Here is a 212763-nt window from a genome sequence, read left to right as displayed (position 1 = left end):
ACGAGTCACGTTGCCACTTCGCCCAAGATTTGGCCGCGGAGTTCGTTCAACACACCAACGCCTAAACAACCGAACACGGAATCAGAGCCGGGATCGATTTTCGTTCCGGACGTAACTTTCCGTTCTAGTCCTTTATTCGAGGGCGTACAACAGATTTAGTATCGGTGGCCGCCGTAAGACGGGTGGCCACCGAGTAAAAACTTGCACTATATAAGGAGTAATTTTCGTGGATCTCAAGGTAGGTGTTGTTGGCTTTGGCCTGCGCGCCGGACTCTACAAGCACGCACACCGTCCCGGCGAGGGCTCGGTTGTCACCATGGTGTGTGATACCTCCGAACGCGGGCGTGCCGATGCCGCCGAAAAGCTGCCCGAGGCAACTATCACCGCTAATCTTAATGAGCTGTTGAATGCCGGTCTGGACGCGGTATTGGTACTGACCCCGGATAATCAGCACGCCGTGGTTGCCAAGCGCACCCTGGAAGCCGGTATCCCAACATTCTGCGAAAAGCCGCTGGATGTCACCCTTGATGCAGTTGACGAGGTACTCGAAACGGCATTCCGCACCGGTACCAAGCTGTACGTCGGACACAATATGCGCCACATGCCGGTGGTTCGCCAGATGCGCGAAATCATCGAATCCGGTGCCATCGGTGAGGTTAAGGCAGTTTGGTGCCGCCACTTTGTGGGTAACGGCGGGGATTACTACTTCAAGGACTGGCACGCGGAACGCAAGAACACCACCTCCCTGCTGCTGCAAAAGGGTGCACACGATATTGACGTCATCCACTGGCTTGCCGGTGGCTACACCGAGCGTGTCTCGGCGGTTGGCGATTTGGCTGTCTACGGCGATATTGAATCGCGCCGCGATAACACCGACCGGCGCATGTGGGACTGGTTCTCACTTGATAACTGGCCGCCAACCGAGCAGACCGACCTAAACCCGATCATCGACGTGGAAGATATTTCCATGATGCAGATGAAGCTTGATAACGGTGTGCTTGCCTCCTACCAGCAATGCCACTTCACCCCCGATTACTGGAGGAACTACACGGTCATCGGCACCGCGGGCCGCCTGGAAAACTTTGGTGATGACGCAGGCAACATGATCAAGGTGTGGAACACCCGTAGCCAGAACGGCTACGTCGATGCCGACGTCGAGGTGGAAATCGAGGCCGCCGATGGTGGGCACGGTGGAGCCGACCCACGCCTGATCGCCGAGTTCCTGCGCTTCGCGGCCGTGGGCGGCCCGACCGAGACCTCGCCGGTCGCCGCACGCGCCGCGGTTGCCGCAGGAGTGCTGGCCACCGAGTCGCTGCGCACCGACGGCTCCGCCAAACAGGTTCCGGCGCTGAGCGAAGAACTGCTTGCCTACTTCGCGGCAAACCAGGAGCGTGTCAACGCTTAAGAGCTGTTTGCTGGTTGGATAATTGAAATCCGGCTAATAATGAATGAGGAGCTTGTTTCCACCCGATACTGCTCGGGTGGAAACAAGCTCCTTTCGTTTGACCAGGGGTGGCTAAGATCCGGTCAGTTCCGCCATGGCCGAACCCATGGCCTGTACTACTAATTGCACGCTGCGCCGATGCATGGTCTCGGGGCGGGCCAACAGATCAATACGGCGACGGTTGGCAATGCCGTGTAGCTCACGGAGCACCACATTTTTCCCCACGGCGGCTCCGGCCGTGTAACGCGGAAGAATCCCGATCACGTCACCCGAGGCAACAAGTGCTGTGACCGTCGCGTAGTCGTTGATGCGGTGGATGATCAGCGGGGCCGAACCCGAAACTGCGCTGATGGCTCCGAGCACATCGGCGGGGGAGAAGCCCTCACGGCTGACAACCCAGCGCTCATTGATCAGATCGATCGGCGCTAGCGTTGCTTTGCTGGCCAGCCGATGAGAGGCAGGTAAGGCAATATCCAATGGTTCGTGGGCCAACGGCGTGACGATGACTCGGTCGTTGGGCCATTGTGGGGTGTGATCCATGCGGTGGGCCAAGACCAGATCGTAGCGGGCGCTTAACGCCGGGAAGTCCTGTTGGGCAACGTCCTCATCAAAGAATTGCGGCACCGGGGAACCTGGGTCCGTGAGTTTGCTCAGTAGCGGGGCGAAAAGTGCTTGACCGACCGAGTGGAAACCGGCGACGGACACCGGGGCAGAGGCACTTTCCTGAAAGGCACCAATCGCGGAACGCGCCGCGGCCAATGAGGAGATCACCGAGGCACCAGCCGCGGCAAGAACCTCTCCGGCCTCGGTGAGAACCAGATTCCGCCCCTCCTTGCGGGTCAGCGGGACTTCGATGTTCCGTTGAAGCAGGGCAAGCTGTTGGGAAACTGCCGATGGGGTGACATACATGGCGCTGGCTACGGCTTTTACCGAACCTAGGTCGCCGAGCTCGCGCAGTATCTGTAATTGATGAACTTCCATGTAGTCAATCCTAAATCGTCAGTTGAGAAACATGCGCATCTTCTAAGGTGTGCTTTGGGTGATGTAAGTGACAGACTGGAAGCCACCCCCAGCCCAGTAACGCGCCGCCTAACATGGTGCACGTGAGGAAAAACGATGAAGGCACTGTACAAGTCCGGACCACACGCCGGATTCGAACTCGTTGAGCGTCCCGAACCGGTCACCGGTGACCGTGACGTCAAGATCCGCGTGATGACCGCAGGTATCTGCGGCACCGACCTGCACATCCAGGCCTACGATGACGCGGCCAAGGCCATGATCAAGGCCCCCATGATCCCCGGGCACGAATTTTACGGTGAGATCATCGAGATTGGTGCCGAGGTAGAAACCATCAAGGTTGGCGACCGCGTCTCCGGCGAGGGCCACATTGTCTGCGGCATGTGCCGTAACTGTCGTGCCGGTCGTCGCCAGATGTGCATCAACACGGTCTCGGTTGGCGTGCAGCGCGATGGTGCCTTTGCAGAGTTCGTCGTCATCCCGGAAACCAACGTCTGGGTACACCGCGACGAATCGATCACCCCGGAACTCGGTGCGATCTTCGACCCGTTCGGCAACGCGGTACACACCGCACTATCCTTCCCACTGGTTGGCGAGGACGTGCTGATCACCGGTGCCGGACCGATCGGCCTGATGGCCATCGCCGTGGCTCGCCACGCAGGTGCCCGCAAGATCGCCATCACCGACGTTTCCCCGCAGCGTCTGGAACTGGCCCGCAACATGGGCGTCGATCTGGCCATCGACGTCTCAACGACCCGCATCAAGGACGCCCAGCGCGAACTTGGCATGCTCGAAGGCTTCGACTTCGGCATGGAAATGTCCGGCCACCCCACCGCACTGCCGGAAATGATCGAAAACATGAACCACGGTGGGCACATCTCGATGCTCGGCCTGCCCTCCAGCTCGATCGACATCGACTGGGGCAAGGTTGTCACCCACATGCTCACGCTCAAGGGCATCTACGGCCGCGAAATGTACGAGACCTGGTACGCGATGAGCGCGATGCTCACCTCCAACCCGGTGCTGCGCGAACACGTTTCCTCCGTTGTCACCGACTACCTGCCGGCCACCGAATGGGAAAAGGGCTTTGACGCCGCTCGTTCGGGCCACGGCGGCAAGGTCGTCCTGGACTGGACGGTTTTCTAAACGTTTCCCCCCACAATTTCTCCCCATTTTTTGCATTACACACGCTAGGAGCAGCACATGTACACCAGCATGAAAGACGAACTGGCAGCCGAACTGGCCCAGCTACGCACCGACGGCCTGTTCAAGTCAGAACGCCACATCGACTCGGCCCAGTCAAACCTCATCTCCGCCGGCGAGCTCGGCTCGGAAGCCAAGAAGGTCCTGAACTTCTGCGCGAACAACTACCTGGGCCTGGCCGATGACGCCCGCATCATCGATGCAGCCAAGACCGCCATGGACGAGCGCGGCTTCGGCATGGCCTCGGTCCGCTTCATCTGCGGCACCCAGGACCTGCACCTGGAACTCGAGGCAGCCGTCTCCAAGTTCCTGGGCACCGAGGACACCATTCTGTTCTCCAGCTGCTTCGATGCCAACGGAGGTGTCTTCGAGTCGCTCTTCGGCGCCGAGGATGCCATCATCTCCGATGCACTAAACCACGCCTCGATCATCGACGGTATCCGCCTGTCCAAGGCCGCGCGCTTCCGCTACGGAAACCAGGACATGGCAGATCTGGAAACCCAGCTGCAGGCGGCCGCCGCACTAAACGATGGCAAGGGCGCGCGCCGCACCATCATTGTCACCGATGGCATCTTCTCCATGGACGGCTTCATTGCCCCGCTGGAAGCCATCTGCGATTTGGCAGAAAAGTACGGCGCACTGGTCATGGTCGATGACTCGCACGCAGTGGGCTTCATGGGCGCCACTGGTGCCGGCACCCCGGAACACGCGGGTGTCTCGGACCGCATCGATATCTACACCGGCACCTTCGGCAAGGCGCTGGGCGGTGCCTCGGGCGGTTACGTTGCAGGCCGCGGCGAGATCGTTGCGATGCTGCGCCAGAAGGCACGTCCGTACCTGTTCTCCAACTCGCTGGCCCCGGCCATCGTTGCGGCAACGCTGAAGGCGCTCGAGCTCGTGGAGGGCTCGGGCGAGCTGCGCGAGAAGCTCTTCGAGAACGCCGCGCACTTCCGCCGCCGCATGACCGAGGAAGGCTTCGACCTGCTTGATGGCGAGCATGCAATTGTTCCGGTTATGTTTGGCGATGCTGTGAAGGCGGCCGAGGTAGCCGGCAAAATGCTCGAGCAGGGTGTCTTTGTTACGGCTTTCAGCTTCCCGGTGGTTCCGAAGGGCGCAGCACGCATCCGCGTGCAGCTCTCCGCAGCACACTCGGCCGAGGACATCGAGGCCTGCGTGCAGGCCTTCGTCGCCAGCCGCTAAACCGCATAAACAGTTATCGCCCGCAGTTCCCTTGATAGGGTAGTGCGGGCGATTGCTGTTTAGCGAGGGTTTTTGGCGTTGAAACAATGCCTAGAGATGCCTGGATCGGTTGTTATTCCGTAGGTAAATTCTCGCCGGATGGATACGAAAAACTAGCCGACATCATATGTCAGATGTGCGGTTTTCGGCGATTGACCGGAATCTTCTCGGTGAGTATCCCTCTGACGAAGCTACGGAAGGAGCCCTCTAGGAACGTGGTGCCCCGAGTTCTTTGGACACGTGCGCTTTCGCTCTTGAGCTTTAGACGGAGCCCATGGATCTAACGAGCCTCCCGGCTAGCAGGCGGTGCAATGGACGGCCCAGGCGTCTACAGGACCGGCAACGGGCCACGCAAAAGTCCTGCACAGGCGCAGTGGGCCGCAAAATGATATAGATGAGAAATGGATAACCAGCACCCCGTGCCAAGATTCGACTTTGCCAAGATGTACCCTCGTGTCGACTTTGGCAAGATGTACCCTCGTGTCGACTTTGGCAAGATGTACCCTCGTATCGATCTCTCCCGGCTCTACTTTCCCAAAAAGGATCCATTCCCGGATGGCTTCTTCAAATCTATGGGGGCTCTCGATGATTCATCTAAATACCCGCTGGGCTCCTTAATGGCTCAAGGTGCAGCATTCGAAGAATGCCTAAGCCAATCTGAAGCTGACTTTGTCTTGGCAAGTGGTGAGGCCGTTGAAGTCCGCTGGAGCGCCGGTGAACTCTGGGAATCGTTGACAGCGCAACAGCAGCGTTTGATCAAGCTCGGATATCTTGCGTTTTTGTTTGTATCGATGTTTGTAGCTGTGTTCATGGCACAAACCCAGTACGCAGGATTTGCTGAGTTCATAGAAGACGCACAAATTCCTGCCGGAGTAGCGCTAGCTATCGTTTCCTTGGTTGGCCCGAACCTCATGAAGACAAAGACGCATCCAATCAACAAAAGAATTAGGCGTAACTGATCGCTTCTGGGGGCGGGGCCGCCCCCTGCACGGCCCTTCCATGACCGCAAGGGGAACATATAACGAAACCATAAACGAGGCGTTTTCGGGAGATCCAAGGTTGGGCCGGCGAGCAGTTCGGTGGCCTTGCTCCCTCATACTCACACCAACCGGAGACAGATACGCGATTTCTCTAAGGGGTCGGGGTTTTGGCGGTGGGACGGTTTGGGTTTTGTGCCGCCTATTTTCCAGAGCTGGGGATGCGACGGACCCCGGGGAATCCCCGGGGCCCATCTTGTGGTGGAAGTACTACCTTGACCAACTACTCGCCTCAATCTCCGGGGACACACTTTCCATATGGGATGACTACTATCCGGGGCAACGGGAATACTTTCAGAACCAGGAGCGCTGAGATGCCCGGTGCCCCTTGAACGGTAGCGCAGCTATCGGCAGTTGACCTGACGGGGGAGCAGCGCGCTGCCGCAGATGGCACCTTCCAAGCTGATGCGCCTTAATCCAGTGGGCGGGCCGCCTGCGACTATATACTCGTAGCATGCCAAGCACACGCATAAACCGCGGTATCCACGCCTCACAGCCCACACCCAAGAAGCAAGGTAGCGGTCTGTGAGCGGCGGTCTTGTCGCACTGCTGGACGACGTCGCAGCGCTGGCCCGTATAGCGGCTGCCTCGCTTGATGACATCGCTGCCGGAGCTGCGAAAGCGGGGGCCAAAGCAGCCGGCGTGGTGATTGACGATGCCGCCGTCACCCCGCAGTACGTGTCGGGAGCAGACCCATCACGCGAACTACCGATGATCAAGAAGATCTTCTGGGGATCGCTGCGCAACAAGCTGTTGATCATCCTGCCGGCGCTGCTGCTCATCAGCGCCTTTCTTCCCGGGGTCATTCCGTTCATCCTCATGCTGGGCGGCACCTACCTCTGCTACGAGGGTGCCGAAAAAGTCTGGCACAAGCTCCGCGGCCACTCCGCGGCAGAGAAGGCACCGGCAGTCGACAGAGGTCCCGCGGCAGAGGCCAAGGTGACCAAGGGTGCCATCACCACCGATTTCATTCTGTCCTGCGAGATCATGGTCATCTCGATGAACGAGGTGGCCGGGGAATCGTTGTGGGTCCGCGCGAGTATTCTGGTCGTCGTCGCGATCGCGATCACGGTACTCGTTTATGGTGCCGTCGCACTGATCGTCAAGATGGACGACATCGGCCTGCACCTGACCACCAAGGACTCCGCAGGATCCCAGCGCTTCGGGGAAATGCTGGTCAAGGGCATGCCCGCTGTGCTGGCCGCGATCACCCTGATCGGAACGATCGCCATGCTTTGGGTCGGTGGTCACATCATGCTGCAGGGCGCGTACGACCTCGGTTGGCACTCTCCCTATGACTTGGTCCACGTCCTCGAGACACCTTTCACCGGGATCCTTGTGCTGGGAGGCTTCCTAGCCTGGCTCGTGAACACTCTGTGCTCGGCCGTGCTCGGCCTCGTCTGGGGCCTTGCCATCATGGCTCTCGTGCACCCGCTGCTCAAGGTCCTGCCCCTTGGCAAGGAGAAGGGCGAGCACGAGGAAGGCGACGTCCGCGCCGCAGTCGCCGGCCATCGGCCGACGAAACTCCCGGGCGATTCCGCCGAGTAGCTAGTACCCACCTGGTACGACAGGATCCACCTGTGCTTTTCCTTGTCGAGAATCGTGCGGATATGCCCCCAAGGTAATTGCGCCACAACCTGTGGCACCCTTTGACTCTGGTCCCCACTTGCTGGACATGGTGAGCATCTATCGCAGGTTACGTTGAGAGAATCCCTTCATATGGCGGAACTCCACATGCTTGTCCTCCGCTGGCCGGCGGATGATGCGAATGCCCTAGCCGTGGTGGTCTTGCCAGAAGCGATTTTGCATTGCCAATGCTCCAGCTACGGGGGTTTTCAGTTAGATGTTTATCGTGCGTGTTCGCCAATGGCCGGACCATCTAGCCAGAACCACTTTCAGAAAACTGGGCAGTGTTTGCAGAGCAACGGACCTTGTGATTCGTAACCGTGGCAAGCGCCCAAGCCATGCCGGAGAATCGGAGTCCGTTAGGGGTACCGCGTGCGGATTTGCGCCTATATTCTTTAGGACACAGCCAGTTACGCACGAGCGGGGGAGTCATGGAGACCTCGCCCCTGATTTGGGGCATCACCATCATCGTGATTCTTGGCCTGCTCGCTTTTGACTACTTCTTCCATATTCGCAAGGCGCACATCCCCACGCTACGTGAGGCCGCGCTCTGGTCCACCATCTACGTCGGCATTGCCTTGCTCTTTGGAGTCTTGGTCTTTCTCTTCGCAGGCCGTGGCACCGGAAGCGAATATTTCGCGGGATACATCACCGAAAAAGCACTGTCTGTAGATAACCTCTTTGTCTTCCTGATCATCATTTCCAGCTTCAAGGTGCCGCGAGCCAATCAGCAGAAGGTGCTGCTCTTTGGCATTGTCTTCTCGCTGATCGCCCGCACCGGATTCATCCTCCTGGGCGCGGCTCTGATCAACTCCTTTGCCTGGGTGTTTTATATCTTCGGATTGATCCTGTTGATTACTGCCGGGAACTTGATCCGCCCTTCGAACCACAGCGACCATGAACACGAGAATTTCATGGTCAAGCTGGCCCGCAAGTTTCTGCACACCGCGCCGGATTTTGACGGCGACAAGATGTTCACCACGTTTCAGGGCAAACGTGCGCTGACACCGATGCTCTTGGTCATGGTTGCCATTGGCGGGACCGACATTCTCTTTGCGTTGGATTCGATTCCGGCGATCTTTGGTCTTACCCAAAACGTCTACATCGTCTTTACCGCCACCGCGTTCTCCCTCATGGGTTTGCGCCAGCTCTACTTCCTGATCGATGGATTGCTGGATCGGCTGATCTACCTGTCCTACGGCCTTGCCGCCATCCTGGCCTTCATCGGAGTCAAGCTGGTTTTGCATGCGTTGCATGAAAACAACCTGCCGTTCATCAACGACGGCGAACCGATTCACGTGATCGAAATCAGCACCGACATGTCGCTCGGGGTCATCTGTTCGGTGTTGGTCGTGACGATTATTGCCTCGCTGCTCAGCGGCGCGGGTAAGACACAAACGGTCGTCAACAGTGCCCGGCGGCATGCGATCTACTATCTGGACCCGACGCACGAGACAGATCCGCTGGCACGTGAAGCCATCTACCAACAGCTTCTGAGGGAAGAAGAACAGCTTGAGGAAATAGACGAAAAGTATTTGGCAAAGGCCAAGGGGCTGGCCAAGCTCGCTCCGCTGTTGGAACGGGCACATAAACACCATCGAAAACGGACACCGGGTGAAAACCCCACACCAATGTAGGAACAACCAAGAAAGCAACAATCACACACGAGGAGAAAAATCATGGAGATCCCAGTACCTTATGGTTCACCCGAACCCATCGAGCCGGCCCCGGCAGGCAGCATTGTGGTGGGCCACGACGGATCGGAAGGAGCACAGCTGGCATTGGAAATGGCAATGGACTTTGCCGGCCCGCTCATGGCCCCGGTTGTCATTGCCAGGGCCTGGTCAATCATCACCGCTCCGCGGCCCGAAGCCTGGTCGGAAGGATACGTCCCGCCCTTTGATGAGTTTGCCCAAGCGGTCAAGAAAGGCATGGTTGAAGATGCGCTTCCGGTCATCCAGAAATACCCGAATGTACAGGTTAGCTATTCCCCGGTGCACGCCCCGCCGCTGAAGAGCCTCATCGATGTCTCGCGTGAGGCACGCATGCTGGTGGTAGGAACCCGTGGCCGCGGGGGACTGGCCGGGATGCTGCTCGGGTCGGTGAGCGAACAATGCGTGCGGCATGCCTCCTGCGCCGTGTTGGTGGTACGCGATGAGAATACTTCACGCCGACATCACTAATGATCTTGTTGGCGGGTGAATTGAATCTAAATATTTGCGCCCTCAGGCCATCTGTGGGGGTTGACCCGGCAGTTCCACCGGAGGAAGCTCGAGATAGCGATCGACTCTGGCGATTTGAATGACGGGTTGCCGGAAACTAATCCGCAGAGACCTTCCGGAGGGCATCATGGGCACCAAGTTCAATACAACGCTGACGCGTCAGGTAGGCAACGAATTCGCTGCCGCGCAACAATACATTGCGGTTGCCGTGTGGTATGACGGGCAAGATCTCCCGCAACTAGCCAAACACTTTTACCGGCAAGCGTTGGAAGAACGGAACCACGGGATGATGATGGTCCAGTACATGTTGGACCGCGGCATCAAGGTGGTAATCCCCGGAGTGGATGCCGTGCGCAATGATTTTGAAAACGCACAGGAGCCACTGGTGCTAGCCCTCGAACAGGAAATCGAGGTCACCGAGCGCATCAAAGAACTCTTCGCGCTGGCCAGGGCGGAAGATGATCCGCTGGGCGAACAATTCATGCTGTGGTTCCTCAAAGAACAAGTCGAGGAGGTCGCCTCGATGTCAACGCTGCTAAATGTCGCACGCCGGGCCAGCAGCTTCTTTGAAGTTGAGACGTTCTTGGCACGAGAACGGGTGGGAGATGCCGGACTAAGCGGTGGAAACACGGGGGGAGCAGGAACCCCGGAGGCAGCTGGCGGGGCGCTGTAGACGCCACGGTATTTTCATGTGGGGCCGGTTCGTTGGCTAAATCCGTGGCATGCCAAAAATCATTCGTGTTATAGCGAGCTGGCATTTTGGGCGGCGGCAGAGAAAACCCTGCCAATTTACCGGGGAAACCAAAATTCATCTGATGTTCCCTATTCAACCGCTGTATCCGCTCCTAGACTGGCCACTACCGTAGCCCGCTACCCAGCGGGTGTGTTCACGCATTCCACCGAGTGTTTCCACACTTCGGTTTGGAATGCTAGGGCCACACGCGGTGCCAGCCGGCTTCCCTCAACCCTAGGGGAAATTGCCACCGGAAAGATCCTTACCACCAGATGCGAGGAACGATGATGCACAGTGACGGAACCCTGAACCCCATGAGTTCCCCGACGGCCAAATTACATCGTCTATTCGAGGGCTCCGGCATGGAGGTATTTGCCAAGCTTGATCTGCTCCAACTCTCCGGTAGCACCAAGGAACGCACAGCCAACAGCCTGATCACTTCGCTGCTGGCCTCCGGACGCCTGCAACCCGGCGGCATGATCGTGGAATCAACCTCCGGAAACCTTGGCATTGCGTTGGCCCGGCAATCGGTGGTTCGTGGGATCCGGTTTATCGCCGTAGTCGATGAGAACGCGAACCGTTCGGCACTGGACATCATGCGAGCCTACGGGGCACGGATCGAGCAAGTACAAACCCCTTCCGATGGCAATAAACTTGCTGCCCGACGACAACGAGTCCAAGAACTATTGGAGAAAAACCCCGGGGCGGTAACCACCAACCAATATGGTTCACCGGATAACCCGGACGCGCATTTCAGCACGACGATGCCGGAATTCATGGAAGCTGTCGACGGGAAGCTTGACCTGTTGTTCGTAGCCACCAGCACCACCGGTACCTTGTTGGGCTGCCAACAATATCTGCGCCATCACCAATTGGAAACCACCCTGGTGGCGGTAGACTCCGTGGGATCTGTGCTCTTTGGTGGCGAAACCGGACAACGACGCCTGCCCGGGCTTGGTGCCGGTATCGTGACGGAGTTGTCCTTACAGGCAGAGCCCGATGTGGTGTGTCGGATCGAAGAGATTGATATGGTGCGCGGTTGCCGCACCTTGGCCCGGCGCGAAGGAATTCTGGCAGGTGCCTCAACCGGTGCCATCGTTGCGGCCATGGAACAGCTCGTGCCGGGTCTGACCGCGGGCTCACGAATTGGATTCTTGGTTCACGATTCCGGGGTGCCCTATCTACACACCGTGTACGACGATCAATGGGTGCACAATAATCTGGGTGTCAACGTGGCATCGGAGGCCGCGTCCGAGCTGCAGGGCACCAACCCACGATGAAACGTATTGCCTTTGTGGGCGGCGGACCCAAGGTACTCTTCGCATTGCTAGAGCTCCACGATGCATGTTCCGTGCGTGCCGTCGGGGCGCTGTGCATCGATGTTTATGACCCCTATCCACCGGGCGCCGGGCGAGTATGGCAAACGGGACAACCGGAACAGGTACGGCTGAATGTTGCAGCGAGCATCGTGGATGCCGCGCACTGCGATGATCCCGAATCCTTTGGGGACTGGGTGCAACGCGTGGCACCACAGCATGCCCGGGAACTGTATCCACCTCGCGCCGTGGTCGGGGAATATCTGCACGATCGCTTCGTCAAGCTGAGGCAAACTGCCAGCTTTCCCATCCGGCATGTAACTGCCAACGTCACGGCCGTGCTTCGAAGACAATGCAAATGGGAAGTCATCAGTGAGACCGGTTCCGAATTTTACGATGAGGTCGTGCTGGCCACCGGACATGGGCTTCCAGATGGACCCAGGACCGATAATCTTTCCGGTGCGCTGAACCCCGACGCACTGATCGGCGACTACCGGGTACTGGGGGAAGAATCTATTCTGCCCACAAGCCGAGTGCTAATTCGAGGCGCCGCATTGACCGCCTACGACGCGGTGTTGCTTTTGACCGAGGGCCGGGGAGGACGCTGGGAACAACATACGGTTGGGCCGTGGCTGAGCTATTGTGCAAGTGGGCGGGAACCGGCAAGGATTAGCATGGGTTCGCGCAGCAACGTACCCATGGATTCCAAACCTGAGCGGGTGCCGGAGAACATCTTGCGAACGCTCGATCCCTACCGGGAACGGATCCTTGTCTGGGGAATGGATGTACGCACCCTCCAGGCAGCGGGTCAACAATCGACGCCTAGGGAAGGGGACATGCGGGGCGTTGAATCTGGAGCATCCTATGCCGGGCTTTTCCGGGTGCTGCTGAGTTGCGCCATGGAATGCGCTACTGTTCTGGGCATCCGGATCTCTGCGTTAGAGCTCTGGCGTACAGCGCTGACCGGACGCGAAGAAGCAACACCTGCGTTACAGAGCGTTGCGGAACAAATTCGTCGGGGTATTCGCATCAATAGGGGAATGGATGTTCCTGATGCCCGCTGGATCTGGGGCAGAGTGTGGTCAGGACTGTATCCCCAAATTACCCGGGCCGTCTCGCGGGTGCGTTGGGACCCGATCCAGACCCGGCGCTTCAATAAAGTGGCATCGAACCTAGAAAAGATGGCTTTTGGTCCTCCGGAACAAACGGCATTGAAACTCCTTGCGCTCTTAGACGCCGGACTATTAGAACAAGTTCCCTTCAAGCAACAACTGGACTCCGAAACTGTATTGATCGATGCGGTGACCCCGCGACCGGGTGTGCTCGAGGAACCCGGTGGGCAAGCTATTTCACCCTTGTTCGCGAGCCTTTTGGATGCCGGCGAAATTACGGTGCGACCGGGTGAAACCGGACTTCTCACCGATGCACAGGGCAGTTGCATGGACGCCCGGGGAAAGCCCAGTACTACGTTGACAGCGTTGGGCCGCCCAACCGAGGGGCCCACGTTGGGACATGACACGCTGAACCGCATGTTGCACCCCGAACCGCACGGCTGGGCGCAACGCATCGCCCGGCAGTTGAGCCCACAATATTCTGGAGAACTCACATGAATCAGCTCATGCACGGAACTATCCCGCTCACCGCACGGCTAGAACCGTGGATGCAACGCCTCCTAGCCGACGGGACCGAATGCCAGGAGCTGATCCGTCTGCATGGTTCGCCGGTGAATGTCCATGAGTTCTCGGCGCTGGGTCGTAACGCCGATGAGTTACGTACCGTGGCTGCCGGATACGGACTAGATTTTCGGGTGTATTTGGCCCGCAAAGCTAACAAGACTATTGGCGCGATCGACGCTGCCGTGGCGGCAGACTGCGGTGTTGATGTTGCAAGCCTGAACGAGCTCAAACAGGTGCTGGAGCGTGGCGTAGATCCCGAGCAGATCATTGTTACAGCCGCGGTCAAGTCTCGGGAGTTGCTGGCGATGGCTCTGGAACACGCGGTGGTGGTGAGCCTGGATAACCAAGACGAGGTCGAGGTACTGCTGGAAATTGCCGGAGCACTGGGAATTCGGGCCAAAGTTGCCTTGCGGTTGGCATCCGCGCACCATTTGATTCCCGCCACGCGCTTTGGCCTGCGGGCCGAACGCTGGCTCACGTTCCTCGGAGGCATTGAACTGTCTTCCGGGCTTGATATTGCCGGCATCCACTTTCACCTCAACGGCTACAGCGCCGAGCAACGTTCGCACTTGGTGTTCGAAGCTGTGGAGTTGACCGATGAATTGGTCAAACTCGGCTATCAACCGAGTTTCATCGACATAGGTGGCGGAATTCCAATGTCCTATTTGGAGCATGCCGAAGAATGGGAAGCCTTTTGGGTCGCACTCGCGCAGCAGGAGGCCGGAAGCGAAGAGATCACCTGGAAATCCGATGCGCTCGGTTCATTCGATGGTGCACCCAGTGGCGCCGTCTATCCCTATTATCAAAAACTAATTCGTGGCCCATGGCTGGAGGCGGTGCTTCGTGCACATCCGGACGGTTCGCTAACGTCGATCGCAGACTTACTTGTCCAACGCAAGCTTCAGCTGCGTTGCGAACCGGGGAGGTCATTGCTTGATGGGTGTGGCCTGACGCTGGCATCTGTTGCCTTTGCCAAGGAACGCAGCGATGGGGTTCCGTTGTTGGGGCTGCATATGAATAGGACACAATGTAGGTCGACTTCGGCGGATTTCCTGCTGGATCCGATTCTTGTACACTCCGCCGATCCACCACGTACACGCGAGCCTTTCAGCGGATTTTTAGTTGGTGCTTATTGCATCGAGGAAGAACTATTGTTGCGTCGACGCTTTGAATTCCCGTTAGGTGCGGCACCCCGGGATCTCATGGCATTTCCCAATACCGCGGGTTATCTGATGCATATCGTGGAAAGCGCCTCGCATCAATTGCCGCTGGCCGTCAATGTGGTGGCCGAGGGCAATGGATGGAAAATTGATGAAATCGAGGAACGCGTGTTGCTCCCCTGAACGGGGCCCAGAGAAGAGGTGGGTATTGAACTCTAACCGTGATCCAGCACTAGGGGGGCCGCCCACCGTGTGATGGGCTCTGAAGATTGTTCGGCCCATGGGTCTGAACCAACGTGCGCGGTTGTATTGTTTCGGGGGCTATCCGCGGTCTGCTGGCCAATGCTGCCTATGTGCCGAGGGCGCCGTCACCTGCAAGGCATCGATCTTGACCAAAGCCCGGTAGGTCGCGCCAATCAGCATGATGATGCCGATCAGGCTCAGCAGTCCTCCGAGTACATTTGCTCCGATGATCAGGGCAGCCATATCGGATATTGAACTAGATAAGAGGGCACCGGCACCAAAAGTTGTCCCGATGATGATCAGTAACGGTCCGGCGATCACAAAAGTCACACCCGTGACGAAAAGCCCTGCCGAGTTCTTGTCATTCATGGTTTCCCCCCCTTTGAATGAATCCAGTAGTGACCATCCCTAGGCTCCCCGATCTTCGGGCGGCTTCAACGGCCAGAAACCAGCCTTTCGATCCGAGCAAACTGTGTCCCTGCCGGCGATGCACAAGCGTGCTGCCACACTCCGAGCGAAGCTAACCTTCGGTGAAGGAACATTTGATGAGATTCACTTGTCAAGTGTCGGTCATCGCTGATTGAGTGACAGCATGAAGCAAACGGCAGCGGATATTTGGTCAGCGGTGCACCTCGAACGTGGGGCACTTTTTGAAGATCTCCAGAGCCTGGACGCGGCCGCATGGATGAAGCCATCGGCATGTCCCGGCTGGGATGTTCACGATGTGCTGGCACATTTGATTGATAGCGCAAAAACCACGCGGCTCGGATTTATCAGCAGACTGATTGCCGCGGGCTTTGACTTCGACAAGGACAACGCGCGGGGCATTGCTAAAGAAAAACGTAGTGACCCGGAAGAAACTCTTGCGGCCTTTGGTGAGGTCATCACGCTGACAAACACCCCGCCGGCGGATCGTGCCACACGACTTGTTGAGGCCTATGTACATGGCGAAGATATTCGTCGAGTGCTGGAAATACACGGAAATTATCCAACTCACCAATTACGTACGGCGCTGTCTTACCAGCTGCGTACCAGCGTGAAAATGGGTGGTGGGAAGGAACTAGCCGCCGGGTGGAAACTGGTGGCTACCGATGCTGATTTTGAATACGGCCAGGGTCCGCAGGTTCAGGGTAGTGTGCTGGCACTATTGCTTGCAGTTTCCGGCCGGCCACTTAACACGCAGGAACTCACCGGCGTGGGTGCCGATGAGTTCCTGAAGCGACGTGCGGGCTAAGTGCAATAACCGTTCTTAGTTGGTCTCGGTAGGCGCCGGAAGACCCAAAAGAGCATTCTCAACAAGTTCCGAGAGTGCCGGGTGGATCCAATACTGTTTAGTGGCAATATCGTGTGCGGTTTGTCCAAAGGACATTGCCTGGATCAGCGGCTGAATCACGGTTGCCGCCTCCGGGCCGATCACGTGGGCACCGAGCAATAGCCCGGTCGCCGGATCCGCCAAGACCTTGAGGAAATGCCCGTGGTCTTCGCGTGCCCATCCGGCGGCAATATCCGAGTAGTTCTGAGTCTTGGAAACGTAAGGAATACTGTGCTTGATCGCGTAGTGCTCGGTGATTCCCACCGAAGCGATCTGCGGATCGGTAAACACCGCGGCGGGAATGAACCGGTGATCCGAAGCGATCATCGAATCGAGATTGACCAAGTTGTGCTTGACCACCCGAGCCTCATGGTTGGCAACGTGCTTGAGCTGGTGGCTTGCTGAAATGTCACCCAGCGCAAAAATGCCTTCGACATTCGTGCGCTGGTACTCATCAACTTTCACCCGTCCATGGGAGTCGAGGGCTACGCCGGTCTTTTCGACGGCAAGGCGTTGCGCATTCGACTGGCGACCGGTGGCCACCAGCAAGATTTCTGCTTGCAGTATTGAGGATCCGGCGGGGCCGTCAACGTTCATTTCAATTCCAGCACCCGATTCGCGAACCTTCGAGATCTGGGTATCGAGCAGTACCGTGTAGCGCTGCGATGCTTCGCTGGTGAAAAGCTCGGACACATCGCGGTCCTGGGATTTGAGTAGGCGATTGCCACGAGCAATCTGGGTCACTTGAACACCGAAGGAAGAAAATACGTGAGCGAATTCGGCGGCAATGTATCCGCCACCAAGGATCACGATGCTGGCGGGCAGCTGATCGATGCGCATGATGGTGTCCGAGGTATGGAACGGAACAGAACCGTCGGTCAGACCCGGGATATCCGGAACCACAGCATGGGCTCCTGCTGCCAACACGAATTTATCGCCGGTGATTTCCACTGTATTGCCATCGTGCAAATCAATGCTCAAGGTCTTAGTTCCGGTGAACTGCCCGTGGCCGGAGAAGACCGTGACGTTTGGGTTTTGCGGGCCTTCGCGGTATTCGCGTCCGCCGGCTTCGATGGCGTCGATACGGTTGAAAATCCGGTCACGGATCCCGGGCCAGTCGATTGAATTCAGTGTTGCATCTACGCCCAAATTTTTACCATGACGTGCAGCATCTGCCAGCTCTGCCGGGTGTACAAACATCTTGGTCGGAATGCAGCCAACGTTGAGGCAGGTACCTCCGAACAAACCGGCCTCGACGATGGCAATTGAGAGATCGTCGAACTCCGGGCCGGGGATTGAGTTACCGGAACCGGTTCCGATAATGACGAGGTCGAAATGAGTCATGATGGAGGCTTCAATCCTTTTGCTGGGTGTAAGGGCGATGCAGAGACATATGTCTAGACCCTTACCTGCGTGCTGCCCGAGGCGGGCAAAAAATTGCTGAAAATAGTGATGGTGTTACGCCGCAGGAAAGGGGGAGTAACACCATCGCCATTTGCTTTTTCTCTGGCCCAGCTCAGTGGGCCGGAATCGACTTAGTCGAACTGCGGAGCTTCGGAGCGGCTGCGCTTGATCTCAAAGAAGTGTGGGTAAGCAGCGAGGGTTACCGAGGCATCCCAGATCTTTCCTGCTTCTTCGCCACGTGGAATACGGGTCATGACCGGCCCGAAGAAGGCAACGCCGTTGACGGCGACGATGGGGGTTCCCACGTCCTGTCCCACACGGCTGATGCCCTCGTTGTGGCTGATGCGCATTGTTGCATCGTGGGCGTCGGTGCTGGCAGCGGCGGCAAGTTCTGCCGGAAGGCCAACCTCGGCCAGTGCCTTGGCGATGACCTCGTCGAGGCTCTTGTTGCCATTGACGTGGATCTCGGTGCCCATGGCATCGTAGAGCGGCTTGATGACCGATGTGCCGTGGGCGGTGCTGGCCGCGGTGATTACACGCACCGGACCCCAGCTGGAATCCATCTTGGCGCGGTACTCGGCGTTGAGTTCTGCATGTTCGTTGAGCATTGACAGGCTCATGACGTGCCAGTCGACGCTGACATTACGGACCTGTGTTACTTCATCCATCCAACGTGAGGTGACCCAGGCGAATGGGCATACGGGGTCAAACCAAAAATCTGCTTTTTCGGTAGTTGGCGCGGTATTTACTGACACTGTGGGTCTCCTAAATCGAAGGGATGAGCTCAAAGAGCTAGGTGGGTCTACAAAATACGACCATATTGCACAACACATAAGTCGCCCAGAATGTTCCGCAATGCTGAGCTATCGCGGTGATACCGGGAGGGAGCACGTTGTACGAAAGCGAAGTTTAGGGAAGATCTAGGGAGATGACCGCCATGAAGCCGCGTCCGGAAATACGTGGGGAATCTTCTTCGCCACCAATGACTGTGTCGCGGATATCCAAGGGGGTTTCGGTGTCTTGCCGCAACGCGCTTGCTTTGCCCTGCAGGAGCACGCCGAATTGCGATCCGAAAAGATGCTGTTCGCGCTTCTTGGAGAGTTCGATTATGCGTACATTGCCACGAACTTTTCCGGTGCGTGTGATCAGGTTTAGCGCCAGCACTTCACCGGTGGGAAGCGCAGCCGACGTCGAGGAGGCACCGGCGAATTTTAGGGGGCGGTAAAGCTCTACTCCCTGCGTTGCTCCATCGATGGTGAGCTCCAGGAGTTCACCCATGATGAGCGTTAGCGTGCGATCGCACCCTTCGTAGGGCGTAAAGTCTCCTGCTTTTTCGATGGAAGCAACCGAAATCCGCCAATCCCAGTCCTTGTCAGTGGCCGGTAGCAACGACCCATCATCGGCTAGTGTTCCTGAAGCGATTTCACGGACCTGCCCTTGTGCCGCTCCCCAGGACTTTTTGGGGCGGGACGCTAGGGGGATCACGGTACCGGTTGCCAGTGAGGTATTGGAGTGGCTCATGATCCGAGCTTAGTGGGAAATGGTGACCAAAAAGGTATCGGTGAGTGCACGAAGCCAGACGAGCAGCTAAATATTTGACCGTGCTAATCCTGGTTCAGATGCGCAAGTAGGTCTCGGGGATGGGCAGCAGCATCGGTAATGCCAAGGAACGCCTGGGTGATGATCCGTTCTCGCACCACCAGCGTGCTACGGGTATAGAGTAGCTCGCCATCGAAGCCGAAGGTTGGCAGACCCAGGGCAGTGGCCAGCACGAATCCGGGATCCGAGAGCAGCGGATAGGGCAGGTGCAGGCGTTCAGCCGCCTCGCGCTGGTAGGCGGTGTCTTGGCTTGAAAGGCCGTAGATGCGATGCCAGAGGGAACCATAGTCGGTGGCCAGATCGCGAAATTCGCAGGCTTCGGGCGTGCAGCCCTTAGCCCCGGGCAGCAGGGCCCACTCGGGGGATTGTGCCTCGTCGGGCCGTGAGGTGCGTGGGTAAAGAAACAAAACAAAGGATCCTGTGACAAAGTCCATCGGACCAATGGTGTCCCCGGTGCTGGCGGGCAACGCCAATAGCGGGAACTGTTGCCCAAGCAGGTAGCTGGCATCCTCGGTACACGAATTGATCATGCAACTAGTTTTCCATCTTGAAGTGCTTTGCGCTTTCGGCGCCACTGGATAGATTGGGAAATAGCGAAGGACAGCATCGTGCCAAGACCAGCGAGCAGTCCGCCAACCCACGAACCGAGAATGAGTATGATGCCGCGTAAATCCAGTCCCCGGCCTTCGGAAAGACCTGGAACATAGGGCGGTGGAAATAGTTCAATGAGCATCAATCCGGCAAAGAATCCGTAGAGGATCGAGCCAAGGATGCCGCATAAGAGGTACCAGTGACTAATTCCGTCGGGTCGACGTCGATGAAGCAGCACTGCGCTGGTCACCGCGGCCAACGGGCCGATGAGACACAGCCCCACTGCCGCAATCAGCTCGAAGTCGTTGTAGTCCATGGATTAGCTGCCTCAAGATCCGGAGTGTGAAAGGGCAATCCTACGCGGAGTTCTTGGGTGCTTCCTGCGGGATGGTGCCGAAGAGTGGCAGCAGCACCTCATCAACAAATGTGGTGAGCAGGGCCGTATCCAACGGCCCGGTGTGGAATAGGAAATGGTTGCGCACCAGTGCGGCTCCGACCTCCAAACGAGCGGGTGTACTGGCACCGTCCGGGATTTCTCCGCGTTCGATTCCACGTGCTAGGACCCGTTCCATGAGGCCGCGATTTCTGCCCTGCGACCGAGCACGAAGTGCCACGCTACGCCGCGCATCGGGCAAGGCGTCGGCCAGCATGCCACGCATCGCCTCACCTGCCGGCCCACGCAACGTTTGAACCGTTTGGGTCAGCAATGCGAGTAAATCTGTGCGTAAGGCTCCGGTATCCACAAAATCCTTGGCCGAGGGACTCTGCGTATATACGGCGTCCATCACCAGCGCGGCCCGGGAATCCCAGCGCCGATAAAGCGATGCCTTGGAAGCGCCCGCCCGTTTGGCCACGGATTCCATGCTCAGGCCCGCGTAACCCTGCTCGGTCAGTTCGGCCAGGGCCGCGGCGAGGATCGCCGCAACAAGTTCGGCGCCGCGGCGCCGTGGCAGGGTGCGGTGATCTTGCTGATGGGTAGTCATCTGTGTACTCCGCGTCCTAGAGAGCGCGGGTAATACGCCCGCGCGTCCCATCAACAGTGATCATCTGCCCATCGGTGATCACCGCGGTGCCGGTGCCGGTGCCCATGACGGCGGGAATCCCGTATTCGCGTGCCACGATTGCTGCGTGTGAAGCTGCCGAACCGGTATCGACAACTACCGCAGCAGCTCGCTTGAACAAGGGAGTCCACGCGGGATTGGTATAGGGGCAGACCAAGATTTCCCCATGCCCCAACTTCTCGAAGTCGCTGGCCTCACGAATGATTCTGGCGATACCTGTCGCACTGCCGGAACCCGCGGGAGTACCGGAAGCCAGCGCGTCACCGGTATCCGGGGTAGGGAAGAATACCGAGGCATCAAACATCGGAACTCCTGCAAGTTCGGCGCGCTTAGCGCTACGTGTTGTGATCGCGCTGCCGAGCCGCTCGAGCTGCCCGGAGGGAATCATTGCCGGATCGCTAATCCCTGTCAGCTCATTCCAGCGCAGGTGGAAGACTTCTTCGGGATTCTGCAAGATCCCAGCATGCCAAAGTCGTTCACCGATGTGTAACAGAGACGCACGCAGCACCGGAAGGGCCGCGGTGAAATAGAAATGGGTGTCTTCGCGGAAGGCAACGGCTTCGCGGGCAGAATTCACCAATCGCTGCGCAAAGGTGCTTAAACGCGCGCTGCGCAAGAACCAGTGCTCCAGCAGACGTTTGTGGGCGCTCGCCGACTTCGATTGTGTCCCGTTCTCGGTGGCCGGGGCATCGGCAAGGGCCAACACCATGCCCAGCGCAACACCCGGAGAGTCGGCAAGTGTTGGTTCGGAAACCAAGAGCGGAGAAGTGGTTTCTCGGCGGCCGTACTCCTTGAGAAATTCCTGTAGCCGGCGTCCAAACCCGGCGAGTTGCGGATTGTTTCTCAGCTGCTCGGCAGCGTCTTCGCCAGTTAACGTGGCAACCAAAATATGTAATGCCGGATCTATACGAAGCTCATCGGCAAGTTTGGCCAAGGCCTGGTTGGAATCCTCGGTGCGTGTTTGTGCACCGCCGAGCAGATCGGGGATCAGCGCGCGTCGGCCCAACACGGTGGTGAAAACTATCATGCGCGCCAGCGCTAATCCGCTACCGGGTAGGTAATCGATCCGCAGGTCCCTGCAGTAACTCTGGGTGGCCATGGCCCGGGCCGGAACCGTCAACAGTTTGTCCCATGACAACGAATTCAGTTCAAGGGATTCAAGATCGGCGACCTCGGCGAGGAACGCGCTCTGGCGCGGATCGGCTGACCACTGGGATGGTTTGAAACGGAGGGCTCGGTAGAGCAATTTTGCCGGGGTGAGTAGCACCCGTGGTGTGGGACGTGGGGATGGCGGAACCAGGGCAATGACCACACCGTCTTCTTCGCGCAAAAAATCAACGAAGGCACCCTTGAGCCCAAAGAAATCGGTGATCTCATGCATCATATGTGCCGGACCATGGGCGATCTGTGTTGTGACATCCAGTGGGTAGGGACGGACCGGAAGATACTCGGCAAGGATCGCACCCTGGAGTCGGCGGAAAGCATTGAGCTCGGCGGTGGGCTCGGGCAGCGCCGTCATGGGACGTGCCTGCACAATCCAGGTTTTCCCAGCCGAAATTGCCCATTCAATATCTTGGGGACGCCCAAAATGTGCGGCGATAGTTGATGCATGAGCACTCAACGAGGCAAGGTCGGCAGAATCCAATAGCGGATCGGCAGGGTCCAAAGAGGTTGGGCTTGCCGCGCGAGACTGATCGTCTGCAACCGATTGATGGGTGACGCCTCCGCCCGCCGAAGGTCGAATAATGACCTCGCCGCGTCCGGGTTTCCATTCGAGTAGTTTCCCGGATGCGTCCAATACGTAGTGGTCCGGGGTGACCAAGCCGGAGACCACAGATTCGCCAAGGCCGGCACCGGCATCGATGATGATGCGGTCTCTGGCTCCGCTGACCGGGTCGGCGGTGAACATGACTCCTGCGGTATCGGATGAAACCATCAGCTGAACAACCACCGCGATGCGAACGTCGGCGGGGGAGATATTGCGCTGGCGTCGGTAATCGACGGCACGATCGGTAAAGAGCGAAGCCCAACATTTGTTGACGGCCTCGAGTAATGCGTCGATACCAATTATATTGAGGAAAGTATCTTGTTGCCCGGCGAAGGCCGAGCCGGGCAGGTCTTCAGCAGTGGCGCTTGAACGCACGGCGACCGGGAGATTTTCACCCAGGTCTTGATAAGCGGCGGCTACCGCGGCGCAAATTTCTGCGGGCATGGGGGTGCTTAGCAGGGTGTTGCGTAGTGTCTGCGGTGTGACCACCGGGTCAGCCAAGAGGCTGGAAAGCTCGGCCCGTTGGGCGGTCTGGGCATACGCATCTGTGGTCACCACAAACCCCGCGGGTACAGGAAGCCCGGCCCGCAAAATTTCACCGAGGTTTGCCACCTTACCGCCAACAGTTGCTATATCCGCGGCCCCGAATTGGGCAAGCGGTGCAACGGGTGGGGGATGGGTCGCTGGTAGCCGGTCCATGGGGTACTCCTCCGGGGAAGCAATAAATTTTGTGTCCTAAGGCAGAGAACTGCAACAAATTAGAGAACTCTGCGTTCTCTAATTTAGTCTCCGTGCAACCACTTGGCAACGGTGTGGCTCGAGTAAGTGGCGATCACCACGACTGCTACGTGCTCGGACCTTCTGCTCATGGCAGGTGGCAAATAGTGCTCGATCATGATGGCAGCATCATCCGTAGTTGCGTTTATCTGACCAGTCTTCTACTTTGAGTGAGTTTTTGATGGTGGGGCCAGTGCCACGGACTACTTCAAAAAGTCCTATTTTCGTAATACGATATAGGTATGGAAGAACGAGAAATGATTGATGGGATTCCTGTCACCGAAGAACAAATTGAACGATGGGCTGCGGAAGCCGAAAAAGGCTACGACATTGACGCGATCAAAAAGCGTGGTCGTGGGCGACCGGGACGTGGTGCCCAGCCGACCCAAGTGGTTCCAGTACGGTTGACCATTGCCGAACTTGCGTCAATTGATGCTCGGGCGAAGAAAGAGCATAAGACACGTTCCGAGGTCATGCGTGAAGCACTAGCGGCCTATGCGGCATGAAGGTTCATAGTTCAGCTTTGAAACACGGCATTTGTGAAGAAGACGCACTTCAAGCAGCTACATGGGCACTCTGGGTGGAAGAACTTGACGAAGACTCTCCCGCTCGACAACTTCGATTGGGATTTGATACGTCTAGCCGGTTATTGGAGATCGTTGTGCTTGTTTTCGACAGCGGTAACGAGCTAGTTATTCACGCAATGAAAGCCCGGCCTCGGATGGTGGAGCTACCGCAGGGGGCCTAACCTCCAATGGCGTTCCAAGAATTATGTGGCGGATCTGGCTGTGTCCGTTAGAGAAACGCACCAATCAGCACGATGAGACCCATGATGGCCAGTGCACCGGATGAAATGCGCTCAAGCCAAATGCCAACCGTTGGGCTTTTGAACCAGGCCATGGCGCGAGCAGCCATAAATGTCAGCACCATCAGGTAGCTAAATCCAATGACGGCAAAGACCCCGCCAAGGAGCAGTGCCGATGCCAACATATTTGATCCGGCAGGGATAAATGGTGGCATGAGCGCCAAGAAGAGCAAACCAAGTTTGGGATTCAGCGCAGAGGATAGGGCACCTGCCCGTAATGATTGCCAGATGGTGAACTCTGTAGCTCCAGCATTGTCCAACGACCTGCTGGTGGTGCGCGCAGTTGCCGCGGTGCTACCGGCCAAAAACTGCGCCTTGAGCAACGAACCAAGCCCGAGATAAAGCAGGTAGAGTCCACCAACAATGGCGATACCCTGATGGATTGCCGGATAGGTCTGCAGCAATGCCGCGACCCCCAACCCCGCAAGCGCTGCCCAGCCCATGATCGAAACCATCATGCCCGATGCCGCGGCGACACCATTGCGAGGCCTATTCAGGGCATAGCGCAGCAGCAGGAAGGTGTCTGGGCCGGGGGAGAGCGCAACAACGAGCGAGACCCCGGCAAATCCGAGTAGTGCAGAAAGCAGCATGCTCCTTATTATCCTGATGCATGCGCACATCGAAAAAACGGGTTGCAACTATTGCTACTTCTAGAATTGTGGCCGTCGAGGCGGGTTGGAAATACTTGTGAGTTTTCGTCCTTAGGGGGTACTTATCCCAAAGTCACAACCACTTAGTAGCACTATGTGGGAAACAGGTGGCCCGGCCATTTCTGTGCCTACTGGGCTTTGACGTATCGTCGAGAATGTACGCAGCTGTCAAAGCGGTTGTAAAAATGATCTCGCTGGGTTGTCGCGAGGTCATCATCCCGGTGCCATGTTCAATGATGAATATCTTTAGTATCTTGCGGGAATAATCTCCCCCGGAGCTGATCTCCATGAATGATCGAATGGCAAAATTTGCTGGTAGTTAGGTGCAGTAGTCAAGGACCGGCGTACCGAAAAAGGTATGTACAGGTGATTTTCATTCCCTCTGAAGACGGCAGCCGGAGGCCAGTGATCTTGTGGGTAGCTGCAGTTCGACCATTTACCAGTAGGACAACTTTGAAAGATGGAGCATAAATGGTGATTGACATTGATGGCCTACACCTGAGTCTTGAAGACATCATCAGCGTCGCCCGCCAACGCACCGAGGTACAACTGACCCTAGGCGCCATCGAGCGCATAACGCAGGCTCATAAGTCGGTGGCTGCCACAGCACGCAGCCGACCCGTCTATGGTTTCTCCACCGGGGTAGGTGCCAACCGCTCGGTCCATCTAAGCTCCGGTTCCAACCACGGGTTGAATCTCTTACGCAGTCATGCCGCAGATGCCGGACAATTGCTCGATGCCCCAACGGTGCGGGCAATGCTGGTTATTAGACTTTCGCAGTTGGCTGCTGCAGGCTCTGGTATTAACCCCCAGATCCCTTTGGCGCTTGCCACGATGCTGAATGCTAATGCACTGCCTGAGTTGCGCGAATTTGGCGGAATCGGTACCTCAGATTTGCCTGCGCTGGCGGGTACTGCGCTAACGCTTTTGGGGGAGCGGCCCACCCTGGACGGGAGTATTTATAGTCAAGGCCTCAAAGACTGGGCCACCGAAGACGCTTTGCCATTTATCAGCTCCAATGCGCTGACCATTGCCAGATCGGTGCTGGCCTATTACGACCTGAAAGTTATCAACGAACAATCGGTATTGACCAGTGCGCTGAGCTTTGTTGCACTATCGGGAAATCCCGAACCGTTTAGTCCGGCCGTAGCAGCATGCCTTGATTCGGGAGCAATCGCCGAGGGATACCGGAGAATCTTTGATTTGGTACGTAACGCGGGAACACCCGTTCGGCTACAAGACCCGTTTGCCTTGCGCACCATGGCTCAGCTCACCGGCAACGTAGCCGAAGAACTTGCGGCAACTGAGGAACGCCTGACCCGTTTGGTAGTGTCCAGACACGAGAATCCGCTGGTCATCGGAACTGTCGCAGAGGGCAACAACGACATTGCCCATCACGGGCTCTTTCTGATGCTGGGACTGGCCAAACGCCTAGACACCGTCAGGCAGATCTTGGCCACCAATGCAGCAACCTGTCTGCGCCGAATCTCGTTTCTATGCGATCCGGAGTATACCGGCCTACATCGATTCTTGGCTCAGGACGGCTTTGGGCAATCAGGGGTCATGGTCATTGAATATGTAGCGGCGGCTGCCCTGAGCCGATTGCGCTCGCATGCCCAGCCGGTGAGTCAACAGTCGGTGGTGCTCTCGTTGGGCGTAGAAGACGATGCAAGCTTTGCTAGCGAGGCAGCAGCACTCTTGGTAGGCAGCGTGGATGCGCTACGGGTGATGACTGCCTGTGAAATGCTCTGCTCGGTGCGGGCACTGCGCCAATTGGGCGTAGACGGTGAACACTTCCTGAGCCTCGAGACACGAGAATTCTTTAGCCGGGCCCTTGACCTGCCCGAAGCCATGGAAGATCGGGATCTGCGTCTAGATTTAGAGGTGGCCCAGCGCATACTTGGCGCCTGAGTCGCTGCAGACTTTCCAAATGTGAAAATTACCATGTCCGGTGTTTGGGAAGCTTCTGAGCTTCCCAAACACCGGAGGTTTGGATTCAGCGGTCTGCCTGCCGGTTACCTCACCTCGTGGAGGCCAAGAAACCGTCCCCACCGCATCTTGCCGGCCCGCACCGTCAACTAGCGGGGCCGTGCCCGCAACAAGATCCCAATTCAACAGCGACAGCCATCGTTTGAGGCTAGGAGATGCTCACCTGTTTGCTCCAAAATCCGAGTGAAGCGCAGTCCGGTCATCCCAGCGTCATGTCGCAAGACGATGGTTGCTGATGAGGCAAAGCGACGGACCTGCGTTATTCGGTTAGGCAAGTGGGGTTTTGAGTACCGAGTTGGCGGCATTCAGGATCTGCGCATCGGCAACCAATAAACGCACGGCCTCAATCTCGGGGGCAAGGAATCTGTCGGTTCCCGGCCCCTGAACCTTCGTGCGGATTACTTCGCGCACCGCGGTGATCACCGGCGAAGACTTGGAGGTGGCAAGGCCACCATCTCGCATATCAAGGGCACGGGCGCTGGTGAACAATTCGATGGAGAGCACTCGTTCCAAACCATCGATTGCCTTGCGTAGCTTCAATCCTGCGTGCCACCCCATGGAGACGTGGTCTTCTTGCATGGCCGAGGACGGGATCGAATCCACCGAAGCCGGTACGGCAAGACGCTTGAGTTCGGAGACAATACCGGCGGCGGTGTATTGGGCGATCATGTGCCCCGAATCGACTCCCGGGTCATCGGCAAGGAAGGCATTGAGGCCGTGATTGCGGGCCGTGTCCAAGAATCGGTCGGTGCGTCGTTCGGAGATCGAAGCCAGGTCCGCCACGGCGATGGCCAAGAAATCAAGCACATAGCCGATCGGGGCACCATGGAAGTTTCCGTTAGATTCGACCCGACCATCGAAGGTAACCACCGGATTATCGATGGCCGAGGCCAATTCGATGGCTGCCACGGATTCGGCATGGGCGAGAGTTGCCCGCACTGCGCCGTGGACCTGTGGGGCGCAACGCAACGAGTAGGCGTCCTGCACGCGGGTGAATTTGTGGGCTCCTGCCTTTTGTTCGGCAATCAGCACTGATTCGGCAAGGGCGGTGCGGATATTCGCAGCCGAGTCGCGTTGGCCGGGGTGCGGGCGCAGGGCGTGTAGGTCGGTAGCGAAGACGGCATCGGTGCCCAGCAACCCCTCAACGCTCATGGCCGCTGAGATATCGGCGGTTGTGGCTAGACGGTGTAGATCGGCAGCGGCCATGAGCAACATCCCCAGCATTCCGTCGGTGCCGTTGATCAGTGCCAGGCCTTCTTTTTCGGCAAGGACCACCGGATCAATGCCCGCCGCCGCCATGGCCCGAGCTGCATCGAGAAGATCACCTTGGGCATCACGGACTTTACCTTCGCCCATGACGGCTAGCGCGCAATGGGAGAGCGGTGCAAGATCCCCCGAGCAGCCCAGAGATCCGTATTCGCCAATGACCGGAGTGATTGAGGCGTTGAGTAATGCTGCGTAGGTCTGGGCGACGACCGGGCGGACTCCGGTACGTCCCGTGGCCATGGTGGAAAGCCGGTTGAGCATCAGGCCGCGGACGATTTCGCGATCGATCTCGGCACCGGAAGACGCAGCATGGGAGCGAATGAGCGAGCGCTGTAGCTGAGTGCGTAGTTCGATGGGGATTTGTTTGGTGGCCAGTGCCCCGAATCCCGTTGAAACCCCATAGTGCGGAACCGTGTCGGTAACCAGTGCGTCGATGACGCTGCGCGAGTGCGTCATGGCTTCAATTGACTCGTTGGAGAGCTCTACGTGGGCCAAGTGGCGAGCGACATCAACGACGTCAAGGGGGCTCAATGCTCCGGTTGAAACGATCACGGTGGAGGTCATAATCAGTGTCCTTTCGGGAACAACATGTGATGAAGGCTTGCCATTGGATGAAATTCGCGTTTCAATAAGTGAAACGCAGTCAGTGCCAAAGGGCAACCCCCTTACGGCGGTTTTAGCACCTAATACCAGCAATGGAGAGCACCATGGCCGAACCATCGACCCGCACAGTGGAGCGGGCGCTGCAACTATTGGGTTCCGTCTGCGATGCCGGATCCCTGACGCTGGCAGACGCAGCACGGGGAACCGAACTTTCTGCATCAACTGCCCTACGCCTGCTCCGAACCCTAGAATCCTCCGGGTTTGTTCGCAAAGACCAAGACGGTGCCTACCGCCCGGGACTGCGGATCGTGCAGCTTGGCGCCCAAGCGCTGCGCCATGAATCGATCATTTCCCTCGCCGAGCCAGCCCTCGAACGCATCGTTGATGCCACCGGAGAATCCGCCTACCTCAATGTCCAGGCCCACCACGGTCCCGGAGGGGGGCATGGCCTGTACATTGCCATGCGTGAAGGCACCCACTCGGTGCGTCACTCCTCATGGGTAGGCCGCACCGTCCCACTCGAAGGTAGCGCCTCCGGTGCGGTGCTGACCGGCAAGACACCCGCGGCCGGCTACGTGGTGGTTGACCGCGGCGTGGAATCCGATGTCACGGCCATTGCCGCACCCATCGCCGTGGCCACCCACGCCCCCGACGGACGCATTACCGGAACCCGGGTGATTGCCGCGCTGAGCGTGGTAGCCCCCAGCTACCGGATAGATGCCGAAAAGATCAAGGCCATCGGCGAATTAGTCGCCGCCGAGGCCCACAACGTATTGACCGCCGACCAACAGGAGAACCAGCCATGAGCTTCACCCAACATGATCCCTCACGCGTCATCCGCTCACCCCGTGGCACCACGCTGACGGCCAAGAGCTGGCAGACCGAAGCACCGCTGCGCATGTTGATGAACAACCTTGATCCAGAGGTTGCCGAGCGCCCCGAGGACCTGGTTGTCTACGGTGGAACCGGCCGCGCGGCCCGCTCCTGGGAGGCCTACGACGCGATCATCAAGACGCTGACCGACCTTGAAGAGGATGAGACCCTGCTGGTGCAGTCCGGCAAGCCGGTCGGTGTGTTCCGTACCAACAAGTGGGCACCGCGCGTGCTGATCGCCAACTCGAACCTGGTCGGTGACTGGGCTACCTGGCCCGAGTTCCGCAAGCTCGAGGCCGAGGGCCTGATGATGTATGGCCAGATGACCGCGGGGTCCTGGATCTACATCGGCACCCAGGGCATCCTGCAGGGCACCTACGAAACCTTCGCCGCGATCGGCGTCAAGCGCTTCGGTGGAACCCTGGCGGGCACCCTGACGCTGACCGGTGGTTGCGGCGGCATGGGCGGGGCCCAGCCGCTTGCCGTCACCCTCAACGGCGGTGCCTGCCTGATCATCGACGTTTCCGAAGAGCGCCTGCGCCGCCGTCTGGGCAAGCGCTACCTGGACGACGTAGAACGTGACCTTGATGCGGCAATCGCGAAGGTCACCGCGGCCAAGAACGAGAAGCGTGCACTCTCGGTAGGTTTCGTCGGCAACGCCGCGCAAGTTTTCCCGGAGCTGCTGCGCCGCCAGAAGGCCGGCGAGATCAATATCGACATCGTCACCGACCAGACCTCGGCACACGATCCTTTGAGCTACCTGCCGGTTGAATACACCATCGAGCAGTGGGACGCAGAGGCCAAGGCCGACGAAGCTGGCTTCACCAAGAAGGCCCAGGTCTCCATGGCAGCACACGTCGAGGCCATGGTTGGCTTCCAGGACATTGGCGCAGAGGTCTTTGACTATGGCAACTCGATCCGCGATGAGGCTCGCCAGGGTGGCTACTCACGCGCCTTCGAATTCCCCGGCTTCGTCCCGGCCTACATCCGTCCGCTGTTCTGTGAGGGCCTTGGCCCGTTCCGCTGGGTGGCACTCTCCGGTGACCCGGAAGACATCCGCGTGACCGACGAGGCGCTGAAGAAACTCTTCCCGGAAAACGAGCACCTGCACCGCTGGCTCGATGCCGCCCAGAAGCATGTCGAGTTCGAGGGCCTGCCGGCGCGCATCTGCTGGCTTGGCTACGGCGAACGCCAGAAGGCCGGCCTGCTGTTTAACCAGCTGGTCGCCGAGGGTAAGGTCTCCGCTCCGATCGTGATCGGCCGCGACCACCTCGACTCGGGCTCCGTGGCCTCCCCGTACCGCGAGACCGAGGCCATGTTGGACGGCTCGGACGCGATTGCCGACTGGCCGCTGCTCAATGCAATGACCGCGGTGTCCTCGGGTGCCACCTGGGTTTCCATCCACCACGGTGGTGGCGTTGGCATTGGCCGCTCCATCCACGCAGGACAGGTTTCGCTGGCCGATGGCACCGAGCTGGCAGCGGCCAAGCTCGAGGCATTGCTGACCAACGACCCGGGCATGGGAGTGATCCGCCACGTGGATGCCGGCTACGAGCGTGCCATCGAGGTTGCCAACGAGCGTGGTGTGCGCATCCCCATGGCCGAGTAGTTCATGGGTGTTGGCTAAGGGATAAGCCTGTGGGGCAGGTTGTATGCATCTAGTGGGGCAGAGAACCTGCCGGCACACCCTTTGGCTAGCCAATAATGTTTAGCAGTACCAAGTAGTACCCCCCCATCATGCGGGTCATGAGCGCATGCGAGATGAAAAGGACACCCAAGACGTGAGCACGGTAAATTCCCTATTGGCGGCCATCAGCGACGAGGGCCGTGATGCCAAGCGTGGCGGATATTCACGCCCCGTGTACTCGGATGCCGAAATCACCTTGCGTGAATGGTTCATGGCCGAGGCCAATTCCCGCGGTCTGGAAGTCTCAACCGATGCCAATGGAATTATCTGGGCCTGGTGGGATATGCCCGGCTCGGCCAAGGACGAGGCCTCGCGCCGGGGAGCCCTGGTGACCGGCTCGCACCTTGACTCGGTACCCGGTGGTGGAGCATTTGACGGACCACTGGGTGTTGCAAGTGCGCTTGCCGCCTACGATGTGTTGGCCGAACGTGAAGCATCCGGCGCATTGCTCCGCAACCGTGCCCTGGCACTGACGGTATTCCCCGAAGAGGAAGGCTCGCGTTTTGGCGTGGCCTGCCTGGGTTCACGCCTTTTGACAGGTGCCATTGATCCGGCCCGGGCATTAAACTTGCGTGATGCGCAAGGAAATACCTTCGCCGATATTGCAACGGCACACGGACTGGACCCGGCACGCATGGGCCGCGACGAGGTGGCCCTGGCCCGCATTGGCGATTTCATTGAACTCCACGTGGAGCAGGGTAAGGGGCTGAACTCGGAGGAATACACCGATCATGCCGGCCGCGGTCCTGCCATCGCCGTGGGCGATTCAATCCTGGGACACGGCCGCTGGCGCCTTTCGTTCTCCGGCCAGGGCAACCACGCCGGCACCACACTGATGACCGATCGGGCGGATCCCATGATTGCCGCGGCACAGACAATTGTTGCGGTGCGCCAGATTGCCGCGGCACAGGATAGCGCCCGGGCCACCGTGGGACGCCTGGAGCCGGTGCCCGGCGGCACCAATGTGATTGCCTCTCGGGTGGATATGTGGCTGGATGTCCGTCACCCGGATGACGCAATCACCGCAATGCTTGTGGAAAAGATCCACGGTCAGGCCCAAAAGCTTGCGGCCTTTGAGGGCTGCCGCGTGCTGCTGACCGAGGAATCCTTCTCCAACACCGTGCACTTCGATTCGGCTCTTACCCGCTCGCTATCCAGCTCGGTACAACGTCTGGTACCCGATGCACCGCTGCTGCCCACCGGTGCCGGACACGATGCGGGAGTCCTCGCGGCCGAGGTGCCCTCGGGCATGCTCTATGTCCGTAACCCCTCCGGTATCAGCCACTCACCGGAAGAATACGTTGAAGACGATGACGCCAGCGCCGGCGTGCTGGCGCTCGCCGATGCACTGGAGGATCTGCTGTGAGTAGCCCAGTGGGCCAGCAAACCGTTCGTGTCCCGGCTCCCGTCAATGCGCACTCGCACGCCTTCCACCGCATCCTGCGTGGCCGCACCCATCAGGGTGCGGACGGCGGGGCCGGGAACTTTTGGACGTGGCGCGAGCAAATGTATGAGGCGGCGGCCGGGCTCACTCCGGAGGGCTACCAGCAGCTGGCCACCGCGGTGTTCGCCGAGATGGTCGTCAATGGCTATAGCGCGGTGGGCGAATTCCACTACCTACACCACAACACCGACGGCAAACCCTACACGGGGGAGCAGAAACACGGCATGGAGCTGGCTCTGGCTCGCGCGGCTCAGGCCGCAGGGATTCGTCTGGTGCTACTCGATACCTGCTACCTGCAGGGCGGTCTTGATGCACAAGGTGAGGTGATTGAGCTCAACGAGACTCAGCGACGTTTCTCCGACGGCAACGTGGCGGGCTGGCTGGCTCGGCATCAGTCACTGGCTGACGCGTTAGCGGATCTTGATGCGGGCGAAGGGCTCTTGCGCTTGGGCGCCGCGATTCACTCGGTGCGTGCAGTATCCCCAGCATCTTTGGAACAAATTGCCGCCGGGCTGGATCTCGCGTTGCCACTACATGTGCACCTATCCGAGCAACCCGCGGAGAACGAATCCTGTCAGGCTGCCTTTGGAACAAGTCCCACCGGCCTACTGGAACGAGCAGGCTTGTTGAGCTCCCGGCTTTCGGCGGTTCACGCAACTCACCTGAGCGATGCTGATACTGCTGCCTTGGGCGCCGCTGGCGCCGGAATCGTCATGTGTCCGACCACCGAGGCCGATTTGGGCGATGGAATTGGCCCGGCCCGCGAACTTGCCGATGCGGGTGCCGTGATTTCCTTGGGTAGCGACCAGCATGCGGTGCTGGATCCCTTTCTTGAGCAGCGTGGCCTCGAATATGGGGAACGGCTTCGCAGTGGGCAACGCGGACGCTTCGCTCCGGCAGAGATTTCTGCTGCCGCCCGCGAAGGAGGCCTTCGTTCGCTGGGGCTAGACGAAAACGACGATTACCTCTTGGTGCGCACCGATAGCATGCGTACCTCCGGATCACGTACCGCTCAACTGCCGCTGACGGCTACCGCCGCGGATATTGCAGAAGTACGTATCAATGGCAAGCGTGTTGCACGCGATGGCATCCATACAACGCTGGGAGATCCGGCGGATCTGTACACAGCATTCTTCACCGAACACCCGGAGTTTTCATGACCACCACGTTGATCACCAATATTTCCGAGGCCTTCACCTCGGATAGTAACCACACCCTGATTCGGGATGCGGCAATCCTCATCCGGGACGAAAAGATTGCCTGGATTGGCAAGAGCGCTGATGCTCCAGCAGCAGATACGGTCATCGAAGCCGGTTACCGTGCGGCGTTGCCGGGCTGGGTCGATTCGCACAGCCACATGGTTTTTGCCGGGGACCGCAGTCGCGAATTCGTGGCCCGCATGGCCGGGCAAGACTATGAGGCCGGCGGCATTGCGGTGACCACCGCGGCAACGCGCGCCGCCAGCGACTATGATCTGACCCGCTTGGTCATGGGTCGGGCCGCGGAGGCGTTGGCCGGGGGGACCACCTACCTGGAAACCAAGACCGGCTACGGACTTTCCGTTGAGGAAGAAGCCCGCCACGCGCGCATTGCCTCCACCGTGGTTGACCAGGTGACATTCCTCGGAGCGCATCTGGTGCCGGCCGGCCTTGACGCACAGGAATACACCGACCTTGTCTGCGGAGAAATGCTCCAACGTGTGGCCCCCTACGTGCAGTACGCCGATGTCTTCTGCGAACGCGGTGCCTTCAACGAGGCCCAAACGCGTCAGGTGCTTTCCGCGGCACGCGATGCCGGGCTGGGACTGCGTGTTCATGGAAACCAGCTGGGTCCGGGACCGGGAACCCAGCTAGCGGTCGAATTTGGTGCCGCGAGCGTTGATCACGTGAACTTCTTGGATGAGGCAGATATCTTGGCTCTCGCAGGTTCTTGGACCGCTTGGGATCCGGCCACCCGCAGCGGTGCGGTAGGAACCGTTGCTACCTGCCTGCCGGCCTGCGATCTCTCCACACGCATGCCCTTTGCTCCGGGTCGCGAACTCCTTGATGCCGGCGTACAGATCGCTCTTGCCTCAAATTGCAATCCGGGAACCTCCTACACCTCGTCCATGGCCTTCTGTGTGACAACTGCCGTGCTGCAGATGCATCTGAGCATTGAAGAGGCAATCGTTGCGGCCACCTACGGTGGCGCCTTAGCGCTGGGTGTGCAAGATCAGGTGGGAACGCTGGAAGTTGGTAAGCGTGCAGATATTCAGCTGCTCAATGCTCCTTCCGTGGCTCACTTGGCGTACCGTCCGGGGATGAACCTTTCGGGGCCGGTATTTCGGGCCGGAAAGCTTGTTGCCGGGAAAATCTAAGTGCCAGCGCCCAGTCGAATGGGTTCTGGAGAATCTTGGCGCGTTTTGGATCGGTATACGCACTATCCGGCTCTATCGTTGCCCCTCCTGTGATGCCGCATAAGGTCTCGGGCGAGCAAACGCGTCAATAGACGTCGGTTTATGGGGAAAACTGCTTGCTGTACCGAGCCATCCTCAAAGAGCAGCGGATATTAAGCCGCTGACTTGGGAGTGCGACGCCGCTAGCGAACCTTTTCGTGATGCCGGGCACCTTCGTGATAAACAAGGAGTATGGCTAATACTGCATTCAAAGGTACCCCCGTCCAGACTATTGGTGAGCTGCCAGCCGTTGGCGCTACCGCTCCAGAGTTCGCCCTCACCGGCGCCGACCTTGGCGATGTAAACAGCAGCGAGCTGCGTGGCAAGCGCATTGTGCTTAATATCTTCCCGTCGATCGACACCGGCGTGTGTGCAGCCTCGGTTCGTAAGTTCAACGAACTTGCAGCTGGCCTAGATAACACCGCAGTTGTGTGTGCCTCGGCGGACCTGCCATTCGCCCTGGGTCGCTTCTGCGGCGCAGAAGGCATCGACAACGTTGTTCCGGCCTCAAGCTTCCGCTCCGACTTCGGTGCAGAGTTCGGTCTGACCCAGACCGATGGCCCGCTGCGCGGCCTGTTGGCTCGTGCTGTTGTTGTGCTCGATGAGAATGGTGTAGTTCTGCACCATGAGGTCGTTCCGGAAATCACCACCGAACCAAACTACGACGCAGCTATTGCAGCTCTGTCCAACTAAGTAATTCTTGCCGCCACGATTGAGCGGCAGCTGCGCCGAACCCCCGGTACCTGGTTTTCCTCGATATGAGGGCCGCTAGGCATCGGGGTTTGGTCGTTTAAGCAGTAGTTTCGATCCTTTGGGGCTATTTCAAGACACGCTCATGACGATTTTTTATGATCGGTAGACAAGTCAAACGATCATAAGCAATCATAGTAGGGAAGATATTGCCATTTTCCGAGCACAACTTAGCTGCCCGGGGTCTTAGAAGGAGACAGTCTTGAGCGACAACAGCCAGCTTGGCCACCACATGGATGCCGAACTCACCTCGCAGCCAGATGTGTGGGAACGCGCCATCGCCCAGTCCAAGGCCGAGAATCTGCTTCCGGCAGATGGGCTCCGCGTTGCAGTTGTAGGCTGCGGCACCTCATGGTTCATGGCACAGGCCTATGCAGCAGCCCGCGAATCCGCAGGCAAGGGCGTCACCGATGCCTTCGCAGCCTCCGAGGCGTTCATCTCCTCCCGCGACTACGACGTGCTGGTAGCCATCACTCGTTCGGGCACCACCTCCGAGGTTCTCGAATTGCTGGGCACGCTCGATGAGAAGATCCGCACTGTTGCAGTCATCGGTGACACCAGCTCCCCGATCGTCTCGAAGGTCGATGCGGTTGTAGAACTTCCGTACGCCGATGAACAGTCTGTGGTGCAGACCCGTTTCGCCACCACCGCCCTGACCTACCTGCTCACCAGCGTTGGCGTTGACCTCACCGCCGCAGTTGCCGATGCACGCACCGCTGTTGTTACCGAAACCTCGGCAGAACTGATCGACGCAGAACAGTTCACCTTCCTGGGTCGCGGCTGGACCGTCGGTCTGGCACACGAGGCAGCACTGAAGATGCGTGAAGCGGTTCAGGGCTGGACCGAGTCCTACCCGGGCATGGAATACCGCCACGGTCCCATCTCCATTGCCGCGCCAAACCGCGTGACCTGGATGATTGGTGAAGAGCCCGAAGGCCTGGCCAACGACATGGTGCGCACCGGCGCCTTGTACATCAATAACGATGTGCACCCGCTGGCCGAACTCGCTCGCGTTCACCGCGTGACCCTTGATCGTGCCCGCGCACGCGGTATGAACCCGGATACCCCGCGTAACCTTTCGCGCTCGGTCATCCTCGCCGACGAAGCCTAAATAAAAGAAAGCGGGGTGCCACGCATCATGAATCCTTCATACCTACTCTTTGACGTAGGCGGTACCGATATTAAGTCGGCACTTTCGGATAATGAGGGAAACCTTTCGGACATTCGTCGGGTTCCCACCCGTCGTGGCACTCCAAACCCGGCCGAGGCGCTGGTAGATCAGCTGCATACCCTGGGCACGGAGCTCATTGCGGGCTCCACCCTTGCCACACCAGAGTCTGTGGGACTTCTAGTCTGCGGCATTGTTGATGAGGACAAGGGGCTCGGGGTGTTCTCGGCAAACCTTGGATGGCGCGATGCCCCGCTGCGCCACATGACCTCCGAGGCATTTTCTCTCCCGGTAGGTTTTGGTCATGATGTCTCAATGGCCGGAGCTGCGGAACTGCACTTTGGTGCCGGAGCCACGCTTGGAAGCAAGGTCAACAATGCCGTCATGCTGGTCATCGGCACCGGCATTGCAGCTGCCCTCTTTGTTGACGGCCATGCGGTCTCGGCCGGCGGGTATGCCGGGGAACTTGGTCACGCGGCGGTGCCCGGAGGACTGAAATGCCCCTGTGGCGCCCATGGTTGCCTAGAAACCATCGGTTCCGCAGGTGCCATCGCCAAGCGTTACTCGGCGGCAAGCGGTACCCAGGTACGTGGAGCCCGTGAAGTGCTTGAAGCCATGCACGCAGGGGATCCGGTGGCCAAGCGCATCTGGGATGAGGCCATCGAGGCCATCGCGTTCTCGATTGCCCAACTCTGCGCCTCGATCGCACCAGAAACCATTATTATTGGCGGTGGCCTGGCCCAGGCGGGCGAGGCACTGCTTGAACCACTGCGCCGCTCGGTACGCAGCAAACTTTCTTACCACCGTGAACCATTGATCGTCCCCGCCCAATTGGGTGAGGATGCTGGTTTGCGCGGTGCGTTCCTCAAAGCTCAGGAAGCGAGGGCGTAACTGCCTTGATTCTCACCATCACCCCCAACCCGGCCGTCGATGAGACCTATTCCCTGGCCCAGCTCGATGTTGGTGGCACCAACCGTGTTGATGCTCCGCTGCGGCGTGCCGGCGGAAAGGGGCTCAACGTCGCACGAGTCGCCTATTCCCAAGGACTACCCGTGATTGCGCTGGCACCCATCGGTGGGGGAAATGGTGAAGTTTTCGCCCGGGAACTTGTCAGCTCCGGCCTTCGGCATGAGCTGATCCCCGTGATGGCAGAAACCCGGCGCAGCTTTGCCATGGTTGAGCAAGACAGCGGTCGAACCACCGTAGTGAACGAACGTGGCGGGGCGCTCAATGATGATGAGTGGGCCTTGATTCGTCAAAGCATCATCGAATTGCTCGATTCGGGAGTCACGGTGTTGGCGGCCTCTGGCTCCCTTCCCGAAGGCGCGGATCCGGACTTCTACCCCTGGTGCGTGCGCCAGGCAGCGGCCCGCGGCATACCCAGCATTATCGATACTTCCGGAGCCGCGTTGCTTGCCGCGGCCCGCGCCGGGGCCACGGTGCTCAAACCCAATCATCATGAACTTGCCGAGGTCACCGGAACCGACTCCTTGGCCGCGGGCGCCAAGGTCTTGCTCGAGGCCGGGGCACAGCATGTGTATGCAAGCGCCGGGGAAGACGGGCTCGTACACTTTGCTGCGGCTAGTCCTGGCCAGTGGTTTAGCGCTAAGTTGCCAGAACCACTGATCGGCAACCCCACAGGCGCCGGAGACTCGGTGGTTGCGGCAATCGCTACCGGTCTGCACAACGGGGAAGACCACGATACGCAGATTCTTCCGCGTGCCGCTGCCTGGTCTGCCTCGGCGGTCCTGATGCCCACCGCCGGTGAATTGCACCCCTCGCACCCACAGCTGCAAGTTGCCCTCGTAATTGACTCTTCAGCGGTAAATTCTTAAACGCTAAATTTCCTTGAAAGGAAACACCCACGGTGACCTTGGTTAGTACAGCAGAAATCATGAATGCGGCCCGCGCTGCAAATATTGGGCAGGGTGCATTCAACGTTATTCACCTTGAAAGCACCGAAGCACTCATCGCCGGTGCCGAAGCTGCCAGGACTCCGGTGATCTTGCAGATTTCCGAGAACTGTGTGAGCTACCACGGGGGTCTAGAACCTATTGCCCTAGCAACCCTTGCCGCGGCCGCCGCCGCATCGGTTCCCGTTGCCGTGCACCTAGATCACGCAGAATCCGAAGATTTGGCCCGCGCAGCGGTAGATCTGGGTTTTGGTTCCATCATGTTTGATGGTGCGCACCTTGACTACGATCAAAACGTTGCGGCGACCCGTCGCGTCACCGAATACGCACACGCAGCAGGTGTTTACGTCGAGGCCGAGCTGGGCAAGATTGGTGGCAAGGACGGTGCACATGCACCGGGTGTACGCACCGACCCGCAGGAAGCCCGCTCCTTCGTTGAGGCTACGGGTGTTGATGCACTTGCCGTGGCCGTGGGTTCCTCGCACGCAATGCTTGATCGCTCGGCGGCGCTGGATATTGAACTGATTGCCAATATCAAGGCAGCTCTTGAGGTGCCCTTGGTACTTCATGGTTCATCCGGGGTCAGTGATGAGAACATCGTTGCGGCTATCAATGCTGGAATGACGAAGATTAATGTCTCCACGCACCTGAATGGTTTCTTCACTCGAGCCATTCGGGAATACCTTGATCAAAATCCAAGCGTTGTTGACTCACGTAAGTACCTAGCCAAGGGTCGTGAAGCCATGGCCGGTGAGACCGCACGCCTGTTGGCACTTTTCGCAGGTAAGAGCGTCTAAACGATCAAATGATCGTTTAAGCTCGCTTGAGGCGAGGCCAGAAGTGGAAGGTTGCCAATGAGCGACCTTCCACTTCGTCGTTAATACGTGGCTGACGTGCTTCATAACTCATTTCGTGAGCTTTGATAGTGATTTTTGATTTGTGCCAAAACGTGCTCGATTTGTGACCGTAACAACTTGACCGAGTGGTACGGGTCACAGCATAATCAAAGTGACATGTTCTTTATTGCTCGTTCTTGATGCAAATAAAGCACATAACATCACTCATAGTCGTCGGTACGTGCAGAACGTCGCGACGGACCATTTGGAACGAGGACCAATGAAGAAGCGCAATCTCCGGGGTGCGGTCGTCGCCGGCGCGGCAGCCGCAGCCCTCCTGCTTACCTCCTGCGGATTTGGTGGGGGAGGTGGCACGTCCGACGGCGGGTCATCGGGTTCCGCAGGAGCGGTGACAACACTTGACATGCTTGTCCCCAGCTACTCGGACGGCACCAAGGCACTGTGGGAAAAGGTCATTAAGGACTTTGAAGCAGCCAACAGCGACGTCAAGGTCAACCTTGAAATGCAGTCTTGGGAAAACATCGAAGGTGTTTTGAAGACCAAGATCCAGGGCAACAAGGCACCTGATATCTACAACGGTGGAGCATTTGCCGAATTCGCAGCCGAAGGCCTGCTGGCACCGGTCACCGATGTAGCTTCCGAAGCCACCGTCGCTGACTTCCAGCCATCCTTCGCCGATAACGAGAAGGTCGACGGCACCCAGTACGGTCTGCCACTGATCGCCTCGGCTCGCGCACTGTTCTACAACAAGACCCTCATGAAGGAAGCCGGCATCACCGACGTTCCCAAGACCTGGGACGAGCTGTACACCGCTTCGAAGGCCATCAGCGACAAGACCAAGTCCGATGGTTACGGCATGCCGCTGGGTAACGAAGAAGCACAGGGCGAATCCATGATCTGGTTCGCTGGCAACGGCGGAAACTTCGGCACCGGCACCGCCATCGAGGTTGATACCCCGGCTAACCTCGAAGCAGCAGACTTCATGCAGAAGATGATCAAGGATGGGGTAACCCAGAAGGATCCGGGCGCCACCCAGCGCACCCCGATGCTCAACACCTTCATCCAGGGCAAGCTCGGCTTCGCCTACGCTCTGCCACAGACCATTGGCCAGATCAAGACCGAAAACCCCGATCTTGAGTACGGTGTTGCACCGGTTGCCACCAAGACCGGCACCCCGGCAACCCTGGGTGTTGCAGACCGCCTGATGTCATTCAAGAACGATGGCTCCAAGGCAGCCTCGGTGAAGAAGTTCATGGATTACTTCTTCTCCGCTGATGTTTACACCAACTGGGTATCCACCGAAGGCTTCCTGCCAACCACCAAGTCGGGCGGCGAAAAGCTGGCGGGCGACGAGACCCTCAAGCCATTCTTGGACATGCTGCCAAGCGCGGTGTTCTACCCGACCACCAACCCGGCATGGAACGCCACCGATGGTGCCTTCAAGTCCCTCATGGGTCAGATCGCTACCGGCAAGTCCGCAGCAGATGTCCTGAAGGAAATCCAGGCCAAGGCCGACGCAGCAAAGTAGGCAATAGCCAACCTTCGCTCAAACCAAAGTAACTCACGTTGAAGGGGTCCACCACCAAGATCGTGGACCCCTTCACCGTTTTACACATCCTCACTCGCACGCCACATCCCTTACGCAGGAGCAGTAAAACCATGAGCGTCTCAACAGCACAGAAGCGCCCCGCCAAGCGCAAATCTGCCCGGGAAGGTGCATCATTCCTTGCTGCGCTACCCTGGATTGGCCCAGCGCTCCTGCTGATTTTCACCATTGTGGTGTTCCCAGCCGGGTACATGATTTACAACTCAACCCGCAAAATCTCCCAGGTCGGCACCGACCTGAAGGGCGTTGGATTCGATAACTTCGCCAAGGTCTTCGCAGACCCCAACCTGCCACGTATTCTGCTGAACACCGTTGTCTGGGTTGTCGTAGTCGTCACCCTGACAGTCGTCATCTCGCTGGCCCTGGCACAGTTCTTGAACAAGCCATTCCCCGGCCGCACGCTGGTGCGCATGGCAGTCATCGTGCCCTGGGCGGCCTCGGTGGTCATGACCACCACCGTGTTCTATTACGCGATGGACCCCAACTACGGAATCTTCAACAAGTTCCTCACCGACATTGGGCTCCTTGACGAAGGCTTTGGCTTCACCAAAAACGCGGTCCCGGCCATGGCCGTAGCAATCGTCATCGCCGTGTTCGTCTCGATTCCGTTCACCACCTACACCATCTTGGCCGGTTTGCAGGCAATCCCCGGCGAAACACTTGAAGCAGCACGCGTCGATGGCGCGGGGCGATGGCGCACCTATATCTCGGTGATCCTGCCGCAGCTACGCGGTGCACTGGCGGTCGCCGTATTGATCAACATCATCAACGTGTTCAACAACCTGCCAATCCTGAAAATCATCACCGGCTCCATCCCCGGATACAGCGCAGACACGCTCATGACCTACATCTTCAAGGTCCTACAATTCGACCGCCGGCTGGATATTTCCTCGGCGCTCTCGGTAGTCAACTTCGCGATCGTGCTTGTCATCGTCGCCATCTACGTCAAAACCGTCAAGCCCATGAAGGAGGTCTAGGAACATGTCATTCCTGACTACCGAAGACCGCGCCTCCCAAAAAACTGTCATCTGGCGCATGATTGCCGGACTTGGCGTCGCAGCACTCTTCCTGATCCCGTACGCCGTGATGTTCATTGGCTCGCTGAAGACCCGTTCCGAGATTCTCTCGGTGCCACCAAACTACATGCCGCGCGAAGGCGCCCAATGGTCCAACTACCTGACCATGTGGGACACCCCCGAAACCCCGGTTGCCTACAACCTTATTTCTACGATTGTGATCTCGCTGTGTGCAACGCTACTGGTGCTGCTGGTGGCAACCCCCGCCGCGTACTACACCGCACGCTTCAAATTCCCGGGCAAGCTAGCCTTCATGTTCCTTGTCATTGTCACCCAAATGCTGCAACCGGCGGTGCTGACCGCGGGTCTGTTCAAACAAATGCTCGCCATGGATCTATATGACACCTGGCTGGCCATGATCCTGATCAACGCCGCCTTCAACCTGGCCTTTGCCGTATGGATCATGCACTCATTCTTTGCTTCAATCCCCAAGGAAGTTGAGGAAGCCGCCCAGATCGATGGCGCGGGCAAGCTTCGCGTACTCTTCAAGGTCAGCCTTCCGTTGGTCTGGCCGGGCATTGTTACGGCAGTGATCTTCACCTTTGTCGCCTGCTGGAACGAATTCGCCGCCTCGCTGGTGATCCTCTCGACCGCCGAAAACCAGCCGCTCTCGGTGGCACTTACCAAGTTTGTTGGCCAGTACTCAACCGCGTGGCAGTACGTATTCGGTGTCTCGATCGTTGCCATCGTGCCGGTGATTGCCCTGTTCATGCTCATTGAGAAGCGTCTAATCGGCGGTTTGACCGCCGGAGCTGTAAAGTAAAACCCCATGCCCACACCTGTTTTGTTGGAAATTGCGGTCACCGGTTCCGAAGGCGCTCTCGTCGCAGTCAACGCCGGTGCGGATCGGCTGGAAATCTGTGAAGCCCTGGAAATCGGTGGCATCACTTCCAACCCGGAAACTATTCAGGCGACCCTCGAGGTTGCCGGTTCCGTGGGTGTTCACGCCCTGATTCGACCGCGCGGTGGAAACTTTGTGTATTCGCCCGCCGAGATCAAGCTGATGGTTGAGCAGGCCCGACGCACCGCCGGCCAGGGCATTGCAGGGCTTGTCATCGGTGCGCTCGATGCCCAGGGGGACGTTGATGTGCCGTGCATGCTGGAGCTCATTGCCGCGGCGCGTGAAGCTAATCCGGACATTGAATTGACCTTTCACCGGGCCATCGATGCCTCGGCAGACCCCGTTGCGGTCGTTGGGCAGCTCATCGAGCTGGACTTCACCCGCGTGCTTTCCAGCGGGGGAGCCACAGCCGCCCCGGACGGTGTGCAAACACTAGCCGCCATGGCATCCGCTGCCAACGGCAAGATCCAGATCATGGCCGGTGGCGGCATGCAACCACAAACCATTTCAGCGGTGCTTGAGGCCGGGGTCAACGCTGTGCACTTCTCAGCCAAGGCCCAAGCTCCCGATGGTAGCTACTGGATCACCGGCGCGCACAACGTATCATTGCTACGCTCCACCCTTGATAAGTTTTTGGACTCCGCGGGCCACAACAACATTTAACACAAGCGGGCAAAAATCGAGAGGAGGCAAGGGAAGAAGATATGAAACGCGAAGAACGACAGAGCACCATCTTGGAGCTCCTCTCTGAATTTGGTCAGATCGAGGTCGAGGAAATCGTCCGCAGGCTCGGAGTTTCTCCTGCCACGGCACGCCGTGACCTCGACTCGCTGGCCGCGGCCTCGCTGCTCTCGCGCACCCACGGTGGTGCCGTGAGTAGCACCGTGGCCTATGATCTTCCGGCACGCTACCAAAAAGAGGAAGCTGCTGCGCAGAAACATGCAATCGCTGTGCTTGCGGCCTCCTTGGTGAAACCGGACATGGTGGTGGGACTTTCCGGGGGCACCACCTCAAGCGCGATTGCTACCCAATTGGGTATGCGCCGAGACCTCGTCAATGAATCGGGACGGACCACCTTCACGGTTGTCACCAACGCGGTAAATATTGCCTCGGCGTTGGCGGTGCGCACCCATGTGAAGGTCATGGTCACCGGCGGGGTGCTGAACCCACGTTCCTACGAGCTGGTGGGTCCCTTTGCCGAACAGGCACTGGAAAAAGTCACATTGGACATGGCATTTGTGGGAATCAACGGTCTCGAGGCGCACATCGGTCCAACGGTGTCCGACGAGTTCGAGGCATCGATCAATGACCTGATGATTCGCCGCGCCCGGCGCAGTTACTTGGTCTGTGACTCGTCAAAGATTGGGCATAGTGCCTTTGCGGCACTGACTCGGGCCGCCTTCAACGCGTTGATTACCGATGACGGAATAACGCCCGAGCAAAAACTGGAACTTGAATCTGCCGGTATCCCGGTGATTATTGCTCCAGCGCTACGCATAGCTCGCTAGAGACGAGCCGCGCTTGCGGCCCGATGCAGCCGAACCGAAACCTTTTCAACCATCACCGCTAAGCCCTGCGGATTTTCACCGAGCCCCACCTGATAAATGCTTTCCAGGCTCATGGTGCCAAGCCAGATGCGTGCTCGCCACGCTTCCTGAGGTGTTGCAGCGATCTGCTCGATCATTTCTTCGCCATGCCAGAGCCCCAGGTAAGCGCTGTTCAGGGCAGGATCCCAGGCGGCTGCCAGATCCCAGTCCAGCACCCCCACCAAATTTGAATCCTGCCAATGTAGATTGTGTCCCGTCAGATCACCGTGGACCAACGACGGCGTGATCGAATCAAATGAGGCAATCCGCGCTAACACCGTCTTAGCCGGCGGGATCAGATCAATGGGCAGCATCTGAAGTAGTGAGTCGATTCGTTCGTCACTCCACACACCGCCATAGGCAAATGGTTGCGCCAGGAATCCGCTCAGCGCGTGCACATCAACCTGCGCAAGCTCGGTGACCAGGGCACGCAACCGATGCGGGTCTCCGGTCAGCGGAGGGTGCGCTGAACCGGGGATAAAACGTTGGACCACTGCCGCAAAACCTTCCTGCCGCAGCACCGTTGTCAGGGCAGTGGGGAGCTGAAAGGTCAATTGTGGTTCAAGTGCGGCAATAAGATCCACCCGGCGCTGTAGTTGATCGGCGGCCTCGGGGGTTCGGCTCATACGCAGTACTGCTTCGCCCGGCGCCACCAAAACCACATGGAATTGGCCGCCCTCATTGACCCGCGCGGTTTTCCACGACGGACCCGGGTACATGGATTCGGCCAGATCGATCTCATGAAGATGTGCGGGACGGGTGAACATAGATCTAATCCTCGCAGGTCACGATCGATGTGTTGAACAGCTGGTGGCACGTAGGATCGAATTTATGAGTTCAAGATCGGTGCAACCTAACGAATCAGACCAAAACCCCGAGGTGGCTTCTACCCAGTGGGATTTTGGCTCGCGCAAGGCACTGAAAATTGAGCTACTGATAGTTCTGGGTCTTTCACTGGGTAGATCCGGTGTGTACGCAATAGTGAATTTGATCGACAAAATGACTCGGGCCCCACTGGGATCACAGACCACATCGCTGAATAACACGCTGAACCAACGCGAATACTTCGATCTGACCTACCAGCTGCTGGATATTTTCTTCACCCTGGTACCCGTGATGCTGGTGCTCTACCTGCTGTGGCGTTTGCCCGGCGGCGATCCCTTCGCCCGGCTAGGATTCAACCTCAAGAAGCCGCTTGCCGACCTTGGCTGGGGTGCCGGGCTTTTCCTTGCCATGGGACTTGGCACCCTCGGGGTTTATGCGGTGGGCAGGGCACTGGGGATTACCACTGTGATAGTTCCGGCGGCCCTCGATGAGTATTGGTGGACCATTCCGGTGTTGATCTTCTCCGCGATTCGGCACGGGATCCTTGAGGAGGTCATCGTTGTTGGATACCTCTTTGAACGCTTAGCCCGACTTGGCTGGGGCAAATGGCAGATCATTGTTGCAAGCGCGGTTTTGCGTGGAAGCTATCACCTCTACCAGGGCTTTGGGCCGTTCATTGGCAACGTCGCGATGGGGGTTGTCTTTGGTTATGTATATTCGAAGCGCGGCCGGGTCATGCCGTTGGTTATCGCCCACGCATTCTTGGACATTGCTGGCTTTGTTGGGTATGCGCTACTGGGTTCTGCCATTGGTTTAGGAACGTAAAATCACACTTTGACTACAGTTTTTCAAATTCCCGCTGGGAAGAGCATGCGATGGCTAGGATTGGCGTCAGGGGGCTACGCGGAGCCGCATCATGCCCAGCAATTCCAGCAATGTTGATGACGTGAAGGTGGATCGAAATGCCAGCATTAGTCAGTTCGCAGAAAATGTTCAAGATCGGATTGTGGCTAACAATTATTGGGGTGATCGCGTATATCGTTGGTTCACCACTGCTCGATGCCTTGCTCAACGAATTCGGTTATTCTCTTCCCATCGGTTTGCTGGTCGGACTGACATCTGCGATCCAACAAGGTGCACTCTTTAGCGGAGTTTTCTTGATGGTAGGTTCCTTTATCGCCCGAGCCGCAGAAGATGCAGTGTCGAGTCTGAATCATGAGCAGCCGGCGCCAGAAGACCTTGGTGGGCGCTGAGTATCATGCCGAAAATCAGCTCACCGCACATGCTTCGATGGGGACTAGTACTTACGCTGATCGGTTTGCTGCTTGCGCTCACCGCAAGTTTCTGGAGCCCGCGCATCATTGACGGGGTATCTGGCTACTCCCAGATGCTAATTCTGGCGGTCGCAGCGCTACAACGCATAGCGTTTATCGGCGGATTAGCTATGCTGTGTGGCTCATGGGTGGTACGCCACCTCGAAGAGCTCGAGCAAACGATCCAAGAAAGGCTCTGAATGGTATCCGGAGGGCTAGTTGATTCGCGTTCAAGCGTTGTTGAAGGCTTCGGCAAGGACGTAAAGAAACGTTAAAAACCGTGGGCGGTGAGCTGCAATAGTTGCAGCTCACCGCCCACGGTTTGTTAGTTCACATGCACTCTCGTCTTAGAGAGTGATTGAACCCTTAGGAGTTTCGAAGGTCACCGAGAGAATGCCAGGGGTTCCATTGGGAGCCTGCCAATCCACGACTACCTCACCGAGCGGGTCTTCTTCCGGCTGGCCGAGCCAATCGGAAACACGATCAGAGGAACCTGCAATACTGATCGAAGAAATCTTGCCAACCGGATCAAGAGCCTTTGACGGGTGCAACTCTGTTGTTCCGTCATCCCAGCGCAGCAGGTATGGAACCTGTGGGTCTGCGATCAGGCCATTGATGCCAATCTGGCGCCAGGTCAGTTCCTGTCCATCGGGGAACTTTCGGTTCCCTGGAACCGAACCCCGGCCCAAGCGTTCTTCGGCCGGGGCTAGGTCATCAACTGCGACGCACCAACCCATCCAGCCACCACCGAGTTCGGAGCGAGCCCGAACGGCCTGGCCGAACGGTGCCTTATCCGATGCCGGGTGGTTGAGTACTTCAACAACTTCAAGGTACTGGTCGTTCTTCAGAGGGAAGATGACATTGCGTGTACCAAAACGTGGGTGCACACCACCCTTCACTGATTCGAGTCCAAGGGCCGCGCCGATCCGAGCGGCAGTTGCCGCGAGGCCGTCGGGTCCACAAGCGTAAGTTACATGGTCCAACCTCATCATGGGCCTATCATGTCACTTTGTGATCTGGCTCTCGACTTAGGATTGCCTTACTTGAATCTGACGTGGGTCTTAGTGAGGACTTTTCGGGGTGATAGCCGCAGCGTTGCAAATTGTCATAATTTGAGACGGGCTTGCGTACGCATAGGCATTTGAGCCAGACTATTTCTCAAGGTCATGAGTTCCAGTAACAAGCCCCGGCTTACTGGACGGCAACCCTCCACCGCGGTGGGGTGCCCCGGGTGAAGACCAGGCCCTGCGTCACCAGGACGCAGGACAAGCGCGGGCATGCCCCTACGTACAGAACGACGCCACAGGTGTCGACTACGGGCATACCCCTTGAATCCTCGAAGGGGAAAAATGTCTAACGACTGGTCATTTGAAACTCGTCAGATCCACGTAGGTCAGGAGCCCGACGCCACCACCGGCGCCCGTGCCCTACCGATCTATCAAACAACAGCTTTTGTCTTCCCAAGTGCCGAGAGCGCAGCAAACCGCTTTGCTCTTTCCGATCTTGGCCCGATCTACACCCGCATTGGCAACCCAACTCAGGGTGCTGTTGAAGACCGCATTGCAAACCTCGAAGGTGGCGTGGGCGCGCTGCTGTTAGCCTCCGGCCAGGCAGCAACAACCTTCTCCATCCTGAACCTTGCCGAGGCAGGCGACCACATCGTGGCAAGCCCAAGCCTCTACGGTGGAACCCAGAACCTGTTTAAGCACACGCTACGCAAGCTTGGCATTGAAGTTACCTTTGTTGCAGACCCCGATGACCTCGAGGGCTGGAAGGCCGCCATCAAGCCGAACACCAAGGCTTTCTTTGGCGAGGTGGTTTCCAACCCGCGCCAGGACGTGCTGGACATCGAAGGTATCTCTGGAATCGCTCACGAGGCAGGCGTACCGCTGATCGTTGATAACACCCTGTCCACCCCGTACCTGATCCGTCCCATCGAATGGGGTGCAGACATTGTGGTGCACTCGGCAACCAAATACCTCGGTGGGCATGGCACGGCAAGCGCCGGCGTGATCGTGGACTCGGGCAACTTTGATTTTGCGGCAAGTCCAGAAAAATTCCCGGGCTTCAACACCCCGGATGAGTCCTACAACGGTCTGGTGTTCGCCCGTGATCTCGGGGTCAACGGCATCCTTGGTGCAAACCTTGCCTACGTGCTCAAGGCCCGCGTCCAGCTCTTGCGTGACCTGGGTTCTGCCATTGCACCGTTCAACGCCTTCCTGATTGCGCAGGGTCTTGAGACTCTTTCACTGCGCATGGAACGCCATGTCTCCAATGCAGTGGTCGTTGCCAAATGGCTAGAAACCCAGGAGCAGGTTAAGAGCGTTACTTACGCTGGCCTTGAATCCAGCCCGTGGTTTGAGCGTGGCCGCAAATACGGTCCGCAGGGCACCGGGGCGATTGTATCCTTCGAGATCTCCGGTGGTCGCGAAGCAGGTCAGGGCTTTGTCGATGCCCTGAAGCTCCACTCCCACGTGGCGAACCTTGGTGATGTGCGTTCGCTGGTGGTCCACCCGGCTTCCACCACTCACTCGCAGTTGACCGAGGCCGAGCAGGTTGCCGCAGGCGTATCACCGGGATTGGTGCGTTTGAGCGTTGGTATTGAAAACGTTGTGGACATCATTGCAGACCTGCAGGCAGGGTTTGAAGCAGTGGCTTCACTGGCCGAGGGTGAACTGCAGGGTGTTGCTCGTTGAGCGTGGTGAGCAACGTGGTACTTCATGATGCAGAAACTGCTCGGGGACTAGATCATGCCCCGGACGGTATTCTGCGCCATCTGAGCACCGGAGAATACACCTTTGAAACCGGCGGATATCTGCCCGATGTGGTCCTAGGGTTCGAAACCTGGGGCACCTTAAACGCCGATGCTTCCAACGCCGTGTATGTAGCTCATGCGTTGACCGGGGACTCTCACGTGGCACGTGGCGCGTCCACCGAGCCCGGCTGGTGGGATGGCTTTGTGGGTCCGGGGAGAACCATCGACACCAACCGTTTCTTTGTGGTTTCGGCGAACATGATTGGCGGCTGCTCTGGCACCACGGGTCCTGCTAGCTTGGACCCGAATGGTGTGCCGTGGGGTTCACGCTTCCCTTTCACCACCATTAAGGATTCGGTGCGCCTTGAGGCGCGTCTTGCCGATGCATTGGGTATCAAGGTGTGGCACACGGTCCTTGGCGGATCGATGGGTGGGGCGCGCGCACTAGAATGGGCCGTTGAGTTCCCCGAACGGGTCAAAAACTGTGTTGTGGTTGCCTCCACCGCGCAATCCTCTGCGGAACAAATTGCCTTTGCCCAAGCGCAGTCCTCGGCCATCCGATTGGACCCGGACTATTCCGGGGGAGACTACTACAGCAACGAGCTGATCCCGTCGGCTGGTTTGGGAATTGCGCGCCGGATCGCGCACATTACCTACCGCACGGAGACCGAACTTGAGGTGCGTTTTGGTCGCTCGGCCCAGGGTACCGAGACACCTGTTGGCTCGGCAAGCTTGGAGCGTGGCCGCTATCAGGTAGAAAGCTACCTTGATCATCAGGCAAACAAGCTGATCAGCCGTTTCGACGCCAATAGTTACTTGATTCTCACCGAGGCTCTGATGAGCCACGATGTTGGACGTGGGTACGGTTCGGTCGAAAATGCCTTGGCCCGCTTGGCACCGGTGAACTTCTTTGTTTCGGCGGTCGATACCGACAGGTTGTACTGGCCCGAGCAATCCGAACGCTTGGCTCAGGGGTTGCCGAAGCCGGTGGCGGTTCGTTATATCACCTCACCGATTGGTCATGATGGGTTTCTGACCGATATTGAGCAGCTTGGTGAAGCCTTGAGTGAAGAGATTTTCTCCTAGGATCCCTTTTTCACTACGGCCACAAGATGCTCGGTTTCCCAGGAAACCGGGCATCTTTTATGGTGTAATAACTACTCACTTAGCAGCTTTAGTCGGGCTGTCTTGTGTTCCTCGGCGGTGATTGTTCCTTTGGCCAGCAGACGGTCCAGTTCGGCAAGTTTTTGTTCGATGCTTTTTTGGGGGACGTATTGTCCAGGAGAGTTTTGTTCAGGAGCCAGCAGTTTTGAATTTGCTGCCCGAACCGCAAGCTCGGTTTGCAACGTGAATGGATCAAGACCGGCCTTCTTCGCGGCGTTGTAGTTTCTGACCCAAATGAAGATGGAGAAGATGACGGCAGCTACAAAAATTACCGCAAAGATCCCCATGAAAACCGGCATGGCATCGAAGACTCCGCCAAAGCCAGCGGGCAGATCACTGGGATCTTGACCCACGAAGCCAAAATCGACGACATCTTCCGAGTTCATGAGGTTGAGGACTTCTTGTGGAATTTGATCGGTGGTGCCAGCAAAAATCATGGGTCGGTCTGCCTTGTCGATAATTCCTGCTGGTGCTAGCTTGCAGGACTTTCACTCTGAATTACTAGTCAAGCACTCAATATCTCGCATAGCGAGTAAACGCCGAAAGCGTAGTTGATTTGTAATCAAGCGTACGGTTCTGAGGTCAGAAGGTCTCATCAACGCTACGTCGCCGGTCCGTTACCCAACGAATTGTTCTGCGCATTCTCGCTGAACGGAGCCGCAAGGGGGCGCTTAGGTGAGATGCCGTCTCCCGAAGACTGGTGACGGATGCGTCGCAGAACCCACGGGGCTAGATGTGTGCGGGCCCAGATGAGGTCATCCCGGCGTGCCTCGCGCCAATTCTTGGTTTCTACTTCTTCGGGTTCAACGTGCTGCAAATTGTGTGGCACGTTGAGTGCATCCAGTGCCATCGCGGCAATGGTGCGGTGGCCTAAAGGCGAAAAGTGCAGTCTATCCGGTGCCCACATCTGTGGCAGATGGAGCTCGCGAAGTGACCACATATCGGCAACCACCGCATCATAGCGCGCGGCAATGGTGCGAACATTCTCGTTATAGATGGCCACCTTGCCGCGAATTCCGCCCAAAACCGGGGTATCGCGAATGTCGGGGCCGGTGAAGAGCAGGATCGTGGCCCCGGATGTGGCCAGCACGCGTACTAATGCGTCAAGTTTGTCGGCAATGGCGTCGGGGTCACCGCCGGGACGAATAACGTCGTTGCCACCTGCACACAGACTGATGAGATCAGGTTTTAGTTCGAGGGCTGGTCCGGCCTGCTCATCGAAGATTTGGGTGATGAGTCGTCCGCGAATTGCGAGGTTTGCGTAGGCAAAGTCATCGACTCCAAGGCTCAGCTGCTCGGCGACACGATCTGCCCAACCACGGAACCCACCGGGGCTATGTGGATCTACATCGCCGATACCTTCGGTAAAGGAATCACCAAGTGCAACGTAGCGCCGCCACGGGTGCACAAGCCTGCTTGGGGTGGAGGAATCTTCACTCGTCGTATCCGGGATGTTGTTCACCTAAGTATTCTTACCAAAGAATACATAAGTTACCCAAGCGTAGGTTTGTGTATTGAGTCTGCCGGGGGTATTTCTGGTTGACTGGATGGGTGAGTGAAAATACTTGGAACCCCACCGTCATCTGGTCCCGCCCCGAAACTGAGCGTGCGGGTACGCCCCTGCTAGTGCTGCTTCATGGCTATCTTTCAAATGAGGAAGACCTCATGGGATTGGCTCCCATGCTGCCCGAAGAGTTCACCATTGTTTCGGTTCGCGCGCCCCAAGCGCTGGGTCCAGGATTTACTTGGTTCCCGCTCATGCAAGACCTTGATTACTCATTTGATGCGGTCAAGTCGGCAATTGCCGACCTCTGGGGCTGGCTTGAGCCCATTGCTAGGCAGCACTCCTCGGTGAGCCTGCTGGGCTTCTCGATGGGTATGGCCGTTGCTACCTCGCTCTTGCGTCATCAGCCGCAGGCATTCTCAACGGTTGTTGGACTCTCGGGTTTTGCGGTTCCCGAAGAGGGGGCCGGCTTCTTCAGGGATGAAGAGCTGCGTGAAATGCGTAAGCCAATCTTTTGGGGACGCGATCAGGCTGACCCGGTGATCACCCAGGAAAAGATTGAATACACCCATGCGTGGGCCACTGCCGATGTGCACGTAACAAAGGTTCTTTATTCGAATATGTTGCACTCGGTCAATGCGCAGGAGATGGCTCATGTTCATGAATTTCTCACACACGTGGTGCTCAAGGGCGCCAACGTCTAACTTTCTTGTGTCATTCAATTGACACAAGGGACCGCCTCCTGATTGTATTGTTTCATTGATACAAGCAGGAGGCTTTGTGCTTCCACAAATCAAAGGTACGCACATGATCAACCTTCTGCCGTCACTTTTGGTCATTGGGCTATGCATCGGGATTCTGCTCATTGTCAGACGTGGTGTCATAGCGCAGCGTCGTGAAGATCTTGCCATTGCAGCACATCGGGGCAACGCTGCAGACGTTGTTGTAGCGGGGAAACTGATGCGTGTGATGCGAGCTAGGCACCTGCTTGCAATAGGTGTGGCGTTGCTCGGGGCCTTCGGCATGTTTATGCTGCAAGGGTTTTTTCCCAAGTCTTTTGGGATTTTTCTGCTTGGCTCACCACTCGTCGCCGCGACTCTAGCCATGGGCATCTATGCTTTTTGGAAACTCCCGACGAATCTTAAAGCCGACGCCAGATCGGCAGATAAACGAATCAGCGCGGGTCTCATTCCACGCTCTACGGGAATGTTTGGTCCAGCCTGGGGGATTCTGGTGCCAGGGCTTTTTGCGGGTAGCCTGCTGTTGGGATTGCTTATTGCTGGGTTTTTCTCGGGTCCAGATGAGCGCGGATTGTTCCGAAACCTTCCGCTTACATCCTTTAGCGGTGCCACTCTTGATGAAAATATGGTGGTCACGGAGATCAGCGCGACCACTGGTTCGACAGGACCGTTTCCTGGTTGGTACTACGGAGTGCCGATCATGGGGTTGCTCGTAATCGTAGGAATTCTTACGTTGTGGGCGTTGCACACAAATACCCGGCGTCCATCCCTACACAGTGCCGGGCTACAAGAATTCGATACAGCGGCGCGCAACCACGAAGGATATGTCATCAGCACCGGAGTCAGCATGCTGTTGTGTTTTCAATCGGTCTTACTGCTGTTCATGGCCGCTATGTCCCTCTACAGTGGTGCCGTGTCTGCAGCATACGAAATCGGGATGACTGTTGAACCCGGTATCCCTGTCCCATCAGCGGTGGACACCGGCTTAGCCGCGTTGTCTGCAACATTGGGAATCATCGCTTTGTTGCTCATTTTCACTGGTGTCGCCTTGCTGGTAAAGCTCTTTGGCTGGGTTGGCTCGACGTTCGGTTCGCTCGAGCAAAAATCCAATGAATCGGCGTCGGCATGATCACCATTGATCCACTTGATCCCAGCGGACCTGCCGAACAGATTAGGGCACAGCTCACCGCGCTGATTCAAGGCGGGGAATTGGAAGCTGAAACCAAGTTGCCAACAGTTCGCCAACTCGCCGGCGATCTACGCGTGGCAGCGGGAACCGTGGCTAAGGCCTACAAAGAATTAGAGGCTGAAGGGCTCGTGCGTACCGGGCGGGCCAATGGCACACGGGTAAATGCCGGGCAGGTTCTTCAAGCCCCACTGATGAACGAGGTACGCGCACTGGCACGCCATGCCCAAGCGGCGGGGTTGAGTCTCGATGAGCTGCAAAAACTTGTGGCGGCCACCTGGAAAAACTAGGTGCCGCCACAAAAGTGTTTGGTGCAGTAGATAGAACTATGCGGTTTCGACGGTTACGGATTCACCGTTCACGCTCACGGTATCGCCATTGCGGATCTGTGCGCCACGCCGAGTCTCGACGTTGCCGTTGACCGTCACCAAGCCGTCTTCGATCATTTGCTTGGCATGAAAGCCGTCCTCGGCAAACGAGGCAAGCTTCAGCAGCTGGCCCAGTCGAATTGATTCGTCACGGATCTGAATTGGGAATACCTCGGAATTAGCCATGCATCCATCATCGCGCATCAACGAGCACTGATGCACCCAAAAATAGCGTTTGAGGCCAGTTTTTGTGTTGGATGCGACATAATGCCCAGACGAAGACAGCGGGGGAGTAAGTTGCTGTAAGCAGGGAAGAAAACAAGGAGCGCAGTGGTGGGCAATCAATCACGAGGGCATGCAGGTGCACTTGCGATGGCCGGATCTGCCGGAATGCTCATGCCGATTCAGGCGCTTATCACGTCAAGTGCCGCGGCGCCCTTGGGCGGTTACTTGCCTGCAGCGATGCTCAGCGGACTGACCTCTCTGCTATGTATGGCCATTGCGAGTCTGTGCATTCCAGCAGCTCGCAGGGGCTGGAAACATTTTGGGCTGGTATGGCGGGAACGGATCATTCCGCGCTGGTTCATCTTCGCCGGTTTGATAGGCGCTTATTACATGGTTGCCCAGGCCATGAGCGTGGGAAGCATTGGGCTAGCGCTCTTTGCGGTGGCGGTAGTTGGTGCCAGAACCCTCTCAAGCATCCTGATCGATGTGATCGGTTTCAGCCCCGCCGGACGCCAACCCATCACCCGACAACGAATGCTCGGGGCAGTTCTCTTGGTTATCGGTGCTTCGATTGCCGCGTGGGGGACCGGGGCGAGGGCTGCCGAAGATCCTATGGCACCGATTGCCCTAGGTGTGGCTATCGGGGCCGGGCTATTGGTTAGTTTCCAGCAATCGATGAATGGTCGGGCCGGGCAAGCCTACGAATCAACGGCAACCGCAACCACGATCAACTATCTAGCGTCGATTGCAGGATTGCTGGTAGCCATGAGTGTTTTTGCTGGGTTGGGGATTGAATCCTTTGGGTTTGCCAGCAACCCAGAATGGTGGATGTATTTCGCCGGTCCGTTGGGCATCCTCTTTGTTGTCACCGGAGTGAGTCTCGTTCCGAAGCTTGGATCCTTGGTACTGGGAATAGGATTGGTTACTGGCCAACTCGTTGGCTCGCTGCTGATGGATCTTTTACTTGAACCGCAAAAGGTTGGAACCAGCGAAATCATAGGAACACTGGTGACTCTCCTTGCTGTATTTGTCACCGCATGGCGCACCAACGGGCGTCCACGATGGAAAGTTACGAAACCTTGAACTCTACCGAAACGATCACCGCGAACACGAAAGCGGTACGCTTCGGCTGGTTGTACCTAATATTGGCGGTGCTTGCAGGATTAGTCATGCCGATTCAAAGCCGCGTCAACGGAGCGTTGGGCACCAAGCTTGCAGACCCGGTTGCAGCATCATTAGTCAGCTTCGCTACGGGCCTGATTCTTTTGGTCTTTCTGTCAATCTTTCTGCCCAGCGCCCGGGCCGGAGCCAAAATGATCCCGCTAGCATTGCGTGAGAAACGTTTTCCGCGCTGGTATCTGTCAGCCGGCGGTGTTGGTGCACTCGTGGTCTTTTCGCAAACCCTCACCGTTCCGCTCGTGGGTGTCGCGTTGTTCACCGTGTCAATAGTTACCGGCCAGACCATAGGCTCAATGCTTGTGGACCGCATTGGTTTTGGCCCTGCAGGACGCAGAAAAATCAACGTAGTGCGGGCATCCGGCGCGCTGCTGACGATTGTCGGGGTGCTTTGGGCCGTAAGCCCACGGCTCGAGGGCCGCGAATCTGTAGCATCACTCATCCTTCCACTCTTAATTCCGGTGACCGTCGGTTTTCTGATGGGCTTTCAAGCCGCCATGAACGGAGTGCAATCTCAGGTCTATGGGACCCCAATTGCAGCAACTCTTGTGAACTTCAGCGTCGGTGCAGTTTTATTGGTGCTTTTGCTGCTGGTAAGGCTTCCGTTTACTGGTCCACCCCAAGAATTACCGACTCAATGGTGGTACTACCTGGGTGGTCCGCTGGGCTGCATTTTCATTGGATTATCGGCATATTTGGTCAAACATCTGGGAGTCTTGCTGACAGGTCTTGGCATGATCGGTGGTCAGCTGGTCGGTTCGCTGCTCATTGACCTCGTAGTTCCGGCACCCGGTGCTCTGGTCAATACTGCAACCATCGGCGGAACCTTGTTGACTCTGGGGGCCGTTGGGCTGGCATCGATGGCGGGAAGTAAGAACCCGAAGCCCCATTAAAGACAAACAGCAGCGAATTTCAGGTGCTAGGCATAGCTTTGCGCATGGCACTCCACCGGGTCCCAACGAAAAATAGCAACAACGCGTGCTGAAACTATTGATTGGTTCAGCCGGAATATTTTCCTGCTTCCACGGTCCGGTTTGAAAGGCTTGGGGGGATACCTGTGCATGCACCTGTGGCTCCATCAACAAAACCTAAATCCAAGATGCATTACGAGCCAGAAAAATTGCTACCGAAGGTGGGTCTTTTGACTCATGCACCCTACCGCACATTGGATCTAGAATTCCTCTAGCAAGTAAAGCCAAACGAGTCGAGAATCAACAAATCATTGGATCACCACAGCAAGGGGAACTAGGCCCACGCGAGTGAACGGTGGGGACACTGCCCCCCCGCAGTTGATTCCAACGCGCAGCAACGGGGGAGATCTCAATGAGCATTCTTCATACATCAAGTGAAGCCGAAGCCACCGGAGCAATAGCGGGCGCCTATGCTGCGGATCGTGCAGCATTTGGGTACATACCAAGCCATACGAGGGTTCTTGCAATGAATCCAGAAGCCTTCGAAGCCTGGAAGGCCCTGCAGTCCACGATTGCCAAGTCCATGGGAATGCGCCGGTATGAACTAGTCACTTTAGCCGCGGCGCTGGGAATCGGATCAAAGCATTGTCGATTGGCCCACGGCCAAAAAACCTTGAAATACATTGACGAAGAAAAACTCGTTCCTATCGCCGCAAACTACCACGATGCTGGGTTGGATCAATCGGAGGTAGCGATGATGGATTTCGCCGTGAAACTGAGCACCGACTCGCTAAACATGAGTGAAGCCGATAGCCAGATCCTGCGAGATGTGGGATTCAATGACCGAGAGATCGTTGATATCGCTCTTGCTGCGGCCGCCAGAAACTATCTCAGCAGGATCCTACAGGCACTGGCAGTGGATATTGATGTACCCCCACAGCTCAGTGAAGAAATGCGGGCCGCACTTCTAGACCCATTAGCTTCCTCGGGAGCTAATTCCGCGTGAGGATCTACTGTCGCGCACTAAAGCTTTCGATCAGGATGCTGACATGATGTTTTAGTCATCATCCACGCTTATGACAGGATCGGCTCCACGACGGGTAGCAAAACGTGAAAGATCTAGACGATTAGCGGTACCGGTCTTGCGCAACATATTTGAAATATGCGAACTCACAGTTTTTTCGCTAATCACCAGAGAACTAGCGATCTGCGCATAGGTACGTCCGGCAACCACATGCTCGAGAATCTCCAATTCGCGCACCGTAAGTCCCTGTAGCCCGTTTGCCCCGCCGACCAATTTTCCAATGACTGGCTGATCGGTGGTGATTCTGGCCCGAATGGCGATTTCACGAAGTGCCGACTGAAGCTGTACCGCCTGCAGTTCATTGGCAAGCGCGATTCCCCGGCGAAGCAAGACGGTAGCCGGAGCCCGACCGGTATGACCATGTAGCAGTAGCGCCTGTACCGAGCGCCAACACGCGTAAGCTTCCTCCCACCGTAGGGAGGTAGAGCGGCACGCATCGCACGTCTCAATCCACTGCGCCGCGTTATTGCTAAGGGCTTGAGCCCTGCCAATTTCCGCTTGATAGAGCAGCGTAAATGCAACAATGTGAGCAGCATAGAGCTCCGTATCATTGCCAGTATCTCGAATGACGGCCGGAAACTGAGTCAACAGAGTCTCGGTTAGCGCCCGAGCCTCCGTGGTCTCTTGACCCTCGTCGCTGGCCAACTGAGCCAGATCCGCAAGAGCCCTTGCGGCAAGTGGGAGCAGCCACTCGCACATTGTCGGTGGCTGACCTTCCTTGGTAGCTCCTGCCATGGCCGCCGCATATGCAGCAGCCGGATTCCCGGAAGCAAGAAACACCTCTGCACGGATGGCATCAAAATCAAAGTTGTTGTAGCCACTCTGATAGGCGAAAAGTTCCTCGGCACGTTCCAAATGTGCCTGTGCTTCTTCGATCCTGCCCTGCAACGCCGCCAAACGACCTGCCGTCAACCGGGCAGAAACATCTCCCAAAGGACCGGGATCCGAGCCAAGAACCACCCGCAAAGCGCTTGCACATTCGCGCCAAAGACCTACGGCAAGATAGCTGGCCGCTTCATCGGCCGCCAGCTTGGCGATATACACATGGGGCGCACCCAGCACCATGAGTTGCTGTCTACCCGAAAGCATCAGATCGGCAAAGGACCGGCTAAGCCACGTCTCGGTAGCATTGGCCTGCCAGAGCGTGGCATGCACCATGGCCCAAAAGTCCTTGGCCTGAGTTGCCGCAAGCGCGGCCCGACCGGCGAGTACTCGTGCCTCGGCGGGGCGCTCGCCGATCAAAGCCGCCATGGCATTAGCACTCAGGGCATAGGAGAGAGCTCGCGGATTTCCTGCCCGCAGGGCAATGTCTAGGGCTCGGGCTGCCCGGGTGGGGGCCTCGGGATCGTCCTTCCAGATCCCTACGTGAGCAAGCTCAGCCAAGGCATAGGCATATTGCCAGCTTTCGGGAGACACCTGGGCAAGCCGGACCGCACGGCGCAAAGTGCCCTCGGAGAGAAACTCGTGGCCCGCGGAAAAACGCAGTAAGGTGCCGCGAACCAATAATTCGGCAGCATCCAAGGGCCGCCGTGACTCATCAACCACTTCAAGCAGGCTCTGTACCGCTTCCAACTCTTCTTCCATGGCTCCCGCGTCCTCGGCTGCCGAGCGGACAAGAGCCAGCAGCTCTTCCCGATTTTCCTTGGCTTCCGGAAGGAACTCACGCAAGGTCAGCGCACGGGTCAACAGACGCAATAATTCACCGGTTCCTGGGGTTGCCACCGCCGCGGCACGCAACGTCCAGCGATAGGCCTGGGGTAGATGCCCGGCCGCGTCGTGGTGATGCGCCAACGAGGTCAGCAACTCAAGACCAGGAGCCACCGAGAGCTTCACCAAGTTTTCGGCGTAGGCGGCAAAAAGTGAATGCAGCTCCTGCCGTTGCCCGCTTTCCATGGATTGTTCCAGGACCTCGGAAATAATCGGGTGGCGAAACCACCAATGGCTCCCCTCGGGGTTGGTCTCCACGAGTCCTGCCGCGCTGGCCTCGTGCAGGATGCCAAGGGTGTCATCAGCTGCGCCGGCCTGGCGTGCCAGACCGTTTAGATCTTCGGCCCGGATGGGACGGCCACCGGCAGCCATGAGCTCGGTGAGTGCCCGTGCACCGGTGGAGAGCCCATGCCAAGAACGTAGGACGGCCGCACGTAAATCCTCCGGAAGTTGTGCTGGCAAGGCCCGGGTATCGGACCTTAACCCGGCGATGATCAACCGCGTGAGATAGGCATTTCCCGCGGTGTGTGAAAAGACCTGCTGCACCAGAGACTGATGCGGGGAGGCCCCCAAAATTTCTGCCATCTGCGCACCCGTGGCCTGCCGATCCAGCGGGCCGAGCCTGAGCCAGAAGACTCGCGGCATCCTGCGGATATCAGCTAGCCAACGGCGCAAGAGATGAGTTTCGCCCAGCTCCCCGCTGCGCAAGGTGGCAAGGATGGAAAGCCGCCGATCGCCCGGCCCGGCAATGAGGAACATCAAGGCATCCAGGGTTCCTTGATCAGCCCACTGCAGGTCATCAACGATTATCACCACGGGTTGAATCCTGCACATGCGGCTGAGCCAGTTATCAAGATCGATAATTACCGCATCGGTGGCACCCGAAGTGCCGGTGCCTAGCAAGGGGGCGTCGAGCCCATCAAGCTGTGGTGCGGCCCGGAGGGCAGTGCGTAAGGCAATAAATGGGATCTTCAATGAGGTCAATGGCAGGCATGCCCCGGAGAGCACCAAGAGTGAGGGTGCCATTGAAGCGCAGGCATGATGCACTAACGCCGTTTTTCCGATTCCTGGATCTCCGGAGACCACCAAGCAGTTAGCGCTGCCCGCGACCATGCCGTTCAGCTGCGCTTGGACTTCGGCCAGTTCGGTGCCCCGCCCCACCAGCTCCGGCTCCGTTGCCATCACTAAGTGCGCCACAAAACTAGTGTGCCACCAACCCGGTGTAGCAGCCGCGGAAATCTGAGGGTTTTGTCGGGTTTTTTGAGGGGATGATCCCGATGCGTTGCCCCGGTGAGTCAGCGCATCGTTGCACTATCAGAAACTACAGTAAGGGAGGCAATAAAATGATTTTTCTACACAAATCACCACGCTTTGCAGGGCTCGCCGCTGCCGCCTTGGTTTTGGCACTTGCCGGTTCCTCACCGGCACTGGCCAAGCCAGATCCTGGAGGGTTGCACATTGATACTCACCAGAGTCCTGACACGCGGTCGTGTTTGTTGGAGCGAATCGGCACACAGCTGATCCGTTGCGACACGCTCACCGGGGCTGGAACCAGCGCCCCGACGTGGATTCCAGAACGCTAAGGAAAAATCGGTAAGTGCTACTCGGAGTTTGCTATTAGCCAGCTTCCGGGCAGCGCTTACTCAATGTAAAGGGGTGTAAGCGAATCAATTGGTTTCTTCCACTGTCTTCTCAGATGCTCAATACTCGTCAGCTGCGCACGTTGTGGGTGATCTTTGACCGTTCCTGTCAAGTTGCACCTTGACACCTCAACCGCGTAGCGAAAGAAAATTGACTTGCACCGAAGAACCCGCACGTGGGCAGCGCGTTTAACGTCACGATTGACGTTGCAACGAAACACTCTGTGAGCTGTGCCTAAACACGTTAGGCTTAGTGGGTATGTTTTCGCCCAAACGGACCGCAACCAGCGGCCTCGTGAACCATTGGAGTTGTTATGGCGCCTCAGTCCAAGCTCGATCAAGTCATCTCCCTCGCCAAACGGCGCGGCTTCGTCTTCCAGGCCGGTGAAATCTACGGCGGTTCCCGTTCAGCATGGGACTACGGACCCCTGGGTACCGAGCTGAAAGAAAACATCAAGCGCGAATGGTGGCAGACCTTTGTCCGCGGACGCGAGGACATGGTGGGCCTTGATTCCTCCATCATCCTGCCCAAGGCCGTCTGGGAAGCCTCCGGCCACGTGGCAACCTTCACCGACCCGCTGGTCGAGTGCACCTCCTGCCACAAGCGCCACCGCGCCGACCACCTGGTAGAAAACTTCGTCACCAAGAAGAAGCGCCAGCCGGTTGACGGCATGAGCGAAATCGCCTGCCCCGATTGTGGCACCAAGGGTCAGTTCACCGAACCGCAGATGTTCTCCGGCCTCATGAAGACCTTCCTGGGCCCGGTCGACACCGCCGCCGGCATGGCCTACATGCGCCCGGAAACCGCCCAGGGCATCTTCGTGAACTTCAACAACGTGCTCACCGCATCGCGTAAGAAGCCTCCGTTCGGCATCGGCCAGATCGGCAAGGCGTTCCGCAACGAGATCACCCCGGGCAACTTCATCTTCCGCACCCGCGAGTTCGAACAGATGGAAATCGAGTTCTTTACAGCACCCGAGGACGCCCCGGCATTCTTCGACAAGTGGGTAGAGGACTGCTGGGCCTGGTTCCTAGACCTGGGTATCAACGAGGAAAACCTGCGCCGCTTCGACGTGCCGGATGACGAGCGCGCGCACTACTCCGAGGCGACCATCGACTTCGAATACCGCTTTGGTTTCCAGGGTTCGGAATGGGGCGAGCTGATGGGCGTTGCAAACCGCACCGACTATGACCTCTCGTCGCACTCGAAGGCCTCGGGCACCGAGCTTTCTTACTTCAACCAGGCCACCGGCGAACGCTACACCCCGTACGTGATCGAGCCGTCCTTCGGCCTGACCCGTTCGATGATGGCCTTCCTGGTTGACGCCTACGTTGAAGACGAAGCCCCGAACGCCAAGGGTGGGGTAGACAAGCGCACGGTACTGAAGCTTGATCCGCGCCTGGCTCCGGTCAAGGCAGCGGTCTTGCCGCTTTCGCGTAATGAGGATCTGTCCCCGAAGGCCAAGGCGCTTGCCGCGGAGCTGCGTAAGCACTGGAATATCGACTTTGACGATGCCGGGGCCATTGGGCGTCGTTACCGCCGTCAGGATGAGATCGGTACCCCGTTCTGTATCACCGTTGACTTCGATACCCTCGAAGATCAGGCAGTGACCATCCGTGAGCGCGATTCAATGACCCAGGAACGCGTGGCACTTGATCAGGTGCGCGCGTACCTCTCCGAGCGTCTCAACGGAGCCTAAGCACCGATGGCTGAACTCGAATTCCGCCCCTGGTCAGACGGGGATGATCTGGCGTTGCTGGAAATTTTCGGCGACCCGTCATCGCCGCATGCCCACCAGGACCGGACCATGTTCCGGGCGAACTCGGATACACCATTTGTGCGTTCACTGGTCGCCACGGATCAAGGCATTGCCATTGCTGCGGGAGTCATCTTTGCCTCCTCGCTACACCCGACCCGGCTCTGGCTTTACGTGGAGGTCGCCCGCGATCACCGACGTAACGGCCTGGGCACCGAGCTGGTCAATCGTCTACGTGAAATGATTCCTGCCGGTGAAACCACGGAGCTGAAGGCCCGCTACACGCGGACCGCCGGTACCGATGCCGCGGCAGCCGCCGGTTTCTGTGCCTCTCTGGGGATGAAGCAGATTCAGGAATCGCGCGATGCAATCATCGAGCCCGGTGGTTTGGCGTTGCCCATCTTCCATGATGATGGGTTGACCCTTGATGATATTGCCACCGGTTCGGTCGAATTGACTAAGCTGGTTGTTGATTTCTATAACGCCACGCACCAGTGGGATCCGGCCCAGATGACACTGGGCAGCGCGCAGAAGATGCTGCTCGATGATGGGACCGGGGCCAAGGGTGTGATCGTCTTGCGCGATAAGCCCAAGGCTCGTGGTGGAAAGATCCTGTCCTTCGCCATCAGCTACACCCCGGCACGTATTGATGCGCCAGCAGATGTTTTGCTGGGCTGGAATCCTGAGCTGAGTGAGGAAGAATCGGCGGAACCGATTCGCGGCATGCTTGCCATGTTGGCGCACCAACACCCGGTGAAGCTTGAGGTCGATGATTCGATGGTCGTGCTTTCATCGCTGATTGATGTGTTGGCTACGGCTAAACAAGCAACGATCATTTCCACAACAACTATTGTTGCCACGGCATAAATAAGTACTCGGTGTTTTTGACACTGACAAGTTCGGCGCCGCTCGCTGATCCTCTCATTGAGGAACTGTGAGCGGCGCCGTTCTACGTTGATCTTGGTGGGTCGCCTATTCGGCGAGTTCGATGACGCGGATGGAACCTGGCCCCTCCACAAGCAGCATAATGTGTCTGCTATCCTCGGGGATTGAGCCGATAGCTGCTAATAGCCCTTCGGATGTGGCCATGTATTCTTCACCTGAGCGGGGTATCACCTGAACCTTGGCACCCGTAGCCTTGGCCAACACCGTGCGGAGTTCACTGGTGTCTCCGCTAGCTACCAGCAGGATCTTTGTATGGCTCTTGCCCGTTGGTGAAGTAGTAGTTTCAAGTACTTCACGATCAGCACGCCAGATGACAAAGTGATAAATAGATACCAGCGCGGTGGCGACCAGTAGCCCAAATGGTGCACGTATAGCATCAATTAGCCCGCTGAAGAGGCCATTACTTTCCAACAAGAAGGTAAAGACCTTAAAGCCAATGATCAGCAACGCGACCAAGGCAACTACCGCGCTCAGACCAAAGACCACTACCAAATAGACTCGACGGTCGTGGGCATCGGCTTTCCTGCCCGGTTGCCATGCCCAAACCCATAATCCGGCACCCCAGAGGAGCCAAACCACGCCAGCTAGTAGTAAGTCTCCACCGCGATCTCCCGCCAGCGGGGGTACGAGTGCGGCCAAAAGTGCATTGACACAAACACCAAGTCCCGAGGCTCCGGCAGCCAGACCCAGCCCGGAGGTGACCAACCGTGCGGCATTCTTGGTTTCTGCCGAGCGCTGGCTCAGTGCAGACCAGCTATAGGTGAAGATGACGGAGCCAACCAGCGCCCCGGCCAGAGCCAACGGGATGGGAGTGAGTAATGGTGCGGTGGGCTGATGCCAGAGAAGCCTGATGACCAAATACAACAGGTATCCGGTTCCACCAAGCATCATGGCTCCGGCGGCAAGGATACCCATGAGGATGTATGCGACATCGGAGAAACCACCGTGTATTTTAGCGACCCGTTGTTGGATCCAATGCCACCACCACAGTAATAATCCGCCCAGAATCCATGGGAGCTGGGATAACACCTCAAGCCACCACGGGGTACCGACCCACGCATTCGGAATCAGCAACCCAACAGTGGCGGAAAATAGTGCTGTCAGTGCCGAAACTGTTGCCACAGCAGCCAGTACGAGGCCATACCAGCTACTGAGAATCCCGGAAAGTTGCGGCAGAGTACGTGGGGTACGACGGGAATCTTTGATGATCCGAACCTGCCACCACCACACTCCAGCCCAGATCAGGGCCGTGGAGAGCTTGGATTGCCAGCCGTCGGTGTGGTCGAGGAGCAAATTGCCCAGCAGAGAAAACATCGCGGTGCTGGCAACAATCAAGGACGTCACGTACATGGCTGCCATATACAGAGCCCAGGCCGGGGCCGAGTTCTCTTCGCTATCTAGCAAACGTTTGGCCAGCGAACGCCAGAGCACGAAGGTCAGGGGCCCAGCGATCAGTACGAATGCCAAGGCAAGTGCCAATCCAGTGGTGCGTCCTGAATCGTTTCCACTGGCCGGGGTAATGATCAGACCAAGGAGTTGGGAGGTGCCCGAGGCGGCTATGGATACCAGCGCGAAAAGCAGGATATAGAGAATCAGTCGACGAACCGTGGGTAGGGCACCACGAGTTTGGGTGTATCCGCTCATGGCTGCACTTCCGTTTCGGTTTCACAGGCGAGCAAGGACCACGGCAGCGTTTTGATGGACCAACTATCTTGTTGCTTCACCAAGGTGAAGGTGTCCGTATAGCCGCTGTTGCCCAGATCTAGTGGACTGCTTGCCGAAGTGTTCGTGATTGAGACTTCGACGGTAGCCGTGTTTCCCGCAGTGATACTTGAGACAAGTACGACGCGCATGCTTTCCGGGTTGATGACATTACCAACGGGGCAATCCTTGGATGTCTGTGGTGTCAGCAGCGCTGTTGCCTGTTTCTGGTCTCCCGCTAGTGCGGCCGTGAGGTAGCTTTGCACTACCCCTTCGGGGGACCGCGGGTCTGGGGTGGCAACAGCACCCCGAACCAGCACCAGTACCAGTGCTGTTAATACCAGTAGCACCGTGATGCCCAAAATGATCAGTGGAGTGCGGTTCTTCACCGCCGTTCGATGTCCCATGTCTCTAATTATGCAATGGAAGTACCAATTTTTGGGCGCAGAATTCTGAACGTAGCTATTTTGCTCATCTATGGCCGGTATCTACGCTTTGGCAAGGACATTTATCGGTGGGATAGATGCCGTTGAAGCAGTAGGAATCAAGAGATCAAGGGATGTCAGCGGCAGCGATGGTGAGGCAATATATACCCGTATCCATCTATCGTCACTAGGTTAGTGCGGCTGGTGGAATAAAATTTCTGGTTTCTCGCTGCGGAGCAAGCCTCGAGTGCGAGAGCCGTCATGGATCGTGTTTACGCGCTGTCATGTCGAAACGCGTCAAGGGAGTGGGCTGCCTGATCCTGACATCAACTTCTTCTCCCATGAGCGGGCATCTGCACAGTAAATGAAGAAATGGTCGAGCTCCATTCGAAGCTCGGCGAAACAAGGGTTCTTCTCGGAGATCTTCGACTCAACGCGTTAAGATCAGGGGGGTAGCCCGACCTTCATATTAATGATGGGTGCCACCCTCTGGCCCGTGACTCGCTCGGTGCAAGGGAGCGTGCCAACGGCGCGAGCGGGAAGGGAATGTTCGCCAAAGCCTTACCTGCTGATAACCGGTATAACTGTCAGAGTAATAATGTGTACAGTGGCCAGGCGTACCCTGAGATAGGCGTTAGACGGTTTGCTGGGTTTGCTGGTGAACCGACGTGCAATCTGGCGCGCTCGACCTGATGAAAAGGAAGAAAGTATTTTATGGGAATATCTCGGGTAACACCGCAAGCGGCGTGGGATGCCTTGGTCCAAGGCAACGAGCGATTTATGACGGGCACCTTGCTACATCCGCAGCAGAACGCCGCCCGCCGCAATGAGCTCTATGCAAGCCAAGCACCGGACGCGGCGTTCCTTGGCTGTTCGGACTCACGCGTGGCCGCCGAGATCCTCTTTGACTGTGGACTTGGCGATCTCTTCGTTGCCCGCAATATTGGGCAAATCGCCAACGCTAACACCACGGCAACGATGGAATTTGCTGTGGCAGAACTAGGCGTTGCCGTCATCGTGGTGCTGGCTCACGGATCCTGCGGTGCCGTGGCGGCGGCCATTAACCAGAGCAGTGCGAACCCTGACCCGGTAACCCCGGCGATTAAAGCAGAACTCGAGCACATCCAGCCCGCCGTCCAACAGGAATGGATGAGCGAGCGTAAGCAGACCCCATACGTGGATCCGGCACTCATTGATGCCGATGCGGTGGGACAGCGCCACCTGGCCGAGACCATCAATGCCTTGACCCGTAGTTCACGGGTAATTAGCGATGCAGTAGCCAAGGGTGAGCTGAGCATCGTTGGATGCCAGTACCGACTCGAAGACGGCAAGGTTGCCCCGATCGTTGCGGTAGGTCAAGTAGAACTCGATATTCAGTGATTTAGTCGTTTGTTGCACACCCAAGGGGTTGAAGGTGTTTTCCCGCTTTGCGGATACTTAACACCTTCACCCCCCCCTGCAGCATCGACACCTCAATGCCGGTTTACTGAGACCGCGGCTCGCGCAGGTCGAGGGAGACTCGCCTACTTTTTCCAGCCCAGTTCGCGAGCGATCTTTGCAATCTCCGTCATCACATGAGCGTTGTAGTCCACACCCAATTGGTTCGGCAGCGCGAAAAGAACATAGTCGGCCTCGCCGATAGCCTCATCGGCCATGAACTGCTCGGCAACTTCTTCGGGCGAACCCGAATATGTTGGACCGGAGCGGGCCACCGAACCATCGAGGATGCCTACCGAGTCACCGCGTTCACGACGGCCAAAATAAATCTCGTCCATCTGGGTAGTGATAGGGAAGGCGCTACGGGTCACCGCTGTCATGCCACCGGTGGTGTGTCCACTTGCCGCATAGACTGCCTTGTACTGACGCAACTGGTCGGCCTGCAACACATGGAATGGGCGCCCATCATCTTCTAGCAGGAGCGTTGAGGAGAGCAGATTCATGCCAACCTCCCCTGTCCATAGGCCAGAAGCAATGGTTGCGGCACCCCACCAGATCCGATTCTCCAGCCCCGGAGAAATCGGGTTGATCGGCAGCAATTGATCCTGTGAGTGGTGCCCACCGGGCATCGGGTGGGCGATCCCTTCGCCCGCGATGGCCCTACGGAACAGCGCAATACGTTCACGTGTCTCATTGGCCCAGGTATTTCCGGGTTCTAAATCATAGCCAAATTGGTGTTGGCCATCGCGTGCTGGTTCGGGTGAACCGCGGCTTACGCCTAGCTGTAGTCGGCCGCTACTTATTGCATCGACGGCCCCCGCCTGCTCGGCCATGTATAAAGGATTTTCATATCTTAAGTCCACTACGCCGGTACCTACTTCGAGCGTCGTGGTCTTAGCCGCCATGGCGGCCATGAGCGGGAACGGCGTTGATAGTGAGTTCCCAAAGTGATGCACGCGCATCCAGGCACCATCAAAACCTGATTCTTCGGCGGCTACTGCCAAATCAACCATTTGACGCACGGCGTCGGCACCCGTTGGTACCGGTGAGTTGCTTGACCCGCCGGAGTGGCCAAAAGTCAAAAAGCCAATCTTCTTCACGATCCACCTTCTATATATGCAAACGTATGTATCAGCGGGTACAGCAATGAGATGGCTCGGCCTATTCCCGTTGTGATCCACACTGTATAGATTGGGGTGAGAAACGTATGCTGAACGCGTAAAGAAAAGTTTTGAAAACCAGTTACCAAAAGCCTATGCGTTGGTAGGGTGAAATTTACTTGGGGACCACCGTCCATTAGCAAGATAACTAGCAGGGGGAAACATGTCAGCACTCGAGTCGTCCTACACCGGAACGTGGAAACTGGATTCGACACACACCCGCATCGGCTTTAATGCGCGCCACGCCATGGTGACAAAGGTACGCGGTGCCTTCAATGAAGTTTCCGGAACCATCATTGTGGATGCTGATGACATCGCCAAGAGTAGCGTTGAACTAGTGGTCAAGGTTGCCAGCGTCGATACCCGCAATGCCGACCGTGATCAGCACCTGCGAACCAACGATTTCTTTGACGCCCCCAAATACCCGAATATCACCTTCAAGTCCTCACGCATTGATCAGGTTGAAGAAAATAGCTTCATCGTCAACGGCAACCTGACCATCAAAGAAACCACTCGTGAGGTAGCAATTCCCATTGAGTTCATGGGGGTTGAGACAGATCCTTCGGGAAATCTGCGGGCCGGATTCGAGGGAAGCCGGCGCATTGACCGCCGAGAATACGGGGTTAACTGGAACCTAGCGTTGGATTCCGGGGGAGTACTGGTCTCCGAACGAATCCTGTTGGAATTCGAGATTTCTGCCATTAAGGAAGTTGCACCAAAGTCGTAGCTTTCGGGAGATCGTGAAATGTGATGCACTCCTTGTGCAAAACCTCTTCACGATTTGCATGTGTTTGAGAGAATAGGTTAGTGACTGCAATTGCCGATTCCTCAGTAAGCCCCGCCCCGTCGAGCGTAAAACTCGAGCTGCCCCCGCTGCAGCTGGGTAAGCACACCGTACAAACCCCGGTAGTTCTTGCCCCCATGGCCGGTATTACAAACAAGGCCTTCCGCCGACTCTGCCGAGAGTATGGGGGAGGCGTCTACGTGACCGAAATGGTCACCTCCCGGGCCTTGGTCGAACGCAACCCAGAATCCATGCGCATCATCTCCCACGATGCCGACGAAGAGTTACGTTCGGTACAGCTCTACGGAGTTGACCCCAAAACCGTGGGCGCGGCAGTGCGTTTGATCGTTGAGGAAGACCGGGCAGATCATATCGATTTGAACTTTGGTTGCCCGGTTCCCAAGGTCACCCGCCGTGGTGGCGGCTCCGCGCTACCCTGGAAGACCGATCTATTCACTGCAATCATCAAGGCAGCCACCACGGAGGCAGCCCGCGGCGATGTGCCGCTGACCATTAAAATGCGTAAGGGTATCGACGCCGATCACCTCACCTACATCGAATCGGGTAAGATCGCCCGGGATCACGGTGTAGCAGCGGTTGCCCTGCATGGCCGCACCGCAAGCCAGCACTACTCTGGCAAGGCGGACTGGGACTCAATTGCACAACTACGCGAATCCCTGCCCGATATCCCGGTACTTGGAAACGGTGATATTTGGAGTGCTGAGGACGCGGTGGCCATGGTCCAGCAAACAGGTGTCGACGGCATCGTGGTGGGGCGCGGCTGCCAGGGCCGCCCTTGGCTCTTTGGCGATCTACAGGCAGCATTCGACGGCACCGACGTGCGGTTCAAGCCGGGCCTGCGCAAGGTGGCCGACACCGTCTACCGCCACGCAGAATTGCTCACCGAATACTTTGAAGACGAATTCAAGGGCCTCCGCGATATTCGCAAGCACATGGCCTGGTACTTCAAGGGCTACCCAGTGGGCGGAGACATCCGCTCCCAGCTGGCCCAGGTGCCAACCCTTGAGGTGTTGCGCGAACTGCTCGACCAGCTAGACCTCGAACTTCCCTACCCGGGCGTCGACGCCGAGGGGCAGCGCGGCCGTGCCGGAAACCCCAAGCGCACCCACCTGCCCGATGGTTGGTTGGATTCACGTGAACTCAATGACAAACATAAGGCCATGATTTCCTTGGCCGAACTAGATATTTCCGGAGGCTAAAACAGTTGCTCGCGCAGAACTCGGGGTACACGGCGGCAGACGAGGAACGTTGGGTTCCCGAACCGCCCAAAAAGGCCTACCGCACCGCGTATGAACGCGACCGGGCGCGTGTTCTGCATTCCTCCGCGCTGCGCCGTCTGGGTGCGAAAACCCAAGTGGTGGCACCCTCCTCCGACGACTTTGTGCGTACCCGACTCACCCACTCGCTCGAGGTAGCCCAGGTAGGCCGTGAACTTGGTGCAACACTCGGGTGTGATCCCGATGTCGTAGACACCGCGTGTCTGGCGCACGACCTAGGCCACCCACCCTTTGGACACAACGGGGAAAAAGCCCTCAACGCGCTGACCAAAGACATCGGTGGCTTTGAAGGCAACGCGCAAACACTGCGCCTGCTCACCCGGCTCGAAACCAAAACTTTCAGGCACACGGGAGCCTCTGCGGGTCTGAACCTGACCCGAGCATCGTTGGATGCTGCATGTAAATATCCATGGTTGCGTGCCGATGCACCGCAGATCAATGGCAAGACCACAGCAAAATTTGGGGTCTACGAGGATGACCTGCCGGTCTTCACGTGGTTGCGTGCAACCTCTGCTGCCGAGGCACACCAGACGTGTATCGAAGCCCAGGTCATGGACCTAGCCGATGATATTTCCTACTCGGTGCATGACGTTGAAGATGCAATCAACACCGGACGATTCCAGCTCAGTTGGATCAAGCTCGCTGAACAGCGTGAAAAGGTGATTCGTTTCACCAAGCAGTGGTATCTACCCCATGTCGAGGAGGAAACCATTGATGCGGCATTCCGCAGGCTTGAAGCGACAACCGAGTGGGTGCCGGAGGCCGATGGCTCACGTCGTTCAATGGCAGCGCTGAAGGATATGACAAGTCAGTTCATTGGCCGTTTCTGTCAGTCAGCGATCGATGCAACACGCGAACAATATGGCGATGGACCGCTCACCCGCTTTAATGCAAAACTCATAGTCCCCGAATCGACCGAACATGAGATCGCGGCAATGAAGGGTCTGGCCACCGCATATGTGATGACCAGCGAAGACCGCCAACCAATTTATGCACGGCAAACACAAATCCTCACCGAACTTGTGAACCTCTTGCATGAAACCGGCGACCAATATCTGGAACCACTCTTTGCCGATGATTGGCGTCTTGCCGCCGACGATGGGCAAAAACTACGCATTATTGTTGACCAGGTAGCCTCGCTCACCGACGGCTCGGCAATAGAATGGCACGCAACAATGGTTGAGGGACGCAGTCCAACTGATCGCCTGTTCTAAAGCCATCTTTGCGGCATAGTTTTGGTGCTTGGTGAGTTCATCCACAGCCTTGCGCATAATGGACCCTAGTCCTTGCACCGGTCACTAGACTAGTGAGTATGGCCGGCCTGATTAAACGTGAAGATATTGAAGAAGTTCGCAACCGTACTGACATTAAAGAGGTCATCGACGGGTATGTGACTCTGAAATCTGCCGGCGTGGGCTCGTGGAAGGGTCTATGCCCCTTCCACGATGAGCGTTCACCCTCGTTCCATGTTCGCCCGCAGGTTGGCACCTTCCACTGCTTCGGTTGTGGTGAATCGGGCGATGTCATCGCGTTCATCCAAAAAATGGACCACAGCACGTTCTCCGAAACCGTTGAAACCCTTGCCGCTCGCGTTGGCGTCGAATTGCACTACGAGGATGGTGGCACCGGACCGCGCCGCGAAGAAATAGGTCGACGCCAACGCCTGCTCGATGCCCACAAAGTTGCCGAGGAATTCTTCCGCGAACAGCTCGCTACCCCCGGTGCCGCGGCAGGTCAAGAGTTTTTGACTGGGCGCGGATTCGATCAAGATGCCGCGGCCCAATTTGGTGTTGGCTACGCACCCCAAGGTTGGGATGCGCTGCTCAAGCACCTACACGCGCGCGGTTTCCAAGACGAAGAGCTCAAACTCACCGGCATGTTTTCCGAGGGTAACCGCGGAATTTATGACCGCTTCCGTGGCCGGCTCATCTGGCCTATCCGCGATCTGACCGGCGCAACTATCGGCTTTGGCGCCCGCAAACTCTACGAGGATGACCAAGGTCCCAAATACCTCAACACCCCAGAAACTCAGTTATACAAGAAATCCCAGGTGCTCTACGGGGTAGATCTTGCCAAGCGTGAAATCACCAAAGAACGCCAGATCGTCGTGGTCGAAGGGTACACAGACGTAATGGCCTGTCACCTTTCGGGTATTGGTACAGCGGTGGCAACCTGCGGCACCGCCTTTGGCACCGATCATATTAAGATTGCGCGTCGGCTGCTACGCGATGATGGCTCCGGCGGCGAAGTGGTATTCACCTTTGACGGTGATTCAGCGGGTCAGAAGGCAGCACTGCGCGCCTTCGAGGAAGACCAGCGATTCATCGCCCAAACCTATGTTGCCGTCGAACCCACGGGTGCCGACCCCTGTGATCTGCGCATGAGCCGTGGTCCGGAAGCGGTACGTGAGCTGATCAATTCCAAGCGCCCACTCTTCGAATTCGCCATTAAGGCCGGGCTGAAAAACTTCAACCTCAATACCGTTGAGGGGCGCGTGCAGGCCCTGCGTGTCAGCGCGCCGATCATTGCCGATATTCGGGATGCAGCAATTAGGCCCGCCTATGCCCGCGAGCTCGCCGGCTGGCTTGGCATGGATAACGAAGATGTCAACCGTGCCGTGGGTGCCGCTGTGCGGCGCAACAGGATGCCCAAGGGGGAGAACTCCCAAGAGGAGCGCCGTACAGCAGCCGCGCAGAGCCCTGAGCAGCCCGCGGCACAGGTCTTTACCCGACCCGACCCCCGTGACCCGGTGGCTCGCATGGAACGCGAGGCCTTAGAGGTAGTTCTACAACAACCAGCGCAGCTGAGCCCCGAACAATGGCAGGCGTTCTACGATGCTCGTTTCCTAGCACCAGCGCACGCGGCAGTTCATGATGGGGTGCGTGCCGCAGGCATGGCCGGGGCGACGCCTTCGCAATGGGTTGAGGCGATTCGGCAGGAGGTGCCCGAACCGTTGCGCTCATTCGTCTCCGAACTTGCCGTGACACCGCTTCCGGCTAGCACCAACGAGGCATTGCTTCGCTATTGCAACGACATTATCAATAGACTTTTCGAGCTTCAGATCACGCATCTGAAAGCGGAGAAGATGGGGCAACTTCAACGTATGGATCCGGAAGGTGATCCCGAGGGATTCCAACGGATCAATAGGGAACTATTGGAGCTGGAATTGCGCCGAAGGGCTCTTCGACAAGAGTAGTCATTGGTCAACGAGGGTGCCGATTTTTGTTTTGCCGAAATCATGTGTAGAGTATTTCTCGTTGCATTCCCCCGTAGCTCAATTGGCAGAGCGTCCGACTGTTAATCGGAAGGTTACTGGTTCAAGTCCATTCGGGGGAGCCAAAGAAAAGGAATCCGTATTCTCATTAGTGAGAATACGGATTCTTTTGTTTTCGTGGGTGACGCCTGCGGAACCGGATTCGGAGTCGAAGTTACCGCGCCGGAATTTTTCAAGTCAAGCGGTACCAGCACGAGTTTAATGAGTGGTTAAGCGGCCAATGATGTTCTTTGTTGTGGGTTGTTGATCCAGGCTGCTTCTGGCATGGCGAGGATTTTTGGGTCATTCGTGGTGCTGAAGCGTTCTGGATGTCTAGCGCGGGCTGCGGCGAGTGTTTGGGTCCGCTTGGCCGCGAGGAGATCGGCTAACCCAAAGTGCATGTTGGCCGGGGTGTGCAGCCCAAGGCCGGAGTGCTGATGATCATGGTTGTACCACTGCACGAAATCACCGATAAACACTCGGGCTTCCCCCAAGGACGTGAAGCGTTCGGGGAACACAGGAGCATATTTCATGGTCTTGAACAAGCTCTCCGAAAATGGGTTATCGTTGCTCACCCGGGGCCGAGAATGCGAACGGGTAACCTCCAAATCCGACAGTAACGCGGCCACGGTCTTCGACGTCATCGACGTGCCTCGATCCGCATGCACTACCAGTGGAATCCCGTGCACGCCGAAGATTTCTTTCATCATCTCCACCGCCAGTTCCCCGGATTCGGTGGCATGCACGTGGGCACCAACGATGTAGCGTGAGTAGATATCCAGCATCAGATAGCAGTCGTAGTACTTGCCTTTCACGGGGCCAGACAGCTTGGTAATATCCCACGAAAACACCTGGCCCGGGGCGGTGGCCACCAGCTCGGGAATGGTCCGTGGTTTATGCGTGGCTAGCCTGCGACGTTCCTTGACCAACCGGTTCTCGTTCAGCACCCGGTAAAACGTGGATAACGAACCAATATATGTGCCCTCATCCAACAGCTTGGCATAGATCTGCATCGGAGCCAGATCCACGCATGCAGGACTATTGAGTACCGAAAGGATCTCGGCGCGTTCGGCGTCACTGAGTTTGTTCGGTGGAGCCGCACGGGGCAGAGACCTCGGTGGGACAGGTTTGCGATTCATGGTGGTGCGTGAAACCCCGATCAAAGTGGCGGCTTTCCTGGAGGGAATCTGCACGGCCAACAACCGGTGATAGGCGGCTTTCATTTCTTCGTGGACTTCGGTTCGTCCTGCGATTCGTTGATGGCGTTCTCGAAGAACGCCGAGAGTTTTCCCATGATTTCCAGGGCTTCTTCGGTCTTCTTACGTTGACCCTCGCTCACCTCCAGCTGGCGGCGCAGGCGGGCGATCTCGAGTTGCTCCGCGCTGAGTTTCCCGATCCGAGATCCAGCACTTTTTCCTTCCAGCGCCCCGGCATCACGCAGCTTGCGCCATTCAGTCATCTGGGAGGAATACAAACCGTTTTCACGTAGGTAGGCACCACCGTTCTTATCGGCAGCTGCCTGCTCGTAGCCGGCAAGTAATTCAAGTTTTTCGGCTGGGGTGAACGTCCGTCGTCGGGACGGTCCACCGGCACGAGGTCCGAGGTTAGTCATAGAACTATCTTGTCCCATGGAAGTGACGGCTAAGTTGGACACAGTGAATGGTTTCCTGGTTCTCGCCCTATGCGATCAAGCGGATTTGCTCTGAGGCGCTGGTACCGTTCAACCCTGACACGTAGGGCGCCCGCAATACTGCTCACTTCGCTCCCATGTTTAACCGGGGCTCTTGTGACGTTACAAAACGTGGCACTGAGGCCTGTTCCGGGCCTACGCTGAGCGCATGGAGTGGTTGGCGGCCAACGATTACGGCATAGCTCGCGAAATCGTCCAACGCGGTGTTGCGTTGATGTATCTGCTTGCCTTCATATCAACGCTCAACCAGTTCCGCGCGTTGGCTGGTGAGCACGGATTACTTCCAGCGCCGCACTATCTTGAAACCTCGGGCGCACGCGGTCCATCGTTGTTCAGCAGAATTGGATATTCGGACCGAAAGCTCGTGGCCGTCTGTGTTCTGGGGATCAGCATTTCCTCGGTCCTCATCATGGGCATTCCTCAAACTGGTCCACCGTGGCTTCCTCTGGCCGGATTCTTGGTGCTGTGGGGTCTGTATATGTCGATAGTGAATGTGGGCCAGGTTTTCTACGGTTTCGGCTGGGAAATGCTGCTGCTGGAGGCGGGGTTCACCGTGGGCTTTCTGGGGTCTCAACAAGTCCCACCATCTCAGAGCCTGTTGCTATTGGTTGCCTGGCTGGTGTTCCGGCTCGAATTCGGTGCAGGAATGATCAAATGGCGAGGAGATCCGGCCTGGCGAAATCTCACAGCCATGTACTACCACCACCAAACTCAGCCTATGCCCGGGCCCTTGAGCCGATCCGCGCATTTGGCACCGAAGTGGTGGCATCGCTGCGAAGCAGCAGGGAATCATGGTGCCCAGTTGGTTATTCCATTCCTGTTGTTTGCTCCGCAACCCGTTGCTTCAATTGCTGCCGGCATCATTATTGCAACCCAACTCTGGTTGGTGGCTACGGGGAATTTTGCGTGGCTCAATTGGCTCACGATTGTGTTGGCAGGCTCCCGGATTAGCGATTCGGCTTGGGGCTGGATTTTTCCGTGGATTCGCTCAGCAGGAACAGTGCACATCGAATCACCCAGCTGGTGGACTGTACTGGTTTTGGCGGTCACGGTACTTCTTATTTCTCTTTCGTTCCCCGCACTACGTAATCTATTTTCCGCTCACCAACTCATGAACGCAGCGTTCAATAAATGGCAACTCGTCAACGCCTATGGTGCCTTTGGTTCGGTGACCCGGGTGCGGATCGAGATTGTTATTGAGGGCACCGAGGATGAGAACCTGATCGGCGCTCATTGGCAAGAATATTCCTTCAAAGGCAAACCGGGGAATGTGGCAAGAAAACCCGGCCAATGCGCGCCTTACCACCTACGCCTTGATTGGATGATGTGGTTCCTTCCGCTGGAATCCATCAACCAACGCTGGTTCCGCGTCTTCGTGGAAAAGCTATTGCAAGCCGATCAAGGGACATTGGCACTGCTGGCAGAGGAACCATTTTCCGGTCGATCACCGCATTATGTGAGGGTGCTCAGTTATAGATACCGCTTTACCACCCGCATACAACACCGACAAAGTGGGGATATTTGGGTGAGGGATCAACGAATATTGTTGCTTGGACCCGTCGCGCTGAACTGACTGCAACAATCCATGGAGCTGTCCTCTTCCGCACGGACTGGCGAAGAGCATGAGCTTTCTAACAGCATGACTCAGTAGGATAGGACGGTGGCTCATATTGACGTATCCGACATCCAGTACTTCCTATCCGACGGCACCCAGCTCCTAGGCGGTGTCACCTTCAAGGTCACTAGCGGCTCTAAGACCGCATTGATCGGCCCCAACGGCGCGGGTAAAACTACGCTCTTCAAGATTATTGCCGGGGATTTGAAAGCCGATGAGGGAGCCATATCCAGATCCGGTGGCATGGGAATCATGCGCCAGTTTGTCGGCCAAGTGCGTGACGAATCAACGGTGCGCGATTTGTTGGTCTCTACGGCCTCCGCCGATCTTGCCGCGGCCGCCAAATCCATTGATGAGACCGAACTGCTCATGATGGAATCCGATGATGAGAAAGTCCAGATGCGTTATGCACAGGCAATCATCGATTGGGGAGACGCCGGAGGGTATGAGCTAGAAACGGCCTGGGACAAGGTCTGTATGGCGGCCCTCGGAGTTCCTTTTGAACGTGCTGCCCACCGACTAGCCTCAACCCTTTCCGGTGGTGAGCAAAAACGCTTGGTACTCGAGGCCCTCTTTGAAGGTCCCGATGAGTTACTACTCCTCGACGAACCGGATAACTACCTAGACGTGCCCGGAAAACGCTGGCTAGAGGCGACGCTGAATGAATCCTCAAAGACCGTGCTGTTCATTAGTCACGACCGCGAGTTGCTCAATAATGCCGCAAGTCGCATTGTCACCCTCGAACCAGGGCTCTCCGGTGCCACAGCTTGGATCCACGGCGGAGCCTTCGGTTCGTATGTCGATGCCCGCCGCGAACGCAACGAACGCTTTGAAGAGCTGCGCAAACGTTGGGATGAAGAGCACGCCAAGCTCAAAGAACTTGTCAACATGTATAAGAACAAGGCAGCCTTCCGCTCGGACATGGCAAACCGCTATCACGCGGCCCAGACGCGGCTTGCTAAGTTCCTCGAGGCGGGCCCACCCCAGGCCATCCCGCTTGAACAGAACGTCAATATGCGCCTGAAGGGTGGGCGCACCGCAAAACGCGCAGTTGTTGCGGACAAGCTGGAGCTCACGGGGCTGATGAAACCCTTCAGCAATGAAATCTGGTTTGGTGACCGGGTTGCCATCTTGGGTTCTAATGGTTCGGGAAAATCGCACTTCCTGCGCTTGCTGGCCGCAGGTGGCACCGATCCGGAGCGCGAGCACCTGCCGGTCTCCGATGTGCAGATCGCCGAAGTTCCGCACGAGGGAACCGTGAAACTTGGTGCACGCATCCGCCCCGGCTTCTTCGCCCAAACTCACAGCCGCCCAGATCTCATGGGACGCATTTTGGTGGACATCTTGCACCGCGGTGACGAACACCGTTCCGGGCTGGCCCGTGAGGCCGCCTCCGCGGCGCTTGACGGGTACGGACTCGCCACCCAAGCCGAGCAGAAATATGATTCACTCTCCGGCGGACAACAGGCGCGTTTCCAGATCCTGCTGCTGCAGCTCTCCGGCGCGACGCTGCTCTTGCTCGATGAACCTACAGACAACCTTGATCTACACTCGGGCGAGGCCCTAGAACGTGCCATCGACTCCTTTGAAGGCACTGTATTGGCAGTGACCCACGATCGGTGGTTTGCCAGGTCCTTCGACAGGTTCTTGGTCTTTGGTTCCAACGGCAAGGTGTACGAATCCGCGGAGCCGGTGTGGGATGAAAAGCGAGTCGAGCGAGCACGCTGAGTTCACTCAACAGCACTCCCGCTTCAACTCCCGATGATTCAACTAGCGAAAGCCAATCAACTGTGAAGCTGATTATTGACGCGCGGTTCACCAGAACCACGCACCACGACGGTATTAGCCGTTTTACCTCGTGCCTGATCGAGGAGAGCGCGAAACGTGCTGATGTCACGATGCTCATTAACGATCCGGCGCAGCTCCCACTGCTCCCTGATGTGCCGTATGTACTGATCAACTCGCCGCTTTCGCCCTTTGAACCCTTTGTTGCGTATAAGGTCAATAAGCTCAAGCCCGATGTGGTGTTCTCGCCCATGCAAACTATGGGCAGCATGGGCCGCAACTACGGGCTCATCCTGACTTTGCATGATTTGATCTACTACGAACACCCTAAGGCACCAGGATTTCTTCCCTTGCCGGTGCGCCTTGGCTGGTTCCTGTTCCATCAGATGTACTGGCCTCAACGTATGCTGTTGAACCGACCCGATGCAGTGGCAACGGTCAGTGAAACGACCCGCGGGCTGATCAAGAAACACAAGCTTTCCCGTAAGCGTGTTGAACTCGTGTCAAACGCTCCGGCTCCGGGCGCAATTCCACGGGATCCGGGAAAGATACCGGATAAGACGCTGCTCTATATGGGGTCTTTCATGCCTTATAAGAACGTTGAGACACTGATCTGTGCCATGGGACAGCTGCCCGACTTCTCGTTGCATTTGCTGAGCAATATTGCTCCGCACCGTGAAGCCGAACTACGCGCATTGATCCAGCCAGGAAGCACCGTTGTCTTCCATCACGGGGTGAGCGATGCCGAGTATCAGGATCTTCTCAAAACCACCACGGCGCTAGTCTCACTTTCCAAAGCCGAAGGTTATGGTCTTCCCTTGGTGGAAGCCATGAATGTTGGTACCCCGGTCATTGCAACAGACATGCCAATTTTTCGTGAGGTTGGTTCGGATGCAATTTCTTATGTTGATCCGGAAGATCCCGACAAATTTGTTCGAGCGGTGAGAGAACTCACAGACCCCCACGTGTGGACGGCTGCCTCTAAGGCCGGGGTTGAGCGGGCCGGTTTTTATACGTGGGGCAAGTCCGCGGGGCAACTCATTGAGTTGGCTCAGGCCGTTGTAGATCAGCGCAAAAAACGCTAGATTTCAAGGTTTTAGACTCACATTTCGGTGGAGCTGAAGGTTCGATGCTGAGCGTAGATTGTTCTCTCTGGGTCTCCCCGCAGGAGCGCGAAAAGCATTGACTTGAGGCCCGTTTAAGCCTCGTTTGGAGTTAACTTCAGAACTCTGATATCGTTTTACTCGCTTCATTCCCCCGTAGCTCAATTGGCAGAGCGTCCGACTGTTAATCGGAAGGTTACTGGTTCAAGTCCATTCGGGGGAGCGCATCTAAGAATCCCCGTCCTCCTCACGAGGGCGGGGATTTCTTGTCTTTAGCCGACCTCATACCCTGGGTGTACCTCTTCCGGGTGAGGGGTTTGCGCACGTCCTAGTGATAGTTTTGGTTTGAACTGGCCGGGCCATGGCCATACGAAATGGAGACACCATGTCTGGAACGGAACCGACGGGTTCGAGCGAACCGTACACGTCAACGCCACGCACCATTCGAGGCCAGGTAGGCGGACTACGCCATCTGGTGCCTAGCCAGTTGGTCGATGAGGCGCGCATTGCTGCAAACATCCTCAAGGCCAAGGGCATCAACGTAGGGGTAGCGGCCGGTGCCGGCATCCTGGCTGTGGTTCTGCTCAGCTTCATGGTCATCGCCCTGGTTGTTGCGCTGATCATGGGCTTGGGGACCGTCATGGCACCCTGGCTTGCTGCATTGATAGTCGCAGCCGGATTCCTAGTCCTGGCTTTGATCCTTGTTGGTTTTTCCGTATGGCGGGTCAAGAGCGCCATGCCTTTGGTTCCTGCCGAAGCAATTCGCGGCTTCCGTCACGATCTTGGTGTGCTCAAGGACGGTAGCGCCTTTGATACCTCGACACTCGATGAACCACGCTCTTCTCGCAAGAAGGATGCACAGGAGACCACTGTGCAAGCCGAAGAGGCTAAGCCCAAGGCTCCGAAGCTCACTCACGATGAACTCATCGCGCGTACCCGTGAGCGTCGGGAACAAATCGCTCTGCACCGCGATGCCCTTGGAGTTAAGCTCGAAGTCCCCATGCAGGTCGGTGAGAAGATCTCTGATGCAACTCAGGCCGCAGGCGAAGGAATCACCAAGGCAGCGACCCACGTGCGCCACTTCGCCGATTCGGCCAGCGTCAAACTGAGCGAGGGCGTCGATACCGCAACCGAGAAGCTAGCCGAGTTCAGCAATCTTGAAGGCGAAAACGCTAAGGAAGCCTTGCGCGAGCGCTGGCAACCACTAACGATCATGGCGGGCTCACTTGCTATGTTCTTCATCTTTGTCCGCAAACTCTTCAAAAACTAGGTTTCGAACCGCTGCTTCGTGTGGCCAAAACCGCACCAAACTACCTAGAGCCTGCAGATAAGGCCCACCACGGTGCGGATGTAAGACTAAATGGAAAGGAGGTGGCTAGCATGCGATTTATTGGAGCCGGTACCCGGGACAATTTTGAATATCGGGAGCTAACCACCTTCTGGACGGTCCCGAACATGATTACCGTGGCCAGATTTTTACTGGTCCCGCTCTTTGTTTTTCAAACGGTATCCGCGCATTACGGTTGGGCGACGCTGACCCTTGCAATTCTTGGGTCAAGTGACTGGATCGACGGATATGCTGCGCGTCGCTTGGATCAGATCTCAACCGTTGGTAAATGGTTAGATCCTGTGGCGGACCGTGTTGCCTTGATCGTCATTGCCAGCACCTTTGTTGCAACAAAGATTGCCCCCGCCTGGTTGGTCTTCTCCATTGTCATTCCCGATGTCATTTTGATCATCAATGCCCTGGTGCTCTTCAAGGGAAGCCCAAACCTGCCGGTCAGTAATCTCGGCAAGATACGTACCGCATTACTTCTCGTTGGTGCACCACTCTTACTTTTGGGCAGCACCACCTGGGGAACCACAACCCTGATCGGAAGCATCTCCACCTGGGTGCTTGCCCTAGCTTGTGTGCTTCATGTCATTGCCGCCATTGGATATTTTGTCCAGGCACAACGTAAGGCCAAGGCCACAACAACAGGAACCCCATGGTCTGGCTAGCGGTCACCGCGGCCGTGGCCGGAGCGTTTTTTCTGGCATTTGGTACCCAACGCCAATCATCTGCGGTGCGCGCCAGCAGTGGCGGACTCAACGTCACTGGTCTGGGCATGCTGCGGCTGTTCAGAACTCCGCGCTGGGTATTCGGGCTTGTGCTATTAGGAATAGGCATGTCGCTGAACGTGTACGCACTGGCAAGTGCCCCACTGACTGTGGTGCAACCCATTGGTGCTATCGCGTTAGTGATCACCACCGTGGTCAATGCCCGCGAACACAATATTCGGATGAACCGGCCAACGATCTTTGCCATCATTGCTTGCATGGTCGGCAGCATCGGTTTTGTCATTATGGCTATTCAGGTCAGTGCCGAAAGCCATGTGATCACCGAGCAAGAAAACCTTCTCGCACTGCTCTTGCTGGCCGTAGTTGTCCTAATTTTTGGTGGAGCCGTACTATTTTTCCCCCACCGGCTCAGCGCCTTTTTCTATATCGTTGGAGCAGGGGTTCTTTTCGGGTTCGTTGCGGTGCTGGTCCGGACCATCTCGGTAGCACTACTGAACTCGCACGGGCACCCATTGGCCGACATGCCATGGCTAGCTGTCGTGGCGGTAGTGATTGCCGGGTTACTTGGCTCCTATTTTGTCCAAAATGCTTATTCCAAGGGGCCACCGGATCTGGTGATTGCTGGACTTACTGTCATTGACCCAATGGTCGGCATCGCTATTGGTATTGGGCTTTTTGGTGAGCTTGCTCCAAACGTTCAACCCGCGGTGGCGTTAAGCATGGTTGCTGCCGGGTGCGTTGCTATCGTTGGGGTAATCGCGCTGTCCAGGCATCATCCCGATGTGCTCGAACGCAAAGCCGAAGCAAAACGAAAATTGCAGATTCCCGAAGGCAGCTAAGCCTTCACCGCTGATTTTTTGACCATCTAGAGACGACAACAAGACGACTACAGCGGCCCAACGAATGGGTTGCGTCGAGGAGTGAGACCACCCTGTGACGGGCGAGAAACCTTTGAAAATCGTAATAGCGGCGGACACCTACCCGCCGGATGTAAATGGTGCCGCAGTATTTTGCTATCGTCTTGCAAGCGCAATGACCGAACGCGGACACGAGGTCCATATCATTGCCACACGCGCAGAAAAAGGCCCATCGGTGGTCGATATACGTCCCGAGGCCACGGTTCATCGGTTGCGATCGCATGCGGTCCCAACCCACGAATACTTCCGTATCTGCTTTCCATGGGAGATCAATCCCGAAATTAGCAAGCTCCTGGATGAGATTAAGCCCGATGTGGTGCATGCCCAATGCCACTACATGATCGGTCAGGGCACACTCGCACTTGCGAAGAAGCGGGGCATTCGGATGATTGCCACAAATCACTTCATGCCGGAAAACTTAGACCCATTTTTGCCTTTCCCCCGCTGGTTTAAACGCATAGTTGCCAAGAACTCATGGCGCGATATGGGAAAAATTATGGGTGCGGCAAACGTCGTGACCACTCCAACTCCGCTTGCAGCCCGTGCCATGCGCAAATACGCAAAGTTGGAGCGGGTCCTGCCGCTGTCCAATGGCATTGACTCGAGCCACTATGAACTTGGGGAGGACGAAGTGATTGCGAAAAATTCCTACCCAACTATTCTCTTTGCCGGGCGCTTGGCAGTGGAGAAGAACGTTAACGAACTGATCGAAGCCCTGAGGCTGATGAAGACGGTGCCAGATGCTCACGTTGAAATCGTTGGCGGTGGTGAGCAACGATCGAATCTGGAGAAGCTTGCCAAAGAAAAGGGGCTCGAATCTCGAGTGCATTTCCTCGGTCACGTCGATGATGAGCAATTGCGTGCTGCATACCTACGCTGTGATGTTTTTTGCCAGCCTGGTACCGCAGAACTTCAATCGTTAGTCACTCTTGAGGCATTATCTGCCTCCAAGCCAGTGGTGTTGGCAAATGCGTTGGCCCTGCCGCACCTCGTTGATGTCGGTGTCAATGGTTTCCTCTTCGAGCCAGGGGACCGCGTAGATCTGGCAAATAAGCTTGACGCAGTCCTAGCGCTGAGCCCCGAAGAACGTGAGTCAATGGGTGAAGCAGGACATGCCAAGGCGGCAAAGCATAGCCATGTCAAAACCATGGATACCTTTGAAGCGCTCTATCGTGGGGCCTCGGCCGAAGATTACCTTCGGTCATAGCCCGACGCGGTTGCGATGAGGCTTACAATGCCTCGATGTGAAAAGTTCGATCACTTTCCATTAGGATGATTCTGGTTGATCCGCAAGATTCATAGGCAATACGAAAAATGCGGATATAACCATGTCTAGGGGCGGTAGCTCAGTTGGTTAGAGCAGAGGACTCATAATCCTTTTGTCGTGGGTTCAAGCCCCACTCGCCCTACACACAAACGGCCTAGTCAATCCCTGTAACCAGAGATTGACTAGGCCGTTGTTCGTCCATATAGGACATTTGGTGGGAGTTTTGAGGGGAGTTAGTGGCCCTTAGGCAAGGACATATCGGCCCCGCATCCGGCACTGAAGCTATCTGCTGATCCATGCACCCTGCTAGGGGACGCGCGTTACTGCAAGCGGTGTTCCCGGTTCCGGTTCTGGCATGAACCTCAACCGCCTTTGTTGCCCAGTGGCAACAAGATCGAGGGCCGAGCATCTCGAATGGTCAGCAGCGGATCGATATATTCACCATTCAGACGTAACCCCCAGTGCATGCAGCGTTTTGTGCAGTGGGCACCAACTCCGATGCTGCCGATCCGTTCTTTGGCCGAAATGATGGAGCCGGGAACCAAGTCTGTACTGACCGGTTCAAAGCTAGATTTGAGCCCTGCCCCATGATCGATGACAAGTACCGGCCGATCGACGATAACTCCCACATAGGTGACGATGCCCGCGGCGGGTGCCAGCACCACGTCACCGGGGTGGGCGCCCAGATCGGCGCCGCGATGCCCGGCAAGCCACCGCTGTGCGGGCGGATCAAAGGCCCGGAGCACCTTTGGTTGAGGGGTTAAAGGCCAAGACCACCCTTTTGTGGCGGTAACGCCCTGCGCGTTTGTTCCCTGTGCTGGTGCGAGCGCGGTTTGGGGCAGGCTTGCCGAATTGAGCAGTAGGAAGGTAACCAGCAGGGGAGTGGCTGCCAGATAAATGGTTTTCATGTCCCGATCATGAATCACGGCCAACTCCGGTGGGCCCGGTATCTAACGGCCCGGGGAGGAAGTGAAGGTGTGATGAATTTGGCTTGAAGCTGTGAGGATCAGTCACCGTGGGTACCGATGCCTGTAGTACACTAGAACACGCGGTTCTGTGTGCCTTAAAGCCAATTGGCTTGCAAGTTACACGTAGCCGACTTCGCGCATGAGATATCCACAGATGAATCACCTCAGCAATGAGGTGTGCAATAGCGTGGGCGCCAAGCCCCACGGTCCGGCATTAGTCGGTACGGGGCCACGGTGGGTTTTCCTATCCTTGCCAGGGGTCACATCCAATTCCGGATGCGCACCATCAACCGATAACCATGGCAGTTACCGCGGTCCAGCGATGGACCGGCCAGCTACTGCCGGAAGGAGTTGCGACATGCCAGTCGTAACCATGCGCCAGCTGCTCGACAGCGGCGTTCACTTTGGACACCAGACCCGTCGCTGGAACCCGAAGATGAAGCGATTCATCTTCACCGAGCGCAACGGCATCTACATCATTGACTTGCAGCAGTCGCTGTCGTACATCGACCGCGCCTACGAGTTCGTCAAGCAGACCGTTGCCCACGGCGGCACCGTTCTGTTCGTTGGCACCAAGAAGCAGGCTCAGGAAGCAATTTCGGAGCAGGCTACCCGCGTTGGTCAGCCTTACGTCAACCAGCGCTGGCTCGGTGGCATGCTCACCAACTTCCAGACCGTTGCCAAGCGCGTACAGCGCATGAAGGAACTCGAAGAGATCAACTTCGAGGACGTTGCCGGCTCGGGTCACACCAAGAAGGAACTGCTGCTGCTCAAGCGCGAGCTAACCAAGTTGCAGACCAACCTTGGCGGTATCCGCAACCTGACCAAGACCCCTTCGGTCCTCTGGGTTGTAGACACCAAGAAGGAGCACCTCGCAATCGACGAAGCGCAGAAGCTGGGTATCCCGGTTGTTGCAATTCTCGACACCAACTGCGATCCGGATGAAGTTCAGTACCCGATCCCGGGTAACGACGACGCCATCCGCTCCGTCAACCTGCTCACCCGCGTTGTTGCTGACGCCGTTGCTGCTGGCCTGATCGCCCGCAACAACAAGGCAACCGGCAACACCGAAGCTCCGGCCGAGCCGTTGGCCGAGTGGGAGCGCGAACTGCTCGAGGCCTCCAAGGCCGAGGCTCCTGCCACTGAAGCTGCTCCGGTAGTCGAAGAAGCACCTGCCGCTGAAGCTGCTCCGGTAGTCGAAGAAGCACCTGCCGCTGAAGCTGCTCCGGTAGCCGAAGAAGCACCTGCTGCTTCCGCTGAGTAGTCACTAAAAACAAAATTCGGTAGCCGCTGAGGGAAACACTGACAAGTGATTTTCCCCAGCGGACCCGGAAAACCGTGGGACGGGCCAACAAGGCCCGTCCTTCGGCGAAAAAGCTCAAAACCACTTATGAATGGGGTTGCACGTGGCAAACTACACCGCTGCTGACATTAAGGCACTGCGCGAGCGCACCGGCGCTGGCATGATGGACGTCAAGAAGGCTCTCGACGAGGCCAACGGCGACGCCGAGAAGGCCATGGAGCTCATCCGCATCAAGGGCCTGAAGGGCGCCACCAAGCGCGAAGGCCGCTCGACCTCGGAAGGCCTCGTTGCCGCCAAGGTTATCGATGGCACCGTTGGCGTCATGATCGAACTTTCTTGCGAGACCGACTTCGTAGCAAAGAACGACAAGTTCATTGCACTGGCCAACCAGGTTCTGGAAGTTGCCGTTTCCTCGGCAGCCGCAGACCTCGAAGCCCTGCTTGCAGTCGACGTTGAGGGCAAGACCCTTTCCGACGTTGTCACCGAAGAAGGCGCAGTACTGGGCGAGAAGGTTATCGTCCGTCGCCACGCCCGCATCGAAGGCGCAACCGTCGATGCTTACCTGCACAAGACCTCCAAGGACTTGCCTGCACAGGTTGGCGTGCTGTTCGCCGTTGACGGCGCCGGTGACGACGCTTTCACCGTTGCACACGACGTTGCAGTTCACATCGCAGCCATGGCACCGACCGTGCTGTCCCGCGACGAGATCAGCGCAGACATCGTTGAATCCGAGCGCCGCATCGCCATGGAAACCGCAGTTGCCGAAGGCAAGCCTGAAGCTGCACTGCCGAAGATCGTTGAAGGCCGCCTGACCGGCTTCTTCAAGGAGCAGGTACTGGTTGACCAGGCATTCGCTAAGGACGCCAAGAAGTCTGTTGGTGCTGTGCTCCAGGAAGCCGGCGTCGCCGGTACCGCCTTCGCACGTTTCCGCGTAGGCTCCAACTAAGTACTACAACCGGCTAAGAGCCGCTATACACTAGCGCGCTCTGGCCAATCAAGGTAAAGGGGGTGGCCACCATAAGGTGGCCGCCCCTTTTCCCTGCCAGCCCCCCGGGCCGAACCCACCTGTGGTTCGCCCACATGAAAAGCATCAACGTGGGCCCACGCTGACCCGCAAGCAGGAGGAAAGCACCTAATGGACGCAGCAACCGAGCAGAACGAAAAAAGCACCCCCCGTCGTCGACGAGTACTGCTGAAGCTTTCGGGCGAAGTTTTCGGTGGCGGCAAGCTTGGCGTTGACCCGGTAACGGTCCGCGGCATTGCCGAACAAATCGCTGCAACCGTCGGACAGGTTGAGGTCGCAATCGTCGTTGGTGGCGGCAACTTCTTCCGTGGCGCCGAACTTTCGGCCTCCGGCATGGACCGCTCCCGCGCCGACTACATGGGTATGCTCGGCACGGTCATGAACTGCCTGGCCCTGCAGGACTTCCTGGAACAGGCCGGCGTAGACACCCGCGTGCAGTCGGCAATCTCCATGGCCCAGGTCGCTGAGACCTACATCCCGCGCCGCGCCATCCGCCACATGGAAAAGGATCGCGTTGTCATCTTCGGAGCCGGCGCCGGCCTGCCCTACTTCTCCACCGACACCGTCGCCGCCCAGCGTGCCCTCGAAGTTGACGCAGACGTGGTCTTGATGGCCAAGAGCGGTGTCGATGGCGTGTACACCGCGGACCCGAAGAAGGATCCAAGCGCCGTCAAGCTTGAGCACCTCACCTACGAGGAAGCCCTGATCAAAGACATCCGCGTGATGGATCAGACCGCGATGACCATGTGCAAGGACAACAAACTTGAAATGATGGTCTTCGGTATGGAGGGCGACGGAAACGTGACCCGTGCCATCCTCGGAGAAAAGATCGGCACCCGCGTCACCATCTAGTGCCGCACCGGATAGCCGGTGTGACATAGGATTGTTCCTAAGCCCAAAAATTACCGGTCAGAAAAATTCGTGCTGGCCGAACTCATAAGGAGTAGAACGTGATTGAGGAAATCCTCGCCGAGGCAGGCGAAAAGATGGATAGCACCATCGAAAACGCGAAGGAAGATTTCGCTGCAATCCGCACCGGCCGTGCCCACCCGGGCATGTATGCAAAGGTCCTGGTTGACTACTATGGCACCCCGACGCCACTGCAGCAGCTTGCATCATTCGCTATCCCCGATGCACGCACCATCATGATTTCGCCCTACGATGTCACAGCACTGCGTGAGATCGAAAAGGCCTTGGGTGATTCCGAAGTTGGCGCCAACCCGTCAAACGATGGCAAGACCATCCGCGTGATCATGCCGGTACTGACCGAAGAACGCCGCAAGGAATACGTCAAGGTAGTGCGTGGCAAGGGTGAAGACGCAAAGGTTGCACTGCGTAACGTGCGCCGCCGCGCCAAGGATTCCTTGGACAAGCTGGTCAAGGACGGCGAGGTTGGTGAAGACGATGGTGCACGCGCCGAGAAGGAACTTGACGCACTGACCAAGTCGCACACCGATGGCATCGATGACCTGCTTAAGCGCAAGGAAACCGAGCTGCTGGAAGTCTAATGTCCAATCCCACCGAGCCGAGCGAAGGAGCCTCCGGGGCCCTTCCGGAGCCATCGCCGGAATCCGGCGGGCTTGAACCTGTGACCCGGCGCTCCAAAAGCGCAACTCGCGCCAAGAGTTCCAGGGCCGGACGAGATCTACCCGCGGCAATTACCGTGGGGCTGATCTTGCTTGCCCTGGTTCTCACCGGCCTATTCTGGCTACCGATTGCCTTCGTTGCAACTGTTGCGGTATTTGCCGGTATCGGTTGCTGGGAAGTGACTCGCGCGTTGGATAAGGCCGGGGTCAACACACCCCTGGTGCCGCTGCTTGTCGCTAGCCTCTCAATGCCTTTCGCCGCCTACTATGGCGGGCTTGAGGCCTTGAGCCTAGCCTTCACCGGCAGCGCCCTGCTGGTTTTCCTGTGGCGGATCTTTGAGGGTCCGGCCAAATCCGTGCGCTCGGTGATTGCCGGGATACTTGTCCTTTCGTGGGTACCGCTGCTGCTGAGTTTTGCAGTATTGCTACTCAACGAGCCCAGCGGTTACCTTCTGGTTACCACGGTCCTGCTGCTTGTGGTCTCGAACGATACCTTCGGTTATCTGGTCGGTGTGCTCTTCGGAAAACACCCCATGGCACCAAAGATCAGCCCCAAAAAATCCTGGGAAGGATTTGCCGGGTCCGTAGGCGGTGCCACCATTGTGGGTATTCTTGCAGCGATCTTCCTGCTCGATATTCCGTGGTGGATGGGCATCCCCTTGGCGGTAGCAACGGTTGCCGCATCAACAGCGGGAGACTTGGCAGAGTCAATGGTCAAACGCGAACTCGGCATCAAGGACATGAGCAATATTCTGCCCGGCCACGGCGGGGTCATGGACAGACTGGATTCGGTGGTATTTGCGATTCCGGTGGCCTACGTGTTGACCATTTTCTTACTGCCCGGCGTGCTCTAAGCCCGTCAAGCATGAGTCAAACCCTATGATGGTAGAAACACCGGCATTTTGGCCCTAGGTGTTGCGACCATTTAGCACTTCAGGTACCGGTACATAGCGGTACATCATATCCCCAAGATCAAGGAAAGCATTGTGAGTCAGGACAAGGCACAGCCGGCCGCCACCCCGTTTGAATATGTGGGCGAGAAAGAATACGGCTACAACACCAAACAGGTGGATGTGTTCCTCGCCCGTGCCCGCGCCACGTTTAATGGTGAAGGCGACGATGATTCGATCATCACCAGCCATATGGTGCGCCGCACCGTATTCCCGGCTCAGCGTGGTGGCTACAGCGCACGCGAAGTAGATGCGGCCCTTGACCGTCTGGAAGATGTATTTGCACAGCGTGAACGCGACGCACTGATTCAGACCGATGGTGAAGATGCCTGGCTGCAGCAGGTAGGACGCCTCTCGGCAATCCTGCGCGGACGGCTACACCGCAGCCCGGGGGAGCGGTTCCGACGCCCCTCACGTGCCAATGCCTCAAGCTACAACGTTCAAGACGTTGATAAGCTTTGCTCCCAACTTATCGATTACTTCGAAAAAGACGTGCCGATGAGCGTCGATGCCGTGCGCCGCGCCGAATTCCGTCGCGCCGAAGGTGAAAAGGGCTACGAAGAATCGCAGGTTGACGCGTTCCTCGATCGCGTGGTCGAGCTCATGGCTTCGATCGACTAATACTAGCTTTTGATCCCCCAACAATATCTACGGGGGGGGGATAACGGTGAGGTTCTTACATCCAGATGTCTTGGAAGCTAAGAGCCTCACTTTTTTATTGGTGTGCGGCGCACCCCTCCTGCATTCCAAGGTGCACTGCGAATCCTCTTGCAGGTGCGCTCCGCGGCTTCGTCTTAAAATGAAGCACGAAAGCCGGTTAGCCATCACCCTGCGCTGTAGGTAAATCTCCTGGTTGCCTCCAGAGTGGTACCTCTGCCACGGCATGAGCGCCGAGCCACATCTTTGTGCATTGCTGGTGCAGCACGACAACAAACGGTTAGCAACGAAACGGTGCGGTGTACACATTATTTTGGGCCTGTGATTTGATAAGAACTTGCACGTGCAAAATCATCACCACCACCGAAGAAAACTGGGGAAAAATTGAAACGAGTGTTTAGGTCTCTGACCGCGCTGGCAGCGGCAACGGCGTTGGTCTTTTCGGGAGCTGTCGCCGCAAGCGCAGCACCGGTTGCTCTGAGCAACAGCATCAGCGTTGCTGGTGCAAAGAAGGCAACACCTGCGGTAACCATCAAGACGATTGGCGGCAAAACTGTCAGTGGTTCCAAGAAGGCAACAATCAAGCCTCTGGTGAGCGCCAAAAAGGGCGTGAAGGTCACCTCGAAGGTCCTGACCGTCAAGCAGGGCAAGAAAACCATTGTGAACAAAAAGGCTTCGGCCTCGCTGAAGGCCGGGACCTACAAGGTCACCACGACAGTAAAATACAAGTCGGGCAAGAAGACGCTGACCACAAGCAAGAACCAAACTTTGGTGATCAAGAAGGCAGCAGTCAAGAAGCCTGCCGCCAAGAAGAGCTGGGTTGCTGCCAAGGGAAAGAACTGCCCGGCGGGGTACCCGGTCAAGGGCAACAAAACCGGGAGCAACAAGGAATGGAAGTACCACGTGCGTGGTGGAGCGTTCTACAACAGGACGATTCCCGAGCAGTGCTTCAAGACAACGAGTGATGCACGAAAAGCTGGCTACCGCGCTTCAAAGCGATAGACCGCACAACACTGCTAAGTAACCCCCCGGTGGTGGCCCACATCTATGCCGATATGAGCCACCACCGGTGTTTAACAACGGTTTGCTGGCGAATCGATTGACTAAGCTCCTTCTTATGGCCCCCCGTGCTGGCACATGTTAGTGAACCAGCGTGAGCCTAGCCGTTGCGATCGTGTGATTGTTCGGGCACGTGAAGCCGGGCAAGTACCGCATCAACTCGGGATGGAATCCGATCCTTTGTTCCCAGCGAAACAGCAATCATGACCAAGAAGGCAAGCGGCACGCTCCACGCGGCGGGCTGGGACACCATGTCATGAAAGGATCCTTGCGTCGTGGGCAATACGGCTGCCAATACCAAGGCCGAACCGCAGCTAAGTGCGCCGGTCACCAAGCCGGCGACGGCGCCCGTTGAGGTAAGTCCGCGCCACCAAATGCCCAACAGCAGTAGCGGACAAATAGTTGAAGCGGTAAAGGCAAAGACCGAACCAATGGCACCGGCAAGGGCAAAGGTATTGGTACCCAAGGCAAGGAGCAGGGGAACAGCCGTTGCCATGACCGTGGCAATCCTAAAGCCACGCACCGTGCCCTGAAATAGATCTTGTGAGATGGCCCCGGCCAGCGAGACAACAAGCCCCGATGAGGTGGAAAGGAACGCGGCGAAGGCGCCTCCCACAATGATTGCCGTTAGCGCATCTCCGGCGGTCCCACCAATAATCCGTCCGGGCAAGAGCAACACCGTAGCATCGGCATTCCCCGAACTTGCCAGCTCCGGAGTGTAAGCCCGGCCCAAGATTCCCAACATGGTGGGAAAGAGGTAAAACAAAGTAAGAAGTCCAAGGACTATTGCCGTGGTTTTGCGTGCCGAGGGGCCATCGGGATTTGTATAAAAACGCACCAGCACATGCGGTAAACCCAGGGTGCCAAAGAGCAAAGCAACAAGCAACGAAATATTGTAGTACAGGCCCTTGGCCGTTGTTTGCTGGGCCTCGACGTCAAAGATCGCCCCGCCAAGCGTTGCCGATTGTCCCTGCAAATCCAGGTGCAATAGCAAAAAGACTGTGGGTATTGCCAAGGCCGCGAGTTTGAGCCAGTACTGGAATGCCTGCACAAAGGTAATTGAGCGCATGCCACCGGCAAGTACCGTCATGCACACGATGCCCATGACCAACGCTGCACCCATCCAACCGGGTAATCCGGTGCTGATCCCTAAGGTCAGGGCCGCACCATGGAGCTGCGGGACGATGTACAGCCAGCATATGACTATGACCAAGAAGCTGGTGAGTCGACGCAGTGGCATCGAGCCAAAGCGGATCTGTGCAAAATCGGGGATGGTGTAGGCGCGCGAACGCCGCAGCGGGGCCGCCACAAAGAGCAATAACATCAGGTAACCGGCGGTGTAACCTATCGGGAACCACAATCCGTCCTGCCCGGAAACCACGATCAGCCCGGCAATACCCAAGAACGATGCCGCCGAAAGGTACTCTCCGCCAATGGCGCTGGCGTTCCACCACGGCGGTACGGTGCGCGATGCTACATAAAAGTCACCGGTGGTCCGGGAAAGCCGCAATCCATTGATAGCAATGGTGACGGTCGCAACCGAAACTATGAGTACCGCAAGGAGGGAAACCGTTGAATTCATTGCTCGACGATGCTCCGATACTGCTGTTCATTGCGGGCCGCCGCCCGATTAAACAGGAACGCCGAAAGCAAAATCATCGGGTACACACCAACGCCGAGCAACCACCAAGGCAAGGGGATAGTTGCCAAACGAATCTCTTGAATCTGCGGCCAGGCGGCACCAATGACTGCCAAACCAATCAGCAATAGCAGAAATCCCAGCGCCACGGAGATCGCCAAACGAAATTGCGATCGAATCAGTGAGCGCACATAAAATGCGTCAGCGGCATCGGGGTTGAGCTTACGTGGAATGTTGAGCATGCTGCCGGCCGGCGCACTGACCCGTACCCGGTTAGGGGCCGGTGGTGGCAATGGATCGCCAGCGGGTAGCGGGTGCTGCTGCCTGCCGGGCTCCTGGGCCGATGGTGCCGAATCGGCAGCGGGGGAGCTCACAGCGGGCGAACCCGATTGGCCGCAAGGCGTTCGCGCAGATAGGGAAGGGCCCGGCGGGAGACCGGAAGCTCGGTGCCGCCAATCATCACTGCGGCCTTGCCCGTGGCCAGCTTGACGGTGTCGATCTTGTCCATTGAGACCAGATAGGAGCGGTGGATGCGAATATATCCTGCCGAAGCCCACTGCTGCTCGAGGTCGTTGAGCGGGACACGGATCAGGTAGCTGGCGTCCTTGGTATGCAATCGTGCGTAGTCACCTTGGGCCTGCACATAGCGGATCTCATCGCGGCGAATCATCTTGGTGATTCCACCCTGATCTACCGTGACAACCTCGGGTTTCGCGGTTTCTTCCTCGGCAAGTTCGCAGATGCGGCGCACCGATTCCGCCAAACGCTCCGGGCGCACCGGCTTGAGCACGTAGTCGAGGGCCGCAAGTTCAAAGGCTTCGAGTGCTTGGTCCTCATCGGCCGTCACAAAAACTACTGCCGGGGGACGGGTGAAACGGGAGATGACCCGGGCGATGTCAAGCCCAGAAAGCGCCGGCATGTGGATGTCCAGAAAAAGCGCATCAACTTCGTGCTCTTCCAGGGCCTTGAGAGCCTCGGCACCCGAGGAAGCTCGGTGGATTTTTCCGATGCGGGAATCGAGTGACAACAGATATGCCAGCTCTTCAACAGCCGGCAACTCATCGTCCGCGACAACCACATTAATCATGCAAATACTTTACCCGGCCACGAGGTCTTAGTGCCCATTGGGCGCGCTAAGACGCATCCAGCGTAGTCAAGGGTCCATCTGGAAGTACGCCGGGACGGAACTTGGGAACTCGCATGGTGATCAGGGTTCCGGCACCGGGTGCGGTGTCGATGACCAACCCGTGGGCATCTCCATAGACCTGGCGTAAACGCACATCGACGTTGCGCAGCCCCACATGAATTGACTCGGTGGTTCCTGCCAACACCGCTGCCAGCGCTTCCGGATCGATGCCCACCCCGTCATCTTCGACGGTGATCAGCGCGAATTCCCCGCTATCTTTGGCGCTAATGGTGATCAAGCCGCCGCCGGGCTTGGACTCCAGCCCATGACGCACGGCATTTTCCACCAGTGGCTGCAAGGAGAGGAATGGGATCGCGGTTGCCAACACCTCCGGGGCGATGGACAGTGAAACCCGGATGCGATCCCCAAAGCGTGCCTTTTCCAGTAGCAGGTATCTGTCGATGGCCTGAAGTTCCTCGGCCAGCGTTGTGAAATCCCCGTGCCTGCGGAAGGAATACCGGGTGAAATCGGCGAACTCGACAACTAGTTCGCGTGCGCGTGCCGGATCGGTATTGATAAATGAGGCGATCGCGTTCAGGGAATTGTAAATAAAGTGCGGGGAGATCTGTGCACGTAACGCCTTGACCTCGGCCTCCATGAGCAGTGCGCGGGAGGCGTCAAGTTCTGCCAGGCCCACCTGCGCGGCAACCCACGCGGCGACCTCGGCCACGGCACGCACAATCCCCGCGCCGGCGCGGGGAATATAGGCGCATACGGTGCCCACCGGGGTGTCTCCCACCATGATGGGGGAGCAGACAATATCCGCGCCCTGGGAGCGTTTAACCTGGGTGCGCTTGGTGGCCAAGGCGTTTGCCGCAAGTTCAAAGGCAGGTGCGCTGCCCCGGTCATCGTGATCCGGAATGATGCCATCCACCGCCAGGATCTTTGCTGTGTCGGTGATGACCAGTGCCTCGCAGGCGAGTAGTGCGCGCAGGTGTTTTCCTGCCTTGGCAGCACCCTCCGGGGTGAGCCCCTTGGCCAGGTGCGGGGCCGCCACCGAGACCTGGTGCAGCGTTTCAAAGGTTGCCTTGTCAGCATCGGTGCCCAGATCACGGTTGGAACGGGCAATCTTGAATCCAAGGTATCCGACCACGGAGACCCCGACGATGAGAGTTGCAATGATCAGCGTCATTTGCAGTGCGGTGGAGAGCATGGCACAAGCCTACTTGGCGCAAATTTGGGCTAACCGCTCGTCGTAGTCCGGTGCCGTTTGGCGCATCGAGCCAACCGCTTGCCGGTAACCCGCACCAAGGTACTTCTTTCTAACCCCACACATGACGCAGAGTGATCTCAGTCACTTAGGTGTGGCGCACCTCACCGCATCAACGGAACATGAGTCAAGTACTCATTCGGGGGACACCAACACCTTGAAACCTTGTAAGGAGGAATCATGAGTATTACCCCTGAATCGGATCTCGGTTCCGGCATTGATTTCATCGGAGAGCAAAAGTCCGAGGAATTTGTCGAACTGCGTAAAACGCACCGCAGCTTTGTCTTCCCCATGGCAGTAATCTTCCTGCTCTGGTACTTCGCCTACGTGCTCTTGGCGGACTACGCACACGAATTCATGTCAATCAAGGTCTGGGGCAACGTCAACGTTGGCATCCTGCTGGGCCTGTTGCAATTCGTCTCAACTTTCGGCATCACCGCAGCCTACGTTTCCTTTGCAAATAGGAAGCTAGACCCGAAGGCAACCGCCATCCGCAAGCGCCTCGAAGCGCAAGAAGCAGGAGAGTAAGTAAGTGAATTCGCTAACGATTCTTGCCGCTGCGCAGGAGGCTACGAAGGTCGGTAACCCGTGGGTTAATATCGGCATCTTCGGCCTCTTCGTGGGCATCACCCTGGTGGTAGTGCTCAAGGCCTCGTCCAATAACAAGACGGCCGCCGACTACTATGCCGGCGGGCGTTCCTTCACCGGAACCCAGAACGGCACAGCCATTGCCGGTGACTACCTCTCCGCGGCATCCTTCCTGGGTATCGTCGGTGCCATCGCGATCAATGGTTACGATGGCTTCCTCTACTCCATCGGCTTCCTGGTCGCCTGGCTTGTGGCATTGCTGCTGGTCGCCGAACTGCTGCGTAACACCGGCAAGTTCACCATGGCCGATGTGCTTTCCTTCCGTCTCAAGCAGCGCCCGGTGCGCATTGCCGCGGCAATCTCCACCCTCGCGGTCTGTGTTTTCTACCTGCTGGCTCAGATGGCCGGTGCCGGTGCGCTGGTTTCCCTGTTGCTGGGTATCGATGATCGCCTGGGTCAGTCGCTGGTCATCGTCGTTGTTGGCATCCTGATGATCGTTTACGTACTGATCGGTGGCATGAAGGGCACCACCTGGGTGCAGATCATCAAGGCCTGCCTGCTGATCGCCGGCGCATTCATCATGACCATCATGGTCCTGGCACAGTTCGGCTTCAACTTCTCCGCACTGCTGGGTGCCGCAGTTGAATCGGCTGGAACGCCCGACATCCTGAACCCGGGCATGCAGTACGGCAAGTCAGACACCTCAAAGCTTGACTTCATCTCCCTGGCCCTGGCCCTGGTGCTTGGCACCGCCGGTTTGCCGCACGTGCTGATGCGCTTCTACACGGTTCCGACCGCCAAGGAAGCCCGTCGCTCGGTGGTCTGGGCCATCTGGCTCATCGGTGGCTTCTACCTGTTCACCCTGGTCCTTGGCTACGGTGCCGGCGCATTGATTGGTGCAGATAAGATCAAGGCAGCCCCGGGCGGCGTGAACTCCGCGGCCCCACTTCTGGCCTTCGAGCTCGGCGGCCCGCTGCTGCTCGGGTTGATCTCCGCGGTGGCCTTCGCCACCATCCTGGCGGTGGTTGCCGGATTGACCATCACCGCTGCCGCCTCCTTCGCCCACGATGTTTACGCATCGGTCATCGCCAAGGGCAAGAGCACCCCGGAAAAGGAAATGAAGGTTGCTCGTCGCACCGTCATCGTCATCGGTGTCTTCGCGATCCTCGGCGGCATTGGCGCCCAGGGGCAGAACGTCGCCTTCCTGGTGGCACTGGCCTTCGCCGTTGCTGCCTCGGCAAACCTGCCGACCATCCTGTACTCGCTGTTCTGGAAGAAGTTCACCACCCAGGGCGCCGTCTGGTCCATGGTTGGCGGCCTCGGTTCGGCAATCTTGCTGATCGTCTTCTCCCCGGTCATGTCGGGCCTGCCGACCTCGATGATCCCCGGCGCCGACTTCGCCGTCTTCCCGCTGGCCAACCCGGGCATCGTCTCGATCCCGTTGGCGTTCTTCCTGGGCTGGATCGGTTCGGTCCTCGATAAGAACACCGAGGACCCGATCAAGTCCGCCGAAATGGAAGTACGTTCACTGACCGGTGTCGGTGCCGAAAAGGCAGTAGATCACTAGGCTCAACCTTGGGCCACGCACCGTGTGGCTAGAACAACAACGCTGTGGCGTTCCGCCCCTTCACAAGGGGAATGGAGCGCCACAGCGTTTTTTGTTGGTATGGCGAGAGTATTTTTATGGGGTGGCTGTCCGGGCAAAGGTTAGCGACGCTAGTGTGCCTCGTGGGAAACGGCGGTTGCCAATGCGGGGGATCCTTGGGTGGAGGCCAGACGTTGCGCCATGAGTGTTGAGGTGCGACGCGGGATGAGTTCGGCCATCGATAAGGAGGTATCTGCCCGTTCAACCCCATCGATATCCAGGATTGCGCCGTTGACCCGGAAAAGTTCCTCGGCGCCGCTGGCCACCACGCGGGCCAGAATATCCGCCGAACCGGTGACCCCATGTGCCTCGATAATCTCCGGAATGAGGCGCAACTTTGCCACGATGGCACCCAGTTTGCGCTGCTGAATATGGATATTGACAAAGCTTGCCAGTGGGAAGCCCAAGAAGGCGGGATTGATCCGTTGTTCAAAGGGCAACAACGCACCGGAGAGGTCAAGTCGTGCCATGCGACTTTGGACGGTATTGCGGCTCAGTCCTAGCTCGGCGGCAATTGCCACGGCGCTGGCCTTCGGCGCGGCACTCAGTGCCTGCAAGATGCGAATGTCTGTTACGTCTAATTGCTGCATAATGCGCAAGATTAGCACCCCGAAACCCGGGTGAATAGTGCAGCTTGCCCAATTTGCTTCCCAAGGATTGTGCGCATTGATTAACGTGAGTAGCATCACAGGTAGGTGGTGGCGACGAGGCGACCGCCCTCGGAAAAAGTCGCGTCCCACGAAGACACGCTTTTTCCGGGTACCCCTGCAACGCAGAAGGATGCTGACCGTGTCCAACACGTTTGATGTACCGGCCCCGGCCGGAACCGGAGAATACCTACAGATCATCGGCCCCGATGGGGCCAGACACCCCTGCGAAGACCTCGATGTCTGGGTCAGCGATATAGATCAACGCAAACTCGAAGACCTCTATATAGATATGGCGTGCATTAGACGCCTAGATCACGAGGGAACCGCGCTGCAACGCCAAGGCGAGCTGGGACTTTGGGCCCCACTGCTGGGTCAGGAGGCCGCCCAGATTGGTTCCGGCCGCGCGCTGAGTGACGAGGATTTCATCTTCCCGTCCTACCGCGAACACGGTGTTGCCTACTGCCGCGGAGTGGCCCCACAAGATTTGCTGCGCATGTGGCGTGGTGCAGCACCCAGCGGTTGGGATCCGTACGAGGTGAATATGGCAAACCAGCAAATTGTTATCGGCGCCCAAACCCTGCATGCAGCCGGCTACGGCATGGGACTTAAACTTGACGGTTCGGATGCCGCGGCAATTACCTACTTTGGTGATGGTGCCACCAGCCAGGGCGATGTCAGCGAGGCAATGGTCTTCGCGGCAAGTTACCAAGCGCCGGTGATTTTTTTCTGCCAAAACAACCATTGGGCCATCTCCGAACCCGTGGCCCGGCAAACTGCTGGCTATATCGCAGACCGTGCCAAGGGCTTTGGCCTTGCCACCTGGCGGGTCGATGGAAACGATGTACTTGCGGTGATGGGCGCAACCCGTGCGGCGCTCGAGCATGTGCGCAGCGGCAACGGCCCGGCATTTATTGAGGCGGTCACCTACCGCATGGGCGCACACACCACGGCCGATGACCCAACCCGCTACCGCGATGCACTAGAGCTCGAGCAGTGGGCGGCAAAAGATCCGCTGGACCGTGTTGCAGCACACCTCGACTCGCTGGGCGCGGACCTCGAAGAGCTCAAGAAGCGTTCCACCCAAGCGGCCGATGAGTTGGCGGCCGGGTTGCGCGAGGCAATCACCACCATGCCCGACCCATCCGTTGATGATCTCTTTAAAAACGTCTACAGCCACGAACACTCATGGCTCGATGAACAACGCGATAACTACAAGCTGTACCTAGAAAGTTTTTCCCAGGATGCCGAGGTGACACGATGAAAACTCTGACATTTTCTCAGGCACTGAACTCGGGGCTCCGCGCCGCCATGGAACACGATCATAAGGTCGTGTTAATGGGTGAAGATATTGGCAAGCTCGGTGGCGTTTTCCGCATCACCGATGGATTGCAAAAAGACTTTGGTGCCCACCGGGTCATCGACACTCCATTGGCCGAATCCGGCATTGTTGGAACCGCCATCGGGCTCGCCTTTCGCGGATATCGACCGGTGGTGGAAATCCAATTCGATGGTTTCGTCTATCCCGCCTTCGACCAGATCGTCTCCCAGCTTGCAAAGATGCATTTTCGGTCCCGCGGCAAGGTGAAGCTCCCGGTCACCATCCGCATTCCTTTTGGTGGTGGCATTGGTTCACCGGAGCACCACTCCGAATCACCTGAGGCATACTTTGCCCATACTGCCGGCCTGCGTGTGGTGGCACCGGCAACCCCGCAGGATGCCTATTGGATGCTTCAGGAAGCCATTGAGGATGACGATCCGGTCATTTTCCTTGAACCTAAGCGCCGTTATCATCAACGAGGTGAGGTCGATACGGAAGTTGCGCCACGCACCGGCTCACTCTTCAAGGCAAATATTGCCCGTCAAGGTAACGATGTGACACTAATTGCCTATGGGCCACTGGTGAAAACCGCGCTTGACGCGGCAACCGCGGCCGAGGATGAGGGCATCGATATTGAGGTCATCGATTTGCGCAGCATTGAACCCGTTGATTTTGAAACTCTTGCCACCTCGGTGCGTAAGACCGGGCGAGTGGTGATCACCCATGAGGCAAGCAGGTTTGCCGGAATGGGTGCCGAACTTGCCGCATCGCTGACCGAGAAATGCTTTGACCATTTGGATCATGCGCCGGTGCGCGTGACGGGATTCGACATTCCCTACCCACCCTCAAAGCTTGAGATGCATCATCTGCCGGATCTTGATCGAATCCTTGATGGGGTTGATCAGGTCATGCGCCGGACTCGTGCACAGCTGGGAGAGGAAGGTTGAGTATCGTCATGGAAAAACTCTTTAACTTACCGGATCTTGGTGAGGGGCTGACCGAATCGGAGATTATTGCCTGGAAGGTCGGGGTTGGCGATGCGGTTTCCCTGAACCAAATCATTGCCGAGATTGAAACGGCCAAGGCAATTGTTGAATTACCCTCCCCATTTAGTGGCACCGTGCGGAAGATCTTTGAGCCAGTGGGTGCAGTTGTCGATGTGGGTAATCCAATCATTTCCTTTGATGTATCTGTTGCCGCGGGCAGTGCTGCTTCGCCCCCTGAAGCCGGGGATGAGGCGGAAAAACGCCAGCCAACACTTGTTGGGTACGGGGCAGCGGCCGACATAAAGGGCAGACCGGCACGGCGCGGTAGGACAGCTGTTACGGCTGCTCAAGCGCGGCCATCGGCTAGCCCGCAGGTCATCAGTGAGCGGGGTGATACAGCAGAATCTGAGTCAATTATCGATGAATCTAGGGTGGGGATCGGTTATCTGCGTGCGCGGCCACCGGTTCGAAAACTGGCTCGTGACTTGCACATTGATTTACGTGTTGTAGCCCCTAGCGGCAACGATGGGCTGATTACTCGCGAAGACGTTTTGCAAGCTCAACACCCGGCGCAGCAAGAAAAAGTACCGAGCATTTCACCGGTGACTTTGCTGCCAGAAGCACCACTGGCCTCCGAATCCTCGACACCGCGTGAAACCCGGGTACGGGTACACGGGGTACGAAAGGCCACGGCTGCGGCAATGGTCTCAAGTGCCTTTAGTGCACCTCATGTTGCAGAATTTCTCACCGTTGATATCACCCGCTCTATGGAATTGCTTGAACGACTGCGGTCCAAACGGGAATTTGCCGGAGTAAAACTGACAATTACCACCCTGGTGGCCAAGGCCGTGAGCCTGTTATTGGCCAAACATCAGGGATTGAACTCGCGGTGGGATGAAAAGACTCAGGAAATCATCGAATTCCATTACGTAAATTTGGGGATTGCCGCTGCCACCGAGCGTGGACTGTTGGTTCCCGTGGTACATGAGGCTCAGGGGATGGATCTGCTCACCCTGGCCGGTGAGATCAGTGTGCTTACCGCTGCGGCCCGCAATGGAAGCAGCACCCCTCACCAATTGGCCGGTGGCACTTTTAGTATCAGCAATATCGGGGTCTTTGGGATTGATTCCGGTACGCCGATCTTGCCGCCGGGGCAAACCGGAATTCTGGCTTTGGGGCAGGTACGAAGGATGCCCTGGGAGTTTAATGACCAAATTGCGTTGCGCGAGGTAATGACCCTTTCGCTTTCATTTGATCATCGGGTAGTTGATGGTGAACAGGGCGCAAAATTCCTTGCCGAACTGGGAATGCTCTTGAAAGACCCCGGAATGCTCTTCGCTTTGCTATAGCGCTTTACCCCGCGGGACAACGAATTGTAGGACAACCATGTCAGATGTAAGTTTGACGGCCGTCATATTTGTTTCATCTTCATAAAGATTGGGACAAAACGCGAAAATTCATTGATTGCTTCAGGTGCTTGTGAGTAGTCTCACAGTGAGTGATGTTACTCACGGGGATGCGGGTGTAGGCAACGATGCTTCACTTTTCCCGCCCGAGCATAGATTTCTTGAGGAGAACAAGTATGCGTTACAACCGTACTTCGAAGGCCCTGGTGCTTTCAGCGGCACTCGCACTGACGCTTACCGCCTGTGGTGGCGGCGGCGATCAAGGAGCGGCAACCTCCGGTGCTGCCACCAGCACTGACGCTGGCGGTGGTGGCGGCAACGCAACCGCGGTAATTACCGCAAACTCGACAGAACCACAAAATGGTCTACTCCCCGCTAACACCAACGAAGTTGGCGGCGGGCGCGTCATGGACCTGATCTTCACCGGTCTGGTCAGCTACGACGCAACGGGTGCACCGGTCAACGAGCTTGCCGAGTCTATCGAAACCACCGACGCACAGAACTACACCATCAAGATCAAGTCCGGCCAGAAGTTCACCAATGGTGAGGCAGTGACCGCAGCATCATTCGTGAATGCCTGGAACTTTGGTGCAGCTGCAAAGAACGCCCAGCTGAACTCGTATTTCTTCGAATCTATCAAGGGCTACGACAAGGTCAGCGCGGAGAAGTCCACCGAAGACAAGATGGAAGGGTTGAAGATTGTCGATGACAACACCTTCACCGTTGAGCTGAGCCGTGCGGAATCCGACTTCCCGCTGCGTCTTGGCTACACCGCCTTTTACCCGTTGCCGGAAGCCGCTTTCAAGGATCCTAAAGCCTTTGGTGAAAACCCCGCCGGTAATGGTCCCTACAAGCTTGCCGATGGTGGCTGGCAGCACAACGTGCAGGTCCAGCTGGTTCCCAACGCCGATTACTCGGGCCCGCGTAAGCCCGCAAATGGCGGTGTGACATTCAAGATTTACACGACCTTCGATGCCGCGTACCAGGATCTGTTGGCCAACAACCTAGATATCCTTGACCAGATTCCACCAAGTGCCCTGCAGAACTACAAGACCGACTTGGGCGACCGTTCGGTCAACCAGCCCTATGCAGGCAACGCAACCATGACCATCCCAAGCTACCTGCCCGAATTCCAGGGCGAAGCAGGTCAGTTGCGCCGCCAGGCAATCTCTAAGGCGATCAACCGCCAGGAAATCATCGATAACATCTTCTTCGGCGGCAAGCAGGCAGCCAAGGAATTCACCTCACCGGTGATCGATGGTTATTCGGATGCAATTCCGGGTAGCGATGTCTTGACCTTTGATGCCGAGGGAGCCAAGAAGCTCTGGGAACAGGCTGAAGCCATCAGCCCGTGGCCGGCAGGCAAGGTCTTTACCATCACCTCAAACATTGACGGTGCCGGTAACAAGGAATACATCGAGGCGATGGCCAACCAGATCAGCAATACCTTGCCGATCAAGGCCGAGCTGAACCCGATTCCGACCTTCAAGGAAATGCGCACCATCGTGGGCGAGAAGAAGCTCACCGGTGCCTCCCGTGCCGGTTGGCAGGCCGACTACCCATCGCTATATAACTTCCTCGGCCCGCTCTACGGCACCGGTGCAGGTTCTAACGATGGCGACTACTCGAACCCAGCGTTCGATAAGAAATTGGCCGAAGGTCTCTCGGCTACCAGCGTTGAAGAAGGTAACAAGATCTTCAACGAGTCTCAGGAAATCCTGCTCAAGGATCTGCCGGTAGTACCGCTGTGGTACCAAGGAGTTCAGGGCGGCTGGAGCACCAAGGTTGCAGATGTGAAGTTCGGTTGGAACGGTGTTCCGCTGTACTACGCAGTGACCGGTAAGTAACCAACTTCCACACATTCGAATTCCTAAGTGAGGGGAGCCCCAGAAGGGTTCCCCTCACTTACTTCACAGGTAACCGTTGTGAAGTACGAGCCCGCAACTTTGCTTCCTTACAAGGAGTAGCACCTTGATCGACCCGATCTTCGCCGCAGCTAAACGGGTGGCGACCCCATGATCCGTTTTACTCTCCTGAGATTCTTGCAGTTGATTCCCGTTTTCCTTGGGGCAACGCTGCTTGTGTATTTCCTCGTTTTCGCAACACCGGGTAATCCCATCGCAGCGCTTTCGGGCGGCAAACCGATGAGTCCGGCGGTTGAAGCCGCACTCACCGCTCAATACAACCTCGACAAGCCGTTTTGGATGCAGTACCTGCTGTACCTGAAAAATCTGCTCAGTTTCGATCTGGGCGAAACGTTTTCCGGACAGCCCGTTTCGGACGTGATTGGCCGAGCCTTCCCCGTTACCGCACGACTGGCGATCATGGCACTGGTTTTTGAGGCATTCTTCGGCATCATTTTTGGTGTCATTGCAGGTTTGCGCAAGGGCAAGCTCTTTGACTCAACCGTCTTGATTGCCTCGCTGATTGTTATTGCAGTACCAACCTTCGTTTTGGGCTTCATCCTGCAATTTGTTGTCGGTGTGAAACTCGCCTGGGCCAAACCCACGGTGAGTCCTGGCGCTCCGTGGAGCGATTTGATACTGCCGGCGCTTGTCTTGGGTTTGGTATCGCTGGCCTACGTGATTCGTTTGACCCGCACCTCGGTGATTGAAAACAAGAACGCAGATTATGTGCGGACGGCTACCGCGAAGGGGCTTTCTCGTCGCCGCGTTGTAGTTGTGCATATCGTTCGCAACTCAATGATCCCGGTAGTCACCTTCCTCGGTGCGGATCTTGGCTCCCTCATGGGTGGTGCCATCGTGACCGAAGGTATTTTCAATGTTCCAGGCGTCGGTAACCTGCTCTACCTATCTATCCTTAAAGGTGAGACCCCAACGGTGGTTGCAGTTGTCAGCGTGCTGGTACTCGTATTTGTTCTCGCCAACCTCGTCGTCGACTTACTGTACGCATGGCTCGACCCAAGGATCCGGTATGCCTGAGAATCCAACCCCAGAAATTATTGAACCGGAAGGCGCAGCACAGCGCATACGCTCCGGGAAAGTTTCGACACGCAAAATAGAGCATTACGTGGCGCGTTTGGAAGATACCCCGCTTCAAGACGTGGACAAGGTCGACGAAAGCGCAGTCCCGTTGAGCATGTGGGCACAGGCGTGGCGCTCACTGCGCAAGCAGCCGCTGTTCATTATTTCGGCGATCCTGATTCTTCTTGTCATTGCGGTTGCCGTATTCCCGCAGTTGTTCACGCATACGGATCCGACATCATGTACGCTCTCTAACGCCCGTAAAGGACCGGCAGCGGGGCATCCGCTGGGGTTCACCTTCCAGGGCTGCGATATCTACGCCAGGATCATCTTTGGTGCTAGGGCCTCGGTGCTTGTTGGCCTGTTCACCACCATCTTCGTGGTCATTATCGGCGGTGCCTTGGGCGCACTGGCAGGCTACTACGGTGGCTGGCTGGATGCTGTCTTGGCACGCATTACAGATATCTTCTTTGCCTTACCGCTCATCCTGGGAGCCATCATCATCATGCAACTTCCGGCATTCCGCGATAACAAGAGCATCTGGACGGTAATTATCACCCTGACCATTTTCGGCTGGCCGCAGCTTGCCCGAATTACCCGAGGTGCCGTCATCGAGGCGAAGAACTCGGACTATGTCATGGCATCGCGAGCGTTGGGTCTGTCAAAATTCAAGACGCTTGTGAAACACGTGGTGCCGAACTCACTGGCTCCGATTATCGTGATCGCCACGATCTCGTTGGGCATCTACATTGTTGCCGAGGCAACGCTTTCATTCCTTGGCGTAGGCTTGCCGCCGAGCATCATGAGTTGGGGCAACGATATCGCCTCGGCCCAGATCTCGCTGCGCAATAACCCAGCAATTCTGATGTGGCCCGCACTCGCACTGTCGGTCACGGTGCTTAGCTTCATCATGCTCGGTGACGCTGTGCGTGACGCACTGGATCCGAAATCACGCAAGGGATAACACCATGACTGAACGAAACAAGGAGCCATCGGTGTCAACATTCGATGCGGATCGTCCTCTACTGGAAATCAAAGATCTTGCCATTACCTTCAATACCCCCGAAGGCCCCGTCTATGCGGTGCGTAACGCTCATCTGAGTATCATGCCCGGTGAAACTGTAGCGATTGTTGGGGAATCGGGATCCGGAAAATCGACGACGGCACTCTCTGCTATTGGTTTGCTTCCGGGCAATGGCAAGGTCACCGGCGGGCAAATCATTTTTGATGGCGAAGACATTACAAATGTCAGCGATAAGCGAATCATTGAGCTGCGCGGTAACTCGATTGGCATGGTGCCGCAAGACCCTATGTCAAACCTCAATCCTGTGTGGAAGATCGGGTTTCAGGTGAAGGAAACTCTCAAAGCCAACGGGCTTGCGGGAGATAACGCCAAGGAACGTGTTGCCGAGGTGCTCGCCGAGGCAGGCCTGCCCAACGCTGCAACTCGAGCCAACCAGTATCCGCACGAATTCTCCGGTGGCATGCGTCAACGTGCGCTGATTGCCATTGGCCTTGCCTGCCGCCCGCGCTTGCTGATTGCCGATGAACCTACAAGTGCGTTGGATGTGACGGTCCAACAACAGATTCTTGACCATCTAGAACGGTTAACTACCGAACTTGGTACCGCCGTGCTGCTGATTACCCACGATTTGGGGTTGGCCGCCGAACGCGCCGAAAAGGTTGTAGTCATGTACAAGGGGCAGGTGGTGGAATCCGGTCCAGCGCTAGAAATATTGCGCAATCCAAAGCACCCTTATACCCAGCGGCTTGTTGCCTCGGCTCCGTCGCTGGCATCTAAGCGTTTACAAACCCACTCCCTGAATGAAGCAGTGGAAGCCAATGCCGTGGAAAAGCCCGTGCATTCGAAGGCCGGTGATGACGTGTTGGAGATTAAGAACCTGACCAAGGTCTTTAAACTTCGCAAGAGCCTGGGTAAGAGCATCGACTTTACGGCCGTTGATGATGTGACGTTCTCGGTGAAGCGTGGAACCACCACAGCGATTGTGGGGGAGTCGGGTTCGGGTAAATCAACCGTTGCTCAGATGGTCTTGAATCTGCTCAAACCAACCGCCGGAACCATCAGCTTTGACGGCATGGTGATGAACGAGCAACCCGAATCTGAGCTCTTCAAGTTCCGGAGGCGTGTACAACCAATTTTCCAGGACCCCTATGGTTCCTTGGATCCGATGTACAGCATTTATCGGACGATTGAAGAGCCGTTGCGCATTCACGGCATGGGGGATTCGAAATCCCGTCAAAACAGGGTGAAGGAATTGCTGAGCCATGTTTCGATGCCTTCCTCGACGATGTATCGGTTCCCCAACGAGCTCTCCGGCGGACAGCGTCAGCGTATTGCCATTGCCCGTGCCCTTGCCTTGCAGCCGGAGGTGATCATTTGCGATGAGGCGGTTTCAGCCCTTGATGTGTTGGTTCAGGCCCAGATTTTGAACCTGCTTAATGAATTGCAAAAAAATCTGGGACTCACCTACTTATTCATCACTCATGATCTTGCTGTGGTGCGGCAGATTGCAGATGATGTGTGCGTGATGCAGCACGGGAAGATTGTTGAGCATTCGAGCACCGATGAAGTGTTCAATAATCCGCAACAGGAGTACACACGGAACCTTCTGGGGGCGATCCCTGGTGCCACACTCTTGATCTAGTATTTGGGCGTATTCCCTAAAAGGGGCAGGTAATACCCGAGCGGTGGGTGGTGAGGACTCGATGTGAGTCCTCACCACCCACCGTTTTTGCATGGAAGTAATTGTTCAACAATCTACGTGATTACGCGGATTTAGGGGTGCGGGGCGTAACTTTTGCCGATGTTGCCAAACTGTTATGTTTCGCGACGCTCGCACTTTACCTACTTGTGGGTAGTAATTGGTAAAACTCAATGTGAAGTAAACCCTTGAGTTTTCGCGGGTGTATCGGGTATCACGTTTATTTGGGTGTTATGTGGGAGTGGTGCGCGGTAGAAAATCGTGTCCAAGGCGTAATAAATGTGAAGCGACATTTTTATATCCATCTGGCGCGATCAACGCTATGGTTCTTGAATGTGGGGTAGCGCACGTGAGCGTGGTCCGCGTTTGGATGAAAATCCGACATCACGAATTTCAAGCTATAAGGAGGAGAAATGCGTGTTCAGCGTATTTCGAAGGCAGTAGCAGTAGGCGCTGCGCTCGCACTGGCACTATCTGCTTGTGCACCTGGAGGTCAGGCAGGTCCGTCCGAATCGGCTAAGCCGTCGGAAACCAGTGGTGGCACAAACACCGTAGAACCAACAAACACCGGTCTTGCTGACCTTGGTGATATCACTACCAAGGACGACACCATCAAGGTATCGGTGGGCGCACCGGAGTTCATTGGATATAACTCCAACACTCCGCAGACCTACAGCACTTACAACTCGGCAATTACCGACCGAGTACTTGCAGGCTTCTCGTACTTCGGCACCGACGGTGTCATTTACCAGAACAAGGACATTGGTTCCTACGAGAAGGTTAGCGACGATCCGCTAACCATCAAGTACACCATCAACCCCGAGGCCAAATGGTCCGACGGAACCCAGATCACCGCCGCGGATGCGGTACTGGCCTGGGCAACCCAGAATGCCAACCTGACCAATGGCAAGGACTCCAAGGGCGAGCCGAAGCTTCTCTTCGACTCGGTATCCGCTGACCTTGGCGGCACTGTTCCTAAGGGTCCGGAAGGCGCAGCAGACGCCAAGGAATTCACCGTCACCTTCAAGAACCCGGATCCGGACTGGCAGATTCAGTCCTGGCTCGGCGCACCGGCACACGTTGTTGCCAAGCAGGGTGGCATGTCCACCGCGGAGCTCGTTGACGCAATCCGCGCCGGCGATGCAACCAAGCTTGTCAAGGCCGCAGAATTCTGGAACACCGGCTGGACCACCAAGCCAGGTACCCTCCCGGCAGCAGACCTGATCCCGTCCTCGGGCCCCTACAAGCTCAAGAGCTGGACCGCAGGCGAATCGGTCACCCTGGAAGCCAACGAGAACTACTACGGCACCCCGGCAGCAACCAAGACCTTGACCTTCCGCTTCATCGACGATGGCGCCATGGTTCAGGCATTGGATAACGGCGAACTCAACGTGATTGCCCCGCAGCCGACCGTCGATACCCTGGCACAGCTGCAGAAGCTCGGCGACAAGGTCAACATCCAGCAGGGTGACACCATGACCTGGGAGCACCTTGACTTCAACTTCGGTGACAAGGCCGCATTCAAGGATTCGCTCGAACTGCGCCAGGCCTTCGCCAAGTGCGTACCTCGCCAGCTGATCGTCGATAACCTGATCAAGCCGCTGAACCCGGACGCCATCGTGCTTAACGCTCGTGAAGTCTTCCCGTTCCAGGCTAACTACAAGGATGTAGTCGCATTCTCCTACGACGGCCGTTACGACAACGTCGACGTAGAAGGCGCCAAGAAGATCCTTGAAGAGCAGAACGCTACCGGAACCAAGGTTCGTATCGGTTACTCGGCACCTAACCCGCGCCGTACCGACCAGGTAGCACTGATCAAGTCCTCGTGTGATGCTGCGGGCTTCGAAGTTGTTGACGCGGGAGATCCGAAGTTCTTCGCACCGGGCGGCACCCAGGAACGTGGCGACTACGACGTTGCGCTGTTCGCTTGGGCAGGTTCGGGCCAGATCACCTCGGGTCAGAACATCTACGCCACCGGCAAGCCACAGAACTACGGCAAGTTCTCCAACAAGGACATTGACGCAGCTTGGGAGCGCCTGGCTACCTCGATGGATCCGGCAGTTCACGCAACCGAAATGAAGAACATCGAGAAGTTGCTGTGGGATAACCTCTTCGGCATTCCGGTCTTCGCACACCCGGGTCTGTCCGCCTCCTCGGCTGACATCAAGAACGTGCGCCACACCGCAACCCAGTCGCAGATCGTCTGGAACGCGGAGCAGTGGGTCCGCGCTGAGTAATTGCCCACAGGCAGATTCAGCGTCTTAGTGTGGGGCTCGGCCATCAAGCCGGGCCCCACACGCCCGTGTTGGCACAACCTGCCGGGGCGGACAAAGACGGAAAGGTAAGAAACAGCAGTGCTGAAATTTATTATTAAGAGGCTTGGGGCTTCGCTGGGCATTTTGCTCGCGGCTTCCTTCCTCCTCTACGTCCTGGTGATTAACTCCGGTGACCCGCTACAAGACCTGCGTGAGAGTACCGCTGATAACCGTGAACATCTCATGGCTCAACGCGTCGAATACATGAACCTAGACCAGCCCTGGTACGCGCGGTACTGGGACTGGCTCACAGGAGTCGGTAAGTGCTTCGGTGGTGCCTGTGACCTAGGCACAAATATCCAGGGACAAAACGTCAATGACCTCCTTGCTGTAGCAGCCTCCTCAACACTTAGACTCGTCATCTTGGCTACGGTGCTCGCAGCAATCTTCGGCATTGCCATCGGTGTTCTCACTGCGGTACGCCAGTACTCGGGCCTCGACTACGGCGTTACCTTCCTGACCTTTTTGTTCTTCTCACTGCCGGTCTTCTGGGCAGCCGTGATGCTCAAGGAATACATGGCCATTGGGTACAATGACTGGATCAAAGAGCCAGACATATCGATGGTTCAAATTATCGTCATCGCATTGCTCTTTGGTTTCCTCATGCAGGTCTTCCTCGCCGGTGACCTCAAACGCCGCATCATTACCTTCGCCGTCTCGGCGGCCTTCGTCGGTGTGGCAATCCCGTATCTGCTCTGGCTGAACTTCTTCCGCTACCCACAGCTGGGCCTAGTGGGCATCATTATCCTTTCCCTAGCCGTTGCGCTTTCCGGCACGGCAATGACCGTGGGAGTACGTAATAAGGCAGTTCTCTACCCGGCTTTGATTACCGTGGGTCTAGGCATCATCGCCTACTATGCAACGTTCTCCTTGTTGGAGTCACCAAGTACGTGGTTGCTGATCATTGGCGGCGCATTATCGATGATCATTCCCGGAGCCATTGGCTACTTTATGGGCGGTCGCGTTCGCAAGATCGCCATGTGGGTCAGCGCCTTTACCGGGCTGGTTGCCGCGGGACTGACGACAGTCGATCACATCTTCCGTGCTTGGCCCGAATTCTTGGCGCTCAAACCGCGTCCCATCGGCACCATTGGTTCCCAAACACCTAACTTCGATGGTGGTTTCTGGGAAATCTTCTTGGACCGTGGTGCCCAGTTATTGCTGCCGACCCTTCTACTGGCCATTATCTCCCTGGCAAGTTACTCGCGTTATACCCGAACCTCGATGCTCGAGGTAGGCCAGCAGGACTACATCCGTACCGCTCGCTCCAAGGGTCTTTCCGAACGAACGGTGGTCTTTCGGCACGCTTTCCGTAACGCCTTGATCCCCATTGCTACCATCGCCGCATTCGACTTCGCGGGATTGATCGGTGGAGCTGTGATCACCGAGACGGTCTTTGGCTGGAAAGGCATGGGAGAAATGTTCAAGACCGGACTAGAGCATATTGATCCGGCCCCTGTCATGGCATTTTTCCTAGTCACCGGCACCGCAGCGGTGCTCTTCAACATGTTGGCAGATATCTTCTACGCACTGCTTGACCCGAGGATCCGGGTATGAGCGAGCACCAGAACAACGACGAGCTACGAGGTTCATCGAACATGCAATCAGAAATGGGACCGGACGGACACCCCGTGGTTTCCTTGGCCGAGGTTGAAGACGCCGAGCTGGCTAAAAATGAGAGTCAGTCTAGAAGCCAAGGCCAACTTATTCGCCGACGCTTTCTTAACCACAAACCGGCAATTATCTCCAGCGTGGTGCTCGTTTTCATTACGGTGATGGCTTTCAGCTCCATTGGTTTTGCTGGTATCCCAGGTTGGTGGGATAAAGACTATTCAAAAGCCGGAGAACTTATCAATGGTGGTGCACCAACCCTTAGCCTCTTACCTACTTGGCTGGGTGGTAGTGGACTTGCCTTTGGTGAGAGTCCATTTGGGCAAGACAATACTGGTAAGGACTATTTTGCCCTTGTCATGCGTGGTACTCAAAAGTCAATCATCATCGCAGTGATCGTAGGCATGGTTGCTACGTTCATTGGTGCCATTATCGGTGCCGTTGCCGGGTACTTCCGCGGCTGGGTTGATGAAGTCCTGATGCGCATAACCGACCTGTTCATTGTCATCCCGTTGCTGGTCCTTGCCGCTGTGTTGGCGCAGATGGTCGGCAACAAGTCTGGCTCTATATTTGCCTTAGCATTTGTGCTTGGCCTTTTGACTTGGACGGGTCTAGCCCGACTGGTTCGTGGAGAAATTCTCTCCTTGCGAGAACGGGAGTATGTAGCTGCGGCACAGGCTATGGGGTCTAAGACAAGCCGTGTGATTTTCAAGCACCTGCTGCCAAATACCGTTGGCGTTATTGTTGTCAACGCGACCTTCGCCATCGCCGGTGCGATTCTCTTGGAAACCTCCTTGAGTTACCTCGGCTTTGGTGTTCAGCCTCCGGAAACTTCACTGGGCTTGCTCATTAGCCAGTACCAAAATGCATTCACCAACAGGCCATGGCTCTTCTGGTGGCCGGGTATGATCATCGTTGCTATCGCTCTGAGCGTGAACTTCCTCGGCGATGGCCTACGCGATGCGTTCGATCCCCGCCAGACCCGCAAAGCAAAGCGCCGCAAGACAAAGGAACTCTCATGAGCACCCAGACACACGAGCCAGCCACCACCGGCACAGCACTGAGCTTTGAGAACCTTTCGGTCACCTTTCAAACCGAATTCTCCGATGTGAAAGCCGTCAAGGGGCTCTCCCTTGAGGTTTTCCCCGGCGAGGTAGTTGCACTGGTGGGCGAATCAGGGTCCGGTAAATCCGTAACCTCAACCGCCGCCATGGGTTTGCTCCCCTCGAATGCGAGCATCACGGGTAAGGCCTTTGTGGGAGGAATCAACGTTGTTAATCTTCCCGAAGCCAAGATGCGTAAGATGCGTGCCACGGATATTGCCATGGTTTTCCAGGAACCGATGACGGCGTTGAACCCGGTGCTTACCATCGAGCGTCAGCTCACCGAATCGCTGGAACTTCACGGTCTTGCCTATGGGAAGGAAGCCACCGCACGTGCCGTCGAACTGTTGGAAATGGTCGGCATTCCCGAACCGCGCAAGCGGATCAAACAGTACCCACACCAGTTCTCCGGCGGCCAGCGTCAGCGCATCGTCATTGCCATGGCAATTTCCTGTGATCCCAAGGTGATTATTGCCGATGAACCAACTACCGCACTTGATGTGACGGTGCAGGCCGAAATCCTTGATTTGCTGCGCGAGCTCAAGGACAAGCTGAACACCGGCATCCTGTTGATCACCCACAATATGGGTGTTGTAGCCGACCTAGCCGACCGCGTCGCGGTGATGTTCCGTGGTTCGCTGGTAGAAACCGGAACCGTGGATCAGGTGCTCAACCGCCCACAGCACCCGTATACGCAGAAGCTCCTGGCGGCGGTTCCGCGCCTTGAAGCAGTGGACATCAGTGGTGACTGGCAACCAGAACCGATCGCACCGGTCAATCCGAACCGCACGCTGGTTCTTGAAGCCAAAAACCTGGTGCTCGAATACGATATGCGGGGTTCCAAATTCCGTGCCGTCGACGATGTTTCATTCGAGCTGGCGCGCGGGGAGATCCTAGGCATCGTTGGCGAATCGGGTTCCGGTAAATCAACGATTGCCAAGGCAGTGCTGGGCTTGCTGCCCGTGGCCTCGGGTGTGTTAGCGGTGCAGGGACAAAACCTCACCCAGCTGCGTCCCAAGGCGGCGCGTGCGGTACGAGCCAAGATTGGTGTGATCTTCCAAGATCCTGCGGCGTCCCTGAATCCGCGTTTCCCGATTGGTGACTGCATCACCGAACCCATGGTGGTACACAAGGTAGGGAACCGGGCGGCCCGCATTAAACGTGCCACCGAGCTTCTAGAGGCGGTTCACCTGCCGGCATCGGTCATTAACCGTTACCCGCATGAGCTTTCCGGTGGCCAGCGTCAGCGCGTATGTATTGCACGTGCCTTGACTCTGGATCCGGAATTATTGATTGCCGATGAGCCCACCAGCGCATTGGATGTTTCGGTGCAGGCCGCCGTGCTTGAAATGATTCAGGAACTTCAGGAACGCTACGAGTTCGCCTGCCTCTTTGTCAGCCACGACCTTGCCGTGGTGGACCTCCTGGCCCACTCGGTGGTTGTGATGAAGGATGGGCATGCAGTGGAGCAGGGACGCGTCTCGGACGTATTGCACGCACCGCAGCACGACTACACCCGCCGACTGCTTGCCGCGGCACCAGTTCCGGAGCCCGGCGAACAGGCAGTGCGCCGCGAGGCCCGTCGTATCCTGCTGGCAAATGACAACCCGGATAGCTAGTCCCATGTAGCTGCTAGACAACATTTAGCGTGATTCATACCAAAGGCTGGTTCATTCCCACGGGGAAGGACCAGCCTTTGGTGTAGACACATTGACCTTGACCTATAGACCGTGTACTCAAAGCAAAGGACCGAAGGCTCCCCTTGAATTCCTTCTAAGGGTGAGCATCCGGTCCTTCGTCGTCCCAAAGCCGATAGCGCTCAGGGGGGAAAAATCTGCAATGAGGGACGTGGCCTAGACCAGTTCCATGATGAATTCTTTGACGACCGCGGCGCGGGCGTTGGAGAAATCTGCTGCCTCATCGATGACCTTGAAACCTCGTCGTTCCAAAATCTTGATCGAGCCAACATTGTCTTGGGGGACCCGTGCACGCAATGGACGATTTGTGTACTCGGCAAGGAAAGCATCCACAGCCGAGGTAGTAATGCCCTTGCCCCAGAAGCGGCTGGCCGTCCAGAAAGTAATCTCCGGGATCTCCTCGTGTTCGAAAACCAGGATAGAACCGGCGATTTCGTCCTCATGCTCAATGGTGCGCACAATGACCTTAGGATCGTTGATGATCGATCCCCAATGGTGGTTAAAGACTCCACGATCCGATGGGTTGCGTGCCGTAAAGGCAGCCATCAAATTCGCCTCGGGGTCTTGCTGGTGTTCGAAGAACTGATCTAGGTCTTCGGGCTGTATAGGCCGTAGCTTCACGGTCACTGCCTCTCTATTGTGTTGATCGACTTATCCCTAGCCTACCGGGGTGGACAAGGCTGCGGTCGCCATCTGGTTTAGTAGTTTACGCAAGCCCTTTTTGGACGTGCGTGGGTTATGTGCGGAGTGAGCCGGGGAATTGAGCAATCCAAAGGCCGCGTGCGCCCTAAAACGGATCACTGTTGCCGATTCTTGCGGATGAATCAGGTGTAATTGCTCTGTCCACAAGGCAATATATTCGCGCTGAAGTTTTCGCACGAGGTGCAGTTCGGCCTCCGGGAGCGCGTCGAGGCTACGTTCTTGCACCTGGATCATTTCCGGACGCGTGAGGGTGAAATCTGTGTGGAATTCGATGAGCTTGCCCAGGATTTCCTCGGCACTACCCCCATTGGCGCGCACTTCTTTTCCGCCCTTGAGCAGGTCTCTACTCATGCCCACCAACAGCGCAATCAGGACAGCGGATTTGCCCGAAAAATGTCTATACACGGCAGGTCCGCTAATGCCGCACGCAGCACCTAGGTCCTCGAGTGAAACGCCCGCATAGCCACGGATAGCAAAGAGCCGGCTGGCTTCCTTGAGCAAATCTGCGCGGCGTTGTGCCTTGGCCCTGTCCCTGTCGGTTGAAGCCGGGGTGAGTGGCATGGCATCCATGGGTGTGTTCGCTGCTCCTTTGCGTTTCCTGAGCTGAGTCGCGGTGCGGGCTCATGTGCGAGGAACGCCGAATTGAAATCTTGCGCTGAGGCCTAGACAAGTGTGCCGTCCGACACTAGCCTCGAATTCAGTTAATGATCACTAACAATACGTGGTCAACTAACAATCCCCAAGAGCTTTACGGGGAGCAGGCCACAGACGTCGGTGGATACAAACCCCGCGGCAAATGTGGGCACAGGATCTAGAAGGGGCACTACAGTGATCAACCTGGAACTAAACGACGAATACCAGCAGCTCGTTGACACGGTACGAGAATTCGCCAACGAGGTGGTGGCACCCGTTTCGGCACACCATGACGCCGAGCATTCTTTTCCTTATTCGGTGATCTCCCAGATGGGTGAGCTTGGTCTATTTGGGCTTCCCTTCAGCGAAGAATACGGGGGGATGGGCGGTGACTATTTTGCCCTGGCCCTAGCGCTTGAAGAATTAGGCCGAGTCGATCAATCGGTTGCCATCACCCTCGAGGCCGGGGTAAGTCTTGGTGCCATGCCGATCTATAGGTTTGGCACCGAGAAGCAAAAACAAGAGCTACTTCCGAACCTTTGCGCAGGAAACGAACTCGCAGGATTCGGGCTAACCGAACCGGAAGCCGGGTCCGATGCCGGAGGAACCAAGACCAAAGCGGTGCTCGAGGATGGTTCCTGGGTTATAAATGGCAGCAAGGAATTTATTACCAACTCCGGCACCGACATCACCTCCTTTGTCACGATTACGGCGATTACCGGCTCCACGACCCGGGCCGACGGTAGCGCGGCCAAGGAAATTTCGACGATCATCATGCCGCGTTCTACCCCGGGATTCACCGTTGAACCGGCCTACAATAAGGTGGGCTGGAATGCCTCGGATACCCACCCGCTATCTTTCAAAGACGCACGCGTGCCAGAAGAAAACCTCTTAGGTGTGCGGGGACGCGGATACGCAAACTTCCTTTCAATCCTCGACGAAGGGCGCATCGCGATTGCAGCTCTCGGAACCGGTGCCGCGCAAGGATGCCTTGACGAATCGGTGGCCTACGCAAAAAGCCGCACAGCATTTGGGCGCAGCATCGGTGAAAACCAAGGAATTTCCTTCATGATCGCCCGCATGGCTGCCCGCGTGCACACCTCACGACTTGCCTACTATGCCGCAGCAGCCAAGATGCTTGCCGGCAAGGATTTCAAGACCGAGGCAGCAATCGCCAAGATGGTCGCCGGGGAAGCGGCAATGGATAACGCTCGGGATGCTACGCAAATCTTCGGTGGCTATGGGTTCATTAACGAGTCATTGGTTGCACGGCATTACAGGGATTCAAAGATCCTTGAAATTGGTGAGGGTACAACCCAAGTTCAATTAATGCTGATTGCACGTTCACTAGGACTTTAATTCTTTATACCCTTGCCAAAGTGGCCCCAGTTCTTTGTAGGATGAGGGTTACTAGGGGCTTTTAGCAAAAACGTAACGCACCACCGGTGAACATCTGTCCGGCCACTATCTACGGGCCAAGGAGATCTGTAGGACACCGGTAGCGCTACACCTAAAGATGAAGGGGCAACGCGATGATGAACGAGGACCAACCTCGCAGGATTGAACAACGCGGGCTGTATTTCGATGAGCTTGAAACCGATACGCTCTACGTTCATTCCCCGGGGCGCACCATGACCGAGGCCGATAACGTCCTATTCACCACGATGACCATGAACACTCAGGCATTGCATCTTGACGCGGCATTTTCTGCCACCCAACCCTTTGGGCGGCGGGTCATGAACTCCATGTTCACCCTTGCCACGATGGTTGGACAGTCGGTCTCCCAACTCACCCAAGGAACCCTGGTTGGGCAGCTGGGGCTATCTGATATTCGTTTCCCACACCCGCTCTACCCCGGAGACACTCTCTACACCCAAACAACCGTCATTGACTTACGGCCCTCAAGCTCTCGACCGGGGCTCGGGGTGGCTACCTTTGCCCATATTGGGCGCAACCAGGATGGTATTACCGTTGCCGAGGCAACACGTGTGTGCCTGATGTTCACCCAGGAAGCCCACCTGGCGCACCAGCGTGGACACTTTGGAACCGATGACTGGACCTAAACCGAGGCCAGGAGCGAGAAAAATATTCTAGTAGGTGCCGGGATTCCAGGAATAACGATTTTCCGGACGCCCGGCACTTCCATATTTGGGGGTCAACGTGGCCCGAGACTGGGTGACCAAATATTCGAGGTAACGTCGTGCGCTCACGCGTGCCAGTCCCAATTCGGTGGCCAGCTCGGCCGCCGAATAGTCGGCGCCCGGGACCCGTAAGAGCTCGGTCACCGCATCGAGGGTGTTCTTCGAAAGCCCCTTGGGCGGTTGCTGGGTTTCCATGACGATGCCCCTTGCAGCATTGGACGGCCCCCCGCCGTGAGCTTCCGGGGCCGGTAATACCGTGGAGCGAAGACTATCGATACTCTGCTGATTCAGTCCCCGATCCGCGGTATGCAATTTCAAAAGTGCCGAACGATGCGCCACATACCTATCTAGTCGTGCCCTGAACTCGGCCGAGCCAAAGGGCTTGACTAAATACTCGATCACTCCGCCGGCGAGCGCCCTGCGTACCGTGGACAGCTCGCGGGCGGCAGTAATGGCAAAGACATCGAGTTGGGAGCCCAGGGCGCCAGCACGTAGTTGGGAGAGGACCTCTAGGCCGGACAGATCCGGTAGATGGATATCCAGTAAGAGAAGGTCGGGACGGAGGGTTTTGACCATTTGTAGTCCCGCGGCACCGGTGTGGGCGGTGCCGATGACTTCGAAGGCCCCATGAGCCATGAGGAAGCCGTGGTGCACTCCTGCAACTGCTAGGTCATCGTCGATGATGACCGTGCGGATCGGACTCATGGTTCTCCCGGTGCTGCTATGAGATGTGCTGGTTTGCGGTGGGTGAGGGTGGGCGGAAGCGTCACAGTGAAGGCTGCCCCGCCCAGATCCGAGCTGGTGACGTTGATGGTGCCGCGTCTGCGAGTGACAACCCGGTGGACCAGGGCTAGTCCGATGCCGCGGGCCGCATGCTCGGTGTCGGTGCTTTTGCTGGTGGTTCCCAGGTTCCACATGCTTGCCTGTAGCTCGGCGGCGATGCCCGGACCATCGTCATGAATTTCTATCAGGACGCTTGCATCGGCTTCCTCACTGACAAGTAGTTCGATGCGGCCCTGGTGGACTATTGCCTCGATCGAGTTATCCAGCAGGTTGCCTAGGATGGTGATCAGGTCTCGGGAGAGCGCCGGTTCAGAAGGCGCGAGGACAGATTCGTCATCGATGACAAGCTCGATGCCTTTTTCGCGGCAGATCGCCCCCTTGGCCAGCAGCAATGCACCAAGTTCCGGGTCGGAGACGGAGGCGAGGGCCTCGGCGCCGGTACGGGAGGCGGAGGTGTCTGCGGTGCCAATGAATTGGGCCGCGGCACGGATCTCGCCGAGTTCTAGCAGGCCGGAGATGACGTGAAGGCGGTTTGAAAATTCGTGGGCCTGGGCACGTAGTGCCTGGGTCATGTCCCTGGCCCCGCTGAGATCGCGCAGCATGGCATGTAATTCTGTGCGGTCTCGCAGTACAACCATGGAGCCCACGTGAGATCCGGCGACCGTGGCACCGGAAACCTTGGCGAGCAGGATGCGCTCGCCGGCCAGGACTAGTTGTTCGCCTTCGGGCTCGGTGGCGATCAGTGCTGCTAATTGTTCTTCTAAGACTAGGTTTGCTGCCAGGCCCACCACGTCTTCTTTGATGTCCAGCAGGCGTTGGGCTTCGTCATTGAACAGCGTGATGATGCCGTGGGCATCAGTAGCGATCAGCCCATCGCCAACCCCGTGTAAGAGGGCATCGCGGGATTGGAGCAGTTCGGCGATTTGCTCGGGTTCTTGGCGGTGGATACGGCGCCAGACAAGCCTCGAAATACTAAAGGCCCCGATGGTTCCCACTACTGCCGCACCAAGGAGCCAGCCAATGAGTACCGGGAGTTTTTCGAGCAGGTCGGCTCTGAGTTCGCTTTCCAATACGCCCACCGAAGCGGTGCCAACGACCTCATCATCGATCCAGACCGGGACCTTGACCCGCCAGGAGGTGCCAAGGGTTCCCTGCTCGGTTCCCACAAAGATATCTCCGGAGAGTGGTACCGAGGGGTCTGTGGAGACTTGTTCGCCGATGCGATTTGGGTTGGGGTGTGAGTAGCGGTTGCCCTTCGCATCGGTGACTACCACGTAGGTGACATCCGAGGCCTGCCGGATGAGCTCGGCTAGGGGTTGGATGGTTGTGGCAGGGTCCGGATCATCGAAGGCTTCGATGATCGTGGGAAGCCGGGCCACGGATTCTGCAACACCGATGAGGCGGTCCTGGTGTGAATCCCTGATGGCATCTGCCTGCAATATTGCTGCGACCACACCGGCCACCGAGATCACCAAGAGTACGATGCCCACTTGGAGCAGCATGAGGTGAGTGCGCAGCGAGGGTGCGCGTAGTGGTGAAGTGCGGAGCATCACACTAGTTTGGCATGCCCCGGCGCGGGTTATGGTCGTGACCAAAATGACCAATACCACCACTATCACCAGATACTTCCGGTGGGCGTGTGGTTTTTATAACGTCAGTCACGCACCGAAAGTGGTTTGGATCACGTGAGGTGCCTTTCATTCGCACCCCCCTTGGACAAGGAAGTTCCACAGTGAAACTCAATCGCTCGACGAAACGACGCACAGTACTTGCCGCCGCGGTAGCCATCGCGGCCCTGACCCTCACCGCCTGCGGTGGCACGGCAAGTGACGCCGGCGCCGCAGGTGAGATCAAGAAGCTGAACATCATTGTTCCGGCCAACCCCGGTGGTGGCTGGGATCAGACCGGTCGTTCCATGCAGGCAGATCTGACCGCTAATAAGCAGGTTGGCTCGGCTTCCGTGCAGAACATTGGTGGTGCCGGCGGCACCAACGGTCTTGCCAAGCTAGCCACCGAAAAAGATCCAAACACCTTGATGGTCATGGGCTACGTGATGGTGGGATCGGTTGAAACCAACAAGTCTGCATCCCGCATTGAGGACACCACCCCGATTGCTCGTTTGACCGAAGAGCCACTGGTGCTTGTGGTTCCGGCCTCCAGCCCGTACCAGAGCATCGATGACCTGGTCACAGACATTAAAACCAAGGGTAAGGGCGTTGCCATTACCGGTGGTTCGGCAGGCGGTGCGGACCACATCCTGATCGGTCAGATCCTCAAGGCCCAGGGCATCGCCGCGGACTCCTTGAACTACATTGGTTACTCCGGCGGTGGCGAGTCCCTTGCCGCCTTGTTGGGCAACAAGGTTCAGGCAGGTATCTCCGGTGTTGGCGAATACGCCGAGCAGGTCAAGGCCGGCAAGGTCCGTGCCCTGGCGGTCTCCGGACCCGTAGAAGCTCCAGCACTTCCGGGTATCAAGCCACTGAAGGATCAGGGCATCGACGTGGTGCTGACCAACTGGCGTGGTGTTGTGGCACCGGGATCCATCGATGAGACGCAGACCAAGAAGCTCACCGAGATGGTCACCAAGCTCAACGAGTCCGAGGCCTGGGCCACGACGCTGAAAGACAACAACTGGGATAACGCATTCCTTGCGGGCGCCGAGTTTGATTCCTTCCTCACCGAAGACATCACCAAGGTCAAGACCACGTTGACCGAGATCGGTCTGATTAAGTAATCATGCAGACCACGCAGAAGAATCTGGGAGAAGTTCTCTTTGCGCTGGTCTTCGTAGTACTCGGTGTAGCGGGAGTGATCTTCGCCGGAACCATTGAGGTTCCGGATCTGGAGTTCGGTATGGGCCCACGGGCCTTCCCCTACATCGTCAGCTCACTGTTGTTGGTCGTTGGAGCGGGCCTGGTCATCCAGGCGCTCCGCGGCCAGCTCGGTGATGCCGAGGACGGCGAAGACATTGACGCAGAAGCCAGTACCGACTGGATTACCATCGGCAAACTCGCCTTCTTTGTCATCATCCACATTGTGCTTATCGAACCGGCCGGTTGGCCCGTTGCAGCGGCAGTAATGTTCATTGGTGCAGCCTGGGCGTTGGGTGCCAAGCCGTTCTGGCGTTCGGTGCTCATCGGTATCATCCTGGCCCTGGTTTTGCAGTACCTCTTTGGTGGGCTGCTGGGCGTATCCCTACCGCGCGGCCCGTTGCTGGAAGGACTTGAGTTCCTCAATGGATAACCTCAATATGCTCATGGAGGGCTTTGCCACGGCGGCCCAGCCCGTCTACCTGCTCTACGCGCTCTTTGGTGTCTTCATTGGCACAGCAGTTGGTGTACTGCCGGGTATCGGACCGGCCATGACCGTTGCCCTGCTGATGCCCATCACGTACTCCCTTGAACCAACCGCGGCAATGATCGTGTTTGCCGGAATTTACTACGGTGGCATGTATGGCGGGTCGACCACCTCGATCCTATTGAACACCCCTGGTGAGTCTGCCTCCATTGTCACAGCGTTGGAGGGTAACAAGATGGCTAAGGCGGGACGCGGAGCCGCGGCTCTTGCCACCGCAGCCATTGGTTCCTTTGTGGCAGGCACCATCGCCACCGTGCTGCTGACCTTCCTGGCTCCGATTATCGTGGACTTTGCCATCAACTTAGGTCCAGTGGACTTTGTGGCCCTCATGGTGGTCGCCTTCCTGACCATTGGTGCGTTACTGGGCGGATCGATCATCCGCGGCATGGCCTCATTGCTCTTAGGCCTGTTCATTGGGTTGGTAGGTGTTGATGACACCACCGCCCAACAGCGTTACACCTTTGGCATCGCCGGACTGACCGACGGCATCGACGTGGTGCTCGTGGCAGTTGGCCTCTTCGCCGTGGGTGAGGCACTCTATGTAGCGGCCCGCATGCGCAAGGGACCGATTGAGGTCATGAGCATGGGCACCGAATCGGGAAATAGTGCCAAATGGATGAGCAAGGATGATTGGAAGCGGTCCTGGAAGCCGTGGTTGCGTGGAACCTTTATTGGTTTCCCCATTGGTACGGTTCCTGCAGGGGGAGCGGATGTTTCAACATTCCTCTCCTACGCAGCCGAACGAAAACTTGCCAAGGGCAAAAACAAGAAGCAATTTGGGCACGGCGCCATAGAAGGCGTTGCAGGTCCAGAAGCAGCAAACAATGCTGCGGCCGCCGGGGTCCTGGTACCACTGCTGACCCTGGGCATCCCCACCACGGCAACCGCAGCGATGATGCTCACCGCATTCCAGCGCTACCAGATTCAGCCCGGTCCGCTGTTGATGGAAACCAACGGTGCGCTGGTCTGGGCGCTGATCGCCAGCCTCTACATCGGCAACCTGATGCTGCTGATCCTGAACCTGCCACTGGTTGGCCTGTGGGTGAAGATCCTACAGATCCCCAGACCTTACCTCTATGCAGGAATCCTGGTCTTTGGTGCCCTGGGTGCCTACTCGCTGAACTTCGCGCTCATGGACGTAGGAATCCTGTTGGTCATAGGGGTCCTTGGCTTCTTCATGCGCCAATACGGTTACCCGGTAGCCCCCATGGTTGTGGCAATGATCCTTGGCCCCATGTTTGAAGTTCAGCTGCGCCGAGGCCTTCAAATCTCCCAAAATGATCGCAGCGCCTTGGTCTCAACACCGTTCACCTGGGTGGTCTATGGAGCACTGATCCTCATGTTTGTTGCCTCCTTCTTCATCAAACGAGCACAGAAGAAGATGGAATCGGTTCAGCTTGAACCAGAACTTGAGGAAAGCAAATGAGAATACCTGATAAGAAACTAAGGACCGTAGTCCTTGGATATGTGCTAAGCCCGCTGGGGCATGCCGCGCTAGAGGCCGCAATCACCGAATGCGCTCGCCGAGATGCAAAACTCTTGGTCATCAACTCAACTCGAGCCGATCGCACAGTCGATAAGAACTACGCCTTCTCCGATGACCTAGCAACGCTGCACAGCATACTTCAAGAAAGCGGAGTCACGTACGAGGTCCGTCAATTCGTTTCCGAACAGCTAGCCAGTGATGATGTGATCGAAGCAGCCGATGAAGTTGATGCAGAACTCATAGTCATCGGTGTGCGTAGGCGCTCGCCGGTGGGCAAGATGTTGATGGGATCCGACTCCCAACGGATTCTTTTACAGGCGGACTGCAATGTTTTGGCGGTCAAGGCCTAAATCGTAAACCGAATCTCAGAGAGGAATGGGAAGCAAGAGATTGTAGCAACCTGTTGAAGCGATTGGAAGCTCCGGTATTACCTAAAATAATAGGGTTTTCGGATCGCTTTAGTCTGCGTAATATCTCGAATAATTGCTGATCAGGGCTAGAAGCCTGATCTTGAATGGTATGTTCGCTGGGAAATGGATGCGGCAGACAGAATGCCGATTCCCTCAGAATTACTTTACAGATCGGTGGAAATTGTGCGGAAAAGCAGCCGTGATTTAGGTTTTGATGACGTCCCGGCAATCGAAGATTCATTGTCGATTTCTTCGTACATTGATGGATTGGTTGATTTCATAAATACCTGCCCGTCTCCAATGACTCTTGCCGTGCAGGGTGCTTGGGGGACAGGGAAGACCAGTGCCATGCTTCAAATCGGAAAGAAGCTTAGGGATGAACGAAACGACGTTCAGACAATATTCTTCAACACTTGGCAGTATTCACAGTTTGACCTAGGCGAAAATCTGGCAATCAGCATGCTCAAAGCAATTGCTGAAGGACTGAAAGAAAACCAACCAGAAAACCAGAAGTCCGGAAAATTCGAAAACCTAACTCGTCTGATACTGCGCGCAGGAAGAATATACGCCAGTAAAACAGTGCCAGCGGTGCTTGATATTGCCGGGATGGCCATGGCAGCGAAAGCCGTTGGGGCAGCAATTGAAACTGGTTCAGAGCTTATGCAAGCAAACGTGGAAGAACCAGACAGTGTGAAAATTCTTGCATCGCTTCGTGAAGCATTTGAATTCGCAGTGGCCGAATCCAATCAAAGGGTTGTTGTTTTTATTGACGATCTTGATCGCCTCGCACCGGGGAGAGCTATCGAAGTGATGGAAGCGATCAAGGTCTTTCTTGACGTCCAGAACTGTGTGTTCGTGTTGGCTATTGATTTTGACGTAGTGAAGATGGGAGTGCAGGAGAAATACAGCACATCAGTATCAGAACGAAAAGCACGATCATTCTTTGACAAGATTATTCAAGTTCCATTCCACATGCCTGTAGCGCGTTACAAGATGGAGGCCTTTTTTGAGCAGGGATTAAAGCTAGCCGGAATTGAGAATGTGTCCGATGATTTTGAGAAGTTCATGGAACTCTCGGCAGCATCTGTAGGTTCGAATCCAAGATCTACAAAACGACTGTTAAATACGTTTTTGCTCCTCAAATCAATATTGGCTAAGGAGAAGGATGACTTCGGTCGTGATCTTCACCTTTTCGGAACGTTATGTCTTCAAACCGCGTTTCCCGAAGCTTATGCGGCTATAGCTGACAGCGCTCGACATTCTGAACCAGCTGATGAATTCTTGCGATATGCGCAATTTGATGAAGACGCGAAAAATACTACTTGGGGTATTCCCACGGACGAGATTGGACTGCTTGACCATTTCTATGAAGAGTTAACACGAGCATTCACAATCAAGGGAGAATTCTCTAAGGAAGCTTTCAACAGTGCATTTAGTCAGTCGACCATCACAAGTGTCACTTCGGGAGGAGCAACGCAATCACGAGTCACTCGAACTTTCGACCGGAATGAACGAAGGTTGCGATCGGTAGAGAAACGTTCTGAATCACTTGTCGACTTGGCGTTCCAGTTCGAAAATGAACTCACGTTGCTGGATGAAGCATTTGCTGCCCAAACCAATCCGATTGATTGGACGATGCGTATGAGGCAAGACCAAGCACGCATTGGGTTGCTTACTATCAGAGCTAATGATTTAAAGATTGCGTTCGAGTTCAAAAGCGATGCCCTATCGATTGACGACCTCTACAACGAAGCTCAGAATTTCGAAACCAGAATAGTCGGTCAATTTATGGAGACTGATTCGTCGACCGATAACACGGAGAGACCAAAAGTGCGCCGCTTCACGCAAGCTAACAAGCGATATGTCATCGTTGAAGTGACAATGCTCAAAACTCCAGCGCAGGTAAGTGCTCTTGTCACAGCAGTCCGACCGTTCTACGCTGCGTTAGCCCATGATAAATCGGGAAACTCACTACAAAATCTTGTGGCCTCGAGATAGCGCGAACCATATTTCTCAGCAGTGGTGACAACAGATCTCCGAAATCTTCTGTCGCCACCGCTGTGAAGTCCTAGCTGAAAATTGGCCATAGATCTTTAGGTTCAAGGGTGCCCTGTATTGTCCAAATGGTGATAGCGGTTCGGAATTTCTTATAAGAAATTGTTTCCATAAAAGTTGCTCCGTCGATCCCTCAACCAAAATTTGGTGCAACTAGCGTCACCTCATCCAATAAATCACGTCGGTTCATAAAATCTCCATTGGGCTGACACAGAATCACCGACCATAATGGATGAGGTGAGTACAGCGCAGCCTTCAAAACCATTCATTCCTCCGGTCCCCGGAAGTATTCGGCGTGTCACGCTGATTGGATCCACCGGATCGATTGGCACCCAGGCCCTTGAGGTGATTGCCGATGCCCCGGACCGATTCAGTGTTGCCGCGCTCTCCGGTGGCTACAACCTAGAACTACTGGCAACCCAGGCAGTTGCCACCCGCGCACCCGCGGTGGGTTCGGCACATCCAGACCTTGACGCTCTTGCCACGGCAATCAAGAACGCTGCGGCTCTGGCCAAGGTATCTGACTACTCACCACTTCTTTTTGCCGGTACCGATGCAGCAACACAGATCGCCGGGTTCCCCGATGCCGATGTGGTACTCAACGGCATTACCGGATCCATCGGACTGGCACCCACGCTTGCCGCGCTAAACGCCGGGCACCTGTTGGCCTTGGCAAATAAGGAATCGCTGATTGTTGGCGGGGCATTGGTCAAGGAAGCAGCAGCCCCGGGGCAACTGGTCCCCGTCGATTCCGAGCACTCGGCCCTGGCCCAGGCTCTGCGCTCGGGAACACCCGAGGAAGTGCACAAGCTGATCGTTACCGCCTCGGGTGGACCGTTCCGTGGCTGGAGCCATGCCCAGCTACGGGATGTCACCCCGGCCCAGGCGCTGGCTCACCCCACCTGGGACATGGGCAAGGTCATCACCACCAACTCGGCCTCAATGGTCAACAAGGCTCTTGAGGTTATCGAGGCGCACCTGCTCTTTGATATCCCACTGGATCGTATCGAGGCGGTGGTTCACCCACAGTCAATGGTTCACTCGATGGTTGAATTCATTGACGGATCGACAATCGCTCAGGCCTCACCCCCGGATATGGCACTACCCATTGCCTTGGGCATTGGTTGGCCGCATCGAGTGCCAGGGGCTGCACGGCCCTGCGATTTCAGTCAGGCCCAGGCCTGGACCTTTGAACCGTTGGATGTGCAAGCTTTCCCCGCCATTGAACTGGCCAAGAGCGCCTCGGCGGCCTCGGCTACCCACATGGCCGTGTACAACGCGGTGAATGAGGAAGCTGTTGAGGCATTCCATGCGGGAACCATTCGCTTCACGGATATCGTTGAAACCATCGAAGCAATCCTGCAAAGCTACACCCCAGAACCCGGCGCCTTGAGCGTTGAATCGGTACTGGCCGCCGAGACCTGGGCACGAAATACTGCCGCCAAACGTTTGGAAGCATTGTGAGTATTATTCTTTTCATCCTCGGCGTGCTGATCATGGTGCTTGCCGTTGGCATCTCCATCGGTCTGCACGAGGTCGGTCACCTGGTCCCAGCCAAGCTGTTCAAGGTCCGCGTCCCGCAATACATGATCGGCTTTGGCAAGACCATGTGGTCGTTCAAACGCGGAGAAACCGAATACGGCTTCAAGGCCATCCCGTTGGGTGGTTACATCTCGATGATCGGCATGTACCCACCGGCCAAACAAAAGGGCCTGGTGGGTGCCACCGATGCACCGGCGCTACGTAAATCCTCCACCGGGATGTTCCAACAGCTGGCCGATGAGGCCCGCAGCGCAGCCGCCGAACAGCTGCAGCCCGGGGATGAGAACCGGATGTTCTACAAGCTACCGGTCTACAAACGCATTATCATCATGCTCGGTGGCCCCACCATGAACCTGCTACTGGGCATCATCATGGTTGGAATTGTCACAGTTGGTTTTGGAACCCCGGCACAGACCAGCACCGTGGCAGAGGTCTACCAGTGCGTGGTTCCGTTGAGCCAAGAATCCCAGCGTGATCCGGCCGTGAACAATGGATGTAAGTCCACCGATGCGCCGGGACCTGCCTATGCCGCGGGCTTGCGCCCGGGGGACACCATTACCTCCTTCAACGGTGAACCCGTGGAGAAAACTGCGTGGCTGGAACTGACTCAGGCGATCCGTTCGCACGCGGGTGAAGCGGTACCGCTGACCTATGAACGTGATGGGGTTGCTCATTCGACGAGCATCACTCCGTACAAGACCGAACGCCCGGTGATTGATGCCGATGGCCGTGCGGTCACCAACGCCGATGGAACTCCCAAGACCATTGATGTTGGATTCATTGGTATGGGCTCCAAGGTGGAGAATATTTCTCAGCCGGTTTCCGAGGTACTGCCCATGGTGGGTTCCCAGATCCGTAGCGTTGCAGGGATTGTGCTTGATCTTCCCGCACGTGTGTTTGCCGTGGGGCAGGCGGCGTTTAGCGATGCACCTCGTGACCCCAATGGCCCGGTCTCCGTGGTGGGTGTGGGGCGCATCGCCGGTGAGATCAGTGCCATGGATCAGATCGGTGTTGCCGATAAGGCAGCATCGCTGATCTCTTTGATCGGTGGACTAAATATTGCCCTATTCGTCTTCAACTTGATCCCGTTGCTGCCACTTGATGGCGGCCACGTGCTGGGTGCGCTGTACGAGTCGGTGCGTCGTTTCTTCGCCAAGATCTTCCGTCGCCCGGATCCGGGACCTGTCGATATCGCGAAGATGTTGCCGCTGACTTATGTGGTTGCCGTGGGCATGCTGGTCATGGGTGCGGTATTGATATACGCCGATATTGTTAAACCAGTCAAACTTTTTGGCTGACCTCAGCTAAACGCCAATGGCCTCCTGACCTCCCCAACTTTGGGAAGGTCAGGAGGCCATTGTCTTGGGGGTGCCTGGAACAATCCAGGACCAGATGGTGCAAGCTCGGGTGGGCCTGAAGGTTTTAGCCGGCGAAAAGGTGCATCAGACGCCGTGGCGCTTTTTGCTTATGAATTACACAGCCGCGCCACGTAGTCTTACAGCGATGAGTTCTAAGCCAGCATCCTCGGGTGGGCACGGTCGAAAGTCCTTGCTCGGCTTTGTGCTCCTGGGAAGTCTTGTTGTGGCATGCATCATCATCGGATTGCTGCTGATGCATGGCCTGAATCTACATGGCATGTCCGCAGCGCCACAGCACACTTCAGCATCGGTAAGCTCGATGCAGAGCAACACGATGGTCGGTACCTCAACTTCCCGACATGCTGTTGAGGGAATACCCTTCGGCGGATGCGCCGACTGTGGTGCGCATAGCCAGCATCTAGTTGCCGGGGCAGCATGCTTCCTTGCTCTTTTTGGTGCGCTGATTATTCTGCGGCGGCCAGCGGGCAAAGTATTACGCGGGGAATGGTTCAGCTGTCCTCACCGGGTCTTTAGTCCAATACTCGGGATATTTACGCGTACGCCATCGCTTCAAGAATTGTGTATTAGCCGTACGTGAGTCGGGACGAAGTACTTCACTTCCCTTAGGGGATGCCTGCCCATGGTTTAGGGATCAGGATCGTTTGGGCGCGCCTTGAGCTGCCACCGAGACATGTGCTAATGCCACCCAGTTTTTTGATTTCAAAGGAAATACCCACCCCCCATGTCTACTGTTTCCACTAAGAAGAGCAAACCGCTAGCCATCACAGTCTTTGCGTCACTGGCGATTGGTGCCCTGGCGCTCACGGGCTGTACCAGCAATAACCAGCAATCCGCGGCCCCATCAGTATCGCAAGCCGAAAGCGATGCCTTCTTGAGCGCAAATAATCTTGCGGGCCTCGACGCGCGCCAGATGATCGATAAGCTCGATTCCCTGCCGGTCGCCGAACGTCCAAGTAATCTGATGGCCTCGGTTCGCCCGGATGAGCTGATCCTCATCGATAAGAAGAAGCAGCAGGTTTCCCTGCCGATCCCACAAGATCAGTTTTACCTATCGTTTGCTCCCTTCAAGACACAAACACACGACTGCCACTTCCACAGCCTGACCACGTGCTTGGGTGAAATGCAGAACGAAGAAGTCACGGTCACCATCACCGATGTGAAGACCGGTGAGAAGATCGTCGATAAGACCGTGAAGACCTTTGACAATGGTTTCGTTGGGGTTTGGTTGCCGCGCGGGATCGAGGCAACGCTGAGCGTGGAGCAAGGCGAGCTGAGTGCGACGTCACCGATTTCCACAGCAACGAGCGAAGATGCTACCTGCCTGACCACCATGCAGCTGAGCTAAACGCCAGCTAACTCGGTGAGGTTCTGATTCTCACACGGGAGCCGGGACCTCACCGGGGATGAGAGATATACAGTGAATTGTATGCACCGAACCGCCGCTCAGAACCTCGGCAAACCCCAGCGGTTCACCGTGGCTACAAACCTTCACTTGCCTGGTGCGAGTACTGGTTTGGTGGAGTCCTATTATTCGCTTACAACCACAAACGATCATGGGTTTCTTGTTTCGCCCGATGGGTTGACGGGGCTGGTGCTCATCGATGAACAAATATGGTGGCTTGGCCCGCAAACCTGTCCTTGGCTGCCCGAGCGTAGCGGCTTAGAAGTTTATGGATTGCGCATCGGTATGGAGTGGGGCCAGCTCATCGCCGGGGTACCGCTGGACAAAATGCGTGATGCACGAGTGCCCATCGAAGAATTGTGGGGGAGAGCCGAGACCACATCCGCCACCTCGTTGTTCCCACAATTACCTCTTGAACGACTCAGAACACTCCTCCTTGCCAGGGCAACGGGTGGTTTCGTAGATCAATGGGTTACCAAGGTGGCCGGGTTGATTCGGGCCGGGGAACACTGTGTGGCAGAGATCGCAGATCTTTCCGACGTATCTAATCGGCAGCTTCACCGCCGGTGCCTCACATACTTTGGGCTGCCACCTTCGGTACTCATGCGTATCTTTCGGCTGCGTCGTGCGGCTACTGACGTTGCCCAGCGCAAGAATCTAGAACTTGCCGAGCTAGCGGTGGCCAGCGGTTATTTTGATCAATCCCATCTGAACCGCGACACTCGAGAATTATCGGGACAAAGCCCAACCACGGCGTTTAAACGTGCTTCGAATGTCCGATTCGTCCAATACCAGCCAAACGCCGCGCAGTAACGTGTGACAAGTCAGCAAAATCAATAGTGGAGGACACCGGATGAATGACTGGACGAGCGTTACCGAAGCCATAGCAGTAGCACTTGGCGGCGAGAAAGAACGCGGCGGCAGGCTCTTGTTGGACTGCTGGAATGCAACAAAACCCTCGAATCATACGCATCGATGCGTGCTTGCCCATTACCTCGCCGACACCCAGAACGATCTTGAGCAGGAAATAGCATGGGATGAGATTGCTTTGAAGGAACATGCTTTCCTAGAGGATACGGATCTCGCCCCGCTGGGTATTGCCTCCGCTCGCGGTCTGCTTCCTTCACTGCAACTAAATCTTGCCGATGGGTATCATCGCCAAGGCAAAAATGATCTAGCCAGGGATCATGTGGGTCAAGGACTGAACGCAGCCGAGACCCTCAACAAGGATGGTTATGGACAAATGATTCTCGCGGGACTGAATAATTTGGCTCAACGGATCAATGCCGTAGAGCCCAACTAAGCGAGAACGAAAGATGGTTAGCTCGCGAAAACTCAATGTATTGCTTGCCGTGGAGTGCGAAAATCTGCTGCGGGAATGGCCTCTGCGAGGCGGAGCGTTACCCTTAGCTCTTAACGCAATCTACCGTTTGGCAGTTCACCGACGGATTTTTAGCGCACCAGATCCATGGCTAGCGTTATGAACATTCCCGCACCTAAGAGGATCAGGAATGCTCCGGCGGTTTTGGTCATCAACGGAAGTAATCGTGAAAGTGTGCTCAGCGAGCGGTTCGATCCCAGCAGCACGGCAATGAATAAATCCCAGCCCAACACCACGAAAAACATCCAGCTTCCGTAGAGCATGAGGGGCAGAGCCCCGGCACCGGAAAGCGCCGTGGCAAGACTTAGATAGAACAAGGCATTCTTGGGATTCAGAAAGCCCGAGGCAAATCCGAGTCCTAGGTTCTTCCACCACCCGGTGCCGCTGCCGTGGGTGGTGTTGGTCAGTTCGAGGCTGATGGTGGCACGCAGAAATACCAGCCCAATGTAGGTCAAGAACAATCCGCCGGCACCCTGAATCACCTGCAGTACCGCGGGGTGAGAAATCATTGAGATTCCGGAGAATGCTGCAATGATAAAGATGCCATTGGCCGCTGCGATGCCCAGGCAGGTGCCACTGGCGGTGCGCCACCCGTTGGCCAACGTCGTGCGGGCGATGAGAAAGAAGTCGACTCCGGGGACCAGCAAGGCTAAAAAATGTGCTGTTGCTACGGCAATGAACTGATCCATGAATCCCTACGCGATGCTTGATGACTTGATACATCAAGGGTGCGGGAAATCAATGGGTTGAGTCTTGTACGTTATTGCGGCTCGCTGCGGTAACTACCCGGGGATGCTGCAACGTGGGATCGAAAGACGCGGTGGAAGTGGCTTTGATCCACGAACCCCAAGACATGGGCCGTATCCGCGAGCGAATGACCAAGGCGCAGCATGCCACGAGCCGTGATGACGCGCTGATTGTGTCGCCAAGCAAGCGGGGGTAATCCCGTTGAACGTTTCATCGAACGAATCAATTGATATTTGCTCATCCCGGCAATTGCAGCGAGTTCCTCGAGCACCGGGTTTTGCTCGTCGAGGCGTAATTTTTCAAGCACCGGGGCCAAGCTAATGAGCAACGTGGCCTCGGTGTGGGCGGTTAAGACGTGGGAAGGTCTTGTTTTGGCGCACTCTTTGAAAGCTTGCCCGAATCCATCGGTAATATCCGCGCTACTGGCATTGGAAAACAGTAGCTCATTGGCGGCGCTAAAACGTGAATGAATGTGCGCTGAAGTGTACACGTGGATACCGCTGAACAGGGTGGTGTCGGCGGGCAAGAGATCTGCGATCCAGGTCTCGTCGGCATGGATCATTTGGTACTTCCAAGTGCCCGACTCGGGGTTACAGGCGTGTACATGGCCAGCGGGAATGATGATGACATCACCGGCTGAAAGTTCCAGAGATTCACTACCTGCACCACTGAAAACCGTGCTGCCCGCATCGATCAAGCCAATCGAAAACCGCTCATGCGTGTGCTGTTTGTAGCAGGTATTTTCCTTGCAAGAACGCCGGGATTCAATGTGCGGTATCGCGGGGCTATGCCAGAACTCACTCACGCATTCGTTCCTTAAATTGATCTTGAATCTGTTGGTTCCAAAAGTATCAGTAAGCAGGGCCACCGATCGTGAACGTGCAGGTTAATGACAGATTCGATGGTTAAACGTGGGCCATGAGCAAAAGGTCTTATGAATCGAGACTCAGGAACTAGCTGCGCAGAGCATTTATGGCTTCGAGCCACTCTTACGATCCCTCGTGCGCTGTCTTTTCGGCACCGTTGTTCAAATAGTCCTGCAGCAGGTCGAATGTTTGGCCCTTGCCATCGCTCATCTTCGAGAAAATGCCGGTGCTAAGTAGTAGCCACAGAAAGCGGCTGCTACCAATTTTTCCTCCGCTGGCTGGCGAAAAACTGATCGTTTCGGTCAACCGGTAGCCTTGGTCGGCAGGTTCCATGGTCGGCCGGACCCGCTGCAGCACGCCGGTCTGTTTGCCACGAAACTCGAGAATCGACTGATCAGCATGGTTAGTGATGATCCACCTGACCTTGTGCTCGGCAGACAGGTTGCTGGTGGCAGGATGCGTAAAAGCTTCCCAAATCTCACGGGGATTGCCTGCCAAGAGTGCAGTAGTGCTACAGGAGGTGTATCCCACCGAATTCTCTTTCTACGCATGGTCCCGGGAATATCGCAGCTGTTGAACTCCCAAATGTCCTTGTCAACACGTCAGTTGAGCTCTGCCATAGAGACAAAGATGCTAACTAACTCGATAGAGATGGCTTGTATTTTGGCTAGCTGTGCGGCACACCGGGAGTTACTCTCAGGTTTTTAGAACAAGGTGGGGTCTTCGGGGAATGTGCGCCAGTAGTTGTTGCGTCGAAGCTTTTGTTCCGGGTCCATAAATGAGGGTAGCCGCAAAGAGAACAGACCATCGGGCGCGCGCACGATTTTGATCAACCCCGTGTGATAACCGTGGTGATGGTTCGCGCACCCGGGGAGCGCTAAATTAATATCCGTCCGGCCACCTTGAGACATGGCTTTCACATGGTGAATTTCGCAATGTTCGGGTGGCACGGTGCAGCCAGGGAACGCGCAGCCACCGTAGATACCGAGGATAACTTTGCGCATGTATTCGGGGAAGAATCGTTCTTCGGTGCCCAGATCCAGGACTTGGCTTTTGCCGTCCATCACCACCGGAATCACACCTGCATTGCAGAGTTGTTGGCGTAGTTCTGCAGGAGTGAAGCGTTGACCGTGTACACCGATGCCGGAGGCGATGGCCTTGCCTTCGAGTTCGGCAAGAGTTGTATAGATGATCATTTCCGGTGCGGGCAGTCCGCTAACTTTTCTTCCGGTGCTTCTTCCATTGGTTCGAAGTAGGTTGATGAGTCCTTGGAGGTGTCTTTGGGGTGGGGTGAGTCCGTCGGTTCCATAGTTGGTGTTGTTCATGGCGGCCAGGACTTGAGCCTCGGTATCCGCCGGTTCCATGGTGAGCCGTTGAACATCGGCTGGGTTAGTGAACGGTTGCCCGGTTTCCGGATTGATGAGGAAATCGGGGAAGCTTTGGCTGGTGCTGGTGGAAGAAGCCCTCGCGGTATTGGAGGACTCGCTTGCTACCTTGTGGGGTAGCTGATTTTCGGTGAGGATAGCTGAACCGGATACCGCGGAGGTATCACTATCCTCAGCGGTTACCTCCTGGTTGGGAACATCGGTCGTTGAAGCGTCGTCTACGCTCCTATTGGCCTGGTTGGCCAAGGCTTCACGATCCCCGGCCTTGGTGCGTGGGTTATCCGTTTGGGCACAGAGAGAATGGATGAGCTCGGCATCGGCGGCGCGAACCTTGAGCAGGAATTCTGCGATTCCCTTTTTGGTGCCGTGGTAGAAAAGTCCTGTTTTGGTACGTAAGGTTTCTTCGCTAGGTTCGGCGGTGCCTTTTTCGAGAGTGATTTCGATGGCGTTGAAAAGCTTGTTGGTGGTGCGTGGGTCTTGCTCGCGTACCGATTCGGCGATTTGGGACTCTAACGCATCGGAGAGCGCCTCGGCATTGGGATATTGCTTGATATCAGGTTGCATGACTTCGAGCTTTTTGGCGGCTCTGGCGAGTTGGGTGGGGGAGGTGTTTCCGGTGCTCAGTTCCTTGCCCAAATGCGGGAATCGCGGTGCTCGTTCGGTGCCCGTGTGATCTAGGTGTGGCAGAAGTCGGGCCGCTGCTTGAACCCTGTCGCGGGCGTCGTAATAACCAATACGCAGGATGTGTTGCAGCAACTCGGCGGTGTCTTTGAAAGTAGGGCGGCCAGTGAGCATCCGGATGGGCTCTTCGGGCAGTTCTGTGACACCTTCCGCGTAATCATTCAGATTACTGAGGGCCTCTTTGATACCGGTGAAAGTGTCTGACTTCAATTGGTGCGCGTTGGTGCGTTGCAGGGTTTCGGTGGCAGTGAGTTGTGCGGCCTCGGTAATGCGGTGGGCACGTTCGACCAATTGCGCCGCGGCACAGGTACGGGTGCGCGAAATGGTGTTGCTGGTGATACGTGGGGAAAGTTCTTCAAGGGCAGCGATCAGCATTGCGTAGGCGCGCAGCTCATCGTCCGGAGACACTTGGTGCTCCGGATGCTCACGGTGACCCGTGAGGGTGTCGATGAGGGCTGTTGCAAACATGGAACTAAGTGTGGCCGAAATTTGAGGTTGCAAACGTGGGAAACAAAAATTGTGGATAACTATTTTGCGTTGCGTTGCGGAGGTGGGGGGTCGGTGTGGGAAAGGACTGCGACGTCGGGAGCGTTGCTTGCTGTAGATGTTAGAGGAAATATGGTCCTAGTGTGAAGACAAATGGTCAGTGGACCCGAGGGCCGAGCCGTGTGTGGTTCCCTGCTGTTTATTGGCAGGCAAGTGGTCACTTGCCTTCTTTTTTGGCCAAAATGTGTCGTAAAGACTCGTGAATGGAACAGCGGGAACGCAGGTACACGAAGTAGCCCGGGGGGGAACTATTAACTCTGAGTTAATGGTTGCCTGGATTTCTCGCAAAAGACCTAAATATAGGTAAACGATGGGGGTGGCAGCAATACCTCGGAGGGGTGCACTTTGCGCATTGAAAATATTGAAGTGCGAAGTCATGCCAAGAACCAGAATCATGTGTTTCACAGATCCACGGTTTAGGCTGTTGACCATGAGTGTTTTCGCAGTTGAATACGTATACGCAGCAGGCTCCGACGCTACCCGTGACGAACACCGTCCCAAGCACCGTGAATTCCTAGGCTCCTTAGACGGCAGCAATGGTGGTATTTCATTGGTTGCTTCGGGCCCCTATGTTGATGGTTCCGGTGCCTTGCTTTTGATCGCTTCCCCGACGCAAGCTGCGTTGGCAGAGACCTTGGCCAATGATCCATTTGCCATCAACGGCACCATTGCGGTGCTACGCATCACCGAATGGAGCCCGGTGACCGGTGAGCTCGCTCACCACGCATAATCCATCGTTCCCCCGCTAAATGCGCTGGCACAAGGCATAGCGGCAGTGCTGGGCTCCGCCCTTCGCGATCAGATGCCCTCACCGGGGTTTCTTAGGGGGATAATGGAGAAAGTTCCACACTCAACACCACGGAGGAAATCTTGACCTCGATTCCGGTCAGCCTCGGCATGCCATCGGCACCGCCACCGGTTCTAGCCCCACGACGCAAGACCCGCCAAATCAAGGTGGGCTCCGTCGGCGTAGGTTCTGACAGCCCCATTTCTATTCAGTCGATGACCACGACTCCCACCACGGACATCAACGCGACGCTGCAGCAGATTGCAGAACTCACCGCCACCGGCTGTGACATCGTCCGTGTTGCATGCCCCTCGGCGGATGATGCGTTGGCCCTGCCAATCATCGCCAAGAAGTCACAGATTCCTGTCATCGCCGATATTCACTTCCAGCCGAAGTACGTCTTCGCTGCCATCGATGCCGGTTGTGCCGCGGTTCGTGTGAACCCCGGGAACATCCGCAAGTTCGATGACCAGGTCAAGGAGATCGCCGCAGCCGCCAAGGCCGCGGGCACCTCGATCCGTATTGGCGTCAACGCCGGATCCCTGGATCCGCGCCTGATGGAAAAGTACGGTAAGGCAACTCCCGAAGCACTTGTGGAATCCGCGGTGTGGGAAGCCTCCCTCTTTGAGGAACACGATTTCCACGACTTCAAGATCTCGGTCAAGCACAATGACCCGGTGATCATGGTGCGTGCCTACGAGCTTTTGGCAGAACGTGGCGACTGGCCACTGCACCTTGGTGTTACCGAGGCAGGTCCGGCATTCCAGGGCACCATTAAGTCGGCAACGGCATTTGGCTCGCTGCTTTCACGCGGTATTGGTGACACCATCCGTGTTTCACTTTCCGCTCCACCGGTTGAGGAAGTCAAAGTTGGCGCGCAGATCCTGCAGTCGCTGAACCTGCGTCCACGCAAGCTGGAAATTGTTTCCTGCCCGTCCTGTGGCCGTGCCCAGGTTGATGTTTACACCCTTGCAGATCAGGTGACCGCCGGTCTTGAAGGTCTGGAAGTTCCGCTGCGCGTCGCCGTCATGGGTTGTGTAGTCAACGGACCGGGTGAAGCACGTGAGGCTGACCTTGGTGTTGCCTCGGGCAATGGCAAGGGACAGATCTTTGTTAAGGGCAAGGTCATCAAGACTGTGCCCGAAGATCAGATTGTTGAGACACTGATCGAAGAAGCGATGCGTATCGCCGAAGAAATGGGAGACCCGGATGGCGAAAATCCTGTCCAAGGTGGCCCCGTGGTTACCGTCAGCTAAAGGTAACCCGCGGGCGGGAGAGCATCTTTCCGAAGGTATTCGTGTCCTTGATGACACCGATACCGTAGCTCTTCGCGCCCTTGTTGCGATCGATCCGGTCTGCAACATCTTCATGGATGCTCAACTCACCCTGACCGGCTCCGCGGGACCCGGTCAGGGCGGATCCCTGATCCTCGGTCACTTTGATCATGGACAATTGATCTCCGCCTGCTGGGTGGGGGCCAACGTGGTGCCCATCAACATGAGCCTTGCGGAAACCGAAGAATACGGGCGGGTCTTGTTGAACCTGAACCGAAACTTTGCCTCGAGCTTTGGCCCGGCCGATGCGGTCATGGGCATGTGGAAGGTACTTTCAACAGGGCCTCGCAAGGCATTTAGCGTACGTCCGGTCCAACCCTTCATGACGCTTTCGGTGCCTCCGGCCATCGAACCAACCCCGGGGTTACGAGCAAGCCGCGATTACGAATATGAGAAGGTATTACCTGCCTGCGCGGCAATGTTTGAAGAAGAACTCGGGTATTCGCCGCTGATTCATGGGGGATCGTATTATCGGGCGCGGATTCGTTCGTTGATCCTTTCCGAACATTCGATGATCCAGACCGATGAACAAGGTGAGATCCGCTTTAAAGCGGAACTTGGCACCGTGACCAGTCGGGCAACCCAGATCCAGGGTGTGTGGATGAACCCCGCATACCGTGGGGGTGGGCACGCGGCAGGTCTCATGGCGGCAGCTGCGCAGTATGCACTTCGCCTCGCCCCGGTGACAAGCCTGTACGTCAATGATTACAACTCGGCCGCAATTGCGACATACCGGCGCGTGGGGTTCGAACAAGTTGGCGAGTTCGCAACTATCCTGTTCTAAAGGCAATTCCACACACCACCAAGCAACAGCCGCAGAAGTCCACGAATTTTTGCACCAGATCCACCCTGAACCAACTCCGACCATTGAGAAATATGGTGGGAGCCGCCGAACGGACAAAGATAGACGTGAATCCGAGAACGCCACACACCTTCAAGAAGACTCGTTGGCTGCTCACCGCGGTCACGAGTCTTGGTGTTGCCGTGGCGTTGGTTGGTTGCACGGCACAGAGCCAGGCTCCCGGAACCCCAAGTGCGGAATCCTCGCAAGCAGCTACAAGCAGTGTGGCCCCGATTCCAACTCCCTCGGTATCCGGTGAACTTGCCTATATCCCGGAACCTCAGCTCGCCGAGTCTATGGCCTTATGGGCCAAGACCCAGACTGGCAGCAAAATCACCAACGATGCTACCTTGCGTGCGCAGATTCCGGCGGCAGAAAAATGGTTGGCAGGAATCAAGGTAGTACCAAGTGAATGCGGTCTTTATGGTGGGGGAAACCTCAAAGACCAACTAGCAGCATCCGTCATGAGTGCCGTGAGCCTTGAAGAAAAAACCGGTGGAGATCTCACGATTGCCTCATACCCGGATCTCAATGAGCTAGTTGCAGACGTTGCCGCCCAACAGCACTTGGATAAGTCCTGTGCCAAATACTCAATTACCTCCGATGGGCAGAGCATCAAGGCCACCATGGATACGTTGAACGTGAAGACCTTGGCACCGTATGCCACCGGAACGCTGACGACAACGCAGAACGATGGCAAAGAAAGTCAGCAGGTAGCCATACGTGCCATCGACGGGCACATCATGATCACCGCGACCCGTTGGGCGGCCCAAGACCCAAGCGCGGCCGTCCGGGCGGCAACAGCAGATGTTAATGCGGTACTCGAGCTGCTACGCGAACGCGAAGCTCAGGCGACACCGAGCAAATAAGCCACAGTGCCGGATAGCGATATCCGGCCGACACATTGAATCACGCACCAACAAACTGGAGGAACAACACGATGAAGAAACGCACCCTGTTGCCATTGACACTTGCGGCGGCCTTCGCCCTGGCCGGCTGCTCGGGCGGTGGCGGCGATGAGGCCGCAAAATCCAGCTCACCGGCTGAACAGACAGCTTCATCGAGTTCGACAACAACTGATCTAAAGGGTGCAGCAGGATCCCAGCTCACCGCACTGCAGCTAGCTGAGATAGCAGACGAACTTGCTGGGGATGATAAGAACGTGATCATCATTGACGAAGAAACGATTGCCGCACAGTTACCTTTGATAAAAAAACAAAATAAGGCACTTAAGACAGAACCTGAACGTTGCGCCCCATTTGTCGAGAATGGCCAAGATCTTGATCTGGATGCTATAAACACCATCAATGTAGCAATTCCTGGTGCCACAGCCACTGAAGCTATCGGTATCCAAATTGTCTCGTATCTTGACGTATCCAAGGCTTCTGCGGAAATGGACAAGAGCCCGGCCTTGTTGAAAACCTGCCCAGAGTTTTCGATAACGGAGCAAGGAACGAAGGCAGAGATTAAGAGCAGTGGAATTGCTGCCAAGACTAATGCACCTAGAACTGAAGCCGTCAAGATGACGACTACGGCTCCAACCGGTGAGTTCAGCTCTGTTCAACTAAGCGCTCAAAAGGAAAATAACCTCATTGTTGTGAGTCTTGTAGGCGTGAAGGATGCGAAATCAGATGTTGCCAAGGCAGAAGAGCTGACCAACAAGGTTTTGGGTCTGCTGAACAAGTAGTTTGATGCTTTGTACATGATGCCTGTGGCCCCAAAGAAATGATTCTTTGGGGCCACAGCTTCTCTAAGGGGATTTAGCGCTTAGTTGTTAGCGCGGGTCTCGTTCGCCTGCTTCGACCGGGACCAAAAGCGTATTAGCGGCAACCGGCTGCGGGCAAGTACCAAAATCGCTGAATGCACTTGGGTAATTGATGGCGCGGTTGAAATCCACAACCACCGAATCATCTGGGCGCGGCTTGGTGAGTTCAAGCTTGCGCCACGCTGCGGTGCTCGCGTTGTTACTTGCATCAAAGAACGTCACCACCAAAGAACCAAGTTCTCCGGCCGCGGCAGCCAATGTGTGGCGTGCTCCGGCAAGTTCGAAGGAAACCTCGCCGACCAAGACGGCTTTCCCGGGGACCTCGGGGTGAGCGGTGCCGATGACTTCGGTACGCGGCTGATCGTAGGGCGTGAAGGTGCCTTTGAGAACAAAATCTGGGTTGTAGTCGAAGACCGGAACGCCGGTAAACGAGGTAAAGGTGGGGGCTGCCGAATCTCGGGTACGGATCATATAGCGGTTGGCTCGCATGCCCAGCTCAACAACCACGGTGCCGTAGGAAACCCATGAGATCGATTGCTCGTCGGCCAGGGCAATGCTGATGGTGCCATCCACTGGTGAAGCATCTGTAATTAAGCTGAGAGAATCTTCTGCGCTTGCGCTGAGCACCGCTTTGCCCTCGCTCACGCTCCACAACCCCGGGATGTTATCGAATGCGGTGGGCGTTTCGGGTAGCCACTGGAATGAGGTGAGCGTTAGCCAGCCATGCGCTTCGGCAAGTGCCTCATTGCGATTGGTGCGGAAACGCTCCCAGCGCTGGGTGAGGCGATCACGTTTGGTGGTTTGGGTGCTCATTGAAGTGCCTTTCAACATGCTTGTAAAAAATTATGGAGGGCCGTGGGTATTCGTTGGGTAGAACCGATCCAGGATGGATTTCATTCCTTGATGAAGCATATTTGATATGGGTTCCGCGAAATATGAATGGCAGGTTCTAAGGCCTGTTGAACAAGCTAATCATCACCCGGGCTTGAATTGGGTGCCCGGATCGTTTGGTGTCTTGTGGACTTACCCGGGCACGCGTGTCACGCGTCAGCGGTGAGCCGCGCCGCCAACGTAAGATGGATGCAGTGCCCGAGACTTTGTTTACGGGCAAAAGTTTTGTGCCCGCTTCTATGCGGGCACGCACCCAACTATGTTGTGGTCTGGTCACAGGCCGCGGAAATGGAAAGTTAGCGTGGTCTTAAAACTCTCCACACTGTTCCTGCGCACGCTGCGCGAAGATCCGGTTGATGCCGAAGTAGCAAGCCACAAGTTGCTGGTTCGCGCCGGATACATTCGTCGTGCCGCACCCGGCATCTACACCTGGCTACCGCTGGGTCTGCGCGTGCTGAAGAAGGTGGAAAACATTGTCCGCGAGGAAATGAACGCCATCGGTGCCCAGGAAGTTCAGTTCCCAGCATTGCTGCCACGCGAACCCTACGAGGCCACGGATCGTTGGACCGAATACGGTGAGGGCCTGTTCCGCCTTAAGGACCGCAAGGGTGCAGACTACCTGTTGGCTCCCACCCACGAGGAAATGTTCACCCTCTTGGTCAAGGACCTGTACAGCTCGTACAAGGACCTGCCGGCCTACCTGTACCAGATCCAGAACAAGTACCGCGATGAAGCTCGTCCGCGTGCGGGCCTGCTGCGCGGCCGCGAATTCATCATGAAGGACTCCTACTCCTTCAACATTGATGATGAGGGCCTGGAAGAGGCCTACCAGGCGCACCGCGGTGCTTACATTAAGATCTTTGCTCGCCTGGGTCTAGAGATTCTTCCGGTCTTTGCAACCGCAGGCGCCATGGGTGGCTCGAAGTCCGAAGAGTTCTTGCACCCGACCCCGATCGGCGAGGACACCTTTGTGCGTTCGGCCGGCGGATACGCTGCAAACGTTGAGGCAGTGACCACCATCGTTCCGGCGGACATTGACTTCACAAACGCTGCCGCGTTCGAGGTCAAGGACACCCCGGATACCCCAACCATTGAATCCTTGGTTAAAGTTGCAAACCAGGTGGCACCACGTGCCGAAGGTCCTTGGGAAGCAACCGACACGTTGAAGAACGTAGTTATTGCCGCAACACTGCCCACCGGCGAACGCCAGGTAGTCGTCATTGGCCTGCCCGGGGATCGCAACGTTGATATGAAGCGCGTCGAGGCAAACATCGCTACCCACCTGGGTGTTGGTGGCGAGGTTGAGATCGAAGCAGCAACCGAAGATGACCTGAAGAAGCACCCAACGCTGATCAAGGGCTACATTGGCCCGGGTAACGGACTGGACGCTGCACTGCTGGGCACCGAAGCCGCATCGAAGATCCTCTACCTGGTTGACCCACGCGTTGTCTCAGGTTCCGCATGGATCACCGGTGCCAACGAAGACGGAAAGCACGTCTTTAATCTGGTTGCCGGACGTGACTTTGGCTGGGACGGAAACATCGAATGCGTTGAGGTACACGCGGGAGACCCTGCACCGGATGGATCCGGCCCCCTGGAAACCGCTCGTGGCATCGAGATGGGCCACATCTTCCAGCTGGGACGCAAGTACGCCGAAGCGCTGGATCTGAAGGTACTTGATCAGAACGGCAAGCTGCAGATTGTCACCATGGGTTCCTACGGTGTGGGTGTTACCCGCGCGGTGGCAGCCCTTGCCGAATCCAACCACGACGAGAACGGTCTGGTCTGGCCGCGCAACGTGGCACCGGCTGACGTGCACCTGGTGGTCACCGGCAAGCAGGCAGAACTCTTCGAAGCAGCACAGAAGATCGCCGATGAGCTGCACGCAGCCGGTGTGGAGGTCATCTACGATGATCGTCCGAAGGTTTCCGCGGGTGTGAAGTTCTCCGATGCAGAACTGATCGGCGTGCCGACCATCGTGGTCATTGGCCGCGGTCTTGCCGACGGCGTGGTTGAGGTCAAGGACCGCGCCACCGGCGAACGCAGTGATGTTGCAGTTGACGAGGTAGTCTCCCAGTTGATTACCCTGGTCAAGGGCTAACACCCAGATGCTAGAGGCGGCGGGTCTGCTAGAAGGTTCCGGTTTGCAGGATATGCAGGCCGGAACCATCGCGTTGATTATTTTGGCAGGCTTCGCCGCTGGCTGGGTTGATGCGGTGGTTGGTGGTGGGGGACTGCTCCAGCTTCCCGCACTGTTGCTGGTTCCCGGAATTAGCCCGGTGCAGGCGCTTGCAACAAATAAGCTCGGTTCCATTTTTGGGACAACCACCAGCGCCATCACCTATTACCGGCGAGCCTCACCGGACTTAAGAACTGCAATACCCATGGCGATGGTTGCCCTGATGGGGTCCTTTGGTGGTGCCATTCTTGCCACCATGTTGCCCGAAGAAGTCATTAAGCCAATCATTATTGCCGCGTTGATCGCCGTTGGTCTGTTCACGATTTTCAAGCCAACCGCCGGGGAACTAACCGAACTGCGTTATACGGGTTCCAAGCATTATGCCGTGGCCGCCGTTATTGGTTTGGTCATTGGTGGCTATGACGGTCTCATTGGTCCGGGTACCGGATCATTCTTGATCATTGCCATGGTTGCCCTACTTGGCTACAACTTTCTTGCGGCAAGTGCCAAGGCAAAGATCGTGAATATGGCAACCAACCTAGGTGCCCTAGCGTTCTTCTTGCCCTCAGGTCACCTGCTCTGGGGATTAGGCCTGGTGCTTGGTGTTGCAAATATGTGTGGCGGTTATCTGGGTGCCCGCATGGCTGTATCCAAGGGCAGTAAATTCATTAGGATCGTCTTCCTGACGGTGGTGGGTGCCTTGATCCTCAAACTCGGTTACGACGTGCTGTTCCCGGCTGCCTAGCCTGCCGCAAGTACGCAAAAATCGTTGCCTTCCGGGTCGCTCATACACACCCAAGAAACTTGGCCCAGATTACTTTTGGACTCCAAACCTTTTCAACCCCGCGTTCTCCTTCTCGCCTTCATCGTCCAGGTGCTTCCAGCGTAGTTTGCACAGAATCGCTAGCTCCATCGTATGGAGAAAGAATTTCGACTTTCTAATCGTTGCTATCCTGTCGAGATGCATTGATAACTTGCCACTTTGTTTCTGGCTGGACCAAATGGACGATTGATGGATCCTGACGCGAAACCCATTCCGCAAGATTTCAAATGCTCATCCAAGTTTAAGATCGCAAGTATGATCTACTTACCCGATTGTTTCTGAGATAATCTTGCCGCTTTGATAAAGGCGGCGCTTTCAATCCAGACTAGGGCCAAAAGGAATCTGCACGTGAGATGGACATTCATAGTAAGCTCCGTGACATGGATCACGAAAAGCCAGTATGGATTCTTCGCATCGGCGGACCCAGCAAAGAATTTGACCAGCTCGCATACGAGATTGAGTCACGTGGTGCAGCGGTCGTGTTGCCGACTGACGAATTGCCAAGCTCTCCAGTCAGCCTGGTTGTGGTTGCGATTGCGGCGAATGCTTCTGCGGATCCGATGACAGTCGAGAAAGTATTGGAGCCTTGGCGCAATCAATTAGTTCCTGTCGTTGAGGGGAGCACTCCCTCCCACATACTTGGCAATTTATCGCATCTCGTTCTCGGACAGTTGTCGGTGTCGCAGATAGCGGATCGCATTGTCTTACTGGCGAATGTTGGTGGTGCAAGGCTTGCATACCTCGTTCGGTTAGAAGCGAGAGCCGATCAATGGTTCGTCAGCGATAGAAATCGTGCCACCCTATTGCGAGGATCAGCAATCGACGAAGCAACCAAGGTGGTTGGGGCTGCTTCAATGGTGGCTTCGCCGCGCGCCAAAGAATTTGTACGTGCAAGCCTCGAAGCACGTCGTAGCCGCAGCCGGATCCAGCGCGCGATCGCTGGCATAGTCGCAGGAGTGCTCATCGCAGGGTCAACTGTTGCAGTTGTTCAGCGTCAAACAGCAAATGCTGCAGCCATGTCAGCCGAGGCGCGTGCAGCGGACGCTCAGAGTGTGCGTCTCGCTGGACTCGCTACTAGCCTCATCGGCACTGACCCGGATTTGCCTTGGCTGCTGGCAACCGAAGCTCTTCAACAAAGCCAAACTGCGGATGCTATTGATTCGGCACGTCGTGTTATTCAAAGCGCTCCGACTCACCAAAGTATCAAGCTGGATGGGTTACCTATTGCGATGGCATCTGACCGGATCACAGGGAAAATAATTATACGGTTCGTCGATGGCAGCACCGAGCTACGAAGCGCAGACGATGGACAGCTGATACGGCAATTCTCTGCTCTCTCGACCGATCTTGCAGGAGCTGATATCGCGCCCGGCGGGAAAACTGTATTAGTTGGAAACCGTCTAATTGACGTTGAATCCGCCCAAACTATTCGTACCTTCAGTGGGACTTTCGGCGGCTGGGCTAGCCCTGGTAGTGCCCTGATAGTACAGAAAAAGAAGTTAGCTTTATTGGATATCAAGTCAGGCAGTATCAAACAAACACAGGTGATTATTACTTCGCCTGAAGACGCGGCGTTTTCGGTCGCTGCACATGCACCCATCGCAACGATTCTTGACGGAAAACGCCTTTTGTCGGTAAACCTCAACACAGGGACTGCTCTTGCCCCGCTGAATATTGAACGGGACTCCATGGTGAGTATTGCCACTAGCGATGATGGAGCGATGGCCTTTATTGCACTTTCGCAAGGTTCCAAAATATTTCACAGATCTGAGGGAAATCTAGAAGATGTTAACGTCATTGGGACTGGTACTGCGGTCGTTTGCAATGGCAAAACGTGGATAATCGCCAACAATATGCTCCCAATTTCTCATCTCGGCGTCGAGTCTAAGACGGTACATGCTAGTTACCTTGCCCATCGTGGCCCTATTAGTGGAATCGGAGCATTGTCTGGAGGCCGAACGGTAACATCCGGTGCTGATGGCTACCTTCGAATTTGGGATCCTCTTCCTGATATTTCCTTTCCCGCAGGGGGTGATAAGCTTCAGGGCTTTGATGCGTTTTCTAGGGCTGGCCTTGCTAGGACGCTATACAGACCGAAGCTCTCTTTATCTAACGATAGAAAAACAATCACGGTCTCCAATGCGAATCAAGGGTCTGTAGACGTTCTCAACTCGGTGGATCTGACCAAGAAAGATGGAACTTTATCCGGTGGCGCACCAATCATCAATGTCCCGCTTTCAAACGAACGTTTCGTCAGAATCAACAATTTGGGCACAGAACTTAGTCTCATGGTTGTTGAAGTTTCGACTAACAAGATTCTCTGGAAGGCAACTCCCGACGAGAACATGCGGTATTTGCACGAGGTTACCGCGGATAGCACGGGAAGCCGAGTAGCCACCGCCAGTTCAAAGAGTCTAGTTTCGTATGGTTCTGACGGTTCCATTATTCGTACGCCGTTTGACCGAACGAGCATCCCTGTATGGATTGGGATGCGCGAAGGTAACGCCATGGCGGTGACCAGCGAAGGCATGTATTTTCAGGAAGGGGCTGACCCGGTACCACTTACCGAGCTGGGCTCACCCATCGTGAGCGCAGCTCTCGGCCCGGAAAACAGCATCTTTGTTTTAGGGACGGACGGCACACTAGCTCAATCGAATGCCGGCCGGATGCGCGTAATCACTAACCTAGGGTCAACTTTAGGAGCCTTTTCTATGCGCGCTAGCAAAGATGGGACGCAGATTGCGGTGCTAGGCTCGGCGAGCAGTGTCGTTGTCAGTGCAGTTGATGGGCATACGCTTCTTGATCTTTCGCCGACCGATAGAAACTACTCGACTATTCGTGATGTCGCACTTGATGGTAACTCTGTCTGGCTAGTTCGAGCCGACGGTGGCGTCTTAAACGTTCCGCTTTCGTCAGAAACGAAATTGAGAGACACCCTCGAGAGCGTTACTCCGCGCATGATGAGCATTGCGGAGCGTGAGTCTTTGGAAAACGTTGTCACGACAATTGGGGCTGACTGATGGCAGATTTTATGATCTCGTACGCATCGGCAGATCGAGACGAAGCACAGCGAATAGCTGCATTATTGCGCAGCAGCGGACATAGTGTCTGGCTAGACGTCGGCGGCCTCGATAATCGTGATGTTAAACTTCCTGGTATTCCCGGCGGTCAGGACCATTGGTCAACAATTCGGTCGGCCATCGATGATTCATCGACCTTCCTTATTCTGGAGACTGCAAAATGGCATGCATCGGAATACTGCCAAAAAGAGCATGAATATGCTCGCACAATGGGAAAACGCGTTGCTGCCTTGGGCGAGCCGCTGAACAGCGGTATGAAGAATGTGGGTTTTCGCGCTCACGGCGAAGATCTTCCGAACCTCGTGAGGAGCCTTGAACCAGGTAATATTGCGGCAGCCTCACACTCCCGACTGGTCAGTGAACTGAACTCGGTGATTTCAGAGCGTTCTTGGGTCCGTCGTGAGCAGATCAAAGATGCTGAAACCTTATCTACAGCGACCTTGCCAGAATTCGGAGTTTCGCTGAATAGTTCTCTTCAACAAAGAGTTGGTTCCTTGCTGGCCACTGGCCGGAAACGTCGGCATCAACTCAGAGTGGCCATATATTTGGTTATTGGTGTTCTTCTAGTACTCAGCGCAGCTGCGCTATTTGCGAGCCAACAAGCATCGTTGAGCAACATCAACGCACAGGAGAGAGCGAATTTTGCAACTTCACTGCAATTAGCTCAACAAGCCATTCGATCACAAACAACAAAGGAATCTCTCGAGCTGGCAAAGAACGGCCTTGAACTTAGCGACAATGATGCAACAAATGCTGCCTTCGAAGCGGTACAAGCGAATGCATTTCGTTCAACGGCCGTCATTCCAAGCGGAAGTCTGGCAGCCGCAGCCGTCTCCAATGATGGAAGGACCACAATTCTACGTGGAGGTTTAATGCTTTATGTCGTTGATGCCGCTGCAGGCTCAGTTGCCCAGATCTCTTTGACCGTGGGGTTTACAGGCGAACTGAAAATAAGTCCTGACGGGACGGAAGGCTACGGAATTGACGAAAATGGGGTTCTCAATTGCTTCAATACCGATCAGTTGAGCGTGACAAAAACCCCACAAAAGCATGTGGTTGCATTTGACATTGGTGAAAATGGGGAACTTTTATGGGTAGACCAATCGGGTGGGTTCTTCCGATCAGCAGGGTGTCCTACAACGCCGGTGCCGGTGATAGCTACGGGCTTCGATGGACTCCTTGATTTTCATATTCTCGGATCTACCCAAAATATTTTGTCGTTGTCCATGCATGGAAGAGTCGATGTCCACGAACTTCCTCATACCGGCGGTCACATTGGTACACCACTAAAAACTATTGATCTTTCAACGGTGCCGGTTGAAGGCGAAACAAAGTCCGAATTTACGCCGAATCCGTCTGCTTTCAATTCAGTCATTCAGTGTGGCGACACTATTCATGTAGTAGCGGGCATCAAAGGAGTTATGCGTAAGAGCACTCATGTGGCGGTTTCTCTGAGAGGAGAACTTTTAGGACAGAGACGAAACAATATGGAAATGATGGGTGTCGGATGTTCTCCAAGCGGTCAAGCTTGGGCGGCTCCTATGTTGGGTACCAAAGCTATCGAACTCTCATCAGACGGGTTCTACCCGATAGGTGAGATCGATGCACGTGATGCCGGAACACGCACAGTTATCGCGAATTCAACAGATAATAGTCATACTGTCGTCGCTCATTCGGATGGGCGTGTCAACGTACTCAGCGTTGCAAATGTACCGTGGGCGGAGGCCGCGGGACAAAGTGCTTTGGCAGTGCCATTGACAGAAGGTATGGTGACAGTCGACAGTAAGGGAACTGTGCGATTCAACGCTGAAGAAAGTTCTACCGTCTTAGGAAAGCTCGAAGGAACCCCGGTACGATCGACTGCAGCAACTTCTTCCACCGCATACTTTGCGGTAGGTAACAAGATTCATTCTGCATCGATCAATGGACTCGGACCGTCGATTACCATGTCAGGTCCTGTCAAGAGCCTAATTCTGTCAAATCAAGGGAAATCTTTAATAGTACACGGCCATGGTTATCTTGTTGAGATTAGTATCGATTTTTCAGACAAAATAAAACATTTAGAATTACCTTCCCTCGTAAACGGTGAAGAAATTACCTCCGTCGAGATAGACGGAACTAGCCAGATTCTAGCGACAGATCAGGGTCGTGTACTTGTCGCTGATGAAGCTGGCCGAATACTTGCAGAGGTTTCTACCGGAGTGGCCGGGATTGCCACAGCAAGGGCGCTCCCAGATCATACGATTGTCGTGGTGGGAGGCAACGGGATGCTGAATAAGTACGGGCCCAGCTTAGAACTATTAGATTCTCATCTTTTTGGACCGATGGCGGTGGGTTTACAGGCTTCGCAAGACGGTCGAACCCTGTTGGTATCTCTGAGCGGTGATTTTTCAGTTTGGGCGGTTAATGCGCAGACTCTTCAACCGATTTCTCGAGTAGCAACTAAGACACCCGACATACGATTGATCAATGTCAGTGCTGACGGCCGGACCGTCGTTCAAGTCATTCCGGAAAATTGGCAGTCCAATTCTCCTGCATACATTGTCAAGACACGACTGTTAGAGACAAAAGAACCCGCAATTGAGGGTCTGTCTCGAAGCAATGAGCTGTCTCCCTAGTTGGGTCATCCGGCGCGCCCATTTGCCCATTCCGGGGCTGGGCTCCGCCGTGGCTGCCCGCCGAACCTGACGTACGACTCTCACCGCATCCGACTCTCCATGCATCATTGCCCAGTGGCGATAGAAAGGGGCAGGGGCTGTTGATTCCATGGATTCGGGATGTTCATGCCGCGGTAACAGTAGCGTGTGACCGTGACCGTTGAGGCCCCGGAATATCGTGCTTTTGCAGTGACAAATTGCCATCCATTGGTACAGAATCTATGTTTCATGTCATGTATCTTCAGTCGTCCGGGTTTCTTCTTCAACCATCTCCAGACTCGGTGCCATGCGTAGGTGATGATGCTTCCAAAGACACGCTTCGAGACGCCGTAGCGGAAATAGTTGGCCCACCCGGCCAGGATTTGGTTGAGCCGCATGGATAGCTCGGTAAAGTCCTGATGCAGGGTTAATCTGTGACAGGTTTGTGCGATCTTTGACTGCACCGATACGATCGATTTCCGTGACGGCACCGTGTAGACGTAGAACTTGTTTGTCCCGCGCTTGCGCCGCCGTTGGATCGTGAATCCGAGAAAATCAAATCCTCGATCGATCGGGGTAGTCCCGATCTTCTCTCCTACAAAATTCCAGCCCCAGCGGGGCCAGAACCTCACCGATCTCTTCCTTCAGGGTTTCCGCGTGGTTGATGCTGCCTCTGATCACGCAAACGAAATTGTCTGTACAGGTAGAGTGCTGGATTATGCCGACCGGAGGCGGAATCCCGTTTGATTCCGTGGTTCCCGGGCACGGGTAGTCGACATAACCCTCGGCGCCGAGTTCGTGTTCTTCTGATACTTAGGCCGTCATGTCGGCGACCTGGCTATCAGGAGGAAATCATGGAAAACGACATCAGCCACGACTGGCCGGTTAGGCCGGAGGATCTGTTGGACGAATACCGCCGATAGCTTCGTGAGGAGCGAAGGCTCGCCACCGAATCCGTACGATGCTACGCCCAGCAGTCAAGGAAATTCCACGATTCGTTGGGTAAATGGGAAGAAACGCTATTGCGCGGATTGGTGTTGGCTGACATCACTTCGTACGTTGCCCGGTACTGCGACGATCAGCGCAGCTTCTGGAGGGCGAAGGCTCACGTCACTGCACTGCGGTCTTTTCTGCGGTTCCTCCACACGAACGGGACGATCTCGTCCAACTTGGCACCGGGCGTTCCGGGGGTTGCTGGGTGGAGGGTCAGCCAGCTGCCCCGGGCTCTGCCTCGGAAACACGTTGAAGCACTGTTGGAATGCCACGATACAGATACGGTCACCGGACTGCGAGACCGGGCGATGCTGACCTTATTGGCCGTTCTGGGCCTGTGCGGCGCCAAAGCGGCTGTACTGGGCTTGGACGATATTGATTGGTATGCCGGGCTGGTCACGGTTGTTGGCAAGGGGTCTCGGTCCGAACAGCTGCCCCTGTCCACCGCTGTCGGTCAGGCAATGGCCGATTACCTGCTGAAGGGCCGTCCGTCAGACAACGGGTGCAGCACGCTTTTGCTGACATCTCGGCACCCCTATCGGCGGCTGACTCCATCAGCGGTGCGGGCGATCACAGGCAGGCCTGCGTCAGGGTCGGCATCGACCACGCCGGCGCGCACCGATTTCGGCATACCTTGGCCACCGATCTGTTGCCGGCCGGTGCGTCTCTGCCCGACATCGGCCAAGTCCTGCGGCATCGCAGCCAGCTCTCCAGCACCATTTACGCCAAGGTTGACGACGCCAATCTGCAGGAACTGGTCCGTCCCTGGCCGGGAAACCCCACGTGTGAGGAGACGGAGAAATGATCATCCCCTACGCGTGCGCGCCGAGGCATACTTGGCCATGCGGCGGTCCCTTGGTCAAGCTTACGAGCTTCGGAATGATACTGATGAACTTCATCGACCATCTCGAATAGCAGAACGTACCGGTGATTACGACCGAATGGGCCATTGCCTGGGCCAGGGCAACTCCCGCATTCTACGAGCGAGATCCGGTGGGCACGCCGTATGTTGGTCGCCTGGATTTTCGCCCTGCACATGCGGGTTTTGACCCGCACACCGAGATCCTGGCATCCGATATCCCCTCCCACTACTGTCGCGTGACACCGCATCTCTACACGCCGGAAGAAGTCACGTCATTGTTGGAAGCGACGAGCTCCCTGCGTCCGGAACTGCGCGGCCTCACCTATGCAACGCTTTTGGCCCTGCTCAGTGTTACTGGCTTGCGCACTGGCGAGGCCTGCCGGCTCAACGATGCCGACATCGAAAGCGGGATACTGCAGGCCAAAGACAGCAATTTCGGCAAGTCCCGCGATATTCCCATCCACGAAACCACCCTCACAATACTTCGCGCCTATGCAAAGGTACGGGACCGACTGCGGACCACGACAACAACTTCGGCGCTCTTCATTACGGGGCGCGGAACCAGGCTTTATGCTTCCAATCTCGGGAGAGCCTTCAGTCGGCTGCGTAAGTTGGCAGGTATCAGCACCAGTCCCGAGGCCAGACCCACCCGCCTGCATGATTTTCTGCATTCCTTTGCCACCGACACCCTGCTGGACTGGTACCGGTCCGGCGAGGATGTCCAAGCAAACTGCCGCTATTGAGCGCTTACCTAGGACACGCCGATCCGAAATCAACATACTGGTACTTGTCCGGTGCACCCGAGCTGATGGAACTAGCAGCCAACCGGATCAACGGGGTGATTGGAGGGACCAGCAATGAGGGAGCTCCCAACGCTGTTACAGGGCTTTTCCGTAAACAAGCTCATCAGTAAACACAACGCCAGCGCCCATACCATTGCCTCTTACCGGGACACATTCATTTTCCTGTTACCTTTTGCCTCCGAACAATCAACACGCGAAGCCCACCAGCTGACCTTGGAGGATCTTGGGTCTGAAACAATCGCAACTTTTCTCACCCATCTTGAGGTGGGGTGCGGCAACTCCGTGGCAAACCGGAACATCCGTCTGGCCGCTATCCGGTCCTTCTTCCGATATCCCTCCTACCGCTGTCAGGAGCAGGTTGCCACGATCGCTAAGGTCCTGTCGATCCCGGTCAAACGCACCGCCCGGGCCGTGGTCGCCTACCTGAGCGCCGACGAAGCCAAAGCGCTCATCAACGCCACCGACACCACAAGGGGACTGGCCGACGACACCATGCGTTGCCGCATCTGGATTCATACAGGGCTTCGGGTCTTCGAGCTAACCGCCGTGACCATAACTGACATCCATCTGGGCACGGGTGCACACGTGCACTGCCGCGGCAAAGGTCGCAAGGGTCGAAATACCCCACTGTCCACGCCGACCGTGGAAATCCTCAAGAAGTGGGTCTTGGAACTGGAGAAGGAACCTTCCGGACCACTTTTCCAACTCGGCGGGAACCCCGCTCGGCCGGGACGCAGTTGCGAAGCTGCTCAAGAAACATACCGCGGAAGCGATCACGGCATGCCCGAGTCAGGCCACCAAAAACGTCACGACCTATACGCTGCGCCACACCACGGCAACGCTGCTCCTCCAAGCAGGAGTGGGCCTGAGTGTCGTCGCGATCTGGCTCGGCCACCAATCGATTGAAACAACCCAAATCTACCTGCACGCAGACATGAGACTGAAGGAAAGACCCTCGAACGTTTGGCCCCGACCTAGAGCACCGGGCACGGGCGTTACCGAGTGCCCGTTGCACTGCTCGAATTCCTCAGCAGGCGCTAACCACCAAGGATTATGCCGACCACCCGGGTCCGAGAACCACTGAATCAAGCGGGCTTCCGCCTGCGGTCGGCATAAACCGGCACTCTACATATGACGCTGATTCCCAATTTGGTTGGTGGCTTGTTCTCAATACTTCTTCTTATTGATCCACCCAATCAATCGCTCATTAGCCACCGGTAACGCGAAAGACGAAAGTGAACTGGAGACCCAAGAAATGTAAGCGGTGCAGGAATTCGCGGGACGCTCCGGCACTTTTGGTCCGGATCCGGATCTTCTAGCCGATCAATTCTCCGTGCTCGTTATGGAACTCATCCGGCAACTGAGCCAAAGCTGTGGGATAGCACCTCGATATGGTCATTCGCTGTTGGCAGCCTTATTACTCGGGCGCATCAAAAGCGTAAAGACTTCACCGGTTCCGTTGCCTGCGCCGTAATCGACCATGGCAAACAGTGGAGAAAGTCCATATCCAGCTTTGTAGGATGGTGCAGCATTTTCCTTCTTGCGAGTGCACGAGAACTAACGATGTGCCAAGCTCGATAATGAGAAGATCCTCCGCGGTGGCTCGGCGTGCTGGGTTCCGCTGGCCGGCGACCGTCCAAACCTTGGAACGCTGGCAGTGTCTGGGAAAGGCGGACACCGTACTTCGATCCCGGCTTGCTTGAAGATTTCTAAAGTACATGGCAATCTTGAGCTCATTCAGGGGTTAGTTTGGCAATATCGGGGGATGGATGCGGAACACGAGAATCAGATTGTGCAAAATCGAAGTTTCAGCGCTGTACTCCTTCAGAGCTGAGCGACAATCAGTGTGTGAGTTCGCCCTTCAACTTAGGGTTTTCCTTACGCTGTTCTCTCTCAAGCGTCTTGAAAAACCCGGTTTTCATCTTGAGTCGGACGATTCAGGGATCAACAGTTTTCGAGTCGAACCTACGTGGTCCTGCCATCGTGTCCCACGGTACGCATCAAAGTCCCTGAATTTAGGCCCCTGATGATGGAATGGCTACGGAAACAGGGCGAGACGATGCTTGGAATTTTTCTCGTGCTCATAGTTGCGGTGGGGACAATAGTCATGGCACCAGTGGTCGCCCAACAGTTGGAACGCGTTCCGTGGCTAATCTATATGTACACTGGTGGCGCTCCACTTCAAAAACAGGAACGCGAATCTGTAGATCCGCTTCCTTTCGCGACCGCGGGCCTCACGACTGAAGAACTCGTTGAGCTAGGGCTTCCCGCTGCGAGTGGACCTATTTTCAATGAAGTCGAACGAGACACGATTTTCCCCTCCGGTCACGTAGTAACGGACAGCGCAAACGAGCAGATGGTACTGTCCGCACGACGCGCGCTGTGGAAGTGGGACACCGGAACCCCCGGGTTTGGCACCGAAATCATGATCGTTGAGCTTCCGACCCGCGAGTGGGCTGAAGTACTTGGCAATATTTGGGCGTTTGAGCCGCCGGCAAGCAGTAACTACCCGAAGGGTGCGACCCAGGCTTTTGAATCTGGGCAGTTGGAGGGCGAAGAATTCGAAGTCGCCAAAGTACAGTTTATACATGATCGTCTTTGGGTGGTCGTACAGCTGGGTACTAGCCAGGCTTACGCATCCGCTGTCGCAGCCGGTACCTCAGAGCGCCTCAATACCTCTGATCTCTCCCGCCAGATGGCGCTTGCAATTGACACAAATCTCCCCGACCTCGACGACCTCGAAGGTTGGGAATCGTTGCAGACGGAGGACCTCCGTTTACTAAATGCTTCGTCGCTAGGGGTTGCGGCTGTTTTGACAATCTTGGCAAGGGCGATTGGTGCCGGGATCCTCGATCGGGGATCCCGTGAAGCGATTTCTGGCCTAACCCGCCGTCGTGTTCCTTTTCAACGAGAAGACGTAATTCTCACCCAAGCTGTACGCCAGAAGCGTGTCCAACTTTTCGTCCGAACATTCGTCCTTGCAATTTCTTCTGGCATCGGGCTGATAGCGCTGTACTTCATTTCGGGAAGCATGGAACTCATACCAATGTTTCTTATTGCCGGTCTGTTAATCCTTGCTGGCACGCTCGTCGTTACGTTCCTCCATCGGCGTTCACCGGACGAAGAACTCGGGGGTCGATGGCTCCTTGCGGAAGCTTTGGCAACGGCGCTGAGCACGACGGTTGTGGTTGCAGGAATTTTCTTCGTTGGTACTGCTGGTATTGGATTCACCATGGGGAACGGACAGCTCGTGCGAACGTTATCGCTCGTTATGCTTGTTCTAGGGCTCGCAGTTGTCGGCTTCGCGCACTACCCGGCGCAGTTCTTTCGACGTCTCGCTATGCCTGCGATAAAAAGAACGCTAGAGCGCGACAAACGTGCCCCCGTGCTTTTCCTTAGATCCTTTCAAGACGACGATCTATGGGTACGTATCCACCCGAGCTCGCGCCCGAGCCCGGCGATGCGCCTTGCTCTTCTCAATGACAGTACGTTTGAAGATCTAATTGCTTGGCAATCAGCACGTGTTGGGCCCGTGATAGCAATCGGTCAACCCGGAACCCGTCTACAGCCTCTGGGTGCCGTCCGCGATTACTTTAGTGACGACGAATGGCAGACCGCTGTGCTTAGACGTATCAACATCGCGTCGGCCGTCGTCTTCGTCGTAGGCCGTTCGCCGGGTGCGCAGTGGGAGCTTGCCCAACTTCGTGAGCGCGGAGCACTTGGCAAGACAGTTTTCGTTTTCCCGCCTGTACCCGAGAAAGAGTTTGAAAAGCGCTGTTTTGTACTCTGTACCGGTCTGGGACTCCATCCCCTCACGCTCAACAGCAACATCGCGAAAGGAATGCGGCTTGTTGCCATGCGGATCGGGTCTACAGGAGAAATTGTCCGCTACTTTGCCGACTCTCGTGACGACATCGCGTATAAAATAGCGCTGGAGAAAGGGCTCGCCGAAGCCGTTGCCGTACGAACTGTTATCCGGACCCCCGCTGGAGCACGAGCAGACCTCGCAGATGCTACAAAGGCGAAGACTCTGCTCGCTAGCTATGATCCCACCAGAAAACCTGTGCGCAGCAGCGACCCCTTCCGACGGGCGCTCGGATTCTTCCTGAATATTACAAACTGAGCAGATCTGCGAGGCGCCAGCTGGATGCTGGTTAACGCCCTATACCCAGATAACCAACGGGCCACTCCAAACTACGAGTCCCAAGGGGGCTGGACATGGAATAAGACAAATCCCAGATCCGCATCGAGAACACAGCAGGAGTAATCGCCACCTTACGCAACATCGACATAACCCTGCTCTAACGGTTAGATTGCCAAATAGCTGTTGGTAGAGCTGTTCCGGTGAACTGATGTGTAACCTCGCTACATGGACACGGATCTAGTCTCTTCGTGTACAACGAACCTCATGCCTTTGTATGTAGCCGGAACGAAACTACCAAGAAGCCAGAACAGGACTACCTCCTGAGCTATTTGGCAAAGAATCGGCGGCGATCCATACACGTTCCCATGCTCCGTTATACATGCTGTTTTGTAGATCTGTCGCCAACTGCGACGGTGAGTTCCAAACTGGAGTGTTCGGATTTCCTTCGGAAAATATAGTGAACGTCTTTTGAAAGTTTGCATAAGTATTGACACCCATAGGAATTATTGATTTTATTTTTGTGATGAACCATCCGTGGGAAGGGGTGGATTTTTGGTTTCCATTCAAGCTTGATTACTTATGATTCCAATTGTTAAAAATAATCACAAAAATAGACACTATTTGCCATCCGATAATATCGTTTCATCGAATCTCCATGCAAATAAATATTGTTATATTAAGTGATTAAATTCAGTTAGCTAATGGAGTAATTACCTCGACCTTGTTTCTCAAGTTAGCTTGACTGCGTATTCGTCGTCAATGACTTATCTCCCGGGCAAAGGATTCTTTGGATCGTAAGCTGATTTTTTAGTTGATGTATGCCGGAATTTTCCGAGTAACTATCTGTCAGCTGAGGACCCGCACTCATAGAAAAATTCATGTGTCATCCCGACAACTCGAATAACGGATGCCTTCACTAATTGGTGAAACTATTGCTTTGTAGATAAAAATGTGCCAAATAATTTCCTGCGTAATCATCCGATGCATCGGCCGTGCGCGTCACTGCGTAAATAGTGGTTCAGATCACGCGAATTTCCGATAATGTTGCTTCAGACAAGGTATTGGCAATTTTTAGACGACGTTCTTCAGATGCGGTTGAAGAGCGACCAGTAGGGGGAAATATGAGCCTTTCGCGAACCGTAGCATGGGTTGTTGGTGACCTGCTTCTTGCGGGGGCAGTAGGGATAGCTATGTATGGATCGCTACAGCACCCTACTGATCAGTCGGGGCTGTTTTGGAGCCCAAGCTCTCCATTTCTGCTTGTACTGGCGCTCATTGGTGGAGTGATCGCTTTTTGGGCATGGGATCAGAGTGAAGGTAAGCATCGAAAGGGTGGATTCCTGCGTATCGTAGGCGTTCTGAGCCTCGGAACCATACTCCTAGGAGCGGCCTCATATTGGTATTGCTACCCAGAAAGGATGTTTTTCTGGGCACCCATTTTGGAGGGCCTTACTTTATTCACTGGTAGTTATGATGATCCATTTGGCGGTGTTGCATTACCTTGCCCATCCAGTCTGCCTGTCGGTCTGCAAATGGCCCGTGTTGGCGCATTCATGACAATTTTTGCCAGTGTTCTGGGCCTCCTTACTGGTTATCTAAAGAACGTTTCCGACAGGTCTTGGGTTCATTGGCGAACTAGTCACACAATTGTGGTGGGAAGTGGGTCCGCGGGATTGGCGACTAGTCCTATTGAGATAGCTGAAGATGTCCGGAGCTTTATTTCAATGAAGAAGAGGCTGATTTTACCCAGCGTAGGATTATCTGAGCAGGAGATAGCGCTCCTAAGACGTAATAATACGAGCATAATAGAACTAAATATGTCGATGCATGAAACCATCAATAAGAATTTAGCCCGCATATCTCAGAGAACTTCTTCAATCTTCTTTATTGATTCAAATCCCGAGGCAAATATCGACAATTTTGAGACATTTATCGCAAGTAGAGATACTGCTAAATTTACGAAAAATGAAATTGTTCATGGTATTTTACGAATCGATGATCACTGGCGGGGTGATGAGTATAGGCGTAATAGTTTAAATATTTCGCCAAATTGTTTTGTTGATGTAATTAGTGTCTATTCTTCGACTGCACGAATATTAGCCGAGCGGCTGCTTCAGGAGAATGTTTCGGAAGTAGTTATTTTGGGTCAGAGCCCTTTGGTCCAAGCATTGCTTTCTGAATTTGTGATACGTGATCGTGAGGCCGCTGGTATTCAACAAACGGAAGAAACTTCGATTGCCAGTGTCCACGTTGTCGGTGCGCGGGCGGAAGACTTGGTCAGAGATTACGAATTGTTCCAGCGCCGCTTTGGTAGCTGGAACAGCCGACATCAAGTTAAACATGTTCCTATCGAACCATCGTTTGAGACACTCGCTTCAATGCAAGGCGGTGACAAACGGATTGCCATCATTTACACGGAGGAACCCTTCGGTGGCTCAGCCCAACTTCCCCAACAACTTGCCGTGCGTTATCCCAAATGTCTGCAGTATCTATTCAGCCGATCGATCAGCGGCATCTCTGGCCAAGCGATGCTTGGATCGCTCTACGGGTTTGGCTTTACGTTGGCTCTTGAGGAGGGATTTACTTCTGGGATTTGGGGCCGGATGGCGCGACTGAAACACCAGCGATTCTTGAACGATATTGGAGAGCCACCGACTACGACGATCGCTTCACGAAAACCGTGGGATATGGGATTAGATCGATTTTATAAATTGGGCAATGTTCGACCCATTCTCAACCTTCTCTACGCAACTTCAACCTTGGGAATGAACTGGCTTCCAAATCAAGCCGCTGCCCATGCGTCGCAGATGCGGGCACGAATTAGTCAAGGCGAGCTCGCTCAATTGGCGAGGTCAGAGCACGATTCGTGGGTCGATTACATGTCAGGAGCCGGGTGGTCTAATGGAAAACGGAACGATGCTTTGAAGAGGCATCCAGACCTAGTTCCCTGGGCTGCACTGTGCCAAGAATCTATCAGGAAAAATGTGGCAGGTGTATTCGACACCATGGAATTATTAGCTCTCATGGGGTTCCATCCATACCGTATTTCAGGCAAAGACCAAGATGCCAATGGGTGGGCGAGGTATGTGCGTTTCGGAGAAGTAGAAGCCGCGCTCTTGACGGTTTCGACGACTTGGAAGACAGATAACGGTGATGTATTAGTCGGTGATGTAGGAGACTGGGAAATCAGCCATGAAGGTCGAAAGTGGACTGTCAAACCAGATGTCTTTACTAAGAGTTACAAGTTTGTTGGGGAAAAGCGTTGGCAGCGGATTGGAGCTGTATTTGCTCGTACTTCTTTAACGGATGATCACTTAGATACGTTGGAAGGTGAAGCCTCGTCGAAACCGAAAGACATGATTTTGTTTGGACTGTTAGGTGAAACCTGGGCAGTTTCGCCTGAGGAATTCCACCGTAGTTATCGAGAGGATCTATGAAGTATTCAAAGTACTTCGTAGCGAAGTCCCTCAGCCCCTGTTGACCATCCACCAGTTACATCCAGAATCAAGCTGGCCCGAAGAATCTAGTGTTACAGCAGGCTTGAGAAATTAGCCGCTTGAGGATCCGTTCTTTCAGGCGGTATTGCCTAGCCTGCCACAAGTACGCAAAAATCGTTGCCTTCCGGGTCGCTCATACACACCCAAGAAACTTGGCCCTGGCCCAGATCAATCTCGCGCGCTCCCAAACCAATCAACCGTGCAACCTCCGCCGCCTGATCATTACCCGCATAGGGTTTCAGATCAAGGTGCATGCGGCCGGTTGAACGAATTGGTGCATCGGCGCGCAGAAACTCGAGATACGGGCCCACGCCCGCGGCGGAGCGGAGCGAGACAAAATCGGTGTCCGATTCGATCAGGCTCCAGTCGGTGGCCTGATCCCAAAATTTCCCCAGGGTCTGCGGTTTCTGGCAGTGCACAACGACCGCGGCAATCGGGCCGGTATCCTTATAGATCGCCCGCGGCTCCAACACACAGAACAGATTGCCTTCCGGATCGCTCATGACTGCCCAAGGCACATCACACTGTCCAATATCGACGTGCGTTGCTCCAAGAGAAACCAATCGTTCAATGAGCTTGGCCTGATGCTCCAGCGAGGTCGTGGCAAGATCCAGATGCGCCCGGTAGGCAACGGTCTGTGGATCAGGCACCCGAACAACATCGATGCTTAGCGCCGTGGGCTCGGGCCAAGTAAAGTTTGGTGGTTCAATGTTCATGACCCCGGGCGCCTCGCTGGAAATTTCCCACTCTAGGGCGCGGGCCCAAAAATTGCCCAGGGCGATTTCATTGCGTGCCTTGAAGTTCACTTGTACCACTCGTAGTGCCATAAATTCAGAGTTTATACCCACCACAAAGCGGTGGGTAACCCCCTATGCGGGTCAAATAATTCTTTGGATCAAAGGGTGCGTTTTAGTCGGTAAACGCCGGAATCTTGCCCGTCACTAAGCGTGTGTATAGGGCCTGATCCCAAGCGTGCTGCAATAGCTCCGCGCGCACCTCGCCCTGCTGGGTGGCCGCCGCATCACGCAACAGCAGTGCTAGTTGTTCTTCGCCGCTGCGGGCAGCATCCATGGGGTTGGCCGCAGCATCCTGGGGCAGGGTGTAGGCGGGCTCGCGCAGTGGAACACATTCACCAACGCCCGAAAATTGGGTTTCGATGTTGGTTCCCAAAGCAACAAGGTCATCGGAACGCTCACCGGCGGTGTTGCGCAAAGACCCGGAGGTGCGGGATTCGGCAACGTTGTAGGCATACCCCAGTCGGTAGGCAGCATCGGCGAGTTGACCGAGTACAATTCCGGAATCCGGCATGGTTGGCTCGGTCGAGTTCCCTAGCTCGGGAGTCTCCGGCACGGGGGAGTCGGTTCCCGGTTCCAGTGGGCATTGGGCGAGCACGAGATCCGGCAGATCCGTGGGACTGATCTTTGCAAGCTTCGGGGTGGGAAGCGCATCGATCTGCGCTTTGGTTCCGCCTGCCGCCTGCAGTAACGTGCGGGCCTGAAGAATCAATTCAAAACCGGTAGATGATTCCGAGCGTGAACGTTGGCCCGGTGCCTCAACGGATGCCTGCACCAATCCCACTCCGGAGGTTGCCAATTGGTTGGCAAGCTCCTTGGCAGAAGCAGCGCTCAGTGGTGTGACCGGCTGCGCAGAAGCGGTGCCAGATTCGTTTTCTTCCTCAATTACCGGGGCAAAATACTCGGGTGTGAGTAAACGAACATGCTTGGTGAGCATGGTCTGCGTGGAGGAATAGAGTTGAGCTAATTTGCCACTGGCGGAGGTGCCCAAAGAGTCATTGGTAAGCGTCACAGAATCAAGAATTGGACCAAGCTCATCGCCGGGTTCCGGGATCACCTCAATGACCGGCTCGGTGCCTAAGATCCGTTGCCACGCTTGAGAATCACGCTTGAGATACACCCCAACTCCCAGTGTTCCAGCGGCAATTGCCAGTACCGAAACCACACCAAGTACGCGCGTTGCTGCCGTGGGTTTTTTGGGGGAGTGCTGAGTGCGCGTTCGCTGAGGCGCCGAGTGCTTTTCCATCCCTTCGATCATCCCATGTACCGGCCAAATGGCCATTTCGGGGAAGCGGGGGCAGACGGATGCGGGCAAAAGTCGATACTCTTATATGCACAACATCGAATAGTGGGAGGACTTTCATGACCGGCAAGCCGGCAGACATCCAGCAAGAGGCAGCACGCCTTACCGAACTACTGGAGCCCACCGTCGCCTCCCACCAGCTGATCCTGGAAGAAGTTCAGGTTCGCATGGCCGGTGGCCAGCGGATCGTACACGTAGTAGTAGATCTACTTGAGGGCACCGGGGGCGTAGAGCTAGACCAGGTTGCCGAGGTTTCACGCTCCATCTCCGAGGCTCTCGATAGTGATCCCAAGGACACCGCGGAACCGTACGAACTTGAGGTTTCCTCACCGGGTGTTTCGCGCCCGCTGACCGAACCCCGTCACTGGCACCGCAACCTTGGCCGCATGGTGAAAATCAACATGATCGGCGAAGAAAACCTGCTTGGCCGCATCACCGAGGTCACCGAGACGGGAATTACCCTGGTTCCGGAGATCGAGGTCAAGAAGGGCATGAAGCCCAAGACCGGCGAAGCCCGAAACATTGAGTTTTCTTCGATCCGCCGCGGACACATTGAAGTTGAATTCTCCCGCGCCGAAGAAGCAGACCTGCAAGAACTAGAACTTGATAACTACGAAGAAAACTTGGAGGCCTGAGTTGGATATTGATATGAGCGCGCTGCGCATGCTCGAAAAAGAACGCGAAATCCCCATCGACGTTCTGATCCCCACCATTGAGCAAGCTCTGCTGCTGGCCTACCAGAAGTCTCCGGGTGCCATGCCACAGGCTCGCGCCGTGGTTGACCGCCGCAATGGTCACGTAACCATCTTCGCCACCGAACTTGAAGAAGACGGCACGGTTGTTGGCGAATTTGATGACACCCCCACCGGTTTTGGTCGCATTGCCGCCTCCACCGCACGCCAGATCATCCTGCAGCGCCTGCGCGATGCAGAAGACGACAACGTGGTTGGCGAATTCAAGAACAAGATCGGCGAGGTAGTCTCCGGCCAGATCCAGCAGGGTAACAACCCGATCATGGTTCAGGTCAACCTGGGCACCGTTGAGGCATTGTTGCCGCCACCGGAGCAGGTACCGGGCGAGAAGTACCCGCACGGTAACCGCATCCGCTGCTACGTAGTTGATGTAACCCGTGGCCCCAAGGGCCCGGCAGTTACTCTTTCACGTTCGCACCCGAACCTGGTTCGTCGCCTCTTTGAGCTCGAAGTTCCGGAAATTGCCGATGGCGCGGTTGAAATCGTGGCACTGGCTCGCGAAGCCGGCCACCGTTCCAAGATTGCCGTGCAGGCAAACATCGCTGGCGTTAACGCCAAGGGTGCCTGCATCGGCGAAATGGGTTCACGCGTGCGTGCCGTGATGACCGAACTGGGCGACGAGAAGATCGACATCGTTGATTACAACGAAGATCCGGCCAAGTTCATTGCCTCGGCGCTTTCCCCGTCCAAGGTTGTCTCGGTGGAAATCACCGATGAGGCAACTCGTTCGGCTCGCGTTGTGGTTCCGGATTACCAGCTCTCACTTGCCATTGGCAAGGAAGGGCAGAACGCTCGTTTGGCTGCAAAGCTCACCGGATGGCGCATTGACATCATTTCCGATGCGGTTGCCAACTAGCCGCTAAGGCATTTTGCTTTAGAACGTAATCCGTCGCTGCCTAGGGCCCTGGGGTGATCATTTTGGTTGCCCCAAGGGTTTTGAGGTGGTGACGGATTTTGTTTGCCTTGAGATTTATCCGGTTTCCATTCCCACCCGTGGGGTACGTGTCCTAGGGCACGCTCCGGGGGAGAAGGAAACGCGATAGACTTATAGGCGGTCCACTGTGTAAGTGGTTAAACGCAAGTGCGGGAGAAGAGATACGTGTCAGTGCAGCAACAGCCGCAGCGCACGTGTATTGGATGCCGCAAGGTTGTGGACCAAAATCAGTTGCAACGCTGGGTGCTTGGCAACGTGGATGGTAGAAATATCCCCGTTCCAGATCCTACCCGGCGGTTATCCGGTCGCGGTGCTTGGTTGCACCCCCATCCGGAATGTGCCGAATGTGCCATCAAGCGCGGGGCATTTCCCAGGTCTTTTAGGACCAAGGTAGATGTTTCCTCGTTGCTCGAATCACCGGAAGCCAAGGTGCGGACCCAAACCGGGGAAAGCACCTTCACAGTCGTCCAACCTGAAAGCGGGTCAGAAATCTGATGGAAACCCGATGAGTTCCAAGCGATGAGCGCCTAACGATGAACACATCAGTTATGCGTCGCAACGCCTGTGGCACCCCTACTGGGTGCTGGGCAAGACAGCAAAAGACGGCTCGTGCACTAACTTTCTAAAAGTGAGCGCGGGCCTTCAGACAGGAGAAATGTGGCTAAGGTCCGCGTACACGAGCTCGCCAAAGAGCTCGGAATCACTTCAAAGGATGCAGTAGCAAAACTGCAGGAAATGGGCGAATTCGTCCGTTCCGCATCCTCAACTATCGAGGCACCGGTCGTGCGCAAGCTGCGCGCCGCGTTCCCGAATGCTGCTCCGGCAGCTCCCAAGGAAGCACCGGCCGCCAAGAAGGCACCGGCAGCATCCGCAACCCCGGCAGCAGCAGCTGCTCCGGCTGCCCCTAAGGCAGCTCCGGGCCCGAAGCCAGCAGGCTTCAAGCCGGCCCCAGCAGCTCCGGCAGCTCCGGCAGCTCCGGCAGCAACAGCTCCGGCCGCTCCGGTCGCCCCTGCAGCCCCAGCCGCTGCGGCTCCGTCGGCTCCCAAGCCGGCAGGTGCTAAGCCAGGTGGCCCGCGTCCGGGTAACAACCCATTCGCTTCCCAGCAGGGCATGCGCGGCGCCGGTGAAACCGATCGTCCGGCCGGCCCCCGTCCGGGTGCCAAGCCAGGTGGCCCGCGTCCGGGTAACAACCCATTCGCTTCCCAGCAGGGCATGCGTTCGGATCGCCCATCGGGCAACGGTGGCCCACGTCCGGGCGGCCCACGCCCAGGTGGTCCACGTCCCGCAGCGGGTGCCGGCGGTCCTCGCCCGGCAGCTGGCGCAGGCGGCCCACGTCCAGCCGGTGCAGGTGGCCCACGTCCGGCAGGCGCCGGCGGTCCACGCCCAGCAGGCGCAGGAGCAGGTCCACGCACCCCGGGTGGCGCACGCGCTACTCCGGGTATGATGCCTAACCGCACCGAACGTCCGGCTCCGGCCGGCGGTGCACGTCCAGGTGGCGCAGGTGGCCGTGGCGGCCCGGCACGTCCGGGTGGCGCACCAGGAGCCGGTGGAGCACCGGGTGCCGGTGCCGGCGGCGGCGGCTACAAGGGCGGCGGCGGTCCAAACCGTGGTCGCGGTGGCACACAGGGTGCCTTCGGTAAGGGCGGCGCGGGACGCGGCAAGCAGCGCAAGTCGAAGCGCGCTAAGCGCCAAGAGCTTGAGCAGATGAGCGCTCCGAGCTTGGGTGGCGTGTCGGTACCTCGCGGTAACGGCAGCACCGAAGTTCGCCTGCGCCGTGGCTCGTCGATCACCGACTTTGCTGACAAGATCAATGCAAACCCGGCAGCACTGGTTACGGTTCTCTTCCACTTGGGCGAAATGGCTACCGCCACTCAGTCCCTGGATGAGGCAACCTTTGAGGTCTTGGGTACCGAGCTTGGCTACACCGTTACGGTTGTCTCGCCGGAAGACGAAGAGCGCGAATTGCTTACTTCGTTTGCCATTGACTTGGATGCCGAGATCGATGCAGAAACCGAAGACATGCTCGAAGAGCGTCCACCGGTTGTCACCATCATGGGTCACGTTGACCACGGTAAGACTCGCTTGCTCGATGCGATCCGTAAGTCAAACGTCATTGAGGGCGAAGCCGGCGGCATCACCCAGCACATCGGTGCTTACCAGATCCACCACATGCATGAAGAGCGCGATCGTGCGATGACCTTCATTGACACCCCGGGTCACGAGGCGTTCACCGCCATGCGTGCTCGTGGTGCCAAGGTCACCGACATCGCCGTTCTGGTTGTTGCCTCGGACGACGGCGTCATGCCGCAGACGATCGAAGCACTCAACCACGCCAAGGCCGCCGGTGTTCCGGTTGTCGTGGCAGTGAACAAGATCGATAAGCCTGCCGCTAACCCGGACAAGGTCAAGGGCCAGCTGGCCGAATACGGTCTGGTTCCCGAAGAATACGGTGGCGACACCATGTTCATCCACGTCTCGGCCCTGCAGAAGATCGGTATCGACGAACTGCTCGATGCCGTACTGCTCACCGCAGATGCCGCGTTGGACATGCGTGCCAACCCGGATAAGGCCGCTCGCGGTATTGCCATCGAAGCGAACCTTGATAAGGGTCGCGGCGCCGTGGCAACCGTACTGGTTCAGTCCGGTACGCTCGCCGTGGGTGACACCATCGTTGCAGGTACCGCTCACGGTCGTGTGCGTGCCATGTTCAACGAAAACGGTGAAAACCTTGACGTTGCACTTCCATCGCGTCCGGTTCAGGTCCTTGGCCTGTCCTCGGTACCGCGTGCAGGTGACACCTTCCTGGTGACCGATGACGAGCGGACAGCTCGCCAGATCGCCGAAAAGCGTGAGGCAGCAGACCGCAACGCGGCTCTTGCCAAGCGTCGTAAGCGCATCACCCTGGAAGACTTCGACCAGGCAGTTGCCGATGGCAAGATCGACACCCTTAACCTCATCCTCAAGGGTGACGTTTCCGGTGCCGTTGAAGCCCTGGAAGATTCGTTGCTCAAGATCGACGTGGGCGAAGGCGTGCAGCTGCGCGTTATTCACCGCGGCGTGGGTGCGATCACCCAGAACGACGTCAACCTCGCCACCGTGGACAATGCCATCATCATTGGTTTCAACGTCCGTCCGGCCGAGCGTGTCGCCGAGCTTGCCGATAAGGAAGGCGTTGACATGCGCTTCTACTCGGTCATCTACGGCGCCATCGACGACATCGAACTGGCACTCAAGGGCATGCTCAAGCCGGAATACGAAGAATTCCAGCTGGGCACCGCCGAGGTCCGCGAAGTATTCCGCTCCTCGAAGTGGGGCAACATCGCCGGTACCATCGTGCGCAACGGCACCATCAAGCGAAACACCAAGGCTCGCCTGGTTCGCGATGGCAAGCTCATCGCCGAAGGCCTGCAGATCGATTCGCTGCGCCGCTTCAAGGACGACGCAACCGAGGTCCGCGAGGGCTTCGAGTGTGGTATCGGTCTTGGCTCGTTCAACGACGTCAAGGACGGCGATATGATCGAGACCTACGAGATGCGCGAAAAGCCGCGCGTCTAGTCCTCTCGAGGAACCGTGTTTGATGTATAGCGTGGCGGCCGCACTCCTACATTGTTAGGGGCGGCCGCCACGCTACTCAAATGCACCAACCAAAAGTTTTCAAGGCCCTAGGTGCCTTGTGAACCTTGAACTAGAAGGAGCGATCATGGCTGACTCGGCTCGTGCCGCAAAACTTGCCCAGCGCATCAAGGTGGTTGTTGCCCAGGCATTGGGGAAGGCAGTAAAGGATCCCCGCGTGGAGGCCATTACGGTCACCGATGCTCGGGTAACCAACGATCTGCAGCACGCAACTATTTACTACACGGTCTTCGGTGACGATGAGGCAAAGTCGGATGCCGCCAAGGCATTGGATAAGTCCCGTGGTGTCCTGCGTAAGGAAGTTGGAAAGAACCTGACGGTTCGTCTGACTCCTACCCTTGAGTTTGTTGCGGATGAAATTCCTGTCAACGCCTCAAACCTTGAAGCTTTGCTCAAGGTGGCCAAGGCCAAGGACGCAGAGGTGGCAGCCCTTGCCGAAGGTAAGACCTTCGCAGGCGAGGCAGACCCGTACAAGCACGATGAAGAAGAAGACGAAGACGCCTAAGGCGTAAGTCTTTTCCCCCCGAAAGCATTCGGGGGCAGCAAGAACCCCCTGAAACTATGGTGACCGCACAATGGTTGCCGTTGCAGGGGGTTCTTACTTTTTAGTGCTTAGATAGCGAGTCGCTCTCTGGCACTCTAGCCGTTATTTGGCGCCATGGGTGCCCCGATCCCCGGATTGATTTGATACGGTCCGGAGGCCGAAGGCCGCACATCAAAATCAAACATTGAGGTCGGCAGGTACACGGTCGAGCAGGAGTTCGGGATATCCACAACGCCCGAAAGCCTACCCTCAATCGGAGCTGCACCCAGCAGCAGGTAGGCCTGCTCCGGGGCGTAGCCAAACTTGGTCAGGTAATCGATGGCGTGCAGGCAGGCCCGCTGGTAGGAAAGGTGTGAATCCAGGTACTTCTGTTCCCCGTCAAGGGTCACCGAGGTGCCGGAGAATGCCAACCATTCGCTGAACTGTGGATCCACCCGGCCCGGCATGAAGATCGCGTGCTCGGCAACCCCATAGGTTTCCATGCCGCCTTTGATGATATCCACGCGCAAATCGATGAAGCCGCCCATTTCGATGGCACCACAGAAGGTGATTTCGCCATCTCCCTGGGAGAAGTGCAGGTCACCGACCGAGAGATTGGCTCCGTCAACAAAGACCGGATAGAAGATTCGTGAACCCTTGGAAAGGTTCTTGATGTCCTGGTTACCGCCGTTTTCCCGTGGTGGTGCCGTGCGTGCTGCCTCGCCACCCACGCGGGCCCATTGGTCCCGGGGGAGTGAACCAAGTATCGCGTGTTCGGCCTCCGGGGGAAGTGCCAGTGGTGGCATGCGGTGGGGGTCGGTGGCAATCAAATCGCCTTCGCGCTTGTTCCACTTGGCAAGGAGTGCCGCGGAAGGCGCGGTGCCCATGAGACCGGGGTGGATGATGCCTTCAAACTTGACCTCGGGCACATGCCTAGATGTTGCAACCTGACCGCTGAATTCCCAGACGGCCTTGTAGGCATCGGGGAATTGGTCAACCAGGAAGCTGCCACCGTTGTTTTTGGAGAAGATGCCCGTGTATCCCCAGCCCTGGCCCGCAAGCGGGCCGGAGTCTTCCTGCGGGATGGGTCCCACATCGAGGATGTCGACGATCAGCAGGTCACCGGGCTTGGCCCCTTCGACCCGGAAGGGGCCGGAGAGTTTGTGGACGGTGAGCAGTGGAGCATTGAGCATGTCTTCGGCTGAGTCATCATTTTTGATGGCGCCGTCAAACCATTCGCGGCAGTCAACCCGGAATGAATCTCCGGGTTTGACCGTGGCGACCGGTGGGATTTCTGGGTGCCAGCGGTTGTGTCCGAGTTTCTCCTGATCTTCGAACTTCTTGGATGAATCGAGAGGGAACAGTACTTCAGGCATTGCATTTCTCCTAACGAACTCTTCTGTGGATCTCTAGCTCTTCACCGGTTTAGGACCGTGGAAGTTTTTGATGCAGCGGGTTGTGCGTATACCGCGTGGAAGGTGACCTGCCGGAGGAAGGCAGCCGGTTTGAGACCACCTCGGGTTCGTGAGCGCTGCGTTTGGTTGAATCGATAAGTTTGAATTGTGCCGAGTTGGCAATTGAGAGTTTGGGTGCGGTAATCCGGCGCCGGGATTCCTGGCCGCATGAGGGGCATTCGAGTATCTGTGGAGCCTGGCTCATGGTGAATGTTGCCTCGAACGTGGTGCCTTCTGGACACCGGAATTCATACAACGGCATGGATGTTCCTCCTGGACTAGACACGATTAGAACGAAACTAAGGCTGTGGCGCGCACGGGGTGAAACGTCGGACCATTGATCAGGCGTCCTGCAATGCAGCGGTCGGGGCCTTACTAGCGGCTCGCCGTCCCATGGCAAGGGCAAAGAGCAGCGCGAGCAATCCGGCTGCCGCCATCACTAGCGCGTTGGGAACTGTTGAATTAAAGGTTCCGGTGAGCAATAAAAACGCGGGGATGGTTGCCGAGATGTGGGCGACGATCAGCGTGAACCACCCGGTGGCAATGGTCAGCGATTCCATGTGTAGACCCAAAACCAGGAAGAACATGAACCAGAGCACCGCCCACAGGTACCACATCACGGCGGTGAGCGGGTCCTGGAAATGTACGGCTAAGACGGTTCCAAAGAACAAGGCACACACGGTGACAAACAGTGAGAACCAACCCAGACCGTCACCGGGTAGGTTGTAAAGTCCGTCGATTCCTACGTAGAGGTAGGTGAAAGCGAAAAGGTAGAGCCCCGAGGCTCCGAAGATTACCGCGGGATCCTCATTTGCCTGAGCAATGATGATGGTGGGGAAGATTGTTTGCATGCCACCAACGAAGAGGTTCATCAGGACCCCGGACTTCGTTGGCACCTTACCAATGAGCATCAGACCATTGATGAAAAGTACGGCTCCAACGTAAAGCAAACCAACATTACTCAAGGTGAATCCTTAAAAGCGCTGAAGTGGGTGCGGATGAGGGGTGGCGCGCGGGCAAGAAATGAAACCGTTTCCCGCCAAGTGTTCATCGAGCTGGTTCTAATCTAGGCAGAGCTCCGTGACAGAGTCAATGGTCACGTTCTAGCCGAGAAACGTGAACAAATTCAGATGAGATGAAAGATAGGCCTTTGCTCAGGGCACTGCGTGGAACGCCGAGACTCATAAGAATGCGCAGTAAACACGTTCTTTCATGCCTCGGCCGCGGATCCAGAGTGCGCTGAAAATGCCAAGGTTGGCGAAATTCTTGGTGTTTTGAATGGCATATGCAGGAAAGCAGGCTGGTAGGACAAGAGGAGAAGGCCTGTGGTTACACCTACAAATAGGTGTAACCACAGGCCTTAGAACTCCCACTGAGTACCGACCCTACAAGTAGGAACCGGTGGCCCGGTGCTAGGCGGTGTCTCCTTCACCGTGAGATCACGGCATCGTTCCCCAAGAGAATGCCGTTTTTGTGAAGGCCGCCAAGCACCGGGTGCTTCGGCCGCTGATGTTGTTTAGCGAATCCTTGCTGTCATAACATTGCCGGTTGCTGGAGGCTCAACCAGAGCATTGGTGGTGACGGCGAGGGTTCGACCCCCAATTTCAACATCTGCTGCCATCATGGCCGGCAGTACGGTGGTCTTCTTGCCATGGGAAAGCATTGAAACGCCTGCCCCCATCAGTTCGGAGACGTAGACCCGCCCGCGGTGATCAACAGCAATGCCGGTTGGAGCGCTAAGGCCCTTGGCCAGCAGTTCGGTGCGGTGAGACTTCAAATGCATACGGTAAGCCTTGCCAGCAGAGAACGATTCACCCGGTACGCCAGGTAGCACCGTGTAGTACAGCCAATTCCCAACAACTTCAATGTCGGTGGGAACAGGCTGGGCATAGTAATTGTGTCCCAGCATGCAGTCAGGAACGTTCATGCCATTGGCAGCGCCTTCCGCCTGAACTTTCTTGGTGATCATGACCGGTTCGGCGGGTAACTTCTTCACAAGCTTCACCTTGCCATGATGCGAAACGTTCAAGATGACGTTGGCCCCCGCATCCCCAACGTACAGTCCATTGCGGCTCGGCGCGGTGGAGTACGGATGAGAGTACATCTCACCCTTTGACTGCATGGCTGGTGATTGAGCTAGACAGGATTTTGAAACGTCCCGGACACCGTACACGGTATTTGCATCCGGGTTGTGCTTCTTTTCAAACTTCAGCAGGTCGGTGACCGAACGAGTCTTGCCGTTCTTGATGGTCTTCAAGACCGCTGGACCAGCAACATCCGGGGCGGGCGAGCTGTTTTCAAAATAGTACGTGGTGCCGTTGGCGTAGGAAACGCCAGCGATTTCGGAGCCCGGGGCGCTGGCAATAACTTTCTTGACTCCGGTCTTGGAAACTGAGCTCAGCTGTCCCGCGAAGGATTCGGCAACCAGCAGGCTCCCGTGGGGGCCGAAGGCTACCTTTAATGGTGAGATCAAACCATCGGTGAGTGTTTTGACGTTGCTCACCGGGGGTTTAGGCGAATGGTGTGAGTGGTTGTTGCTGTGTGCTTGAGCCGGGGTCACGCTGAGGGTTACCGCCAAGGCCGAAGCCGCGGCTAGTGCCGCGATGGATCTGAATTTCATCTGGATGACCTATTCAAAACGCAATGTTGTTCCACAATTTGTGGGGAACAGAGGTGATTGAGTTGGTCTCGCGGTGACTACAGACGTTGGGCATCGAAGGCTCGTCAACGAGCGCGCGACACCGGCAAAGATGCGGAACAAATTTGCCGTCTGTGGGTGGTGCGAGTGGATACCGATAAGAACGGTGTGCGGGTTAGCGCCCCAGCTGTACTTCCCCGGGAACTGCTTATTCGGTGTAGACCGAACAGTGAGAACAGTATTGCTGGACTTGGAGGAAGTCAATGGGTTCTACATCTTGTATTTTCAAGGTTTGAGGTATTCAGAAAAAGTTTCTTTGTAAAACATCAGACCATTGGACGGATGCCAAGATTTGGTTGCCAAGGGTGGTTGGAGGGTGAAAGTTTTGATGCAGACTAAGGTTTTTTGGGTTGAAAGCACTCAGCTTGCTGAGATATTTGGTGCATTCTTGTCATGACATGCGGCAATGGATTCGGGTGGGATGGTTTGATCGGATGCTGCTCCGGAATTACTAATCCCTAGTCCAGAAATAATCCCGGCGCTGCCCAACAGCAGAGCTGTCAGCAGGGCAACACGATGAAATGCAGTGGTGTCCAGCACAGGTCCGGTGACCAGTCTTATCGCGGCAATGGCAATAAGCCCCGCCACGCGAGCGACAGCATTATTTATTGCTGAGCCAATGCCGCTTTGCGAAGCATCGAGTGCGCCCAAGATTGTTGCCGTGAGTGGAGCCACGGTGATAGACATGCCGAGACCAAACACCAATATTCCCGGTAGCAGTTGCTGCCAATAATTCAATGGGTTGGCAACGGTTACCATGAGCAAAAAGCCGCTTCCCGCGATCAGTGGGCCGATACACATGAACAGCCGGGGCCCGTATTTACCAGAAAGTATCCCGAAGACTGTTGAGAGTGCTAACGACAGAACCGTCACGGGGATCGTGGCCAGTCCAGCTGCAAAAGCGCTAAAGCCCGCGGCTTCTTGCAGAAAGACTGGAATGATGAATGTGCCAAGCGAAATTCCCGCATAGAAGGCCGCGGTAGCCACGTTTCCAACGCTAAAGTTTCGTTCACGGAACAAACTCAGCGGCATCATGGGCCGAACTGCTTTACTTTGGCGCCAGAAAAATAGGGCAAAGGATAGCAACCCGATACAAAACGGCAAATAAACCACGGGGTTTGACCAATTGGAGCTGCCTTGGACAATCAAGGAATAAACGGTTCCTGCAAGTCCCAGTGCTGTGAAGAACGCGCCAGGTAGATCGATGGCACCATGAGCAGAAGATCTTGCGGGGTCGTGCAATCGTACGAGCAAGGCCAATGTCACCGCAATGGGAATGATATTGATGGCAAAGATCAACCGCCATGACACCAAATCCACCAATAGACCACCCAATAAGGGGCCCGCAACAAATGCGGTACCCGTCCACGCGGTCCACGTACCGATGGCCTTAGCCCGTGGTTCTTCGGGAAATTCGGAGGTAATCATTGCCAATGAGCTGGGAACCAAAAGGGCAGCGGCCGCACCTTGAAGGAGCCGAGCAGCAATGAGTATGCCAGCGTTCGGGGCAACCACACATAGCAGCGAAGCAATGCCGAAGAGCAGCAAACCCGTACGTAGGATTTTCACTCGGCCAAATATGTCCGACAGGCTCCCGGCCACCAAGATCAAAGCACCTAGGGAGAGTAAATATCCATCTAGAACCCATTGTTGAGTGCTGATTCCGCCACCAAGCTCCTTGGAAATTGCTGGCAACGCCACATTGACTATTGATCCATCAAGGAATGCGACGAACGAAGCAAGGATGGCAATTTGCAACACAACCCGTTGTTGCCTGTTCACGTTCTCCACCTCCACCTCCACCCACACCTCGGAACTCAGGATCTTTAATGCCGACCGTAGGGGGCATATTTGAGGTAAGTCAATGGTCGGATGATGGATTCTCCAGCAGGAGTCGCAAACAACAGGAGAATGCTCGGTTATCACGCAAGACACACTGTGAATGTTGAGGAGTGCCCAAGGCATATTTGGTGATGTTGCGCATGGGGTGGCGGGAAGCAAAGAAAAGCTCTGGCAATCCAGCCTATACTTGAGGGCGTGAAAACAGCGGCGCAGAACACCACGGAACCCATTGGCTCAGGCCTTGTCATTATCGACAAACCACAGGGCTGGACGAGCCATGATGTTGTGGGACGTACCCGCCGACTGGCAGGAACCCGTAAAGTCGGACACGCAGGAACCTTGGATCCGATGGCTACCGGAGTCTTGGTACTTGGTATTAACAAGGCAACGCGCCTCCTGACCTACATTGTGGGTGCTAACAAAACCTACACGGCAACTATCCGCTTGGGTGAGTCTACGATCACCGACGATGCTGAAGGTGAGATGGTCCAGGCGCGCATTGCCGCTGCCGTCACCGAAGAGCAGATCCGTGAATCGGTTGCAAAGCTGACCGGGCCCATTGAACAGGTTCCTTCTTCGGTGAGCGCCATCAAGGTCAACGGTGAACGTGCTTACGCTCGCGTGCGCGCCGGAGAAGATGTGAAGCTCGCGTCTCGCCCGGTAACCATCCACAGATTTGAGATCCATGAGATCCGTCGCGAACGCGCCGGCAAGGTCTTGGATATTGACGTAACCGTCGAATGCTCCTCGGGCACCTACATTCGTGCGCTGGCTCGAGATCTGGGTGAGGACCTGGCCGTGGGCGGCCACCTCACCGCATTGCGCCGCACCGAGGTTGGCCCGTACACCTTAAATCGTGCTCGCACACTTGAACAGCTTGCCGAGAAGTTTGAGTATCTTCCACTGGAAGCTGCGGCAGATGCACTATTCGTACGTCGAGATTTGACCGAACACGAACGTGCCGAGCTTTCCTACGGACGCCGTATCTCGAGTAATGAAACCGAAGAAGTGACAGCCGCCTTCGCTCCGGATGGAACCCTGGTGGCCCTGCTCAAGAACAAGGGCAAGGAAGCCAAACCAGAATTGGTTTTCGCCACAGCCTCCTAAACGAGGGTAACCAAGGGTAATCAGCATTTGAGTGGTTACCGATCTAAGGGGTTTATTTCACCGTGATTGTTGACGGTTTCTTTATTGCTGGTGCCATCCTGTGCGCTATTACCGTGTTCCTGGGCATCTTGGCCACGATCATCAGAGCCTATCCTGATGACTTTGCCCTTGTCTCGGTGGCACTCCTCGAGGTGTTCCTTGTCGTTTACGGGATCTCCGCGGCAATCAGGCAGGCCGGAGGGCAGGCAATTTCCGGGGTACCGTGGGAATTCTGGGGCTACTTCATCACCGCGTTGTTGATCCCGGCCTTGGCCTTCATTTGGGCGGTCACCGATAAATCGCGCTGGTCAAACACGGTGCTTGCGGTATCAGGTGTCATTGTCTTTGTGATGCTCTTTCGGATGGAACAGATTTGGGATGGGGCAATCGCAGCATGAGTGAGAGTAATAAGCAGGCAGCCAAGCGCTCGCGCATTATTGATGCGGCACAGAAGCGTAGTGAAACGGACAGGCCGCGGCGTTCTAACGGTGGGCGTAGCTCGGGTCTGGGACGCATCATCATTGCCGTTTACGGTGTTTTGGCACTCTCGGCAACGGTACGTGCGCTTTACCAAATCCTTATGGATTTCTCCGCGGCCCCGCTTGCCTACCTGCTCAGCGCACTGGCCGGACTTGTCTACATTGTTGCAACGCTTGCTCTGGCCTCGAAGAAGCCCGGTAGCTGGAAGCTGTCCTGGTACGCGGTTTGGTTCGAACTCATTGGTGTGCTGGTAGTTGGTGCACTGAGCTACCTGCTGCCAGCTCTCTTTGCACACCCGGCGGTATGGTCGCACCTTGGCTCCGGGTACGGCTATGTGCCGTTGGTTCTGCCGATCATTGGCCTGTGGTGGTTGCATAAGCATCGCACCGACACTGGTAACTAGATATGTGCAAGTAGATTTTTTGGTATCAAGAAAGGCGCTGTTTCTATCTTCCGTTTGAGAAGGTAGAACCAGCGCCTTTCTCACTGTGAAGCTATGGCCACTATTTCTTGCCGAAGAGCCCACCTAGGATGCCGCCGAGGTCAAGACCGCCAGCCTGTGGCTGATCGGCCTGCTGCTGGCCGCCACCGAGTAGACCGCCGAGCATCCCACCAATGTCTAGGCCACCTTCGCCCTGAGCCTGTTGCGCTCCACCGCCACCGAGTAGACCGCCAAGCATCCCGCCGAGATCGAGTCCACCACCACCCTGCTGCTGGCCACCACCGAGCAATCCACCGAGCATGCCGCCAATGTCTAGGCCGCCACCGTTGGGAGCTTCCGAAGCCGTGGAGGCTGAGTTCTTTGCGAGGAAGCTCATGACGATTGGCGCAAGCATGGGGAGTGCCTTTTGTACCAGCGCGCCAAGATCCAGCCCCGCCGGTGCGGCGCTGCTCAGCTGAGAGACAAGAGCGCTCTGGTTCTCACCGAGGACATGGTTGACGATCTTCTGTCCGTCATTGACGTCAACTGCTTCGATATCGAGCCCATTGTCGAGCAATGAAGCGTCATGCTGCTGGATTGCGGATTGAAGAGCCTGCGCACCCTCGGGCGAGGAAGCATTGTTTTGCATGCCAGCCACCAAAGACGGTAGCGCTGTGGCAACGGTAGCGCGGGCGGTTTCGCCATCCACGCCAAGTTTGCCTGCGATCTGGTCGAGCGGGAGTATGTTGAGTAGATCGTTGAGGTTTGTCATGCGAACTCCTTTAGCGAAGATGAATCGGGCGATTCTCGTTCATCATACGGTTTCAATGTGAGCTTTTGGTGGGTTCTGGGCGAGGTTTTGGTGAGGTTGGCATCAAGAATCGGTAGATATGGCATTCGTCGGCCATAATAGTTAAGGCTGCGCAACGGATAGCCAAAAAATCAGCGGAGGAGCAAGCGTGCACTATTGGAAAGGCCTTGAAGCCGTACCAACCGGCGTCGGCCCATCGGTAGTCACCATTGGCAACTTCGATGGCGTGCACCGTGGCCACCGCGAAGTATTGGCAGCTGTAGTTTCCGAGGCCAAGAAACGTCAGGCTCAAGCAATTGCTATTAGCTTTGATCCACACCCGGCCCAGGTACACCGCCCCGATGATGCCCCGGAGCTCATCATGGGTATTGCCGATCGAATCGAAACCCTTGCCGAAGAAGGCCTTGATGGTCTTCTGATGATTCGTTACACCCTCGAATTTGCCCGGGCCACGGCAGAAGAATTTGTTTCAAAGGTGATTGTTGGCGCTCTGGGCGCCTGCACCGTTGTTGTGGGACACGATGTTCGTTTTGGCCGCGAAAATGGTGGCGACTTTGCAACCATGTGCGAACTTGGCGAGCAATACGGATTTGAAGTCATTGGCATCGATGACATTGGTGAACACCGTCGTTGGTCTTCCACCTGGGTGCGCGAAGCGCTCAACCGTGGAGAAGTCGCAACCGCAGCGCAGATCCTTGGCCGCCCACACCGCATGCGCGGCGAGGTTGTCCATGGTGCCGCGCGTGGCCGCGAACTTGGATTCCCCACGGCAAATCTTGACCCTGCAGCCACCGGAATTATTCCCGCAGATGGCGTCTATGCAGGATGGCTAGTTGATGAAGCGCAGGTGCGCTGGCCGGCTGCCATTTCCGTGGGATCAAACCCAACTTTTGAGGGAGTAAGCCGTCAGGTTGAGGCTCACGTGATTGACCGCCCGGAAGAGGGCGTTGAGGATTTTGATCTATATGGTCAGCAGATCGTTGTTGAATTCGTTGAACACTTACGTCCCATGGTTGCTTACCGGGGGATTGAAGCATTGATCGAACAGATGCGTGAAGATGTTCTGCGCACCCGTGCGGTCCTGATTCATGCCTGAGGTTTCAACACCGCAACTACCCGAAGTGCCCCGGCCCATCCCGTCCTTGCCGGCGCGGGCGTTCACTATGAGCGCCCAACGCCGCAACGATTTGGCCGCAGCCTTCCGGATTGGCGGAAAGCACTATGACGCTGTGCGTCCTTCCTACCCGAGCGCCGCAGTAGATTTCATGGTGCCACCTACGGCCCGTGATGCAGTGGACATTGGTGCCGGCACCGGGATTTTCACGGCAATGCTCCTAGCTCGTGGTCTAGACGTTCGTGCTGTGGAACCCTCCCAGGACATGCTTGAGGTTTTGCATACTCGGTTACCCGAGGTGTGTGCTACCCCGGGAACGGGGGAGAGCACCGGCTTAGCTGACCTCAGCGCGGATGTCATTACCTATGCTCAGGCATGGCATTGGGTTGATCCCAAGCAGGCGAGCAGCGAGGCCGCACGGATTTTGCGTCCCGGTGGGAAGCTCTCCTTGGTGTGGAATCAACTAGATGTTTCGGTTTCTTGGGTACACCGCTTGGCGCGCATTATGCATGCGGGGGATGTACACCGTCCCGATTTTTCTCCACCCTTGGGTCAAGAATTCTTTGCCCCGGAACCGGGCCAATGGACCTGGACGCAGCAGCTCACCGGCGAGCAGATCATTGAGCTGGCTAAGTCCCGCAGCTACTACCTTCGTGCAAGCGAGGCCACTCGTGCTCGGGTTGAGCACAACCTTTCTTGGTATCTCTATGATCATTTGGGTCATGCGACTGGTGAACCGATTACGGTTCCTTATCTGACCCATGCTTGGCGAGCGCGGCTCAAGGGTTGAAGGAGATCAAGTAAATAAGCATGCGGAAAGTGTGCTTGTGGTCTCTGTCTCGATGTGCACTAGGACCTCATCCGTTTGCTAGACTTATCAAGGTGTTCGCTGCAGTCCGCGGTTGCGTGACACCTGCCGGAAACGGTGCATTTGAAACGCGGTACAACTCTAGGAGTTATTGTGGCATTAGACGCCGCTGTCAAGCAGGAAATCATGAAGGCCTACGCCACCAGCGAAGGCGACACCGGTTCACCAGAGGTTCAGATCGCCGTGATGACACGTCGCATCCTGGATCTGACGGAGCACCTGAAGATGCACAAGCACGATCACCACACCCGCCGCGGCCTGATGGCTCTGGTTGGTCGTCGTCGCCGCATGCTCGCCTACCTGAAGGGCACCGACATCGCACGTTACCGTACGCTGATCGAGCGCCTCGGCCTGCGTCGCTAATTTTTAGCACTAGGTTTGATTGAAAATTCCCCGGTTCCCTTGAATGGAACCGGGGAATTTTTTATGCTCAGCGGCTCCGTGACAGACTGTCTCCCAAGGTCCGCACATGAACCCGGATACCGGTCACCATGGATGAATGTGGCGCATTCCATGAAGTGCAAGTACAGGCCTCTCGCACCGTGTGCCTCGAAACGAGGCGGGATCGATGTTTGACTACCACTTTCCGCATATTGGTACCCGGCATGATGGGAAATGAAGCGGGTGTTTTTAAGCGTCGCAGATCATGAGCGGGTCACCGCTGTGGCCTATTTAGCTTGTGCACAAGTTACATGTGTGCAAAGCTTTTTGTATGAGCGACATTCTGGGAGTCCCCAACGAAGAATCTGATCCACTCGATCAGATGATTTGCTTTGCGCTTTATGCCGCAGCGCGTGCCACAAATCGCTGTTATGTATCGCTGCTCAAACCGTGGGGACTGACGTATCCGCAATACCTGGTTCTTGTTTTGCTGTGGACTCATAAGTCGCTGTCGGTCAAGGACGTTGCTGAGCATCTGAAACTAGATTCGGGGACAACCTCACCGCTGATCCGAAGACTAGAGGCCCGAGGATTCCTGGCGAAGGAGCGCTCACTGGATGACGAACGAGCAGTGATCGTCTCTATTACCGAAGCCGGTACTGCCTTGCGTCAGGAGTTGGCTCATATTCCTTCACGCGTTGCAGAAGCCACCAAGCTAACTCTTGACGATGGCAACTCTGCGCTCTCATTGCTACGCGAGGTAGCCACAAATCTTGCCAGCACACCCTTGCCCGGAAACACTCCTGCCGAGAGGGCCTGACTGATGACTGCCATTTACGCGGCCAAAGCCAAAGTCGGCGACGACTAACGACGCGCGCTGACGATACCAAGACCTTCCGAGTGGCACCCGGAACCGGTAAGCAAAAACTTGCCCAAAACCACGAATTTTCATGGCAGCTTCACACGAAGCGTCTAAACAACAAGCGATTGAGAGCATCATGCGTGCACTAATGCATAACGAATTCGGTGACCCAGCAGAGGTTCTGAGCGTTCAGAACATTCCGGTTCCAGACCCCGGAGCCGGCGAAGTCCGCGTCCGCACCGTTCTTTCGCCCATCCACAACCATGACCTGTGGACCATTCGTGGCAGCTATGGATTCAAGCCAGAATTCCCGGCTCGCTCGGGCTCCGAGGCAGTGGGAGTCATTGACGCTCTCGGCGAAGGCGTTAGCGGCCTTGAAATTGGCCAGCGTGTTGTCACCGGGGGCACCTTCGGCGTATGGGCCGAATTCTTCATCGCCAAGGCAGCGGCGCTGATCCCAGTTGCGGATGTTATTCCCGATGAGGTTGCTGCGCAGTTGGTTTCCATGCCCTTCAGCGCCATTAGCCTCGTAGATTCGCTGAATCTGAAGGCTGGCGAATGGCTTGTGCAGAACGCAGCCAATGGAGCTGTGGGCCGGCTGGTGGCGCAACTAGCCAAGGCGCGCGGCATCAATGTCATTGGACTTGTTCGCCGAAGTGCAGGAATCGAAGAACTTGCGGCACAGGGAATCGGCAACATTGTTGCCACCGACACCGAAGGCTGGATCGATCGGGTTCAGGACATCTCTGCCGGTGCCCCCCTCATCGCCGGTGTTGATTCCGTCGGAGGCAGTGCAAGCGGCGAGGTAATCTCACTGCTGGCCGAAAACGGAACTCTTGTGGTGTTCGGTGCCATGCAGTCGCCAGTCATGGAAATCGGTTCCGGGGCCGTGATCTTCAAGCAGGTCACCATTCGCGGATTCTGGGGAAGCAAAGTGAGTGCCTCTATGCCCGCTGAAAAGCGCCGCGCTTTGATGGGAGAGCTCTTCAAGCACATCACCGATGGTGTGCTTACGCTTCCCGTTGAAGCGATCTACTCCTTCGAAGAGGCCGGAGTCGCCGCCCAGGCCAACTTTGCCCCGGGACGCGTTGGAAAGATTATGCTGCGTCCCTAGTTTCCAAGACTCGATTTGCTAATGAGTCCCCCGGTTCCTTCGTGCAGGGAACCGGGGAACTTCTTATTCGAGGAGTAAGGTGCAGATGTGATCGGCCGAAACGTCTGCGTTCCTACTGCTTTCGGATATTTAGTTGCCAATAAGAACGGCATGCGGGGGAGTCTGCATGCCGTGAGCGAGAGCAACTGCCGGGTCATCACCCAAATGGATCATCTGGTTTTGCTCATCGACATGAACCACTCGAGGAACGAAAGTGCGAGCTTCCGCATCTTCCATTTGTGCGTAGCTGATGATGATCACCAGATCTCCGGGGTTCACCAGGTGTGCTGCGGCTCCGTTAATCCCGATGACGCCGCTGCCGCGTTCTCCGGCAATGGTGTAGGTTTCCAGCCGGGCCCCATTGGTGACATCCACAATGCTGACCAATTCACCCGGAAGAATGTCCGAGGCTTCGAGCAGGTCTGAATCAATGGTTACCGAACCCACGTAGTGCAGGTCAGCGTGGGTTACTGTGGCGCGATGGATCTTGGATTTAAACATATTGCGTTGCATGAAGTGAGTTCCCATTCGTGTGTAAGTGCTGCGCTGGCAGTTTACGCACGAAACCATGGAATTAGCTTCGAGTTACGGTTTATCTCCCAGGATCACCTCTATGGGGAAACTTAGTGCGTGTTGTCGCCGAGTTCCTGTGCGGCGCTGCGCAACGTGTTCAGCGCCCGTTCTTTCAAATCTTGCGTGAAGCGAACGGTTGGCAGATAGACAGCGAACATGGCTGCCAGCTGTCCGTTGTGCCGCACAGGTACGCCAATGCCGGCAAGTCCTTCTTCGAGCTCATCAACGACGATGGTAAATCCATCGGCGCGTATCTTTCGAATCTGCTGCTTGAGAGGTTCTTTCTCCACAATGGTCTGAGCCGTGTGACGTTCAAGTGTGAACCCATCAATTATTGCGCTTGAGCGCTGTTCTGGTAACTCGGCCAGTAACTGTCTTACGTAACCGGATGCAGGGGATGCGATGGTCTCACCAGCCCAAGCCGAGGTGATGCCCAATAGCTTTGGCCCCCTGACCTCGTGAATGACGCGTGCGGTGGCGGGCCCCGTTGGAATCGCAAGCATGCTGGTTTCTTCCAAATCTGCCGTAATCCTTTCGAGGATTGCCGCCCCGCGTTCTTGCAGATCGTAGGCCGGAGCCACCGCGCGAGTAAGCCGCATTATGGTAGGACCCAGTACCCAATTCCGATCACTTCCTGGGCGTGCCACGACGCCTGCATCAAAGAGCGAAGCCAGAAGTCGAGAAACGGTTGTGCGGGGTAATTCTACTGCGTTGCTCAAATAGGCAATGGTTGCTCCGTCTGGAACTTGCGCCATCGCTTCAAGTAGATCGAAGGCACGTTGAAGCGATTCGTTGCGGGCTGTGCCGGGCAATAGGGGATTGGATTCCTGTGCCGCTGACCTGCTCATATCCTTCGGGCCTACTTAAGTTTGATCCATTGCTTCATTTCAGTTCAAAGATATCACCATTACTCAAGATGACCATCTGACGGTTGCTTAATAACCGCTTAATGGTCATACTCGTTTATTGGATGACCTGCATCACATGCTTCGGGGTGATGAGACAGGTTGAAAAGATAACTTCGAGTCTCTTGAACGGGAGTTTTGATGAGTGGTAATTTTCCTGCCTCGGCGCACATCGGCGCTGTTGACGTGGTCTTTGAAAATGTAAGCAAACGCTACCCTGATGGAACTTTGGGCGTCGACTCGGTGGACCTCACCTGTGAAGCCGGAAAAATCTCGGTATTCGTTGGGCCATCGGGTTGCGGGAAGACCACCTCGCTTCGCATGATCAACCGAATGATCGTTCCTACCCGCGGACGGATCATGATTGGTGGCCAAGACGCCGCAGAGCTCAACGAAACTGAGCTGCGTAGAGGCATTGGCTATGTCATCCAAAACGCAGGACTATTTCCTCACCGCAATATCCTCGATAACATTGCTACAGTTCCACGGCTCTTGGGTGTTTCCCGCAAACAAGCACGCAGCAATGCCGGGGAACTTCTTGAACGCGTTGGCCTGGATCCCTCGCTGGGAAACAAATATCCATACCAACTATCAGGTGGACAGCAACAGCGCGTCGGAGTCGCACGCGCTCTTGCTGCAGACCCACCCGTATTGCTGATGGACGAGCCATTCTCAGCGATTGACCCAGTAGTCCGTTTGGATCTACAAAACGAACTTCTACGACTACAACGCGAGATCGGCAAAACGATCATCTTTGTCACCCATGACATGGATGAAGCGATCAGACTTGCCGACCGAATCGTGGTTTTTCAAAAAGGTGGAACACTCGCCCAGTCAGATACTCCAGAAGTACTACTCACGCAGCCTGTCAGTGCATTCGTTCGCGACTTTACCGGCGACAGCGGTGTCAAGTGGCTTTCGCTTATGGGTACTGCTGGTCTGCCAATCTGCCGTAGGTACCTCACCGGGGCCAATCTTGAGCAAAGCGACATAGATCATTGGCGATTGTTGCTAGATGGGAACAACCAAGCTGCCGGCTGGATTAAGCCTGGCCAACATGGAACGGATGACTTGATCCCGTGTCGCCGGACCTTCGTGATGGGCCGTGACCCCATGCACTCGGCCCTGGATTCGGCATTGCTCTCCCCTGCCGGATATGCGGTAGCGGTGGATGAAATGGGTGCGGTTCTAGGGCTGACGGATATTTCATCGTTTGAACCCTCAATTTCCGCTCACCGGGAGCGAGTCAATGCTTGATTTCGCCTGGGTGAGTAGAAATCTGCCGCACATCATGGAGCTACTTCAGGAACATATCTTGCTCTCGTTGCTTCCCATCCTCATCGGTTTAGTGCTTGCCATTCCCATTGGAATCTTCTGTGTTCGGTGGAGTTGGCTCTACCCAGTGGTGTTGTTGTGTAGCTCGGCATTCTTTGCCATCCCATCACTTGCCCTATTTGTTTTTATGCTCCCGTATACCGGGTTGGGCCGAACCACAGCGATCCTTCCATTGAGCTTGTATACCCTTGCTCTGCTGATCCGCAATGTGGTCGACGGGATCAAATCAACAGATGAATCTGTACGCCAAGCCGCATCAGCCATGGGCTACGGAACGTTACACCGCTTAATGAGTGTCGAGCTTCCCAACGCAGTACCAGTGATCCTAGGGGGGCTGAGAGTCGCCACGGTAGCCAACATTGGTATGGCTTCGGTGGTTTCGGTGATTGGTCTTTCCTCACTGGGCGACCTATTTGTTGATGGCACCCAACGATTCTTTGCAACCCCCATCGTAGTAGGAATCGTACTAACAGTCCTCTTGGCGCTGGTTGCCGACTTGTCGTTGGTAGCAGTACAACGCGGGCTGACCCCGTGGTCCCGAAGGAGTGCAACCCGATGAGTGTTATTGACCTGATGAACGAATGGTTCGCCAAGGACTCCACCTGGAACGGAGCCGAGTCAATCTGGGCACGAATCGGTGAGCACCTTTTCTACAGCGTGATAGCCATGTTGATAGCAGCCTTGATCGCGATCCCGCTAGGAGCCGTGTTGGGACACCTGCGGCGTGGCGAAATCGTGGTGCTAACCATTGCGAATTCAATTCGAGCCTTACCAACATTGGGTCTACTGACCTTGATGGTAATTCTTACCGGCATTGGATTGCTGCCTCCGCTCATCGCTCTGATCATTCTGGCAATTCCACCCATGCTCGTGAACGTCTTTGAAGGCGTACGCGGAGTTGACCCGGCAATCGTCGACGCCGCCCGCGGTGTGGGCCTGACCGGAACGGCAACACTCCTACGTGTGGAACTACCCGTGGCGCTGCCACTTATTTTGATGGGTGCCAGGCTCGCAGCCATCCAAGTAGTCTCGGCGGCCACCATCGCAGCCTATGTAGGACTCGGTGGATTGGGCAGATTCATCTTTGATGGCATGGGCAGACGCGATTTCGGCCAGGTAGCCGGTGGATCACTGGTTGTAGCACTGCTGGCCATTGGAACAGAAGCACTATTCCTCGCAGTGGCTTGGGCATTAACTTCCCCGGGTGTCCGCCAACGTAAGCGCTTGTCATTGCTCGGAATCGGGCAAAGAACAGCACCGATATTCAATAGAAAGAAGGTAGCGGCATGAAAAAACATCTAAAGAAAACAGCCTTGCTCATGGCAGGAACCATGCTGTTGGCCAGCGGCTGCGCGGCAAGTGATCCGTTGGCGAAAGCTGGAACCAAGAGCGATACCGAAATCATCACCATTGGATCAGCAAACTTCCCGGAAAACGTCATCCTTGGTGAAATTTATGCCAAGTCCTTGGAAGACGCCGGGTACGGAGTGGAACGCAAGCTCAATATCGGTGCACGCGAAGTCCTTTACAGCCAGGTAGAAAACTGCACCCTGAGCGTTGTCCCCGAATACAACCAAGCACTGTTGGCCTTCATAGCTCCTGAAGCAGTGGCCAAGGGTACGGCTGCAGTAGATGCGGCGTTGCAAGAGAATCTGCCAAGCAACCTGATGATCCTCGATTCGGCACCGGCGCAGGATAACAACGCAGTAGGAGTTCTGGGAAGCACCGCCGAAAAATACGGGCTTGAAACCATTGAAGATCTTTCCAAGGTCTCCAAAGACTTAGCTTTTGGTGGCCCCACCGAATGGAAGACCCGCCATGACGGATATTCGGGCCTCGAAAAGGACTATAAAGTCGCCTTCAAGGAATACAAGCTACTTGACTACTCGGGTCCCATCACTATTTCTGCTTTGGAGAAAGGCGATGTGGATGCGGCACTGATTTTCTCAACCGCACCGCAGATCAAATCCATGGGATTCAAGATCCTTGAAGATCCAAAGAACACCATTGGCGTCAACAATATCGTTCCATTGCTTTGCAAAGACTCGGTACCGGCAGAAGCTCGTGCGGTGATTGAATCCATCAACGCCAAGCTGACCACCGATGACCTAACCGCCATGAATGCGTCCTTCATTCTTGATCACCGTGACGCTGCCGATGTTGCCAGCGACTGGGTCGCAGAACAGGGGAAATAAGATGAGCAACACCTACACACAAAAAACAGCCGAGACCCTTGAAATGATCAAGGATCCAACCAACCCACAATTTTTCCGTCAGGTCATGGGACGCTATCCAACCGGGGTTGCACTAATTACGGCGTTGGAAGAAGACGAAACACCTGTGGGAATGGTTGTTGGAACCTTCGCCTCAGTCTCCTTGGATCCACCATTGGTCTCCTTCACGCCGGCACGAACATCCACCAGCTGGCCACGGATTAAGGCGACCGGACGCTTCGTTGTCAATGTCCTAGGTGCCACACAGGAGCAGGTCTGCCGATCATTCAGTGGACGAGGCGGAACAAAATTTGAAGACATACCCTGGATTCCTTCCCCAGAAGGTGCCCCGTTACTTGAAGACGCGGTGGCCTGGATGGATTGCCGGTTAGAGGATGTCTTTGACGGAGGTGACCACGAGATTGTCTTGGGCTTGGTCGAGCACATGGACATCGCCAATACCGAGCTCCCCTTGCTCTTCTTCCAAGGCGGTTATGGCCAATTCACACCTCATTCAATGGCCACGGCTGGTCCCGGTCTCGAAGACCAACTTGCGCTCGTTGACCGGGCACGGCCAGAAATTGAGACGTTGGCACAAAAGCTCGGTTGTGATTGCCTGATCGGTGGGCGCACAGATAGAGAAATCGTGCTCTTGGCCAGTGCCGGTCTGGGAAACACCGAATGGATTCCGGCAGTAGTCGGCAAACGTCTTCCGTTGGCGGCCCCGGTGGGACGAACAGCCATGGCCTGGGCCGAACCACAAGAAATTGAAGCGTGGATCAACTCCGGAGCAGGTGTGGATAGTACAGAAATGCGCACCATGCTCAGCAAGATCAATGAGCGAGGCTACTCGATCTCGGTAGACGCCGTGGGACTAGAAGCTGACGTGATCTCCGGTGGCCGACTCGACGCACGCGAAGTCATGGATCCGGGCACCGAAGCTCTAGAGCCAACAACCACCGGTCAGGTGCATTCAATTGCCGCACCCATCTTTGGTATGGACGGGGAAGTGGTGCTCATTGCCTCGCTCTATGGGCTGCCCCATGACATGAGCTCCAGCGAGGTAGATCGCTACGCAGCCGAACTGCTGGCAACAAGCCAAAAGATTTCCCAGAACCTACCAGTTTCCCAGACATAACCCAACGCTTCATTCCTTGCCGACAATCAAGAACTCGTAGAAAGACGCGAAACATTGACTACCCCACAGATGACCCTTGGCCTATTGCTCTCACCCACCAGCTCACATATTGCGGGATGGCGACACCCGGATGCCATCTCCAATGCTGGAGCCGAATACAAAGACATTCTGGCAACAGCAAACTCAGCCGAAGAAGCAAAGCTCGACTTTGTCTTCCTTGCCGATGAACTCTGTGCACCGGAAGGCGACGCCGATATTCTCAGCCGCGACCCGGTAATCTACCGCTTTGAACCGCTGACCCTGCTCGCGGCGCTGGCAGTGAGCACCCGAAAGATTGGCTTGGTAGCCACCCAGACCACAACTTACAACGAGCCATACCATATTGCGCGCAAGTTTGCCTCGCTAGATCAGCTCAGCAATGGTCGTACCGGGTGGAACCTTGTTACTTCCTATGTGGAAGCCGAAGCCCGAAACTTTAGCCAGTCCGAGCACCTGAAATATGCAGACCGTTACCAGCGTGCGCGCGAATTCCTCGAGGTAGCCACCGGATTGTGGGACAGCTGGGACGATGACGCGTTTATTCTGGACAAGGAATCGGGCCGCTACTTTGATCCTTCCAAGATGCACGTGCTTGATCATCACGGCGAACATTTCGACGTCCGTGGACCACTGAACGTATTGCGTCCCATCCAAGGCCGCCCCGTACAGGTACAGGCAGGATCCTCCGAAGACGGACGTGCGCTTGCCGGCGCATACGCCGAGGTTGTCTTTACCGCGCAGAATTCCTTGGAGAAGGCACTCGAATTCACCAATGATGTGAAGAACCGTGCCGAGCAGGCAGGACGTGGTACAGGAAGTGTCAAGGTCTTGGCTGGTGTCCAGCCAATCATTGGGGCAACCATGGAAGAAGCACAACAGAAGTATCGTCAGATGCAGGAACTGATTCACCCGGTGATCGGGTTGACGCGCCTATCGCAGCTGCTTGGGTTTGATGTGAGTGTATTACCGCTTGATGAGCCGTTGCCGGAGGTCATTCCGGAAACTAACTCCTACCAGAGTCGTCAGAAGCTCATAGTTGAGGCAGCACGTCGCGACAATCTAACGATTCGTGAGCTGTACCTGCAGGTAGTCGGCGCCTATGGGCACCGTGTAGTTATTGGAACCGCCGAATCCGTGGCAGAAGAATTGGCCGACTGGTTCACCGCCGGAGCCGTTGATGGTTACATTCTTTCCCCAACCTACTTGCCGGATGGCTTTGAGGAATTCAAGGAGCAAGTCCTACCGATCCTGCGAGAGAAGGGAATGTTCCGCGAAGAGTATTCGGGGGATACTTTCCGTGAACACCTTGGGCTAGCACGTCCGGAACGCGGTGAAGCACGCGCCGAAAAGATTGCGCAGGTTCAATAGCTTTCAGTAGAAACACTTTCAGTAGAATCAACGGTTCGGGGTTGCTAGCGGATAACGATCCACTGGCAACCCCGAACTTTTTCATTGGAAATCAGGTAACCAATGATGAGTGGGATGCTTGAGAATCAAGACTAAAGGTGACTAAAGACTAGATTCGTTCTTTTGGCCGGCGATGAGCTGATTCTGCAAATCCCAGTAACTGGTGGCTTTGGGAAGCGGTAATCCATCCCGCAGGGAAAGCACTGCGTTCACGCTTGCATCTACCGAAGCCCGGTAAGGCAGTGAACCAGAACTGATTCGCCGGACACCGAGTTCTCCAAGTTCGGCAACACTGAGGGAAGGGTGTGCAAGCACGTTCAGCGGTAGGTCAACGCCCGCAGCAAGAGCGGCAATGTCATCGGCACCGAGAGTGCCCGGAACAAAGATTCCATCCGCGCCAGCTTCACTGTAGGCGGCAGCGCGTTGCAGAACTTCCGCTACCGATGCTTCCTCATCGAACCAAAAATTATCGACCCGGGCATTGATGAAAATCTGGGAAGCACGTTCTTTGATGGCCAATATTTTGACGCAGACCATGGCTGGGTCCACCAGATGACCCGATCGACTGTCCTCGAGATTGATTCCGGCAGCTCCGAGGTCCGCCAGTCGAGAAACGAAGCTGGCGACTTCTTCGGGATCATCCGAATATCCGTCTTCCACGTCCGCGGTGACGTGCGCCGGTAGCCGCCCGATCTGTTTGATGAGTTCAAAGGTTCCTGCTTGGCTGCTCCGATCCCCGTCGGGCATTCCGGAGCTCGCCGCAACGCCAAAGCTAGTGGTACCAATCGCTGGGAAACCAGCGGCAATGAATGCCATGGCCGACCCGGAGTCCCATGCGTTGGGTAGAACCAATGGGAAAACGGAATGGTGGAGTTCTTTGAACGTTGGCATCTCGGATACGCATTCTTCATATGGAAGGTGGGTATCTCCAATCCTACGAACAATCAAATGGATAACAAGAGGCCAAGCAATAGCGTTGTCGAGGACAAGAAAGTTGCGGGTCTGTGCGTCGGAGCGGGCCGATGCACAGACCCGCAACTTATTTGCGGACGGGATCTGTCCTGATCACGGGCCGAGGGGATACGGGGGAGAATCACCGCTCGTTCCATGACTTCTAATGGGAGCAAAACTCTAGCTTTGGGAATTAGCTAGTGCCTCTGCTGCTACGTTGACTGATTCTGGCGAAGCGCCGGCGTTCGAATCCTGAGTTGGTGTTGCACCTGGTCGTGGTGCCGTATCGATGACAGGACGGCGGGTAGCACGGTGATGAACCAACTGGGTCGCGTCTGGGCGCGAATAATGTCCGGCGGGATCACCCGCGACTTTGGACATAGAGATCATTCCAAGATCTAGATCGGCATAGACCAACCCCTCGACATCGGCTGGGAGAGACTCATGAAGCTGCCGTCCATCGGGACCAAAGATTCGCGCGTGCCCTCCACCGGGTTTCAGTAGCTGGCGCTGCAGATCATCGCCACACATCTCCTGGACCATCTCTGGGGATACCGTGGCACACGGGGCCACAACAAAGCACTGTCCCTCAACCGCGTAGATGCGTGAGGCAGAGGTATTGACCTCCATGCCAAGTGCGTATGCCCCGTCCTCATAGAGGGAGAAGCTCGGCCAGGCGGCAACGTGGACTTGTTCGTTTTGTGCGTACATTGCGTACTTGGACAGCGGCTGTAGGTGCTCCCAGCAACAGAGGCTTCCGATTCGGCCTAGGGGAGTATCGACTACTGCAAGATCGGAGCCATCTCCTTCTCCGTAAATGATGCGTTCAACGTGAGTGGGCTTGAGCTTGCGGCGCTGGGAAATGCTTTTTCCATCAGAACCGATCAACCACTGAGCAATATAGAGGCTGCCACCGCTGCGTTCGCTCAGGCCCATGGACACCATGATGTTGTTCTCCTTGGCTGCGCGGGCTAGACGATCTGCCTGAGGCGTTCCGTACTCAAGGGAATTGTCGAAGTAGCGTTGGGAGAATTTAGCCATCCAGAGGGCAGGCGCTTCAAGCCATGCATACCAGGGGTATCCCGGAAGCCAGAGTTCGGGGAAAGCAATGAGGGAAGCTCCATTGCGTGCTGCTTCCTCAATTAAGGAAATCGACTTATCAAGTGTTGCATCAAGATCAAGGAAAACCGGTGCTGCCTGAACCGCTGCGGCTTTGAAAGTTGGGTGTTCCACGATTGACTCCTTCTTGGGTGATCCACTTCACGAAAATGTGCTTGGTTCATTCAGTCTAGGAAGTCGTGCTCGGAGAATCTTGCCTAGGAATATCACCTTGTTTGACTGGAAGTGTCACGGCTTCATGTAGGGCATGAAGCCGCAATCTCATGGTGATTGCCAACGCGAGATGCCTATGATGGCGTATGGCCAAGATGCTGTCTACCGATTTGGTGCCACAAAAACAGAAACTCGAATTCTGGAACGAAGCGGTCTCCGAGACCTTCGTCAGTTTGCAATGCGTTGCCTTGGGGGACCGCGACTTTATTGATGGTGAAATCAGCGTTAAGCCACTGGCCTCGTTGGAAGTATCTATGGTTCGTGGAACCGGGCAACTGGTATCTAGGGCGTCCTCGGGTATTGCCGAAGACCAGGACGGTGATTTTTATTTGGTGGGTGTCCAGACACGAGGATCATGCGTTGTCTCCCAAGATGGAAAAGACGCAAGGATCGATCATGGAGGGTTTGCTTTATATGACCCGAGACGGCCCTATAGCCTTGAACTCACCGATGATTTTGAACAACTGGTGATCCGAGTTCCTAGGGTGTCTCTAGATCGTCAATTTGCCGGTGCCGAACAGCTCAGTGCGCGTGGAGTGGATGCGAGCCGTGGTGCCGGGATCTTGTTGAGCAACAGCATCAAAACCTTTGCGCACGAAATTGGCACACTTAGCCCCGAGGCTGCCTACGCCGTATCTCAGGGCATTGAGCATCTCATAGTCGCCGGGCTTGAATCGGTGGCCGATGTGGATGCAGATGATGCTCTGGCCGGACGGCGACAAGTTATTCAGCGCTATATCCTCAAAAACCTGTGTGACCCGCAACTGAGCATTACCTCGGTCTCCGAAGCATTGCATCTGTCGCCAAGCAGCGTGCACCGCACCTTCGCCGCGGAGGGCGAAACCGTCATGAACTGGGTCTGGCAACAACGTTTGGATGGCGTGTACCGGGATCTCACCGGGTCCCGTCACCGCGGCACGCTCACTGAGCTGGCCCATAGCTGGGGATTTTCGGATTCGGCGCACTTTAGCAGGGCTTTTAGGCGACGATTCAGCGTGACCCCCTCGCAATTGCGTGCCAAGAAAAGCTAGCTAGTTTAATATCTAGACTGGTGGCGGTTCCAGATGCATCCGGAAAAGGTAGGAATATTGTTGCCCGTTCCCTAGCTGACTTGGGTATCACTATGTGTCGATCTCGTCTGAGGTCACGAAAATTCGGAGACCGCCACTAGCTCGCTTCAGAGAATCAGTCTGATTTCCAACGTAGTTGCAGGATGACTCACTCACCTACTGCTGAGCGGAGCCTACCTAACCGCCGATCTTCTGCTGGAGCGCGAACGGCGTGACCGCAAACATCGCGATCAGTGTCATGACCAAGACGGCCATTGTCGCCAATCGCATGGACCGTTTCGATGAGACCAAGAAGGCGATCGTCGCAGCGATCGCGACTACACCAATAGCTATGCCTGACAAGCCACTGGTCAGACCCCAGATAAGACCCTGAAATGAATTGTCGGTAGTAATTCCATACTCGGCGATGAAGGCGTAATGAAGCATGACCGCAAGTATTGCCAGCACAACCTCAACGGCGAGCAGGATCGCAGAAGCGATGGGCCGGCCGGTCGTCGTTAACGTGGACATGACTCATTCTACATTCGATTTATAAAATGTGTATGGGTCGGCGGAAGACGTTTTCAGCGGTCAAAACCACCACGGAAGGTGCCAGCAGACCTTATTGCAGTGGTGAACCGTAGAACGCCGTGACCATTGCGGAATTTGACTCGATCAAGTGCTCACGCATTTTGGACTCTGCTTCTGCCGCATTTCCGGCCGCGATGGCGCTGAGTATTGCTTCATGTGCTTCGCGCTCATTGTCGGACGCGATGTGGTCCTCGACGAGGGGCATGAGGTGGTGAAGTCTGTTGATCTCATCGGTGAGCATACGCACCAGCGTGGCGGCCCGTTCATTGCGTGAGGCGCCCACACAGGCAAGGTGAAACTCTCGAGCCGCATGGACTCGATCGCTGAGGGATTTTTCTGGAGCAAATTGCTGATCCAGTAGCGATCGTAGCTTGAGGACTAGCGAATCGGTGACATTCCGTGCTGCTGCGGCTAAGAGCGGTGGCTCTAAGATGAGGCGCAATTCCATGACATCTCGCACGTCATGGAAACTCAGTGGCCGGACCATGTATCCCTTGCGAGGAAGCAGAGAGACCAAACCTTCGACCATGAGCATCTGGAGTGCTTCGCGCACTGGAGTCTTGGAGACACCAAAGAGCGCGGCCAAGTCGTTTTCCAACACAATTTCGCCCGGACGCAACTCGGCGGTCAAGATCTGTTCACGAATCTGGGAACGAACCCGCTCAGCAGCAGATTCGCGTTCGACGCGCGGTCTAGTGCTGGTTCTTTCGTCCAAGATGACTCCATTCATTGTGCGATCCTCATAGCAACTGTAATCCGCCCGCGACGGGGATCGCGGTACCTGTTACATATTTCATGTTCAACAGGCCACTGACTACCTCTGCAACGTCTTCTGGTTGACCCAAGCGGCGTGCCGGAGATTCACTTTCAACGAAGTTACGCAGCTCGGTCCACTCATGAGTCAACGGTGTATCGATATAGCCGGGGGCTACAGCATTGACGCGAATTTCGGGTCCGAGTGCCTTGGCCAGGAGCCGAGTCATATGGAGCACACCCGCCTTGCTGATGGCATAGGGGATGGAACTGCCCGAAGGGGTAAGCCCGGCGAGCGAAGCATTGTTGATGATCTGCCCCTCGGTCTTGACCAAATGCGGGCGAGCGGCCTTGGCAATGTTCCAGGGGCCCTTGAGATTCACCGACATGACTAGATCCCAGAATTCATCGTCTACCGCGTCGAGGTCGGCATGCGGGATCCGCCGTGCGATACCGGCATTGTTGATGACCGCATCCAGCCGGCCGAAATGCTCGACCGTGCCCTCGACCAGGCGCTGCGCATCCGCACTCTGTGACACATCTGCGTCAATATAAATGCTGCCTTCGAAGGATTCAGCTAGCTCGGTGCCCAGTTCCGGGGTTCGGTGCCCATTGAAGACCACGCTCCAGCCGTCGTTGAATAGGCGGGTGGCAATGGCCTTGCCGATGCCGCTTGAGGAGCCTGTTACAAGTACTACCTTTTTCATGATTACTCCTTGCCTGTCCCGGCGTTCAATGGTGCTTGCTGAGCCGTCGGGAATTGAGTCACGAGGGCAGATAGCGCACTTGCCTCATGACCGTCGGCAACGGCTTGGGCGAAAACATCTTTGACGGGGCCTAATAGTCTGGAGCTGAAATTACTTTCGGCACAGAAGTCGGCGACGAGGTTCTGTACTTCAATCAGACCGCCAATGGCGGCACCGTCGGATTCAAACTCTGAAGCGCAGGCCTTGGGCAGCTGGATATCCAGCATGGTGCTTGCGGCCCACCCGCCCATCAACGCTTCGTGAGCGATCGTGGGATCTATGCCGTTTTCTAGAACCAGCGCACTGGCTTCGGCCGCGGCCACCGCATGAACGCTGACCAGAAGCTGGTTGATGAGTTTGAGTCGAAGCCCAGCCCCGATGGCTCCAACGTGCTTGATCCGAGCGCAGTACATGCCGAGGATCGGACGAATGTCCTGGACCGTTTGGGCTTGACCGCCCAGCATGGTGACAAGAGTGCCCTGGGCCGCGCCGACCGGGCCGCCCGACACGGGAGCATCAATAAAGTGGGCGCCGCGCGCTTCTAATGCTTCGGAGATTTCTTGTGCCAATGCCGGTGCGAAGGTCGCATGTTCGACAAAGATCTGCCCCTCGCGCGCATGCTGAGCGATTCCATCCGAGCCGAGATAGATTTCACGAATCACTGCCGTATCCAGCAGGCACCCCAGCACGACATCTGAGTCGAGGACAAGCTGTACCGGGTGTGGATAAAACGTTGCGCCGCCTGCCAATAGTTCAGAGATTTTCTGCGGATTGCGGGCAAAAACATTCACGGTGTGACCGTGTGATTGCAAGCGGGAAATCATCCCGGTCCCCATGGCACCGGGGCCCAAGAATCCTAGTTTGAGGGTCGTTGTTAGAGGTGTGGTTTCCAAGTTATTGCCTATTCGCTGTGAGCAAGTGCTGATTCTTCGCGTGTTTCGCCTTCAGGCCAAGAACCCGTCTGGGGTTCGCCGCGCAGGAAGTCGAAATCGCAGCCTTCATCGGCCTGCAGGACATGCTGCTGATGAAGCCAGGCAAAGCCGCGTTCGGGACGTTGTGGGTTTTCCATGGGGGTACGCAGAGAAATAACTTCGTCGGAGAGGAAATGACGCAAGATGCCGGCTTCGGCATCCAATTCGATCTCATCCCCGTCGGACAAGATTCCCAGCGGACCACCGGCAACTGCCTCCGGGGTGATATGCAGAACCACGGTTCCGGTGGATGTGCCGCTCATGCGTGCATCCGAAAGCCGCACCATATCGCTTACTCCTTGGCGCATGAGCTTGGCTGGAATGGGGATGTGCCCAACTTCTGGCATGCCCGGTGCACCCAAGACTCCCATGCCGCGCAAGACAAGAATTGAATCCGCATTAACATCGAGATCCGGATCATCAATGCGGTTATTCAAATCTTCGAGACCATCAAAAACTACTGCACGACCGCGGTGGCGCTGCAGCCTGGGATCATGTTTACCGGCGGCCTTGAGAACCGCACCGCGCGGTGCAAGGTTTCCATGAAGCATCATCAACGCTCCACGAGGGGATAACGGCTCGGCGGCAGGGGAAATTGCGTCGTTGGCCGGGAAGCTGCTTTCGGACAGAATCTGGCCCCAGGTCTTGCCGGTGGCCGTGAGCGTATCTTCGTGAATCAAGTGCCCGATACGCCCCACGACCGCGGGCACTCCTCCTGCATCATCTAGATCGGAGAGCAAGCGAGTTCCGCCGGGCCTGACATTTGTCACATAGGGTGTGCTGGCAGACCATAAACCGAAGCGTTCAGGTCCAATGCGCAGTCCCACGCGTCCGGAAATTGCTTCGAGGTGAATGACGGCATTGGTGGAGCCTCCTAGTGCAGTGACCACGCGGAAAGCGTTTTCCAAGGATTCTTCGGTCACCAGCTCGCTGGGCAAGGTTTGTGCCTTGATCGAGGCAACGATAGCGTGCCCGGTCAATCGGGCCAGTTCGCGGCGCGTGGCACTATTCGCGGGAGCGAGTGAAGAACCGGGTAACGCGAAGCCGAGCATTTCGGCAACGGCTGCCATGGTGGTTGCGGTGCCCATGACATTGCAGGTGCCAACCCCTATATTGACCTTGCCTTCAAGTTCGCGCCAGTCTTCATCGGTGACCTCGCCGACCCGGCGCTTTTCACACATGGGCCACACATCATCAACGGTAAATTCCTTGTTCTTCTTGAAACAAGACACCGGGCGCGGCCCTGCCGTCAGCATCATTGATGGTTTATCGGCGCTGAGGGCTCCCATGATTTGGGCGGGAACTGTCTTATCGCACCCACCTAGGAGAACCACTCCATCAATGGGAGTTGTCGAGATCATCTCCTCAACGTCCATGGACATGAGATTGCGCAGGTACAGGCTGGTGGGGCGGGTGAAGGGTTCCGAGATTGAGATCGTGGGGAATTCCAGTGGTAGCCCGCCGGCTTCTCGGATGCCTGCCTTGAGGTCCTCGACCAACTCTTTGAGTCCTGCGTTGCATGGATTTAGTTCGCTGGCGCTGTTGGCAATGCCAACCACCGGGCTCTTGCGGACATCTTCTTCTGTGAAGCTGGCACCTCGGAGGAATGCACGATGCAGCAGGCCGTCTTGCCCAGCATCTGCGAAGAGTGCTCCGGAGCCTTTTTCTACACCTCGTTGTGACATTCAAACTCCTAATGTAAGGTTACCTAAGTCACACAGATGCTACAGATATATCTTTGAAATACCAAACTTGGCATTCCTCGAATGCACCGTAGGTTTCCCGAGAGGACAGAAATTGCAAGACAACGACATCGCGCAGAAGCGCAGGGTCTTTGCTGCCAGCGCTATTGGCACAACCATCGAATGGTATGACTTCTTTATCTATTCCACGTCCGCAGCATTGGTCTTCAGCAGCCAATTCTTCAGTGCCATGGATCCTGCCACAGCGCTTCTGACCTCAATGGCAACCATCGGAGTAACTTTCTTGGCCCGCCCACTGGGTAGTGCGGTGATCGGTCACTTTGGAGATCGACTGGGACGCAAGAAAATGCTGGTGTTGACCCTTGGCATCATGGGTGGGGCAACGTTCATGGTCGGATTACTGCCAACCTATTCCCAGATCGGCGTCTGGGCACCGATCCTCTTGGTGACGCTGCGCTTCATGCAGGGCTTTAGTGCCGGTGGCGAATGGGCCGGCGCAGCACTCATGGCCGTTGAACACGCACCGCCGAAGAAACGCGGCTTCTGGGGTTCATCCTCCCAGCTGGGCACTCCGGTAGGTTTGATCCTCGCAACGGCCACGGTTTTGATGATGGTTTCAGTGACCACCGAGGAACAATTCTTGGCGTGGGGCTGGCGCGTACCGTTCTTTGTCAGCATTCTCATGGTGGCGGTCGGCTACTTCATTCGTGCCAAGGTGGACGAAAGCCCGGCCTTCGAAGAAATGAAGAACTCCCAGCAGGGTGAACGCCCGCCACTATCCGATGTGTTCCGCTTCCATAAGCGTCCACTGTTCATTGCTGCACTGACTTTCCTGGGCAACAACATGGGCGGCTATATCTTCCTGTCCTTCATGCTCTCCTATGCAACTAATACGCTGAAGCTCGAGAGTTCCAGCATGTTGCTAGTACAAATCGTTGCCTCATTCATGTGGCTCGCGTCCATCCTCGCCTCCGGATACCTCACGGATATTGTTGGCGCACGACGCCTCTACATCATTGGTTTCACCGCCCAGGTACTCACGGCCATTCCATTCATGCTTTTGGTAGCCACCGGAAACCTGTTCTACATCTACCTGGCGGCATTTATGCTCACCGCAAGCCTTGGATTCTCCTATGGCCCGCAGTCGGCAATGTTCGTTGGCCTGTTCCCAACCCGTGTTCGTTACTCGGGCGCTTCGCTGGCCTACGCCATTGGTGCGATTCTTGGCGGCGGCCCGGCACCATTCTTGGCAACCTGGCTGGTACAAAACACCGGCTCTGCCGTTTCCGTCGGCGTCTACCTGCTTGTTGCGGGGCTGATTTCGCTGCTGGCAACCTTGGCCATCCGACCTTCCGACATGGTTGGTATCCCGCATGGACCGGATGTTTCCCAAGAGGAGCTTCGGGAATATACCGTGGCTCGGGTATAGCCGAAACTAATTGCGTGTGTTCTGGGTGGGGCTATAATTCGGCGCTCACCCAGAACTCACGTTTCCCAGTATTTTTTGACTTTAGATCTAATGAGGATTTTCATGCGCAGTTCCGAACCCCGGGTTTCAATTCTTCCCAAGCCGACACCTTCGTTGGTAGCCGCCATCGAATCGGCAGGTGGATTGGTAGTCGAATTGAGCGAAGATACGCAGGGGATTGTTGTTGATTTTGCTGCCGCTCCGGGCGACCTCAGAGAAGCACTGAAAACCTATCCTCAAATTACCTGGGTACAGCTGCCGAGCGCAGGAATCGAAGCGTTTTCCTCCTCGATTGCTGCGCATCAGGACATTATCTGGACCAGCGCGAAAGGCGCTTACGCCAAACCCGTGGCCGAACATGCCTTGGCACTGACCTTGGCATTGCTGAGGCAACTTCCGCAACGCGCCAAAGCCACATCGTGGGGGAGCCCGGCCGGCATCTCACTGCACGGACTGAACGTGATGATTATTGGTGCCGGTGGCGTGGCACTGGAAATCCTCCGCTTGATGAAGGCCTTCGATACCAACGTCACGATGATCAGACGCCAAGCCATCGACGTTCCCGGTGCAGATCGCACGTTTAGCCTCGCGGAACTAAAAAACGAGCTTCCCCAAACGGATGTGCTCATCGTGGCCGCAGCGCTGACGCCGGGAACCCGATCGATCATTGCCGCACAGGAACTCGAGCTTCTTCCAAACACTTCAATCATCGTCAACATTGCACGCGGTGGGCTGATCGATACCGATGCCCTGATGACGGCACTGCAAAACAAAACCATTGCTGGTGCCGCCTTAGATGTCACCGAACCCGAGCCGCTACCCGACGGACACCCGCTGTGGACCATAGGCACCGCGCTGATCACGCCGCACAGTGCCGACACCATGGAAATGATTGTCCCGCTCCTTGCCGAACGCGTTCACGAAAACGTCAAGATCCTCAGTAACGGTCAACAGCTCGTCGGCTTGGTGGACGCCGAAGCAGGCTACTAGCACTAGAAACAGGAAACCAAGTGACTCCGGTTCCCGGCGCCCGAGTGCTCCCCACTTGCAAATGGTTATGGGTCTGTTCTTCCGTTTCTACGGAAAAGACCCGTAACCATTTGCTGTTTCGTTGAGCTCAATGAATTGTGCGCTGGCGTAGTCTCTATACAAGTCTTCTCAAGACAAAGAGCCTAGTAAATGATCATTTACGTTGATCACGGACGGAGTGCAGTTGCTGATTACCATCACGCTTGAGCCGGAGTCCGACTCCCAACTCGACGCCACCGCACTTTCGCATCTTTTACGTAAACGCCCCGAGAAGCTACAGACCTTTGAGCTTTCGGTGGGCAAGGCTCACGTGTTCTACCCGGAATACTCGCCGCAGCGCACCACCGCAGCACTTTTGCTGGAAGTGGATTCCATTGGGCTGGTTCGTAGCAAGAGATTCCGTGGAGATAACGGAGTCCTCGACTATTACATCAACGATCGTCCCTACACCGCATCCAGCCTGATGACTGTGGCACTGGGCAACGTCATGCGCAGCGCCATGACTCCGGTCAGCGAAACCTACCCCGAACTTGCAGATGCTCCCTTGCCGTTGCGTCTGGAAATCCCCGTGGTCTCCACCCGGGGTAGAGGAGGCGATAACCTGGTTCGACGTCTATTCGAACCCTTGGGCTGGAACGTTGAACAACACCCTATTGCCTTGGACGAGGCGTACCCAAAATGGGGAGACTCCCGCTATAGCTCACTGACACTGACCGGCAATGTCCGCCTGCACCAGGCGCTGCGCCAGCTCTATGTCTTGCTGCCGGTGCTTGATGATTCCAAACATTACTGGGTCAGCGATGATGAGGCTGAGAAGCTAGTACGCCAGGGAGATGGCTGGCTCCCCGAACACCCGGAACGTGCACTGATCTCCAGCAGATATCTGGCACACCAGAAGGAACTGGTCCAGACGGTAGACACACTGATCGACGATTCGACGCTGGCAAGCGTTGCCAACACCGAACAACCACCAGAACTGGACCATGGCAATGCCCAAACGCCGCTACGCATACTGCGCGCAGAAGCAGTCATCAAGGCACTCAAGGACTGTGGCGCTCACACCGTAGTTGATGTTGGCTGCGGACCAGGCGCGCTACTACGCAGATTGCTCAAGGACGGCTTCTTCACCAAAATCCTCGGCACAGACGTATCGGCACGTTCGCTGGAACAAGCAGCCAAAGCCCTATTCCTCGACGAGCTGGCCGATGCCGATAAACAACGCATCAAGCTCCTACACTCCTCGGCCGTATATCGGGATGACCGCATTGCCGGCCATGACGCGGTAGTGCTGATGGAAGTCATTGAACACATTGACCCCGAACGCCTCGGCGCCCTCGAAGATTCAATCTTCGCCGGAACCAAACCACGCAACGTCATAGTCACCACACCAAACTCCGAATACAACAGGCTCTACCCAGACCTCGCCCACGGAACCATGCGACACGATGACCACCGCTTCGAATGGACCCGCCCACAGTTCTCCACTTGGGCTGAAAACGTAGCCACAGACCACAGCTACACCGTCGAATACCGTCCCGTGGGAGAAGAACACCCAACTGCAGGTTCCCCCACCCAGATGGCAATCTTCCGAAAGGCCACAGCATGAGCCAGATCAGAATCCCCGAAGCAGGACTCGTCCTGCTCGTCGGAGTGTCAGGCTCCGGAAAATCAACATTCGCGGCAAAACACTTTGGCCAATACGAAGTACTCTCATCCGACACCTTCCGCGGACTGGTAGGAAACGACCCCAACGACCAAACCGTCACCGCGGCAGCCTTCGAAGCCCTCAACTTCGTGGCAAGCAAACGCCTCGAAGCAGGCCTACTCACCGTCGTGGATGCAACAAACGTGCAGCAGAGTGCCCGCGAAAACCTCATCGAGGTAGCGCGCTCGCAGGATTCACTGGTTTCGGCCATCGTGTTGGATGTTTCTGCACGTACGGCAAAGGACCGTAACGAGCTACGGGGCGAGCGTGCCGTAGCGCCTGCTGTGATTGATCGCCAGCACAAACAGCTCAAGAAATCCTTGCGTTCCATGCGCAAGGAAGGATACGCAAGGGTTCAGATTCTTTCCACCGAGGAAGAGATCGAAAACGCGGTCATTGAACGCCACAAGCTACTCAATGATTTCCGTGAAGATCATGGACCGTTTGACGTCATTGGGGATGTCCACGGCTGCCTTGATGAACTCTTGCTATTGCTTGATTCATTGGGTTACCAGCTCACCTACGATGAACAAGGTAGAGCCATTGATGCCGAGCACCCCGAGGGACGACGAGTCATCTTCGTGGGCGACCTGGTAGATCGTGGGCAGGACTCAGCCGGAGTCCTCAGGCTTGCCATGGGCATGGTGGGCAACGGGCATGCACTATGTGTTCCCGGAAACCACGAGGCAAAAATGGTTCGTGCCTTGCGTGGCCACAACGTTGTCTTGAATCATGGTTTGGATAAGACCATGGAAGAACTCAAGAATCAGGAAGAAGGCTTTGCCCGGAAGGTTCTAGACTTCTGCGATTCTTTGGTTTCTCACCTAGTCCTTGATGATGGAAAGCTCGTAGTTGCGCACGCCGGCCTGATTGAGAAATACCATGGGCGTGCTTCTAAACGAGTGCGTGCCTTTGCCTTGTACGGTCAGGTGACTGGCGAAGTTGATGAATTTGGTTTACCTGTTCGTCAGATGTGGGCCAATGAATACCGTGGAGAAGCCATGGTGCTTTATGGGCACATGGCATTCAGAGATGTTGAATGGATCAACAACACCGCGTGCCTTGATACCGGATGTGTCTTTGGGGGAGCGCTCAGTGCCATGCGCTACCCGGAACGCGAACTGGTCCAGATCCCTGCCAAGGAAAAGTACTGCGAACCAAGCCGGCCGCTAGAATCCCCACTGGGCCCGGAACGCGAACCCGGCGTGCTGAGCATGGAAGATGTCTCTGGTACCTTGTGGCTGAAGGCCAAGGGCATGGGTACCGTGAAGATCAACGAGGCCCAAGCCGCCGGTGCTCTTGAAACCATGAGCCGCTTTGCCATTGATCCGCGCTGGTTGCGTTACCTGCCGCCAACCATGTCTCCTTCCGAATCTTCAACTGTGCCCGGATATCTGGAACACCCGCAAGAAGCCTTCGAGTACTACAAACGTCAGGGTATTACCGAGGTTGTTTGCGAAGAGAAGCATATGGGTTCACGCGCAGCCATGCTGCTAGCTCGTGATCCCAAACGCTTTGATGCACCCGAGGGTTGGCTCGGTACACTACACACCCGCACCGGACGGCAGTTCCTTGAAACCGAGCACGAACGCGTTGTTCTACAGCAGGCTCATGATGCCGTGGAGAAAGCCGGACTCTGGGATGAACTTAACACCGACTGGCTAATGCTTGACGGTGAGCTGATGCCATGGTCCTTGAAGGCCGAATCGCTGATTCAAGATACCTATGCTTCTGTTGCAGCCTCTGCGATTGCAGCGACAGATGCTTCGGTTGTTGTACTAGAACGTGCAGCAAGCAGTGGCATCGATGTCAGTGCGTTGTTGCCGCGGACAAAATCTCAGCAGAGCAGTACTCGTGCATTTAGAGAATCGTACCGCCGCTACGTCGGCTCGCCCGATGAACTTCGGTTTGCCGCATTCCAGGTACTGGCTGCCGAAGGCGCGAGCTTTGAAACTAAGGATCATGGATGGCATCTAGCGATTAGTGATCGACTTGCCGCAGCTGGACCAGAGCTATTCAGTAATACTCGGAACCTGCGTGTGGATCTGAGCCAAGATTCGGATGTTGAAGCTGCAATTCAGTGGTGGGAAGACCTCACCGCAGCTGGTTCCGAAGGAATGGTCGTCAAGCCATGGGTAAATCTGACGAAGGCAAAGCGTGGTTGGGTGCAGCCCGGAATCAAGGTGCGTGGCAAGGAATATCTGCGGTTGATCTACGGGCCGGACTACCTTGAAGAGATCAACCTCGAACGGCTACGCCAGCGTGCCACGGATCGAAAACGAAACCGTGCGTTGCAGGAGTACTTCCTAGGGATTGAGGCGCTGCGACTAACTGCTGCCGGGGAACCGCTATGGAAGGTACATCAGATGGTCTTCGGGGTGCTGGCTTTGGAATCGGAACCGTTAGATCCGCGGTTGTAGGGGAACTATAGAGATAATTTCAAGCCATTTGTTCTAGAGACTATTCAGCAAAGCGTGGAACCAGAGTTGAAATGTTTCGAAAAGCTCCTCAGGAATTCCTGACGTATGCTCCAAAGTTAGTAGTTGACATAGATTTTCTCTGATCAGCGTGTAGATCTTGTCGCATGCTACGGTGAAATAATGTCGACTGAATCTGTCATGCCCACTTTGCGAGAATTTGTTATAGAACGCGAATGGGGCCAATTCCATAGTGCAGCTAACTTGGCCAAATCTATTTCGATTGAGTCAGGTGAACTCCTCGAGTGCTTTCAATGGGATGATCAAGCGAATATTGATCGAGTCAAAGAGGAACTGGCTGATGTACTGACATACGCCTACTTGCTTGCAGACAAAATCGGGCTTGATCCGGCGGAGATCATTCTTGAAAAGCTCCAGAAGACTCGCACCAAATACCCGGTTGAAAAAGCTCGGGGTCGGAGCACCAAATATGACCAGCTTTAGTATTGAACAGCTTCGCTTTGATCCGACATCTGTCCGAGAAATGCGGGAACTCGGTGAAAGCTTTACGAACTGGCCTGTCGTGTACACGCTAAATAATGCAACGAAGGTCTATGTCGGAGAGACTCTTAACGTCTCGGCGCGAATGCGTCAGCATCAGGGGTCTGAAGAAAAGACCGATCTGAAGAATCTGAGAGTTGTAGTTAATGAAACTTTCAATAAATCGGCTTGTCTAGATCTTGAATCGTTCCTAATCAGGCTTTTTGCGGGTGAAGGAAAATATCAAGTTATCAACCGCAATGAGGGTGTAACCGATCGTGATTATTACGATCGTGAAGAGTATAGAAAAACATTCCATGAGATTTTTGAGGAGCTGCGAACTGAAGGGTTGTTCCAGCGGACCATACCGCAGATTGAGAATAGTGACCTCTTCAAATTCTCGCCGTTCAAAGCACTCAACCATGACCAAGCTACTGCTGTCGAAGACATACTTGCAGGTCTCTTCACCGATATCGAAAAGGGTAAAACAGGCACAATCGTTGTCCAGGGAGACCCCGGCACTGGCAAAACTATCGTAGCCATCTACATGATGAAGCTTTTGCGAGATATTCAGGAATCGATGCCTGGAGAAGACTTCGATAGCGATTCACTGTTTTCTGATTTCTTCTTAGAAGGCCATAGTGAGTTGTTGCAAGGACTCCGTATCGGTTTAGTGGTACCGCAGCAGTCACTACGCGACTCGATTCGCAAGGTGTTCAGAAAGACGCCGCTGCTCTCACCCAGTATGGTTTTGAGTCCTTTCGATTTAGGGTCTAGCGCCGAACACTTTGATCTGCTTATCGTTGACGAATCACATCGTCTGAATCAACGAGCCAACCAGCCCTCAGGTCCGCAGAACAAGAAATTTCGAGAGATTAATGAAGCGCTATTCGGCGCTGATGACAACGCCTATACGCAGCTTGATTGGATTCGTGCGAAGAGTACGCACCAAATCCTGTTGGTTGATTCCGCACAAAGTGTGAGACCAGCGGATCTCCCAGAAGAAACGCTCAGAGAACTGATTGAAACTTCAAAGCGTGAAGCAAGCTTCTACCCATTGTTCTCCCAGATGAGGGTTAGAGGAGGTAACGATTATGTTGCCTACATTCGTGCGATATTTTCCTCTCGGCCACCGAAACCAGCTCGTTTTGGCGACTACGATTTACGATTCTTCGATGACGTTGCCTTGATGCAACAGGAGATTTTGAAACGCGAGTCTGAAGTTCAACTCTCACGACTCGTCGCTGGCTATGCATGGGAGTGGAAATCTCGTAGCGATAAAGAAGCATTCGATATCGAAATCGACGGTCTTGAGTTTCGATGGAACCAAACTCAAAAGGACTGGATCAACACTGCAGGATCTATCGGCGAAGTCGGCTCTATCCACACGGTTCAAGGTTACGACTTAAACTATGCAGGGGTAATTATCGGTCCGGATCTCAGATACGACCCGGTGGCGCAGCGTATCTACATTCAGCGCTCAAGTTATTTTGATAAGAAGGGGAAAGAGAACAACCCCAAGCTAGGGATCACCTATTCGGACGATGACCTTCTCCGATATATCACGAATGTGTATGCGGTACTTTTGACGAGAGGGATCTTGGGTACGTATGTCTACGTATGTGATGGGCCGCTTCGTGAATACCTTCGGAACTATTTCTCTGGCAACTAAGTACGCACACTATAGCAAGACTATTGGCTTCAATGTGCTCTAGCTATTGCAGTCGGGTGCAAATGAGCAGCTAAACCCTATCTATATGAACATCTGAATGGAGCCTCATAATGGAAGCACACACCCGAAGCCCTCGAGAGCTTTTCGAAGGTAAAGAGCACTACGAAATCCCAGCGTTTCAGAGACCTTATGTTTGGAACGAAGAAGACCAATGGGCTCCTCTATGGGACGACGTACGTCACGTTGCAGAGAGTTTCGTAGAAGCTAAGCTGAAAGACTCCGAAGCTGAACCGGAAGTACAGCACTTTCTTGGTGCGGTAGTGTACGAATCGAAGAAACCCGTGGCTGGTGATGTGACAAGGCACGATGTCATCGATGGTCAACAACGTATGACAACTATCCAGATCCTAATAGATGCTGTCCACGAGGTTGTGCTGGAACGAGGGCACCATGATCTTGCAGAATCTCTTGAAGAGCTGATTGTCAATCCGTCGTCTCGGTTCAAAGGAAAACGCGAGCGCTTCAAATTATGGCCTTCACAAGCAGATCGCAAAGCGTTCGAACATGCGATGGATTCAAATGGAGAGTTGTCTGGCGATCATCGAATTATCGAGGCACATCGCTTCTTCAATAACGAAGCACTAAATTGGGTTTCTGGAATCCTCGATGAGGATCGACAGCTGCCGCAGGGGGACGAATTGCTCCGGGTAGAGGCACTAAGCTCAACTCTGCAAGATCGTCTTGTCCTCGTTGCTATCGACCTTACTGGTCATGATGATGCACAGTTAATCTTCGAAACTCTCAATGATCGTGGAACGCCTCTTTTGAAGGCTGACCTGATCAAAAATTGGATTTTTCGGAAAGGGGAGAACCTCAAGGCAGATGTTGGCCAATGGGCGGATGAGATTTGGGCAGAATTTGACGGGAGCTGGTGGCGAGAAGAGATTAGTCAAGGCAGGCTTAGCCGTTCGCGCATTGATATTTTCTTGCAGTATTGGCTAACCATGCGATTGTTTGAAGAAGTAAAGGCCGAAAATTCGTTCCGCGTATTCACCGAACATGCGGAGCCACTCATGACTACTGTCGAGAACGCAGACAAGTTCTTGAATGATTTAAGAAGAGACGCCGATTCCTATCGGGCGTTCTCTCAGCTAGATATTTCGAAGCCGGAAGGACAATTTTACTCACGAGTCATAGAACGTCTGGAACTTGCCGTTACAACGCCCGTGTTCTTGTGGTTCCTATCGCGAAATCACACCAACTCGGCAGAGCAACGGAAGATCGGGCTTCAGGCATTCGAAAGCTGGGCCATCCGACGTATGCTGCTTCGTCTGCCTACCAAGGATATGAATAAGTTTGCGATCGCGATCTTGAAGATGCTGGTGTCAGGCTCGCCAGAAACTGCAGGTGACAGATTAGTTGCGTACTTGGCTGAGCAAAAAGCAGAAACGCGGATCTGGCCCCGAGACGCTGACATGCAGAACCAACTACTTACGAAGCGGCTGTACGGCAACATTCGTCAAGATCGCCTTCGCGTAGTCCTAGGTGCTGTTGAACAGCATTTACGAACCAAGAGTTCTAAATACGAAGTAATCGGATTACCGAGCAAGCTTGAGGTAGAACATGTCATGCCACGTGGCTGGCGTAACTATTGGGACACCGAACCCAGACTAGATGTTGAAGCTGCCGCTGAGAGGGATTCCATTGTAAACACCATCGGGAATCTGACGTTGGTTACGAAATCCTTGAATGGTTCTTTATCGAACAGACCGTGGACTGACGAACAAGCAAAGACTCTTCGTGCAGGTGGCTCGCCTGGACTTGGAAAACGTACTTTGCTCGACCAGTTCAGTTTGCTTGTCTTGAACAAAGAAATTCTAGCTAACCACTTATCGGAATGGACCGATGACAATATCAGTGCTCGCTCGGCTGAATTGATCACCGCAATATGTGAAGTGTGGCCAGTAAAGCAAGAATATGCCAACAACGCACTGTGAATGAAGCCTTGACTCCTTCAAATAAAATCTGACTATTGTTTGCCCGCTCCTGCAAGGACGGCTTGTAAACTGTACTTCCTGATTGCTTCTTGAAGCTTCTATATGATCGTATTTCCATGTTCTCCCCGCTTTCCCCATATAGCGAGGTAACTTGCCATTTCTTCCCCAGATAGTTGAAGATCGCCCTCGACGACGAGCAAAGTCGTATCCCATGGTCGAACATAATCTGCACGAGGGGTAAGAAGGACTGCAATTGATTGTGCCGTTGCAATGTCTTCGGTCTGTTTGCGTTCCGAGTGGCGAAGCATGAGCCATGCTTTAAGTGCGTCTGTCGTTAGCTCGTTGTATGCGGAACAGACGATGAAGGATACTTGGCGACCACCCGGCGCGGGAGGCAAGAAGGTCCGGGCTCGCCATCGAAATCCTTCTGACTCTGGTTCTCTCTTTAGTTCGTCATGTAGAAGGGTGCCAAGTTCCACACGCGCAGTTACGGGGAGCGCATCAATGGCGGCAAATATTTGAGCCTGTCTCTCCACCGTACTTTGATCACTATCAATGCCCGCAATGTCCTCACAGATAATTCGGGTGAGTCCAAATTCGACTGGATGCCCCGCTCCTGCTGGTTCCATGGGTAGCATTGGGTGACTAAACACTGTGCCGAGAACTTTGACAGACGAATCGGAATTTTTTGGTACGGCGTCCGCGTCAAGTGACGCAAGATCGAAATATCGATGTGGCTCTTCACCCAGATACTTACTTGAAGATCCAACTCGAATTAAGTACTGGATAACGGCGCTGGTGGACTTGAGCTGCTCGAAAAGAAACTCCCAATCTCGCCTTGTCAGGACAATAGCGGGAACTGGAACTCCAACTGAAGAGAGAGGATGTTGCTCTGGGATTTGCGGATGGTCGATGATGACAACTCCAACCCATGTCACTGCACTGCCATCGACCTGTATTAGGCGTCCGCGCCCATTTTCGAGGTCAATCGGCGACTGTTGGAGCCTCCGGTATGTCCCTTGAACTTGCTTTATGGCTTTCTCGACATTCTTGTTGATCCAACGTGCTTCCTTTTCTGGATTTGAAGCCTCAACGCTACGACCTTTCACCTGAACGATCGCTCCGACATCACCGGCGATGAGAAGACCATCGCCTACTTCTCGCACACCAGATCCCTTGCGTTCAACTTGGGGCTTCATTACAAAATCGGGGAGCCCCCAGGTAGCGACGGCCTCATGTACTGCCCGTTCTGCTGCAATTCCGACGGTATCGGATGCACGAAGCTTCGTGGCATTGGGTATTCTACGTTCGAAGATTTCATTAGCGGTGGATACGAGCAGAACCAGTTCAGTAGGATCAGGATCAACGACGACAGCTACGCGTGCACCAGTTTTCGCCAACTTTGAAAGTTCCGATTGATACCAACCCCGTGGCGACTCAGCGGCACTTCTCCATAAGTTCTCACGGTCTTGCGACCTGATTGGGAGAGCACGTGTACCGTTTACATTGTTTGTACCTGTAGCGAAATGAGCATGTAGCAGAGATACCACCCTAAGGACTTCTGTTAAACGCGCGTGAAACGTGTCATTCGTCCCGGCTGGAATGAAGCCTGCCGCGAATCCTAGATCTAGCATCGTGCCAGGACGCCCTGCCACCTGCATACTTGGCTCGTATGCGGGCACGCGAAATGTTGCAACGATGCCGTCTGGGTTGTCACCAAGATCAAATGCAGGGCAAGTGATGCACTCGATTGCCGTACTAGGGGGACTAGTTTCGATGGTTGGGTCAATGGGTGTCGCCCAAACAGTAATTCTCTCGCCCGAATCTAGTGCTTCGGTCCAAGCCAGAAGCTGCCGCAGGCCCGAACGAATTCGATTTATGTACTCGACTTCTGAGTCGGGAAGGAATGGCTGCGTAGTTCGGACGATATCCGCATGGATACGCAGGACCCCGTTGAGGCAAGCTTGCTCCAGTAGGAGCTCGAGGTTTTCCTTGGAATCTGCGATCGGCCAGTATTTATCCGTATCGGATGCACGCGGCGTACGCGACGACGAAAAGAGCTGTACCGTTTCAACGATTAGAGAGTCCAGCGCTGACCATATTTCTGTGACGCAATTCGCGAATTGTTGCGTCAAATCGTTCTGCAGATCGCTGGGCCATTCAACTGAAGCAGTAATGGCTCCTGTGCCGTCTTCGTTTAATTTTACGGTTGAGCCCATGAACTGCGCGTTTAGGGCAGCGCTCCAAATAGCCGCCATTTGGGACTTGCATTTTTGAGCGGAACGAAGATGGACGACTGCCTGCGGGTAGCTTTCCTCTATCATCTGCTCATTCTAAGATTTACCACCGACATATTGCGGTGAACTGCCTAGGTAGTGTTGCTGGATCTCGTTGAACATTTCGCATCGATACCCTTTAGAAGGACAGGAATCGACCGAAAGAGCGATTTCGGCAATCACGCGGTGATCAGCTCCGCAAGGTGCTGAAAGGCGCTAGTTGGAACTGTTGTTCTGACAATGTGGTGCTGGCAGAATTCGACCGATACGTACTCAACCGGAACCGGTACTTCATAGGATCTGGAATCCCGCTCTTCAAAGGCACAAACTAGTCCCATATGTTTCTGCCGGTTGAAGAAATATTATGCTACTCGGGCGTGTGTGTTCTCTTTTACGACCGCGTCTGGTCCGTCTCTTGGCGGAGCTGGTAAGGGAGCGATATCCGTTGGCTGGAATGTATCAGCTATTCCAATGAGCCGTCCGTTTCCGGACACGAAATCGCAGACCAGACCTCTTCAGCTATTCAGTGCACGACACTTCCGATAATGATAACGCAAGCTGGCATCTGAATGGGCTCTCGCTCCTTAAAATCTGTCTCGTTGGGAGCCAAAATGAGACACGCTTAATGAGACTCGCACGCAGCTCTTCACTTGATAAGGGAGGATCGATACATGGGGAAACAATCACGTAGAGCATCAAGGCGCCGACGCCACGAGATCAACAAGGGCAGAGACGGCCTGACGATCACCGTTGGGGTCATGCCTCGGATGAAGCCCAGCGGACAGCCATCGCTCAAAGAAGAACTGCGACTCCTGCGCAGTCCGTTGCTGTATGCGGATCATGTTGACGTAGTCGCTCCGAGCGCGGCATGGATGAACGACTTCCGGCCCCTGCGTGACGTTGTTGTTGACGATCCGTGGAGAACCGTGACTGCGTTGCCCTCCGAAACTTTGAGGAGGCTCGGGGTAGAACGCATAACTTCTCAAGACTTCCGGAGAGCGATGCGGGAGCTGGAGGCGAGGCAGGCCCACGACCCGGACCGTATTGAGTGTGAGAGACAATGGCGTGAAGCGCTACCGCAATTGAAGAGACAAGCGGACGAGGTCTTCGACAGTTATGTATCTGTGGAGATCGATATGGCGCTAGAAGCTGATTCTGTCCGGATGATCAGTGAAGGAACTCGCCTCGAGGACGATTCCGATCAACAGATTGC

General features: G+C 56.0%; 184 protein-coding genes, 3 tRNA genes, 2 pseudogenes and 1 riboswitch (1 of these 190 cut by a window edge). Of the genes and pseudogenes, 134 read left to right on the top strand and 55 right to left on the bottom strand.

Going from position 1 to position 212763, the window contains the following annotated elements; genetic code table 11:
- Positions 1-226 precede the first annotated feature (226 nt).
- Positions 227-1405, top strand: a complete 1179-nt coding sequence (locus CQ018_RS11390; RefSeq protein WP_105550109.1) for a Gfo/Idh/MocA family protein — start codon at positions 227-229, stop codon at positions 1403-1405.
- A gap of 111 nt (positions 1406-1516) precedes the next feature.
- On the opposite strand, the gene CQ018_RS11385 is transcribed toward CQ018_RS11390, so the two are convergent.
- A complete protein-coding gene (locus CQ018_RS11385) occupies positions 1517-2425 on the bottom strand; it encodes a LysR family transcriptional regulator (protein ID WP_105550108.1) in 909 nt (302 codons plus the stop codon).
- 135 nt (positions 2426-2560) lie between these two features.
- Here CQ018_RS11385 and tdh point away from each other — a divergent pair, with 135 nt between their 5' ends.
- The 10 genes from tdh to CQ018_RS11335 all read left to right on the top strand — a co-directional run bounded on the left by tdh (position 2561) and on the right by CQ018_RS11335 (position 14856).
- Positions 2561-3607 (top strand): L-threonine 3-dehydrogenase, encoded by a 1047-nt coding sequence (gene tdh / locus CQ018_RS11380; protein WP_105550107.1) that lies wholly within the window; start codon positions 2561-2563, stop codon positions 3605-3607.
- 57 nt (positions 3608-3664) lie between these two features.
- The gene (locus CQ018_RS11375; protein WP_105550106.1) at positions 3665-4864 is read left to right on the top strand and encodes a glycine C-acetyltransferase; all 1200 of its coding nucleotides are present in this window, start codon (positions 3665-3667) and stop codon (positions 4862-4864) included.
- A 440-nt stretch (positions 4865-5304) separates the two neighbouring features.
- Entirely contained in the window at positions 5305-5862 is a 558-nt protein-coding gene (locus CQ018_RS11370) for a hypothetical protein (protein WP_105550105.1), read from the top strand.
- A 603-nt stretch (positions 5863-6465) separates the two neighbouring features.
- Positions 6466-7488 (top strand): DUF808 domain-containing protein, encoded by a 1023-nt coding sequence (locus CQ018_RS11365; protein ID WP_105550104.1) that lies wholly within the window; start codon positions 6466-6468, stop codon positions 7486-7488.
- Positions 7489-7997: 509 nt separating this feature from the next.
- Positions 7998-9203 (top strand): TerC family protein, encoded by a 1206-nt coding sequence (locus CQ018_RS11360; RefSeq protein WP_105550103.1) that lies wholly within the window; start codon positions 7998-8000, stop codon positions 9201-9203.
- A gap of 42 nt (positions 9204-9245) precedes the next feature.
- A complete protein-coding gene (locus tag CQ018_RS11355) occupies positions 9246-9749 on the top strand; it encodes a universal stress protein (RefSeq protein ID WP_105550102.1) in 504 nt (167 codons plus the stop codon).
- Positions 9750-9915: 166 nt separating this feature from the next.
- Positions 9916-10461, top strand: coding sequence for a ferritin (locus tag CQ018_RS11350; protein ID WP_105550101.1), 546 nt, complete (start codon positions 9916-9918; stop codon positions 10459-10461).
- A 374-nt stretch (positions 10462-10835) separates the two neighbouring features.
- On the top strand, positions 10836-11801 hold the full coding sequence (locus CQ018_RS11345; RefSeq protein ID WP_105550140.1) for a pyridoxal-phosphate dependent enzyme: 966 nt from the start codon (positions 10836-10838) through the stop codon (positions 11799-11801).
- Positions 11798-13447: an FAD/NAD(P)-binding protein gene (locus CQ018_RS11340; protein WP_105550100.1), complete on the top strand. Its 1650-nt coding sequence runs from the start codon at positions 11798-11800 to the stop codon at positions 13445-13447. The genes CQ018_RS11345 and CQ018_RS11340 overlap by 4 nt, the downstream gene beginning before the upstream one ends.
- The gene (locus CQ018_RS11335; protein ID WP_219844050.1) at positions 13444-14856 is read left to right on the top strand and encodes an alanine racemase; all 1413 of its coding nucleotides are present in this window, start codon (positions 13444-13446) and stop codon (positions 14854-14856) included. The genes CQ018_RS11340 and CQ018_RS11335 overlap by 4 nt, the downstream gene beginning before the upstream one ends.
- Before the next feature lie 138 nt (positions 14857-14994).
- Here CQ018_RS11335 and CQ018_RS11330 read toward each other — a convergent pair whose 3' ends face one another.
- Positions 14995-15285 (bottom strand): hypothetical protein, encoded by a 291-nt coding sequence (locus tag CQ018_RS11330; protein WP_105550099.1) that lies wholly within the window; start codon positions 15283-15285, stop codon positions 14995-14997.
- A 223-nt stretch (positions 15286-15508) separates the two neighbouring features.
- Here CQ018_RS11330 and CQ018_RS11325 point away from each other — a divergent pair, with 223 nt between their 5' ends.
- On the top strand, positions 15509-16150 hold the full coding sequence (locus tag CQ018_RS11325; protein ID WP_105550098.1) for a maleylpyruvate isomerase family mycothiol-dependent enzyme: 642 nt from the start codon (positions 15509-15511) through the stop codon (positions 16148-16150).
- A gap of 15 nt (positions 16151-16165) precedes the next feature.
- On the opposite strand, the gene CQ018_RS11320 is transcribed toward CQ018_RS11325, so the two are convergent.
- The 7 genes from CQ018_RS11320 to CQ018_RS11290 all read right to left on the bottom strand — a co-directional run bounded on the left by CQ018_RS11320 (position 16166) and on the right by CQ018_RS11290 (position 23350).
- Positions 16166-17572, bottom strand: a complete 1407-nt coding sequence (locus tag CQ018_RS11320; RefSeq protein WP_105550097.1) for a mycothione reductase — start codon at positions 17570-17572, stop codon at positions 16166-16168.
- A gap of 191 nt (positions 17573-17763) precedes the next feature.
- Entirely contained in the window at positions 17764-18387 is a 624-nt protein-coding gene (locus CQ018_RS11315) for a DsbA family protein (RefSeq protein WP_258142566.1), read from the bottom strand.
- Between the two features lie 154 nt (positions 18388-18541).
- The gene (locus CQ018_RS11310) at positions 18542-19153 is read right to left on the bottom strand and encodes a HutD family protein (RefSeq protein WP_105550095.1); all 612 of its coding nucleotides are present in this window, start codon (positions 19151-19153) and stop codon (positions 18542-18544) included.
- Between the two features lie 83 nt (positions 19154-19236).
- Positions 19237-19761: a peroxiredoxin gene (locus CQ018_RS11305; RefSeq protein WP_105550094.1), complete on the bottom strand. Its 525-nt coding sequence runs from the start codon at positions 19759-19761 to the stop codon at positions 19237-19239.
- Positions 19758-20138 carry a hypothetical protein gene (locus CQ018_RS11300; protein WP_105550093.1) on the bottom strand — a complete coding sequence of 127 codons (381 nt, stop codon included), beginning with the start codon at positions 20136-20138 and terminating at the stop codon, positions 19758-19760. Before CQ018_RS11300 ends, CQ018_RS11305 begins: the two co-directional genes overlap by 4 nt.
- A 40-nt stretch (positions 20139-20178) precedes the next feature.
- Positions 20179-20805, bottom strand: coding sequence for a TetR/AcrR family transcriptional regulator (locus CQ018_RS11295; RefSeq protein WP_105550092.1), 627 nt, complete (start codon positions 20803-20805; stop codon positions 20179-20181).
- A 16-nt stretch (positions 20806-20821) separates the two neighbouring features.
- Positions 20822-23350 (bottom strand): PEP/pyruvate-binding domain-containing protein, encoded by a 2529-nt coding sequence (locus tag CQ018_RS11290; RefSeq protein WP_105550091.1) that lies wholly within the window; start codon positions 23348-23350, stop codon positions 20822-20824.
- A gap of 320 nt (positions 23351-23670) precedes the next feature.
- Here CQ018_RS11290 and CQ018_RS11285 point away from each other — a divergent pair, with 320 nt between their 5' ends.
- A complete protein-coding gene (locus CQ018_RS11285) occupies positions 23671-23934 on the top strand; it encodes a ribbon-helix-helix protein, CopG family (protein WP_105550090.1) in 264 nt (87 codons plus the stop codon).
- 289 nt (positions 23935-24223) lie between these two features.
- On the opposite strand, the gene CQ018_RS11275 is transcribed toward CQ018_RS11285, so the two are convergent.
- Positions 24224-24883: a LysE family translocator gene (locus CQ018_RS11275; protein ID WP_181149852.1), complete on the bottom strand. Its 660-nt coding sequence runs from the start codon at positions 24881-24883 to the stop codon at positions 24224-24226.
- A gap of 531 nt (positions 24884-25414) precedes the next feature.
- Here CQ018_RS11275 and CQ018_RS11270 point away from each other — a divergent pair.
- Positions 25415-26854, top strand: coding sequence for an aromatic amino acid lyase (locus CQ018_RS11270; protein WP_258142565.1), 1440 nt, complete (start codon positions 25415-25417; stop codon positions 26852-26854).
- A 345-nt stretch (positions 26855-27199) separates the two neighbouring features.
- On the opposite strand, the gene hutH is transcribed toward CQ018_RS11270, so the two are convergent.
- A complete protein-coding gene (gene hutH, locus CQ018_RS11265; protein ID WP_105550087.1) occupies positions 27200-28762 on the bottom strand; it encodes a histidine ammonia-lyase in 1563 nt (520 codons plus the stop codon).
- A gap of 143 nt (positions 28763-28905) precedes the next feature.
- On the opposite strand from hutH, the gene CQ018_RS11260 reads away from it, so the two are divergent.
- The 15 genes from CQ018_RS11260 (at position 28906) to CQ018_RS11190 (ending at position 44958) form a co-directional block, all read left to right on the top strand.
- Positions 28906-29607 carry an IclR family transcriptional regulator gene (locus CQ018_RS11260; RefSeq protein WP_105550086.1) on the top strand — a complete coding sequence of 234 codons (702 nt, stop codon included), beginning with the start codon at positions 28906-28908 and terminating at the stop codon, positions 29605-29607.
- Positions 29604-31283, top strand: coding sequence for a urocanate hydratase (hutU, locus tag CQ018_RS11255; protein ID WP_105550085.1), 1680 nt, complete (start codon positions 29604-29606; stop codon positions 31281-31283). The genes CQ018_RS11260 and hutU overlap by 4 nt, the downstream gene beginning before the upstream one ends.
- Before the next feature lie 172 nt (positions 31284-31455).
- The gene (locus CQ018_RS11250) at positions 31456-32727 is read left to right on the top strand and encodes an allantoate amidohydrolase (protein WP_258142564.1); all 1272 of its coding nucleotides are present in this window, start codon (positions 31456-31458) and stop codon (positions 32725-32727) included.
- A complete protein-coding gene (locus CQ018_RS11245) occupies positions 32724-33965 on the top strand; it encodes a formimidoylglutamate deiminase (RefSeq protein WP_258142563.1) in 1242 nt (413 codons plus the stop codon). The genes CQ018_RS11250 and CQ018_RS11245 overlap by 4 nt, the downstream gene beginning before the upstream one ends.
- On the top strand, positions 33962-35161 hold the full coding sequence (hutI, locus tag CQ018_RS11240) for an imidazolonepropionase (protein WP_105550083.1): 1200 nt from the start codon (positions 33962-33964) through the stop codon (positions 35159-35161). Before CQ018_RS11245 ends, hutI begins: the two co-directional genes overlap by 4 nt.
- A 270-nt stretch (positions 35162-35431) precedes the next feature.
- Complete coding sequence (tpx, locus tag CQ018_RS11235) at positions 35432-35932, top strand: thiol peroxidase (protein ID WP_105550082.1); 501 nt, start codon at positions 35432-35434, stop codon at positions 35930-35932.
- Between the two features lie 259 nt (positions 35933-36191).
- On the top strand, positions 36192-37100 hold the full coding sequence (locus CQ018_RS11230; RefSeq protein ID WP_105550081.1) for an SIS domain-containing protein: 909 nt from the start codon (positions 36192-36194) through the stop codon (positions 37098-37100).
- Positions 37101-37127: 27 nt separating this feature from the next.
- Complete coding sequence (locus CQ018_RS11225) at positions 37128-38048, top strand: ROK family protein (protein WP_105550136.1); 921 nt, start codon at positions 37128-37130, stop codon at positions 38046-38048.
- Positions 38049-38053: 5 nt separating this feature from the next.
- The gene (locus tag CQ018_RS11220; protein WP_105550080.1) at positions 38054-38992 is read left to right on the top strand and encodes a 1-phosphofructokinase family hexose kinase; all 939 of its coding nucleotides are present in this window, start codon (positions 38054-38056) and stop codon (positions 38990-38992) included.
- Positions 38993-39024: 32 nt separating this feature from the next.
- Positions 39025-39867: a class II fructose-bisphosphate aldolase gene (locus CQ018_RS11215; protein WP_105550079.1), complete on the top strand. Its 843-nt coding sequence runs from the start codon at positions 39025-39027 to the stop codon at positions 39865-39867.
- A gap of 319 nt (positions 39868-40186) precedes the next feature.
- The gene (locus CQ018_RS11210; RefSeq protein ID WP_105550078.1) at positions 40187-41455 is read left to right on the top strand and encodes an extracellular solute-binding protein; all 1269 of its coding nucleotides are present in this window, start codon (positions 40187-40189) and stop codon (positions 41453-41455) included.
- Between the two features lie 131 nt (positions 41456-41586).
- Positions 41587-42510: a carbohydrate ABC transporter permease gene (locus tag CQ018_RS11205; RefSeq protein ID WP_105550077.1), complete on the top strand. Its 924-nt coding sequence runs from the start codon at positions 41587-41589 to the stop codon at positions 42508-42510.
- Positions 42511-42514: 4 nt separating this feature from the next.
- Positions 42515-43372, top strand: coding sequence for a carbohydrate ABC transporter permease (locus CQ018_RS11200; protein WP_219844049.1), 858 nt, complete (start codon positions 42515-42517; stop codon positions 43370-43372).
- Positions 43373-43378: 6 nt separating this feature from the next.
- Positions 43379-44113 (top strand): copper homeostasis protein CutC, encoded by a 735-nt coding sequence (locus CQ018_RS11195; protein ID WP_105550076.1) that lies wholly within the window; start codon positions 43379-43381, stop codon positions 44111-44113.
- 41 nt (positions 44114-44154) lie between these two features.
- Positions 44155-44958, top strand: a complete 804-nt coding sequence (locus tag CQ018_RS11190) for a DeoR/GlpR family DNA-binding transcription regulator (protein WP_105550075.1) — start codon at positions 44155-44157, stop codon at positions 44956-44958.
- Here CQ018_RS11190 and CQ018_RS11185 read toward each other — a convergent pair.
- Entirely contained in the window at positions 44955-45803 is an 849-nt protein-coding gene (locus CQ018_RS11185) for a phosphotransferase family protein (protein ID WP_105550074.1), read from the bottom strand. The genes CQ018_RS11190 and CQ018_RS11185 overlap by 4 nt on opposite strands.
- A 64-nt stretch (positions 45804-45867) precedes the next feature.
- Between CQ018_RS11185 and CQ018_RS11180 the strand changes: the two genes are divergently transcribed.
- The 3 genes from CQ018_RS11180 to CQ018_RS11170 all read left to right on the top strand — a co-directional run bounded on the left by CQ018_RS11180 (position 45868) and on the right by CQ018_RS11170 (position 47374).
- Entirely contained in the window at positions 45868-46686 is an 819-nt protein-coding gene (locus CQ018_RS11180) for a CPBP family intramembrane glutamic endopeptidase (RefSeq protein WP_105550073.1), read from the top strand.
- A 137-nt stretch (positions 46687-46823) separates the two neighbouring features.
- Positions 46824-47114, top strand: a complete 291-nt coding sequence (locus CQ018_RS11175) for a hypothetical protein (protein WP_105550072.1) — start codon at positions 46824-46826, stop codon at positions 47112-47114.
- 5 nt (positions 47115-47119) lie between these two features.
- Positions 47120-47374 (top strand): hypothetical protein, encoded by a 255-nt coding sequence (locus CQ018_RS11170; protein ID WP_105550071.1) that lies wholly within the window; start codon positions 47120-47122, stop codon positions 47372-47374.
- Between the two features lie 147 nt (positions 47375-47521).
- Here the strand turns inward: CQ018_RS11170 and CQ018_RS11165 are convergent, their stop codons facing one another.
- Positions 47522-48166 (bottom strand): VOC family protein, encoded by a 645-nt coding sequence (locus CQ018_RS11165; protein ID WP_105550070.1) that lies wholly within the window; start codon positions 48164-48166, stop codon positions 47522-47524.
- 170 nt (positions 48167-48336) lie between these two features.
- Positions 48337-48452, top strand: a riboswitch (SAM riboswitch).
- A 71-nt stretch (positions 48453-48523) separates the two neighbouring features.
- Here CQ018_RS11165 and CQ018_RS11160 point away from each other — a divergent pair.
- Both CQ018_RS11160 and CQ018_RS11155 read left to right on the top strand, forming a co-directional pair.
- Positions 48524-49870, top strand: coding sequence for a bifunctional o-acetylhomoserine/o-acetylserine sulfhydrylase (locus tag CQ018_RS11160; RefSeq protein ID WP_105550069.1), 1347 nt, complete (start codon positions 48524-48526; stop codon positions 49868-49870).
- Positions 49871-49872: 2 nt separating this feature from the next.
- Entirely contained in the window at positions 49873-51015 is a 1143-nt protein-coding gene (locus CQ018_RS11155) for a homoserine O-acetyltransferase (RefSeq protein WP_374954191.1), read from the top strand.
- Between the two features lie 71 nt (positions 51016-51086).
- On the opposite strand, the gene CQ018_RS11150 is transcribed toward CQ018_RS11155, so the two are convergent.
- Positions 51087-51530 carry an SHOCT domain-containing protein gene (locus CQ018_RS11150; protein WP_258142561.1) on the bottom strand — a complete coding sequence of 148 codons (444 nt, stop codon included), beginning with the start codon at positions 51528-51530 and terminating at the stop codon, positions 51087-51089.
- 164 nt (positions 51531-51694) lie between these two features.
- On the bottom strand, positions 51695-52555 hold the full coding sequence (locus CQ018_RS11145) for an SGNH/GDSL hydrolase family protein (protein WP_105550067.1): 861 nt from the start codon (positions 52553-52555) through the stop codon (positions 51695-51697).
- Positions 52556-52644: 89 nt separating this feature from the next.
- On the opposite strand from CQ018_RS11145, the gene CQ018_RS11140 reads away from it, so the two are divergent.
- From CQ018_RS11140 to CQ018_RS11130, 3 genes are all read left to right on the top strand, one after another.
- The gene (locus tag CQ018_RS11140; protein WP_105550066.1) at positions 52645-53301 is read left to right on the top strand and encodes an alpha/beta hydrolase; all 657 of its coding nucleotides are present in this window, start codon (positions 52645-52647) and stop codon (positions 53299-53301) included.
- Between the two features lie 103 nt (positions 53302-53404).
- Positions 53405-54466, top strand: a complete 1062-nt coding sequence (locus CQ018_RS11135; RefSeq protein WP_146111879.1) for a hypothetical protein — start codon at positions 53405-53407, stop codon at positions 54464-54466.
- The gene (locus CQ018_RS11130; protein WP_105550064.1) at positions 54463-54813 is read left to right on the top strand and encodes a GntR family transcriptional regulator; all 351 of its coding nucleotides are present in this window, start codon (positions 54463-54465) and stop codon (positions 54811-54813) included. Before CQ018_RS11135 ends, CQ018_RS11130 begins: the two co-directional genes overlap by 4 nt.
- Positions 54814-54849: 36 nt before the next feature.
- Here the strand turns inward: CQ018_RS11130 and CQ018_RS11125 are convergent, their stop codons facing one another.
- Positions 54850-55077 (bottom strand): RNA-binding S4 domain-containing protein, encoded by a 228-nt coding sequence (locus CQ018_RS11125; RefSeq protein ID WP_181149851.1) that lies wholly within the window; start codon positions 55075-55077, stop codon positions 54850-54852.
- A 147-nt stretch (positions 55078-55224) separates the two neighbouring features.
- Between CQ018_RS11125 and CQ018_RS11120 the strand changes: the two genes are divergently transcribed.
- The 3 genes from CQ018_RS11120 (at position 55225) to CQ018_RS11110 (ending at position 58209) form a co-directional block, all read left to right on the top strand.
- Complete coding sequence (locus tag CQ018_RS11120; protein WP_105550062.1) at positions 55225-56199, top strand: DMT family transporter; 975 nt, start codon at positions 55225-55227, stop codon at positions 56197-56199.
- The gene (locus tag CQ018_RS11115) at positions 56178-57185 is read left to right on the top strand and encodes a DMT family transporter (RefSeq protein WP_105550061.1); all 1008 of its coding nucleotides are present in this window, start codon (positions 56178-56180) and stop codon (positions 57183-57185) included. The genes CQ018_RS11120 and CQ018_RS11115 overlap by 22 nt, the downstream gene beginning before the upstream one ends.
- Positions 57186-57615: 430 nt before the next feature.
- Positions 57616-58209 (top strand): peroxidase-related enzyme, encoded by a 594-nt coding sequence (locus CQ018_RS11110; RefSeq protein WP_105550060.1) that lies wholly within the window; start codon positions 57616-57618, stop codon positions 58207-58209.
- Between the two features lie 51 nt (positions 58210-58260).
- On the opposite strand, the gene CQ018_RS20710 is transcribed toward CQ018_RS11110, so the two are convergent.
- On the bottom strand, positions 58261-61191 hold the full coding sequence (locus CQ018_RS20710) for a helix-turn-helix transcriptional regulator (RefSeq protein WP_146111878.1): 2931 nt from the start codon (positions 61189-61191) through the stop codon (positions 58261-58263).
- Between the two features lie 146 nt (positions 61192-61337).
- On the opposite strand from CQ018_RS20710, the gene CQ018_RS11100 reads away from it, so the two are divergent.
- From CQ018_RS11100 to CQ018_RS11090, 3 genes are all read left to right on the top strand, one after another.
- Positions 61338-61577, top strand: a complete 240-nt coding sequence (locus CQ018_RS11100) for a hypothetical protein (RefSeq protein ID WP_105550058.1) — start codon at positions 61338-61340, stop codon at positions 61575-61577.
- A gap of 371 nt (positions 61578-61948) precedes the next feature.
- On the top strand, positions 61949-63334 hold the full coding sequence (locus CQ018_RS11095) for a glycine--tRNA ligase (RefSeq protein ID WP_105550057.1): 1386 nt from the start codon (positions 61949-61951) through the stop codon (positions 63332-63334).
- Between the two features lie 6 nt (positions 63335-63340).
- Positions 63341-64258 carry a GNAT family N-acetyltransferase gene (locus tag CQ018_RS11090; RefSeq protein ID WP_105550056.1) on the top strand — a complete coding sequence of 306 codons (918 nt, stop codon included), beginning with the start codon at positions 63341-63343 and terminating at the stop codon, positions 64256-64258.
- 105 nt (positions 64259-64363) lie between these two features.
- Here CQ018_RS11090 and CQ018_RS11085 read toward each other — a convergent pair whose 3' ends face one another.
- Positions 64364-65980, bottom strand: a complete 1617-nt coding sequence (locus CQ018_RS11085) for a DUF5671 domain-containing protein (RefSeq protein WP_105550055.1) — start codon at positions 65978-65980, stop codon at positions 64364-64366.
- Complete coding sequence (locus CQ018_RS11080) at positions 65977-66444, bottom strand: hypothetical protein (protein ID WP_105550054.1); 468 nt, start codon at positions 66442-66444, stop codon at positions 65977-65979. Before CQ018_RS11080 ends, CQ018_RS11085 begins: the two co-directional genes overlap by 4 nt.
- Positions 66445-67176: 732 nt before the next feature.
- Between CQ018_RS11080 and CQ018_RS11075 the strand changes: the two genes are divergently transcribed.
- The gene (locus CQ018_RS11075; RefSeq protein WP_105550053.1) at positions 67177-67842 is read left to right on the top strand and encodes a carbonic anhydrase; all 666 of its coding nucleotides are present in this window, start codon (positions 67177-67179) and stop codon (positions 67840-67842) included.
- A gap of 143 nt (positions 67843-67985) precedes the next feature.
- Here the strand turns inward: CQ018_RS11075 and CQ018_RS11070 are convergent, their stop codons facing one another.
- Positions 67986-68999, bottom strand: a complete 1014-nt coding sequence (locus CQ018_RS11070) for an LLM class flavin-dependent oxidoreductase (RefSeq protein ID WP_308729143.1) — start codon at positions 68997-68999, stop codon at positions 67986-67988.
- Positions 69000-69222: 223 nt separating this feature from the next.
- Between CQ018_RS11070 and CQ018_RS11065 the strand changes: the two genes are divergently transcribed.
- The 5 genes from CQ018_RS11065 to CQ018_RS11045 all read left to right on the top strand — a co-directional run bounded on the left by CQ018_RS11065 (position 69223) and on the right by CQ018_RS11045 (position 74480).
- Positions 69223-69786 carry a YceI family protein gene (locus CQ018_RS11065; protein WP_105550052.1) on the top strand — a complete coding sequence of 188 codons (564 nt, stop codon included), beginning with the start codon at positions 69223-69225 and terminating at the stop codon, positions 69784-69786.
- A gap of 80 nt (positions 69787-69866) precedes the next feature.
- Positions 69867-71063: a tRNA dihydrouridine synthase DusB gene (gene dusB, locus CQ018_RS11060; RefSeq protein ID WP_181149849.1), complete on the top strand. Its 1197-nt coding sequence runs from the start codon at positions 69867-69869 to the stop codon at positions 71061-71063.
- Between the two features lie 5 nt (positions 71064-71068).
- Positions 71069-72355 carry a deoxyguanosinetriphosphate triphosphohydrolase gene (locus CQ018_RS11055; protein WP_105550051.1) on the top strand — a complete coding sequence of 429 codons (1287 nt, stop codon included), beginning with the start codon at positions 71069-71071 and terminating at the stop codon, positions 72353-72355.
- A gap of 98 nt (positions 72356-72453) precedes the next feature.
- On the top strand, positions 72454-74337 hold the full coding sequence (dnaG, locus tag CQ018_RS11050) for a DNA primase (protein ID WP_105550050.1): 1884 nt from the start codon (positions 72454-72456) through the stop codon (positions 74335-74337).
- A gap of 67 nt (positions 74338-74404) precedes the next feature.
- Positions 74405-74480: transfer RNA gene (locus tag CQ018_RS11045), tRNA-Asn, on the top strand.
- Between the two features lie 144 nt (positions 74481-74624).
- Here the strand turns inward: CQ018_RS11045 and CQ018_RS11040 are convergent.
- A protein-coding gene (locus CQ018_RS11040; protein WP_105550131.1) for an IS3 family transposase occupies positions 74625-76006 on the bottom strand; the annotation gives its coding sequence in 2 pieces (ribosomal slippage) (positions 74625-75688 and positions 75688-76006; 1383 coding nt in all).
- A 226-nt stretch (positions 76007-76232) separates the two neighbouring features.
- Between CQ018_RS11040 and CQ018_RS11035 the strand changes: the two genes are divergently transcribed.
- From CQ018_RS11035 to CQ018_RS10995, 9 genes are all read left to right on the top strand, one after another.
- Entirely contained in the window at positions 76233-77657 is a 1425-nt protein-coding gene (locus CQ018_RS11035; protein ID WP_105550049.1) for a lipase maturation factor family protein, read from the top strand.
- Positions 77658-77744: 87 nt separating this feature from the next.
- Positions 77745-79427 (top strand): ABC-F family ATP-binding cassette domain-containing protein, encoded by a 1683-nt coding sequence (locus tag CQ018_RS11030; protein WP_105550048.1) that lies wholly within the window; start codon positions 77745-77747, stop codon positions 79425-79427.
- 62 nt (positions 79428-79489) lie between these two features.
- Positions 79490-80569, top strand: a complete 1080-nt coding sequence (locus CQ018_RS11025) for a glycosyltransferase family 1 protein (RefSeq protein ID WP_105550047.1) — start codon at positions 79490-79492, stop codon at positions 80567-80569.
- A gap of 168 nt (positions 80570-80737) precedes the next feature.
- Positions 80738-80810, top strand: a tRNA-Asn gene (locus CQ018_RS11020).
- Positions 80811-80972: 162 nt separating this feature from the next.
- Positions 80973-81857: a phage holin family protein gene (locus CQ018_RS11015; RefSeq protein WP_181149848.1), complete on the top strand. Its 885-nt coding sequence runs from the start codon at positions 80973-80975 to the stop codon at positions 81855-81857.
- A 110-nt stretch (positions 81858-81967) separates the two neighbouring features.
- Positions 81968-82588 carry a CDP-alcohol phosphatidyltransferase family protein gene (locus tag CQ018_RS11010; protein WP_105550045.1) on the top strand — a complete coding sequence of 207 codons (621 nt, stop codon included), beginning with the start codon at positions 81968-81970 and terminating at the stop codon, positions 82586-82588.
- The gene (locus tag CQ018_RS11005) at positions 82576-83487 is read left to right on the top strand and encodes a DMT family transporter (protein WP_105550044.1); all 912 of its coding nucleotides are present in this window, start codon (positions 82576-82578) and stop codon (positions 83485-83487) included. Before CQ018_RS11010 ends, CQ018_RS11005 begins: the two co-directional genes overlap by 13 nt.
- A 112-nt stretch (positions 83488-83599) precedes the next feature.
- A complete protein-coding gene (locus tag CQ018_RS11000; RefSeq protein WP_374954190.1) occupies positions 83600-84772 on the top strand; it encodes a glycosyltransferase in 1173 nt (390 codons plus the stop codon).
- Positions 84773-84900: 128 nt separating this feature from the next.
- Positions 84901-84974, top strand: a tRNA-Ile gene (locus CQ018_RS10995).
- Positions 84975-85194: 220 nt separating this feature from the next.
- Here the strand turns inward: CQ018_RS10995 and CQ018_RS10990 are convergent.
- A complete protein-coding gene (locus CQ018_RS10990) occupies positions 85195-85740 on the bottom strand; it encodes a M23 family metallopeptidase (protein ID WP_105550042.1) in 546 nt (181 codons plus the stop codon).
- A gap of 418 nt (positions 85741-86158) precedes the next feature.
- Here CQ018_RS10990 and rpsB point away from each other — a divergent pair, with 418 nt between their 5' ends.
- From rpsB to CQ018_RS10955, 7 genes are all read left to right on the top strand, one after another.
- On the top strand, positions 86159-87064 hold the full coding sequence (gene rpsB, locus CQ018_RS10985; protein WP_105550041.1) for a 30S ribosomal protein S2: 906 nt from the start codon (positions 86159-86161) through the stop codon (positions 87062-87064).
- Positions 87065-87206: 142 nt separating this feature from the next.
- A complete protein-coding gene (gene tsf / locus CQ018_RS10980; protein WP_105550040.1) occupies positions 87207-88049 on the top strand; it encodes a translation elongation factor Ts in 843 nt (280 codons plus the stop codon).
- A 189-nt stretch (positions 88050-88238) separates the two neighbouring features.
- Entirely contained in the window at positions 88239-88979 is a 741-nt protein-coding gene (pyrH, locus tag CQ018_RS10975) for a UMP kinase (RefSeq protein WP_105550039.1), read from the top strand.
- 98 nt (positions 88980-89077) lie between these two features.
- Complete coding sequence (gene frr, locus CQ018_RS10970; protein ID WP_105550038.1) at positions 89078-89635, top strand: ribosome recycling factor; 558 nt, start codon at positions 89078-89080, stop codon at positions 89633-89635.
- Positions 89635-90567 (top strand): phosphatidate cytidylyltransferase, encoded by a 933-nt coding sequence (locus CQ018_RS10965; protein WP_105550037.1) that lies wholly within the window; start codon positions 89635-89637, stop codon positions 90565-90567. Before frr ends, CQ018_RS10965 begins: the two co-directional genes overlap by 1 nt.
- A gap of 132 nt (positions 90568-90699) precedes the next feature.
- On the top strand, positions 90700-91284 hold the full coding sequence (locus CQ018_RS10960; RefSeq protein WP_105550036.1) for a DivIVA domain-containing protein: 585 nt from the start codon (positions 90700-90702) through the stop codon (positions 91282-91284).
- A 429-nt stretch (positions 91285-91713) separates the two neighbouring features.
- The gene (locus tag CQ018_RS10955) at positions 91714-92322 is read left to right on the top strand and encodes a hypothetical protein (protein ID WP_258142560.1); all 609 of its coding nucleotides are present in this window, start codon (positions 91714-91716) and stop codon (positions 92320-92322) included.
- A gap of 157 nt (positions 92323-92479) precedes the next feature.
- On the opposite strand, the gene CQ018_RS10950 is transcribed toward CQ018_RS10955, so the two are convergent.
- The 4 genes from CQ018_RS10950 to CQ018_RS10935 are packed head-to-tail and all read right to left on the bottom strand — an operon-like array spanning position 92480 to position 96357.
- Positions 92480-93961 carry a cation acetate symporter gene (locus CQ018_RS10950; RefSeq protein WP_105550034.1) on the bottom strand — a complete coding sequence of 494 codons (1482 nt, stop codon included), beginning with the start codon at positions 93959-93961 and terminating at the stop codon, positions 92480-92482.
- Positions 93958-94392 carry a hypothetical protein gene (locus CQ018_RS10945; protein WP_258142559.1) on the bottom strand — a complete coding sequence of 145 codons (435 nt, stop codon included), beginning with the start codon at positions 94390-94392 and terminating at the stop codon, positions 93958-93960. Before CQ018_RS10945 ends, CQ018_RS10950 begins: the two co-directional genes overlap by 4 nt.
- Positions 94389-95105 (bottom strand): LytTR family DNA-binding domain-containing protein, encoded by a 717-nt coding sequence (locus CQ018_RS10940; RefSeq protein WP_105550033.1) that lies wholly within the window; start codon positions 95103-95105, stop codon positions 94389-94391. The genes CQ018_RS10945 and CQ018_RS10940 overlap by 4 nt, the downstream gene beginning before the upstream one ends.
- Positions 95106-95151: 46 nt before the next feature.
- Positions 95152-96357, bottom strand: a complete 1206-nt coding sequence (locus tag CQ018_RS10935; RefSeq protein ID WP_105550032.1) for a sensor histidine kinase — start codon at positions 96355-96357, stop codon at positions 95152-95154.
- Between the two features lie 237 nt (positions 96358-96594).
- Here CQ018_RS10935 and CQ018_RS10930 point away from each other — a divergent pair, with 237 nt between their 5' ends.
- Both CQ018_RS10930 and CQ018_RS10925 read left to right on the top strand, forming a co-directional pair.
- A complete protein-coding gene (locus tag CQ018_RS10930) occupies positions 96595-96942 on the top strand; it encodes a DUF485 domain-containing protein (protein WP_105550031.1) in 348 nt (115 codons plus the stop codon).
- A gap of 19 nt (positions 96943-96961) precedes the next feature.
- Complete coding sequence (locus tag CQ018_RS10925; protein WP_105550129.1) at positions 96962-98569, top strand: cation acetate symporter; 1608 nt, start codon at positions 96962-96964, stop codon at positions 98567-98569.
- A 149-nt stretch (positions 98570-98718) separates the two neighbouring features.
- Here the strand turns inward: CQ018_RS10925 and CQ018_RS10920 are convergent, their stop codons facing one another.
- Complete coding sequence (locus CQ018_RS10920) at positions 98719-99237, bottom strand: Lrp/AsnC family transcriptional regulator (protein ID WP_105550128.1); 519 nt, start codon at positions 99235-99237, stop codon at positions 98719-98721.
- A 190-nt stretch (positions 99238-99427) separates the two neighbouring features.
- Here CQ018_RS10920 and pdhA point away from each other — a divergent pair, with 190 nt between their 5' ends.
- From pdhA to CQ018_RS10865, 11 genes are all read left to right on the top strand, one after another.
- Positions 99428-100558 (top strand): pyruvate dehydrogenase (acetyl-transferring) E1 component subunit alpha, encoded by a 1131-nt coding sequence (gene pdhA / locus CQ018_RS10915; RefSeq protein ID WP_105550030.1) that lies wholly within the window; start codon positions 99428-99430, stop codon positions 100556-100558.
- Entirely contained in the window at positions 100555-101562 is a 1008-nt protein-coding gene (locus CQ018_RS10910; RefSeq protein ID WP_105550029.1) for an alpha-ketoacid dehydrogenase subunit beta, read from the top strand. The genes pdhA and CQ018_RS10910 overlap by 4 nt, the downstream gene beginning before the upstream one ends.
- An 8-nt stretch (positions 101563-101570) precedes the next feature.
- Entirely contained in the window at positions 101571-102950 is a 1380-nt protein-coding gene (locus tag CQ018_RS10905; protein WP_105550028.1) for a dihydrolipoamide acetyltransferase family protein, read from the top strand.
- Positions 102951-103183: 233 nt separating this feature from the next.
- Entirely contained in the window at positions 103184-104854 is a 1671-nt protein-coding gene (locus CQ018_RS10900; RefSeq protein ID WP_105550027.1) for an ABC transporter substrate-binding protein, read from the top strand.
- A gap of 168 nt (positions 104855-105022) precedes the next feature.
- Positions 105023-105949, top strand: a complete 927-nt coding sequence (locus CQ018_RS10895; protein WP_105550026.1) for an ABC transporter permease — start codon at positions 105023-105025, stop codon at positions 105947-105949.
- Positions 105942-106955 (top strand): ABC transporter permease, encoded by a 1014-nt coding sequence (locus tag CQ018_RS10890; protein ID WP_105550025.1) that lies wholly within the window; start codon positions 105942-105944, stop codon positions 106953-106955. Before CQ018_RS10895 ends, CQ018_RS10890 begins: the two co-directional genes overlap by 8 nt.
- Positions 106956-106959: 4 nt before the next feature.
- Positions 106960-108657: an ABC transporter ATP-binding protein gene (locus tag CQ018_RS10885; RefSeq protein ID WP_105550024.1), complete on the top strand. Its 1698-nt coding sequence runs from the start codon at positions 106960-106962 to the stop codon at positions 108655-108657.
- A 470-nt stretch (positions 108658-109127) separates the two neighbouring features.
- Entirely contained in the window at positions 109128-110951 is a 1824-nt protein-coding gene (locus CQ018_RS10880) for an ABC transporter family substrate-binding protein (protein ID WP_105550023.1), read from the top strand.
- 117 nt (positions 110952-111068) lie between these two features.
- Complete coding sequence (locus tag CQ018_RS10875; protein WP_105550022.1) at positions 111069-112586, top strand: ABC transporter permease; 1518 nt, start codon at positions 111069-111071, stop codon at positions 112584-112586.
- Positions 112587-112627: 41 nt separating this feature from the next.
- The gene (locus CQ018_RS10870) at positions 112628-113662 is read left to right on the top strand and encodes an ABC transporter permease (protein ID WP_374954196.1); all 1035 of its coding nucleotides are present in this window, start codon (positions 112628-112630) and stop codon (positions 113660-113662) included.
- Positions 113659-115362 carry an ABC transporter ATP-binding protein gene (locus CQ018_RS10865; RefSeq protein WP_105550020.1) on the top strand — a complete coding sequence of 568 codons (1704 nt, stop codon included), beginning with the start codon at positions 113659-113661 and terminating at the stop codon, positions 115360-115362. The genes CQ018_RS10870 and CQ018_RS10865 overlap by 4 nt, the downstream gene beginning before the upstream one ends.
- Before the next feature lie 234 nt (positions 115363-115596).
- Here the strand turns inward: CQ018_RS10865 and CQ018_RS10860 are convergent, their stop codons facing one another.
- Both CQ018_RS10860 and CQ018_RS10855 read right to left on the bottom strand, forming a co-directional pair.
- On the bottom strand, positions 115597-116061 hold the full coding sequence (locus CQ018_RS10860; RefSeq protein ID WP_105550127.1) for a GNAT family N-acetyltransferase: 465 nt from the start codon (positions 116059-116061) through the stop codon (positions 115597-115599).
- 36 nt (positions 116062-116097) lie between these two features.
- On the bottom strand, positions 116098-116712 hold the full coding sequence (locus tag CQ018_RS10855) for a TetR/AcrR family transcriptional regulator (RefSeq protein ID WP_105550019.1): 615 nt from the start codon (positions 116710-116712) through the stop codon (positions 116098-116100).
- 258 nt (positions 116713-116970) lie between these two features.
- Here CQ018_RS10855 and CQ018_RS10850 point away from each other — a divergent pair, with 258 nt between their 5' ends.
- Together CQ018_RS10850 and CQ018_RS10845 are read left to right on the top strand one after the other, a co-directional pair.
- Positions 116971-118134, top strand: coding sequence for an acyl-CoA dehydrogenase family protein (locus tag CQ018_RS10850; protein ID WP_105550018.1), 1164 nt, complete (start codon positions 116971-116973; stop codon positions 118132-118134).
- A gap of 173 nt (positions 118135-118307) precedes the next feature.
- Positions 118308-118838, top strand: a complete 531-nt coding sequence (locus CQ018_RS10845) for a MaoC family dehydratase (protein WP_181149846.1) — start codon at positions 118308-118310, stop codon at positions 118836-118838.
- Between the two features lie 27 nt (positions 118839-118865).
- On the opposite strand, the gene CQ018_RS10840 is transcribed toward CQ018_RS10845, so the two are convergent.
- Both CQ018_RS10840 and CQ018_RS10835 read right to left on the bottom strand, forming a co-directional pair.
- Positions 118866-119621 carry a response regulator gene (locus CQ018_RS10840; RefSeq protein ID WP_105550017.1) on the bottom strand — a complete coding sequence of 252 codons (756 nt, stop codon included), beginning with the start codon at positions 119619-119621 and terminating at the stop codon, positions 118866-118868.
- A complete protein-coding gene (locus tag CQ018_RS10835; protein ID WP_105550125.1) occupies positions 119618-121249 on the bottom strand; it encodes a sensor histidine kinase in 1632 nt (543 codons plus the stop codon). Before CQ018_RS10835 ends, CQ018_RS10840 begins: the two co-directional genes overlap by 4 nt.
- Positions 121250-121431: 182 nt before the next feature.
- Here CQ018_RS10835 and CQ018_RS10830 point away from each other — a divergent pair, with 182 nt between their 5' ends.
- The 11 genes from CQ018_RS10830 to CQ018_RS10785 all read left to right on the top strand — a co-directional run bounded on the left by CQ018_RS10830 (position 121432) and on the right by CQ018_RS10785 (position 132633).
- Positions 121432-122433 (top strand): tripartite tricarboxylate transporter substrate binding protein, encoded by a 1002-nt coding sequence (locus tag CQ018_RS10830; protein WP_105550016.1) that lies wholly within the window; start codon positions 121432-121434, stop codon positions 122431-122433.
- 2 nt (positions 122434-122435) lie between these two features.
- Positions 122436-122942, top strand: a complete 507-nt coding sequence (locus tag CQ018_RS10825) for a tripartite tricarboxylate transporter TctB family protein (RefSeq protein WP_105550015.1) — start codon at positions 122436-122438, stop codon at positions 122940-122942.
- A complete protein-coding gene (locus CQ018_RS10820; protein ID WP_105550014.1) occupies positions 122935-124482 on the top strand; it encodes a tripartite tricarboxylate transporter permease in 1548 nt (515 codons plus the stop codon). Before CQ018_RS10825 ends, CQ018_RS10820 begins: the two co-directional genes overlap by 8 nt.
- Positions 124479-124892 (top strand): universal stress protein, encoded by a 414-nt coding sequence (locus tag CQ018_RS10815; RefSeq protein ID WP_105550013.1) that lies wholly within the window; start codon positions 124479-124481, stop codon positions 124890-124892. The genes CQ018_RS10820 and CQ018_RS10815 overlap by 4 nt, the downstream gene beginning before the upstream one ends.
- A 183-nt stretch (positions 124893-125075) precedes the next feature.
- Complete coding sequence (locus CQ018_RS10810; protein ID WP_105550012.1) at positions 125076-126950, top strand: P-loop NTPase fold protein; 1875 nt, start codon at positions 125076-125078, stop codon at positions 126948-126950.
- Between the two features lie 285 nt (positions 126951-127235).
- Positions 127236-128471, top strand: coding sequence for a 1-deoxy-D-xylulose-5-phosphate reductoisomerase (dxr, locus tag CQ018_RS10805; RefSeq protein WP_105550011.1), 1236 nt, complete (start codon positions 127236-127238; stop codon positions 128469-128471).
- Entirely contained in the window at positions 128465-129847 is a 1383-nt protein-coding gene (locus CQ018_RS10800; RefSeq protein ID WP_105550010.1) for an RIP metalloprotease, read from the top strand. The genes dxr and CQ018_RS10800 overlap by 7 nt, the downstream gene beginning before the upstream one ends.
- 205 nt (positions 129848-130052) lie before the next feature.
- The gene (locus tag CQ018_RS20320; protein ID WP_146111877.1) at positions 130053-130505 is read left to right on the top strand and encodes a DUF6153 family protein; all 453 of its coding nucleotides are present in this window, start codon (positions 130053-130055) and stop codon (positions 130503-130505) included.
- A gap of 144 nt (positions 130506-130649) precedes the next feature.
- Positions 130650-131273, top strand: a complete 624-nt coding sequence (locus CQ018_RS10795; protein WP_181149845.1) for a CueP family metal-binding protein — start codon at positions 130650-130652, stop codon at positions 131271-131273.
- An 81-nt stretch (positions 131274-131354) separates the two neighbouring features.
- The gene (locus CQ018_RS10790; protein WP_105550009.1) at positions 131355-132143 is read left to right on the top strand and encodes a helix-turn-helix domain-containing protein; all 789 of its coding nucleotides are present in this window, start codon (positions 131355-131357) and stop codon (positions 132141-132143) included.
- 40 nt (positions 132144-132183) lie between these two features.
- Positions 132184-132633, top strand: coding sequence for a hypothetical protein (locus CQ018_RS10785; protein ID WP_105550008.1), 450 nt, complete (start codon positions 132184-132186; stop codon positions 132631-132633).
- A gap of 149 nt (positions 132634-132782) precedes the next feature.
- Here the strand turns inward: CQ018_RS10785 and CQ018_RS10780 are convergent, their stop codons facing one another.
- The 4 genes from CQ018_RS10780 to CQ018_RS10765 all read right to left on the bottom strand — a co-directional run bounded on the left by CQ018_RS10780 (position 132783) and on the right by CQ018_RS10765 (position 136858).
- Positions 132783-133400 (bottom strand): LysE family translocator, encoded by a 618-nt coding sequence (locus CQ018_RS10780; protein WP_105550007.1) that lies wholly within the window; start codon positions 133398-133400, stop codon positions 132783-132785.
- Between the two features lie 71 nt (positions 133401-133471).
- Positions 133472-134263, bottom strand: a complete 792-nt coding sequence (locus CQ018_RS10775) for an AraC family transcriptional regulator (RefSeq protein WP_105550006.1) — start codon at positions 134261-134263, stop codon at positions 133472-133474.
- A 184-nt stretch (positions 134264-134447) separates the two neighbouring features.
- Entirely contained in the window at positions 134448-134822 is a 375-nt protein-coding gene (locus CQ018_RS10770) for a hypothetical protein (RefSeq protein WP_146111876.1), read from the bottom strand.
- A 206-nt stretch (positions 134823-135028) separates the two neighbouring features.
- The gene (locus tag CQ018_RS10765) at positions 135029-136858 is read right to left on the bottom strand and encodes an HNH endonuclease signature motif containing protein (protein WP_105550004.1); all 1830 of its coding nucleotides are present in this window, start codon (positions 136856-136858) and stop codon (positions 135029-135031) included.
- A gap of 508 nt (positions 136859-137366) precedes the next feature.
- On the opposite strand from CQ018_RS10765, the gene CQ018_RS10760 reads away from it, so the two are divergent.
- From CQ018_RS10760 to CQ018_RS10740, 5 genes are all read left to right on the top strand, one after another.
- A complete protein-coding gene (locus tag CQ018_RS10760; RefSeq protein ID WP_105550003.1) occupies positions 137367-137666 on the top strand; it encodes a YciI family protein in 300 nt (99 codons plus the stop codon).
- Between the two features lie 167 nt (positions 137667-137833).
- A complete protein-coding gene (ispG, locus tag CQ018_RS10755) occupies positions 137834-138979 on the top strand; it encodes a flavodoxin-dependent (E)-4-hydroxy-3-methylbut-2-enyl-diphosphate synthase (RefSeq protein WP_374954195.1) in 1146 nt (381 codons plus the stop codon).
- Entirely contained in the window at positions 138933-139841 is a 909-nt protein-coding gene (locus CQ018_RS10750) for a DUF4081 domain-containing GNAT family N-acetyltransferase (RefSeq protein WP_105550001.1), read from the top strand. Before ispG ends, CQ018_RS10750 begins: the two co-directional genes overlap by 47 nt.
- A gap of 125 nt (positions 139842-139966) precedes the next feature.
- On the top strand, positions 139967-140767 hold the full coding sequence (locus CQ018_RS10745) for a hypothetical protein (protein WP_146111875.1): 801 nt from the start codon (positions 139967-139969) through the stop codon (positions 140765-140767).
- 71 nt (positions 140768-140838) lie between these two features.
- Positions 140839-141585 (top strand): sensor domain-containing protein, encoded by a 747-nt coding sequence (locus CQ018_RS10740; RefSeq protein WP_105549999.1) that lies wholly within the window; start codon positions 140839-140841, stop codon positions 141583-141585.
- Between the two features lie 87 nt (positions 141586-141672).
- Here the strand turns inward: CQ018_RS10740 and CQ018_RS10735 are convergent, their stop codons facing one another.
- Entirely contained in the window at positions 141673-142476 is an 804-nt protein-coding gene (locus tag CQ018_RS10735) for a DUF1684 domain-containing protein (RefSeq protein ID WP_105549998.1), read from the bottom strand.
- Positions 142477-142855: 379 nt separating this feature from the next.
- Between CQ018_RS10735 and CQ018_RS10730 the strand changes: the two genes are divergently transcribed.
- The 4 genes from CQ018_RS10730 to CQ018_RS10715 all read left to right on the top strand — a co-directional run bounded on the left by CQ018_RS10730 (position 142856) and on the right by CQ018_RS10715 (position 151254).
- The gene (locus CQ018_RS10730; protein ID WP_105549997.1) at positions 142856-144655 is read left to right on the top strand and encodes a proline--tRNA ligase; all 1800 of its coding nucleotides are present in this window, start codon (positions 142856-142858) and stop codon (positions 144653-144655) included.
- 7 nt (positions 144656-144662) lie between these two features.
- Positions 144663-145478 carry a TSUP family transporter gene (locus tag CQ018_RS10725; protein ID WP_181149843.1) on the top strand — a complete coding sequence of 272 codons (816 nt, stop codon included), beginning with the start codon at positions 144663-144665 and terminating at the stop codon, positions 145476-145478.
- A 458-nt stretch (positions 145479-145936) separates the two neighbouring features.
- Complete coding sequence (locus CQ018_RS10720; RefSeq protein ID WP_146111874.1) at positions 145937-148576, top strand: WD40 repeat domain-containing protein; 2640 nt, start codon at positions 145937-145939, stop codon at positions 148574-148576.
- Positions 148576-151254, top strand: a complete 2679-nt coding sequence (locus CQ018_RS10715) for a toll/interleukin-1 receptor domain-containing protein (protein WP_105549995.1) — start codon at positions 148576-148578, stop codon at positions 151252-151254. Before CQ018_RS10720 ends, CQ018_RS10715 begins: the two co-directional genes overlap by 1 nt.
- Positions 151255-151358: 104 nt before the next feature.
- Here CQ018_RS10715 and CQ018_RS20825 read toward each other — a convergent pair whose 3' ends face one another.
- Entirely contained in the window at positions 151359-151736 is a 378-nt protein-coding gene (locus CQ018_RS20825) for a group II intron maturase-specific domain-containing protein (protein WP_374954194.1), read from the bottom strand.
- 570 nt (positions 151737-152306) lie between these two features.
- Here CQ018_RS20825 and CQ018_RS20820 point away from each other — a divergent pair.
- The 6 genes and pseudogenes from CQ018_RS20820 (at position 152307) to CQ018_RS10685 (ending at position 161511) form a co-directional block, all read left to right on the top strand.
- Positions 152307-153070 (top strand): annotated as a pseudogene (locus CQ018_RS20820) (tyrosine-type recombinase/integrase).
- A gap of 122 nt (positions 153071-153192) precedes the next feature.
- The gene (locus CQ018_RS10700; protein WP_105549993.1) at positions 153193-153870 is read left to right on the top strand and encodes a tyrosine-type recombinase/integrase; all 678 of its coding nucleotides are present in this window, start codon (positions 153193-153195) and stop codon (positions 153868-153870) included.
- Between the two features lie 114 nt (positions 153871-153984).
- Positions 153985-154611 (top strand): annotated as a pseudogene (locus tag CQ018_RS10695) (tyrosine-type recombinase/integrase); the annotation flags it as partial.
- Entirely contained in the window at positions 154508-155014 is a 507-nt protein-coding gene (locus CQ018_RS20815) for a tyrosine-type recombinase/integrase (RefSeq protein WP_374954193.1), read from the top strand. The pseudogene CQ018_RS10695 and the gene CQ018_RS20815, both read left to right, overlap by 104 nt.
- Positions 155015-155956: 942 nt before the next feature.
- Positions 155957-158053 (top strand): hypothetical protein, encoded by a 2097-nt coding sequence (locus CQ018_RS10690; protein ID WP_105549992.1) that lies wholly within the window; start codon positions 155957-155959, stop codon positions 158051-158053.
- 1142 nt (positions 158054-159195) lie between these two features.
- A complete protein-coding gene (locus CQ018_RS10685; protein ID WP_105549991.1) occupies positions 159196-161511 on the top strand; it encodes a RyR domain-containing protein in 2316 nt (771 codons plus the stop codon).
- A gap of 149 nt (positions 161512-161660) precedes the next feature.
- Here the strand turns inward: CQ018_RS10685 and CQ018_RS10680 are convergent, their stop codons facing one another.
- Both CQ018_RS10680 and CQ018_RS10675 read right to left on the bottom strand, forming a co-directional pair.
- Complete coding sequence (locus CQ018_RS10680) at positions 161661-162398, bottom strand: VOC family protein (RefSeq protein ID WP_105549990.1); 738 nt, start codon at positions 162396-162398, stop codon at positions 161661-161663.
- 82 nt (positions 162399-162480) lie between these two features.
- On the bottom strand, positions 162481-163611 hold the full coding sequence (locus tag CQ018_RS10675; RefSeq protein WP_105549989.1) for a hypothetical protein: 1131 nt from the start codon (positions 163609-163611) through the stop codon (positions 162481-162483).
- A gap of 116 nt (positions 163612-163727) precedes the next feature.
- Here CQ018_RS10675 and rimP point away from each other — a divergent pair, with 116 nt between their 5' ends.
- From rimP to rbfA, 5 genes are all read left to right on the top strand, one after another.
- Positions 163728-164303: a ribosome maturation factor RimP gene (rimP, locus tag CQ018_RS10670; RefSeq protein WP_105549988.1), complete on the top strand. Its 576-nt coding sequence runs from the start codon at positions 163728-163730 to the stop codon at positions 164301-164303.
- Between the two features lies 1 nt (position 164304).
- Positions 164305-165276: a transcription termination factor NusA gene (gene nusA / locus CQ018_RS10665; RefSeq protein WP_105549987.1), complete on the top strand. Its 972-nt coding sequence runs from the start codon at positions 164305-164307 to the stop codon at positions 165274-165276.
- A gap of 225 nt (positions 165277-165501) precedes the next feature.
- On the top strand, positions 165502-165849 hold the full coding sequence (locus tag CQ018_RS10660; RefSeq protein WP_308729132.1) for a YlxR family protein: 348 nt from the start codon (positions 165502-165504) through the stop codon (positions 165847-165849).
- 162 nt (positions 165850-166011) lie between these two features.
- Entirely contained in the window at positions 166012-168909 is a 2898-nt protein-coding gene (infB, locus tag CQ018_RS10655; RefSeq protein ID WP_105549985.1) for a translation initiation factor IF-2, read from the top strand.
- Positions 168910-169054: 145 nt separating this feature from the next.
- Positions 169055-169492: a 30S ribosome-binding factor RbfA gene (gene rbfA / locus CQ018_RS10650; protein WP_105549984.1), complete on the top strand. Its 438-nt coding sequence runs from the start codon at positions 169055-169057 to the stop codon at positions 169490-169492.
- 134 nt (positions 169493-169626) lie between these two features.
- Here the strand turns inward: rbfA and fmdA are convergent, their stop codons facing one another.
- The 5 genes from fmdA to CQ018_RS10625 form a co-directional block, all read right to left on the bottom strand.
- Positions 169627-170886: a formamidase gene (gene fmdA / locus CQ018_RS10645; RefSeq protein ID WP_105549983.1), complete on the bottom strand. Its 1260-nt coding sequence runs from the start codon at positions 170884-170886 to the stop codon at positions 169627-169629.
- Between the two features lie 49 nt (positions 170887-170935).
- Positions 170936-171226: an FmdB family zinc ribbon protein gene (locus CQ018_RS10640; RefSeq protein WP_105549982.1), complete on the bottom strand. Its 291-nt coding sequence runs from the start codon at positions 171224-171226 to the stop codon at positions 170936-170938.
- Between the two features lie 79 nt (positions 171227-171305).
- On the bottom strand, positions 171306-171929 hold the full coding sequence (locus tag CQ018_RS10635) for an AmiS/UreI family transporter (protein ID WP_105549981.1): 624 nt from the start codon (positions 171927-171929) through the stop codon (positions 171306-171308).
- A gap of 551 nt (positions 171930-172480) precedes the next feature.
- Positions 172481-173584: a ScyD/ScyE family protein gene (locus CQ018_RS10630; RefSeq protein WP_105549980.1), complete on the bottom strand. Its 1104-nt coding sequence runs from the start codon at positions 173582-173584 to the stop codon at positions 172481-172483.
- Between the two features lie 438 nt (positions 173585-174022).
- Positions 174023-175444 carry an MFS transporter gene (locus CQ018_RS10625; protein WP_105550122.1) on the bottom strand — a complete coding sequence of 474 codons (1422 nt, stop codon included), beginning with the start codon at positions 175442-175444 and terminating at the stop codon, positions 174023-174025.
- A gap of 288 nt (positions 175445-175732) precedes the next feature.
- Between CQ018_RS10625 and truB the strand changes: the two genes are divergently transcribed.
- From truB to CQ018_RS10610, 3 genes are all read left to right on the top strand, one after another.
- Complete coding sequence (gene truB / locus CQ018_RS10620) at positions 175733-176611, top strand: tRNA pseudouridine(55) synthase TruB (protein ID WP_105550121.1); 879 nt, start codon at positions 175733-175735, stop codon at positions 176609-176611.
- A 62-nt stretch (positions 176612-176673) separates the two neighbouring features.
- The gene (locus tag CQ018_RS10615; protein ID WP_105549979.1) at positions 176674-177048 is read left to right on the top strand and encodes a hypothetical protein; all 375 of its coding nucleotides are present in this window, start codon (positions 176674-176676) and stop codon (positions 177046-177048) included.
- Entirely contained in the window at positions 177045-177533 is a 489-nt protein-coding gene (locus tag CQ018_RS10610; protein ID WP_105549978.1) for a hypothetical protein, read from the top strand. The genes CQ018_RS10615 and CQ018_RS10610 overlap by 4 nt, the downstream gene beginning before the upstream one ends.
- A gap of 100 nt (positions 177534-177633) precedes the next feature.
- Here CQ018_RS10610 and CQ018_RS10605 read toward each other — a convergent pair whose 3' ends face one another.
- Positions 177634-178323 (bottom strand): DUF937 domain-containing protein, encoded by a 690-nt coding sequence (locus CQ018_RS10605; RefSeq protein WP_105549977.1) that lies wholly within the window; start codon positions 178321-178323, stop codon positions 177634-177636.
- A 187-nt stretch (positions 178324-178510) separates the two neighbouring features.
- Here CQ018_RS10605 and CQ018_RS10600 point away from each other — a divergent pair, with 187 nt between their 5' ends.
- From CQ018_RS10600 to CQ018_RS10580, 5 genes are all read left to right on the top strand, one after another.
- Positions 178511-179458, top strand: coding sequence for a bifunctional riboflavin kinase/FAD synthetase (locus tag CQ018_RS10600; RefSeq protein WP_105549976.1), 948 nt, complete (start codon positions 178511-178513; stop codon positions 179456-179458).
- A 67-nt stretch (positions 179459-179525) separates the two neighbouring features.
- Positions 179526-180266 (top strand): class I SAM-dependent methyltransferase, encoded by a 741-nt coding sequence (locus tag CQ018_RS10595; protein ID WP_105549975.1) that lies wholly within the window; start codon positions 179526-179528, stop codon positions 180264-180266.
- Positions 180267-180437: 171 nt separating this feature from the next.
- Entirely contained in the window at positions 180438-180707 is a 270-nt protein-coding gene (rpsO, locus tag CQ018_RS10590) for a 30S ribosomal protein S15 (RefSeq protein ID WP_105549974.1), read from the top strand.
- A gap of 349 nt (positions 180708-181056) precedes the next feature.
- Positions 181057-181545, top strand: a complete 489-nt coding sequence (locus CQ018_RS10585; RefSeq protein WP_258142558.1) for a MarR family winged helix-turn-helix transcriptional regulator — start codon at positions 181057-181059, stop codon at positions 181543-181545.
- A 178-nt stretch (positions 181546-181723) separates the two neighbouring features.
- The gene (locus CQ018_RS10580; protein WP_105549973.1) at positions 181724-182701 is read left to right on the top strand and encodes a zinc-binding dehydrogenase; all 978 of its coding nucleotides are present in this window, start codon (positions 181724-181726) and stop codon (positions 182699-182701) included.
- 129 nt (positions 182702-182830) lie between these two features.
- Here the strand turns inward: CQ018_RS10580 and panD are convergent, their stop codons facing one another.
- A complete protein-coding gene (gene panD / locus CQ018_RS10575; protein WP_105549972.1) occupies positions 182831-183253 on the bottom strand; it encodes an aspartate 1-decarboxylase in 423 nt (140 codons plus the stop codon).
- A gap of 110 nt (positions 183254-183363) precedes the next feature.
- Entirely contained in the window at positions 183364-184161 is a 798-nt protein-coding gene (locus CQ018_RS10570; protein WP_105549971.1) for an IclR family transcriptional regulator, read from the bottom strand.
- A 198-nt stretch (positions 184162-184359) separates the two neighbouring features.
- On the opposite strand from CQ018_RS10570, the gene CQ018_RS10565 reads away from it, so the two are divergent.
- The 6 genes from CQ018_RS10565 to CQ018_RS10540 are packed head-to-tail and all read left to right on the top strand — an operon-like array spanning position 184360 to position 190311.
- Positions 184360-185475: an ABC transporter ATP-binding protein gene (locus CQ018_RS10565; RefSeq protein WP_105549970.1), complete on the top strand. Its 1116-nt coding sequence runs from the start codon at positions 184360-184362 to the stop codon at positions 185473-185475.
- Entirely contained in the window at positions 185468-186112 is a 645-nt protein-coding gene (locus CQ018_RS10560) for an ABC transporter permease (RefSeq protein ID WP_105549969.1), read from the top strand. Before CQ018_RS10565 ends, CQ018_RS10560 begins: the two co-directional genes overlap by 8 nt.
- Positions 186109-186843 carry an ABC transporter permease gene (locus CQ018_RS10555; protein ID WP_181149841.1) on the top strand — a complete coding sequence of 245 codons (735 nt, stop codon included), beginning with the start codon at positions 186109-186111 and terminating at the stop codon, positions 186841-186843. The genes CQ018_RS10560 and CQ018_RS10555 overlap by 4 nt, the downstream gene beginning before the upstream one ends.
- The gene (locus tag CQ018_RS10550; RefSeq protein WP_105549968.1) at positions 186840-187748 is read left to right on the top strand and encodes an ABC transporter substrate-binding protein; all 909 of its coding nucleotides are present in this window, start codon (positions 186840-186842) and stop codon (positions 187746-187748) included. Before CQ018_RS10555 ends, CQ018_RS10550 begins: the two co-directional genes overlap by 4 nt.
- 1 nt (position 187749) lies before the next feature.
- Complete coding sequence (locus tag CQ018_RS10545) at positions 187750-188904, top strand: flavin reductase (protein ID WP_181149840.1); 1155 nt, start codon at positions 187750-187752, stop codon at positions 188902-188904.
- Positions 188905-188958: 54 nt separating this feature from the next.
- Positions 188959-190311, top strand: coding sequence for an LLM class flavin-dependent oxidoreductase (locus CQ018_RS10540; protein WP_219844046.1), 1353 nt, complete (start codon positions 188959-188961; stop codon positions 190309-190311).
- A 141-nt stretch (positions 190312-190452) separates the two neighbouring features.
- On the opposite strand, the gene CQ018_RS10535 is transcribed toward CQ018_RS10540, so the two are convergent.
- Together CQ018_RS10535 and CQ018_RS10530 are read right to left on the bottom strand one after the other, a co-directional pair.
- Positions 190453-191241: an isocitrate lyase/phosphoenolpyruvate mutase family protein gene (locus CQ018_RS10535; RefSeq protein ID WP_105549965.1), complete on the bottom strand. Its 789-nt coding sequence runs from the start codon at positions 191239-191241 to the stop codon at positions 190453-190455.
- A 240-nt stretch (positions 191242-191481) separates the two neighbouring features.
- The gene (locus tag CQ018_RS10530) at positions 191482-192534 is read right to left on the bottom strand and encodes a carbon-nitrogen hydrolase family protein (RefSeq protein ID WP_105549964.1); all 1053 of its coding nucleotides are present in this window, start codon (positions 192532-192534) and stop codon (positions 191482-191484) included.
- A 185-nt stretch (positions 192535-192719) separates the two neighbouring features.
- On the opposite strand from CQ018_RS10530, the gene CQ018_RS10525 reads away from it, so the two are divergent.
- The gene (locus CQ018_RS10525; RefSeq protein ID WP_105549963.1) at positions 192720-193664 is read left to right on the top strand and encodes a helix-turn-helix domain-containing protein; all 945 of its coding nucleotides are present in this window, start codon (positions 192720-192722) and stop codon (positions 193662-193664) included.
- A 216-nt stretch (positions 193665-193880) separates the two neighbouring features.
- Here CQ018_RS10525 and CQ018_RS10520 read toward each other — a convergent pair whose 3' ends face one another.
- The 5 genes from CQ018_RS10520 to CQ018_RS10500 form a co-directional block, all read right to left on the bottom strand.
- Positions 193881-194213, bottom strand: coding sequence for a hypothetical protein (locus CQ018_RS10520; RefSeq protein ID WP_105549962.1), 333 nt, complete (start codon positions 194211-194213; stop codon positions 193881-193883).
- 91 nt (positions 194214-194304) lie between these two features.
- Positions 194305-195003, bottom strand: a complete 699-nt coding sequence (locus CQ018_RS10515; RefSeq protein WP_105549961.1) for a GntR family transcriptional regulator — start codon at positions 195001-195003, stop codon at positions 194305-194307.
- Between the two features lie 10 nt (positions 195004-195013).
- Complete coding sequence (locus CQ018_RS10510; protein ID WP_105549960.1) at positions 195014-195733, bottom strand: SDR family NAD(P)-dependent oxidoreductase; 720 nt, start codon at positions 195731-195733, stop codon at positions 195014-195016.
- Between the two features lie 2 nt (positions 195734-195735).
- Entirely contained in the window at positions 195736-196665 is a 930-nt protein-coding gene (locus tag CQ018_RS10505; RefSeq protein WP_146111873.1) for an NAD(P)-dependent oxidoreductase, read from the bottom strand.
- An 8-nt stretch (positions 196666-196673) separates the two neighbouring features.
- Positions 196674-198428 carry a dihydroxy-acid dehydratase gene (locus tag CQ018_RS10500; protein ID WP_105549958.1) on the bottom strand — a complete coding sequence of 585 codons (1755 nt, stop codon included), beginning with the start codon at positions 198426-198428 and terminating at the stop codon, positions 196674-196676.
- 112 nt (positions 198429-198540) lie between these two features.
- Between CQ018_RS10500 and CQ018_RS10495 the strand changes: the two genes are divergently transcribed.
- From CQ018_RS10495 to CQ018_RS10465, 7 genes are all read left to right on the top strand, one after another.
- A complete protein-coding gene (locus CQ018_RS10495) occupies positions 198541-199875 on the top strand; it encodes an MFS transporter (RefSeq protein WP_105549957.1) in 1335 nt (444 codons plus the stop codon).
- 102 nt (positions 199876-199977) lie between these two features.
- Positions 199978-200904: a D-isomer specific 2-hydroxyacid dehydrogenase family protein gene (locus CQ018_RS10490; RefSeq protein ID WP_258142557.1), complete on the top strand. Its 927-nt coding sequence runs from the start codon at positions 199978-199980 to the stop codon at positions 200902-200904.
- Between the two features lie 217 nt (positions 200905-201121).
- On the top strand, positions 201122-202549 hold the full coding sequence (locus tag CQ018_RS10485; protein ID WP_374954192.1) for a 3' terminal RNA ribose 2'-O-methyltransferase Hen1: 1428 nt from the start codon (positions 201122-201124) through the stop codon (positions 202547-202549).
- Entirely contained in the window at positions 202546-205068 is a 2523-nt protein-coding gene (locus CQ018_RS10480) for a polynucleotide kinase-phosphatase (protein WP_105549956.1), read from the top strand. The genes CQ018_RS10485 and CQ018_RS10480 overlap by 4 nt, the downstream gene beginning before the upstream one ends.
- Positions 205069-205248: 180 nt before the next feature.
- Positions 205249-205569 carry a nucleotide pyrophosphohydrolase gene (locus CQ018_RS10475; RefSeq protein ID WP_105549955.1) on the top strand — a complete coding sequence of 107 codons (321 nt, stop codon included), beginning with the start codon at positions 205249-205251 and terminating at the stop codon, positions 205567-205569.
- Positions 205556-207277, top strand: coding sequence for a DUF2075 domain-containing protein (locus CQ018_RS10470; protein ID WP_105549954.1), 1722 nt, complete (start codon positions 205556-205558; stop codon positions 207275-207277). Before CQ018_RS10475 ends, CQ018_RS10470 begins: the two co-directional genes overlap by 14 nt.
- Positions 207278-207387: 110 nt before the next feature.
- Complete coding sequence (locus CQ018_RS10465) at positions 207388-209274, top strand: DUF262 domain-containing protein (RefSeq protein ID WP_105549953.1); 1887 nt, start codon at positions 207388-207390, stop codon at positions 209272-209274.
- A 98-nt stretch (positions 209275-209372) separates the two neighbouring features.
- On the opposite strand, the gene CQ018_RS10460 is transcribed toward CQ018_RS10465, so the two are convergent.
- On the bottom strand, positions 209373-211598 hold the full coding sequence (locus CQ018_RS10460) for a hypothetical protein (RefSeq protein ID WP_105549952.1): 2226 nt from the start codon (positions 211596-211598) through the stop codon (positions 209373-209375).
- Between the two features lie 623 nt (positions 211599-212221).
- Between CQ018_RS10460 and CQ018_RS10455 the strand changes: the two genes are divergently transcribed.
- On the top strand, positions 212222-212763 hold the beginning of the coding sequence (locus tag CQ018_RS10455; RefSeq protein WP_105549951.1) for a hypothetical protein. 637 nt of this gene lie beyond the right edge of the window; only the first 542 of its 1179 coding nucleotides appear in the window; it begins with the start codon at positions 212222-212224; the stop codon falls past the right edge of the window.

The organism is Arthrobacter sp. MYb227 (assembly GCF_002975435.1).
Lineage (GTDB): Bacteria > Actinomycetota > Actinomycetes > Actinomycetales > Micrococcaceae > Paeniglutamicibacter.
This window is presented reverse-complemented; position numbering and strand designations above follow the sequence as displayed.

Bases quoted from the DNA above. Each gene is read 5' to 3' on its own strand.
- CQ018_RS11180 (WP_105550073.1), top strand. From the start codon at position 45,868: ATGAGTTCAAGATCGGTGCAACCTAACGAATCAGACCAAAACCCCGAG.
- CQ018_RS11035 (WP_105550049.1), top strand. From the start codon at position 76,233: ATGGAGTGGTTGGCGGCCAACGATTACGGCATAGCTCGCGAAATCGTC.
- CQ018_RS10735 (WP_105549998.1), bottom strand. From the start codon at position 142,476: ATGAGCACCCAAACCACCAAACGTGATCGCCTCACCCAGCGCTGGGAG.
- CQ018_RS11065 (WP_105550052.1), top strand. From the start codon at position 69,223: ATGTCAGCACTCGAGTCGTCCTACACCGGAACGTGGAAACTGGATTCG.
- CQ018_RS10905 (WP_105550028.1), top strand. From the start codon at position 101,571: ATGGAAAAACTCTTTAACTTACCGGATCTTGGTGAGGGGCTGACCGAA.
- CQ018_RS11130 (WP_105550064.1), top strand. From the start codon at position 54,463: ATGATCACCATTGATCCACTTGATCCCAGCGGACCTGCCGAACAGATT.
- CQ018_RS10835 (WP_105550125.1), bottom strand. From the start codon at position 121,249: ATGCTCCGCACTTCACCACTACGCGCACCCTCGCTGCGCACTCACCTC.
- CQ018_RS10545 (WP_181149840.1), top strand. From the start codon at position 187,750: ATGAGCAACACCTACACACAAAAAACAGCCGAGACCCTTGAAATGATC.
- CQ018_RS11340 (WP_105550100.1), top strand. From the start codon at position 11,798: ATGAAACGTATTGCCTTTGTGGGCGGCGGACCCAAGGTACTCTTCGCA.
- CQ018_RS11310 (WP_105550095.1), bottom strand. From the start codon at position 19,153: ATGAGCCACTCCAATACCTCACTGGCAACCGGTACCGTGATCCCCCTA.
- CQ018_RS10595 (WP_105549975.1), top strand. From the start codon at position 179,526: ATGAGCGCCCAACGCCGCAACGATTTGGCCGCAGCCTTCCGGATTGGC.
- ispG (WP_374954195.1), top strand. From the start codon at position 137,834: ATGCCATCGGCACCGCCACCGGTTCTAGCCCCACGACGCAAGACCCGC.
- dnaG (WP_105550050.1), top strand. From the start codon at position 72,454: ATGGCCGGCCTGATTAAACGTGAAGATATTGAAGAAGTTCGCAACCGT.
- CQ018_RS10675 (WP_105549989.1), bottom strand. From the start codon at position 163,611: ATGGAAAAGCACTCGGCGCCTCAGCGAACGCGCACTCAGCACTCCCCC.
- CQ018_RS11305 (WP_105550094.1), bottom strand. From the start codon at position 19,761: ATGATCAATTCGTGTACCGAGGATGCCAGCTACCTGCTTGGGCAACAG.
- CQ018_RS11095 (WP_105550057.1), top strand. From the start codon at position 61,949: ATGGCGCCTCAGTCCAAGCTCGATCAAGTCATCTCCCTCGCCAAACGG.
- CQ018_RS10580 (WP_105549973.1), top strand. From the start codon at position 181,724: ATGCGTGCACTAATGCATAACGAATTCGGTGACCCAGCAGAGGTTCTG.
- CQ018_RS11100 (WP_105550058.1), top strand. From the start codon at position 61,338: ATGATTTTTCTACACAAATCACCACGCTTTGCAGGGCTCGCCGCTGCC.
- CQ018_RS11375 (WP_105550106.1), top strand. From the start codon at position 3,665: ATGTACACCAGCATGAAAGACGAACTGGCAGCCGAACTGGCCCAGCTA.
- CQ018_RS10870 (WP_374954196.1), top strand. From the start codon at position 112,628: ATGCAATCAGAAATGGGACCGGACGGACACCCCGTGGTTTCCTTGGCC.
- CQ018_RS10480 (WP_105549956.1), top strand. From the start codon at position 202,546: ATGAGCCAGATCAGAATCCCCGAAGCAGGACTCGTCCTGCTCGTCGGA.
- CQ018_RS11270 (WP_258142565.1), top strand. From the start codon at position 25,415: ATGGTGATTGACATTGATGGCCTACACCTGAGTCTTGAAGACATCATC.
- CQ018_RS11125 (WP_181149851.1), bottom strand. From the start codon at position 55,077: ATGGCTAATTCCGAGGTATTCCCAATTCAGATCCGTGACGAATCAATT.
- CQ018_RS10880 (WP_105550023.1), top strand. From the start codon at position 109,128: ATGCGTGTTCAGCGTATTTCGAAGGCAGTAGCAGTAGGCGCTGCGCTC.
- CQ018_RS11195 (WP_105550076.1), top strand. From the start codon at position 43,379: ATGCCCACACCTGTTTTGTTGGAAATTGCGGTCACCGGTTCCGAAGGC.
- CQ018_RS11080 (WP_105550054.1), bottom strand. From the start codon at position 66,444: ATGGGACATCGAACGGCGGTGAAGAACCGCACTCCACTGATCATTTTG.
- CQ018_RS10520 (WP_105549962.1), bottom strand. From the start codon at position 194,213: ATGTCCACGTTAACGACGACCGGCCGGCCCATCGCTTCTGCGATCCTG.
- hutH (WP_105550087.1), bottom strand. From the start codon at position 28,762: ATGACCTCCACCGTGATCGTTTCAACCGGAGCATTGAGCCCCCTTGAC.
- CQ018_RS10680 (WP_105549990.1), bottom strand. From the start codon at position 162,398: ATGGCACTACGAGTGGTACAAGTGAACTTCAAGGCACGCAATGAAATC.
- tpx (WP_105550082.1), top strand. From the start codon at position 35,432: ATGGCTAATACTGCATTCAAAGGTACCCCCGTCCAGACTATTGGTGAG.
- fmdA (WP_105549983.1), bottom strand. From the start codon at position 170,886: ATGCCTGAAGTACTGTTCCCTCTCGATTCATCCAAGAAGTTCGAAGAT.
- CQ018_RS11175 (WP_105550072.1), top strand. From the start codon at position 46,824: ATGCCAGCATTAGTCAGTTCGCAGAAAATGTTCAAGATCGGATTGTGG.
- CQ018_RS11190 (WP_105550075.1), top strand. From the start codon at position 44,155: ATGAAACGCGAAGAACGACAGAGCACCATCTTGGAGCTCCTCTCTGAA.
- CQ018_RS10760 (WP_105550003.1), top strand. From the start codon at position 137,367: ATGAGTGTTTTCGCAGTTGAATACGTATACGCAGCAGGCTCCGACGCT.
- CQ018_RS10465 (WP_105549953.1), top strand. From the start codon at position 207,388: ATGGAAGCACACACCCGAAGCCCTCGAGAGCTTTTCGAAGGTAAAGAG.
- pdhA (WP_105550030.1), top strand. From the start codon at position 99,428: ATGCTGACCGTGTCCAACACGTTTGATGTACCGGCCCCGGCCGGAACC.
- CQ018_RS10895 (WP_105550026.1), top strand. From the start codon at position 105,023: ATGATCCGTTTTACTCTCCTGAGATTCTTGCAGTTGATTCCCGTTTTC.
- CQ018_RS10825 (WP_105550015.1), top strand. From the start codon at position 122,436: ATGCAGACCACGCAGAAGAATCTGGGAGAAGTTCTCTTTGCGCTGGTC.
- CQ018_RS10920 (WP_105550128.1), bottom strand. From the start codon at position 99,237: ATGCAGCAATTAGACGTAACAGACATTCGCATCTTGCAGGCACTGAGT.
- CQ018_RS10815 (WP_105550013.1), top strand. From the start codon at position 124,479: ATGAGAATACCTGATAAGAAACTAAGGACCGTAGTCCTTGGATATGTG.
- CQ018_RS11335 (WP_219844050.1), top strand. From the start codon at position 13,444: ATGAATCAGCTCATGCACGGAACTATCCCGCTCACCGCACGGCTAGAA.
- CQ018_RS11150 (WP_258142561.1), bottom strand. From the start codon at position 51,530: ATGATTTTTGCTGGCACCACCGATCAAATTCCACAAGAAGTCCTCAAC.
- CQ018_RS11370 (WP_105550105.1), top strand. From the start codon at position 5,305: ATGGATAACCAGCACCCCGTGCCAAGATTCGACTTTGCCAAGATGTAC.
- CQ018_RS10965 (WP_105550037.1), top strand. From the start codon at position 89,635: ATGTCCAATCCCACCGAGCCGAGCGAAGGAGCCTCCGGGGCCCTTCCG.
- pyrH (WP_105550039.1), top strand. From the start codon at position 88,239: ATGGACGCAGCAACCGAGCAGAACGAAAAAAGCACCCCCCGTCGTCGA.
- CQ018_RS10715 (WP_105549995.1), top strand. From the start codon at position 148,576: ATGGCAGATTTTATGATCTCGTACGCATCGGCAGATCGAGACGAAGCA.
- CQ018_RS10550 (WP_105549968.1), top strand. From the start codon at position 186,840: ATGAAAAAACATCTAAAGAAAACAGCCTTGCTCATGGCAGGAACCATG.
- CQ018_RS11385 (WP_105550108.1), bottom strand. From the start codon at position 2,425: ATGGAAGTTCATCAATTACAGATACTGCGCGAGCTCGGCGACCTAGGT.
- CQ018_RS11290 (WP_105550091.1), bottom strand. From the start codon at position 23,350: ATGGACCGGCTACCAGCGACCCATCCCCCACCCGTTGCACCGCTTGCC.
- CQ018_RS10795 (WP_181149845.1), top strand. From the start codon at position 130,650: ATGTCTACTGTTTCCACTAAGAAGAGCAAACCGCTAGCCATCACAGTC.
- CQ018_RS10865 (WP_105550020.1), top strand. From the start codon at position 113,659: ATGAGCACCCAGACACACGAGCCAGCCACCACCGGCACAGCACTGAGC.
- CQ018_RS11350 (WP_105550101.1), top strand. From the start codon at position 9,916: ATGGGCACCAAGTTCAATACAACGCTGACGCGTCAGGTAGGCAACGAA.
- CQ018_RS11135 (WP_146111879.1), top strand. From the start codon at position 53,405: ATGATCAACCTTCTGCCGTCACTTTTGGTCATTGGGCTATGCATCGGG.
- CQ018_RS10470 (WP_105549954.1), top strand. From the start codon at position 205,556: ATGACCAGCTTTAGTATTGAACAGCTTCGCTTTGATCCGACATCTGTC.
- CQ018_RS10810 (WP_105550012.1), top strand. From the start codon at position 125,076: ATGGATGCGGCAGACAGAATGCCGATTCCCTCAGAATTACTTTACAGA.
- CQ018_RS11325 (WP_105550098.1), top strand. From the start codon at position 15,509: ATGAAGCAAACGGCAGCGGATATTTGGTCAGCGGTGCACCTCGAACGT.
- CQ018_RS10570 (WP_105549971.1), bottom strand. From the start codon at position 184,161: ATGAGCAGGTCAGCGGCACAGGAATCCAATCCCCTATTGCCCGGCACA.
- CQ018_RS10820 (WP_105550014.1), top strand. From the start codon at position 122,935: ATGGATAACCTCAATATGCTCATGGAGGGCTTTGCCACGGCGGCCCAG.
- rbfA (WP_105549984.1), top strand. From the start codon at position 169,055: ATGGCTGACTCGGCTCGTGCCGCAAAACTTGCCCAGCGCATCAAGGTG.
- CQ018_RS11090 (WP_105550056.1), top strand. From the start codon at position 63,341: ATGGCTGAACTCGAATTCCGCCCCTGGTCAGACGGGGATGATCTGGCG.
- rpsB (WP_105550041.1), top strand. From the start codon at position 86,159: ATGCCAGTCGTAACCATGCGCCAGCTGCTCGACAGCGGCGTTCACTTT.
- CQ018_RS10910 (WP_105550029.1), top strand. From the start codon at position 100,555: ATGAAAACTCTGACATTTTCTCAGGCACTGAACTCGGGGCTCCGCGCC.
- CQ018_RS11200 (WP_219844049.1), top strand. From the start codon at position 42,515: ATGTCATTCCTGACTACCGAAGACCGCGCCTCCCAAAAAACTGTCATC.
- CQ018_RS11360 (WP_105550103.1), top strand. From the start codon at position 7,998: ATGGAGACCTCGCCCCTGATTTGGGGCATCACCATCATCGTGATTCTT.
- CQ018_RS11085 (WP_105550055.1), bottom strand. From the start codon at position 65,980: ATGAGCGGATACACCCAAACTCGTGGTGCCCTACCCACGGTTCGTCGA.
- tdh (WP_105550107.1), top strand. From the start codon at position 2,561: ATGAAGGCACTGTACAAGTCCGGACCACACGCCGGATTCGAACTCGTT.
- CQ018_RS10475 (WP_105549955.1), top strand. From the start codon at position 205,249: ATGTCGACTGAATCTGTCATGCCCACTTTGCGAGAATTTGTTATAGAA.
- CQ018_RS10725 (WP_181149843.1), top strand. From the start codon at position 144,663: ATGCTAGAGGCGGCGGGTCTGCTAGAAGGTTCCGGTTTGCAGGATATG.
- CQ018_RS10605 (WP_105549977.1), bottom strand. From the start codon at position 178,323: ATGACAAACCTCAACGATCTACTCAACATACTCCCGCTCGACCAGATC.
- CQ018_RS11110 (WP_105550060.1), top strand. From the start codon at position 57,616: ATGAGCATTCTTCATACATCAAGTGAAGCCGAAGCCACCGGAGCAATA.
- CQ018_RS10500 (WP_105549958.1), bottom strand. From the start codon at position 198,428: ATGTCACAACGAGGTGTAGAAAAAGGCTCCGGAGCACTCTTCGCAGAT.
- CQ018_RS11170 (WP_105550071.1), top strand. From the start codon at position 47,120: ATGCCGAAAATCAGCTCACCGCACATGCTTCGATGGGGACTAGTACTT.
- CQ018_RS11285 (WP_105550090.1), top strand. From the start codon at position 23,671: ATGGAAGAACGAGAAATGATTGATGGGATTCCTGTCACCGAAGAACAA.
- CQ018_RS10940 (WP_105550033.1), bottom strand. From the start codon at position 95,105: ATGATTAATGTGGTTGTCGCGGACGATGAGTTGCCGGCTGTTGAAGAG.
- CQ018_RS10490 (WP_258142557.1), top strand. From the start codon at position 199,978: ATGCGCAGTTCCGAACCCCGGGTTTCAATTCTTCCCAAGCCGACACCT.
- CQ018_RS10840 (WP_105550017.1), bottom strand. From the start codon at position 119,621: ATGAGTCCGATCCGCACGGTCATCATCGACGATGACCTAGCAGTTGCA.
- CQ018_RS11260 (WP_105550086.1), top strand. From the start codon at position 28,906: ATGGCCGAACCATCGACCCGCACAGTGGAGCGGGCGCTGCAACTATTG.
- CQ018_RS10525 (WP_105549963.1), top strand. From the start codon at position 192,720: ATGGCCAAGATGCTGTCTACCGATTTGGTGCCACAAAAACAGAAACTC.
- CQ018_RS11320 (WP_105550097.1), bottom strand. From the start codon at position 17,572: ATGACTCATTTCGACCTCGTCATTATCGGAACCGGTTCCGGTAACTCA.
- CQ018_RS11115 (WP_105550061.1), top strand. From the start codon at position 56,178: ATGGAAAGTTACGAAACCTTGAACTCTACCGAAACGATCACCGCGAAC.
- CQ018_RS10460 (WP_105549952.1), bottom strand. From the start codon at position 211,598: ATGATAGAGGAAAGCTACCCGCAGGCAGTCGTCCATCTTCGTTCCGCT.
- CQ018_RS11075 (WP_105550053.1), top strand. From the start codon at position 67,177: ATGGGAATATCTCGGGTAACACCGCAAGCGGCGTGGGATGCCTTGGTC.
- hutI (WP_105550083.1), top strand. From the start codon at position 33,962: ATGACCACCACGTTGATCACCAATATTTCCGAGGCCTTCACCTCGGAT.
- CQ018_RS10720 (WP_146111874.1), top strand. From the start codon at position 145,937: ATGGATCACGAAAAGCCAGTATGGATTCTTCGCATCGGCGGACCCAGC.
- CQ018_RS10585 (WP_258142558.1), top strand. From the start codon at position 181,057: ATGAGCGACATTCTGGGAGTCCCCAACGAAGAATCTGATCCACTCGAT.
- CQ018_RS10510 (WP_105549960.1), bottom strand. From the start codon at position 195,733: ATGAAAAAGGTAGTACTTGTAACAGGCTCCTCAAGCGGCATCGGCAAG.
- CQ018_RS10935 (WP_105550032.1), bottom strand. From the start codon at position 96,357: ATGCTCTCCACCGCACTGCAAATGACGCTGATCATTGCAACTCTCATC.
- CQ018_RS10900 (WP_105550027.1), top strand. From the start codon at position 103,184: ATGCGTTACAACCGTACTTCGAAGGCCCTGGTGCTTTCAGCGGCACTC.
- CQ018_RS11005 (WP_105550044.1), top strand. From the start codon at position 82,576: ATGGTCTGGCTAGCGGTCACCGCGGCCGTGGCCGGAGCGTTTTTTCTG.
- CQ018_RS11300 (WP_105550093.1), bottom strand. From the start codon at position 20,138: ATGGACTACAACGACTTCGAGCTGATTGCGGCAGTGGGGCTGTGTCTC.
- CQ018_RS11330 (WP_105550099.1), bottom strand. From the start codon at position 15,285: ATGAATGACAAGAACTCGGCAGGGCTTTTCGTCACGGGTGTGACTTTT.
- CQ018_RS11225 (WP_105550136.1), top strand. From the start codon at position 37,128: ATGAATCCTTCATACCTACTCTTTGACGTAGGCGGTACCGATATTAAG.
- CQ018_RS10750 (WP_105550001.1), top strand. From the start codon at position 138,933: ATGGCGAAAATCCTGTCCAAGGTGGCCCCGTGGTTACCGTCAGCTAAA.
- CQ018_RS11210 (WP_105550078.1), top strand. From the start codon at position 40,187: ATGAAGAAGCGCAATCTCCGGGGTGCGGTCGTCGCCGGCGCGGCAGCC.
- CQ018_RS10930 (WP_105550031.1), top strand. From the start codon at position 96,595: ATGAGTATTACCCCTGAATCGGATCTCGGTTCCGGCATTGATTTCATC.
- CQ018_RS10885 (WP_105550024.1), top strand. From the start codon at position 106,960: ATGACTGAACGAAACAAGGAGCCATCGGTGTCAACATTCGATGCGGAT.
- CQ018_RS10515 (WP_105549961.1), bottom strand. From the start codon at position 195,003: ATGAATGGAGTCATCTTGGACGAAAGAACCAGCACTAGACCGCGCGTC.
- CQ018_RS10740 (WP_105549999.1), top strand. From the start codon at position 140,839: ATGAAGAAACGCACCCTGTTGCCATTGACACTTGCGGCGGCCTTCGCC.
- CQ018_RS11345 (WP_105550140.1), top strand. From the start codon at position 10,836: ATGAGTTCCCCGACGGCCAAATTACATCGTCTATTCGAGGGCTCCGGC.
- CQ018_RS10785 (WP_105550008.1), top strand. From the start codon at position 132,184: ATGAATGACTGGACGAGCGTTACCGAAGCCATAGCAGTAGCACTTGGC.
- CQ018_RS10790 (WP_105550009.1), top strand. From the start codon at position 131,355: ATGCACCGAACCGCCGCTCAGAACCTCGGCAAACCCCAGCGGTTCACC.
- hutU (WP_105550085.1), top strand. From the start codon at position 29,604: ATGAGCTTCACCCAACATGATCCCTCACGCGTCATCCGCTCACCCCGT.
- CQ018_RS10640 (WP_105549982.1), bottom strand. From the start codon at position 171,226: ATGCCGTTGTATGAATTCCGGTGTCCAGAAGGCACCACGTTCGAGGCA.
- CQ018_RS20320 (WP_146111877.1), top strand. From the start codon at position 130,053: ATGAGTTCTAAGCCAGCATCCTCGGGTGGGCACGGTCGAAAGTCCTTG.
- CQ018_RS10610 (WP_105549978.1), top strand. From the start codon at position 177,045: ATGAGTGAGAGTAATAAGCAGGCAGCCAAGCGCTCGCGCATTATTGAT.
- CQ018_RS10780 (WP_105550007.1), bottom strand. From the start codon at position 133,400: ATGGATCAGTTCATTGCCGTAGCAACAGCACATTTTTTAGCCTTGCTG.
- CQ018_RS10855 (WP_105550019.1), bottom strand. From the start codon at position 116,712: ATGGATGCCATGCCACTCACCCCGGCTTCAACCGACAGGGACAGGGCC.
- CQ018_RS10565 (WP_105549970.1), top strand. From the start codon at position 184,360: ATGAGTGGTAATTTTCCTGCCTCGGCGCACATCGGCGCTGTTGACGTG.
- dxr (WP_105550011.1), top strand. From the start codon at position 127,236: ATGGATGAGGTGAGTACAGCGCAGCCTTCAAAACCATTCATTCCTCCG.
- CQ018_RS10560 (WP_105549969.1), top strand. From the start codon at position 185,468: ATGCTTGATTTCGCCTGGGTGAGTAGAAATCTGCCGCACATCATGGAG.
- rimP (WP_105549988.1), top strand. From the start codon at position 163,728: ATGACCGGCAAGCCGGCAGACATCCAGCAAGAGGCAGCACGCCTTACC.
- CQ018_RS11295 (WP_105550092.1), bottom strand. From the start codon at position 20,805: ATGACTACCCATCAGCAAGATCACCGCACCCTGCCACGGCGCCGCGGC.
- CQ018_RS10630 (WP_105549980.1), bottom strand. From the start codon at position 173,584: ATGAAATTCAGATCCATCGCGGCACTAGCCGCGGCTTCGGCCTTGGCG.
- CQ018_RS11165 (WP_105550070.1), bottom strand. From the start codon at position 48,166: ATGATGAGGTTGGACCATGTAACTTACGCTTGTGGACCCGACGGCCTC.
- CQ018_RS10990 (WP_105550042.1), bottom strand. From the start codon at position 85,740: ATGAAAACCATTTATCTGGCAGCCACTCCCCTGCTGGTTACCTTCCTA.
- CQ018_RS10890 (WP_105550025.1), top strand. From the start codon at position 105,942: ATGCCTGAGAATCCAACCCCAGAAATTATTGAACCGGAAGGCGCAGCA.
- CQ018_RS11160 (WP_105550069.1), top strand. From the start codon at position 48,524: ATGTCTAACGACTGGTCATTTGAAACTCGTCAGATCCACGTAGGTCAG.
- CQ018_RS11355 (WP_105550102.1), top strand. From the start codon at position 9,246: ATGGAGATCCCAGTACCTTATGGTTCACCCGAACCCATCGAGCCGGCC.
- CQ018_RS10845 (WP_181149846.1), top strand. From the start codon at position 118,308: ATGATGAACGAGGACCAACCTCGCAGGATTGAACAACGCGGGCTGTAT.
- CQ018_RS10950 (WP_105550034.1), bottom strand. From the start codon at position 93,961: ATGAATTCAACGGTTTCCCTCCTTGCGGTACTCATAGTTTCGGTTGCG.
- CQ018_RS10555 (WP_181149841.1), top strand. From the start codon at position 186,109: ATGAGTGTTATTGACCTGATGAACGAATGGTTCGCCAAGGACTCCACC.
- CQ018_RS11010 (WP_105550045.1), top strand. From the start codon at position 81,968: ATGCGATTTATTGGAGCCGGTACCCGGGACAATTTTGAATATCGGGAG.
- CQ018_RS10690 (WP_105549992.1), top strand. From the start codon at position 155,957: ATGATGGAATGGCTACGGAAACAGGGCGAGACGATGCTTGGAATTTTT.
- CQ018_RS10535 (WP_105549965.1), bottom strand. From the start codon at position 191,241: ATGCCAACGTTCAAAGAACTCCACCATTCCGTTTTCCCATTGGTTCTA.
- CQ018_RS10685 (WP_105549991.1), top strand. From the start codon at position 159,196: ATGAGCCTTTCGCGAACCGTAGCATGGGTTGTTGGTGACCTGCTTCTT.
- panD (WP_105549972.1), bottom strand. From the start codon at position 183,253: ATGCAACGCAATATGTTTAAATCCAAGATCCATCGCGCCACAGTAACC.
- CQ018_RS11185 (WP_105550074.1), bottom strand. From the start codon at position 45,803: ATGTTCACCCGTCCCGCACATCTTCATGAGATCGATCTGGCCGAATCC.
- CQ018_RS11015 (WP_181149848.1), top strand. From the start codon at position 80,973: ATGTCTGGAACGGAACCGACGGGTTCGAGCGAACCGTACACGTCAACG.
- CQ018_RS10765 (WP_105550004.1), bottom strand. From the start codon at position 136,858: ATGTTTGCAACAGCCCTCATCGACACCCTCACGGGTCACCGTGAGCAT.
- CQ018_RS11275 (WP_181149852.1), bottom strand. From the start codon at position 24,883: ATGCTGCTTTCTGCACTACTCGGATTTGCCGGGGTCTCGCTCGTTGTT.
- CQ018_RS11205 (WP_105550077.1), top strand. From the start codon at position 41,587: ATGAGCGTCTCAACAGCACAGAAGCGCCCCGCCAAGCGCAAATCTGCC.